The sequence below is a fragment of the Pantoea sp. NGS-ED-1003 genome, from assembly GCF_000738765.1.
GTDB lineage: Bacteria > Pseudomonadota > Gammaproteobacteria > Enterobacterales > Enterobacteriaceae > Pantoea > Pantoea septica.
In genome coordinates this window covers 1-225,966 of sequence record NZ_JPQA01000002.1, presented here as the reverse complement: position 1 = coordinate 225,966, position 225,966 = coordinate 1, and the positions used below count along the sequence as shown (strand labels likewise).

The window sequence follows — 225,966 nt, the reverse complement described above, 5'->3', positions numbered from 1 at the left end:
TCGCTGACGGTACCTAAACTGCCTTCTGCGGTTTGCGCAAGGCTGATGGCATCGTTGAGGCCGCGTGAAACGACGCTATCCGCTTTAACGTTAGCCGTCATCCTGTTAGCGATCGCCTGCCCCGCCGCATCATCTTTTGCGCTGTTGATACGTGAGCCTGATGAGAGCCGTTCGATAACCTGCTCCAGCACTGACGAGCTGTTATTCATCGAATTACTCGTCAGCGCGGCAAATTTGTTATGGTTGATTGTTAACATAGCCGCTATCTACCTTCATGGAAACTGTATGATTTATCGGCATGGCGAAAGACGGCTTTAGCTGTGAACCCAGCAGTTCCGCTGCTTTGCGGCCCAATTGCCTTTAAGTGGCTGATCGGGAATTGATTTAAGTTGCAATAATTTTACAGTTTTTTTGCAGGATCGCGGGCCTGGCGTCACGCAGCTCTGCGACGACCGCGATACAGCCTGCCTGAATGCGCACGGCATATCAGGCAGGCAACGATTTTCAGTCCGGATGGTGCGCGGTTTCTTTGGCTTTCCATAAGGCGAGCAGCGTAATGCCCAGCGCCAGAGTGACATACAGCGATACCCATAGCGTGCTGCCCGTCTCTTTATAGAGCGAGGTGATAATGAGTGGCGCAAAGCCGCCGCCAATAATGCCGGCAAGGGTGTAGGCGAGCGACGATCCGGCATAACGCACGTGGCCGGGAAACTGCTCGGTCACAAAGGCCGCCTGCGGGCCATACATCATCGCGTGGATCAGTAGACCGCCAATCACCGCCAGCACAATCAACACCGGCTGCGTGCTGTCAAGCAGTACAAAGAATACGAAGGACCAGACGATCGCCAGAAGCGCGCCGGTAATGTAAACCGGACGACGTCCCCACTTATCGGACAAGGCGCCGAACATCGGCACGGTGATCGCGTTGCCAATCGCGCCTAGCATGGTTGCCGCCAGCGCCAACGGGCGCGGCAGCTGAAGCACGGTGGTGACATAGGTCAGCGTAAACACCACGACCAGCGCGTAGAGCACATCCGAGCCGATACGCGATCCTCCGGCAATCAGCAGCGCTTTGGGATAGTTCAGGAACACCTCTTTCAGCGGCGTATGCGTGGTTTTGTGCTCGGCCTGCATGGCGACGAAGGTGGGCGTCTCCTCTACGCCCCGCCGCAGCCACAGGCCGAACAGCACCAGCAGCAGGCTGAGCAGGAAAGGAATGCGCCAGCCCCATGCCTGGAACTGCTCGCCGCTCATCATCACCGTCACCAGCGTAATAAAGCCGGTGCCGATAAGGGTGCCGCAGGAGGGCCCTACCTGCGCGAACGACGCGTTGCGCCCGCGCTTGCCCGCCTCCCCGTGCTCCATCGACAGCAAGACCGCGCCGGCCCACTCTCCGCCCAGGGCGATGCCCTGCACGAAACGCAGCGCGACCAGCAGGATGGGGCTCCAGATGCCCCAAAGCGCGTAGCCAGGCAGCAGTCCCATCAGCGCGGTGGTGACGCCCATGATCACCAGCGTGATGATCAACACCGCCTTGCGTCCGGCCACATCGCCGAGGTGGCCGAACACAAAGCCGCCCAGCGGTCGGGATATATAGCCTACCGCGTAGGTCGAGAACGCCAGAATAGTGCCGACCAGCGGATCGAAGCTGGGGAAAAACACGTGGTTGAAGACCAGCGCGGCCATGATGTTGTAAACGGTAAAGTCATACCACTCCAGCGCCGTTCCTATCGAGCTGGCCGCCGCCAGACGGCCGGTTTTCGATTTGGCGCGCTTGTCGCGTACCACATGCTGTAAAGAAGAGTCGGTGTTAGCCATGCGTCAGCTCCTGTTTGGTTAACTGCCAGCTCAGGGCATAGCGCTGAACCTTGCCCGAAAGCGCGCGTGCTGCGTCTGCCGCCAGCTCGTCACAGCACTGCGCCTCGCGGCAGTGGATAAGCAGCATCGGCGACATCGGGCGATCCTCCGTTTTTTCCATGGGCAAAGGCGAGCTGAGACGGGGATCTGGCGTGAGCAGGCTGGAGGCGATATAGCCAGCCTTCTGGCCGATCTGCTGCTGCCAGGCGGTCAATGCTGCGGCGTTTACCGCTTGCAGCGTCACGACCGCCAGCTGACTGCCGGTGCCCTTGCCGTGCGTATGCGTGACCGTGCTGACCCGGCGCTGAGGATTGACCATCTTTTGCAGATTTTTTACCGACCACGCCGTCTGGCGAGTAAAAGCGGCGTGGTAATCCGCGCTGGTGAACGCTTCCAGCGAGTCGGTTTCATACAAACCCAGATATTTTCGTTCTGCGTTGATCGCCTGATAACGCGTTCCGCTCAGGAAGCCGGCAATAGCCACCCGCTCTTCTACGTGCTCATGGTCGTACCACTGATTGAAATCCGCTTCGTCTTCAGCGCCGATATTGGTGGCGACATACAGCATGCCGTGAGGGTGAGTCATGATTAGGATCTCCGGTTAATGGCGGTTTCCACGGCGAGCGCCCAGCTGATTAAGCGGGCGTCGTCGCCATGAACGGAAGCAAGGCTGAGACCAACCGGCGCGCTGCCGGGTTGTTGGCAAGGTAGAGAGATGGCGCAGCCATCCAGCATGTTGATGATGCTAGGGTTACGCAGTATCAGAGCGTTGATCTCCATGTAGCGCTGCGCATCGTCGAGCGAGGCGATAGTGGGCGCGATACAGGGCACGGTGGGCATCAGTAGCGCGTCAAAACCGGCCAGCGCCGCATTGATACGCTCCTGCCAGTTTTTACGCTGCTGGTAGAGTTCAGCCGCGTCTTCGTCAGTGAGATAGCTGCCGCGCTGCACGCGCACCAGCACCTGAGGATCGTAAGCGTCGGGCTGAGCAACGGCGGTACGCTGGTGCCACTGCCAGGCTTCCCAGGCGGTGATGCCGCCGCGCGCGTTCATGGCGTTCAGCTCATCCAGCTCGCTGAGGGCGATATTTACCAGCGTTGCGCCCGCCTGCTGTAGCGCTGCCAGCGCGCGCTGCCACGCCTCGGCAACTGTCGCGTCCAGCCCGTCCAGCACCCGGCTTTGTGGTACGGCGAAGCGCGCATGACGCAGATCCTGCGGCTGCAGCTCAAGCGGGCGATCGGCGATGACGCTGTCCAGCAGCCAGCAGCTACGCACGTCATGGGCAATCACGCCGATGCTGTCGAGCGACGTCGAGAGCGGAAGGGTACCCGCCTGCTCAATGCGATTAGCCGTGGGTTTAAAACCGGTAAGGCCGCACAGCGCAGCGGGGATGCGTACGGAGCCGCCGGTATCGGTGCCGACGGCGCCCAGACACATGCCATCCGCCACCGCCACCGCCGCGCCGGAAGAGGATCCGCCGGGAATGCGCTTTTCAGCGCGCCGCCAGGGATTCGCCGGCGTGCCGAAATGGGGATTGATCCCTAATCCAGAGAAGGCGAACTCCGTCATATTGGTCTTGCCGACGATAGCGGCGCCCGCCTGGTTCAACCTCTCCACCACGCTGGCATTCGCCTCGGCGGCCGGCGCATCCGCCAGCAGAAGCGAGCCGGCGGTGGTCGGCTCGCCTTTCACATCGAACAGATCTTTGATACTGACGGGGAGCCCGTCGATGGCGCTTAATGCCCGCTGCGCCTGCCAGCGAGCCTCTGCCTCGCTGGCCTGCTGGATGGCTTGCGCGGCATAGCGTCGGGTAAAGACCTGCGCCCCCTCTTTGTCACTATCCTGAGCCGCATTCAGCGCCGCCTCCGTGAAGACGCCGGGTGTGGACGCTTGCTGCTGAAGCTGCTGACTGGCCTGCCAGAGTGTGGTCATGCGCGCTCCTTATGCAACCACCGGCAGCGCGCCGGTGCAGTAGCTGTGCTCGAGGGTGCGGTTCAGCACCGGATCGTGCAGCGCCATGCGGAACGCGCTGGCAGGACGTATGCCGCCAATTGCGCCCAGCGTCCCGCAGGAGATGGCGAGTCCTTCATCCGCCTCGCCGTTATTCAGATAACGTGCCAGCAAATCCTGCGGCGTAAGCAGCGACGCCAGGGTTCCATGCTGATAGATCACCCATTCGCCCTGCTCTTCAATCCATGAGGTGAGCTCCAGCGCGTCCCAGTGTTCGGCGACGTCACGCATACGCCATGCGCTGCGGCCGACCGGTTTAATGCACGCTTGTTTGGAAAGCGCGACGCTAAACGTTTCCAGATGGCGATCGGTATGATCCGAGGCGAGCGATACCCACAGCTCGCCGTTATGGGAGAACACGAAAGGCTCGGCTTCGCCTGAGGTTTCATTGCCGACCACTTCGAGCTGCGATTGCTGGCTGAGCTGATTGGTGGCGACGCGATAGAACAGCGGCACTGCACCGGGAGCGGGCACGCCGAGGGCTTCCAGCTCCCTGATATGGTGCAAAACCGCTTCGCTGTCGCGCCCGGCCCAGCCTGCGATGACAAGATGCGTTACCTCGACATTGAGGATATTCGCGGCTTCGTCGGCGATGGTGAACTGAAGATGCATGAAAACGCTCCTTAAGAAATCACAGTGAAATTTCACAGTAATTCTAAAGTAGCGATTTTCATGCCAGCTTTTTGTGTAATATGTCTCAGAGACAAGAAAAGGAATGATGTGATGAGTGAGACGGCTCTTGAAAATGTGAACCCGGCCAGACCGGATAAAACGCTTTCGCTGAACGAACAGGCTTATGTCGCCCTCAGGCACAAGCTCATTACGCTGCGCTATAAGCCGGGCGAGTACCTGAATACCGCGCAGGTCATGGAGGATTTAACCATGGGCCGCACGCCGGTCAATCAGGCGATTCATCGCCTTTCAACCGAGGGGCTGCTGCAGATTATTCCGCGTAAAGGGGTGATGGTTGCGCCGCTGTCGGTAGATGACGCGCTGGAGTTGATTGAGGTGCGTCTGGTTAACGAAACCCTGTGCGTGGAGCTGGCCAGCCAGAAGGTGACGGATGCCGGCCTTGCCCAGCTGCGCGAGATGAATCAGCAGATCGAACAGGCGAGCGAATCCCGCAACCGGGAGCAGATCATGCTGCTGGATCGCGCGTTTCATCAGGTGCTGGCGGATATCGCCGGCAATCATCGGCTGTCGGATATTCTTAGCGTGATCCATGCGCAGGCGCAGCGCTTCTGGGCGATTACGCTGTCGGACGTGACCCATATCGACGAAGTCATCGCCGAGCATAACGAGATTATCGCGGCGCTGGCGTCAGGCGATATGCGGCGCGCCGCCGAAGCCGCGCGCGCGCATATCTTGTCATTTAAGCGGGCCTTGCTCTCAGCGTAGCGGGCATTTCAACGCTGGGAGCGGCTCAGGTGCGTCCATGCCTTTATTTACGCGCATCCAGCAGCTGTTGCGCATTCTCCGGCGTCACCACCGTCCAGGGAATGTAATAGTGTTTGCTGGTGCCGCCGTTCCAGTTCAGATCTTTCGCGTACTGTTTCCAGATGTCGGACTGCGGCTGATAGCTGTCGCCTTTAGCGGCGCGCATCGCCACATCGATAGCGCCCTGCATCTGGCCTTTCGCATCCTGCAGAATGGAAACCATTTCGCCAGCCTGAACCGCATGGATAGCATCTGACACGCCGTCGACGCCTGCGATGGCGAAATCTTTCACGTTCAGGCCAGCGCCCTTAATAGCTTCAATCGCGCCCAGCGCCATTTCGTCGTTCTGGCCGATCACGCCGTTGATTTTGCCACGGTGTTTCTGCAGCCAGTTTTCCATCAGCGGCTGCGCCTCGGCGCGCGACCAGTTAGCGGTTTTGCGCTCCAGCACGGTCACCTGACCCGGGCCGCATTCGGCAATGGCTTTATCGTTGCCTTTGCCGCGCTGAATTTCACCGCTGCCGCCCTTCGGCCCTTCGATGATCACCACGTTTACTTTTTTCGTTTTGCACTGCAGCTTGTCCAGCACCGCTTTGGCTTCCAGATAACCGCCCAGCTCGTCGTTCGACACCACTTCCGAGGTCATCTCCTCGGTATTAAGGCGGGCGTTGGTGACGACGACCGGAATTTTCGCCTCGTTGGCGTTGGTGACGATATCGATATTGGCTTCAAAATCCATGGGGTTCACGATAATCGCGTCGGCGCGAGTCTGAATGGCGGTCGCGGCCTGGTCATTTTGCACCGAGGCGTCGTAGCGTCCGTCATAAAAGGTCAATACCGCATCGCCGCTTTTCACTGCCGGATGCTCTTTGCCGTAGCGCTCCATCAGCTGCACAAACTCCGCTTTGTTGCCGTACATCAGTACCGCGATTTTCACCGGCGCGGCCTGCGCCACCGCCATATTGCCCATCATCATTGCCGAGGCAAGCAATGCAATTTTGGTCATTTTCATTCTTATCTCCTGGTCGCTTTTTTTATATAAGTAGGGTTAATCGCGCTGTTGTTTACGCGACGGGTCGAGCAATACAGCCACTACAATCAAGGCGCCTTTAATGATCTGCTGGTAATAGGACTGCACGCCCAGCAGGTCGAGGCCGTTATTCATCACGCCGATAATGAGTACGCCGAAGAAGGTGCCAAGCAGCGTCCCGACGCCGCCAGCCATGCTGGTGCCGCCGATCACCACGGCGGCGATGGCGTCCAGCTCATAGCCAGCGCCGGCGCTGGTCTGCGCGGAGCCGGTGCGGGCGGTGAGGATCAGCCCGGCCACCCCCGCCAGCGCGGCGCACAGGGTATAGACCAGCACTTTGATGCGCACCACGCTAATGCCGGAGGTGCGGGCGCTTTTGGGGTTGCCCCCTACCGCATAGATGTAGCGGCCGAAAATGGTTTTGTTGAGCAGCAGCCAGGCCAGGCCGAACAGCACCACGAAGATAATCACCGGTACCGGAATGCCGGCCATATAGCCATTTCCCAGCCAGCGGAAATCGCGGTTCAGCTGCGAGACCGGATTGCCGTCGGTGGTGAGCATTGCCAGCCCGCGTGCCGCCGACAGCATGCCCATGGTGACGATAAAAGGTTGCAGACGATAGCGCGCCAGTACCGTCCCGTTAATCAGGCCGCAGACGATGCCGATGCCCAGCGCGATGATTAACGGCATCATGACCGCATGCGCGGTATCGCCAATCGCCAGTCCGCTGTTATTGGTGGCGAAACGCGCGGCGACTATGCCGCTTAGCGCCAGTACCGATCCCACCGACAGATCGACCCCGGCGGTAATGATCACGAAAGTCATGCCGATGGCGAGAATGCCGTTGATTGAGACCTGGCGCAGGACGATCAGCATATTTTCATTGCTGAGAAAGTAGTTGTTGGTCCAGGCGCCCTTCGCCACCTGTACCTCGCCGATTGCCGCGACAATCAGACACAGGACAAAGAAGGCGATAATGATGCCGTACTTGTGCATGCGGCGCTTGTTGCGCGTAAAAAACGAAACCCCGGGTGTCATAGAATGCGTACCGTTCATCTTATTATCTCTCTGTTATACCGCCAGTTTCATCAGCTCGGCCTGCGTGGCCTGCGCTGCTGTTAATTCACCGGCTAGCTGCCCGTCGCGGAAGACCAGTATGCGATCGCTCATGCCGATAATTTCCGACAACTCTGACGAGACCATAATTATCCCTTTGTTTTTCAGAGCAAATTCCGACATAAAGCGATAGATCTCTTTTTTAGCGCCCACGTCGATGCCGCGCGTAGGCTCATCCAGTAGCAGGACATCCGGATCGAGCAGCGCCCAGCGCCCCAGCACCACTTTCTGCTGGTTGCCGCCGCTCAGGTTGCCGACAATCTGATCGCCGTCCGGCGTTTTGACGTTAAAGCGTTTAATCATCTCGCTGGCGCGATCGCGTTCCTGCTTCTCATTGATAAAGCCCGACCGGCTGATGGCGCCAAAAGAAGAGATATTGATGTTCTCGCTAACCGAGCGGCAGAGAACCAGCCCCGTCTGTTTGCGGTCTTCGGTGACATAGGCGATGCCGCACCTAATCGCCTCTTTCGGTGAATGGCGTCCCAGGGTGGTGTCACCCAACTGGATGGTGCCGCTGTCGGCATGATTGATGCCGAAGACCAGGTCGAGAAACTCGCTGCGCCCTGACCCCACCAGACCATAAATCCCCAGGATCTCGCCGCGCTTGAGATGCAGGCTGATATCTTTGATTTTGTCGCGCCAGCGCAGGTTTTTTACCTCCATCATCACCTCCTCGCCCGGCTGGTTGAACTTGGCGAATTCGCTGTCGTACTCGCCGCCGATGATGTGCTCAATCAGCTGCTCGCGGGTGATGTCGGCGATAAAACCTTCGTGGATGTAGGCGCCGTCGCGAAAGATGGTGTAGCTATCGGCGATCTGGAAAATTTCCGACAGCCGGTGCGAGACATAAATAATCCCTTTGCCTTTCTGCGCCAGCCGGGTGATGGTCTGGAAGATCTTCTGCGCATCCTCTTCCCCAATTGCGGAGGTGGGCTCGTCCATAATGATGATGTCGGCATTCGCATGGGAGAGCGCCTTGGCGATCTCCACCAGCTGCTGCTCGGCGACGCTGAGGTTGCGCATTTTCTCGGTGGCGGAGATAGTGAAATCGAGCTCTTTCAGCAGGTCGCGGGTGCGCTGGTTCAGGGTGGCGAAATCGACGAAACCCAGACGGCGCGGTTCGCGCCCCAGCCAGATATTCTCCGCCACGGTCAGATCGGGAATGGCGCTCAGCTCCTGCTGCACTATCGCCACGCCCGCGGCGAGCGCATCTTTAGGATGATGAAACTCACAGCGCTCGCCGTTGATGAAAATGCTGCCGCCGTCTGGCTGGATAAAGCCCATCAGAATACTCAGGAAGGTCGATTTTCCCGCGCCGTTGCCGCCGCACAGCGCATGGATCGAGCCACGCCGCAGGGCGAATTCAGCGTTTTTCAGCGCCACGACCGGACCAAAGGCTTTTTTTACGCCGGTCACTTCCAGCAGATAAGCGGGCTGTTGCGTGTGCGGATCGCGTGTCACAGTGAAACCTCCGGGTAAGCCTGTTGCAGGCGCTGCAGGTAACGTTGATAAAGCGCGTCGTACTGCACCTGACGTTCGGCGTCAGGCTCGGCGCGGGTTGACTCATCAAGAGAGACAAAACGCCGACAGAGATCGCTGAGCACGCTTTGCGCCTGCTGATGCGGATGGTCCGCCAGCGTGGTCGCCCACATCGCCTGAATCGCGCCGCCCAGTGCCGCCGTCTCGTTGACCTTCAGGCAAACCACCGGGCAGCCCGTCACGTCCGCCACAATCTGCCGCCAGCGCGGACTGCGTGCGCCGCCGCCGGTGAGGCGAATTTCCCGCGCCGCGATGCCTTGGCGACGAAACAGATCCAGGCCGTAGCGCAGACCGTAGGTGGCGCTCTCCACCACCGCCCGGCAGAGGTTGGCGCGGGTAAAGTTGTCGCTGTCGAGGTTATGCAGGCTGGCGCGCGCATGAGGCAGCGGCGGCACGCGCTCGCCGTTGAAGAAAGGCAGCATCTCTAATCCGCCGGCTCCAGGCGCGGCCTGCTCCAGCAGCCGGTTAAACCCCGTGACATCCTCTTCCAGCAGCGCCTGCACCGAGGAGGTCGCGGAGGTGACATTCATGGTGCATATCAGCGGCAGCCAGCCGTTGGTGCTGGAGCAGAAACCGGCAATGGCCTCTGTGTCGGCGACGACGGGCGCATCAGACCAGGCGAACAGCGTGCCGGAGGTGCCGAGGCTCATGGTCACGGTGCCGGCGGCGATATTGCCGGACCCGATAGCGGCCATCATATTGTCGCCGCCGCCGGTGGCGACGCGCGTGGCGGTAGAGAGGCCCAGCCTTTCCGCCGCTTCCGGACGCAGCGTGCCGATACAGCTTTCAGCGCTTTTCAGCGGCGGCAGCGCCGCCCACAGTCGCCCGCTGTCGTCGATAAGCGATACCGTGCGGCGATCCCATTCGCGGGTGCGCACGTTCAGCATTCCGGTACCGGATGCGTCGCCATACTCCGCAACGCGCTCCCCGGTCAGCCAGAAGTTAAGGTAGTCGTGCGGCAGCAGCACCGTGTGCAGACGCGACCAGAGCTCGGGATGCTGCTGTTTGAACCAGAGGATTTTCGAAGCGGTATAGCCGGTGGCGACCGTTAAACCCAACTGCGCCAGCGATCCGCTTACGCCGCCCAGCTGCGCCAGCAGCGCGGCGTTCTCGTCGGCGGTTTCGGTATCGCACCATAGCTTGACGCTGTGCAGCACCTCGCCCTGCTCGTCCAGCGGCACAAAGCCGTGTTGCTGACCCGAGACGCCCAGCGCGTTGATGCGGCGCGCATCCACGCCCGCCTGAGAAACCGCCTGCTGGAAAGCGTCCACCAGCGCCTCGATCCACCACGCCGCCTGCTGCTCGCGTCGGCCGCTGGAGTCGCTGATCAGGCGGTGCGCGGCGCTGCCCTCGCCGAGGATCACCCCCTGTTCGCTGTCGACAATTACGACTTTGGTGCCTTGCGTTCCGCAGTCAATGCCCGCATAGAGCGACATGAGTTACTCCATTTCCAGCATGATTTTGATATCTGAGGCGTTGCCGGCGGCCGCGCGCTCAAAAGCGGCGACGCTTTCGCTGAATTTGTAGGTCTGACTGATCAGCGGCTGCACGCGCAGCTTGCCGCTGCTCAGCAGACGCAGCGTGCGCGGATACATATTGGCGTAGCGGAAAATGGTCTTGAAGGTAATCTCTTTCGCCTGCGCGGCCACGATGTCCATCGGCGCCGCATCGATCGGCATGCCGACCAGCACCGCGGTCGCGCCCGGCGCGGCATGCTGCGCCAGCGTGGCGATAGCCGGTTTGGCGCCGCTGCACTCGAACACCACGTCAGCGCCGTTGCCGCTGGTCAGCGCGGCGACGGTAGAGGCCAAATCGCCGCTTTTGATATTAACCGCGTGCAACCCGTCGTAGTTGGCGGCGACCGCCAGCTTCTCATCGAACAGATCGCAAATGATGACGTCTGAACATCCGCCTGCGAGCGCGGCCAGCGCCGTCACGACGCCGATAGGGCCGGCGCCGATCACCAGCGCGATATCCCCTGGCTTAATCCCCGCTTTGGTCGCGGCGTGCATGCCAATCGCCAGCGGCTCCACCATCGCCCCTTCGGCAAAACTGACGTTATCGGGCAGTTTGAAGGTAAAGGCGCCGGGGTGAATAACGGTTTCACGCAGACAGCCGTGTACCGGCGGCGTCGCCCAAAAACGTACGGCGGGATCGAGGTTGTAGATGCCGGCGCGCGACTGGGCCGAGTTCAGATCCGGGATGCCCGGCTCCATGCAGACGCGATCGCCGGGTTTGACGTGAGTGACATTTTTGCCGGTGGCCAGCACCACGCCCGACGCTTCGTGGCCCAGCACCATCGGCGCCTCAACCACAAAAGGACCAATGCGGCCGTGCTGATAGTAGTGAACGTCGCTGCCGCAAATGCCGACGGAGTGAATTTTAATTTCGACGTCGTTATCGCCGAGCGTTTCATCGAATTGGCGATCTTCAATGGCGATTTTGCCCGCTTGCGCCAGAACCAATGCTTTCATTTTATGCCCCCGGTAAGATCATTTTAATGGTATCGATATCATTTAACTGCGGCGATACTGCTGCAAATAAAGCTGCAAAACTGTGATGCTTGTTAAAAAATCATTATTAAGGTTAACAACCAAACCCTATAGCAATGAGTAACATTGAGTTTGATCACAGATTAACCCTGGCTGCCCTGCAATAAATGTTATCGATACCATTATGATGAGTTGAGGAAGCGATGACGGACACCCATGAATATGTGCAACACACGCTGAGCGCGCTGCGTCAGGCCCACATTACGCTCACGCAGGAAGAGCAGCAGCGTATTGAGATCGCCACGTTCGGACTGCCGGATTACCCTGTTTCCGGCCTGCAGCTGCTGACCTACGTGAACTCGCCGCGCTACTGCGCCAAAGAGCTGGTGCTGTTTCCCAGACAAACCTGTCCTGAGCATCTGCACCCGCCGTTTGAAGGCACGCCGGGCAAACAGGAAACGTTTCGCTGCCGCTGGGGCGAGGTTTACCTGTTCGTGGACGACAGCAGCCTGCCAGAGAATGACGCCGGCGGCGCGCCGGTTTGCCGCGTGCCGGAAGGAAGCGAGGCCTGGTACACCTGCACCGGCTATGTCCTGCTGCGGCCCGGCGAGCAATACACCATCGCGCCGAATACGCGCCACTGGTTTCAGGCGGGCGATAACGGAGCGGTGGTCTCGGAGTTCTCGTCTGAAAGCCGCGATGAGCTGGATATTTTCACCGATCCGCGCGTAAACCGGCTGGCGTAACAATCAGCATTAGCATCGCACCCCAGGATCTGTCATGATTTGTAAATGATACAAAATGATGTGGTTTAATTAAGGAGCCGAAATTGGCAGCAGGTCGGGGACGAAAGGCGACGCTGGCAAGCGTCGCCGCGCAGGCGAACGTCAGTAAAATTACCGCTTCCCGGGCGTTTTCGCAGCCTGAGAAAGTGCATCCGGAAACGCTGCAGCGCATTCGCGAAACGGCAGAGCAGCTTGGCTATGTCGTGAATGCCGCCGCGCGCAACCTGCGGGCGAAAGCCAGTAAAACCATCGGCATCGTCAATCCTGATATGGCAAACCCGTTTTTTGGCGGACTGACGCGGCTGATGACGCTGGAAGCGCAAAAGATGGGTTACGACACGCTGGTGTTTGACTCCTGCGAATCGCAGGAAGCGGAAGACCGCATTATCGATAAGCTGATCGGCTATAACGTCGACGCCATTATTCTTTCCGTGATTTCCAATGACGTTAACTATCATCCCGCCTATATGAAGCGGCTGGAAATTCTCAACATTCCCGTCGTACTGGTCGATCGCGAACTGCAGGCGTCGCACTGCAGCGGCGTCTATATCGATAACCTGGACTGCGGCCTGCAGACCGGCCGCTGGCTGTTAGAGCAGCAGGCCAGCCGCGTCGTCGTGGTTTCCGGGCCGGAAAATTCCAACGTCGCGCGTGAAAGAGTCACTGGTTTGCAGGCGGCTTTGCTGGGCAAGGTGGAGTCGTTCGAAATTCTGTACGCCGATTTCTTTATGGATGCCGCGTGGCGCGAAACCAGCCGCTGGCTGAACAGCCATCAGGCTCCAGATTACTTTGTCGGCTGTAATAACCAGATCTCGCTGGGCATCATTAAAGCCTGTATCGAGCACAAACTGCGGCTCATGGACGAGGTCAACCTTTTCAGTATCGATCATGTTTCCCACGCCGAGATTTACGGTTTCCACTTTCCCTGCGTCAGCCACGACCTGCAGGAGATCGCCTGGCAGGCGCTCAACCTGGCGATTCGCCGCGTGCAGGATGGCGACAGCAAGCCAGGAAAGGTTATCGTGCGCGGCAGGATCGCCGCATAGCGAATGCGGCGCGCGATCTCTGGGCCGATAATCGGCCCAGGTTCCCACCCTAACTTACAATCTCAATCAGATTGCCGTCTGGATCGCGGATAATCGCCTCATAATAGCCATCCCCGGTGACCCGCGCGGGGCTAACCAATATGTTACTGGCGTCAGCCTTCCTGACCATCTCATCGACCCGTTGCCGAGAGCCTACCGTGATGGCGAGATGAGCCCATCCCGTCACTTCTTTCCCGTGCGGGCCGCTCTCCAGTCCGTCCAGACTCATCAGCTCAATGGTCGGCCCTTCGGCTAAGCTGACAAAATAAGAGCGGAAGCCAGGCCGGTTTTTGCTGATATAGAGATCGTTCGATTCAGCGGCGAAGAAATGCCGCCAGAACGCCTTTTGCGCTTCAAGATCTCTGGTCCATAACGCCACGTGTGCGATTTTCATGCGTTTTCCCTTACCGACCGCGCGCGGCCAAGATTCAGGCTGAACGCCAGCGCGCCGACAAACAGCATTAGCCCCATGATGAGTGAAAAGGCGACGGCGAGCGACGTGAAATGAGCGACATAGCCAATGAGTGCCGGGCCGCTCAGCACGCCCAGATATCCCAGGGTGGTCATGGCCGGAACGGCAACCGACTGCGGCATCACGCTCTGCTGCCCCACCGCCGAGAACATCACGGGCACGATATTCGCACAGCCGGCTCCTACCAGCGCGTATCCCGGCAGCGACAGGTGCCACGAGGGAACGTAGATCACCAGCGCAAGTCCGGCGATCGTCATCACCGATCCGCCGACAACCACGGTTAAGCGGCCGAGATGGCGAACAATGCGGTCGCCCGTTAGCCTGGCGGCGGTCATGGCCACGGCGAAACAGGTATATCCCAGACCGCCCAGGGTATCCGGCATGCCTTTCACCTGCGTCAGATAGAGCGCGCTCCAGTCCAGCACCGTCCCTTCGGTCAGAAACACGGAAAAATAGACAATCCCCAGCAACAAAACGATTCCGCGCGGCCTGGCGAACGCAGGCCCCTCTTTAGGGTTGGCGTAGGTCAACAGCCCCGGATAGCTCAGTATGGCTAACGCCAGCACCATAAAACTAACCAGCAGCGTCGCGACAGCAATCTCTGTTCCCATCGCTAACAGCAAGGTCATTACGCCCGCGCCCGCAATGCCGCCAAAACTGTACATGCCATGAAAACCCGACATCAGCGGAACGGATGATTGCTTTTCCACCAGGATCGCCTGAATGTTCATGGCGCAGTCGGTGACGCCCATGCCCACGCCGAATAGCAGCAGCACCAGCCCCAGCAGCAGCGGATTGGCAATAAACGCCAGCGGCGGCGCGCTGACGATAATCACCGCCATGGAAACCATGATGACGCGACGGCAGCCGAAGCGGCTGGTGAGCGAGCCTGTTACCGGCATCGCGATCAGCGCGCCGACGCCCAGACAGAGCAGCAACGTGCCCAGCGTCGCCTCATCGACGCCCGTATTGGCGCGAGCATAGGGCACGATAACCGCCCAGGCGGCGGTGAGCGCGCCCGCAATAAAAAAAGCCAGCCGCGTCGCATGGCGCGAAGTAATTCGGGTGAATGGCATAACCATGTAGTTCCTCGTCAGATGGCTGCAAACCCCTTCTGCGTACGGGTAAAAGCGCAGCAGGAACGGGTTGACAGGTGCGGTGGCATGCACGATCATGCTCACTTAAGCGCGTTATAATAATATTAAAGGTAATTTATGCTCGATTATGCAGCTTTCCCGGAGCAGCGGCAAGCGTTGATCCGACAAACTTTGCGCGAACAGGGACGCGTGGTTTGCGCCGAACTCGCCCGCCAGCTGGGTGTCTCAGAGCATACGGTTCGGCGCGATCTCCATGAACTCAGCAAGGAAGGCCTGTGCAAAAAGGTGTATGGCGGCGCGGTGCTCATCGTGCCGGATGCCGGCACTTTTGCGATACGAAAAGAGCACAATCTCTCAGCTAAAGAGGCCATCGCGCAAAAGTGCGCAGAGCGAATAAAAAATGCGAGCTGCATCTTTATCGATGCCGGTACCACCAATCTGGCTATGACCCGGTTTCTGCCTGCAACGCTCGTCGCTACGGTGGTCACCAATGCGCCCGATATCGCCGCGGCGTTGCTGAACTTTGCCGCGATTGACGTCATTATGCTTGGCGGTCGCATTGATAAAAACAGCGGCGGCTGCGTCGGCAACAGGGCCATTGAGCAGCTGAAAGGCGTGATGTTTGACCAGGCGTTTATAGGCGGATGCGCCATGAGTCCCGATACTGGACTGACAGGCTTTAATTACGATGACTGTGAGTTTAAGAAAGCGGCTATCAGGCAAAGCAGCCAGACCATTATCGGGCTGACCGCAGAGAAAATCCCAGGCGTCGCCAGGTTCTCCGTCGCCAGCTGCGAAGAAATAGACGTTCTGGTTATTGAAGACAAGCTTGATCGCGCATTTCAGCTGGCGCTGAAAGAGAAAAACATCGCCCTTGTCACCGTTTAAGACATTACTGCGCCTTAACCTCGATGCCCGCCGCGACCAGACAGCCTTTGAGGACGCCAAACGCGTCCTGACACTGCCGCTCATTGACGCAGGCGTAGCCGAGCAGCAATCCGCGTTCGCGCTGCGGATGCATATAGTACTGCGAGAGCGGCCGCACCTTTACGCCGCGCTTGAGCGCCTCTGCGGTAATCGCGACGTCATCGCAGCCCGGCGGCAGCCGCAGCACCAGATGCAGCCCCGCTTCATGGTTGACCGGCGGTAAAAACGACGGCCCCAGATAGCGCTCGATCAGCTTGCATAAGAACTGACGCCGCTGGCCGTAGAGTAACCGCATGCGGCGGATATGATCCATGTAGTGCCCCTGGCGGATAAACTCACCCAGTGCGCGCTGGATCAAGAGATGACCGCCGCGGTAGAGTTCGGTCGCCGCGGTGCGCATCGGTTCGGCCAGCATCTTCGGCACCACCATGTAGCCAATGCGCAGCGCCGGATAGAGCGTTTTGCTAAAAGTGCCCATATAGATGACCGGCGCATCCTCTTCCAGCCCCTGTAGCGACGGCCAGGGCGCGCCTGAAAAGCGAAACTCGCTGTCGTAGTCATCTTCGATAATCCAGCTGCCGTGACGTCGCGCCAGCGCCAGCAGGGCTTTACGCCGCGCCAGACTGAGGTGCGCGCCCAGCGGATATTGATGTGACGGCGTCACGAATACCATGCGAGGCGGCGGCCCGGACGCCGGCACGATGCCCTCGTCGTCGACCGGGATGGCGCGAATTTTCATGCCGTTTTTACGCAGCAGGTTGCGCGTGCCCCAGTATCCCGGCTCTTCCATCCACACCAGATCGCCAGGATCGCCCAGCACGCAGCTCACCAGATCCACCGCCTGATGCACCCCTTCGGTGATGAGAATTTGATCGGCATCCGCCTTCACCGATCGCGCCACGCGCAGATACTCCACCAGCGCATGACGGAGATCGGGGCAGCCGCCGCCGCTGCTGTAAATCAGTCGGTGAACGTCGGGATCGCGATTGAGCCGCGCCTGAATCTGGCTAAACAGCTTATGCGGGAATTCGGTCACGTCGGGCGCGCCGGGCACGAAGGCGCCCCACTGATAGGGCGAGGCGGTGGCATGCCCTAGCAGCATCGCGCCGCGTTTTGACAGCGTGGCCGGCAGCGGCGCGGCAACCGGCTGAAGCAGATCGATCGCCTGACTTTGCAGACAAATCTCCGGCAGCGTCTCCACCACGCGGGTGCCGCTGCCGGTGCGCGCCGTAACATAGCCCTGCGCCATTAAACTTTCATAAACATGCAGTACCGTATTACGCGATACGCCCAGCTCGCGCGCCATGTCGCGCGTCGGCGGCAAACGTCCGCCGCGAGGAAAAACCCCTTCAATAATAGCGGCCTGTATGCAGGCCAGCAGTCGCTGCTGTAGCGAACCACTCTGCAAAACCTGCAGTCGCTCTAATAAGTGATCGGCATATAACAGCTGCAATTGGCTCCATCCCACTCTCTGAAATTGGCTCTGGCAACTTACCTCTCCGCACGCATTAATAAAAGCCTTTGTCGGGAATTGTAAATAAAACGTATCAGCTTCCCGGCTCGCTGCCGCGAGTCTGTCCCCCCTGCTCGTCCCGGGCACACAAGCCCGGGAGCCGTTCTGGAGATGTATTGATGACGAGAATGCAGAGTGCGAATGAAGATGCACTGGCACAAAATCTAAAGCCGCGCCATGTGCGCATGCTGTCCATTGCCGGCGTGATTGGCGCAGGCCTGTTTGTGGGATCCGGCCACGCTATCGCCGAGGCGGGCCCGGCGGTGCTTATCGCCTATGCCGCCGCTGGCGCGCTGGTGGTGTTGATTATGCGTATGCTGGCGGAGATGGCGGTGTCGCTGCCGGACTCCGGCTCGTTCTCTACCTACGCCGACAAGGCGCTCGGCCGCTGGGCCGGCTTTACCATCGGCTGGCTCTACTGGTGGTTTTGGGTGCTGGTGATCCCTCTGGAAGCGAACGCGGCCGGCACCATCCTGCACGCCTGGTTTCCGCAGATCGCCATCTGGCAGTTTACGCTCGCTATTACGGTGGTTTTAACCCTAACCAATTTGCTGAGCGTAAAAAACTACGGCGAGTTCGAGTTCTGGTTCGCCCTGCTCAAGGTCGCGGCGATCGTCGCATTCCTGTGTGCCGCCGGCCTGGCCGTATTCGGCTATCTGCCCAACAGCGGCGCCAGCGGCCTTCAGCATCTTTATGACACCCAGGGATTTATGCCCAACGGCATCGGCAAGGTGATGGCGGCGATTCTGACCACCATGTTTTCATTTATGGGTACCGAAATTATTACCATCGCAGCCGCCGAATCGAAGAACCCCGGCAAGCAGATCACTCAGGCCACCAATTCGGTTATCTGGCGTATCGCGCTGTTCTATCTGCTGTCGATATTTTTCGTGGTCGCGCTGGTGCCCTGGAATTCGCCGTCGCTGGTTGAGCACGGATCCTATCAGACCGTGCTGCAGGCCATGAATATCCCGCACGCCAAACTCATCGTCGATGTCGTGGTGCTGATCGCGGTTTGCAGCTGCCTTAACTCGGCGCTCTATACCTCTTCGCGCATGCTCTACTCCCTGTCGCGTCGAAAAGATGCGCCTGCGGCGGCCTCGCGCACCACGCGCAGCGGTACGCCATGGGTTGCGGTGCTGCTTTCGACGGCGGCGGCGTTTGTCGCGGTGGTGGCTAACTATCTGGCGCCCAGCGTGGTGTTTGAGTTCCTGCTGGCAAGCTCAGGCGCCATCGCGCTGCTGGTTTATCTGGTGATAGCTTTCTCTCATCTGGTGCTGCGCAAAAAGCGCGAAAAAGCGGGCGAAACGCTGAGTTACCGCATGTGGCTGTTTCCCGGTCTGACCTGGCTGACCATTTTGTTTATCGTCACCGTGCTAGTTTGCATGTTATTTAACGCGCAGCATCAAAATGAGTTGCTGGCGACCGGCGGTCTGACGCTGGTGATTATCATCGCCAGCCTGGTGATGCCGCGCAGGGAGCGGCAGCGGCAAAAAGCGCGCTTCTACGCCGTGCGCTCCTCTGAAAACTCCTGACAAGTCTCTCTGAGGCGCGCCGTACCGCAGTGCGCCTCGCCTCCGCCCGTATCGCTTTCCGCACGGTAAATTAAGCGAACCGACGCGGTTAACCTTTGCTCCAGTAGGCCATAAAGCTCACGCTCTCGCTCGCCAGCTGGCGCTCGCTCACCAGATAGCGCCGGATATGCCTGACGGCTGAGGACTCCGCCGCCACCCAGCCGTAAAAACGATCGTTTTTGCACGCCGCACTGCGCCACAGGCTCTCCTGTTCGACCTCAAGGGACGCCGGAGAGGCGCGGAGCGCGGAGTCAGGCACGGCGACGTTCGCCTTTACCGCCTGCAGCAGCGCTGCGTCGTGCGCCGACCGGATTTGGTCGCGGGGAAGCCAGAAGACCTCGGCAAAGGCATATTCCTGCCAGTCGACGCAGTCCTCCGCCCGCGGTACCTCCTGAAAAATCTGCAGCGCAGGCGGCGACGCCATTTGCGCCACCTGCTCAAGGATCCCTTTCACCGCCGGCAGCGCCGTCTCATCGGCGACCACCAGCGCGCGCTCTACCTCGGTATGAGGCCGCCACTCATATCCCCCGCTGTCGGCGGCGTGTTGCCGATTGGGCGCGACCATCTGCAGAGCGTCGCCTGGCGCGGCGCCAATGACCCAGGCCGAAGCGGGCCCCTCTGTGCCATGAATCACAAACTCCACCTCCACCAGGCGGTCGGCAGCGTTAACCGCGCGCAGCGTGTAGGTGCGCGGTATCGGTCTTTGCTCGGGCGGCAAGGCTTTAAGCTGCTCGCGCCACGGAAGATGCGCGGTTAACGAGGCGGGAATCCCCTGTAACGACGGAAAGAGAATTTTAATGCGTTGATCGGGCCCATCGCGCTTCATCATCTCTATTTCTTCGCCCGTAAAGAGGCAGCTCACCAGCGAGGGAGAGAGCCATCTTTTGCGCAGCAGGGTGACATTGAATAAGCGGTAGGCTGGAATGGGATCCATATTTTTTCCTGACGTTCAGCGCGCGCTTTCCGCGCTTGCCGTTACTCGCAGCCAACAGGCCACCATGAAAAACATCACCGATGCTATCCATGCGCCCGCCAGCACCTGGTGCTGTCCCCACTGCCACGTGATAAAGGGGATCAGCAAGGCGCTCAGGCCGTAGCCAAGCGTGTGGCTGGTGGCGATGAGGCCCGCGCCTTTGCCGATAGAGAGTTTTTGATTAAGCATCAGCTGATAGGCTGGGGTCGCCATCGCGGCGCCGAAAGAGGTGACGGCGATGCCTACATAAAGCGAAATAAGGTTGCCGACAACCATGATGCCCAGCCCTGCGCTCATCATTACCGCTGCGCTAAACAACAGCGGCTGAATCTGCAGCCGCTGCGGCCTGACCACAAGAAACTGCGCCAGCAGCGTCGCAATGGCGGCCAGGCTCAGCAGCCAGGCGATATGACGGCTGACCGCCGCGGGCTCGCTCATGTAATCGCGCAGCACGGGCGCCAGTCCGATCTGCATCAGGCTGATGCTGAGGGCGAGCAGCGCCGCCAGCGCCAGAAGCGGCAGCAAACTGCTATGCCAGCGTGCGGCATGATGCGCCACCGGCGCCAGCGGCAGATCGCCATACTCGCGGCCGATCAGCATCAGGGCGAAGAGCGGCGCGGCGGCCATCAGCCACAGCGGCGCCATCGGATAAAGGCTGAGCGCCAACGCCGCCAGAGGCGGCCCCAGCAACCTCCCGCAGCTTAACCCGGAACTGATCGCCGCCAGCGCCGCCATGCGCCGCTCTGCGCCAGCGCGCTGCATCGCCCAGGTTTGCGCGGCGGGCACCATACCCGAGACGGTCAGACCGTACACCATCCGCGACAGGATTAGCGCGGCAAGCCCAGCAGGCATGCCGACCCGCTTTTCCGCCATCAGCCAGACCGCCAGTGCCAGAATGCCGAAGCTGGCCAGATAGCCTGACAGCGACGCCACCACGACAAATTTACAGCCCTTCACTTCGGAGACGCGTCCCCACCATGGCGAGGCGGGCAGAAACAGCATCGAACCAAACATCAATAAACCGGCCCAGGTCGAGAGCGTCAGGCCGGTCATCTCTACCAGCTGTGGCAGCACGACCAGTAAGCCGTTCTGACCAATTCCCAGCAGCCCGGCGCAAAAAGCCAGCGGCCAGCTTGATTTACCCGGCCCCGTCATACCCGCCTGCTCTGTAATAACTGACACATAAATGTAAAGACACCGTTAAAAACAGGGATATACAGTTCATTAGATGTATGCAAATATTGCAAAAATGATTGCCTTTGTAAATTAAATAATTATCATAACGATAATCATTATCAGTTAAGAAGTGAGATTATCTTATGGATGGCTTTTCTCAAACGGCTGGCGTTGACGTGGCGGCGCAGTGCTTTCTCAATGCACTTTTTCGGGAAACGCGCGACTGGAAATATGTTGCCGAGGCTGCGCCCGGCCAGAGGCAGCATATTGACCTGCCCCTTTCGTCATCGCAGGCGATCCGCCTGCCGCTGCGCTACTTCTCTCCTACTCAGCACCATCAGTATCAGTTTCCCGCGCGGCTCATCAGCCCGGATTCGCCTGAGGGCGAAGCCATCAGCTTTGCAACCCTGGTAGCGCTAATCCTGGCAAAACCGGCTATTCGCGCAGAACTCAGCAGCGACGTCATCGAGCGTTTCCAGCAGCGCGTCGGCGAAAGCCATGCCAATACCTGGCAGGCGATCAATGTGCGTCATCGCTGGCCTGAGCTACGCAACAAACCGCTTTCGTTTGCTGAGGCCGAGCAGGCGCTGCTGGTGGGGCACGCATTCCACCCAGCCCCGAAATCGCACGAGCCTTTTGATGAAGCAGAAGCGCGCCGCTATCTGCCTGAGTTTGCCTCTGACTTCCCGCTGCACTGGCTTGCTGTCGATAGCGAGTATGTGGCGGGCGAAAGCCTTGGCCTGTCGTTGCGCGCCCGTCTGCTGCGTTTTGCCGCGCAGAGCGCGCCCGCGCTGCTGAGCCAGTTTACCGACCAGCGCTGGCTGATCCCGATGCATCCGTGGCAGGCACGCTATCTGCTGTCGCAGGCGTGGTGCCAGCAGCTGGTCGCCAGCGGCGCGCTGGCGGACTTAGGGGAATGCGGCAGCGCCTGGCTGCCTACCAGCTCGTCGCGTTCGCTCTACTCGCCCGCCAGCAGCGACATGATCAAATTCTCGCTGAGCGTGCGTCTGACTAATTCGGTGCGGACCCTGTCGGTGAAAGAGGTGAAGCGCGGTATGCGCCTGGCGCGTCTCGCCCAGACCCCGCGCTGGCAGTCGTTGCAGATGGACTATCCCACTATGCGCGTGATGCAGGAGGATGGCTGGGCCGGGTTGCGCGCCGCTGATGGCGCGATCCAGGAAGAGAGCCTGATGGCGTTTCGCGTCAACAGCCTCTTCGATACCCCGGCAACCCAGACCAACGTGCTGGTCAGCCTGACGCAGGCCGCGCCAGACGGCGGCGACAGCCTGCTGGCGGCAGCGGTAAGAAGAGTGAGCGTTCGGCTCGGGCTGACGCTTGCCCAGGCGGCGCAGTGCTGGCTGAACGCCTACTGCGATCGCGTACTGCTGCCGCTGTTCGGCACCGAGGCCAATTACGGCCTGGTGCTGCTGGCGCATCAGCAAAACATTCTGGTGGAGATGCAGCAGGATCTGCCGGTCGGCCTGCTCTACCGCGACTGCCAGGGCAGCGGCTTCACGGAAAACGCGGCCGACTGGCTGGCGCAGATTGACGAAGCGGATGCGGAAAACCGCTTTAGTCGCGAGCAGGTGCTGCGCTACTTCCCCTATTACCTGCTGGTCAACTCCACGCTGGCGGTCACCGCCGCGCTGGGCGCCGAAGGCTTCGAGACCGAAGAGCGCCTGATGGCGCAGGTGCGCGACCGGCTGGCGGCGTTGCGCAGTCGCGTCAGCGATACCCGCAGCCTTGATTACGTGCTCGACAGCCGACACTGGAACTGTAAAGGCAATTTCAACTGCTATCTCTACGACCACAACGAAAACACCATCGCCGATCCGGCGGTGATCTACTTCGATTTCCAGAATCCGTTCTACAGGGAGAAGCCGTGATGCCAAACGCGCATATCGTACATGGCGACACCGGTTTCCGCTGTGCGCTGACCGGACAGCCGTTGCCGCTCATGCTCGGGCTGGACAACAGCGCCGCGCTGCAGTTTATAGCGGCGATACCGGAAGGCTGGCTTGCCGAGGCGATCGATCAGCTGCTGGTAGCCGCACCGCACCTGAGCGGCGTTCATCTCCCCTGGGCGCAGTGGCAGCATGAGCCGCAGGCGCAGGCGCTGTTCGCGGCGGTCGACGGCGACTACATTTCCCGCGAAACCTTCTGGCAGCTGCCGATCTGGCGCCGCGGCGAACGCCCGACGGCCAGCGGCAAAATGCAGTTCGACGATGAGCGTCAGCTCTTCTATCCCGTGCGTCCGGCCAGGCCGGAAGGCGAAATCTATCGCCGCTACGATCCGCAGATCAAGCGGACGCTCAGCTTTCGCGTCGCCGACGTGGCGGAGGACGCCGCGCGCTTTACGCGCTGGATGAACGCGCCCCGCGTCAACGCCTTCTGGGAAATGGCGGCGCCGCAGCCGGAGCTGGAAAACTACCTGCGCAAGCAGCTCGACTCCGCATATTGCATTCCGGTGATTGGCTGCTTTGACGACCAGCCGTTCGGCTATTTCGAAATTTACTGGGCGGCGGAAGATCGCATCGGCCGTCACTACCGCTGGCAGCCTTACGATCGCGGTTTGCACATGCTGGTGGGCGAAGAGGCGTGGCGCGGCGCGCACTTTATTCGCAGCTGGCTGCGCGGACTGACGCACTATCTGTTTCTCGACGAGCCCCGTACGCAGCGCATCGTCGCTGAACCGCGCTACGACAATCAGCGTCTGTTCCGCCATCTGCCGGTTGCCGGCTATCACCCCCTCAAGGAGTTCGATTTCCCCCACAAACGCTCTCGCCTGGTGATGAGCGAGCGCCACCGCTTCTTTACGGAGGTGGGGTTATGATGTGGGAGCGCGTCAACCGCGAGATGATCGCCAAAATTCTCGCCGAGCTAGAGTATGAGCAGGCGCTGCGCGCTATAGAGCGGTCAGCTGGCCGCTGGGAAATCATCGTGGGCTCAGCGCGCTGGGAATTTGCCGCCAGCCGCGGCATCTGGGGCTGGCTGCATATCGATCCCGCCTCTCTCAGCGGCGGGCCGCTGGAGGCTGACGCGCTGCTGCGTCAGCTGGCCGTGGCGCTGGAGATGAGCGATGCCCAGACGGCCGAGCATCTTGAAGATCTTTACGCCACGCTGCGCGGCGATCTGCAGCTGCTGGAAGCGCGCCGCTCGCTGAGCGCCGACGATCTGATCGCGCTCAATGCGGATGAGCTGCAGTGCCTGCTCAGCGGACATCCCAAGTTCATCTTCAACAAAGGGCGGCGCGGCTGGGGGCTGGATGCGCTGCGCACCTATGCGCCGGAGTACCGCAACCGGTTTCAGCTGCACTGGGTCGCGGTGCGCCGGGATAAGCTGGTCTGGAGCCATGAAGAGGCGTGCGACATCTCTACCCTGCTTGCCAGCGCCATGGATGACGCCGAGCTGACGCGTTTTCACCAGCACTGGCAGTCAGTCGGACTCGACGACAGCTGGATGGCGCTGCCCGTTCATCCCTGGCAGTGGCAGCAAAAAATCGCGATTCACTTTCTGCCGCAGCTGGCGCGCGGCGAGATAGTCGAGCTGGGCGCCTTCGGCGACCGCTATCTGGCGCAGCAGTCGCTGCGCACCCTGACTAATGTCAGCCGCGCTGCGCGATTCGACATCAAACTGCCGCTGACCATCTATAACACCTCCTGCTATCGCGGCATTCCCGGCAAGTATATCGCCGCCGGGCCGCTCGCCTCCGGCTGGTTAACGCGACAGTTCGCGCAGGATGAGACGCTGCGCGCCACCGGCGCCCGGATTCTGGCGGAGCCGGCCGCAGGCTACCTGTCTCACGAAGGCTACGCCGCGCTGCCGCAGGCGCCCTATCGCTACCAGGAGATGCTCGGCGTGATCTGGCGCGAAAGCCCCGGCTGCTACTTGCAGGCAGGCGAACAGGCGGTGCTGATGGCCGCGCTGATGGAAACCGACAACGCCGGACGCCCGCTGATTGACGCCTGGATTAAGGCTTCGGGGCTGGATGCGGCAAGCTGGCTGAGCCGCATGTTCGACGTGGTGGTGATCCCCTTCTATCACCTGATGTGTCGCTACGGCGTGGCGCTTATCGCGCACGGTCAGAACGTCACGCTGGTGATGAAGGACCATATTCCGCAGCGCATTCTGCTGAAGGATTTTCAGGGCGATATGCGCCTTGTCGATCGCGATTTCCCGGAGGCGGCGTCGCTGCCCGCCGCGGTGAAAGAGGTCACCGCGCGCCTGAGCGCCGACTACCTTATTCACGATCTGCAGACCGGGCACTTTGTCACCGTGCTGCGTTTTATCTCCCGTCTGACACTGCAGTCGGGCATCGACGAACGCCATTTTTATCGCCTTCTCGCCAGCGTGCTGCAGCGCTATATGGCGCAACACCCGGCAATGGCCGATCGCTTCGCCCTGTTCGATCTCTTCAAACCTCAGATCATCCGCGTCGTGCTTAATCCGGTAAAGCTGAGGTTCTCAGAGCACGACGGCGGCAGCCGAATGCTGCCCAACTACCTTACCGATCTCGATAACCCTCTCTATCTGGTGACCCAGGAGTCTGCAAAATGAAGCCTTATGATTTCATTGGCATAGGCATCGGCCCGTTCAACCTCAGCGTCGCCGCGCTGGCGGAAGGACTGGACGGTTTTAGCTCGCTGTTTCTTGAGCGCAAACCCGACTTCGCCTGGCATCCCGGCATGATGGTGCCGGACTGCGCAATGCAAACCAGCTTTCTTAAAGACCTGGTGAGCGCGGTCGAGCCGACCAACCGCTATAGCTTTGTCAACTATCTGGTGCAGCAAAAGAAATTCTACCGTTTTCTCACCACCGAGCAGCGCACGGTCTCCAGGGAGGAGTTTTCCGACTACCTGGCCTGGGTGGCGAAGCGGCTGAGCAATCTGGCCTTTAACCAGCCGGTCACCCGCGTGACCTTTAACGACGCGACGCGTCTGTTCACGGTTGAAACCGCGCATGACTGTTTCCAGGCACGCCATGTCTGTCTCGGCATTGGAAAGCAGGCCCGGCTGCCGGCGTGCGTCACCGAACAAAGCGATCGCTGCTTTCACGCCAGCGAAATGATGCTGCGTCGGCCGGACCTGCACGGCAAGCGCGTTACCATCGTCGGTGGTGGCCAGAGCGGCGCCGACCTGTTTCTCAATATCTTCCGCGGCGAATGGGGCCAGCCCGCAGCCCTGAACTGGGTGTCGCGCAGGAATAACTTCAACGCGCTGGATGAAGCCGCCTTCGCCAACGAGTACTTCACGCCGGAGTACCTGGAAAGCTTCTCGACGCTGGACGAAAGCGCGCGCCAGCAGATGCTGAACGAGCAGAAGATGACCTCAGACGGCATCACCAGCGAGTCGCTTCTCGCCATCTATCGGGCGATGTATCACCGCTTTGAGGTGCTGCGCGAGCAGCCCTGGGCGCGCCTGATGCCGTCGCGCTCGGTGATCTCGCTCGATAAGGCGCAGGAGGCGCAGCAGCTGAGGCTGCGTCACCATCTCGATCGCGGCGAAGAGCAGCTGACGACCGACGTGGTGATTTTCGCCACCGGCTACCGCTCGGCGCGTCCCGCTTTTCTGGCGCCTGTTGCGCATCGCCTGCAGCTCGATCGCGACGAAAATTTCCAGATCAACACCGACTTCACCCTTAACTGGGACGGACCGGAAAGCAACAGCCTTTTTGCCGTCAATGCCGGGATGCAGCGTCTGGGCATTGCGGAACCCCAGCTCAGCCTGATGGCCTGGCGCGCCGCCCGCATTCTTAACCGTGCGCACCCGGCAGAGCCGTTCGAGCTGAGCACCACCCCTGGCGTGATCCAGTGGCGCACGCAGCAGCCGGAAAATCACGATCGGGATCCTCAACACACCGTTAATACAGTTCAGTTTTGAACACGCCATCGGAAAAAAATAAAAAATGAAACAGCCGTATCTGTGGGTTTTAAATCCTTGTTTACTCGCGATGCTCTCTTCCGGCGCTTGGGCCGAAGAGATAAAAGAGGATCAAATGGTGGTCTCCGCCAGCCGCTCGCACCGCAGCGTGGCGGAAATGGCGCAAACCACCTGGATTATCGAGCAGGATGAAATTGAGCAGCAGGTTCAGGGTGGCAAGGAGTTAAAAGAGGTGCTGGCGCAGCTCATTCCCGGCATGGACGTTAGCAGTCAGGGACGCACCAACTACGGTATGAACATGCGCGGTCGCTCGATGATGGTGATGGTGGACGGCGTTCGCCTTAACTCGTCACGCAGCGACAGCCGCCAGCTGGACGCGATCGATCCGTTCAATATCGAGCGTATCGAGGTGATTTCAGGCGCGACCTCGCTCTATGGCGGCGGCAGTACCGGCGGCTTAATTAATATCGTCACTAAAAAAGGCCAGCCGGGCACGCAGGCGGAGCTGCAAACCGGCGTCAAAAGCGGGTTCAACAGCCATAACGATCATGATGAGAACGTCGCGGCGGCGGTGAGCGGCGGCGACGACAAGGCCTCGGGTCGCCTGTCGGTTGCTTATCAGCGCTACGGCGGCTGGTACGACGGCAAAGGCAACGAGGCGATCATCGACAATACCCAAACCGGGCTGCAGTATTCCGATCGTCTGGATGTGATGGGCACGGGCACGCTCAATATCGATGAGAACCAGCAGCTGCAGCTCACCACGCAGTACTTCAAGAGCGAATCGGACGGCAAGCACGGCCTCTATCTGGGCGAGAATTTCTCGGCGGTAACCGGCTCCGGCAGCGCCTATAACTCAGGCAATCTCGACTCCGACCGCCTGCCCGGCACCGAACGCCATCTGATCAATGTGCAGTACTCCAATACCGACTTTTTCGGCCAGGATCTGGTGGCGCAGGTTTACTATCGCGACGAGAGCCTGACCTTCTATCCTTTCCCTACCCTTACCCGCAACCGCGTCTCCAGTATCGGCGCCTCGCAGCAAAAGACCGATTTCTATGGCGGCAAACTGACCCTCAACAGCCAGCCGCTCGATGCCCTGACGCTGACTTACGGCGTTGACGCCGACCATGAGACCTTTGACGCCAATCAGCAGTTTTTTGACCTGAATACCGCGGCGCAAAGCGGCGGCATGACGCTAAAAAACGCCTATAACGTCGGGCGCTATCCAGGCTATAGCATCACCAATCTCGCGCCGTTCCTGCAGTCGAGCTACGACATCGACGCCATCACGCTGAGCGGCGGCGTGCGGTATCAGTATACGAAAAACAAAGTGGACGACTTTGTCGGCTATGCGCAGCAGCAGGCAATCGCCACCGGCCAGGCCAACTCGGCGGATGCGGTGCCGGGCGGCTCGACCGATTACAATAACCTGCTCTTCAATGCCGGCATTCTGGGTCGTCTGACCGAGCGCCAGCAGGTCTGGTTTAACTTCTCGCAGGGCTTTGAGATCCCCGATCTGGCCAAATATTACGGCTCCGGCACCTATCGCCTGGCGAACGGGCACTACAACCTCACCAACAGCGTTAACGTCAATGATTCGAAGCTCGATGGGATTAAAGTCGATTCTTACGAGCTCGGCTGGCGCTATACCGGTGATAACCTGCGCACCCAGCTGGCGGCTTACTATTCGCTGTCGGATAAAACTATCAGTATCAATAAAACCGATATGACGATTAACCTGGATGACGATAAGCGCCGCATCTATGGCGTGGAAGGCCAGGTTGATTACTTCTTTAACGACAGCGAATGGAGCACCGGCTCTAACTTCAACGTCATTAAATCTGAAACGCGCGTCGAGGGTAAATGGGAGAAGCTGACCATCGACAGCGCCAGCCCGTCCAAAGTCAGCGCCTGGCTGAACTGGGCGCCTGGCGACTGGAACCTGCGCGTGCAGAGCACGCAAACCTTTGACGTTTCCGATGCGGACGGCAAGAAAATCAACGGCTATAACACCGTTGACCTGCTGGGAAGCTATGCGCTGCCGGTCGGCAAACTCAGCTTCAGCGTGGAGAACCTGCTGGATAAAGATTACACCACGGTGTGGGGGCAGCGGGCGCCGGGGCTCTATAGCCCGACCTACGGCGACGCAGCGCTTTATACCTATAAGGGGCGCGGACGGACCTTTGGGCTGAACTACTCGGTGCTGTTCTGAGGTTAAATGGGCATCTGCTCTGAGGGATGCCCGAAAGCGAATTGACTCTGCGCGTAAGCCTCTGCCTGTAGTACGGACCAGCGGCTTACGCCTTTTCTTTTTTAAATAGAGAGCAAGAAACTGGCAAAACCGTCAAACTAAAGTAAACTTAAATTTCTATCCACAGTTAAGGGCGATTCCCATGCCAGTATATGACATCTCAATTGAACTCCGTGGGAAAGTAAACGCGGCTGAAGAGTACAGGCGCCTGCGCAATGCCATGAACGACAATGGATTCCGGCACAGCATCGCTGACGACAGTGATAAAACTTACTGGCTCCCCAGAGATATATTTACCTATCAGGGAGATATCTCTAAACAAGAGCTGATGGATGCCGTCTACCATCTGTTAACCGAATTTGTACCTGCACCAGGCGTGATGGTGACAGAGTCGGTCGGCCGCTGCTGGCGCGGTCTCAGAGAAATCGAGGATTTTTAGGCGTTACAGATCGGAGATAACTTGCACAGAACTTTAAGATATCTTAATATTTAATATCTCATCCGTCGCTGAACTTCTCGGTGCTAGTCTGAGGTTAAACAGGCATATGCGTTGGCAGATGCCTGTTTTTTAGAGGGATCCCGAACAATATGGACACTTCTTTTTCAAGAAGACTTTGCATTTTCGAGCGGCGCTTATCGCTTGCTGAGAGTTATATCTGACAAGCATGCCCGCTTTGTGCCAGAAGCGGACGCTAATAATTTCAAATGCGATGGCTAAAAAAACAAATAATGGATATTAAGAGTGAAAACATTAACTCAAGAAGAAACCCCTATATATAATTAATTATTTTAGGGGTTTATACGAGATTGGCTACGCAAACATTCAACTGCAGCCTCGAGTAACTCTTCATTAGGCATAATTGAGCCCCACTCTCTCCAAAAATCTCGTGTTGCACTATTTGGCTTAACTTGTGGCTGATCAAGTTTAATTCGGGTTGGAAGAAGAACTGCATCACCTAATAGAAGGGCCTCTCCGGTATCGAGAAGAGGAAGCATTGAGGTTAAGCCCACCAAGGAATCAGGCATTAGTCTCTTGATAACATTTTGATCGCTATCGTTAGTAAGTCGAAGAGCTAAGAAGTTATTGCATTGGGAGAGTATAGTTTTGCTAACGTCAGATGGCCTTTGGCTTACTACAAGCAGTGAGAATCCGTACTTTCTTCCTTCTTTTGAAATTCGCTCAAAAGACCACAGAGCTTGTCTTTGAACTGCATCTGCATTGTCTTTCACTGGCAGATAAAGGTGAGCTTCATCACAAAGTAAGGTGATTGGCGTACGTGAGTCAGCGTTCATCCAGAATTGTACGTCATAAGCAAGCGGGCTAATGTTCCTGTAACAATAGGGAGCACATCCGCAGGGACCTCAGAAAAATCCACAACTTTGACACCATTACCAGAATCAGCGCGCAACAATTTTATAATTTGCTTGGCAAGCCAGCCGTAATCAAGCGCATCTGACGGTGGTGAAAACATAAAGCCATAACGGCGATCATCAAGTTTGGATTCAAGCCGCGATATAAAGCGCGTTAGTTTGTCTTCCCATTCGCCTTTAATCGCAGCACCACCTTTTCCCACCCCTTTTGTTGTGTTATCAGTTTTCAAACAGGTAATTAAGTCAGAAATAGCATATGGGATTGGGGAATCTACTGTAAATGTCTCCTTAACTTTAGTTTTTTTTGAGAAATCAAGAGATTTCCCTTTCAAAGCACGGACATGGAGAGTGAAACGTGATGCCTGGTTTGGAGCGTTTTGATCGCTGCGATCCAGAATCATTGAAAGCATCTCATCTCGATTTAAAAGCCAGTATGGCAGAAATAGTGCATCGTCTTTAGGAGAGGAAAGGTCTCCAGGGCCTGCGATACGGAAACGCTGTGCAAAACCACCTTTACTTTTGTCTGTTAGAGGGGCGTATTCGCCGTGCATATCAAAAACAATGATATTAGGAAATTTTAGCTTAGCTGCACGCTCAAGAATAAGTGCCACCGCCCAGCTCTTGCCAGAACCAGTGCTTCCAAGAATGGCTGCATGCCGCTGGAAAAATTTATCCCCATTCGCGATGGCTACAGCGCTTTGGTCGGCCACAAAAGTTCCAAGCTTTAATCGCTCCTCGTCGGATAATCCTGCTCCTAAAATGCCCATAAAACGCTGCAGATTATTGCCTTCGATTACAAAGCAGTCACGATCTATTTGCGGAAAGCTGTCAGCGCCGCGTTTAAAAATGTTGGATTTTTCTCCATCTACAGTTCTGTAAGTACCTACGATAAAAGCTTGCATGTGATCTGATGGTGAAATGGTGAGCATACCAAGTTCATTGGCTTCAGGATCAGGGAGCTCTTCACGGAGAGAACGAGTAACTCGGTCAATTACTCCAATCAAGTATTCCGACTGGAGAGCGCCCTTGATAGCAATAAGTTGGCCAATACCTATATGGGTCAACATCTCAGAATTAGTGACGTCAACGGCTACGCGGCTTGTGTCAACTCCTGCCACTCTGCCTATTTGATCGTTATCTGTAAAAACGAGCGCAGGAATAGTCATGCTGATAATACCCCTTTAACAAATCCGTCTAGATCCCAGTAATCAATACCAGGGTAAAAAACCTCTATTCCATCTATGATAAAGCAAGCGCCTACGACACCATCTTTTTTGTGAAACTCCGCAGCAATAACATTTTTGTTATTGATGGCAATTTCTCTTGCTTTAGGAGAGAGAGCAAAAGTTAAAATTACTGTTTTTACACCTGATTTAATACGGGGTGTAAGATGCGTTTCCAAATGGTCATCATTGAAACCATACCCAATGATGAGAAATCGGCGTGCCTTATCGATTGCGTCATTTGCCTTCTCCCTATGTTTGTCGAATGGACTTTCATACCCGCTCCTAAATTTGTTTAATCCTGGAGTAATGATAAGACGAGGGAATGGTAATGACCCAGCATAGCGGACTGGATTACCTTCTCGATGATACCAGTCAAGGCTACCATGTGGCTTAAAAATATTAACTTTCGTCGCAAATTTATAACGAACATTTCTGCCAACTAATTGAACATTGCGACAAAAACTCCAGTTACTAGCATGTGGATCAAAACGTGCTGCAAAATGACCACTGAACATAGTATCGACTGCCAGTCCAGCTTCTTCACATGCCAACTCGACAAGACGATCATAATTTGTCGTCACAATTGGTATACCTGCATCAGGCTTAAGCAAATGTGGAAGTAACTTAGTAAGGCGAAGCTTTCTCGTATTACTAAATACTTCAGATATAATGCTTTTTTCGGCATTGTCAATGAAATCGGCAGTACACTTAACAATAGCTGCTTCGAGAGATTGTGTAGGAGCCTGCTTCAATAAAGCTGCTTCTAATCCCTCCGTAGTAATGGAAGGAGCTATGCTGTGCCAAAGCTTAATATCATCTTGAGAAATAATGGCAGGGATATGGGTAATAAGATGGTCACTAAGGCCGCCCATCCCTGGAACTCCTTCAGCACAAGACAAACCAGAACCAACAATTAATACGAGCCCATCACTAAGATGAGCTTGTAGCTGTTTTTTTAAAGCTCTAAGCTCCATTGTGCCCCTGCCTCCATAGGTATAGCTCTAAGCCAAAGGAGGTAGTTTTGATAGCCTCCAGTATGAAAAATCAATTTTCAGGACAATTCTGATTTTCTTTTATAAGAATTCATATCACGAAATTAAGTTTTTCGCACTAAAGTATTGTGATTTTTATGACTTTAATCATTACTCAAACTGAAGAGTGACGACATCGTAAAGACTACTTTTCATTCACCGTGAAGCCCTAAGCTCAGCAGCAAGCTGGCTGACTACGACCCTCCAGCACTGTCTCATCAAAGAAACTCAAATAACCTATTCAGAAAGGCGCGTACGGCGGGACTTAATCGGCGCCTTTTAGGGCAGAGAAGGAGCGGGTTATGTCGCGCTGCGGCACATTCAGCCAGCACCGTCACCAGCGCTCCCCGCTTTTATCATGACGCCGCCCTGACTTGATGCCATGCCAATGCCTGCACCAGCGGCGAAGGTTGCCAGCAGGTAGACCCTGATGAAATGGCGAGCTGCCACTGACAGGAAGAGTGGCAGTCGCAACGCGCAGGATTAGCCTACTTCATGCATCAGCGCCACCGCATCCTCTCCCGCAGGAATACGCATCGGCGCACTGGGATCGGTGGCGGCACGCCATATCGCTTCCGCAACGTCAATCGCTTTGGTGGTGGGTTGCGGCTGCTGCATTCCGCTAAACACGCTATCCAGCAGCGGCTGATAGGGTTCAGGCTGGGTGTTTTCCATGCGCGACCTGGCGTTTTTGCCGAAATCCGTGGTTGGCGCCAGGCCCGGCAGAACCAGACGCACGTTGATGTTGAAAGGCTGTAACTCTAGCGCCAGCGATTCGGTAAAAGCGTTCACCGCTGCCTTACTCGCCGTATAAACAGCCAGCAAGGGCAGAGATTTAAGCGTCACGGTAGAGGTGACGTTAATCACCCTGCCGCTTTGTCTCGCGCGAAACTGAGGCAGTACAGCCTGCGTCATCGCGATAGTGCCGAGCGTATTGGTTTCGAATACCTCGCGCACCGTGGACATCTCCATACCTTCCAGCGCGGCGAGCACACCTATTCCGGCGTTGTTCACCAGAACATCAATCTCGCCCGCTTCTGCGATAGCCTGCCTGATGCTCTCCTCGTTGCTGACATCCAGCGGCAGCAGACGCAGATTATCGGCATCCGGAAACAGATCGGCTCGGGGATTACGCATGGTGGCGATCACGTTCCAGCCGCGTTCAAGAAAATAACGCGCCGTTTCATGGCCAAAGCCTGAAGAACATCCGGTGATTAAGATCGTTTTCACAATTTACTCCTGCTGGTGTTGGGGTAGGCGATTACTATATAGTCAGCTTTATGTACGCACTATAATGCACAGTCCAGCATTCATTCGCAGGAGTCCAGATGATCGATCCCTTAGCTGAAATCGTCTCGCTGCTACAACCGCAAGCGGCGTTCTCTAAGCGCGTGTGCGCCAACGGCCGCTGGCGGGTACAGCGCAACGAAACCGGTCAGCCGTTCTATTGCCTGCTGCTGGAAGGCCGCAGTCAGCTCACCCTGAAAGGAAACCCGCCGATCACCCTGGAGCCCGGGGACTTTGTGCTCATCCCCGCCGCGCTGGAATTTTCTATGAGCAGCGTCGAACCGCCCGCAGCCGATGCGTCGGATACCCTGCCGCAAATGCTCGCCCCTGGGGAATTCTGGATAGGCGATCCAGAACAATCCGCCGACGTGCAAACCCTGATTGGCTATTGCCACTTCGACGCGCCCGATGCTGGGCTGATTGTCTCGCTGCTGCCGCAGGTCATTCATGTTCGCGGTGAATCGCGGCTGACTCTGCTGGTGCAGCTGGTGATGGACGAATGCCGCGCGCAACGTTCGGCGCGCGATATCGTCCTGGAACGATTGCTGGAGCTGTTATTGATCGAAGCGTTACGATCGATATTGCTCGGTAGCGCATGCCCCGGCGTAATGAGTGGTCTGGCTGATGAACGCGTGGCAGCGGCGATCCGTGCCATTCACGCCAGGCCAGAGCATAGCTGGACGGGCGCCGAACTGGCGAAAGCAGCAGCGCTGTCGCGTTCCGCATTCTTTGTACGCTTCCGTGAAACGGTGGGCATGGCGCCGATGGATTATTTGCTGACCTGGCGAATGGCGCTGGCGAAAAAACTGCTACGCGGGAAAAATATGGCGGTATTCGAAGTGGCCGAGCGCGTCGGCTATCGCTCAGCCAGCGCTTTTAGCGTTGCATTTACCCGCTATACCGGTATTGCGCCCGTAAAATATGGATAACTTATAAGTCTGCTAATTATTCTATAAGCCTGCTAAGTATTTTGCTTACAAAGAATAAAAGCGAAAGGTAAAGAGAAAATTCCTCCCAATGGCGTGTCACCCTCTCCTCTTGATAATAAATTTGTAATGTAGATGAATTTGGCATATAGCCCCAGGCCAGGAGAGCGTCAGGATGACTATGGTTAACGTCAGAAGACAACGGAGGCTGGACTTAATTCGCTTTTAAAAAAAGCAGGTTCCTGAAAACCAGCCGAATGATATTTTGCGCTTTTTGCTCACGGCAGACCTGTCGTCAGCGATAATATTACCGCCATAACGGCTCAGAGCATTGCCCTGTTAATTCCTCACAGCCACCAGTTCGCGCTTATTTTATACGCAGTTTTCCAGGATAATTCTGGTTGAGTGTAAATCTACGTCAGTGTTAATTTAGCCTTAACACTTTGCACCATTTTTCTTTACTAAGGGAATATATGCACGCACGTATTACGCATCTCGATGGCATGCGCGGTTTAGCCATCCTGATGGTCATTGCTTATCATGCCTATGCGCGATGGCCAGAACTATTACCTTACGTGGCGACGACGCAACATATTCCGCTGCTGGCATTCGGCTGGGTAGGCGTGCAGCTATTTTTTATGATCTCCGGTTTTGTCATTTTTATGACGCTGGATAAATCGCGTAGTTATAAACACTTCCTGAAAAAACGCTGGCTGCGCCTGTTTCCGGCGATGCTGATCGCCAGTCTGCTGCTCTATATCGCTGGCGGATTTTTTACCGAATCGTCAGTGATTACCACAGAAAGCAGGAATCTCATTCCCGGCCTGATATTTGTCAATCCAGAAACCCTGACGCAATTTACCGGCGTTGAATTCAGCTCCATGGCGGGCTCGTTCTGGTCATTATATGTCGAAGCGTTGTTTTACCTGATTATCGGCGCCGTCTATTTCACCATCGGACGAAAATATTGCCTGCCGGCGCTGCTCGTGCCGATGTTATTACTTTCGGCATCGTCGGTACTGAAATCACTTGGCCATCCCTTATTGATTGATGTTATTTCAAAATTCGGCTTTATCCATTACGCCTGGTTTATGGTGGGTTGTCTGGTTTATGAACGCTTACACGGGCGCGATAAAGGCTATCACTATCTCCTGGTATTACTGGGGCTGCTGATTAACTTCAGCTACTACGTTAAACACGACGGCGTTATTTCAGTGGTACCATTATTAATGGTGATGCTCTTTTTTATCGCCAGCTTTTATTCAAAACAGATGGAGCGCTGGCTTTCGGTGCGCTTTTTCACCGCCATTGGCTTTGTCAGTTACGCGCTCTATCTGATCCATGAAAATCTGATGATCGCCATGATGATCAAGCTAAATATTTATATCAAGAGTGAAGCGGTGATGATAGCGCTGCCGGTGGTAGTGGTCAGCGTGCTCTATTATATCGCCTGGCTCATCAGCAAATATGCCGAGCCGGCGCTGCGGAATGCGTTAGGCAATGTCGTTGACAAACCTGTCAGGGCGTAAGATAGCCTCTTTTCAATGCTGACTGCGTTAGCGTTTCCAGCTCGCCTGGAAGCGCTAACGTCATAGCATGATGTAAACTTCTACTCTATATCATTAGTCGAACACGCCGTTGATAACGGCCGTCACGATAGCTGTACTTAAGGCGATAAGCACCAAATTATCACCGACGGCTCGCCACTCGTAGCCAGGATAATAGGGAAGCTCATTAATCATCGATGCTGGCAAACTTTTTTTGGCGATCCCCGGAGGCAAGGGTTTTCCACGGGCGACCTTTTTGGCTATCCCTGGGGGCAGCGACTGATAACCGACCAGGCCATAACTGACGGCAAGAGCACGCGCACGTGAGAAGTTGATATCAGAGTCGACACGGTCTGGTCGTCCGTGGCTTTTGCGATTACCCTGCCCTTTGTTTCCATGATCTCCATGTTTTCCGCTGTTGCCATGGTTACCATTATTGCCGTGATTGCCGTTGCCGTTGCCGTTGCCGTTGCCGTTGCCGTTGCCAGGGTTTGCATACACCGGCGCAGCAAGCACGGCGAAAGATATAACCACCGCAAAGGCTGCTTTGAGAGTGCGATGCTTAATCATGATTATGTCCTGATATTATTGAATAGACGCCTGAAATATAAGATGAGGCAGTCACCTTAACAATCGCCTGTTTTCTTAAATCAGATCCACCTCATGAGTTGAGTAAAAACATCTTCTCTAACGGTCAGACAGCGCAATTCATTATTCACTTTTTCTCGCAGGGAAAGGCTCCAACATTCCCTCTGCAAACGATGGCGCTTCGCCGCCGCCGAAAATTCAGTATCATAGCCCATCCGCCGCTTACTGAAATGGGTGCCCAGCCTGTTATGACCGATCACGACGCGCTATTTTCGCGGCTTACCGCCACGCTGGCGCAAGAGAGCCGCACGCCGCTGTACAAACGCTTCGCCAGCACCGTTAAAGAGGCGGTGCGCGACGGCACTCTGGTGCATGAAGAGATCCTGCCGGGCGAACGGGAGTTCAGCCAGTCGCTGAATATTTCGCGTATCACCGTGCGTAAGGCGATGGATGAGCTGGAAAAAGAGGGCGTGGTGTTTCGCTCGCGCGGATACGGCACGCAAATTTGCTGCCAGCTTGAATACTCCCTAAAAGAGCCTAAAGGCCTGTCGCAGCAGGCGGTATTGCGTGGCAAAAAGCCCGATACCGTCTGGATCAACAAAAGTAAGATCGCTTGCAGCGCGGACATCGCGGAAAAACTGGGACTGAACACCGGCAGCGATGTTTATCTGCTGAAGCGTATTCGCTATGTCGATCAGCAGGCGGTTTCCGTCGAAGAGTCGTGGGTGCCGGCGCGCTATATCGCCGACCCCGATAAGATTGGCATTTCACTCTATGACTACTTTTACCAGCAGCAGATTTTGCCGGTGAAGTCGCAGAGCAGAGTAAGCGCACGCATGCCGGACGAGGCGCTGCAACAGCAAATCGCCCTGCCCGCCACCGTGCCCGTGCTGGTCATTAAGCAGCTGACGCTCGACGCGCAGGGCAATCCGCTGGAGTACAGCATCAGCTATTGCCGCAGCGATATGTACGTATTTATCGCGGAGTAAGGCGCTGCTGCCAGTAAGCGCGCAGTGCCGTGCGATCCGGCGCGCAGTCGCCGCCGCGCCGTGAGACCACGTAAGAGGCGACCGCATTGCCCAGCGCCACGCTCTCCGCTAGCGACCAGCCGGACGCGAGCCCCGCTAACAGCCCGCCGGCGTGGCTGTCGCCTGCGCCGATAGTATCGACGACCTGGGTCGCCAGCGCCGGGATCCAGCCCGTACCGGCGTCGTCGATAAAGCCCGCCCCTTCGCTATCCAGCCGTACCACCATCGCGCCGCTAAAACGCTGCCGCCAGCGCGCCATCAGCTGCTGCGCGTCGAAAGGCGCCAAGAGAGACAAACGCTCGCGCCATAACAGCTCAGCCTCCTGTCGGTTAACGGTAATCAGCGGCCGCAGCGCCATAATGCGGTCAAAATGCGCCTCGCCGATATCCGCCAGCCGCGGGCCAAAATCGATCAGCAGCTGGAAGGGCTGCGCCTGCCGCTCCAGCCAGTCGATCAGCACCTCACCGCTTTTGCTGGTGAGCTGATAGCCGGAGAGATAAATCCAGCGGTGTTCAGGCTGCGGCAGCGTGCTCAGCAGCGCCGTATCCCACAGGTTCTCGACGCCGCTCACCGATAAAAAGGTGCGTTCGCCGTCCGGCTCCACCAGCGCCAGGCACCAGCCGTTATCCCCTTTGGCGCTTTCCAGCACGCTGTGAATGCCGTAGTCAGCGAGTTTCTGCCGCACGATACTGGCCCAGATGCCGTTGCCAAGCGGCAGCGCGTTGATTGCCGGGATGCCGAGGCGATGCAGCGCAATCGCCACGTTGAGGGCGCAGCCGCCAACGTTGACGCCCTGCTGATGCAGTTCGATATCGCTGCCGCGATGCGGCAGCGTGTAGGCATCGGCAATCACATCTACCACCGCCGCGCCGATGACGCACACCGGCAGCCGTCCCTCCAGCCGCGCCAGATCGTCAGGCGTCAGCATAGGCGGCCTCGCGCTGCTGGCGGAAGCGCAGGAAAGCGCGGCTGTAGTGGGTGAAATCCAGCGCGTTGGCGGCGTCCAGCTCGGCCTTCAGCGTCTCGTCAATCGCGTCGATGCCGTGCAGCGCGCCGCAAATCGCCACCGCCATCGCGCCGATGGTGTCGGTGTCGCCGCCCAGGTTGGCGCACAGGATCGCGCAGCGGTTCGGGTTGGTCTGCGCCAGCTCGACCATGGCGATGGCCGCCGGCACGGATTCTATGGTGTTGGTGCCGGTGCCCACCACATCGTAGATCTGCTGCATAGCGGATTCCACGCCTCGGCTCTGTGATACAACCTGCAGCGCCAGCTCGATACGCGCCGCCATCGACGCGCTAAAGGTGGTGATGCGTTTCTCCTGCGCCGCGCGGGCGATGGCCGGCAGTTCGTCACGAATCGTCGCCCAGTCGCCGCCGTCGATGGCGCGCGAAACCGCCCAGGCGATGGCCGTGGCGCCGGCGATCGCTACATCCGACTTATGCGTCGGGCTCGATGCCAGCGCGACGGCGTCGATAAAGGCGCTGAGATGGCGCGCGGGCAGCAGGCAGCCCAGCGGCGAGACGCGCATGGCGGCGCCGTTGGTCATGCCGTTGTTCTCCAGCTGCGCTACCGGCGTGCCGTTTTTCAGCGCATTCAGCGCGATTTTGGATGTCGGCCCCAGGACGTTTTTGTTGAAGGCGTCGAAGGCTTCTGCCCAGCGCAGGATATTGGCGCCAATGGTTTCAGCATTAATTTCGCCGTCATGGCTGATAATCGCATCCGCCAGCGCCAGCGCCATCGAGGTATCGTCAGTGAACGCCGCGCGGCCGAAATAACAGGCGGCGCTGTTCTCGGCGGGCCCCGGCAAAAAGCGATCGATCCAGCCAAAGTGGTGCTTAATGCGGCTGCGCGGCCACAGCTCCGACGGCATGCCCATCGCATCGCCCAGCGCCTGGCCGTAAAACGCGCCTAAAATCCGTTTTTCCTGGTTGGTTATCGTCATGTTTACATCTCTTATTTATGGCTGTCAGCGGTGGCTGAATGGTCGAAAGTGGTTAGTTCGTCGCTGCGCTTTTTGCCGTCGCGGAACAGTACGATAAAGGCGACGGTGATAATGACGATCATCACGCTGCCGAACAGCCACATGCCTGCCCAGTTAAAGGTCTGGCCGTTGCGCGGCTGGTCATAGGCGAACATCTCCTGCATCAGATAACCGCCGAGTCGGTAGCCCAGCAGGCTGCCGACCCCCTGACACGCCAGCGTAATCAGTCCCTGCGCCGCGTTACGCATCGCCACCGGCGCTTTCTTATCGACATAGATATAGGCGGTGATGAAGTAGAAGTCATAGCTGACGCCGTGCAGCAGAATGCCCATAAACAGCAGGCCGAAGGTCAGGAGGTTCTGATCGCTGCCGAAGATAAAGAACAGGTAGCGCAGCGCCGCCGTCGTCAGGCCGAGCAGGAGAACCTTGCCGATGCCGAAGCGTTTGATAAAAAAGGGCAGCGCCAGCAGGAAGAAAATTTCCGACACCTGGCCAAGCGTCATCCAGCCCGTGGCGTGCGGCAGACCGACTTCGGTCAGGTAGCCTTCGGCAAAGATGTAGTAAAACGCCAGCGGCATGCTGAACAGAAAGGAGCAGACAAAAAACACCAGAAAGCTGCGATCTTTCAGCAAGTGCAGCGCATCCAGCCCCAGCGCGACGCGCAGGCTAAATTTCGCCGTGCTTTTCGGTTCGGTGGCGGGCAGCGTCAGCGCGAACAGACCGAGCAGCAGCGAACTGGCGGCGGTGATCAGCAGCGGAACATTGCTGGCGGAGATATCGCCGAAGCCGAACAGCGGCGGCAGAAAACCGCAGGCGATGCCGGAGGCGATCCAGCCGATAGTGCCCATCACGCGGATGCGTGGATAGTCGCGCTCAACATCCCCGACGTGGGAAAAAGCGATGCTGTTGGTCAGGGCGATAGTCGGCATGTAGGTGAGCGCATAGAGCAGCAGCAGCGGAAAGAAGCCGCTGAAATGGGTTTGCTGCGCGGCGAAAAACATCAGTAGCGCGCCGACAATGGTCAGCAGCGACAGCACCTTTTGCGCCTGGAAAAAGCGATCCGCCAGCGATCCCACCAGGATCGGCGACAGAATGGCGGCGATAGAGGTACAGGCGTAGCACCAGGCGATCTCAACCGGTGAAAAGCCGTTTTTGCTGAGAAAGGCCCACAGCGGCACGAACCATGCGCCCCATATGAACCACTCAAGGAACATCATAAAAGCCAGTTTTGGTATTGTTGTTTTCATTGGAAAGGACTCCCCGGTGTTGGTAGAGGCAACCTAACACCAATAACAATACCTTTATAATACCTTTGGCGGAAAGCTTGAGCTACCCCACAACATTTTTGCGGGGTAAGCGACCGCCCTTTCCGGCAGAAAAACGGAAAAGGCGTCCCGATTCAGCATTCGCAGGAGAAGCCGCCAACGGAAGCGGTGCCGTTTTCCTGCTGCAGAGCAAGCCCTTCGTCAACCCAACCGGTCATGCCGCCAATCATCTCTTTAACGAAGAATCCCAGGCTCGCCAGACGAACGGCGGCGCGATGGACGCCGTTGCAGTGCGGGCCGGCGCAATAGACGACAAACAGCGTGTCGCGCGCATATTCGGCCATGCGCTCTTCAGTGATGACGCGCGTCGGGATATTGATCGCGCCCGGCACGTGCGCCTTTAAAAAGGCTTCGTTGCTTCTGACATCGACCAGTACATAGTCGATATCGCCGGTTTTCTGGCAGTGATGCACATCGGCGCAGTCGGTCTCAAAGGCTAAGCGACGGCTGAAATGCTGCAACGATTCCGCAGGGGTGGCTGGCGCGATTTCGCTGATTAAACTGGTCATCCTTTATCTCTCCTGTCTGAAAGTGTGCTGATTGTATGAAGCACCATCAGACTGATAAAGTGGCGGTTCCGACAATAACCGGTAGTTTTCCGCCAATGATGAATAAAGCGGGTGTAGTGGCCGTACTGGCTTATGACGGACTCTGTACCTTTGAGTTTGGCATTGCGGTAGAGATATTTGGCCTGCCTCGACCTGAATTCGATTTTCCCTGGTATCGTCACCGCATCGTCGCGGTCGACGCGTCGCCGATGCAGGTTGCCGAAGGAATTCAGATCGTATCAAGTTTTGGCATTGAGTCGCTCAGCGAGGCGCAGACCATTATTATTCCCGGCTGGCGTAACCTCGATGAAAGGCCACCGCAGGCGTTACTGGACGCCTTATGCGATGCTTATCAGCGCGGGGCACGCCTGTTGTCTATCTGTTCAGGCGTCTTTGTTATCGCTGCGGCTGGCTTGTTGAACGGCAAGCGTGCCACCACCCACTGGCGCTACACCGACGAACTGGCAGCGCGCTATCCTGACGTTACGGTGGATCCGAACGTGCTCTATGTCGACAGCGGGCAAATCATCACATCAGCGGGCAGCGCGGCGGGCATCGATGCCTGTTTGCATCTGATCAGCCGGGATTACGGCACCCATATCGCCAATATCGTAGCAAGACGTTTGGTGATGGCGCCGCAGCGCTCCGGCGGGCAAATCCAGTTTATCCCCTCTCCTGTCGCGCAGAAGCCTCGGGATGAGATTGCGCCGGTGCTGGACTGGGTGCTGCAGCATTTGCACTGCCCTTTGTCGGTCGGCGAGATGGCGCAGCAGGCGCTGATGTCGGAGCGGACCTTCCTGAGACGATTCAGAGAGGCGTTGGGTACGACGCCCAAAGCCTGGCTGCTGCAGGCGAGAATGAATCTGGCGCGCGAGCTGCTGGAAAATAATCAGCTCGCTAACGAGCAAATCATGACGCGCTGTGGATTTGGATCGATGGAGAGCTTCCGCGCCGCATTTCGCAAGTCGGTCGGGATCTCGCTCTCATCCTATCGCAAAACGTTTGGCGGCATGAGTCATGAAACAGCGAACGTTGTGGAATTGTGCTAAGGATTTTGGGTCCAGGATGGGCATCAAAAGCGTTAAAGCATTTCCCGCTGTCGGCCGATAGCGATCTACACGACTTTTAACCGCTCTGATACGATCGGTGACCGTAAGAACGGAATAACAACAAGGATGAATAATGACCGACGCCCCTTTCAAATGGACATGTATAAAGTGCGATAACGAAATCTCTCAGTATCAGGAATATTGCGCCGAGTGTGAGGAAAAGCAGTTTCGCAAAATTGGCGGCTTCTTATATCTGCCATTGTTAAACCTGTTTGTTTTCGCCTACAGCTATTTCTCTTCGCTGCAGATCACCTTACAGGCCGCTCTTTATACGGCAGGCCGTGCGCCGATCGCGCAATCCAGCTATTTTTTTATCGCCTCCGGCGTTAACTTTTTCGCGCTGCTTTATATTATCTTCACGGCTTCTCTCTTCATACGTAAAAAGCGATCGTTACCTCTGGCCTATACGCTTTTGCTCGCCGTCGGCGTAGCGATCATGCTGCTTGATCTGGCCTGCACGAAATATCTTTTCCCGGAAGTTTCGCTGGGTTATGAGCAGATAATGCCGATTTTCAGGCATATCCTTCACGCCTGTATCTGGATACCTTATTTTCACTATTCGGTACGCGTTAAAAAAACGTTTATTCACTAGCCATAAATGCGCGTGCAGGCTGAGAGTGTCAACTCCAGCCTGCGGCAATATTGCGTTCTCAGCCTGTTCGCCCTATATACCTACTTAAAGCTGAAGAAGCATTAAGCGCGTTCGCGTCCCTCAGGACCGACAAAGCGCTGGGAGACAAGATGAAACGAGAGACGCTATTCCAGTATGCCCGCGAGCACTACCAGGCGGAACCGGAATATTTATGGAGCAATCTGCCTGGCTATGCTGTGCTCCGGCATCACGACGGAAAAAATGGTTCGGCATCGTGATGAACGTGCCCGGCAGTAAACAGGGGCTTGCAAGCGACGAAGAAATTGACGTGCTGGAGGTCAAGATCCGGCCAGAACATATCGGTTCCCTGAGGCAAAAAGAGGGCATCCTGCCGGCTTACCATATGAATAAAGAGCACTGGATAAGCGTCGTTCTCTCCGGTCCGCTATTGCCGAAAGAGATTCACGATCTTCTTTCCGAAAGTCATAAGCTGACCACCGGCTGACCGTTAAGCACTACCCTCTTGCGATCTACCCGTAGCAGTTGCTGAATGAAAATGTCACGTCCTGACACGGAGAATTTCATTATATATCAATGAAATGAAGCATCGCCGCCGTCAAACTCCGAACACTTTTCAATTTTTCATAGGGTAAACCAGGCAGGTCACTCACTTTTTCATAAACTAAGGGGGTTAATTATGTCATCAGCAGATAACCGAGATGACAACGGTTACTGCATTTTACGACTTATCTGACAACCTTGCTGTCAGCTGAACATAAGGGAAAATAATGGCTTTACTATCTGGTGAGTTATCTGACATGCCAACATGGGTGCCTGCTGTATTGCTCGTCATCTTCTCGTTAACTGCGGGTTTTCTCTCCCGATTTCTACTACTAAGATTTATCCGTTACTGGCAGGGCCGCGACAGGAAACTGTTCAAATCTCTTGAAAAACATCTGCGCGGCTCGATGTTTCTGTTCATCCCGTTGATCATGATTAATGTCGGCGTGAATTATATCGATATTCACCCGGAATCCTTTTCTTTTGTCACCACCACTCTCAATATATTTATTATATTATCCTTGTGCTCGGTTTTAATTCGCCTGATTAACGTCGCGCAAGATATGCTTTTTATCCGCTATGACATTAACCTTTCCAATAATCTGCGCGCCCGTAAAATCCGCACGCAGATTATCTATGTTAAAAAGGTGGCGATTGTTCTGCTGGTTTCCATCTGTCTTTCTCTTATCCTGCTCAGCTTTCCCGGCGTGCGAAAATTTGGCACTACCATTCTCGCCGGGGCCGGGGTGGCGGGCATAATCATCGGCTTTGCCCTGCAGAAGTCGCTCGTCAACCTCTTTGCCGGTATCCAGATCGCCTTTACCCAGCCGATTAAAATAGATGACGCGGTGGTGGTTGAAAAAGAGTGGGGATGGATTGAAGAGATCAACCTGACCTATGTGGTCGTTCGTCTCTGGGATCTGCGAAGACTGGTTCTGCCCATTACCTATTTCACCGAAAATCCCTTTCAGAACTGGACGCGCACGAATGCGCAAATTTTAGGTTCCGTCTTCCTTTATCTGGATTACTCCATGCCGCTGGAGCCGCTGCGTAGGCAATTTGAAAAAATCCTGAGCGAAACCAGACTCTGGGATCAACAGACTCAGGTGCTTCAGGTCACCGATGCCGATGACAAAACCATGACCATCCGACTCCTGATGACGGCGCAAAACTCACCCACGGCCTGGGATCTTCGCTGCCACGTACGGGAGAAGATGATTGAATTTGTTCAACAAAATTATCCGCACAGTCTCCCTCGCATGAGGGCGACGCTGACGGATCCCGCGCTGGATAACCCAGCAGGCCAGAAGGAACGGTCTGAAGATGCCGGGATAAAGGTATAGGCTGACACGCGCGAAGCGGCTGCTCAGCGCAGCCGCCTGCATATGACCGCTTTACAGCTCCTGCAGAGACTGAATAACCATCTGGTTCATCTCGCGCACCGCCTGTTCGCGCCGCCGATAGTAGGTCCATTTGCCTACCTTGCTGGCCTCAAGCAGGCCGGCATCATGCAACGCTTTAAGACAGAGCGAGGTGGCGGGCTGCGACAGGCCCGCCTTGTCCTGAATGAGACTGGCACATACGCCATACTGTTCGAAGGGATAGAGCTGAGCATAATCAGCAAAGGCTTCGTCAGGGTTTTTAAGCCATTTCAGCACCGCAACCCGCGTCGGGTTGGCCAGTAATTTAATGGCATTTTCTGGTGACATGCCGTCTCCGAACGTCAGGCGGAATAAAAAGGATAGTCAGTATATCCTTTCCGGCTCCCGCCATACAGTGAGGCTGCGTCGACCTTGTTCAGGGGATGGCCCGCCTTAAAACGCGCCGGTAAATCCGGGTTCGCGATAAAGGTGCGTCCAAAGCCGAAGAGATCGCCCCAGCCTTTTTCCAGCATACGTTCCGCTTTTTCGCGGGTGTAGCGGCCGGAATACATAATGGGAGAACGGAAGGTTTCCCGCAGCGCAGTGCGAAACGACTCCGGCATCTCGGGGCTATTATCCCAGTCGGCTTCGGCGATGGATAAATATCCCACTTCAAGTTCGTTCAGGAGCTGCGCGGCGCGGATGTAGGTGGCATGCGGATCGCTTTCTACCAGCCCCAGATAAACGCGCTCTTCATCTGTGCTCGAGAAAAGCGGCGCGAAGCGTACCCCGACGCGGTGGCTACCGAATACGGCGCTGACCGCTTCGGTGACTTCGCGCAGGAAGCGCAGACGGTTCTCGAGTGAGCCGCCATATTCGTCGCTGCGGAAGTTGGTATGTTCAGAAATAAACTGATTGATGAGATAACCGTTAGCCGAATGAAGTTCCACGCCGTCGAAGCCCGCTTTTTTGGCATTCTCTGCCGCGGTACGGTACATCGTCACCAGCGCTTTCACTTCTGCCGTCGTCAGTTCGCGCGGCATGCTGGGCGCCGTCAGCATGCCGGCGCCAGGCCCGGTTTCAATAAACACCCTTACGCCGGTAGCGGCAACGGCCGAGGGCGCAACGGGCGGCTGCTTGCCTGGCTGAAGTTCATTGTGCGACACGCGGCCGACGTGCCAGAGCTGACAAAAAATTGTCCCGCCCTCTGCATGAACGGCATCGGTCACTTTTCGCCATCCCGCAATTTGCGCCTCGCTATGTATGCCTGGCGTCCAGGCATATCCCTGACCGCGAGGTTCAATTTGCGTGCCCTCAGTAATCATAAAGCCGGCGCTGGCGCGCTGGCGATAATAGTCCACCATCATCTCACCAGGAACGTTGCCGGGCTGATCGCTGCGGCAGCGGGTTAACGGCGGCAGCGCAATGCGATTGCGCAGCATGAGATCGCCTAAAGGCAGGGGCGCGAAAAGAGACGACATAACAAACATCCTCAGATAAAAAAGAGAGGGCATTATATTTACACATTTAAATTTGTAAATAAGTAAAGGGTACGGTTCACTTTTTCGCTTTGGTTTTCAGCGCGGCTGGGGGCGCTATCGCCGGTTCAGGCTGCGGCTTCCGCATCAGCGCAATATGCCCTGATGCGGTCTGCCCTCTATGCTGTGACCTTTACTCAGCGCGACAGTGCGCAAGGGATGCCTTTCACGCCGTCATCCCGCCATCGATAACCAGCTCTGCGCCGCTGACGTAAGCGCTGTCGTCCGAGGCCAGGTACAAGGCCGCGGACGCCACCTCATCGGCATGCCCTAAACGCCCGGCCGGTATGCGCGCGGTCAGCGTCTGCCTGACGTCGTCGCTGGCCCGGTCGAACATCGGCGTGTCGGTAGGTCCTGGGCTCAGCGTGTTGACCCTGATGCCGCGCCGGGCCAGCTCCGTGCTCCAGGTGCGGGCATAGGAGAGTACCGCAGCCTTGCTGGCGGAATAGGCGCCGTAGCCCGGATTGGCGATGCTGCCGGCAATAGAACCGACCAGCACGATAGCGCCACCCTCGCCCATGTGTTGAACCGCATGCTGCACCGCAAACACCATGGCGCGCACGTTCAGGTTGAAGGCGCGATCGAAATGTTCCTCAGTGGTATCGACCAGGCTTGCAGGCTCGGAGACGCCTGATGAGTTGACAAAAATGTCGAGACGCCCTGCTCTGGCGTGGATGGTCTCGAACAGACGAGCAAGGTCGCTGGCACAGGTGAGGTCGCCGGCTATCGCCTCGACGCGGCCGCCGATAAGCCTGACCGCCTCAGCCAGCTGCGCTTCGCGTCGGCCGGTAATAAAAACGTGGGCGCCTTCTTGCACAAAGCGGCGCGCGACCGCAAGGCCGATACCGCTGCCGCCGCCGGTCACCAGGGCGGTCTTTCCTTCGAGTTTCAACATGGCTGCTCCAGAAATAGAGTGGAAGCCAGATAATATATTTCGTATATTTAGTGTCAATTACGCACTTAATCTATACCAGATATACAGAGGGAAACTATATGGCGACCGATATCCCGGCTCTGCTGGCAGAGATCAACAGCACGCGCCCTATCCTGGAACAGGTGGCGAACAAGTGGTCGGTATTGATCCTGACCGTGCTGTGCAGCGAACCGGCGCGCTTCAACGCCATCAAGCGCAGGCTTGATCCGATCACACACAAGGCCCTGACAGAGGCGCTGCGCCGACTTGAGCGCAACGGTCTGGTCAGCCGCCGCGTGATTGCATCGTCGCCCGTGGCGGTGGAGTATGCCATCACTCCGCTGGGCAGGACCTTGCAGGCGCCTTTTGTGGCGCTGGTGGGCTGGGCCAGGGAATATGGCGCGGCCATTGAGCAGGCGCAGGCGGGTTATGACGCGCAGCGTGCCGATGAGGCGGAGTGAAAAGAAGTGATCTGAGCGATCGGCCTGCACAGGCAAGCCGATCGGTTCTTCCCGTCGTTATTGGCCCTTCTCCACATATTTCTGCATATTTTCTCTGGTGACCAGCTCAAACGGAATCCACAGGTGGGAATCAACTTTTTCGCCTTTAATGAGCTTTTGCGCTACGTCCACAGACGCTTTACCCTGTCCAACGGCATCCTGAAAAACGGTTACCTGCATTTTGTCTTGCGCAAGGGCTTTCAGCCCGTCTGGCGTAGCGTCGATGCCCCCCACTAAAACCTTCTTATTGCTTTTAGACAGCGCTATCGCTGCGCCAATTGCCATCTCATCATTATTGGCAGCGACGATGTCAATATCTTCGCCATTACCGAGCCAGTTCAGCATTAAATCCATGCCTTCGTTACGCGCATAATTTGCCGGTTGCTTCTGTACAACTTTCATTCCCGGATATTTCGCTACAACCTGCTCCACATCTTTAGTACGTTGCAGCGCGCCGGCGTCGGTCAGGTTACCAATCATGATCGCCACATTGCCTTTATAGTTAGCCATTTTCGCCAACGCCTCCATCTGCAAGGTGCCCGATTCCCGCTCGTCAGATCCGACGAACACCACGCCCTGCGGCAGCGTTTTATCGCCCGGCGTCCGGTTCACATACACCAGAGGAATCTTCGCCTGCTGCGCCAGTCGGGTCAGCTGTGGCGTACTGGCTGAATCAACGGGATCGATAATGATGGCATCCACGCCGGAACCGATAAAACTTTGCACCTGATCGGTCTGGCGACCGACATCGCCGCGCGCATCCTCAAATTGCACATCGAGTCCGCGCGCTTTGGCTTCTTTATCAATCGACTGCCGAGTAATGGTTAAAAAATTCTGATCGAAGTAAGCCATCGACACGGCAATTTTCTCTGCCCATACCGTGGCTGAAACAGACAACAGACTAAGTAACACTAATGACTTAAGCATTTTCATTGCAGACTCCAGAGTAAGCTTTTAGACGAAACATATTTTTCATTTATGTATAAAACGGACAAATAAAATCATTTTCAGCCTACGAGGCGTCTTTCATGCTGACAATCGCTATCGGTAGATTTTGCTGATAAGCGCACATATTGCCCGTAGCCGCATTACGATTCGCTTGCGCAAGGGGATATTCCGAAATGTGTCAGGAGACGGCGGATTATGAAATTGAAGTGAATATTCGCGTGGCGGGAGTCAGACTATGACAAGAAGCAGATAAGCTATCTCAGCCCAGGTTATTCTTCCCCGCAGCTGACTACGGAGAAGAATTAATGCTTTGCGTTACGGCTTCTTCGCTTCCAGTTCAGCCTCTAGCTTTTTCGAATCATAGTAGTCGCCCTGATAAGCGATCTTACCGTCGACAACCTTGATAAAACTGACGCCTTCAAACTTGATGTTGTTATTAGTGGCTGGCGCGCCCGCCCATTCACCGGCGTTCTTTCCGCTAAATTCCCACTGAAAAGCGATAGTATCCTGGTTAAAGACCGGCTTGCTGGTCATCTTCCACTGCAGGTCGGGCACCGCGCGGATAAACGCGCCGATAACCTCTTTTTCCGCACGCTGCTGCCCTTTGACCGGCGAACCGGTTGCCGCGTCGTAATAGACAACATCTTTCGCCAGATACTGCGCAGCCTGCGACGCGCTATGAGCATTCCATGCGGCCATATAGCTGTTTATCACGGACTCAGGCGACGCTTTCGCCATTACGCCGCATGAGATCAGCGCCAGGGAGAGCGCAGCGATTCGAATCGATTTCATCTTGCTTCCTTTAGTCGTTAATGTCGCACATGATGTGTTTTACGCGGGTGTACTCATCAAGTGAGTAAGAAGAGAGATCTTTGCCATAACCCGATTTCTTAAAGCCGCCGTGCGGCATTTCCGCACACAGCGGGATATGGTTGTTGATCCACACCGTGCCAAAGTCGAGTTCGATGCTGAAACGCTGCGCGCGGCCGTGGTGCCGGGTCCAGACGCTGGCCGCCAGTCCATATTCGACATCGTTGGCTTTGTTCAAGGCGTCCGCCTCGTCAGAGAAGCGCTGGATGGTCATCACAGGCCCAAACACTTCATGCTGGATGGCTTCATCATGCTGGTGAAGGCCAGAAATAATGGTGGGTTCGAAGTAGAAGCCCGGCCCTTTTCCGGCGCGGCCCCCGGTTTCGATTTTGGCATGCGCAGGCAGGCGCGCGATAAAGCCGCTTACCTGTTCCAGCTGATTACGGCTGTTTAACGCGCCGTAGAGGGCGTCGCGATCGTCAGGCGTGCCGAATGTAATGCTGCGCGTCCGGGCAACCAGCTTTGCAAGAAAATCGTCATAGGCTGACTCCTCAACAAGGATACGCGTTGCAGCGGTGCAGTCCTGACCGGCGTTGAAAAAACCAGCCGTGGTAATCGTCTCGACCGCCTTATCCATATCGGCATCCGCAAAGACGATAACCGGCGCTTTGCCGCCTAGCTCAAGATGCGCTTTGGTCAGGTTTGCGGCGGCGGAGGCGGCAACCTGCAGTCCGGCGCGCACCGACCCGGTAATCGACACCAGCGACGCCACAGGATTTGAAACCACCAGCGAACCCGTCTCCGCTTTACCCAGTACGACGTTAAACGCGCCGGCGGGAAATAAGGGCGCGGCCAGTTCAGCCAACAGCAAGGTGCTGACGGGCGTCGTATCGCTTGGCTTCAGGACCACGGTATTGCCGGCGGCCAGCGCCGGGGCGATTTTCCACACCGCCATCATAAAGGGGTAGTTCCAGGGCGCCACCTGTCCGACGATGCCAAGCGGCTCGCGACGGATCACCGACGTGAAGCCGGCAGCGTACTCGCCGGCCGCCTTGCCTTCCAGGCAGCGAGCGGCACCCGCAAAAAAGCGGATAGCGTCGCATGACGCCGCGATCTCCTCTTTCTCAATAAAATGTTTGAGCTGCCCCGTTTCTTTACTTTGCCATTCCACCAGGCGGGTGACGTTTTTTTCGATTTCATCTGCTAACCGCAGCAGCGCTTTTTGTCGCTCTGCCGGCGTGGACTTCTTCCAGACTAAAAACGCTTTCTCAGCCGCCGCGTAAGCGAGATCGATTTCCGCCTTGCCGCCATTGGGCGACTGCGCATAGATTTCACCATCAACCGGACTGACCAGATCGAAAAAATCGCTTTCCTGATTTGATACATACTGCCCATTGATGAAGTGCTGTAGGGTTTTCATCGCCTTCTCCGCTCACATTAATACATAAAAGATATTATGTAATATATTATAAGGCGCTGTTTCAATGCCCGCGTCCCTATAACATGAAGCGCATCGCATTTCTAACAAATTGATTACAATCCACTCAGCCGCTGGCGCGCGCTGGTTAAGACTACACAGGTAAAGGCGCTATGCGCCCGGCGGCATCGGCCCACAACGGCAGCAGGATGACCTGCTCTTTTCGGCATCTTTTAACAAGCTATTGACGTTATTTACTTCTTTCGTGACAGGTATGTTTATGCTAAGTATGGCGGCCTGTATAAGGGACTTTCAGAGAAGATTATGATTACTCACGCGGTTATATTCGCTCCTATAGGCCAGGCCAGCCGTTCCGATCAAATCGTTCAGCGCCTGACCAACGCCATCGTCACCGGCCTGCTTGAACCGCATGAACAGCTGCCAAACGAGTCGGATCTCGCCAGGATGATGGGCGTGTCTCACATTACCATCCGCGAAGCCTTGAATACCTTGCGCGCCAACGCGCTGATACATACGGTGCGCGGCCGCAACGGCGGCAGCTTCGTCTGCGAAACCGTGCCTGAATCGGGCAAGAATCTTCACCCCTTTCGCAGCATCAGTACGGATTATCTGGCGGACCTGGGCGAGATGCATTGCGCCATCATCAGCCACAGCGCGAGGCTCGCTTCGCGGAGGATGACTCACGCGGATTTGAATCGTCTTCTGGAATTTACCGAGGTGCTAACAAATGCTGAAACGCCCGAGCAGCGAACGCAGGCGGATATGCGCTGCCTGCTGGCGATCGCGGCGAGTTCGCAATCTGCCCGACTGGCCAACCAGGAGCTGCAGCTGCAGGCGGAATGGGCTTCTCTGGTCGCCGCGCTTTACCGCTCCGACGATATCCATCGCGAGGTCATCGCGCTTTACGCCGGGCTGACGGATGCGCTCGCCGCGCATGCAGAGCAGCCTGCCGTTCAGGCCGCCACACAGCTTATCGACACGTTCACCGACTATTTATTAGAAAAGAAAATGAATTATCACTCTGAATAATCACCGTATAGGCAGTGTAGAAAATGAATCACTCAGAGCACCTTAGCGCGCTAACCCGTAAAATTGACGACATCATTAACTCCACTGTCGAAAGTACTGGTTTATTAGCAGACGAGATCAGGCAATCTCTTAACGTTCATCAGGAAAGCCGCCCTGAAATGTTGCTGGAGCCGGGCGTTAAAGCGGCGATTCAGTCTTACATCAAAAAAACGCTTAACCATCACCACTACTGCTCGGGAACGGGCTTTGCGAGCCACATTGAAAGCAGCGGCGCGGTGCGGGAGTACTGGCTGCTGGAGTGGTGGTATAAAAAAGATAAAGGCTTAAAGCAGGTGAGTCTCGATCTTGACCAGGCGACGCAGCAGCGACTCGATTTTCGCACCTTTGAATGGTTTAAAACCCCCGTCTCGGAAGGCAAAGCCTATATCCACGGCCCCTACGTCGACTATATCTGCAACACCTCGCTGACGCTGACCGCCGCCGTGCCCGTGCTTATTCAAGGCCAGGTGCTGGGCGTCGCCGCGCTCGATATTCTCGTCAGCCGCGTTGAAGAAGAGCTGCTGCCACTCTGCGGCAAGGAAAAATTGCTCCTGACCAACCTTGACGGCAGGATCATTTTTTCAACTAATCCACGGTTACGCATCGGCGAACTCTTCAAGGCGGACGAGCGGAAACCGGTCTATCAAAACAGCTACGTGCTTCTCTACCAGCTGTAGCCCTGCCCGTCAGCGTTCAGGCGAAAGCAGCCTGAGCGCCGACGCCTTCTCTGTCAGGACGCAAAAAAAAGCCGTAGCGTGAACGCTACGGCTCAGGATGACGCACTTCAAGACCGTGTCGACAGCGAGCGTGAATTTTTTAGAAGCCCTCTTTTGCCCGGAGCCTGGTGGCGTGCTCAATGGCGTCGTTTTCCGGCGCGCTGGAACGCCCAAACGGTTTGGCAATCATCATATAAAGCAGGCCGGCGATTAGCACCACCGCCAGGCCCACCAGCACCGTCCAGCGATCCAGGAAGCTATTGCCGTCGGCAGGCTGTGCGAGCAGCCAAATTCCGCACAGGCCATAGATCAGCGCGAACAGGTTGACGATGAAACCCCAGGAGCCGAGCGTCCACTCGCCTGCCGGCTTCCAGCCTTTCAGACGCTGGCGCAGCGCGGCCAGCACCACCAGCTGGAAAGAGATGTAAATACCGATCACGGCGAACGCGGTGATGCGGGAAAGGTTATCCGGCTGGAAGTAGACCCAAACGCAGATGATGACGGGCAGGATGCAGCTGACCAGCATGGCGTTATCCGGCACGCTGTTTTTGGAAATTTTCGCCATCCATTCGCTGCCGGGCAGCATCCTGTCGCGCGAGAAAGAGAAGATCAGACGGCTTAGCGCGGCCTGAAGCGAGAGAATGCAGGAGAGCATGGCGATGATTGCGACTACGATAAACACCGTGGCGCCCGTGCTTCCCAGCGCCTCGTTAAGAATAGCCGGGATGGGATCGGCGATTTTACCGGTGACGATATTAACCAGATCGGGCGAAGAGAGCAGATAGCCCATGACTGAAATCACCGCTGAAATGGCGCCGAAAACGATGCTCAGGATCATCGCCAGGGGGATCTTTTTGCCTGGATTTTTCACCTCTTCCGCCACGTTGCCGCAGGCTTCGAAACCAAAAAACATAAACAGGCCCATCAGCGCGGCGGACATGAACGCCGTCGTGTAACTGCCATCTTTAGCGATCACGCCCATCGAGTCGAAGAGAACGGAGAACGGCTGAGAGCGATGGAAGATCAGCAGATAGATGCCCAGCGCGATCACGCTGACGATTTCACACCAGAAACCGATCTTCGCCACGCGCGCCAGGTTTTTGGTGCCCGACATATTCACGCCCATCATCAGCAGCAGCACCACCGAGGTCATCAGCAGATTGAGCGGCGTCTGGGCAAAATGAAACAGCGAGGCGACGAAGGTTGAGGTGTATTCAGCAATGGAGGTAATGGTGACCACCAGCGCCCACAGATAGATCCAGGCGGCGATCCACGCAAACTTCTTGCCCCACAGGCGTCTCGCCCAGGGATATAAGCCGCCGGTAATCGGATACTGAGAAGCCACTTCGCCAAACACCAGCGCCACCAGCAGCTGTCCGCATGCGACAATCAGGATCCACCAGACGGCGGGCGGCCCGGCCAGGGTAACGGCAAGCGCAAACAGCGAATAAACAGCCGTCAGAGGCGAAAGGTAGGTAAAGCCGAGGGCAAAGTTAGAGATGAGTCCAATAGATCGCTTGAACTGTTCTTTGCTTTCGGGCTGATTATTATAAAGATTTTTTTCAGGTGTCTGTTCCATATGTCGTTCTCTTTAATGGCATAATCGCAGGCGATAGAGACTAATTTATAAAACATATTAAGTTATATGTATATTGCGCATGTCACAGTTTTGTTAAACATTTACAAGTGATTTGAGCGGCGGCATGAAACCGCTTAAGAGGAAAGTTGCCCCGCGCGGCGGGGCTAAAATCGCAGGAAAAAAAACGACGATAAGCGCTATCGTCGTGGCTCTTAAGAGCAAAGTACTACGGCATCAGGTTTACAGAGCGACGCAAACATATTTAATTTAGAGGTATTCATCCATGCCGAAGCGCGACCCTTCGCGCCCTAATCCGGACTGCTTAATGCCGCCGAAAGGCGCGACCTCATTGGATATCAGGCCGGTATTGACGCCCACCATGCCATATTCCAGCGCCTCGGGAACCAGCCACTGACGGCGGGCATCACGCGTAAAGATATAGGCGGCCAGACCAAATTCCGTATCGTTGGCATAGCCGATCGCTTCTTCATCGCTGCTGAACTGGAAAAGCGGCGCCACCGGACCAAAGGTCTCCTCGCGCGCAAAACGCATCGACTGCGTGACGTCGCCAATTACCGTCGGCATAAAGAAATTGCCGCCCAGCGGATGGCGTTTTCCGCCCGTCAGCAGCGTCGCGCCTTGCTCCAGCGCATCGCTGATATGCGATTCGACTTTGCTGACCGCCTTCTCATCAATCAGCGGTCCCTGCTGGCTGGTTTCATCCAGACCATTGCCGACCTTAAGTGACTGGACCGCGTTCACCAGCGCATCCGACAGCGCGGCGTAAATGCCGCGCTGCACATATATCCGGTTAGCGCAGACGCAGGTCTGGCCGCTGTTGCGGAACTTCGAGGCCATAATGCCGCTCACAGCCTGCTCAATGTCAGCGTCGTCGAAGACGATTACCGGCGCGTTGCCGCCAAGCTCAAGGGAGAGCTTTTTAATGCCCGGCGCGCACTGCGCCATCAGGATGCGCCCGGTTTCGGTCGATCCGGTAAAGCTCAGTTTGCGAACCGTGGGATTCTGACAGAGTTCACCGCCTATCCCCCGCGGGTCGCCGGTGAGCACCTGCAACACGCCGGCGGGCAGGCCAGCCTCTTCGCCCAGCTTTGCCAGCGCCAGCGCCGTCAGCGGCGTCTGCTCTGCGGGTTTGACGATAATGGCGCAGCCGGACGCCAGTGCGGGCGCCACTTTGCGCGTAATCATCGCCGCCGGAAAATTCCACGGCGTGATCGCCGCGCAGACGCCGACAGGCTGTTTGGTCACCACATAGCGCTGCGAAGCGTTGACCGGCTGCAATATCGCGCCGTCCACCCGGCGGGCTTCTTCCGCGAACCACGTCAGGAATGAAGCCGCGTAGCCGACCTCCCCCCGCGCTTCGGCCAGCGGCTTTCCTCCCTCTGAACTCATCAGGCGGGCGATATCCTCACGGTTTTCCTCGATCAGGGCAACCCAGCGATGCAATACCTTAGCGCGTTCGCCCGCGGTGCGACGCTTCCACTCGCGCTGCGCCTTTCGCGCGCCCTCGACGGCACGCTCTGTTTCAGCGCGCCCCATCAGCGGCACGCTGGCGAGCGCCTCGCCCGTTGCGGCGTCTGTTACGGCCAGCGTCGCGCCCGAATCGGCGCTGATCCACTGGCCATCCACCAGGTTTTTCTCGATCAGAAGAGCCGGATTATTCAGTTTCATCGCATCGCTCTCCTACTGTTTCGTCGCAGATTCGATAATTCTCAGCGCCGTTTCGAACTGGGCATCGGGAATGGTCAACGGATAGAGGAAGCGGATCACGTTGCCATACTGGCCGCAGGTCAGCAGCAGCAGTCCCTGCTCAAGCGCCAGCTTTTGAACTTTTTGCGCGGCGGCGGCGGACGGCTCGCCGGTCTGCGCGTCGCAGAATTCCGCCGCGACCATCGATCCCAGACCGCGCACTTCCGCCAGTTCGGCGCACCAGGCCTGACAATCCCTCAATACCACGCGCAGGCGCTCGCCCAGCGCGTCGGCGCGCTGACAAAGCTGTTCATCCTCAATGATATCCAGCACGGCGTGCGCGGAAGCCACCGCCATGGGATTGCCCGCATAGGTGCCGCCCAGACCGCCCGGCGCCGGCGCATCCATGATCTCTGCTTTGCCCACGACGCCAGAGAGCGGCATACCGCCCGCCAGGCTTTTCGCCATGGTCATCAGGTCGGGCTGGTGCTGATAGTGATCCATGGCGAACAGCTTGCCGGTGCGGGCGAAGCCGCTCTGTACCTCGTCCGCGATCATAACGATGCCGTGCTTGTCGCAGATAGCACGGATAGCGGCAATCAGCTCTGGCGGAGCCACATTAAACCCGCCCTCGCCCTGTACCGGTTCAAAGATAATCGCCGCAACCTGGGTCGGCTCGATATCGCATTTAAACAGGCGCTCGATGGCGTTGACCGCATCAGCGGTGGTCACCTTATGCAGTTCGGCAGGATACGGCACATGAAAAACCGAACCCGGGAAAGGCCCGAAACCGATTTTATAAGGCGCTACTTTGCCCGTCAGCGCCATCGTCATATAGGTACGCCCGTGGAAGCCGCCGCCGAAGGCAATGACGCCTGGGCGTTTGGTATGGGCGCGCGCAATTTTGATCGCGTTCTCCACCGCTTCGGCGCCGGTAGAGAAAAAAGCGGTTTTTAGCTCGCCCTGGATCGGCGCGGCGGCGTTGATTTTCTCCGCCAGCGAAATGTAGCTCTCGTAAGGCACGATCTGATAGGCGGTATGGGTAAAGGCCTTGAGCTGTTGCTCCATCGCCTGCACCAGGCGGGGATGGCGATGCCCCGTGTTGAGTACGGCGATGCCCGCAGCAAAATCGATATATTGGTTTCCCTCGACATCCGTCAGCGTACTGTTTTCCGCCGAGCTGGCGTAGAAGTTACACATTACGCCCACGCCGCGCGGCGTGGCATTCAGACGACGCTGCTGAAGATTGTTATTACTCATAGTAAGCCCCTTCCCTTCACAATTTATTTGAACTCTTGGGGACAATCTGTCAGCGTTTGGTACCTTATTCGAGAGCCAAATCATTTTATTTGCAGGATCCAAATGCACTCACTTGCTGGAGATGTGATCAGACAAGCATTTTTTAACGGCACGGAAGGAAAGCTGCATAAGCGTTTGTATATCGCCATTTGCAACGCCATTCTTTCAGGCAATCTGACGCCCTCTTCGCGCATGCCGCCGACTCGCGATCTGGCCAGTGAGCTTGAGCTGTCGCGCAATACGGTACTGCGGGTGTATGAGCAGTTGCAGGCGGAGGGCTACATCTCTTCTCGTGCGGGCAGCGGAACGGTCGTCACGCACAGCGTGCTCGATAATTTAGAGTGCCGACCTGCCGTGAGTCAGGATGAAGCGCCCGCAGAGGACTATTCCCTGCTGTCGGAGCGCGGCCTGCTGTTACTGGAGCACGCCAGCGCAAGCCCCAGACAGTGGGGAGCCTTTTTACCCGGCGTGCCCGACGTCGCGAACTTCCCTCACCGCGTGCTGAAAAAATTCTACGACCGTCAGGCTCGTCAGCTGTCGCCGGCGCTTTTAACCTATGACACCACGGGCGGCTCCGAGGTGCTTAAAGCCGCTCTGACCGATTACCTGCGCACGGCGCGCGGCGTCCAGTGCACGCCGGATCAGATCCTGATTACCGAAGGCATTCATCAGGCGCTCGATCTGGTGACGCGCTCGCTCTGCAATCCGGGAGACCGCGCCTGGACAGAGGAGCCTGGCTACTGGGGAATTAAAAATATCCTGCGTATGAACGGCGTTGAGATCGTCACCATGCCGGTGGACGAACAGGGGCTGATCCCCAACGGCGAGATGAGCGTCCCGCCTGAGCTGATCTTTGTTACGCCCTCTCACCAGTATCCTCTGGGGTCGGTGATGAGCCTGAGCCGCAGGCAGCAACTGTTGGCGCAGGCACGCAAAACCCATAGCTGGATCGTGGAAGATGACTATGACAGCGAGTTTCGCTTTGCCGGCCAGCCTATTCCCGCGTTACAGGGTCTGGAGGCCAACAGCCCGGTAATTTACGTAGGCACCTTCAGTAAAACCCTCTATCCCGCACTCCGGCTCGGCTATATGGTTTTGCCTGAGCAGCTGAAAACGCCGCTGAAAAGAATGCATAGCGAGCTCTATCGCGGCGGACATCAGCTGACGCAGGCAGCGCTGGCCGATTTTATCCGGGAAGGCTATTACGCGGCGCACATACGGAAAATGCGCCAGTTATACAGCCGACGTAGGCAGGTGCTGGTCAATTTAATCAACGACGAATTAGGCGGCGGTTTTTTAGGCCAGTACAACAGCAATGCCGGGCTGCATTTGATTTTGCAACTGCCCGCAGGCGTGGACGACGTCACGCTGGCGCAGCGCGCCAATCGCCAGGGGATCCTGGTGCGCGCCCTGTCGAGTTATTATGCCGGCGAAAAAAGCCAGTCAGGCTTATTGCTGGGCTTCGCCAGCATGGAGGAGAGCGAAATTCATACCCAGTTCCACAGGCTGGCCGCGCTAATCAAAGAAGCGCAGCAGGCGTAAGCTTTCGACAGGCGTTTTTTACCGCTGGCGCTGAAGCGGCGGCCACATCAGCAATGCTTCAGTGCGCTTTATCCTCCGAGCCTGAAGAAGTGACTGCGCCTGCACTCATCTGGCTCGCTCCGCCTCACGTCAGCCCCCTAACTATTTGAATAATCAGCACTCATAATCGAGAAAGGCAACAGCGTCGCGGCATTTATCTAAAATGGCTTACATTACATCGCGATAAGACAAATTTAACACTTTTGTGACACATACCGTATACATATATAATATTATGTTTTATATATTGTCATATCAGGATTCGCAGCCGACCTGATAAACCAGCAAAGAGGCTAAATCATTCTCACTCCCGCTATGAGGAGCTGGTTGCCCATAGCGATCATGCTGGAACAGCAGACATGATGAATTTTTAACACCTTAAACTGGACACGCTAACAGACAGGCCCGGTTCACTACGTTGCGCATCTTTTTAATTGCTTAATGCATCAGAGGTTAAAAGTCATTCAACTGAAATTTCGAGTGAGATATTGCTATGAGATTAAAAGAGACAAATAGCGCCTGCCTCTCACTATGGCAGGTTGTCATTATCGGCATCGCTTATATGACACCGATGACGGTATTTGACACTTTTGGGATCGTTTCAAATATAACGGAAGGAAGAGTGCCGCTGGCTTATCTGCTGGCGCTGGCTGCGGTATTATTGACGGCCATTAGCTATGGCCGAATGGTTCGTCTGCATCCCTCTTCGGGATCGGCTTATACCTATGCGAGAAAGGTGTGCGGCAATAAAACCGGATTTATCGTCGGCTGGTCTTCCCTGCTGGATTATGTTTTCCTGCCGATGATAAACTCATTGCTGGCAGGGATATATTTACAGACGCTGCTGCCTGAGGTGCCTGCCTGGCTCTCTATTTTAGTGTTCACCTCGCTGGTTACCTTTGTTAACTGCTGCAATATTAAAACGCTGGCAAATGCGAACTTCATATTTGTCGGCATTCCGGTCATTCTTATGGGCGTCTTTATCTATTTCGTTATCCATAATCTCCTCAGGGATTATGGCGACAGCCATATCTTTACTACTCAGCCCCTGTTCAACGGGCATAACAGCATTATCCCGTTGATCAGCGGCGCGGCGGTGCTCTGCTTCTCCTTTCTTGGCTTCGATGCCGTTACGACGCTCACGGATGAAACCAAAAGCCCGGTCAGCACCATCCCTAAAGCGGTGTTTTATACGGCGCTGAGCGGAGGCTGTATCTTTTTTGTCGCCGCATGGTTTATTCAGCTCTACTTCCCAGACAACTCGCAGTTTAAAAACCCCATGGAAGCGCTGCCGGAAATCGTACTGAACGTAGGCGGCAAACTGTTTCAAACGCTGTTTCTTATCGCCATTCTGCTCAATACCTTTGCCTCAGCGCTGGCTTCCCATGCAAGCGCCGCCAGGCTGTTGCATATCATGGGTAAAAACAACACGCTGACGCACCGCTTTTTCGGCTACCTGCATCCTGCAAATAAAAACCCGGTCTACTGTATTTTATTGATCGGTCTGATATCGCTGACCGCAATTTTTATCCAGCTCGATACCGCCGTCTCCTTAATCAGCTTTGGCGCGTTAGTGGCCTTTAGCGCGGTTAATTTATCCGTCATCATACATTTTGCCATTATTAAAAAAGAGACTATCGGCATAAAGAAGATATTCCACAATATTCTTTTGCCGCTGGCGGGTCTGGGCTGCGTCGCCGTAATGTGGATTAACTTAAGCTTTGATGCCTTTATATTGGGCCTGACCTGGGCAACCTTAGGTCTCGGCTGGATTGTTTACTGTAGTTATACCAAAAAAGAAGTCGCTATCTCTGAATAAACAGGTTTTGCATTCACAGTGAAGTCTCCTGTGGTACACGCTACTTACTGAGAAAACATATGAGTGGAAATAAAACGTTAATCAAGCCGCAATTAATATCAGACGCGAAAATTACCATGATGAGCCAGGCCGACCCAGATGCAGACTGGAACTGGGTGCGAAATAAAGAGGATACGCAAATCAGCGATCCTGGAAACCCAGCAAATTACTACGAGTCGACACTTGCACCCTGGATCGACTTTCCCTCTTTAAAAAAAGAGGAAGAGTGTGAACTCGTAGTGATCGGTGGCGGGCTGCTTGGCGCATCAACCGCGCTTCATCTTTCTGAAGCGGGTATTGATACCATTCTGCTGGAAAAGAACACCATCGGTTCTGGCGCCTCTGGCAGGAATGGCGGACAGCTTACGCCAGGCCTGGCGCGCTGGGAAGCCGAGTCGATGATTGAGCATCTCAGCTTCGAAGAGGCGAAACGCCTGTGGCATTTTACGTCGACGGAAGCCATGTCGCTGATTGATGAAATCGCGCAGCGCTACGATTTAAATTTCGATCGTCACCATGGCCATATCACCGCCGCCGTTCATCCCGGACATATGAATGCACTGGTACAGGGCGTTGATGCCAGGAAATTCCTTGGCGAAGATAATGTCAACGTGCTCGGCAGCTATGAGCTGCAGGAACATATCAACTCTGACTTATATTATGGCGGCGTGTTAGATAACCTGGGCGGCCAGGTGCACTCATTAGCCCTGAATCGTGGGCTGGTGTACGGTTTCCTGAAAAATGGCGGCAGCGTCTATGAACATAGCGAGGTGATTAAAATTGAGAAAACCAGCAGCGGTACCCGAGTGATTACGCCTGAAGGGGTCATTCTCGCCAAAAAAGGCGTGGTGATTGCCGTACATGACGCCACCCATAAGCTTCTCGACGAAAACAAAGAAACCACGATACCCTTTTATACCTATGTCGGCGTCACGTCTCCTGTAGCAGGCGGTTCTAAAACGCTGCTTCCCACGGGCAAGCCCGTTTACGATACCCAGCTGCAGATCAATTATTATCGTCCCGTACGCAATGAAAGGATCTTATTCGGCGGCCAGGGAACGGGTCTACGCTGGGATGACAGCAGAACAGTGGAGTATTTAACCTCGCGGATACGCGCCGTTTTCCCTGAACGAGACGACATCGAACTCGATTTCGCCTGGAGCGGCACCACCGACTTAACCCTGAATGGGGCCACGGATTGCAGAAGAAACGGCAATATTTATTCGGTTCATGGCTGGAGCGGCCACGGCATCGCGCAAACGGTCAGGATCGGCAAAGCGATTAAAGATGATATCGTCAGAGCCAATAAAGATTTCGCCATGCTGACCACCATCAAACATACGCCGCTGATGATAGGTCGCGCGCTGGCGCCGGTCGCCATCCCGCTCGCTAAAACCCTGTTAGGGATTACGACAAAGATTGCCCCGGGCAAGATGATCTCGTTCTGAAATGCACCTGCCGCTCAGGCGGCAGGCTTATTTATGCTTTTTCGCGCGCCATAGAAGCAAGCTTCCTCCTGACTGCCGCTTATCGCCCGATGAATTTGTCTCTCTCTCTGACTCTACAAGCGCAACGCGCCTGACCGCACTCATTCAGGCTGCGCGTCTCGCGTCCACCGCAGCCATGCGTCCAGCGTCTTATCTGCCATTGGCCGCGCATAAAAATAGCCCTGCGCCTGATCGCTGCCATATTCCGTGCGTATTCGTCCAGTTTCCGCATCCTCTACGCTTTCAGCCAGCAGCATGAACGGAACAGGCCTACAGGCCTGTCCGGAACAAACGCTCATTAAGGCTGAAGCTTAATGCTCGTGAGGCGAATCGGTGCGCGTGGCGGAGTTCCTTATACGCATCTGAAGTCGGGAGATTTGCCCGGTAATATCCGCGGTTCGTTCGGCCAGTCCCCTGATAGCGCTGGCGATAACGGAAAAGCCTCGCCCGTGCATGCCCGCCCTTGCGGCTTCAATACTGGCGTTGAGCGAAATGAGTTTAATCTGGGCGGCGATATTGCCGTTCTCAGAGACCAGTTCGGCAATTTCTTTCGCGGTTTCGGCTGTCTGCACGTTGCGTTTGATCTCATTCTCTTCATGAAGCAATCGATCGCGACGGCCCTGAATATCAATAAGCGCGCCGACAGCGCGGAGCGGCGTACCGTCTGTAGCGCGCTTCGTCTGACCACGCGCCTGAAACCATCGGTATTCGCCGCTGCGTAGTTTGAGTCGATATTCAATATCGAAACCGGTTTTGCCGCTGAAATCCATCAGATGGCTGACGAAAGCGTCAAGGGCAGCCTGCTTGTCTTCTGGATGAAGGCGCGAAGCCCAGCTCTCCATCACGTCCGGAAACTCTTCGACCGTTTCAAAGCCCAGCAGCTTTCTGAATTGTGGTGACCACCAAAATACGTTATCGGGATTAAGAGGATTGCCGCCGATAATATCCAGGTCCCAGAGTCCATCGTTAAGCATTTCCCGCGACAGGTCAAAACGCGTAGAGACGATATCGAAAAGACGGGCCTGAGCGGTTTCTTCCTCAATATTCTCCACAACGGCGACCAGACGCGGCGGCGTAAAGTCGGTGCTATACAGCGCGCGCAGAAGAACCCACTGAAAAGCGGCGCCGTCGGTTTTAATGCGGCAGCGCAGCGGTTGCCCTGCACCGCCGTGGCTAAGCACATATCGAATAAAATCTCTGAACGCTTCCCGGTGATCCGGATGCACACGCTGCTGCAGCGAAGCCAGCCCAATATCTTTTTGAGCAGGTAAGCCTAAAAGACGACGCGCCGAGGATGAAAAAAAGGCGGGCGAATCACTTTGCAAATCGGGTGACTCAATATACCAGACGCCCTCCTGACCGAGCGTCATCACGCATTTCAATAGCGTGGTGTCATTGTGATTACTCACGATCGTTTCACTGGCCGGCGCTTCAGCTATAGCTGACTGAGCCCACTCTGTGGCGGGCGCTTTTTTTAATAGTTTTCGAAACATGGTTTCTCCTGGTGAAGCTACGCCGACACAAAATATGCCTGCAATGATTTATCGGCGCGAGGAGAGAGAAATTCAGCGAATAATCAGACGTTTCCAGCAGGAATTGTAACAAGATAATCTTAACGGCATGCCTTGTCGGCCGCCTGATCGATCGGAAGGTATCGGGCCTGAGATGAAAAAATCAAGCCGTTGAATTGACTGAATTAAAATAACCTGGTGCGATAACAGGAGAATAGCGCACGCCCCTAAAGCGTGCAGTTAAAAAAAGAGCGCCATGATAAATATGGCGCTCTTTTTGCCTCTACTTGTCAGCGGTCAACCCAGCCTGAAACAGAGAGTATGAGCCGCGCAAAGATCGCCGGCCGCTATCGTCATGCCGGAATAGTTTTCGCCTTCTGGCTGCGCGACCAGACGCGGTGCGCTTTCATCGCCTGTGTAAACTCAGACATCAGCGCGCTTTCCGCTTTATCGCCCTGCACAAGGCCTTCTTCACGATCCGCATCTTCCAGACCGAACTGCGTTTTAAAACGGCGCGCCCCGCCCACCAGACCGATCACCTTCAGGTGCTTGTAGGCTTCCAGCAGGAAGTAGCGTGCATCGCCGCTCTGCAGCAGGGCATCGATATTGCCATCCGGCACGATAACCGCGTCAAAGGTCAGAGAAGGCAGACCGGCAAAGGTTGCGTCGACCGGCAGCACAGAACCGTCGTCTGCGCGCACCTGGCCCATATGCGGCGCCAGCAGTTTGGCGTGTACGCCAGCGTCTTTAAGCGCCTGCAGTATGTTCAGCACATCGTCCGCTTTAACGCCGTCGCTGAGCAACAGTGCAACCTGACGTCCTTTGATCTCGCCGTCTGGAATCGCATAGAGGCTCAGGCTATCGTCTTTGGTAAGGCCGTTTACCGCCGCTGGCGGCTGAATATTCAGCTGTTCGTCGGTCAGGGCGATGCCGAGATTATCCGCGACGCCCTGCGCCAGGGCGATGTCAATGCGCGCCAGATGATCCACCACGCGTTCGCGAATATAGGCGCGCGCGACTTTACTCAGCTCAAACGAATAGGCGCCGATAATGTGCTGCTGCTCGACCTCGGTCTGGCTGAGCCAGAATAGACGCGGCTGGGCATAGTATTCGCCGAAAGAGGGGCTACGCTCACGCACTTTGTGGCCCTCAACCCGCTCCTGATAGCTTTCAAATCCGCCGTTTTTAGCCGCCGGCGGCGTTTCGCGTGGCCAGTTGTCGTTGATCGAGTTCGGCTCGTAGTTAGCTGGGTTGGTATCGATATCCTGACGATGCATGCCCTGGCGCTGGAAGTTATGGTAAGGACAGGTCGGACGGTTGATCGGAATTTCATGGAAGTTCGGTCCGCCCAGGCGGCTGATCTGGGTATCGGTATAGGAGAACAGGCGGCCCTGCAACAGCGGATCGTTGGTAAAATCCAGGCCCGGCACAATATGGCCAGGATGGAACGCAACCTGCTCGGTTTCAGCAAAGAAATTATCGGGGTTACGGTTAAGCACCATCTTACCAACGATTTCGACCGGCACCAGCGCTTCTGGAATCAGCTTGGTCGCATCAAGAATATCGAAGTCAAATTTAAACTCATCCTCTTCCGGGATTAGCTGCAGTCCCAGCTCAAATTCCGGGTAGTCGCCCGCTTCGATGGCTTCCCACAGATCGCGGCGATGGAAGTCAGGATCGCGGCCGGTCAGCTTCTGCGACTCATCCCACAGCAGCGAGGCTTTGCCCGCTACCGGCTTCCAGTGGAAACGCACGAAGGTCGCTTTGCCTTCGGCATTAATCAGGCGGAAGGTGTGAATGCCGAAACCTTCCATGGTGCGATAGCTGCGCGGAATGCCGCGATCGGACATCGCCCAGATGACGTTGTGCATGGTTTCCGGCTGCAGGGAAACGTAATCCCAAAAGGTATCATGGGCGCTCTGGCCCTGCGGAATTTCGTTGTGCGGTTCCGGCTTAACGGCATGCACGAAGTCGGGGAATTTATGCGCATCCTGAATAAAGAAGACCGGCGTATTGTTCCCGACCAGGTCAAACACGCCCTCTTCGGTATAGAACTTGGCGGCAAAGCCGCGAATATCGCGTACGGTGTCGGCGGAACCGGCACCGCCCTGCACCGTGGAGAAGCGCACGAAAACTGGCGTAGTCTGGTCTGGATCGCTCAGGAACTGGGCTTTAGTAAGATCTTTAAGTGAGCGGTAAGGCTGAAAATAGCCGTGCGCCGCAGAGCCGCGAGCGTGCACGATTCGCTCTGGAATTCGCTCATGATCGAAGTGCGTGATCTTTTCACGCATGATGAAATCTTCCAGCAGCGTAGGACCGCGAGTACCGGCGCGCAGCGAGTTTTGATCGTTGGCGATGCGCGTGCCCTGGTTGGTCGTAAGGGCGCGATCGGTGCCGTTTTTGCGGTTTGCTTCGAGCTGGTCGAGTTTGGCGTTATGCGTCTGCGGGGCTTTCAGGCTGCCTGGCGCGGTAGGCTGTTTGCCAGGCGGCGTTGGTTCGGGTTGCGGCTGATGCGAACCATCCTTGGGTGCCAGCGAACCCAACCCGGCTTCTGAGGATTCCGGGCCGGTGTGGGGCGCGCGGTGGCTAAGTGTTTTCTTTTCTGTTTCTTCCGACATAAACCCTTACTCCAGCGGTTGTTTTATTTTGACGACACTAAAGATAGAACAACCTGAGCAATACTGCGGGTTAAAACGCGCAGGTTACGCCCTCATAAAAGCGTATTTGCAGCGCGCCCGACGCTGAGCGCGTTGAGGCGTTCTTTTGCGAGAACGACATACTGACGCTGGTCGCATTGGAATCTCTGTGGGATGCGGCAGGCAACCCGCCACTTGCCGTAGTAGGCTTTGACGATATTGATGAGGCGGCCTCTGCCGGCGCAGCTGACAACATCAGGAAGGAAAACCCGGGTGGTAGCTGAAAACAGGGCGAGCTGCGTATTCGGCGTTCGCATCTGAAACGCTGAACGGGCAGGTTAACGTTAACGATCGGCAATCACGCCCGTTCGCCATCCCGCACCAGAGAATTCACGCTAGCCGAAGAGGCTTTCGTGCCGATCATCAACACGCCTGACCAGGCTGACGTCAGGCGTATTTATGCTAAACGCCAGCTATTTTCTTCAGCTCATCGCGGGCGCCGGGCGCGACGGCCAGCACTTTTGCTCCTTTCGTTAAGCGCTCGCCTTCTGTGTTAAAAGGTAAATACCAGCCGCCGGCTTCGCGCACCAGGCAATACCCCGCCATGCAATCCCAGGCATGCATGTAAGGCTCCAGATAGCCCACCACCCGCCCGGCCGCGACCCATGCCAGCATTAACGCGCCCGACCCGATACGAATAAAATTTCCGCCTGCCGCTAACAGCGCGGTCAGCAGCTCGCCTACCGCTTGCGGCGTAACGTAACTGTTCGCGCCAAAGCCGACCACATGATTTTGCAGCGTTCTGTCAGGGTCAACCTGCAAGGCGCGACCATTGAGCGTCGCGCCCTTTCCTGTCGCGGCAACATAGCATTCGTCAAAGCATGGCGCGAAAATCACGCCAACCACCGGCTCCCCCTGGTACAACACCGCGATTGAAACGCACCAGTTCGGCATTCCGTTAAGAAATGGGCTGGTGCCGTCAATGGGATCGACCACCCAGGTAAAGCCCGACGTGCCGGGTTGTAAGCCGAACTCCTCGCCCAGAAAACCGTCTTCCGCAAAGCTCTCGCGGATACGGGCATCAATCATCTTTTCCACATCGCGGTCGGCCCTGGAGACGACATCCTGTAGATCTTTTTTAGTTTCAACCACTAAACTGTCGCGCTGGTGGAACCAGCTCAGCGCGAGACCCCCGGCGTCGCGCGTCGTCTCTTCTGCCAGCGCCAGACGCGTCATCAATGCCTTATTATCAAGCTCACTCATAATGTTTCCTTCATGGCCGGTTTAAGGGACGATCAGCGCCAGTCCCTGCGGTTTAAAATCTACGTTGACGTTCGCAGCAAGCGGCAATCGCTGCTCCATCTGGTTATCCACGATAAACAGCGCCCCGAGAGGGGTGTTCACTTCATACTCAATATGATCGCCTAGCCAGGTGGCATGAATGATTTCGCCCGGCAGCGCACCTTCGCCAGAAGGGCACAGCGTAATGAACTGCGGACGCACCGAAAGCTGCGCTTTTCCCGGCGTGGCGCCGCTGCCGCGCACGCGATAAAGCCGCTTGCCAATGCGAACCATCGCCTCATCACCCTCCAGCGACTCTACTTCACAGGCCAGGATGTTGGCCTCTCCCATAAAATCGGCGATGAAAACCGAATTGGGCGACCGATAAAGCGTTTCGGGCGCGCCCTGCTGGGCGATTTCTCCTTCTTTCATCACGATGATTTTGTCGGAGACGGCCAGCGCTTCCTCTTGATCGTGCGTGACGTAGACCGCGGTAAAGCCCAGACGCTGCTGCAAATCGCGAATATCTGTGCGCACGCGGCGGCGCAGTCGTTCATCCAGATTAGAGAGCGGCTCGTCCAGCAGCAGCACCTGCGGTTCCAGCACCAGCGCGCGCGCCACCGCAATACGCTGCTGCTGGCCGCCGGAAAGCTCAGACGGCAGTCGATCCCCCTGATTTTCCAGCCCAACCAGCTTTAGCCCTTCCCGCGCGCGATCTCGCGCCTCTCGCTGGGTCATGGCGCCGGAAAGCAGGCCGTACATCACATTTTCAAGCGCCGACATATGAGGGAACAGCGCATAGGACTGGAACACCATCGCAACGTCGCGCTCGTTAGCAGGCAGATGCGTGACCTCTTTGCCGCCAATCAAAATGCGACCCGAGGTGGGATGCTCCAGACCTGCCAGCAGACGCAGCGTGGTGGTTTTGCCGCAGCCGGACGGGCCCAGCAGCGTCACCAGCGTGCCAGCCTCCACCGTTAGCGAGAGGTCGGGCACGGCTGTAAACCCGGCAAAGCGTTTAGCGACATGTTCAAAGACGACGGTTCCTGCTTTTGCTGTACTCATACGGCATTCTCCTGAGTTAATGACGTGGGTGCGCCAGACGCAGCGGCGATTGCGCTGCTTTTGGCTGCCCGACGCAGGCGTCGTTCGCCGACCAGCAGCTGAAAGAGCGCAATGATGGCGAGCATCACAACGATCAGCACAGAGGAATAGGCTATTGCCACGCCATACTCACCATTTTCAACCAGACCGACGATGTAGGATGTCGCCATGTTGTACTGCGCGCTGACCAGAAAAATCACGGCGCTGATAGAGGTAATGGCGCGGACAAAGGCGTACACCAGCGCAGCGCTGATGGCCGGTTTCAGCAGCGGCAGCACGACTTTACGCAGCGTGCGAAAGCTGGTGGCGCCCAGCGTCAGAGAGGCTTCATCCAGACTTTTATCGAGCTGGCTCATGGCCGCTATCCCGCCGCGCACGCCGACGGGCATATTGCGGAAAACGAAACAGACGATGAGAATTAACGCGGTGCCGGTGATCTCTAGCGGCGGCAGGTTGAAGGCCATCACGTAGCTGACGCCGATAACCGTGCCGGGAATGGCAAAACTCAACATCAGGGCAAATTCAAACGCCTGACGCCCGGCGAACTTCTGCCGTACGATAAGCCATGCGGTCAGTAACCCGACGATAGCCGTAAGGGGCGCCGCGATCAGCGCAATTTCAATCGTGGTCCAGAATGAGTTCCACGCGACGCCGCTCCAGACCAAATGCCCCTCCTGCAGCGTGACGCGAAAGGCGTGAATGTAGTGCTCCAGCGTCAGGCTGTTATCCAGTCCCCATGAACGTACAAACCCGCCAACCATAATCATGCCGTAGACCACCAGCGTGAACGCTCCCCAGGGGATCACCAGCCCGTAAATGCCCACGCGCATCGGCCTGGGTAACGCGCTATGCGTGCCGCCATCCCCTTTGCCGGTCACTGTGGCGAAATTTTTACCGGACAGCCACAGACGCTGAATAATAAAGGCGCACAGGGTAAAACAGAGCAGGATCATCGCCAGCACCGCGGCCCTGCTGGGATCGTTTTGCGCGCCGACCACAGAGAAAAAGATCTCCGTCGAAAGCACGCCGTGACTGCCGCCCAACACCATCGGATTACCGAAATCGGCCATACTTTCGATAAAGCCGATGAGGAAAGCATTTGCCAGCCCCGGCGCCATCAACGGCAGCGACACGCGAGTAAAGGTGCGCCAGCGGTTGGCGCGCAGGGTTTGCGAGGCCTCTTCCAGCGACGGGCTAATGCCTTCCACCACGCCAATCAAAACCATAAACGCCACGGGCGTAAATGACAGCACCTGGGCGATCCAGATACCGGTCATGCCGTATAGCCAGCGGCCGGGCTCAATGCCGAACAGCGTCGCCAGATAGCTGGTCACCACGCCGGAGCGGCCAAACAGCAGGATCAGCGCCAGGCCGATGACAAATGGCGGCGTGATGATCGGGAGGATAGTAAGAAGACGCAGCGCTTTTTTGAATGGAAGCGCGGTGCGCGTTGCCGCCAGCGCAAAGGCCAGCCCCAGCAAAGTGGAACCGGTAGCGGTCATCAGCGCCAGCGTCAGCGTGCGCCAGGCGGTTCCGCAGGTGCCGCCTGCAAGACAAGACAGGCTCCATATCGACGGGTCGCCCATATTCGCCAGCAGGCCATCTGGCTTGAAGCTACCGTCCACATCCTGCACCGACACCACAAACAGGCTCAGCACCGGATAGAGCACGAAGGCGCTGACCAGCGCCACCAACAGCACGATAGCGGCGACCACAAAGGCATCACCTCTCAGCACGCCGCGCTCTGCCAGGGCAAACGCGAACAGCAGCAGAAAGGTGGTCAGCATCAACAGCGCGCCTGCGCCAAAAGCGGGCTGGCCTTGCTCCAGCGTTCCCATCACGTTTTCCAGCCATGCCCAGCTCCAGCCGCTGTAGCCAATGGCATGGCCCTCTGCGATCATAAAGAACACGCCGAGGGCGCTAACGCCTGACAGCAAAGCGCTTCGCCATGCGCGGTTTTTAATTAATCCGCACAGAGCAGCAAGGGCAAACAGCCCCGTGATAACGGCGAGCCATGGACGGTGCCAGACGATGGTTTGCCACAACGCCGGGGCGGCGGCTTCGTCGCGCCAGAGCCCGCCGAGCCATGAGAAATCAAAAAAGCCCGCCTCAAGGCTGTACCACGGAAGCAGCGTTAACGACACGGCCCCCAGAGCCAGCGCGCCGGTTAAGCGCCGGTTATTTGCATTCATGAATCACCTCGACCTGAGTTTTCAGGCTGAAGCGGACATCAGGCTTACGCCACCGCCGTTGAATTTGTTAGCCGGGCATTACGCCGACAGAGCAGGGTTATTGAGCGCTGGCGCCGATTTCTTTATCCCAACGACTGAGCAGCGCTTTGCGCTTCGCGGAATCCCCGTAGGTTTTGAAGTCGTAGTCGATCAGCTTGATGTTTTCGAATCGCGGCGCGTACTGAGAGATTTCCGCCTGAGTATTGGAAGGAAGCTGGAAGGATTTCGCCTCTTTCATGTGCGACTGCGCTTCGGCGCTGAGCGCCCAGTCATACCAGATTTTGGCATTGGCCAGGTTGCGCGCGCCCTTCACGATGGACATCGATCCAATCTCGTAGCCGGTGCCTTCGCAAGGCGCAACGGTTTTAATGGGAAAACCGTCGACCTCCATCGCCACCGCATCGTGCATAAAGACGATGCCAACGGTTGTTTCTCCGCGCGCCGCGGCTTTTACCGGCGCAGAACCCGATTTGGTATATTGCGAGATATTCGCATTGAGTTTTTTCAGATAATTAAACGCTTTGTCTTCACCCATGATCTGCACCAGCGTAGCCAGCGTGTTATAGGCGGTGCCGGAAGAGTTAGGGTTGGCGATCTGTATTTCGCCTTTGAAACCTGGATCAAGCAAATCTGACCAGCAGGCTGGCGCCTTCAGTTTTTTTGCGGCAAGAAGTTTCGTGTTGTAGCCCCAGCCCAGCGCGCCCGCATAAATGCCCACCGTGCGAAAATCTGAGATTTCAGCCTGTTTTTGCGCCCAGTCATGCTGCTGGCTCAGCAAGGGAGACTTATAAGACTGAGTCAGCTTTTCTTCTGCCGCCTGCATATGCGGATCGCCCGTCCCTGCCCACCAGATGTCGGTGCGCGGATTACGCGCTTCGCTGCGAATGCGCGCATAGGCTTCACCGGCAGAGAGCCGCACCATGCTGACCTTGATGTCCGCATGCGACTGGCTAAACAAGCGCGTCATCTGTTCGCATACCACCACATCAGCGGAGCAGATCATATTAAGATTACCGGCGGCATGGGCGGTTAACGGCAGGGTCGAGCAACACAGGGTGATGGCTGGGATCAACAAGTTATAACGCATGGTGTTCTCCTGGGGTCAGAGGTGATGCTGCACTGGCATCTGTTTCTTGCACATGTGTGCAAATTAGTAGAGAACAAAAAATAGCCTGTCAATCAGCTTACGATGCAATTGATTAGTCATGTCACAAAATTGCAACATTACGCCAGACTTTTCTTTTGCACATATGTGCAATCTGATACAGACTCTTTCTGGGCCTGTGGCCATGACGAGGAGAAACATGAATCAGGGGAAAACGGTTGTCAGCGCTGAGGATGTGGCCCGCCGCGCTGGGGTCTCACGTTCCGCGGTGTCCCGCACCTTCACGCCCGGCGCCAGCGTATCGGAAGCGATGCGCGCTCGCGTAATGAAGGCGGCAGAAGAGCTGGGTTACCACGTTAATCATCTGGCGCGCAGCCTGGTGCGTAACCGCAGCGGTATTGTTTGTTTGATCGTCTCTGAAGTCGCCACGCCTTACCGTGCCAGCCTGGTAAGCTGGATGACGCAATGTCTGCAGGCGGCAGGCAAAGTAGCGATGATAATTAACACCGACCGCTCGGACAGCAGCGTCTCAGCCGCGCTACAGCAGGCCATTAACTTCCGCGCCGACGCCTCTATCATCCTTTCCGGCATGCCTGACAGCGGGATTACTCACCTGTGCTACCAGCATGGTCAGCACCTGATGCTAATCAACCGTGATGAAACCCTGCCCGGCTCGCTCAGTATTAATCTTGACTCCACGCAAGCGGCGGAAACTGCATTGATGGCGTTTTTGCGCGCCGGCTGTCGCCGCCTCGCCTTTGCTAACTCGCTGGCCGGCACGCCCAGCCTGATGAAACGGGAAGGCGATTTTCTTGCAGCAGCGTCGCGCGCAGGTGTGGCGGTCACAGTAGAGCGTTACGGAAGCACCTCTTATGAAAGCGGACGGATTCTGGCGCATCGCCTCCTCACCCGTCCGCAGCGGCCTGACGCCGTATTCTGCGTAACCGATTTGGTGGCGTGCGGATTTATGGACGAAGCACGTCATAGCTTCGCGTTGCGTATCCCTGAAGATCTCTGCGTGGTGGGCTATGACAATATCCCGCAAAGCGGCTGGTCATCCTATAACCTCACCACCTTCGCTCAGCCGGTCGAGCAGTTTGCACATGACGCGGTGCAGTGGCTAATCGCTCAGGAGGAACGTCAGGAAGAGCTGCGTCCACGAGCGGAACAGCAAAACGACCGTTTAATCTATGAGGCCAGCGTGGTATGGCGCGGATCGGTGCGGCGTGGCTGAAGCGCCTGCCAGAAGCATGATCTCTGGCGAATGAAAATTAGCATCGAAAATGCGAAGAAGGCCGCCCTCTGGGCGGCCTTCTTCGGCACTTCCTTTTGCGACCATTCCTTATTTGTAGAGCTCAGCGGTCATATGGACGCGGTTATTGGTGTTAGCCTCAGTAATTTTATACTGAGCGCCCTGCTGCTGAGCCTCTGCGGCGATTTTGGCTTCTGCACCGTCAAGCGTGCCGGAAGTAACAGAAATGCTCTGCGCGAAGCTGGCTGCTGACATCAGTGAAAGGGCGGCAACGGCTGCGATAGAGATTGCTTTGATGGTTTTCATGGTCTTAATCCTTGGTTTGTATGGTTGAAAGCACGTTTGCTTTCGATGAGATAATGATACTCAAGGTTACTATTAGAATGTTATCAATAAGTGCTGACATTGTTACCATGCTAACTATCACACCGATAGATTTAACATATCGGGCGCGTTAAGGATGTTAAACACAGGCACTCCGGCTACTTCTCCAGATTGTCAGCACTGTACGCCACGGTTTTCATTGCCCGCAGTGCCTCCAGCCGCATGTTTAGCGCCGTTTCAATATTGTTATAGGCCGTGCTGCCAAGCGGTAAGCGCAGTGGCGGATTGTCAGCATCTGCGGCTGCGATCATCGCCGTCACGCATTTTTGAGCATTGCCTTTAATCTCAAATTCGCCGTTCATTAGCGCCGCCCGCATTTTTCCTGCTGCTGTATCGTTGTAAACGGGTAAGGCATCCGCAATATCTAGCCCCGCACCAAATCGCGTTGCCGTTGGCCCTGGCTCCACTAATAAAAAGTCGATGCCAAACGCCGCGACTTCCTGTCGAACGGCTTCGACAAAACCTTCTATTCCCCATTTGGTGGCGTGATACAAACTGAAGTCAGGATAAGCAATCTGACCGCCTTCCGAGGAAACCTGCACAATACGACCGCCGCCCTGTTGCCGCAAAAACGGAATTACCGCGCGAATCAGTTGAATTGAGCCGGTGAGATTAGTCGCAATCTGGCGCTCAATTTGCGTATCGCTCAGTTCTTCCGCTGCGCCAAACAGCCCATAAGCCGCGTTGCTTACCACCACATCAATCGTGCCCGCCTGAGCGAATGCAGCCTCAATGGCGGGTTTAATCGTTGCTGTCTCGCTGATATCCAGCACCATGAGCTGTAGATTATCGCCGTATTGCGCACGCATATCCTCTAATGCAGTTTCGCGTCGCACGCTTGCCACTACCCGATCGCCACGGGCCAGCAGACTTTCACACATCAGGCGTCCAAGGCCGCTGGATGCGCCGGTAATGAGCCAGGTTTTCATCAATATTCTCCTGTTTAGTGAACCGACGTTCATCATAAAACGAATGATTGATGCCATAATCTCCCCAAACCGGCATGCGATGGTGGGAAATTTTAAACAATGAAGCGTCCGTCCTGGAATGAACTGCTGGCGGTGAAAACGGTTGCCGATCAGCGCAGTTTCCGCCGCGCGGCGGATGTGCTCGGCCTTAAGCGCTCAACGCTCAGCCACACTATAAAAGGGCTGGAGACGGCGCTTGGCGTGCGGCTTTTCCATCGAACAACGCGAAGCGTGGCGCTGACCGAAACCGGTGAAATGTTGATTGCGCGCATGACGCCATTGCTCGCTCAAATGGACGAGTTGCTGAATGAGGTCACCGCCAGCGATCGCCAACCCTACGGAACACTGCGCATCAGCGCCAGCGATGCAGCGATCGGCCTTCTGCTGGAAATGATATTGCCGACATTCATGCAAAAATATTCAGGGATTGAAATTGATTTAGTTGCGCAAGGTGAACTGGTTGATATTGTCGAGCAGGGTTTTGATGCCGGTATACGGCTGTTTGAAGATGTGCCTAAGGATATGGTGGCCATCGCGCTGAGCGGGCCGTTACGCTTTGTTACGGTGGCATCGCCTGATTATTTAGCCGCACGTCCACCCATTAAGCACCCACAGGATCTGATGCAGCACACCTGCTTACGGCATCGTTTACCCGGCGGAAAACGGTACCATTGGGAATATGAGCAAAACCAGGAGCGGTTTGCGCTGGATGTACCTGGCAGTTTGACGCTCAACAGCGGTGCGTTAATGACAGAGGCAGCCATCGCCGGATTAGGCGTGGCTTATGTGCCGGAGCGCTATGCTCGGCACGGGCTGGATAAAGAGCGCCTGGTTACCTCGCTGGATGACTGGACCATCGCTTCGCAAGGTATCGCGCTCTACTTTTCGCAGCATCGTCATATGCCTCTCGCGTTACGGTTGTTTGTCGACGCGGTCAAAGCCACCACGCGCGTCTAAAACTAAGCAGCTACGCGACAGCTGACTGATGCCTGGGGCGTCCAGCAAGGCCGCCCTAGGCGAGTGAGCATTTTGGCTTAATTAAAGAATTTAATATCCGTCGGCGTAGATATTTTCGCCGCGTCACCCGCCGCTTTCATCTCGCCGGTATTCTCATCGAAATGGAACAGAGAAATAGTGTTAGTGAAGACGTTAGCCACGTAAAGATATTTACCGCTACCGTCGAAGGCAAAGGCGCGCGGTTCAATACCGTTAGCGTTATAGCTTGCGGGTTTACCCAACATGCCATCCGCTTCAATTTTGAACACCAGCAATTTATTATCTGAGCCGCGATTCGACGCAATCAGATATTTGCCGTTCGGACTTAAAATAATGCCTCCACCGCTGCGATAGTCTGCGCTGCTGTTTTCGCTATTCAACCTGATATGGCCAACCGGCTCCAGACGATCCTGATTCACACTGAACACGACAATTTCGCCGGCCATTTCAGTGATGACATAGGCATGCTTGCCATCTGGCGCAAACACCATATGGCGAGGCCCCGAACCGGCCGTAAAATTCACGTCGCGCGCGCTATCTGCCTCCAGCGGCTGTGCTTTATCAGCGTGATAGCGGTAGGCGTGCAGCTTGTCACCGCCGAGGTCGGCTGCGTAGAGATAGTTGCCATCATGCGTAAAAGTGGTGGCGTGCGCATGGCCGCCGTCCTGACGCCCTTTAACGGCACCGGTACCGTGCTCGAACGGGAAATGTTGTACCTGCTCGCCCAGTTTGCCATCCTGATGGATCGGGAAGACCGATACGCCCGCTCCTCCCTTCGCCACGGAGTAGTTGGAGACAAACAGGAACTTACCGTCCGGGCTGATAGTCGCATGAGTAGGCTGCTGGCCGTGACTCTCCACGCTATTAAGCACCTGCACCTGTCCGCTTTTATCCACGCTCAGCGCGGTAACCGCGCCGTCATTCTCTTCATTGGTAGTGTAGGCAAAACGCCCATCGCGGGATTTCACAATCCACGACGGACTTTTCATCTTGATCACATCGAGTGGCGTCAGCGTACCGTCGCTGTTTACCTTCAGGCGATATAACCCTTCACTGGGATGGTCGGGTTTTTGCGCTGACGGCGCATCTGGAATCGATGTCCATGTTCCTACTAATGCTGTTTGATGATCTACTGCGGCATTTGCCATTGTGCTTCCCGCCAGTGAAAAAACAGCCAGAGATAATGCCATGGTTATGTTTGTGGCTAAACGGTTGTGCACCGCTTTTTTATTTCTTTTCATTTTAGTAACCCACCGTAATCGGAATGTTTAACGACTATAGTGGGATTGGTTTGAATAGCGTCCGGCGAGGAGGTGATCAGGTTCACAATACAGAAGATTAACATGCAGGAAATTAACGACTCACCGGATTCAGCCGCCATACCGGAAAACAAATCTTTGCTTCTGGCGTTTAACGCGCTTTCCGGCAGCAGCGAAAACACCCTTTCCGCATGTCGGCCTGCCGGGGAGTAAGGCGTTTCACAGGCTGCCTACGTCTCTCTCTATTACTTATGCCAGCCTCAAAGCTTACTGAGTCTGCTCGCTCAAAGACGCTGCGGCACTCCGCTTCATGCCAGAAGCAGAAGCTCGACCTGCATTTGGATGATTATGTTGATGATGTTGCTTATCGCCCCGCATTCCAAAATAGTGTCATTAACAGGGCTGGGCGCTTTTCTGAACGCGCGTTCGTACTAATGGGCCGCAAGCGCGAAAGAGACCATTTTGGCAAGATTGAATGTCTGCGCGCCTTAAGACATAACTGATTATCGCCTTGCACTTTTCCTGGTATTATTCGAGCTTTCTACTGGCATCGATGGGTATTGAGCGTTTAACAAATGTCGATCTTCCCGCACTGATATGATTTGAACATTGAGGAGCCAAAATGGATATCATTACTTCACAGGCTATGGATGAAATCAATTTAGCGATCGGGCGTGCAGTATCTTCTTTGATTTCATCAGGTAAAAACGTTGAAAAACACAACATCCTTGAGCAGCTGAGGAAGTCTGAAAAAGAGGCAGTTGATGGTATGAAAGAAATTTATGCGGGCGCTATTGGCATGGTAACCGGGAAAACACCTGTTCGCATTGATTAGCCAAATCTCACTCCCCCTCAGGGAACCTTGCACTTCTGAGCGGCAAAAGGCCGTTTGTCGCCTGAGCAGACGGCTTACCCTGCCCGGTTTTACCGTTATGTGTCAGACATGGATATAGCCAAACCACATTATGCTTTTTTCAGCCAGTCGATGAAAAATTCACTAAATGCAGACACTTGTAAAGGCTGAAGCTTACGCTGTGGATAGACAAACTGCAGCCCGACATTTTTGCGATCGAAGCGGCTGAATCCTATAAAACTCTCTGCAAACAGAACATGAAGCCTTCCCTGTTCAACGTCTCTTTTTACATCCCACCAGGATTTGCAGGCAATACCCGCGCCCATAAGCACCCACTGACGGAGCAGTGCGCCATCGTCACACACCATGGCAGGATTCACGCGAATAGTTCTGCTAACGCCTTCTTCTTCAAATCGCCATTCATTTATGACAACACCGTGAAGCTCCAGAGCCAGGCACCTGTGATCGTGAAGAGTATCAGGCGTAGAGGGCATTCCATAGGTCTGAAGATATGTATCTGATGCAACCAGCACCCTGTGGTTAGGTGCGATATTCCTGACGATCAAGCTGCTGTCCGGCAAATTACCGAAACGGATACTCATGTCCAGCCGGTTAGCGATCAGGTCCTCAACGCGCTCTCCCAGGTAAACCGACGGATTCACGTCAGGATGAAGGCGGGAAAAATCCAGTATCGCAGGGCTGAGATATTGTCTACCGAAATCAGATGGGGCAGAAATGCGAATGTTTCCGCTGAGTACTCCCTCTTTCTGCATCAAAAGCGATTCTGCGTGTCGTGCCTCGTCCAGTACCCGAAGCGCGGCATGGTAAAAATCCTCTCCGACCTTTGTCAGCGTGATAGCGCGTGTGGAACGATGAAAGAGCCGGGTCTGGTAGCGCTCTTCTATCGCTTTCAGTCTTGCTGTCATTGACGCCGGTGACAGCGAGAGACGTCGCCCGGCGGCCGACAGTCCGCCGGTCTCGGCCACTTCGACAATAAGCGCCATGTCCTCAAGCTTTCCCATCTTTCATTTATTCCGAAAAGTAATTCCACTTTCGCTGTCATTATCAAAAAAGGGGTTGGTAAGTAAAGTGCTTTTAACACCACTTTTCAAAGCGACATACAGAGCTCCATCTTTTGATAAATATGAGGAATAAATCTGATGAGTAAAACATTAATTATTGGCGGCGCTTCAGGCATTGGTTTTGCTGTGGCCAGTGCACTGGCGGAGCAGGAAAACGAGCTTATTCTTGCAGGACGAAATAATGAGAAGCTGGAAGCTGCGCGTCGATCGCTTAATCCGAAGCCAGCAGATGTCAGAACATTAAAACTGGATGTCAGTAACGAAGCAGAAGTCGTTGCGCTGAGTAGTTCGCTGGGTGATGTAGATAATATTGTGTTTACGGCAGGCTCACAGGCACCCGGTGGATTTCTCTCTGAAATGGATCTCAGCGCGGCGCGGCTGGCTTTTGATACCAAATTCTGGGGCAGCATCTATACCGCCAGGCATCTCAGCAGAAATATCCGACCCCGTGGAACGCTTACGCTGACCAGCGGTTTTGTGGCAAGACGTACGCTGAGCGGAACCATTGTTAAATCAACGATGAATGCTGCCATTGAATCAGCCGCAAAGGTACTGGCAAAAGAACTCTCCCCGTTGCGCGTGAACGTGGTGAGTCCGGGACTGACCGATACGGAGGCGTACGCCAGTATGGAGCCCGTTGCGCGTGAAAACATGCTCCAGATGGCTGCTGCAAATCTGCCGGTGAAAGCATACGGCCGCGCGCAGGACATCGCTAAAGGCTATCTGTTTTTGCTGGATAATCCGTTTGTCACCGGTACGGTTATTGATATTGAAGGCGGTGCGCTCATTAACTGATTCATCAAAATGAAGTTATTGCTTACCGTGATGCCGAACAAATTGTCTTCGGCATTCACGAAGATGTATTGATGTAACACCGCGAATTAATCTCAGTACAACAGCATGAAACTCAGCGCCAGCGGTTAACCGCGTCTGAAAAGCTTTAAAGCATTATACCCGAAAAAGCATCACATCTTCTTTCGCCAGCATTTCTGTTCGTCGGCGGTACTCGCCCGGTGTGCAGTCAAACTCCCGCAGAAAAGCTTTATGAAATGAGGACTCACTGGCATAGCCCACAGCCAGGGCAATATTGATTACCGGTGCGGAATCGCGCGCCAGTTGCTGAGCGGCCAGCTGCAGGCGAATAGAGGTCAGCACGGCAAGCGGCGTGGTTGCGCTCATCTGGCGGAACAGCAGCGCAAAAGAGGCGCGCGACATAAAAACGCGCTGTGCCATTTCCTCCACGGTCCACGGCCGTTCCGGCGCCTCGCAAAGTTGGGCGATCAGCGTACCGACCCGAGGATGGAGTGCCAGGGCCAGCAGACTTTTATTCTGCAGCGTCTCAGAAAGGCCGTTGCGAACAGCAAGGGTAAACATCGCGCTGATTTGATGACTGCGCAGCGCCTCGTCGCCCGGTGCATCGGCGGTATCACTTTGGGTAAGTAAAGGCAGAGCGGCGGCCAGCCAGCGCGCTTCATGACTCTCCACCGCTGGCGCCAGCATCAGCACTTCCGGCAGCGCCGTAAGAAAAGCCTGGGCTGACGCGGGTAATTCCAGCACTCCGCATACCAGTTGCGTTGGCAACGTACTTTGTTGATAAAGGCGGTGCGCGGTATTTTGCGGCAGGAATACTACGCTGCCGGAAGAGAGCTCTATTTTCGTTGAGCCTGGCATATCCAGCATGACTGAGCCACCGACTACGGTGTGCCAGCGCACCGAACGCAGCTGCCCTGCCCGATGCGGCAGCTGCCATTCGCCACTCAGTACACAGTTTTTGTCGATGCGGCCCTGTGGGTTATGCAGTAACAGCAGGTGGCTCAGTGGATCCATGCTTGTCCTCTGTTTTCCATTTCTCATTCTCAAATCGGGTATTTCAGACGCAAAGACAAAAAAGCCAGCGTTGCGGCGTAAAAGCGCGTCGCCGTCAATCGTAAGCTGATGGTGTTGACTATTTTTACAGCTTTTTAAACCGGAGAGCATTATGAACCATTATCAGGCAGCGATTATCGGATTTGGTAAAGCAGGCAAAACGCTGGCCGCCGCTCTTGGGCGTGCAGGCTGGCGCGTGGCGATCATTGAAAAATCAAAAGAGATGTATGGCGGCACCTGTATTAACGTCGGCTGTATTCCCACCAAGGCGCTAGTGCACGATGCGCAAACCACCGCCGACTTCAGTGAAGCGATGCAGCGCAAAACCGCTGTAGTCGAGCTGTTACGTGAAAAAAATTACATGAACCTGGCCAATATCGCGCAGGTTGAGGTGATTGATGGTCATGCGGAATTTATCGACCCTCACACGCTGAAAATCAACACTGAGCAGGGTATCCGTCAGCTCAGCGCCGATCGCATTTTCATTAATACCGGCGCCGAGGCGGTTATCCCGCAGATTGACGGCTTAATCCCCGGGCCACGCATTGTCGACAGCACCGGCATCCTGAATTTATCCAGCCTGCCAAAACGGCTGGCTATTCTGGGTGGGGGCTATATTGGCGTCGAATTCGCTTCTGTGTTTGCCAGCTTCGGCAGTGAGGTCACCTTATTTGAGACTTCATCGCAATTTCTGTCACGTGAGGATGCTGATATCAGCGCGGCCATAAAAACCGTTCTGCAGGACCAGGGCGTAAAAATTGAGCTGGACACCAGGGTGCAGTCGGTTACCAGTGACGATAACAGCGTTACGCTCCATACGGGTCACGGCGATCGTCAGGCAGATGTATTACTGGTGGCAACCGGGCGCCGTCCGGCAACGCAGACATTGAAACTGGAAAACGCGGATGTAACCACGGATACGCGAGGTGCAATCCTGGTTGATAAGCATCTGAAAACGTCAGTGGACCACATATGGGCGCTGGGTGATGTCACCGGTGGCCCGCAGTTTACCTACATTTCGCTGGATGATTTTCGCATTGTGCACGATCAGCTTCTGGGTAAAGGAAAGCGAACCACAGACGATCGCGTGAATATCCCCTATTCCGTATTTATGACGCCAACGCTGTCGCGCATCGGCCTCACAGAAGCGCAGGCGCGTGAACAGGGCAGGAATTTTCAGGTGGTGACATTGCCTGTAGCGGCCATTCCTCGTGCTCGCGTTATTAACGATACGCGAGGCGTCCTGAAAGCGCTGGTAGACAATGACAGCAAGAAAATTCTTGGCGTGGCGCTGCTGGCAGCGGACTCTCACGAGGTGATCAATATTGTGAAAACCGTCATGGATGCGGGATTACCGTACACGGTGCTCAGAGATCAAATTTTCACGCATCCCACCATGAGCGAATCGCTTAATGACCTGTTCGGGTTGGTAAAACAGGCGTGAAGAAGAGATGGGTGCCAACAGCAAAACTGTGACCGGTGCGAACGCACCGGTTTTTTTCAGGCGCGCCGCGACGCTATTTCCTCAACGCTAGCCGCTCTTTATCCTGTTTATCCTAAGCCAGACTTCTGACCGTCAGAGTCTGATGCTGAGTTTTAAAAAAGCTTAGCGACGTACTCCCCATTTTACCTTTTCAAGATAAAGTCCTGACTCAGCCAGTAGCTTTTTCATATTTTACAGCCGCAGTACTGTACTCCTGACTTCAGCGCGACAGAGTCTGATAAGCCAAACGACTCTGGCACCTGTACCCCTACCCGTAGATAAAACCAGGAGTTGACTATGAGCCGTTTACATACCATCACTGAAAGCGATGCCACTGGCAAAACCGCCCAGCTGTTTAGCGCGATTAAAGGCAGCATGGGTAAAGTCCCAAATGCCTATCTGACTATCGGCAGCAACTCGCCTGACGTTCTGGGTCAGATGCTTCAGCTGAATGCGGCCCTGCACAAAGGCAGCCTGAGCGCCCGTGAGCTGGAAGCGATTAATCTGGCGGTAAGTGAAGAGTCGGGCTGCGACTATTGCCTGGCCGCTCATACGCTGATGGCTAAAAAAGCGGGTTACACCGATGAGCAGACGCTGGAGCTGCGTGAAGCCCGCTTCAGCGGCGATGCGCGTATCGATGCGCTGGTGCAGTTCGTTCAGTATCTCGTTTCCACACGTGGAACGGTATCAGCCGATCGCGTTGCCTCTTTCCGCGAGGCCGGATTCAGCGACCAGCAGGTTGTGGAAACCATTAGTGCCGTCAGCGCCATTCTGTTTACCAACATGGTGAACAGGGTAAACGACACCGTCGTTGACTTCCCTAAAGTGAGCTGATGCTCAGGACTTCAGTGGCGCAGAGGCGAGAAAGAATTCGCCGCTTCTGCTCTCTGCCCTTATCCCTGCAATCGCTAAGGAGAAAATGACATGGCGGATATCACTGCGCAGAAGTCAGCGCGCTTCAGACCGGCCGAAATCGCAAAAAACCTGCCGGAGTCGGCTACCACGATGCTGGCCGATATCTATTTAACCGACCGCCCGGATGCCAGCAGCCGTGTGTTCCGGGCTTACCGGGGCGTTCCCCCTCACTTACATCGCGAATGCGATGAGTATTTGTATGTGCTTTCAGGCCGCGGAACGTTCTGGATGGAAGATGCGTCGACCGAGGCCGAGTTCGGACCCGGCGATATGCTTTTTTTCGAGCGCAACGTTGTGCATGCGCTTCCCGTTCTGCTGGAAGAACCCGTGATTTTCCTGACGCTGGACACGCCCCGCCGCTCACCCGGTGACGTCGTGTTTATCGACCCGGACGCCGGCTCTGCCGGTACGTTTATGGATAGAAACCGCTGAATCTTCCTTTAGCGGTATCAGATTGTCGGCAAAAGGCCCCGTACGCAGCGCGTCGGGGCTTTTAACATTCCCGGTGCCCTTGTCTAAACTCCCTGTTCCGACAGCTTCTAAGCAACCTGGCCTGAAACCATCTGCAGTGAGCAAAACAGTCAGCCGCCACAAACGCCCCTCGAGTTAATACTAATGGAGCACTGGCCTGATTTGAGCAGCTGTCTTTCTCCGCTGCGCCGTCGCAGCTTCTCAGCATCAGTTTGCCGCCGGGGATATGGTCGACAGCGCATATTTCCCGCCTTCATGAGGTGAGTGCTGAATACTGCGATTTATCGCTTCACATTACACTGGGAGAAATGGCGACAGGGCTGGAAGGCAGTTAGGGTATGGCGTATCTGACCCTCACGTATCGCAGGCAATTAAGGACGTTCGGGCAGCCAGAGGTGATGCAGAAAACCCGGCGCATATGAATTTCATCACGGACGCGCCGGGTTTGGGAAAAAATCAGCAAGTTAACGCGTTTGTCACCGCTTCGGGCATACACGGCCGACCATTGAAAATTCTGTCTCCCTTTTTCAGGCTTTGACGGAAACGCAGGGAGTACTCCAGCACCATATAAATGCGTCCCTGTCTGAACTCCTCTTCAATATCAATCCCCCGCGCCTCTTTCATGAAGGCGTGACGGGCCCACTCCATATAAAACGGGTAGTAAAGCCCGTCTACCACCTTCTGAAAGTCAATGTGATCTTCATCAACGTCATACATTTTACTGAACATGCCTGCTCCTGATAGCGGGGGCCTCTGGCCCCCTGAAGTAGAATGATTTAGTGCGTGGGTGCGGGTGCTGCATTGATTTTGATGCGTAACAGGGCATAAGGCTTCTGACGCAAATCCTTACCGCCGTGGAAACCGGGCTGGCGGTTCAGCTGGTTGGTGGTGAAGTAGAGATAGCCATCCGGTCCGACGGACAGGGTATCCGGCCACAGAATCTCAGGACCGTGCGCAATGGTTGTCCACTCCCCGCCTGCCGGCAGCTTACGGATAGCATTACGCTCATAGTCACCGGCATACACAGCCCCTTTCGCATCACTTTCCAGGCCGTCTGACGCCCCTTTTTCACCCAGGTCCTTCACGGACGCCGAGAGCTGAGACTCTGTAACGGCCGGGTCGCGAAGCAGCGCGGTGGGAACGGCGTACAGATGACGACTCGAGAGCGGACTGTAGTAAAGCGTTTTACCGTCTGGAGAGATGGCAATGCCGTCGGAGGCGACACTGAACGGCGCGGTTGTTCCGTCCGCGTGACGCTGAAGCAGCGTTTCGCCCTCTACGACAGGCGAAAAGCCTGCCTCAGGCGACGTTGTGCGATCGCCCTCCAGACGGCGCAGCGCTTTGCCGGTGTCCAGATCGATAACGATAATCGCGCCGGTCCCGGACAGTGAAGAGTCGGTTACGTACGCTACGCCGGCTTTACCGATGCGAAAATCGAAGCGCATATCGTTGACGTAGGTAGCGGGTTTGATCACGTCAGCCGGGAAAACAACGGTTTTCTCAATCTGATTGGTTTTCAGGTTAACCGCGACAAGCTTTGCGCCGCCTGCAACCGGTTTTGAAAAGCCCGGCGCGGCGGTATCGAGTATCCAGACCCGGCCCCGGCCGTCAGCCACTACGCTCTGTACGCTCAACAAATGTGTGCGGGGAGCAGCAGTGTCTGCGGTATTTATCGCGGCGTCCGGGTAAGGCACCAGCCGGTTCCCTTTTACCTCGGCCACGGTAAAGGGAACGTCGTCACCCCAGCGCGGGAAATTCACAAAAATACGGCCCGTTTCGGTCACGGTGACCCCGGTCGGCATGGCGCCGCTGAACGTCGCCACCACTTCGGGTTTGCCGATCGCACGGTCCTGAGCAAGCTCGCTGAGGGTTGGGTTCGCGTGGGCATCCGCCGCCAGCGCATGCAGGGCATTGCCACCCGCCACCAGCGCCACAGAGAGTGCCAACGCCGTTTTCATCATATGTGTTTTCATCATTGCATCTTCCTGAGACAGAGAATGGGCCAGCCGGCCTGTAGCCTGACCGGCAGGGAAATCAGAAACCTTCCAGCACGATTTTTCCGCGTGCCCGGCCGCTTTCGATAAAGCCGTGCGCCCGGCGAAGGTTTTCCGCGCTGATTTTTCCGTAGTGCTCGCCTTTCGTGGTACGCAGGGTGCCGTCTTCAACCAGGCGGCGCACGCTCTCCAGAATCTCGTTCTGACGGATCATATCCGGGGTCTGGAACAGCGAGCGGGTGAACATTAGTTCCCAGTGCAGGGAGGCTGCCTTACGCTTGAGCGGTAAGGCATCCAGCGTTTCCGGATCGTCAATAACAGCCAGCCGGCCCTGAGGCGCCAGCGCTTCGACAATCTGCTGATAGTGTTTGTCGGTGTGCGTCAGGCTCGCGACGTAACGTACGGAAGAGACACCGATTTCACGCAGGCCCTCCAGCAGCGGACGGGAGTGATCGATGACGTCATGAGCGCCGAGTTCGCGCACCCATTCCGCCGTCTCCGCGCGGGAAGCTGTGCCGATAACGCGAAGACCGGTCAGCTTGCTGGCCAGCTGAGTGAGCACCGAACCCACGCCGCCGCCAGCACCAATGATGAGAATGGCGTCGCCGTGTCCTTCCTTCACTTCAAGACGGTCGAACAACAGCTCCCAGGCGGTAAGGGAAGTGAGCGGGAGCGCAGCCGCGTCGGCATCGCTCAGTGAAGCGGGCTTATGAGCGGCAATACGCTCGTCAACCAGACTGTATTCTGCATACGAGCCCGGGCGAACAATGGAGCCAGAGTAATAGACCTTGTCGCCAGGCCTGAACAGGGTGACGCTCTCACCGATAGCCTCCACTGTGCCCACGGCGTCCCAGCCAGGAATGCGCGGCTGCGTCACAGGCGAGCCCGCGCGCACTTTGATATCGACCGGATTCACCGAAATCGCGCTGATTTTTACCAGTAGGTCGTGTTCGCCCGGCTGAGGTTTTGGTAATTCGGTCTGGTAAAGAGACTGCGGATCGGTAACCGGCAGTCCGTTCTGGCTGTATACAATGGCTTTCATAGTGTGGTTCCCGTTTGTTATGGCGTGAGCAGTATCGCTGTCGATTCGTTGATGAGAGATTACGGGCTCAGCGCGTGCAGAAAAACGTGGGAAAACCATCAGCACTTTCACTCCTGCAGTGAAAGTAAGGTCCGCGCGGGCTCATCGATGGTTAAATGAAAAGCGGAGCCTGGCAGGCTCCGCGGAGACATTACAGCAATGTGTAGGCAGAAGAGTCAGTGACGCGGGCTTCAGGATTAGAGATCGCATTATGCAGGAGACCTATAACCCTGCCTCCCTGAACGAGTGCAGGCACATCATGGCTGGGCAGTATAAAGCGGACGCCGGCCAAGGCTTTTTTGATCGCGGTCTTCTCCTCAAGCGTCGACATCGCCCGGTTACCGGTAATGGTCGGTTCACCAGGATTCAGACTGTCGAGGAAGGGATCGATAAGGCTGCCCTGCAGGTTGTACACCACATCGCCGCTGATATTGGCAATGCCCTCGGCGGTATCCACCAGCACAGAAATTGAACCCGGCGTATGACCGCCGCTCAGGCGCACCGTTACCCCCGGGATAACCTCCTCTTCATAGCTACCGTCCACATCGAACAGGCGCAGCGCGCCTCTGGTATACAGGCGGTCAAGCAGATGGCGGGTATCTTCAAGCGCATACATTGCCGGCCCCATAATGCCGGAGGCGGCGAATGACAGCTCACGTCTCGACAGGCAAACCGTTGTGGTCATGGGAAAAAGATAATCTCCCCCTGCATGATCAACATGCGCATGCGTATGTATAACGTAGCGAATATCGGCAGGCTTCAGGCCATGCTGGGCAAGCAGCCATATAAGGGTCATCTCGCGCGTCTGTTCAGCCTCAAATCCGAACTGACGGTAATATTCCGTTGAGCGCGAGCCGGTATCAACCAGCACCGGATACTCGCCGCCGGTGATGAGGAAACCCAGCGTGGGGATCGTGGTTTTCACGCCCGCATCCTGAAATAACACCAGACCTGATTTATCGAGCGTAATATTGCCCAGGTTGAGCGGATAGATGTTTAAGGACATTGTATTCTCCTGAATTTTGGTAAAAGAAACCTGTAGCGCTGCATGACATCTCAGCGCCGGCGAGTGGTAAGAAACGTTTCAGATGTCGGCTGCAGAAAGCCGGTTAGTGCTGCGCAGCTGAAATAAACCAAGAATAATCAGCACTGCACAGATGAAAATAAGGATCAACGCGCCGGTGAACACCGCCACCGCCAGGTTCAGCTGTGTGGCCATTTTGCCGAGGACAACGGCGAGCCCGCCGGTAAACAGATAGGCAAAAACGAACAGCATAGACATGGCGCTGCCGCGATCCGACTGCCGTGCCTCGCGCGCAATCAGGCCCAGTCCGCCAAAGGTCATAAAGGCATAGCCGGCGCCGGAGATAAGTGAGGCGCTGATAAAAAAAACCAGACTGTGTTCAGATACGGATATACACAGGCTGAGCATACCCGTCGCGGAGACAATCGATCCCGTTATGACTGAACGGCGAGCCTCAATCTTTCTGGCAAGGCTTCCAGCGATTCCCAGCGCCACGGGAAAAAGTGCCAGCGCCACGCTGTTAATCCACGGGCTGGGTGAACCGATGAGCGAACGGGCAATCTGAGCGCCTACAGATGATATGAGCACCCCGTGGGTATAGGCGCCCGTTACCGCCAGCGCGGCATAGATGAAAGTGTGGCGCAGGTATACTGGCACGTCAGGGCGGGCCAGCAGTCTGGAAGGCATTCCCACAGGACGGTCGCCCGGGATGAACAGACAAAGAACGATCAGGACTATCAGCAGCGCAAAGAGAACATAAAAACTCAGGCGCGTAGGCGCCGGTGCCCACGTGACCAGCGCCCCGGCCAGTAAAAGGGCCGCGGCGAACCCCACCGACTGCGCCCCGAGCGTCACAGCACCCGCGCGCGCTGAGCCGCCCTGACCGGCGTAATCTACCAGTGCCGCGGCAGAAGGCCCTGCTGATAATCCCACGCCTATTCCCATCATGACCCGCCCCGCCAACAGGACAGCTACGCTGTCTGCAGCCGCAAACATCAGCACGCCCGCAGCAGAGCTGAGCAGGCCAACGAGCATGACATATTTTCTGCCTGCTCTGTCGGACAGGCCCGCAAACAGCAGCATCGTCACCACAACTGTCAGCGGATAAACAGCAAAAATCACCGTTACAAGAGTAAAGGACAGGTGCCACTGTGCGGCATAGAGCGGATAGATCATTGCGGGTGCTGCGCTGGTCCAGAGCGTATGGGCCACTACGGCGGCACTAATCCAGAAGGCATATCGGGCTGAAAGAGTCTCGGTTTTCATGCTGCGATCCTGTTTTAAACTGTTCGTTTTAAAACTAGCTAATGGCACAGTAAAAAGGCAAGCAGTTTTGAACCAATCAGTTTTTTATTTTTTTCAGTCTGGTATTTTTTGCCGACAGGATGCATATTAAAACGATTGGTTTAAAACGGAGGTCCCGATGGCCAGACCCAAGAAAATAAGCAATGAAGATGTTCTAAGCCGCGTTATTCCGGTCTTCTGGAAGAACGGGCTGGCTGGCACCAGCCTGGGCCAGCTTGAAGAAGCGACGGATATTAACCGCTCAAGCCTGTATGCCACCTTCTGCAGTAAGGAGCAGCTTTTTGTCAGCGCGCTTGAACACTATGTCAGTAGCGCGCCCGCTCAGTTTCTGTTACAAAAACAGCCGTATGGCTGGCAAAATATTGAACAGTTCCTGCTGGCTGCGCCGTTTAATAATCCTGCGTTTAACGGCTGCTTCATTATCAACTCCACACGGGAAGTTGCCGTTCTGCCCGCAGCTGCGCTGGAGATCGTGCGCGACTTTCGCGGAGCGGTCATTGAACAGATACGGATGAATATCCCGCTACAAAAAAATGCCGGCGTAATGGCAGAAATTATCTGGTCTTTTCTGGTTGAGGCCTGTCTGGAAGCAAATGACAGGCTCGAGCCGCAGGGCTGGCAGGCGCGCGTCACCGCCCTGCTTGGCTTTATCAGATCTTCTGATAGCCAGTAATGTCTCAGCCTGACCGGATCTGAATACGTTTTGCATTCTGGAGTCTGAATGATACGTCTTGAAGATGTTACGTTGTTCGTCCGTTCCGCCGCGCTGGGCAGCTTTTCCAGTGCAGCCCGTGAAGCCGATATTCTTCCCGGGCAGGTCAGTGCCGCAGTCAATCGCCTCGAGCGCGACCTGAATAAACGCTTGTTTGCGCGATCCACGCGCAGCCTGCGCCTTACCGCAGAAGGAGAAACCTGGCTTCCTTATGCTCAGGAAATGCTGACCATCCTGCAGGCAGGCACTGAGCGCCTGCAGGGCAGTGAAGATGAGATGCAGGGTGAACTGAAAATTGCCATTCCGTCAGATATCGGGCGAAACATCATCCTGCCGGTGATCACCGCCTTCTGCGAAAAACATCCCAAAATATCCCTTCGCCTCTTTATGTCCGATCAGGTCAGCGATGTTTTTCGCGATCCGGTGGATGTGGCTATCCGCTACGGGACGCTCGAAAACAGCAGCTATGTGGCGTTGCCGCTGGCCGAAGACAACCGGCGCGTGCTTACCGCTTCACCGGCCTATATCAGCAAGCATGGCAGGCTGCAGCACCTTGATGATTTACTCAGTCACCACTGTCTGCTCTATACCCTTAACGGACACGCTTACGATAAATGGTCATTTCCAGAAAATGGCGTTCGCCGCCAGCTGACGGTAAGCAGCAGGATGCTGTGCGATGATGCCGATTTGGTGAGACGCTGGGCAGTAGCGGGAATGGGTATTGCCTATAAATCATGGATCGATGTCAGCACCGATGTGCTGGCTGGTCGGCTGGAAGTGCTGCTTCCCGAACAGCCTGGTGAAGCCGTGCCGCTGAATCTTATTTGCCCCCATCGTAAACAGTTTTCGCCCGCGATCCGGGAGCTGCACGCCCTGCTGCGCGAACATCTCAAGTCTATTACGGCGTTAATGCGTACACATCCGGCTTTCGCGCTGGGAGCGCAGGCTGTATCAGCCGCCAACCAGAGCGCCTGAATTAAAAGGGCCATTTCACTGAAATGGCCCTTCCCAACTAAGCTTATTTATCTAACGTCGCCGTCATATGTACCTGATTACCTGAATAGCTTTCGGTAATTTTATAAGTGGCGCCAGTTTTCTGAGCCTGCTGCGCAATATGAGATTCAGCATCATCAATTGTCGAACCTGTCGCAGTAATGCTTTGCGCAAAACCAGCGAATGAAACAGCAGAAAGAGCGATTGCAATCAGTGCGGATTTTACAGTTTTCATTTTCATTTCCTTTAAAAGTCGTTGTGATGTCAGGTTAGTACTTTAAGGTGGCCGTTCAATTCGGTCGCCTTGTATGAGTTAAATATTAATAAGCGCTCTCGTAACGGAAAAGAGCCTTTTCAGGAAAGACTTTCACGAGTGGAATGAAGATAAGCCGGAGTTGCCTTATCTGCTTCAGCTCTTAAAGAAACATTGCTGATAAAAAGAGTGCAAGGAAATATAAAAAAGAAAAGGCCACTCAGATAAATGGCCCTTTTTCATCATTTTCATATTTACTTGATCAGCTCGGCTGTCATATGGAACTGATTACCAGCATAGCTTTCGGTAATTTTATAATCAGAGCCCGCTTTTTTAGCCTGCTGTGCAATTTGTGACTCCGCCTCATCCAGCGTCGAACCCGTTGCGGTAACACTCTGAGCAATGCTGCCAAATGAAATGGCGGTCAGGGCGGCAATAATCAGAGCAGATTTTACAGTTTTCATTTTCATTTCCTTAATCAGTGATTGAGATTTTCAGGGTTATTTATCAGGGCGGCCTGTTATTTCCGCTGCCTTGTGTGAAATGAATAGTAGTGCGGACATCTGCTGTAAAACAGGTGCAATAACAGCAAACACTTTCACGTGAAAAGTGAAGATAGAAAGTCCGGTTCTGCAGGAGGATTGACGCACACTTAAAAAGTCAGTACGTGAAGCGTCTTATTCAGGGTATTGTTAATGCTCAACGTTTTCAGCGATACCGGCAACCCAGACGGTTCCGGCGCCAGGCTGTAACAGGAGAATATGATGCATCGGGTAGGCTTACTGATTTCTGATTACTTTCAGGTTTTAGGGTTGTCCACGCTGAGTATCTTTGAGTTCGCTAATCAGGTTAAGGGTGAACCTTTCTATGATTGCGCGGTTTACTCTGAAAGGGGTGGATCCGTTTTATCTTCGTACGGCTTCAGCGTTGACAGCAAACCGCTTGATGCGGACGCGCCCGTTGACACCTGGCTCATCGCCGGGGTGCTGACGCCGGTTGAGCTGCCGGCAACGCCCGGCGTGGTGACCTTTTTGCAGACTCATGCGCTGAAAGCGCGCCGCGTGGCCGGTATCTGTACCGGCGCCTTTGTGCTGGGCCAGGCGGGACTGCTTGCGCAGCGCCGCGCCACCACTCACTGGATCCACGCGCAGACCCTGAAAACGATGCACCCCACCACTCGAGTGGAGGAAGACCGCATCTTTATCATCGACGATCACGTCTGGACGTCCGCCGGCTTAACCGCCGGTCTTGATATGGCGCTGGGCATGGTGGAAAAGGATCTGGGCGCGGACGTCGCGCGCAGCGTGGCGCATCTGCTGGTAATGCACCATCGCCGCTCGGGTGGGCAGACCCAGCATTCGGAGATGCTGATGCTCGCGCCGCGCAGCGATCGCCTGCAGTCCGCGCTGGAGTATGCGCGCAAGAATCTCAGCAAGCCGCTCACCATTGAAGAGATGGCGGATGCGGTGCACGTCAGCGCGCGCCAGCTCAGCCGGCTGTTCCGTTCTGAAACCGGCAAGTCGCCGGCAAAAGCGGTGGAGGCGCTGCGGCTGGAAAATGCCAGGCTGCTGATTGAGCAGAGCAGGCTGTCGATGGAGGTGATTGCGCGTGAGTCCGGGTTCCGCGACCGGCGCCACATGCGCGAGGTCTTTATGCGCGGCTATGGCATTCCGCCACAGTCTATACGCACCGGAAAAGCCTGATAGCCTCGCCTCTCTTTATCCCTCCTCCATCATGATGTCCGTTAATCCGGCCATCATGATGTCCTGAAATACGCCCTTTCTTGTCAGCCGCGCCGGTGCGCGACTGCGTACTATGAATTCACCAACCCGATAACTGAAAAGGTGAACATCATGACGCAGCAGACACACACCGACCGCGGCACCGCCGTTGTCACCGGCGCTTCCACCGGCATGGGCGCACTCTACGCCGGCCGCCTGGCACGTATGGGCTATGACCTGATTATCGTGGCGCGTAACCACAATAGCCTGAACCAGCTGGCTGAGCATATCACCACCGACAGCGGTCGCAGCGTCGAGGTTGTCGCAGCTGACCTGGCCGATGCCGCCCAGCTTGCCAGCCTGGAAGAGAAGCTGCGTCAGGATGCCAGCATCACGCTTCTGGTTAACAATGCCGGCATTGGCACCCACACCCCGCTGCTGCAGAGCAGCGCGGAGCAGATGACCGCCATGATCAGCCTGAACGTCACCGCCCTGACCCGCCTGACCTACGCCGTGGTACCCGGGTTTGTTGACCGCGGACGCGGCGCCGTCATCAATATTGCCTCAATCGTCAGCGTCGCGCCCGAATTGCTGAACGGCGTCTACGGCGGCAGTAAGGCCTTTGTTCTGGCATTTACGCAGTCGCTGCATCACGAACTGGCCAGCAAAGGCGTTCAGGTGCAGGCCGTACTGCCTGGCGCCACCGCGACGCCTTTCTGGGATAACGGCGGTCTGCCTGTCGATCGGCTCGACCCAAAAATCGTCATGAGCGCACAGGAGATGGTGGATGCCGCCCTGACCGGCTTTGCCCGCGGCGAGCTGATCACCATTCCGTCCCTGCAGGACGAAACCCTGTGGACAAATTACGAGCAGGCACGCCAGGCGATGATCCCGCAACTTGGCAGTGATGCGCCAGCTCCACGCTATCAGCCTGTTTCCATGCACTGATCCACCCTGACACCTTAATTACCTTAAAACTTATCATCTGAAGGAATATGACCATGAAACTGACGAATAACACTGTTTTTATCACCGGCGGCACCTCTGGCATCGGCCGCGCAATGGCAGAAAAATTTCACCAGCTGGGTAACCAGGTGATTATCTCCGGCGCCGTGAGGCGCTGCTGAAGGAGGTGACCGCTGCCAGCCCGGGCATGGATTATGTGGTGCTGGATGTGACTAGCGCCGACAGCATCAGAGCCGCCGCGCAGAGCGTGCTGGCCCGCTATCCGGCGCTGAACGTGGTGATCAACAACGCCGGCATCATGCCTTTCGACAACGCGGCCGGCGAGCTGGACGATGCGCAGGCGGTCACCCTGCTGGACACCAATATTCTTGGGCCGGTGCGCGTCAGTGCCGCCTTTATCGAACACCTGAAGCAGCAGCCTGACGCGGTGCTGATCAACAACAGCTCAGTGCTGGCGTTTCTGCCACTGGCAACCAACGCGCTCTACTCCGCCACCAAGGCCGCCATTCACTCTTACACCCTGTCTCAGCGTTTCCTGCTGCGCGACAGTGGCGTGCAGGTGATTGAAATTTCTCCGCCATGGGTTGATACCGACCTGATTTACAAGAGCGGCGATCCGCGTGCCATGCCGCTGGAAGACTTTATCCGCGAAACCTTCGACAAGCTCGGCACCGACACCATCGAAGCCATCGTCGATCGCGTGCTGCCGGTACGCGATAACCCAGGCGCAGACGAGCATACTCTGGTGAACCAGTTCAACCAGTCCGTAGCGGATAACCCAATTCCTGTTCAGTAAACGCTACAGGGGCGTCCAGCCCCTGTTTTTTTATGCCGGAGATGAATAATGAACGCTGCTATCACGTCTTCCCAGCGCCGCGCCCTGCGCGCGCTAAGCATCGCTTACTTTGTACAGGCTACCGGTGCGCTGTCTGTCGCCGGCAGCCTGCCCGCTATCTCTGCTGCCTGGCAGCTGACCGATGCGCAGAGCGCTCGCTTACTGAGCATATTCGGCCTGACCTTTGCACTCGCCGCCCCGCTGGTTCAGGTCATGTTTGGCCATCTGCGCCGTCGCCAGCTGGTACTCACGGGCATCGGGCTTTTTGGCCTGGGCGCCTTCGCTTTTGCGCTGTCTCCGGCCTACGGTGCGCTGGTTGCCTCCCGCATACTGATGGGAGTGGGTGCAGGGTTTATCGGCCCGGTACTGGTTGCGCTGGGTTCTGAGCTGGTACATGAACAGCAGCGCGGGCGGGCTATCGGCATGGTGCTTCTCGGGGTATCGATGGCGAGCCTGGCCGGTATTCCGCTCGCCGCGTGGGTTGCCGGCATATGGGGGGCGAAAGCACTGTTTGCGCTGGTCGGACTGGTGAGCCTGCTGAGCGGGCTGAACATCCTGCTGACGGTGCCGGATGAAAGTGTGGGTTCGCGTATCCGGCTCGCCGAGATGGCGGACGTCCTGTCTGAGGGGAAATACCTGACGGCATTTCTGGTGGTGTTTTTCATCACCTCAGGGGTCTACAGCTTTTACTCTTTTATCTCTCCACTCATCCGCGACACCTACGCTGGCGGCACGCATGCGGTCTCTGCGGCGCTGGCAGTGCTGGGCGTAGCCGGGGTGCTGGGAAACCTCTGGGTCACCCGGGCGGCGACACGCTTTACATCTGTAAAGCTGCTACTAACGGGCATGACACTGCTCATCGTAGATACGGCGCTGATTGCCCTGCTGCCGAAAGCGCTGGGGGTGCTGCTGGCGGCGCTCGTTTTCTGGGCCTTTGCTACTGACCTGCTCTGGCCCAGCCAGCAGCGCAGGATCGTTGAACTGTCGTCTGCCCGGCATCGCGGCATTACGCTGGCGTTGACGAGTGCCTTTATGTTCGGGGGCATAGGCTTTGGCTCAGCGGTGGCCTCCTGGGTTTATCCGGTGGCAGGATTTTACGGGCTGGCCGGGATGTCGGTGGCCTTCATTGTACTGGCGTTGGTCAGCCTGCAGCTGTCCGAGAAGCTCAGGAAGCCCGTGGCGACTGCTGAGCCATGTCAGAGTGAAGCCTAAACGGACTGGCGACGGACTACGCTACAAACATGGCCATGATGGTAGTCAGCAGAAACGCCGGCGGGAAGATTTCGCTTACCTGTCCGGCGGCCTGCGCCTGGCGAAGCGTTGCCAGAGTGCATCTCCAGCGCAGTCTTGAATAGAGTTTCTTGTTCCCTCTCGTTGTAAATATACAAAAGAAGACGTTCATACCTGGCCAGCTACACTACTGTTGTTATATGACCCGCATTTATCTGTCCGATCATTCTTTTTATCTGAATACCGTCAGCCTGACTAAGAGGAGTAAAGGATGCGTATGAAATATTTACTACCAACACAAGTATATCTGTCTCATAACGCCGTTATGGCTTCAGGCATGTTGGTGCTGTCATTGTTGTTTTACAGCTCTGCGCTGACAGCAGGTACAACGATGTTCGACTCTTTGCCCCCTGATACAGCAAGCCTTGAGCAGTATCAGTGGCATAATCGCCCTGTTGTTGTATTTGCTCCATCTGAAAAAGATGCTGACTATGTCAGGCAAATTGCCATGCTAGAGCAAAGCAAAGCTGATTTAGCGGATCGCGATATCATCGTGCTAAGTGATACCTCACCCGCTGCCAGTGGCCAGCTGCGTTCGCAATTTAAGCCCGATGGTTTCGAAGTGATACTGGTCGGTAAAGATGGCGGAGTGAAAATCCGTCAAAAAACACCGCTTACTTCAGAAGATTTGCTTTCTACCATCGACAGAATGCCAATGCGTAAGGCTAATTTACGTTAATACCTCATACTACGCGACAAGGGTATCAAACGGGGTATAGCAGACAGCCGTTATCTGGCATTTACAAAACGCTTTTTAATAGAAAGTAGCAATGCTGAATAACACCATAACTTGCCCGGCTGCAATTCACATAAATGTAAAAGTGTGAGTCTTCATATCTGGCTTTTTTAGTTCTAACGCAGATTACATGGCAAAGGTAGAATTTGTCGTGCAGCGACCTGATAATAAAAGCCCCTGAAGAGAACTTCAGGGGCTTTATAATCATCCGTAAGGATTAGAGAGCCATATCATGCTGAGCTTCAGCAGCGGCTTTTGGTTTCTGAGGTTGAGCCTGAGGAGAGTCCTGAGCGTCCTTCATCTGGATCACTGGCGGTTTTACCAGCTGCAGCGTTGCCGCCGTTTCATCCCAAACCTGCTGGGTCAGCGCAACGTTGCCGTTCAGTTTCTGTCCATAGCTAGGAACGATGCTACGGATCTTGCTCTGCCACTCCGCCGACTTGAATTGCTCAGGGAACAGTTCCTTCATCACGTTGATGGAAATAGGCGCAGCGGTAGAGGCTCCCGGAGAAGCGCCCAGCAGCGCAGCCAGGGTTTTCTGTTTATCGGTAACGATTTCAGTTCCCAGCTTGAGTACGCCGCCTTTTTCAGCATCTTTCTTGATGATCTGTACGCGTTGGCCTGCCTGAATGAGTTTCCAGTCCTCTTTACGCGCTGACGGATAATACTCTTTCAGCGCCTCGAATCGATCTTCGTCACTTAACATCACCTGGCCAATCAGGTATTTCACCAGGTCAAAGTTATCAAGCCCTACGTCTGTCATAGGACCCACGTTTTTGGTCGTAGTGGTACTTAACAGATCGAGGAAAGAGCCGTTTTTAAGGAACTTGGTCGAGAAGGTCGCAAATGGCCCAAACAGCACGACACGTTTACCATCCAGGAAACGCGCATCCAGATGCGGTACCGACATCGGTGGCGCACCCACAGAAGCCTGTCCATAAACTTTTTGCGCGTGTTGACGGGCTATGTCCTGATTCTCTGTGACCAGGAACGAACCGCCGACAGGGAAACCTGCATAATTCTCAGCTTCCGGGATGCCCGTTTCCTGCAACAGTTTTAACGCCCCGCCGCCTGCGCCAATAAAGACATATTTAGCATCTACAGCGTGCTCTTTGCCGCTTTTCACGTCGGTAATAGTGACGTGCCAGGAGTTATCGCTGTTACGTTTAAAGCCCGTAACTTCAGACGAGGTTTCCAGCTTAAAGTTAGCGTCTTTTTTCAGGCTACCCACCAGCTGGCGTGTAATTTCGCCATAGTTGACGTCGGTGCCAACCGGCGTCCAGGTTGCAGCCACTTTCTGGTGGGGATCGCGCCCGGCGATAATCAGAGGAGCCCATTGCTTGATCTGATTCTGATCGGTAGAGAACTTCATCCCCTGAAACAACGTAGTCTGCTGCAGCGCTTCATAACGTTTAGTCAGGTAATCAACGTTCTTGTCACCCCATACAAAGCTCATATGTGGCGTAGAGTTGATGAAAGAGTGCGGATCGTTTAACACGCCACGCTTTACCTGGGATGACCAGAACTGGCGAGAAATCATGAAGGATTCGTTGATTTCAAGCGCTTTAGACACATCAATCGAACCGTCTGGACGTTCTGGCGTATAGTTCAGCTCCATATTGGCGGAGTGACCCGTACCGGCATTGTTCCAGCCATTGGATGATTCGAGCGCAACACCATCCAGCTTTTCAACCATGAGCTGTTTCCAGTCAGGCTGGAGCTCTTGCAGTAACGTGCCCATTGAGGCACTCATAATACCGCCGCCAATCAGAAGTACGTCTGTTTTTTCGTTAGCGTCTTCAGCATGTGCTGTCGCACTGACTAACATCGCGATGAGAGATAACGCAGGGAAAATTTTATTTTGTTGCAGCATTATATTTAGTACTATCGAAAATAGATGAGTGAAGCAATATTTTAACTTACTCGTATCGATTTTTAAACACTCCATATAAAACACCGCTTCAAAAAGATGACAATATTTAATTTTTAAATTAAATAAAAAGTATTTTAACTAAAAAAATCAGGTTGCTGTTTTTTTATTATCAACCATTGAAATCTGCCGCAGAAACTAAAAACCAGCCAGCGCGGAACGCAAGAAAAGATAACAGGCTGGTTCCGCAAGATGTTTGCTGGTAAAAAAAGACCTACACGGGCATCTAACTTAAATTTTTATTATTGTTTGGCCGGTGAAATTTTTCGCCTGCCGTATGCTGTGGCCGGTTTTCATAAAATAGAAACGCGCGGAATTTTTACTGTTTTCCCTTTCTCTCGCTAATAAAAGAGCAACATGATATCCCGCCACACCCTGTCGTTTTTTCAGCACGCATGTACAGGGTAAATAAACGGCCAGTCTCCAGCGTTCTGCAATCAGTTACAGGTTATGAGTAAGCTTTTCAATGTTGTCAGAAAGCATATCCAGCAGAGCCTTAACATAAATATTATTATTTCCCTGATGCCACATCACACTCAGCGGAAGCCCTTCCACATTCTTCATCGGCGAGAGAGCAAGGTATTTCACGCCGTCAGCGTTCATATTCTTATAGGATGAGGGGACCAGAGCAATCCCCAGACCAGCGGCCACAAAACTCAGGATGGTCTGTTTCTCTTCTGCATACTGCGCAATAACGGGTACGCAGCCGCCCGCTTTGAAAACGTTCATCGTTAGATCGTGACTGTGAGGCCGGGTACGCCTTTCCGGCACGATTACCGGCTCATTACGAAAATCATCGATACTGACTTCACTATGACTTACCAGCCGGTGATGGGCAGGAACGGCGAGCACGCAGGTTTCATTAGTGATAAATCGCGTGGTCAGCGTTACGTCAACCTGTTCAGGCGGACGTACAAAAATTACATCGAGCCATCCGGAGAGCAGCCGAGGGATAAGGCTGTGCGTTTTATCTTCAGTAATATGGATATCCGCATCAGGAAATTGCCTGACGAAAAGATTAATCAGTTCCGGCAGTAACCCTCTGGCTGCGCTGTCAATAGCGCCTATCCGCAGCGTTCTTTTTTGCGATAATGTTTTTTTACGAAACCGCAGCCGTAGCGCATCGAAATCAGCAATTACGGCTTTGGCCTCATTCAAAAATGCTGCCCCTTCAGGCGTCAGCGACACATTTCTGGTCGATCGGTTCAGCAGCCTTATCCCCAGGTCCTCTTCCAGCAATTTTATGAAGCGGCTGAGTGATGCAGGCATCATTTCAAGTTTTCGGGCTGCCCGGCCAAAGTGAAGCTCATCACCCAGCACCACAAAGCAACGCAACTGATTTATATCCATTTTTCCACCCAAAACTGATTATGCGAATTATTTGTATAAAGCAGTGCCGATGATAAAGCCGCGCAAAACTTCATACTGGGATTATTACAAAACGATAACAACCCTACATGACTGTGGAGCATCCTGAAATGAATAACGACCTCGAAAAAAAGGTTATGCGAAAGGTTACCCTGCGCATCATTCCTTTTATTATGCTGCTGTATTTCATTGCGTTCCTGGACCGGGTGAACATAGGTTTCGCTGCCCTGACCATGAATCAGGATCTGGGTTTTTCCCCCACCGTATTTGGGCTGGGCGCCGGCATTTTCTTTCTCGGCTATTTTCTTTTTGAAGTCCCGTCCAACTTAATCCTGCATAAAGTGGGCGCCCGCATCTGGATCGCTCGCGTGATGATCACCTGGGGCCTGGTCTCTGGCTGCATGGCTTTTGTGCAGGGTACGACCAGCTTCTATATTCTGCGCTTCCTGCTCGGCGTGGCTGAGGCAGGCTTCTTCCCGGGCATCATCCTCTATCTCAGCTACTGGTTCCCGGCCGCAAAACGCGCGCAGGTCACTGCCATCTTTATGGCCGCAGCTCCGCTCTCCACTGCGCTGGGATCGCCTATTTCAGCCGCTTTGCTGGAGATGCATGGTTTCCTTGGCTACGCCGGCTGGCAGTGGATGTTTGTACTGGAGGCAGTCCCGGCGCTGATGCTTGGCGTTGTGGTGTTGTTCTTTCTTACTGACCGTCCGGCCAAAGCCAAGTGGCTGACTGACGAGGAGCGCACCTGGCTGGAAAACACGATGCAGGCTGAGGAGCTGGCTCGCACCGCTAAACAGAGCCACAGCAGCGCATGGCGAGGGCTGGCGGACAAGCGCGTACTGGCACTGGCACTGGTCTATTTCGGTACGTCCGCCGGATTATATACGCTTGGTATATGGTCGCCGCAAATCATCCGCAGCTTTGGCGCCACATCGCTTGAAATTGGTTTCCTTAACGCCTTCCCGGCTGTCATCGGCGTTATCGCCATGATCCTGTGGGCACGTCATTCCGACCGCACTAAAGAGCGCAGCTGGCATGTGATTGGCGCCTGCCTGCTGGCTGCAGCAGGGCTAATTTACGCCGGTAACGTCAGCACGCTGTTCGCCGTGATCATCGCCTTAACGCTGGTCACCGTGGGGATCAGCGCATCCAAACCTCCACTGTGGAGCATGCCAACGCTGTTTCTCAGCGGGCCGGCAGCCGCAGCGGGTATCGCTACGATCAACTCCATCGGCAATCTCGGCGGTTTTGTCGGCCCGATGATGATTGGCGTAATCCGTCAGCAAACCGGTAGCTACAGCTGGGGGCTCTACTTTGTCGCCGCGCTGCTGGCGCTCTCAGCTCTGATTGTCCTGATTCTTTCTGCCAGAGCGAATAAACCGCAAACGGCAGAGATTCCTCATCCTCATACTCATTGACTGGAGAAGTAACTATGCGTAACTACAAAATTGCAGCCATACCTGCCGACGGTATCGGTCCGGAAGTCATTTCAGCAGGTGTTGAGGTGCTGCAGGCGCTGACACGTCGCGATCCACAACTGAAGTTTGATGTAGAGACCTTTGACTGGGGGTCGGATTACTACAAAAAACATGGCGTGATGATGCCAGAAGAGGGACTGAACACGCTGAAGAAGTTCGACGCTATTTACTTCGGCGCGGTGGGAGCGCCCGATGTGCCTGACCACATCACCCTGTGGGGTCTGCGTCTGCCGATTTGCCAGGGTTTTGACCAGTACGCCAATGTTCGACCTACCAAAATCCTGCCGGGCGTGACGTCACCGTTGCGTAACCGTGGTCCGGGCGATCTTGACTGGGTCATCGTGCGTGAAAACTCTGAGGGTGAATACTCCGGTAACGGCGGTCGTGCGCATCGGGGCTTGCCAGAAGAGGTGGGTACCGAAGTGGCCATCTTCACCCGCGTTGGGGTCACGCGCATCATGCGCTATGCCTTCAGACTGGCGCAGTCGCGTCCACGCAAGCTGCTGACCGTAGTGACCAAATCCAATGCCCAGCGTCACGGTATGGTGATGTGGGATGAAATTGCCGCTGAGGTAGCGCTGGAGTTCCCGGATGTGCAGTGGGACAAGATGCTGGTCGATGCCATGACGCACCGTATGACGCTGCATCCGCAGACGCTGGATACTATCGTTGCCACCAACCTGCATGCCGATATTCTGTCTGATCTGGCCGGTGCGCTGGCAGGCAGTCTGGGTGTGGCGCCTACCGCCAATATCGATCCGGAACGCCGCTTCCCATCCATGTTTGAACCGATCCATGGTTCAGCGTTCGATATCACCGGCAAAGGCATCGCTAATCCGGTTGCGACCTTCTGGACCGCCGTGCAGATGCTTGAACATCTGGGCGAACGCGACGCTGCTGCGCTGATCATGGAAGGCATCGAATACGTGTGTAAGAAAGGCATTCTGACGCCTGATATCGGCGGCACCGCCACTACCGCTGACGTCACCCGCGCCGTGGTGCAATTTATCGAAGCCAAAGCTGACGTTGCCGAGACCGCATAACCATGAAAAATGAACAGGCCGCAGCGATCCTGCAGGATATCTTTCAGCAGGCTGTCGACAGCGCCCGCGCCGGGCCGGTGATCCCTCCGAATCTGCCGGAAAAGCCACGCGGTCGTTGCGTGGTGATCGGTGCCGGTAAAGCTTCGGCAGCGATGGCGGCAGCGGTGGATGCGGCTTGGCCGGATGTGGATCTGTCAGGCGTGGTAGTGACGCGTTATGGTCACGCGGTGCCCGCGGGTCGCATCCGCATTATCGAGGCGGCGCATCCCGTGTCAGATGCCATGAGTGAAACGGCCGCCATGCTGATTGTGGAGGCACTGCGCGGGTTGACACCGGATGATCTGGTGCTGGCGCTGATTTCCGGTGGGGGGTCTGCGCTGATGGCGCTGCCCGCCCCGGGATTGACGCTGGCCGATAAGCAGAAAATCACCCGCTCTCTGCTACACAGTGGCGCCAACATCAAAGAGATGAATCTGGTACGTCGTCACCTCTCCGCGGTGAAAGGCGGCAAGCTGGCGGTACTGGCGCAACCGGCCCGTATCGTGTCACTGATTATCAGTGATGTGCCGGGCGATAATCCGGCAGACGTAGCGTCTGGCCCCACCGTTGCCGACCACAGTATGCCGCATGATGCGCTCCGGGTACTGCAGCGCTACGGCATCGCGATCCCAGGCGCTGTTCGCGACCTGCTAAACCAGCCGGCCAGCCCGGCGAAAAACGTAGCGAACAGTGAAGTCAGGCTAATCGCTACCCCTGCGCTGGCTTTGCAGGCGGCGGCGGTAGCTGCACGCAATCACGGACTCACGCCGCTTATTCTGGGCGATGCGATAGAAGGTGAAAGCCGTGAAGTAGCCGTGGTTATGGCGGGTATCGCCAAGTCAGTGAAGCAGTACGGGCACCCGGTTCCCGCTCCTGCTCTGCTGTTGTCGGGTGGTGAAACCACCGTGACGGTCAGCAACGGTCAGCCAGGAAAAGGGGGGCGCAACACCGAGTTTTTGCTCAGCCTTGCCTGCGCATTGCAGGGTGAACAGGGTATCTGGGCAGTTGCCGGCGACAGTGATGGTATTGACGGTACGGAAGATGCAGCGGGCGCGATGGTCTTCCCGGACACGCTGACACGCGGCAAAATACGCGGCCTTAATGCGGTTAACTCTCTTGATGGACATGACAGCTACAGCTATTTTCACGCGCTTGATGATTTGCTGATCACCGGCCCAACGCTAACCAACGTAAATGATATCCGGGCAATATTGATTGCCTGAGCCTGTTGCTCTCCTGCGAGCCGGGAGAGCAATTTTCATGCTTAGCGTTTTTCAGCCTGAGCCCGTTTATTACCGTTCTGTCTGCTTCCCCTGATGCTCCATCCTGGAAAGCTACAGCCTGTTGCATCGGATTTGCGCCATCTGAAAAATCCATTCGCCCTATTAAAGCCAGTTAAGCGTCTGGATAACGACTACCTTTTCCCGTCACGCGTTGGTTCTTCACGACACATCTCAACCAGACAATATAACCGTTTTTTTCATAAATGGTTCGGGAAGCTGGGCCTCGGCAAGACGCTCTCCAGTACGTATTAAATGCGCAGAACCAAGCCATATCTGATCTATAAAAAAGAATCTTCGGATAATTCACTTACTTTTTGATCACTAAAAACTTGAAAGCAGAGTACGTTTCCGTGGCACTGAAGCAGATGATGCTCTGGAGATATCGGCGTCAATCGAAGTCTGGCCTGTGAGGGCTGCAACAGCAGCACTATGCCAGGAGCGGACATTACTGGCATCATGTTATGTTGTTAACCGGGAGCAGTTCATGGGGTGTGCAGTTCGCACAACGAGGGAGCTGTCTGACACTGATTATTGATGGAGAAGATGAATGACAAGTGATTTGATTGCGCTTTCTGCTATTGGCGTAGCTATCCTTTTTGGCGCAATGAGCCCGGGTGTCAGCTTTCTTCTCGTGGCACGAACGGCCATGTCCGGTTCCAGACGGGCGGCTTTATCTGTCGCTGCAGGTATGGGTTTTGGTGCGTTTATTTTTGCTGTCATAGCTTTAGCAGGTCTTCATACCCTGCTGACTCTGGTCCCATCCCTTTACACGGGCCTGAAGGTTGCAGGCGGTTGCTATCTTTTATGGCTGGCGTTGAAAATGTTCCGCCGTCCTTCAAATCGTTTCAACGATTCTGCCGGTTCAGAGGAAGTCAGCGCCTCAAAAGCTTTTATGACAGGCGTATTTACGCAAATCAGCAATCCGCATACTGCACTGGTCTTTGCCAGTATTTTTTCCGCAGCGCTTAGTAAAAATATTCAGCCTGTTATGTACATCATTCTGCCCACAATGGCATTCGTTATTGATGTGCTCTGGTATGCAGTCGTTGCATGCTTATTATCAACTGACGGGCCACGTCAGGCTTACATTAGATACCGTAAATTTTTAGATAAACTCAGCGGAGGCGTTATGGCCCTTCTGGGAATACGACTGCTGTTGAAATAAGTCAGACGAGCACGATGTAGTCTACTGACAAGAAGTGCGCATGTCCGCTTTTCGCTCAAAGCGGACATTAGCCTACGTGCCTGTCTGCTTAATGTCATAGCAGAGGTATCGGCGCCGCCGTGATAACAGGCATTGAGGATAAATGTCTGTTTTATCGAGCAGCTTATTGATTCTCTTACATATCCATGCAGTAAGGTAACAATCATCAGAGTGCTGTTTACAAGAACAACTTGTTGCGCCTGGCGTCGATTCGCCGATCGAGCCTGCGTGTCATCCAGACTTCCGCAAGATCCGCAGCCGGTTAAGGCAAAAGCCGATACAGGCGCCGGGTCTGAGGCTGGCTTAAAAATTCATTTGGCTCAAATCAGCGATAAGCCCCTGCCCTTTGGGCTGCCAGTTAAGCTGCTGGCGCGTCCAGGCACCGCTGGCACGCAGATCCATCGTTGCAAAAGCGGCGAACCAGCCGAAATGCTCCGCGGCCTGTTCTGGTTTCAGCGAAACGGCGGGAATATCCAGGCCTGTCGCCACGGTTTCAGCAATCAGCCGTGAGGCAATGCTTTCTTCGGCTACCGCATGATAGCGTTTGCCGCATTCGCCTTGCTCAAGCACCTTTACATACAGTCCGGCCACGTCATCCACGTGTGCCGCACACCAGGCATTTTCGCCTTCACCAATATAAGCTGCCGCGCCTTTTTCCCTGGCAAGCGCGATGTAATAGCTGATCAATCCCTGGCGTTCGGTATTGTGAACCTGAGGCAAACGCACCACCCTGACATCGATCCCCGATTCCAGTAGTTGGGAACCTTCAAGCTCAGAGGCTACACGTGGGTTGGGGTGTGCCGGGTTAAAATTTTGCTCAAGAGCAGGTTGGCCACTGCCGTCATCGCCCATTCCAGTTCCGGAGGTGATCAATAACGGGCGCTGACTGCCCTGCAGCACAGAGCCAATAGCACGAATAACCCGGCGATCTTTCTCGCAATTCTCCGCAAAACGGCTGAAATCATGATCGAAGGCGGTGTGGATCACGGCATCGCATTGATCAATGCCTGCGAGCCACGCCAGTGGATCTTCCAGCGTTCCGTGCTGAGCGGTTGCGCCCCGATCGGCTAACTGCCGGGCGGCTTCTTCTGAACGCACCAGCCCGACGACCTGATGACCGCCTGCCAGCAGGACCGATACCAGACGTGAGCCAATAAAGCCCGTTGCACCCGTTAGAAAAATACGCATAGTCTGTCTCCTGAGTGATTGACGGCGACAGCGTAGGCGCGGCTCTCTTACTATTAAAGTAGTGACATTTTCAGTGTATAAACATTAACAGGCTAATCTATGACACTGCTTTCTGAAAATCCGCTGGGTGAGTTTTTAAGGGCCCGTCGTTTGGGACTTGACCCAGCTTCGTTTGGTTTCTTGCCCGGCCGCCGCCGTACGCCGGGCCTGCGCCGCGAAGAAGTGGCCCAGCTCGCGAATATCAGTCCGACCTGGTATACCTGGCTTGAGCAGGGCCGCGGGGGCGCCCCCTCGCGCGAGGTATTAAACCGCATTGCTGTCGGACTGCGACTTACTTCTCCCGAACGCGATCATCTGTTTATACTCGCGTTTGGCCATCCTCCGGAAAACCGGGTCAGTCCGTCCCGCAACATAACCCCACGACTGCAACGCATGCTGGAAAGCCTGACGATTCCGGCAATTATCAAAACCGCCACCTGGGATGTGGTGGCATGGAATCACCCTGCGTCGGTTGTGCTGAAGGATTATGCGCTGCTCCCGCCCGCGCGGCGCAATATTCTGCGCCTGCTTTTTACCGACCCGCAGGCGCTGGAGATGCAGGACGACTGGGAGAGTGTGGCCCGGCTCATCGTCAATGCCTTTCGAGCGGATGCCGCGCGCCTTGGCGCTTCAGAGGAAATCGATCGGCTGGTTGAGGAGCTGTCAGCACAAAGCGCTGACTTCGCCCGCCTCTGGCGCAACAACGATGTTGCCGGGCATGGGGAAGGGTTAAAGGTGCTGCATCATCCTCAAATCGGGAGAGTTGCGCTGGAGTTTGCCACCTTTTCTGTTGAAGGGAGGCCGGATCTGACAATGATGCTATTCAATCCAGCAACTGATGACAGCAGGGAGAAAATAGCGCGCTGGATCAGCCTGAATCCGCCTCAGCGCGAAGGCTGAGCCAGGCAGTCTTCATTATCGTAGAGTAACTGACAACTTTAAAAAAACAGCACGGGAGAAAGCATGGACTCTATTCAAGGAAGGTTAAGAATCGCAGCAGGACAGTTTGCGCCAGCGCGCGGCTGTATTGATGAGAATATGCGTTATCACGAAATGTTGATTGAGTCTGCGGCATCGGCAGGCGTTAACCTCATCTTTTTTCCTGAACTCTCTCTGACGGGTTATGAACCAGAAATGGCTGAAGAAGTGGCACTGGCTGATGAAAGCTGTCTGCACCCACTTCAGGTATTGTCTGACAGGTACGATATGACAATTATTGTAGGCGCACCGTTGCATGTTAAAGATGGAAAACCGGCTATTGGTGCATGTGTGATTTCATCAAAACGGCCCGTTTTCTGTTACCGAAAAATATACCTCCATCCGGGAGAGTCCGATTATTTTTCAGCGGGTGATACGGAGTGCGTGTTTAAGGAAAGGTCATTTAATGTTGGCATAGCCATATGCGCAGATGCAGGACAGCCCGTACATGCAGAACGCACGGTGCAGCAGGGTGCTGAAGTCTATCTGAATGCCGTTTTGAGCGCCGGCGGGTTTGATAAAGATTCAGGACAGCTGCAAAGCTACGCCAGACTTTACGCAATGCCCACGCTGATGGCCAATTACTGTGGCCCGTCAGGTGGCTGGAAACCGGTCGGAAAAAGCGCCGCATGGGATGCAAGGGGAGAACTTATTGCTCAGGCTCCGGAGGATTGTGCTGCCCTGGTCATCATGGACCTGCAGGATAATGGCTGTTTCGGGCAAGTGATCTGCCTTCATAACTAAAAAAACTGAGAAAGCTTAGCAGGTCTCTTTCGAAAGCTCGTCAGCGCTTTTCTGTCATCTCAGAGAAGTGCTTTTTTCTTTCAGAAAATCAGGTGCCCTGTAGTTTGATAGCGTGAAAGGCTAACATCCGCTTTTCGCTTATAGCGGACCTTACCTTTCTTATATGTCTGCTCTGTGCCAGAAGTGGACGTTCAAGATATCATGACACAGTTAACGTCGAAGATCCGGCTGACTTGCTTTCAAGTATGTTAATGATTAAGTCGTGTGGAAAAATTGTCTCATTGGTGTGTATTAGCTCTTCTATTGTCCACCAATGATGATCGCGAATGACTTTCTTTTCATTGCTACTCCATCCTGCGCGATCGAGATCTACTGTATTTGCATTAATCATAAAGAAACGCTCATCAGCAAGTACTGTCTCTCCACCTGGCAGCATCATTGTGAAGATTCGGGACGCTATTTCTGATCCTGTTAATATTTCTGTCAAACCCGTTTCTTCAAATAATTCGCGTATAGCGGCCTGCTCGAAAGATTCATTTTTTTCAAGCCCTCCTCCCGGAGTTGCCCAGTATGTTTTTCCCCTCAGAGCATCGTCTTTATGACAGAACCTAAAGAGCAGGACATGATTTTCAGGCGAAAGAATGATCAATAGAGATGATGGTCGAATGCGCACATACCCCCCTAAAAAAGCTTAGATACTGATTCTCAATATTTATATAAACATAAATTGCAGCCTGAATCGCCCTATAGGGCTGCAATTTCTTACAGCTTTCATCTCACTCAACGTACGCTTCTCGCTCAGAGTAGACATTGGCATACCATTCCAGAAGTGGAACTCACTGAGATTCGTAGAGGGTCAACTACCACGTTTTTTCTCTAATCGAATAAAAGCGCCATCTAATGTAGTCGTCTTAGTCCAGCCGAGGTCCATATAAAATTTGGCCGCACGGCTGTTTTTATCTGTTTCCAGCCAGGCAGAATCGTGATGTTTGAACAACTCCTCTTCTGCAATTTTAGTAAGTCTGCGACCAATGCCTCTTCCTTCGTAGGAAGGAAGGACAAAAAGACCAAAGAGAGAACCTCTTTCCCTTGAAATCATCGAAAAACCGACCACGTCATAATCATTTGTAGCAACCCATGCACAAAGACCCTCTTTAATCATATTGCTCACAGTACTTTCGGTAATGCCCATTGCCCGCATCTCTTCACGACTCAGGTGATTCTCAGTGACCGAAGTTCTGACAATGAAAATACTCTCAACATCAGATAATTGAGCTGGTCTTATTTTGATATCCATTAATCTTACTCCATGTATGACAAAAACAATTTTTGAAGGTAAAGCAACCATATCCTTATAACAGCTATTAAACTTTAACCGAAATGGCTGCTGTACATCATGTCCGCTTTTCGCTCAAAGCGGACGTTCACTACCTGAGCCATTATTTAGAACTTCGCAAAGTGCCCGCCCTACCCGCACCTGAAACCTTCAGGTATCGCATAATCCATGTCAGCCACCAACGTAAAGTCTTGCCGTTCTCTGGGACGCTTTGTGGGAGGCTGTTTATGCGCTTTTTCAACATAACGCGCCAATTTCGGCTCCCACTGCGCGTGCATGCTCAAAGGAATTGTGTCAGTCCGCTCTGTGCCAGAAGCAGACATTTTTGAATATGCGCTACATTAACTGATGAAGAGTAGTTTACGCTCAGCTATTAATAGCAATGTGATTATTAACTGGCTAAACGACCATGAATAGCCGCCTAAAGAACCGTCGAGAACCAGACTGGGAATGGCATGTTCCTGACTAAAGCTGGTTAAATTTTCCTTCTTGCTCCGGCAATATAACTCCTGAAAGCTCAGCACAGATATGAAGCAAGCGATCCTGCAGTGCAACTTTATGAGCCTGTGGATTCGCGGTCATGCGCTTGAGGTGGTAGAAATATTTTCCTGTTACCTTTGCCTGCTGATCATCACTGGCCGCAAGCCAGGCCTGAGTCAGATGCGCCTGGTTTATATCGTCGGGCGCACCCGAGCCGCCCATTTTGGTGGGCACCCAGCCGGGCTCCAGGACGTTGACGTGCACGTCCCGCCAGCGAAGCGCCACGGCAAAGGCCAGCATCGCGTCATGCAGTTTGCTTTCAGCGTAGGCTTCAGCGCCATTCCAGCGACGCTTGCGCCAGAGGATATCGTCCAGACTGGCCCCGACATGGTGATGCATACCGGAACTCAAATAGACGAGACGCTGCGGACGCGCGATCAATGCGGTGAGTATGTAAGCAGAAAGCGTGTTGATTGCGAACACATGCGGCAGCCCGTCGCGGGTCACGCGGCTGGCTTCACGATAGCCCACGGCGGCATTATGGATCACGGCATCGAAGTGCCCCAGATCGTTAACGCGTGATGCGATTTCCTTCGTCCCCGCGATCGTTTCAAGGTCACCGACGATGACCGCCTCAGCCTGTGGCAAAGCGCGCCGGGCATCTTCCGCACGGCTGGTATTGCGCGCGTGCAGCACAACCTGATGCCCCTGCTGAACCAGCAGTTCAGCAGCCATCAGGCCAAGGCCGGTGGACGAGCCGGAAATGAAAATACGAGACATAGAACTTCTCCAGAGTAATGCGCCGTCAGACAAGGCTGACGGCATCGAGGGATATTCAGGATCGCGCGCGGCGGGAGACGCTCGCGAGCAGCGCGCCCAGCAACGCACAAACCGCGCCAGAAAGATATACGGCGCCATAACTGTAATGACTGGCGATAAGCCCCGCTGTCGGACTGGAAATGCCATAGGCGATATCCAGAAAAGCCACGAAGGCACCCATCGCACTGCCGCGACTGGCTGGCGGCACCCGGCGGATGGCTTCGACACCCAGGGCCGGGAAAACCAGCGCGCATCCCAGTCCTGTTACGAGTGCGCCAGCAAGCGCCATCCATTCATTCGTGGCCAGCCACAACATTGCCTGGCCGATGGCTTCAACCATCAGTGACCAGAATGCAACGCGGTAGCCGCCCCTCTGGTCAGGCAGATGGCCTAAGACAAGGCGAATAAAAATAAACCCGAGTCCGAAGGCTGTCATGACCAGACCGGCGTTCAACCAGTGATTTGCTGCAAAGTACAGTGAGGCGAAGGCGGTAAGTCCGGATAAGCCGACACCCTGCAGCATCAGTCCCAGCCCTTCGCGCCAGATGCGTCCGACCACCCGATAAAATGGCAGTTGCGCGCCGCCCGGTGATACATAAGCAGAAGAACCCAGTGCAATCAGTGCAGCCAGCGCCGGCGCAGCGATGCAGGCCATCATGGCTACCGAGAGGCTGTAATGCTGATACAGCGCCATGCCAACCGGCGCGCCAATTGACAGCGCCGCGAACATGGCAATGCCGGTCCATGACATCGACATGCCGGCCCGCTGCGTGCCAACCGAAGCAATCGACCAGGACACGCATCCCGTGACAAACTGGCTTTCGCCAACGCCCGCCATCAGACGACCGGCAATAACGATGCCGAGGCTGGCGGTGGGCGACAAATCCGACGCCGAAGCGGCCAGATATAACCCACCTGCCAGCGCCGAAAGAAGTGCGCCCTGCAGCGCAGAACGCTTGCCACCCTGCTGGTCGGTTACTCGTCCGGCGTAGCCACGGGTAAGTACGGTAGCCAGAAACTGAATGCCGATCGCCAGTCCCACCACAAGATTACTGAAGCCGAGGTGACCATGTATGAACAACGGAATGACCGGCAATGGCAGGCCGACTGCCAGATAGCCAAAGAACAGCGCGGCAATAACGCCTGATGCAGGACGGGGAAGCTGCGCGGGTGGGGTATTTTCCTGCGCGATCCGCTTTATAGCGAGAGCTGGCATGGAAATCTCCTGTGCAAGAAAAGCGTAATGGTGTGAAACGGCCCGCAGCAACGGGCCGCTCTGCTATCAGGCTGCGGTGAAGCGATCGACGTGATAGCCGCTGGCTTTGATTAGATAATCTCGGGATGCCGTGATATCTGCATTCAGTGCAGCCAGATCCACGTCAATCAGTTGGCCCGCACGCTTACGCAACTGACCGGCCACCATCACCGTATCTACGTCCGAGCGCTCAATCGCCTGCACCACCGTTCCGGTTACGTTAGTGACCGGGAAAACGGCGACGCCGCTAGTGCGTACCATGATGATGTCAGCCTGCTTACCTGGCGTAAGAGTGCCGATCTGGTCCTCCAGTCCAGCTGCGCGTGCGCCATTGACGGTTGCCGCCTTCAGCACGGCTTCGACCGTGATTGGTGCTGGCGCACTCTCTTCGCCACGGAAGCGCCGGTAGCGCATTGCCGATCGCTGTTGTCCAAAGAGAGCGTGCATTTCTCCGAACATATCGCTGCCAAACGCGGTATCCAGGTCAATGCCCAGCGCCGGCGTGAGGCCATGATCAACGGCCTGCTGATAAGCGAAGCTCTCGTCGTCGAAGCCAAACAACGCATCCGAGCGCGGATTAACGGTGATGTTAACGCCTGCTTCGGCCAGCAGTTGCCATGTCTCCTGAGGCACCCGGGAACAGTGATTAAAGATGTTGTGCGTGCCCAGTACGCCCGGTTTGGCAAATTCCGGGTCGAGTTTTGCCAGATCGCCGATAAATTCCGTCAGAATCCGCATGTCGAGATCGCGCGCCACCTGCCACCAGTCCAGATTCAGTTGACCAAACAGCCCCACGCGCACCAGGCTTTCCGCCGTATTCCAGCGCTGCGCCAGCCGTGGCAGATCGCCGGGCAGATGCGCGACTGACGCTTGCTTGTCCATCGCCGCACCCACCATGTGTAACGCACGGATGCCGCTCTCCTGCAGGGCATCCAGCGCGGCATCGGTGTGCGCCGGACTACGCGAATTGTGGCAGGCGTCAATAATGGTCGTGATACCTGCATCCAGAGAGGCAGCCGCGGTCAGTCTGGTGCTCAGATACATATCCAGCGGCCGATAATGGGCGCCCAGTTGCTCTGCAACTACATCGATATAAGCAAACAGGTCATCGACATCGGGCATCATGCGACGCATGACACCCAGCCACATATGATGATGAGCATCAATCAGGCCAGGCATCACAATATGGCCGGCGGCGACAATCACTTCAGCATCATCCGCCTGTAATGCCGGTCCTACTGCCGCAATCCGATCGTTCTCGACCAGCACATCGCCGACGTCAAGATTGGGAACATTGGCATCCAGCGTCAGGATGATGCCGCCTTTGAAAAGAGTGCGCTTCGTTGTCATGTCGTATTCCTCAGAATTAAGGGATGTTGTTCGTTGCAGCGTTACCCGGCCTGTGACCGTAAAAACGGCGGGTCGCAACGACATGGCCGACACAATAGGTTGCGCACCATCTTTGATAAAGGTAGTTTCATTCAAATTATATTTGCTAAAAATCAAAGATGAGTGACTATGAGTTTTGACGGACGACTTCTCTCAGGGCTGAGCGTGCTGGCCGCCGTCGTTGAGGCTGGCAGTTTCAGTCGCGCTGGCGAGGTGCTGGGACTTTCTGCTTCCGGCGTAAGCCGATCTATTGATCGGCTTGAAGAGCGGCTCGGTATACGGCTGCTTAACCGCACCACGCGCACCCTGAATCTGACCAGCGAAGGCAGGGCTTTATATGAGCGCGCCGCACCGCACCTGGAAGGTATTGAAGTAGCAGCGAGCTATGTCTCTGGTGCTGCCGTGGCGGTGCGCGGTGCATTGCGCGTTAGCGTGAATCCCATCTTTGCTCGTTATGTGCTGGCGCCAAACTTGCCGCTGTTGCGCCAGCGTCATCCGGAACTGACGCTAACGGTGGTGCAGCAACCGGACGTCGGCGATCTGGTTACGGAAGGGATTGATGTTGCGGTGCGCTTCGGGCCGCAGCTGCCCTCCACCATCACCTCAAAGCTGCTGCTGAATACGCGCGTGCTGACGGTGGCCGCGCCAGCATATCTGGCAAAGCACGGACGGCCACAGCATCCTGAAGATCTGACCGGGCATGAATGCATTCAGTACATTGATCCGCGCAGCGGTAAACCGTTCATCTGGGAATTTCGGCGCGGCCGGGAATGGCTGTCAGTGGAGACAAAGGGACATCTGACTACAACCGATGTCGATCTTAAGTTGCAGGCTTGTGTGAGCGGCTCCGGGATTGCACAGGTGTTGTCGCTTAACGTCGGGCAACTGATTGCGGACGGGAAGCTTATAGAACTGTTTCCGGAATGGCCGGATGAAACCTATCCGCTGTACATCGCCCGCCCATCGCGTCGTCTGGCGCCAGCAGCTGTCGAAGCCTTTATGAATTTTTGCACTGAAATCTGTGACGAGCTTGAAGCGATTTAAGTCAGAGCACTACAGTAACGACGGCAGGTTCGATCTGCTTCGATGGAGGTAACTATTCAACTGCAAGGCCAGCTCCTTAGAATTTTAGTCAAACAGGTTGCGATCCTGCTTAAACAAGTCTGCGACTTCATCAGCCACGATGCGTATAGAGGCGTTCTTTCGGTCGCGGCTGCGGGTAAGGAGGAACACTTCTCTGCAGGGCGGCACCGCGCCCAGATCACATAGTCGCAATGACTGATCTGCTCGACCAATAAAGTGAGGGATCAGGGCAAGACCGATACCGGTTCGGGCGGCAACAGACTGCAGAAACTGATCTTTGGCGCGAAACGCAACGCGAGCGCGAGGAAACTGCGCGCTTGCCCATACTGCCTGAGACAGGTAACCATCTGCTTCATTAAAGCCAATGAGAACCAGACTGCCGCCGGTCTCGGCTGCACGACAGGCTTCTTCCGTTCCATAGAATCCATACCCCACAGTCGTTACCGGACGGGCAATAATGTCACCATCTTTTGGCTTGTCGAAACGAAGAGCAATGTCCGCCTCATGTCGTTCCAGACTGACCGAACGGAGCATGGGAGAAAGGTCAATATCCAGTGCAGGATAACGAGCGGCAAGCGTCGGCAGGCGTGATGCCAGAAAACCGCCTGAAAGGCCCGGCGAGGCGCTAATACGCATCAGACCGGAAGGCATGCCGTCCTGAGCGCCACGGCTAAGAGTCTGAACGGCCTGCTCCATGCGGCTCGCAGCTTCAAGCGCGTGCGTCCCTGCCAGCGTGAGCACATAGCCGTCTGGTCGCCTCTCGACCAGTTTTTCTCCGAGACTCTCTTCCAGTGAATGAAGGCGGCGCGCAATCGTTGCATGATTAACCGAGAGCATGCGCGCAGCGGCCGAAAGGCTCCCGTGCCTTGCCAGCGCCAGAAAAATTCTGACGTCCTGCCAGTCGAGGTCTGTGCGTTTTTGAACAGTCATTGATGAAATATAGAGAATTTTCGAACAGCCAACAATGAATTATCTTCTGCTCATCCAACCAGCATGAAGGTATTCAAAAATGTCAGATATCAAAAAAGTTGCGATCGTCACCGGTGCCTCACAGGGAATGGGGCAGTCAATTGTAAAAGCGTTCCGTGCCAGGGGTTATGCTGTTGTCGCAACGTCGCGTTCGATCCAGCCATCCAGCGAGCCAGACCTGATAACCGTCGCGGGAGATATCGGCGATCCTGAGACGAGTAAACGTCTTGTAGCAGCAGCGATGCAGAAGTTCGGCCGCGTCGACACGCTGGTAAACAATGCAGGCATTTTCATTGGCAAGGCGTTTACTGATTATACGGAAGAAGACTATCGTCTAAAATTGAAGACTAACCTTGACGGTTTTTTCTTCACGACTCAGGCGGTTATCCCCATCATGCTTGAGCAGGGCAGCGGCCACGTTGTACAGATCACCGCCTCTACAGCTGAGTTTGCCAGCTCGCGTTCGCCCGCTTTTATCGCAATGTTAACCAAAGGCGGTATGAATTCCGCCACGAAAAGTCTGGCTATTGAATACGCTTCTCGCGGAATTCGCGTGAACGCCGTTGCGCCCGGCGTCATTCGTACGCCAATGCATAATCCGGCCATAGTCGAGCAGCTGGCAGCCTTTCATCCTATGAATAAGCTGGGTGAGATTGACGACATCGTACGCGCCATTCTCTATCTGGAAGACGCAGTCTTCTCGACCGGGGAGATCCTGCACGTTGACGGCGGCCTGATTGCCGGCCGGTAATTTCCTGCGGGGAAGTGCCAGCCGCGCTTTCCTCTTATTAAAAAACCACCTCTGGCGAGTCAGCGCTTTACTGCGTGGCTCGCCTTAATTAAAGAATTTAACATCAGTCGGCGATGTGCAGTCTCGTCGTTATCTAAAGCGCTTTATGGTAATCAACCAGCTGCAGGCTGTCAGGGTTGTCTGAAATCTTTATGCCTGTACGACCGGCCGTTTGAGTGAAGGCTGCCTTCCGTTAAACCTAACAAACGTAATGAGAGCAAATCTCCCTTTGCAAATAAAGCCTTCTGCATTAACCTATATACAAACCATATACGTTTCATATAGGCCACCCATGGGCATTGTCAAAATATCCGATCTGATGCATGAAAATCTGCGTATCGCCAGTCAGGCGATGAGCCGCTCCATCAACGCGCAAGCCGAACACTGGCTTAAGCTGGGCATGCTGGCGGAGCTCTATCCCCACTTTACCCAGCAGGAGCTGGCGCAGCTGCTGATTCGCGTCGAACTGGAGCACGGCAGCGACCTGCGTCAGCTCATCTCCCCTGCCGAACGCCTGCCACAAGGAGAAGTGCAGTGAACAGAAGCGTAAAGATCCACACTCAGGAACAGATCGAGCTGGCGCGCGCGGCGGGCCATGCGGCGGCGCAGGTGCTGGCGATGATTGCGCCGCACGTGCAGCCTGGCGTCACCACGGAAGAGCTGGATGACATCTGCCACGATTTTATCGTTAACGAGCTAAAGGTGATCCCCGCCAATATCGGCTATCAGGGCTACACGCGCACCACCTGCACCTCAGTCAATCACGTGGTGTGTCACGGCATTCCCTCGGTCAAAAGGCTGAAAAAAGGGGATATCGTCAATATTGATATCGGCGTGATTAAAGATGGCTGGTACGGCGATACCAGCCGTATGTACTTTGTCGGCGAACCCTCGGTGCGCGCGCGGCGGCTGGTGGATATCACTTATCAGTCGCTGGTCGCGGGCATTCACGCCGTGAAGCCGGGCGCGACGCTGGGCGATATCGGCGCAGCGATCCAGCGCGTCGCGGAAGGCGCCGGTTTCTCCGTGGTGCGCGACTACTGCGGCCATGGCGTCGGTCAGATCTATCATGATGAGCCGCAGGTCCTGCACTACGGCACGCCCGGGCAAGGTTTAGCGCTCCAGCCTGGCATGATCTTTACCATTGAGCCGATGATCAACGCCGGTAAAGCGGGCACCAGCGTGCTCTCGGACGGCTGGACGGTGGTCACCAAAGATCGCTCGCTTTCAGCGCAGTGGGAACATACCCTAGCGGTAACGGAAAGCGGATTTGACCTGCTGACGCCCTGGCCGGACGGCTACGGCGACTATCCTGCGATTTAACGCCGCTTCTACAGTTCTTCTGCTTTAAGCCGGTGCTGCGTTGCACCACGACACGTCAGGTAATGAGGTTGAGCGCGCAGCGCTGAAAAAAATAGCCAGTAGATTCATGCCATTAGCAAATGGCATGCATTTTGCTCGAGGAATTCCATCTTGTATACCAGTTGGAATTCACTCATGGCCTCAACCTTCGGACTCACGCTTCAGGAGTGGCAACACCGCTACCAGCAGGACCCGCACTGCATCGGTGCGCTGCTGACTGCGCACCTCGACGCTATCGATCAGCAGGATAACGCCTGGCTTTATCTCGCTACCCCGGCGCAGCTACAGGCGCAAATCGAACCGCTGCTGGCAAGCTATCTGCACAATCCGGCTGCGCTGCCGCTGTTTGGCGTGCCTTTTGCGGTGAAAGACAATATCGATGTGGCAGGCTGGCCCACCAGTGCCGCCTGCCCTGCCTTCACCTACACCGCCGACGCGGACGCCTTTGTGGTGGCGCAGTTAAAAGCGGCGGGCGCGGTAGTGATCGGCAAGACGAATCTCGACCAGTTTGCGACAGGCTTAGTCGGCACGCGCTCTCCGTTCGGCGCGGTGAGCAATACTTTTAATCCAGATTATGTCAGCGGCGGCTCCAGCTCTGGTTCTGCTTCGGTGCTGGCGCGCGGCCTGGTCGGCTTCTCGCTCGGCACCGATACCGCCGGTTCCGGCCGCGTGCCGGCGGGCTTTAACAATATCGTCGGGCTCAAGCCGACCAAGGGCTGGTTCTCCGCCAGCGGCGTAGTGCCCGCCTGCCGCCTTAACGACACCGTCTCCGTGTTTGCCTTAACGGTGGAAGATGCCTTTGCGGTCGCCACCGCCGCGGGCGGCTATGACGCCGGTGACGCCTATTCGCGCCACAACCCGCGCACCGCGCCTGCCAGCTTCAACGCGCAGCCCGCTTTCGCCGTTCCCGCCGCGCCGGAATTTTTCGGCGACAAGCAGGCTGAAGGGGCCTGGCTACGTGCGCTGGAGCAGCTGCAGGCGGGCGGCGCCACGCTGCATCCGATCGATTTCACCCCCTTTCACCAGCTTGCGGAACAGCTCTACTACGGTCCGTGGGTGGCGGAACGCACCGCGGCGGTAGGCGAGATGATCAGCCGCCCGGAAGAGATGGATCCGGTGGTGTACGGCATCGTCAGCAGCGGGCTGAAATATAGCGCCGTCGATGCTTATCAGGCGGAATATCTGCGCGCCGAACTGACGCGGCAGATCCAGCAAACCCTGGCGCAGTTCGATGCCGTGGTGGTGCCGACCTCGCCCACCATTCACACCCTGGAAGAGATGAAGCAGGAGCCGGTGCGCTTTAACTCGCACTTCGGCACCTATACCAACTTCACTAATCTCGCCGATCTCAGCGCCTTAGCGCTGCCTGGCCCGTTCCGGGACGATGGCCTGCCTGCGGGCATCACGCTCATTGCGCCCGCCTGGCAGGATCGCGCCCTCGCCGATTTCGGCCTGCGCTGGCAGCAGCGGATGGCGCTCTCCCCTGGCGCCACCGGCCAGCCGCCGCGCGCCCAGCATGCCCCGCTGCCGCTCTCTGCCGATCACGTGCGCGTCGCGGTGGTTGGCGCGCATCTCACCGGCATGCCGCTCAATTTCCAGCTCACCACCCGCAATGCGGTCTGGGTGGAAGAGACGCGCACCGCCAGCAACTATCGCCTCTTCGCCCTGCTCGACGGCCCGATCAAAAAGCCGGGTCTGCTGCGCGGCGGCAGCGGCGCGGCGATCGTAGTCGAGCTGTGGGATATCCCGCTGGCGCGCTTCGGCGAATTCGTGGCCGAGATCCCGGCGCCGCTCGGCATCGGCTCGCTAACCCTCGCCGACGGCCGCGTCGTAAAAGGCTTCATCTGTGAACCGGCGGCGCTGACGCAGGCGCTGGAGATCACCGAATTCGGCGGCTGGCGCAGCTGGCTCGCCTCTCAGGGGAGTAAATAACCATGTTCAGCACCGTTTTGATCGCCAACCGTGGCGAAATTGCCTGCCGCGCGATTCGCACCCTGAAACGCCTCGGCGTGAAAAGCGTTGCCGTTTACTCCGATGCCGATCGCAACGCGCGCCACGTTAAAGAAGCGGACGTGGCGATCGCGCTCGGCGGCGATAAAGCCGCCGACAGCTATCTGCGCATCGATAAAATTCTCGCCGCCGCCAGCGAGAGCGGCGCGGAAGCGATCTGGCCCGGCTACGGTTTTCTCTCGGAAAGCCTGCCGTTCGCCGCAGCCTGCGAAGCGGCGGGCATCGCTTTTGTCGGCCCGACGGCGCAGCAGATTGGCGAATTTGGCCTGAAGCATCGCGCGCGCGAACTGGCCGCTGAGGCCGGCGTGCCGATGACGCCCGGCACGCCGCTGCTCAACGCCCTGGAGGAGGCGATCGACGCCGCCGCGCGCATCGGCTATCCGGTCATGCTGAAAAGCACGGCCGGCGGCGGCGGCATCGGTTTGACGCGCTGTGCCGACGAGGAGGCGCTGCGCAACGCCTGGGAGAGCGTGCGCCGTCTCGGCGAGCAGTTCTTCAGCGATGCCGGGGTGTTCCTGGAGCGCTGCATCGATCGCGCGCGCCACGTTGAAGTGCAGATTTTCGGCGACGGCAGCGGCAAAGTGATCGCCCTGGGCGAGCGCGACTGCTCGCTACAGCGCCGCAACCAGAAAGTGGTGGAAGAAACCCCGGCGCCCCATCTTCCGCAGGCCACGCGCGACGCCCTGCTGGCCTCAGCGGTGCGCCTGGGCGAGCGGGTCAGCTACCGCAGCGCAGGCACCGTTGAATATATCTATGACGCCGAACAAGATGCCTTCTATTTCCTTGAGGTGAATACCCGTTTGCAGGTCGAACATCCGGTGACCGAATGCGTCACCGGCCTCGACTTAGTGGAGTGCATGCTCCAGGTCGCGGCGGGCGACGACCTTGACTGGGCGCGCCTGCAGCGGCCCCCTGTCGGCGCGTCGATTGAAGTGCGCATTTACGCCGAAGATCCGCTGAAAAATTTCCAGCCCGCGCCGGGCACGCTTACCGGCGTTGTCTTCCCGGATGAGGTGCGCGTGGATAGCTGGATCGACACCGGCACAGAAGTCTCGGCGTTTTACGATCCGATGGTCGCCAAACTGATTGTCCATGCGGAGACGCGCGAAGCGGCACTGGCGAAGATGCAGCAGGCGCTTGACGCCACCCAGTTGCACGGCATCGCCACCAATCTCGACTATCTGCGGCAAGTCGTCGCCACCGAGGCGTTCCGCAGCGGTCAGGTGTGGACTCGCTTTCTTGACGGCTTTACCCCGTCCGCCAGCGTAATTGAAGTGCTGCAGCCAGGCACCTTCAGCACCATTCAGGATTTTCCAGGGCGTCTCGGCTACTGGGATATCGGCGTACCGCCCTCCGGCCCGATGGATGATTTCGCCTTCCGCCTCGCCAACCGCATTGTGGGCAACCACGAGAGCGCCGCCGGGCTGGAATTTACGCTGCAGGGGCCGACGCTGCGTTTCCACAGCGATGCGGTGATTGCCCTGACCGGCGCCAGCTGCCCGGCTGCGTTAGATGGCGTTAGCCTGCCCTACTGGCAGCCCGTTGAGGTGAAAGCCGGGCAAACCCTGACCATAGGCCGCGCCCAGAGCGGTTGCCGCACTTATCTGGCGGTTCGCAACGGGTTCGACGTGCCGGAATACCTGGGCAGCCGCTCCACCTTCTCGCTCGGCCAGTTTGGCGGCCATGCCGGACGCACGCTGCGCGTGGCGGATATGCTGCCGATCTCCCAGCCGCGGCTGGTGGCCTGCACCACGCCCGCGCCGGTCAGCGAGCCGCAGGCGCTGGATCAAGCGCTGGTGCCGCATTACGGCAGCGAGTGGCGCATCGGCGTACTCTACGGCCCGCACGGCGCGCCAGACTTTTTCACCCAAGCCGCTATCGACGAGTTTTTTTCCAGCGACTGGCAGGTGCACTACAACTCCAACCGTCTTGGCGTGCGCCTGGTCGGGCCGAAACCAACCTGGACGCGCGCCAACGGCGGCGAAGCCGGTTTGCACCCCTCTAACGTCCACGATTGCGAATACGCCATTGGCGCGGTGAACTTTACCGGCGACTTTCCGGTGATCCTGACGCACGACGGTCCCAGCCTGGGCGGCTTCGTCTGCCCGGTGACCATCGCCAAAGCCGAATTGTGGAAAGTGGGCCAGGTGAAACCGGGGGATCGCATTCGCTTCCACCCGATCGGCGTAGAAGAGTCGGCGGCGCTGGAAAAAGCGCAGGCAGAGTGCGTTGCCACCCTTCGCAGCCATCACGCCGCGACATTTGCGGTGCCGTCGTTAGCGGCCACCGGGTTCGGCTCCGCGACGCTGCTGGCGGCGCTGCCCGCTACCGAAACCACGCCGGCCGCCGTCTATCGCCAGGCTGGCGACAAATATGTGCTGATCGAATATGGCGATAACGTGCTGGATCTGGCGCTGCGCCTGCACGTACACCTGCTGATGCAGGCGCTGCGCGAGCGCGCCGTGCCCGGCGTAGAGGAGCTATCGCCTGGCGTGCGATCGCTGCAGGTGCGCTATAACAGCCTGATCCTCAGCCAAAAGCAGCTGATAAACCTGCTGCTGGAGCTGGAAGCCGGACTCGGCGACGTTAGCCAGCTGAAAGTGCCGTCGCGCATTGTCTGGATGCCGATGGCGTTCGAAGACAGCGCCACGCTCGGCGCCGTGGCGCGCTATAAAGAGACGGTGCGCGCCAGCGCGCCCTGGCTGCCCAACAACGTTGATTTTATTCAGCGCATCAACGGGCTGGAGAGCCGCGAAGCGGTGCGCGATACGATTTTTGACGCCAGCTACCTCATCCTCGGCCTGGGCGACGTCTATCTGGGCGCGCCCTGTGCGGTACCCATCGATCCGCGCCATCGTCTGCTCAGCTCCAAATACAGCCCCGCGCGCACCTTCACCGCCGAAGGCACGGTAGGCATCGGCGGCATGTATATGTGCATCTACGGCATGGACTCGCCCGGCGGTTATCAGCTGGTGGGCCGCACGCTGCCGATCTGGAACAAATTCCTCAGGAACGATCAGTTCGCGGCGGATGAGCCCTGGCTGCTGCAGTTCTTCGATCAGGTGCGCTTCTATCCGGTCAGCGAAGAGGAGCTTGCCCGACTGCGCGATGACTTCCGCGAGGGGCGCGCCAGCGTGCGCATTGAAGAAACCCTGTTCGATTTCGCCGCCCATCGTCATTTCCTTGCAGAAAACGCAGCGTCGATTAGCGCCTTCCGCCAGCGCCAGAGCGACGCATTTGAGCGCGAAGTCACGCTATGGACGCAGGAAGAGCAGAACGCGCCACTAACCAGCGAAGAGACGCTTGCGGTTGCCGAAGTCGATGACGAGGCGCTGGCGGTGTGCGCCGATATGAACGGCAACATCTGGAAAGTGCTGGTGCAGCCGGGCGACAGGGTGGCAAGCGGCCAGACGCTGATCGTGGTGGAAGCGATGAAAATGGAACTTCAAATCGTCGCGCCCCAGGCCGGTACGGTGAAACGCATCGCCTGCCAGGCGGGACGTCCGGTGAGCCCGGGCGACGCCCTGCTGTGGCTTGAATAAGGAAGGTCCATGAATTCACGCCCGCGTAGCAAAGGCCGCCCTGAAGCCCTGGCGGAGAAAGTCTATCAGGCGCTCAAGCAGGACATTTTTGCCTTCCGCCTGATGCCCGGCGACCGCTTCAGCGAAAACGAAATCGCCGAGCGGCTGGAGGTCAGCCGTACGCCGGTGCGCCAGGCGCTGTTCTGGCTGGAGCGCGAGGGCTATGTCGAAGTGTGGTTCCGCAGCGGCTGGCAGGTGAAGCCGTTCGACTTCGAATACTTCGAAGAGTTGTACGACTTCCGCACCGTTATCGAGCGCGAAGCGGTGCGGCGCCTGTGCGTCCTGCCGCCCCTCGCCTGCGCGGAAATGCTCGCCGCCCTGAAACGCTTCTGGATTGACGATCCGCGCCTTGAAGAGGGCATCGTTGTGTCAGCCCAGGACGAAGCGTTTCATATGGCGCTGGTGGCGGCGGCCGGCAATCAGGAGATCGCCCGCGTCCACGGCGAATTAACCGAAAAAATCCGCATTATCCGTCGGCTCGACTTTACGCGCGACGATCGGGTAGAGGCGACATACCGCGAACACGCTCAGATTTTACGGGCGATATTTCAGCAAAACACCGAGGAGGCGCAGCGCATTCTGACCGACCACATCGCCGTCAGTAAAGCGGAAGTCAGAAAGATCACATTGCATAGGTTACAGCAGGCCCGGCTTCAGGTTACTGAATAATAAAACCATTAAATTTTAGAGGGTTACTGATGAAAAGACGTTCATTGCTCAAGGCTTTCGCGCTCTCCGCTACCGTCGCCAGTCTGGGCTTCGCCTTTGGCGCGCAGGCCGCAGAGACCATTAAAGTCGGCATATTATCTTCCCTTTCCGGCACCATGGCGATTTCAGAGACGCCGCTAAAAGATATGGCCCTGATGACCATTGACGAGATCAACGCCAGCGGCGGCGTGCTGGGCAAGAAGCTGGAGCCGGTGGTGGTCGATCCGGCCTCCAACTGGCCGCTGTTCGCCGAGAAAGCCCGCCAGCTGCTGACGCAGGACAAAGTCGCCGCGGTGTTTGGCTGCTGGACCTCGGTATCGCGCAAATCGGTGCTGCCGGTGTTTGAAGAGCTGAACGGCCTGCTGTTCTATCCGGTTCAGTATGAAGGCGAAGAGATGTCGCCGAACGTGTTTTACACCGGCGCCGCGCCTAACCAGCAGGCGATCCCCGCCCTGCAATACCTGATGAGCGAAGATGGCGGCAGCGCCAAACGTTTCTTCCTGCTGGGCACCGATTACGTCTATCCGCGCACCACCAACAAGATCCTGCGTGCCTTCCTGCACAGCAAGGGCATTAAGGATAAAGATATCGAGGAGGTCTATACGCCGTTTGGTTACAGCGACTATCAGACCATCGTCTCTAATATCAAGAAGTTCTCCGCCGGTGGCAAAACTGCGGTGATCTCCACCATCAACGGCGATTCTAACGTGCCTTTCTATAAAGAGCTGGCGAATCAGGGCATTAAAGCCACCGATATTCCGGTTATCGCTTTTTCGGTAGGGGAAGAGGAACTGCGCGGCATCGATACCAAACCGCTGGTGGGCCAGCTGGCGGCCTGGAACTACTTTGAGTCGGTAGACAATCCCACCAACGCTAAATTCGTCGCCGATTATCGCGCCTATGCCAAAGCGCATAACTTGCCGAACGCAGGCACGGTCGTCACTAACGATCCGATGGAAGCGACCTATGTCGGTCTGCATATGTGGGCGCAGGCGGTAGAGAAAGCGGGCACCACCGACGTAGATAAAGTGCGCGCGGCCATGGCGGGACAAACCTTCAAGGCGCCGGACGGCTTTACCCTGACGATGGATAAAACCAACCACCATCTGCATAAGCCGGTGATGATCGGCGAAGTGGAAGAAAACGGGCAGTTCAACGTGGTGTGGCAGACCGAACAGCCGGTCCGCGCGCAGCCGTGGAGCCCCTATATCGCCGGTAATGATAAAAAGCCCGATTACCCCGTGAAGTCGGCGAAATAACATCATGCCCTTCAGGACGCCTGAAGGGCGCTTAGCGCTACTCAGAGGGCGGTATTGATGAACTTCAAACCCTTTATTTGTGCTCTGCTGCTCCTGTCCTGGTTCGCTCAGGCGGGGGATGGCGCCGATTTCGCCGCCGCCAGCCGCACCGAACAGGCCACGCTGCTGCAACAGTGGGCCGCCGCGCCGCAGGCGAGTCGCGTGCCGCTGTTGCAGGCGCTGCGCAATGAAAGCCTGGTCATTGACCAGAAAAAACAGCCGTTCAGCAAACAGGGCGATACTCTTACTTCGCTCGACAGCGCCCGCCAGCCCAGCGGCGACACCAAAAAGCTGTTTATGAACAACCGGCTGCGCGTGCTGATCGCCAGCGCGCTCGCGGCCCACCAGCTGGTGAGCGACGATGCGGCGATCCGCCTGCGCGCCGCGCAGCAGCTGCAAAACGACGCGGCGGCCGATCAGCTGCCGCTTATGGAACAGCGCCTCGCCGCAGAGAAAGATGCGCAGGTGCATGCGGCCCTGGCCATGGCGGTCGCCAGCCTGCAGCTTGCCAGCCCGGATGCCGCCCTGCGCCTGAAAGCCGTTACGCTGCTGGGCGAAGGCAGCGATCCCAACGTGCAGGCCAGCCTGGAGCGCCTGACGCAGGCCGGCATCGAACCCGATGCGCAGGTGCGCGCCGCCGCCGCTGCCAGCCTGCAGCACATCAAACACCGGCTGATGTGGGGCGATCTGTTCGGTCAGGCCTTTACCGGCCTGTCGCTGGGGTCGATCCTGCTGCTGGCGGCGCTCGGACTGGCGATCACCTACGGTCTGCTCGGCGTGATCAATATGGCGCATGGCGAAATGCTGATGCTGGGCGCCTACGCCACCTGGTTTGTGCAGCATCTGTTCCAGCAGTTCGCGCCGCAGTGGCTGGCGTGGTATCCGCTGCTGGCGCTGCCGGCGGCGTTTCTGATCACCGCAGGTATCGGCATGCTGCTGGAGCGCGCCATCATTCGTCATCTGTACGGCCGTCCTCTGGAAACCCTGCTCGCCACCTGGGGCATCAGCCTGATGCTGATCCAGCTGGTCCGCATGCTATTCGGCGCGCAGAACCTGGAGGTCGCCAATCCCGGCTGGCTCTCGGGCGGCCTGCAGGTGCTGCCCAATCTGGTCCTGCCCTACAACCGACTGGCGGTGATCCTGTTTGTGTTTGCCGTGCTCGGCCTCACCTGGCTGCTGCTCAATAAAACGCGCCTGGGGCTGAGCGTGCGCGCCGTGACCCAAAACCGCGCGATGGCCGACTGCTGCGGCGTGCCCACCGGGCGCATCGATATGCTGGCCTTCGGCCTGGGCTCGGGCATTGCCGGCCTCGGCGGCGTGGCGCTGTCGCAGCTCGGCAACGTCGGCCCGGAGCTTGGCCAGGGTTACATCATCGACTCCTTCCTGGTGGTGGTGCTGGGCGGCGTAGGCCAGCTGGCGGGAACCGTGGCAGCCGCCTTCGGGCTGGGCATTCTTAATAAAGTGCTGGAACCGCAGATTGGCGCGGTGCTGGGCAAAATCCTTATTCTCGTGCTGATCGTGCTGTTTATTCAGAAGCGTCCGCAGGGCCTGTTTGCCTTTAAAGGGAGGGTAATTGACTGATGAGCCAGCCTTTGACCTTAACCCTGACGCGCAAAACGCCGCGCCTCAGCATTAGCCTGGGAATTCTGATAACCCTGCTGCTGCTGACGTTGCCGTTCTGCGCGCTGTTGCCCGCCAGCCACCCGCTGGCGATCTCTACCTATACCCTGACGCTGGTGGGGAAGATTCTCTGCTACGCCATCGTCGCCGTGGCGCTCGATTTAGTGTGGGGCTACGCCGGATTGCTGTCGCTTGGGCATGGCCTGTTCTTCGCCCTCGGCGGCTACGCCATGGGCATGTATCTGATGCGCCAGGCCGCGGGCGATGGCCTGCCGGCGTTTATGTCGTTCCTGTCCTGGGACGCGCTGCCCTGGTTCTGGGCAGGCACTCAGCATTTCGCCTGGGCGCTCTGCCTGATCGTTCTGGTACCGGGCCTGCTGGCGCTGGTGTTCGGCTTCTTCGCCTTTCGCTCGAAAATCAAAGGCGTCTATTTCTCCATCATGACGCAGGCGTTGACCTACGCAGGCATGCTGCTGTTCTTCCGTAACGAAACCGGCTTCGGCGGCAATAACGGCTTCACCGGGTTCACTACCCTGCTCGGCTTTAACGTTACCGCGACCGGCACGCGTATCGGGCTGTTTATCGCCACCGTCGCCTTGCTGCTGGGCAGTCTCGGTGCCGGTTTCGCGCTGGCGCGCAGTAAGTTTGGCCGGGTGCTGACGGCGGTGCGCGATGCAGAGAACCGCCTGATGTTTGTGGGCTACGATCCGCGAGGCTTTAAACTTTTTGTCTGGACGCTCTCGGCGGTGCTGTGCGGTCTGGCTGGCGCGCTCTATGTGCCGCAGGTCGGCATCATCAACCCAGGCGAAATGTCGCCGACCAACTCGATTGAAGCGGCCATCTGGGTGGCGCTGGGCGGTCGCGGCACCCTGATTGGCCCGCTGCTGGGCGCGGGGATCGTCAACGGCGCCAAAAGCTGGTTCACCGTCTCCTTCCCGGAGTACTGGTTATTCTTCCTGGGCCTGATGTTTATCCTCGTGACGCTGCTGTTGCCGCGCGGCGTGATCGGCCTGCTGCGCCGGAGGCATGATGAGTGATACCCCCTTTACCCAACCGCGCCCCACCGATCGCCATCGCGCTCAACGCGACCCGGTGCTTCAGCTGGAGCGGATCAACGTCTCTTTTGATGGCTTTCATGCCCTCACCGATTTGTCGCTGCAGATCGGCGTCGGCGAACTGCGCTGCGTGATCGGCCCCAACGGCGCGGGTAAAACCACGCTGATGGATGTCATTACCGGCAAAACCCGGCCTGATAACGGACGGGTGCTGTATGACCAGGATACCGACCTCACGCGCCTGTCGCCGGTTGAGATCGCCCGGGCCGGCATCGGCCGCAAGTTCCAGAAACCCACGGTGTTTGAAGCGTTAACGGTGTTTGAAAATCTGGAAATCGCGCTGAAAAACGATAAGTCGGTATGGGCAAGCCTGCGGGCGAGGCTCAGCGGCGAACAGCAGGATCGCATCGACGAGGCGTTGAAACTGCTGCGGCTCAGCGGCGAGCGCCAGCGCAAAGCGGGATTGCTGTCGCATGGCCAGAAGCAGTTTCTGGAAATCGGCATGCTGCTGGTGCAGGAGCCGCATCTGCTGCTGCTTGACGAGCCCGCGGCGGGCATGACCGACGCGGAAACCGAGTACACCGCCGAGTTGTTCCGCAGCCTGGCGGGCAAGCACTCGCTTATGGTGGTCGAGCACGATATGGGTTTTGTGGAAACCATTGCCGATCATGTCACCGTGCTGCACCAGGGGCAGGTGCTGGCAGAGGGATCGTTACGCGACGTGCAGGCGGACGATCGGGTCATCGACGTTTATCTGGGGCGCTGAGATGCTGCAAGTTGACGAACTGAATCAATATTATGGCGGCAGCCATATTCTGCGCGGCCTCTCGTTCGAGGCGAAGCCGGGCGAGATTACCTGTCTGCTGGGACGCAACGGCGTGGGAAAAACCACGCTGCTGAAATGTCTGATGGGGCTGATCCCGGCAAAGTCGGGCGAGATCCGCTGGCACAATAAAGTGATCAACGGCCGTAAACCGCACCAGCGCGTGCAGGCGGGCATCGCTTACGTGCCGCAGGGGCGTGAAATTTTTCCGCGCCTGACGGTAGAAGAGAATCTGTTGATGGGCCTGGCCCGCTTCTCTGGCGCGCAGGCCAGAACGGTGCCGGAGGAAATTTATCAGCTTTTTCCCGTGTTGCGGGAGATGAAAGCCCGGCGCGGCGGCGATCTCTCCGGCGGACAGCAGCAGCAGCTGGCGATAGGCCGGGCGCTGGCCTGTAAGCCGCAGCTATTAATACTGGACGAGCCCACGGAGGGTATTCAACCCTCGGTGATCAAGGAGATCGGCGAGGTTATTCGCCAGCTGGCCGGCAAGGGCGAAATGGCGATTCTGCTGGTGGAGCAGTTTTATGATTTTGCCGCCGAGTTAGCGGACAGCTATCTGGTGATGTCGCGCGGAGAGATAATCCAGCGCGGCGCAGGAGCCGACATGGCGGCAGAGGGCGTGAGAAACCTTGTCGCGATTTAACGCCTGCGCAGGCGGGAAATAACTCATCGCCCCCTTTTTCGTGCCAGGCTTACTACGCTTTCATGAAAAAAGGGGAAACAGAGTGAGCAATAAACTGGCTTTAATTACCGGGGCATCAAACGGCATAGGTTTCGAACTGGCGAAGCTTTTCGCTCAACACGATTACGATATTATCACCGTCGCCAGAAACGAAGAGAAGCTCAATAATGCCTGTGAAGCGCTGCGGCATTTTGGCGGCAGCGTACAGCCTTACGCCGCCGATCTCAGCCGCTATGAAGAGATTGAGGCGTTGAAGCAGAAAGTCGACGGCCTGGGCAGAGATATCGACGCGCTGGTTATCAATGCCGGACAGGGTTTAGGCGGACGCTTTATCGGCGGAACGGCGCTGGAAAAAGAGCTTCAGCTTATCAGGCTGAATGTGGATTCTTATGTCCATCTCTCTAAGATCTTCCTGCCCGACATGATCCAGCGCGGCAGCGGCCACGTGCTGATGACCTCCTCTGTTTCAGGGACGGCGCCCATTCCTTTTGAAGCGATTTATGGCGCATCCAAAGCCTTCGTTAACTCCTTCTTCTGGGCCATCCGCAACGAGCTGAAGGGCAGCGGCCTGAATATGACGCTGCTGATGCCTGGCGCCACCGAAACCAACTTCTTCAAAAATGCGGGGCAGACCGACACCGCCGTAGGCGCCTCGCAGCCGACGAAGCCCAGCGAGGTCGCCGAGCGCGCCTGGTATGCGCTGATGAGCGGTCATGAGTACGTTTACGGCAGCGATGAGGCCGAGCATGAAGGCGACGTGCTTAACCGCCTGCAGAGTGAATCTCAGAAGGCGCAGCGCCACCGCATGATTTCTGAGCCGGGCTCGGCCGGCAAAAAATAATCCTTAGCCTGACAGCGCGTGCGCCCTGTGGGGGCATCCCCTCTTAGCCTCTACGCCGGCTGCCAGAGGCGCACGCCGTTACGGCCGTCGCGCTTCACCTGATAGAGCGCGTCGTCGGCGTGGCGCAGCCAGTGATGGATCGACTCCGCCATACTGGCGGGCGCGATGCCGATACTCACCGTGCAGGAAAAGTCCGACGACGCGGGCAACCGAAGCTGCGCGATGCGCGTTTTCAGCGTTTGCGCCAGCGCCAGAATCCCGGCATCCTGCGCATCGCGCACGATAACGCAGAGTTCGTCGCCGCCGAAGCGCGCCGGAATATCCTCGATGCCGACGCCGTCGCGCAGCAGCGCGGAGATCTCCGCCAGCAAAAAATCCCCCGCTTCATGGCCATAACTGTCGTTGACCGCTTTGAAATGGTCGACGTCGATCAGCATCAGCCAGGCGGCGCTTTCTCCACGGCGGGTGCGCAGAAATTCGCTCTCCAGGCGGCGTTCAAACAGCCGCCGGTTAGGGATCTTCAGCCCTGGATCCATCAGCGCGATACGCTCCAGCTCGCGGTTTTTCAAACGCAGACTCAGCGTCAGGTTATAAGAGACCACGCTTAACGCCAGCAGATAGAAGGTGGCGAGCGGCAGCGTGAGCCATACCGTGCGCGTGCTGAAGCTCATATTGACCGGCGCGCCCTGCAGCGCCCAGGTGAGCGCGAAGGCGACCAAAAAAGCCTGCAGCGCGGCGATAAGCTGCGCCCAGCCGCCCGCGGCGTAGCGGTCCGCCACCAGAACCGCCATGATCACGAATGACGGCAGCGGGCTGATCGCCATCATCGCCACCCAGATGCCGCCAAAGGCGGCGTCCAGCGTCAGATTGGTGCGTTCGCGTCCGGTGGGATCGTCCGAAGCGAGCGCCAGCCGCCACGCCATCCAGGGCCAGAAAAAGGCGTTGACGAACAGCAGCGCGCAGATGCTCAGGCTTTTTCCCGACTCCATCAATACTGACATAATGGGATAGAAGCAGAGAAGCGTACCCAGCTGTCGCATAGCAAACATGCGCCTGACGAACCGTGTCGAGCGCAACTTCAGATGTCTGTCATCAGGAGAATAATAATTCATTAAATCAGTGTGGAGAGGCGGGATGGTTCACGCAGTTTATCGGGATTTGATTTAAATCGGTGAGATTTTTTAGGAATTTTCAACTTGTATTATTCCTGACTACTTATTTCCGTTTTAACTGTTTCTGAAAAGCCTCCTCCAGTACGGGTTATTCTCTCCACAGATAACCTTTGCCGCATTCCTTATTACCCCTTTTTGCAGCAGATACTTAGTCTGGTTTCTTTTTTCACCGGGAAATCAAAGATGAAAATATTCGCGCTAACGCTCTGTCTGGCCGCTTTTGCCAGTCAGGCGACGGAAACGCAGTTGGTGGTAGGCGATCAAAAAGGCAACGCGCGCGCCGTGATGGAGGCGGCAGGAGAACTCAGCAACCTGCCCTATGCGGTGAAATGGTATGAATTTCCCAACGCCGCGCCGCTGCTCGAGTCACTCAACGCCAGCCACCTTGACGCCGGGCTGGTGGGCGACGGCCCGCTGTCGTTTGCGGTCGCCTCCGGCGCAGCGATCAAAGCCATTCAGGCTTCGCAGTACCTGGGCAACGCCATTATCGTAAAAAAAGGCAGCAGCATAAAAAGCGCCGCCGATCTGAAAGGTAAAAAGATCGCCACGGTGAAAGGCTCTTCCGGCCAGAATCTGGTCTTCAACGCGCTCAGCTCAGCGCATCTGCCCGCCGACAGCGTGCAGTTTGTCTTCACCACCCCAGCCGAGGCGACGCTGGCGCTGGATAACGGCGCGGTGGATGCGGTCGCCACCTGGGAGCCCTATGTCTCTTTCGCTATCGCCCAGTCGGGCGCGGTCATCGCGGTGGATGGCGACGCCTTTCCGGTATCCAACTACCTGGTGGCGACCGATCGCGCCATTACCGATAAGCGCGCGGCGCTACAGGATTTTCGCCAGCGGCTGATCCGCGCGCGCGAATGGGGCGTCGCCCATCCGCAGGCCTATGCGCAAGGCATCGCGACGCTGCTGCGCCTGCCGGATGCGGTAGCGCTGAGCAAAGTGAAGCGCGAGAACAACGCGCCGGTGGGCGACGTTGCGCTGGTGCAGCAGCGCCAGCAGGCCGCTATCGACACCTTTACCCGCAGCGGCCTGATCAAGCCCGGGCTCACCGCCGACGCGGTGATCGACGCCAGCTTCTTTCATCAGCCTTAAGGAGATGCAGCTATGATGAACATCGCGCTCTATCTTGATGCCGGCATCCATCAGGGCGGCTGGCGTCATCCTGATGCGGTGTCCAGCGGCGGCACCCGCTGGCCGCTGTTTCGTCGTATCGCGCAGCAGGCGGAGGCCGCTAAGATCGATATGATTTTCGTCGCCGATAAGCTGGCGATTGACGATATTTATGGCGGCGATCTCAGCGCCACGGTGCGCAGCCGCCCGCAGGGCTGGTCAGAACCGCTGACGCTGCTCGCCGCGCTGGCGGCGGTCACCGATCGCATCGGCCTGGGCGGCACCGTCTCCTCCTCTTATTCGCTGCCCTACACCATCGCGCGTCAGTTGGCGAATATCGATCATATCAGCGGCGGACGCGCGGCGTGGAATCTGGTTACCTCGGTCAGCGACGCCGAAGCGCGCAATTTTGGCCGCGACAGCCACTATTCCCACGCCGAGCGCTACGCCCGCGCCGCTGAGTTCATCAGCCTGATGAAGAAGCTGTGGGACAGCTTTGACGATAACGCCATCGTGATCGACAAAGACAACGCCACCTTCGCCAGGCCAGACGCTTTCCGCTATCTCAACCACCATGACACCTTTTTCAACGTGCGCGGACCGCTTAATATTCCACGACCGCCGCAGGGCTATCCGGTGACGATTCAGGCTGGCGTATCAGAGGCGTTTATCGATCTGGCGGCACAGCACGCCGAAGTACTGTTCGTCGTGCAGCCGGAGCGGCAGCGCGCTCAGCGTTTTTATCAGACGCTGAAAAGCAAAGCGCAGCACTATGGCCGCACGCCGGATCGGCTGCGTATTTTGCCTGGCATGGTGCCGGTGCTGGCGGAGACGCGCGCCGCGGCAGAGGAGAAAGATCGCTACCTCAAGTCGCTAATTACCGCTGAATCGGCGCTGAGCTTTATGTCCGCCAGCATGAATCACGATCTGGCGCAGTATCCGCTCGACGCGCCGGCACCCGATCTGCGCGACGTGATTACCGGCAGCAAAGGGCGCTTCCAGTACGTTATCGCCCAGGCGCTCGAACAGAGGCTGACGCTGGGCGAAATGGCTATCCGCTATGCCGAAAGCCTGTCGTTTCCCTCGCCGGTCGGCACGCCGGACGACGTGGCGGCGATGATGATCGAGTGGTATCGCAGCGGCGCATGCGACGGCTTTGTGGTGCTGCCTGCCTACCTGGAAGCCAGCGGCAACCTCTTTCTCGATGAAGTCGTGCCCCGACTGCAACGCGCCGGCGTGTTCCGCACCGACTATCCGACCGGCACGCTGCGCGATACCCTGGGTCTGGCGCGTCCGGCTAATGGTCTGACGTGAGTTTTTAGAGGAAGTGTAAATCGGCTACCGCCCCTGCTGCTGGCATGTTAAATAAGGCTTTTTTAGCGGGAGTCTGGCATGTCAGCATACTTACTGGTTTCACTCATGGCGCTCTGCATCGCGCTGGGATTCTTGATCGCTGGCGTGAAGCGCCAGCAGAAAAATCTGCTGACGCGTGCGGGCGTCTATGCCGTGGTGGCCGTGGTGCTGCTTATCCTTGGCCTGGTGATGAATTAGTTAAGCAGTTCGGCATAAATCGCGTAATTCTCCTCATCGAAACAGACGATTTTCACCTCTTCCAGCGCTGGATTCTCGGCCAGCGCCTCACGCATCGCTGCCAGCGCAATGTCAGCCGCCTTTTGCTTTGGAAAACGGTAAATGCCGGTGCTGATGCTGGGAAACGCGATTGTCCTGATATCGTGCTGCCGCGCCAGCTGAAAGCAGCTCTGATAGGCGCGCTTCAGCAGCTCCGCCTCTTTCTGACTGCCGCCGTTCCAGACCGGACCGACGGTATGGATCACATAGCGCGCAGGCAGTTTGCCCGCGGTGGTGATCACCGCATCGCCGGTATGGCAGCCCCCCTGCCGGTTGCGAATGACTCTACACGCTTCCAGTATCTCCGGCCCGCCGGCGCGGTGAATCGCGCCGTCTACGCCGCCGCCGCCGAGCAGCGAACTGTTCGCCGCGTTAACAATCGCGTCGGCCTCGATTTTGGTGATATCGCCTGCCACCAGCGTGATCTTCTCTGTCATCATTAGCTCCTTATCCTGTTTGTTAAGTCTAGACGCGCCGGATAAAGAGCACGGGGGCAAAGCACGCATTTACTGCGACGGCAGCGAGTAGCGCGACATCGGCGCGATCTGACCGATAAGCTTGTTGTCCAGCATATAACGCGCAAAAGCCTGATAGCGCGCCGCGTCAAAGCGGCCAGCATCGCTGGCGAACAGCGGCAGCGTCGTCTGCCACGCCTGATGGTTAAGCGGCGTGTTCAGCTCCGGATAAGCGCGGATAAACGCCTGCCAGACCGCTTCCGGATGGGCACGCAGGTAGGCCACGCCTTCGTTCAGCCCATGCAAAAACTTGCCGATACGCGGGTCGGTCGCCGCGGTTCCGGCGTTCGCCAGCAGGATCAGTTCGTCATAGGCGGGCACGCCGTGCTCTTCCGGTTTGAACGACAGGGTTTCCGCGCCCTGCTGCTTAAGCTCCAGCAGCTCGTAGTTGCGATAAATGGTCATCGCGCCGCTGATTTTATGGCTAAGCAGCGCCGAGGCGGCGTCCATATTGAGGTTGATCAGTTTGACCTTATCGACGTCCACGCCTGCGGATCGGAGCATGGTCTGGATAGCGACATCCTCAAACCCTGGGATGGCGTAGCCGAGCGTTTTGCCCTCGAAGTCTTTCAGCTGGTGGATATCACTGCTTTTCAGCGCGGTCAGGGTGTTGAGCGGCTGGCCAATCAGCGTACCGACGCGGATCGCCGGCACCCCTTTATCCACCAGCGTGTAGAGCTGAGGCTGATAGCCTACGGCGAGATCGGCCTTGCCTGCCGCCAGCAGCAGCGGCACCGAGGCGGAGTCCGCCGGCGCGATCATCTCAACCTCCAGCCCCTGACGCGCAAAGGCGCCGCTCTCTTTTGCCGCGAAGATCGCCGCATGGTTAGGATTGACGAACCAGTCGAGCAGCAGGCGCACCTTCTGCGCCGCCTGCGCGGGCGCCACGGCCGCAATCAGCAGCGCCGTCAGCATCAGCATCACTTTTTTCACGATTATTCCTTAAGCAGAGTAAAGAAAGCGGCGGCGCAGCAGCGCGACCCCGCCCGATAACAGCAGCGCCAGCAGCATCAACAGCGCCAGCGCGGCGAAACTGAGCGGCGTCTCCAGCCGCGCGCTGGCATGCATCATCAGATAGCCGAGCCCTTCGCTGGCGCCGACCCATTCGCCGATCACCACGCCGACCGGCGCGAGGATCGCCGCCATTTGCAGGCCAGAAAAAAAGTGCGGCAGCGCGGCGGGCCAGCGCACGTGCAGGAACAGCCGCAGCCGCGAGCGATTCATCGTCTGCGCCAGCTCCAGCCAGCCGGGCGGCGTGCGGCAAAGCCCGTCGAACAGCGACAGGCAGAGCGGGAAAAAGACGATCAGCGCCGCGACCGCCACTTTAGAGGCGACGCCGAAGCCGAGCCACAGCACCAGCAGCGGCGCCAGCGCGAATACGGGAATGGTCTGGCTGGCGGCGACCAGCGGAAACAGCAGGCGGCGCAGCAGCGGACTGGCGGCCATCGCTATCGCCAGCGTGACGCCAGCGCCGCCGCCCAGCAGCAGCGCCAGCGCGATCTCGCCGAGCGTGTAGCTGGCGTGATGGATCAGCAGGACGTGCTGTTGCAGCAGCGCCTGCCCTACCGCTGCTGGAGAGGGCAGCAGAAAAGCGGGCACGCCGCTGTAGCGCGCCAGCTGCCACGCGCCGACGACGATCGCCAGCAGCCAGGCCAGGCTTAACAGGCGTTTAATCATGACTGAGCACCTGAAAGAGCCGGCTTTGCGCCTGCAGAACCGCCTCTGTCTGCGCCGCGCGCGGCACCTCGCCGTCGGGCGCGGGCAGGTCGCGGACGCGCAGCGGCGCATCCTCCAGCAGATAGATATCATGCGCCAGGCGGCACGCCTCGAGCGGATCGTGCGTAACCAGCAGCAGGGTTTTGCCGCGCAGCAGCCCGGCGGTCAGGCTTTGCAGCCGCAGTCGGGTCATGACGTCGAGGGCGGCGAACGGCTCATCCATCAGCACCACCGGACGATCCTGATAGAGGGTGCGCGCCAGCGCGACGCGCTGACGCATACCGCCGGAGAGCGAATCGGGCCGCGCATCCCCCAGCCCGGCGAGCTCGACCTGCGCCAGCAGCGCCTCGGCGCGCCTGTTGTCGGGCCGCTGGCCGCTGAGCCGCGCGCTGAGCATGACGTTGTCGCGCACCGACAGCCAGGGATAGAGATCGTCGCGCTGCCCCATCCAGGCGATTTGTTGCGACAGCGCGCCCGGCAGCGAGCTGCTGATGCGGCCCTGCTGCGGCGTTGACAGCCCCGCCGCCAGCCGCAGCAGCGTGCTCTTGCCCGCGCCGCTGCGACCCAGCAGCGCGCTGGTTTTGCCGCCGCGCAGCCGCAGGCTGAAGCGCGCGCAGAGGGGCTTGCTCTCCCAGCCGAAGGTGACGTCGTCAAAGAGAATGTCGGGCCCATGCGACCTCAGGCTCATGGCTGGTTCGCCGCGATAATCGCCAGCCGCTCGACGCCGCGTTGCGCCAGCGTGGCCGCCGCTTTCGCCGCGCGAATGCCGCTGGCGCAGACCAGCACCACGCGCCGATCGGCGGGCGGCTGCCACGCGGCTATCGCGTCGGGCAGCAGACGCTCTACCTGCGCCGCCACGCTGTGCGGAGCTTCCGCCAGGCTGCGCAACTCGACGATACAGTCGTCGGCGCGCAGCAGATCGCGATCGATAAAAGGAATGGCGGGCTGCGTCGGCTCCTGCGCGTCGTCAAAGCGAAAAGCGCGAAAGTGCCACTGGCTGAAGTCGCAGTTTATCAGGCTGCCGAGCGGCGACGGCGTGTGCCCCAGCAGCACGCTGAGCGCCATCTGCGCCTGCATCGCGCCCAGCGTCGCCACCGCCGGTCCCATCACGCCCGCGGTGTCGCAGCTGGCGGCGGAAGCGGGCAGTCGGGGAAACAGGGCGCGATAGCCCGGCGCGCCGCCGCAAAAACCGCCGACATAGCCATGCCGACCCAGCACCGAGGCGCTGATGAGAGGAATGTTGCGCGGCCGACAGGCGTCGGAGAGCGTATAGGTCACGGCGAAGCTGTCCGCCGCGTCGATTGCCAGATCCACCTGCGACAGCGCCTGCCCGACGGTACTGGCGCGCAGCGCCTGCTGTCGCGCTTCGGTAACGCAGTCGCGGTTGCGGGCGGCCAGCGCGCGCGCGGCGCAAAGCGCCTTTGGCTGACCGACATCCTCCTCGGTGTAAAGCGTCTGGCGATGAAGGTTGTGCAGCGCCACCCGGTCAGGGTCCCAGATGCGCAGATAGCCGACGCCCGCGCCCGCCAGCAGCGGCAACAGCGTCGATCCCAGCCCGCCTGCGCCGACCACCAGCACGCGCGCAGCGCGCAGCCGCTGCTGTCCCGCTTCGCCGATTTCCGGCAGCATTTGCTGCCGCTGATAACGATTCATTATGTTGTCCCGTTAGCTAAACTGCGCCAGACCGAACACCGGCGTCGACGCGGCGGCCATATCGCGCCGCTCCATCATGCCCGCCTGATGCGCCTGATGCCCCGCGCGAATCGCGCTTGCGAAGGCGCCCGCCATTGCCGCCGGATCCTGCGCTTTCGCTACCGCGGTGTTGAGCAGAATGGCGTCGAAGCCCATCTCCATCGCCTGCGCCGCCTGGCTCGGCGCGCCGATACCGGCGTCAATCACCAGCGGCACCCCTTTGAACCAGGCACGGAAACTGCGCAGCCCTTCGATATTGCGCAGCCCCTGGCCAGAGCCGATGGGCGCCCCCCAGGGCATCAGCACTTCGCAGCCCGCCTCCAGCAGCTTTTCGCCGACGATAAGATCCTCGGTGGTATAGGGAAAGACCTGGAAGCCGTCAGCGCTGAGAATGCGCGTCGCTTCCACCAGTGCGAAGGGATCGGGTTGCAGCGTGTCGGCGTTGCCGATCACCTCCAGCTTTATCCAGGGCGTGTCGAAGAGTTCGCGCGCCATATGCGCCGTGGTCACCGCCTCTTTCACGCTGTGACAGCCGGCGGTGTTGGGCAGCACGCGACGGTTGAGCTGGCTGAGTAGCTCGCGAAACGCGCCGCCCTGGCTGCCTTCGCGCCGCAGGCTGACGGTGATGATCTCCGCCTCTGCGGCGCAGATCGCCTGCTGCAAAATATCGGGCGACGGATAGCCTGCGGTGCCGAGCAGAAAACGCGAACGGGGAACAAAGCCGTAAAACATGGTTCAGCCTCCCTGCATCGGCGACAGCACTTCCAGACGGCATCCCGCCTCCAGCCGCTGGCTCTCATACTGCGCGCGCGGCAAGAACTCACCGTTAAAGGCGCTGGCGACGCAGGCGGCGTCGATCTGCCGCTCCTGCAGCAGCGCGGCGACCGTCGCCGCTTCGGTTTCCACTCTCTGACCGTTAAGTTCGATTTGCATCATTCGACTCCTGACTAAGCAGTTGCATAAGCTGCTGCGCCATGGCGGGCGCGAGCAAAAAACCGTGACGATACATGCCGTTAAGGGAGAAAACGCCGTCTTGATAGCGTACTTCCGGCAGGTTATGGCGATAGGCGGGACGCCGTCCCGTACCGCTCTCGACGATGCGCGCTTCGGCCAGCGCCGGATGAATGCTCCAGGCGGCGCCGAGCAGCTCCATCATGGCGCGGGCGCTGATCGGGCTGGCGTCGTCGCTCTCGACCATGGTGGCGCCGAGCATAAAAAGGCCGTCGGCGCGCGGCACCAGATAGCAGGGAAAGCGCGGATGCAGCAGCCGGATCGGACGGGAGAAGTGGAGTTCATCGCACTGCAGGATCAGCATCTCGCCGCGCACCGCGCGCAGATCAGGCTGGCGGTCGGCGGCGTGAATGCCGCGGCAGTCGATAACCGTGCCGCCTGGTTTGCCGCGGTGAAAGGCGACGCCGCGCGCTTCCAGGCTGGCGCGCAGCTGGCGCATAGCGTCGCGCGGATTAAGATGCGCTTCGTCGGGAAAAAACAGGCCGCGCGCAAAGCGCCCTGCCAGCTCAGGCTCAAGCTGTGCAGGATCGCGCCACTGATGCTGTCGCGTCATGCGGGCGAAGCGCGTCAGCTCTGCGGCGTCGCGCGGCGCGGCCACCACCAGCGTGCCCTGACGCGCGACGCCGTCGACCCGCTGCGCCCACCAGCCGGCGGCGCGCTGCCCCAGCTCGATAACCTGTTCAGGCGCGCTCTCCCCTTCGCAAAAGGGCGCCAGCATGCCGCCCGCCCAGTGCGACGCGGGCAATTCGTCGCTGACGATCACCTCTGGCGTTTCGCCCTGTTCAGCCAGCAGCGTCGCGACGCATAAGCCGGCGACGCCGCTGCCGATGACTGACCAGCGGCTCATGGCGCGCACCTGATAGAGAAAACGGTTTGAAAAAGAGTCATGTTCACGCAGGCCTCGATATTGACGACCCGTGATACGTGAAGGGAAAAAGCGTGAGCAGTGAGCAGTGAGCAGGCTCGCGCGGCAGGCATCTCACAGAGGCTAAAAATAATGAGATACGAGTCTTCCTACGCCAGTATCAACTGGGTCAGGTTCAAAGGGTCGCTAAACCGCGCGCTGCGCTATTAGCCTCTCAGTCTCTCTGGCGAGACTCCCCCGACGGCCATTAGTTGTAGGGCAACTGCCTGCCCGACGTCAAGTACGGCGTGTTAATCAGGCGTTAAATCGGCGGTTTCGCTGCGGGCGGTCAGCGCCAATGCCGCGGCCCGGCGCCGCTGGCGTCGCTCGCTTAAAACCGCGTAAATGCCGGCAAACGCCACCAGACTGGCGCCGATCAGCGTGAGTTTCTCTGGCAAGGTGCCGAGAAAAATCAGGCCGATAATGACCGACCAGAGCAGCGAGCTGTAATCAAACGGGGCGAGCAGCGAGGCATCGGCGTAGCGCAGGCTCAGCGTCAGCAAAATTTGCGTCAGTCCGCCGCACAGGCCGCACCCCAGCAGCAGAAGCAGCTGCTCGCCCTGCGGCAGGCGCCAGCCGAACGGCAGCGTCAGCAGCGATGTCGCGCCCGTCATAGCGGTGAACCAGAAAGCGATCGCGCCCGGCTTCTCTTTACCGCTCAGATAGCGGATCTGAATCAGCGCGCCCGCCGTACAGAGCGCAGAGAGCAGCGCCAGCAAGACGCCGACGGAAGAGGCCAGGCTGGCTACCGTCAGCCTGGGCGCGCCGCTGAGCGACAGGTGACCGGAGAGCATAATGACGATCCCCGCGAAACCGGCCGCTACTGACAGCCAGCGATTCAGCCGCACCTTTTCGCGCAGCACTATGGCGGCAAGCAGCACGGTGAACAGCGGCGCGGCGTAGTTGATAGCGGTGGCGTCGGTCAGTGAGATATAAATCAGCGACAGATAGCTCAGGTACATGCTACAGGTGCCCGCCAGACCGCGACCGATATGCCCTTTCACATTGCGGGTTTTGATGCCCTGGATAATGCCGCCCTGAAAGGTGAGCCATACCAGCAGCGGCATTACGCCCACCAGCGAACGAAAGAAGATCACTTCTCCCACCGGCAGCGCGCCCTCCAGACCTTTTACGCAGGCAAGCATCAGCGTCGAGCTAAGGGTCGCCATGATTTTGAATGAAATTCCCGTCGACGCGCTCACGTCGCGCTCCTTATTTGCCCGTTGCAGAAAGTGAGCGTTAAGGGTAACGCAGACGCGCGGCGCGGGCGGAGGGAAACCACAATAAATACAGCGTATTCTGCCTTTATGAGCCAGGCACGCAGCACAAATATGCGCCTGATTTTTTCGCTATCTCGACGCGAGCGCTGAACAAACTAATTACCCGCTTTGCTTAGCGAGGATGAATATAATTTTTCGTTCTGCCCTGGGGGCTCATCGCCCGTCAGACAAAGCGGCGGAGCTAAAAAAACCAGGCCAAAATAAAGCGATATAAAAGCGCATCATAAAAAACATCTTTAATATCTAACAAATTGATATTAAATGTTATTTATACAGGATTAACATCGAAAGAGCGTAACAGTCTCAACTAAGTGCAGGTTATATAAGCTGTTTATTAAACCGTCATTTAAATAGCAAGAGCAAAAAAATTTTCGCTGCTCGCCCTGAAAGCCAAAAGGCATCTTATTATTAATGCTGATCCCTATACAGGTGGATTTAATAAGCTCCAGCGAAATTAAATGTGACAAACCTCACATATGTGCCAGGCTTATTATTATCCGAAAACGATGTGCAAGGAGCTAAGCATGAGTAATCAAAACGACAAAACACTCGTCCCGGTTGAATTTCCGACACCCTCTTTTCCAGGGCAGAAACAACCCGTGCCCGGTCTTGCCAGCAAAATGGATCCGGTTCCGGACCATGGGGAAACCACCTATCGCGGCACAGGCCGTCTGACCGGTCGTAAAGCGCTGATCACCGGCGGCGACTCCGGTATCGGCCGCGCTGTGGCTATCGCCTATGCCCGTGAAGGCGCTGACGTGGCAATTAACTATCTGCCTGAAGAAGAGTCCGATGCCGCAGAAGTGATTCAGCTGATTGAAGCGGAAGGCCGCAAAGCTGTGGCGATCCCTGGCGATATCCGCGACGAAGCCTTTTGCCAGTCGCTGGTAAAACAGGCTGTCGAGAAGCTGGGCGGACTGGATATTCTGGTCAACAACGCTGGCCGTCAGCAGTTTAACGAGTCTATTCGTACCCTCTCCACCGAAGACTTCGACGCCACGTTTAAAACCAACGTCTACGCCATGTTCTGGATCACCAAAGCGGCAGTCGACTATCTGCCACGCGGCGCGTCCATTATCAATACGTCGTCCGTGCAGGCTTATCAGCCCAGCGAAATTTTGCTCGATTATGCGCAAACAAAAGCCTGTATCGTCGCCTTTACCAAGACGATGGCACAGCAGCTGGGCAAAGAAGGCATCCGCGTGAACGCGGTGGCGCCGGGTCCATACTGGACGCCGCTGCAGGTTTCCGGCGGTCAGCCGCAGGAAAAAGTGAAAGAGTTCGGTGCCAGCGCGCCGCTGGGCCGTCCTGGCCAGCCGGTTGAAATCGCGCCGCTCTATGTGACCCTCGCCTCGGTCGAAAGCAGCTACACCTCTGGTCAGGTATGGTGCTCCGACGGCGGTACCGGCACGCTGTAACCCCTCTGTTCTCCTCCCAACTGGCCGCCCTGTGCGGCCAGTTTTTTCGTCTGTAGAGAATGCGTTTCAGACAAGGATGCTTCTGATGAAAAACGGTGATTACGCCTCGCCCGTGCGCGAGGAGGGATTTGCTGGCCTCGGCGATTACGCAGCGATTGGCGAAGGACGCTCCGTGGCGCTGATTGCCCCCGACGGCGCCATCGACTGGTGGTGCGCGCCGAACCTGGATTCACCGCCGCTGTTCGATCGTTTGCTCGATCCGGACATCGGCGGTTTTTTTGCGCTTACGCCGGTTGAGCCCTATCGCATGGCGCGACGCTATCGCGAAGAGAGCAACGTGCTGGAAACCTGTTTCACCACCGACGAAGGCGAAGCGCGCCTGACGGAGTCGCTTAACAGTACGCTGGCGGGCCGGCTGCCGTGGAGCGAACTGGCGCGTCGCGTTGAAGGCGTGCGCGGCAGCGTGAAACTTAAACTGCATTTGCGCTTCGGCACCGTGGCGGAAACGCGCTCGCCATGGATGGGCGAAACCACGCAGGGCAATGTGTTTCATATCGGCGATATCATGGCGATGCTGCGCACCAGCGACGACGTTAAGATTACCCACATGGATGACGAACAGGTGATCGCCGAGCTGATCACGCAGCAGGATTCTCGATCGCTGGTAGCGCTGCTGATTACTCAGCGCGAACCGCTGGCGGTGCCCGATCTCGACGCTATCGATACCCGGATCGAGACCAGCCATACTGCCTGGCAAGACTGGTGTAAAAGCCTGAGCTACGAGGGCGAGTACAAAGACCACGTTAAACGCTCGGCGCTGTCGCTTAAGTTTCTCTGGTACTCCCCTACCGGCGCGCTGGCCGCAGCGGCCACTACCTCGCTGCCGGAAGGCATCGGCGGGGAGAAGAATTACGATTATCGCTACGCCTGGGTGCGCGACGCCTGCCTGATTATCAAATCTTTCGTCTATCTCGGCGCGCTGGAGGACTGCAAAGCGGCTTTCTCCTGGCTGTCGCAGACCATTCTGCGCCACGGCATCGAGCTACGCACCTGCTATACGCTGGAAGGCGATATCGTGCCGCCGGAACGTTATCCGTCGCTGCGCGGCTATAAAGATTCGCGGCCGGTACGCGTCGGCAATAACGCGCGCGACCAGCGCCAGCTAAGCATGTATGGCGATATGCTCGCCACGGCGCAGCTGTTTATCGAAGCGGGCCACGTGCTGGATCTCGGCACCTCGCGTCTGCTGGGCCAGCTGGCGAACCACTGCGCCGACCGCTGGCGGCTGAAGGATTCCGGTATCTGGGAGCTGCACGACGAGCAGCACTACACCCATTCGAAAATGGCGTGCTGGCTGGCGCTGGATCGCGCGGTCGCCATGGCCGAGGCCCGTCATATCGAACCCACCTGGATGGAGCGCTGGGCGCGCGAGCGCGATCGCATTCGCGACTGGATAGAGGCGCACTGCTGGTCGGAGAGCAAGCAGGCCTATCTGTTTTACGTCGGCAGCGAAGATCGGCTGGACGCGTCGCTGGCGCTGGTGCATCACTACGGCAACGCGGTCAACCCGGCGCGTATGCGTTCGACCTATGCGGCGATCCAGCGCGAGCTGGGCCAGGGACGCGCCATGCTTTACCGCTATAGCGGCGTGGAAGAGGAAGAGAGCACCTTTGTCGCCTGCTCGTTCTGGCTGGCGGAAGCCTGGGCCTCGATTGGCGAGATCGACAAGGCGCGTGCCTGCATGGAGGAGATCTTGGAGACGCTGTGCGACAGCGGCAACGTTGAGATCTTTAATGAGATGTTTGACGTACGCAGTAACGAGTGGCGTGGCAACCTGCCGCAGGGGCTGAGCCACTTGGCCCTGATCTGCGCCGCGCAGGCATTGACCTGTCATCAATCTAATCAGAACACCAAAGGAGAAGCCTGATGGCGATCAGAGGCATTGAGCATATCGGCATCACCGTCAGCAATATTGAGCAGGCGGAAAACTTTTTTATCCACGCCCTCGACGCATCGATCCTCTACCGCATCGTGCCCTGGCAAAAAAGCGAGCAGCGTATCAGCGGCGATCAGATGCGCCCGGTGAATGGCTTTCCGTCGCAGCTGAGCGTAATTGGGCTGTCGATGCTGCGTTTGGGCAACGGCAGTAATATAGAGCTGTTTCAGCTCGATCCGGGCATCGCCGACGATCTGGCGAATATCGGCCAGCCCGGCGTCAACCATTTCTCGCTGCTGGTGGATGACATCCATGAAACGGCGGAAAAACTTAAGGCGCACGGCGCGCGCTTTTACGACGGACCGAGCGACTGTTTTGCGCAGGAAGAAGGGCCAGGTAATCAGACCTGGTTCTGCCTGACGCCGTTCGGGGTACTGATTGAGTTGATCGCCCTGCCCTCGCCGTTGAAGTATGACAGCGAAGCTACCCAAACGCGCTGGCTGCCCGCCGAATGACAGCTTTGCCAGACCGCGCTTCGGCGCGGCTGTGCTGCTCTGCCAGGAATACTCTGAATCATTAGCAGCAGCAAATTAATTGATATTTTTCTGTTAGCTTAAACCTGTACACCAATATTATTCCTATACAACTTCACGCATATTTTCCTTTAATTCCAGCCGCTTCATGTAGCCTGATTTATTACCCTTTCACTTAACCTGCTATTTACCGCCTCGCCGTAGCGCTTGCGTAATGAAACAGGGCTTCTAATCTTAATGCTGTAAGACGCACACAGCGTTCCAGACCGGCTGTGTTATTTTCAACTCATGAAGAGGACCCATTATGGCTCAACATCGAGGCGGATCAGGTAACTTTGCTGAAAATCGTGAAAGAGCGTCAGAAGCTGGTCGTAAAGGCGGACAGCACAGCGGCGGCAACTTTAAAAACGACCGAGAAAAAGCGTCAGAAGCAGGTAAAAAAGGCGGGCAGAACAGCCGCCGTGGCTCCTGACCGCTTATTTTCCTGCCGGCGTTCAGAGAGGTGAAAAATGCTGGATCACCAGGATTAAGCCGCTAGTGACTGCGCCGGGTTGCAAAACCTGGCGCATATTTTTTAGCCCGAGCAATAAATCCCCTGTTATTTCTCAGATTCAATCAGACCTGCTTTGCGCTCCTCGCTTTTCACCCTTATTAATAAAACCTCTGACATCTGCACCAATTAATTCGCGCAGGCGCTTCACCCATTAAATCAGAGCCAGCCGTCGAGACTGGCCCCATTAACATTAAAAGGTGGCGTTTACGCCGATATTCCAGCCGAGCTGATGCGCATCGCGATTGCCGCCAACGGCCGATACGCCGGCAAAGGCATTGACTGTTTCGCCCAGCGGAACGTTGGCGCCGACGGCGGCGTCCAGCCAGTTGCTGTCGCGTGCGCCCGTGGTTCGGCTGAAAGCGGTACGCGTCGACTTCAAGCCGGCGGTTACGGTGGAGTCGGTATCGCCAAACTGATGGTTGTAGCTCACCTGCGCCCAGGGATTGACTGGCCACTGATGGCTGTCAATGCGCCAGCCGATGGCGCCGATTTGCGAATGGCTGGTCTGGTCGCCGTAGCGCATCGACGTACTGCTGTTGCCCTGCTCGCGATAGCCGCCGACGCGGCCATAGTCGAGTGCATAGCTGGCTACGGGGCCGGTAGTCAGGTGATCGCCCAGCGGCAGGTCCCAGCCGGTCTGCACGCGCATGCCCAGCAGCTTGCCGCCGGTGTTGCCCTGCTCGGTGCGGGTTGCCGGACCGATTTTTATGTCGCGCTGGATATCGTCAAAATCCAGGTCGGCATAGTGCAGATCGGCGTTGATCCACGCCTGGTCGCCCAGCTCAAGCTGGCTGTAAAGCGCAACCAGATTGCCACGCAGGCGGTAGTCGTAGCGCGATGAAGGCTCCTGCCGCTGGTTGGTATTTGAGAAAAGCACGCCGGTCTGCCAGTTATCGGTAAGCTGATAGCCGAGGCCCAGCGTAAAGCTGGCGGTGGTGGCGTCGCCGTTGTACCAGGCATCGCCTTTATAGTCCACATGCTGGCCGGCATAGCCGCCGAATACCGAAAGCTGCCCCGCGCTGCTCGCCTGATGCCGCTGCTGTTGCAGATGCCCGTCCAGCGTGTTTTGCATATCGCGCGCCAGGGTTTGCGGTGCCTGCGACAGGGCCGCGACCTGCGCGGGCGCGTCGAGAATCGACTGAATATAGTCCGCCATCATGGCGTGTACGTCCGGGCTGGGATGCAGACGATCGGCAAACAGATAGGCCTGCGCGCGGGAGAAGCCGGCGTCGGTAGAGGCGCACTCATCCGCTGCGGTGCCGACCGGACAGGCGATGCCAATAGTATTAGTCAGGCCGTAACGGGTCGGATCGGCAATCACTTCGTTAAACAGCCCGGCGATATCGACGCGCACGATATTGCCGTTGAGCGTCGCCAGCCCCTGCTCTTCCTGCTGGTTGTAGCCCGCCGTCAGCGCCGAGACCTGCGTGCTCAGCGCCTGCCACGCGCGATAGAGCTGTTCCGCCAGCGCGTCGCGCACGGCGGGTATTCCTGACACCTGCGCCGCCGCCTGAGTAAAGGCGTTGCGCACCGCCTGCTGGCGCGAGGCGGCATCGGGCGTGGTGGCGCCGTCGAGCGACTGAAACGCGGCGGCCGAGGCCGCGCTGGAGGCAGGGCCCAGCGCTCTCAATACCGTTAAGATCATATAGGGCGTTTCGCCCAGCTGCGGTACGGTCGGCACAATCACCGCGCCTGCGCCGGCATCCAGCAAGGTTTTCACCTGTGCCGTCGCCGCTGCCGCGCTGGTGCTGAGCGTATTGGTCGCGGTAAAGGGATTGGTAACGGCGGCCGCGACGTCGTTAGCGCCGATCCAGTGAATATAAAGGCCGTTGCTGTCGGCGCGGCCGCCGGTCGATCTCAGGTAGCCGGCGAGCTGGTCTTCGGTGTTGAGCTGCGGGTTGAGCTGCGGCCGCGATACTGCGTTGCCCTGGGCATAGTTGCTGCCGCCCAGCCTCGATCGCTGTAAGTCCTGTCCCAGATTCGCAGCCAGAATTTCATCGTAGAGCGGATGGCGACCGCCATCCCAGGTAAAACGGCCAATATTGCCGCTGTCGCTCAGGCTGTCGCCAAACACGGTAAGACTATCCCACGCCAGCGCCGACAGCGGCGTCAGTAACGCGCCAACGGCAGCGAAGGCAGCGAGAGAACGCGCGTCTTTAAGGGTTTTCATCATCGACTCCGGAAATCGCCAGGCATCGCCCGCCTGGCCGCAGTGTTGAAAGACAGACGCGGTCGAAGATGCCCGCGCAGCCAGAAAAGCGCCGCACCCATGATGCGAACGTAAAAAAAATGTTAACAAGGACGATTAAAAAACTAGTCAGAGAAAGAGGCGATCGCCACTATTTCCGCAATATTTCGTCAGGCTGGGGTTAAAACGAAGCGGAGGGTAACGCATTGTTGTGCCAGTACTCCTTACCGGCACAGGCTTTTCAGGCGGTCTGAATTTGATAAATCCAGGCGGTGACGAGGTCGCCTTCTTCAGTGTTCACTGTAACAGGCACGCGATCGTAACCTGCTTCAAATTCATCCAGCATCGGCCAGTGCTGCGCCAGGCTGGATGACTGAAATACGTAGCCATGTACAGGCGATCCCTGGGCATCCAGCTGGATAGCCGGAAAGCCCAGCGCCGCGCCCCAGCCCGATTCATGCAGCACGCCTTTCACCCATCCCGGTAGCCAGTCGCCGCCGATATTTTCCAGAATATGGGCGTTGGAACGTCCCGGGCATAAGGTGCCGTAGACAAACAGCTTTTCCATTTACCTCCTCCTTTTAAAAGCGAAAGCCTGACTTTACCGACGATGTCAGGCAATGTCATGCCCTGCGCTGGCTACAGTGAACAGGTCTGACGTGCGGCCGGGTTACTGATTACAGTGAATGTTAATGCAGTAAAGACAGCACGGCGCTGCTGATTACAGTGAATGTTGTTGCGTCAGAGAAAGCACGCCGCTGCTGATTACAGTCAATCTGCATATATGACGGCTCTGCGTGCGGAAAACTGGCCGATCTGTTTGAACCCTGAGCAATTACCGGATGAAATTTGATCACATCCGCCAGCCACGAAGCATTCACTGTAATCAGTAGAAAAGCGTGAAAGCGGATAGCGCCGCGAAACGGCGGTTAGCACCAAACATTGCTGGCGATTTCAGGCTGAAATGCTTAAAAATCAAGGGACTTATTCCTAAGCCCCTTTTAACGTTACCAGCGCGTTTTCTCCATATCGATAACGAAGCGATATTTCACGTCACCTTGCAGCATACGAGCAAAGGCGCTTTCAATCTCTTCGCCAGCGATCATTTCGACGTCGGAAGTGATGTTGTGCTGGCCGCAGAAGTCGAGCATCTCCTGCGTTTCGCGGATGCTGCCGATGGAGGTGCCGCTAATGCTCAGTCGACGGAAAACCATCGGCGTCACGTTCGGCGACGGATGTGGCCGATCGGGAATGCCTACCAGAACCAGCTGGCCGTTGGTTTTCAGAGTCGCCAGATAGGGATCAAGATCGTGCGGCGCGGCGACGCAGTCGAGAATAATATCCAGTGAAGCCTGACAGGCGGCTATCTGTTGGTCATCGCGCGATACCACTACATGACTGGCGCCCAGGCGACGCGCATCGGCGCCCTTCTCCGGCGAAGTGGTAAACAGCGTCACCTCTGCGCCAAGCGCGCTGGCCAGCTTCACCGCCATATGCCCCAACCCGCCCAGTCCGATAACGCCGACTTTGTGGCCCGGCTGCACCTGATAGTGACGCAGCGGCGACCAGACGGTTACGCCGGCGCAGAGCAGCGGCGCGACCGCTTTCAGATCGAGATTCTGCGGAATGGAAACCACAAAATGTTGATCGGCAATCACATGCTGAGCGTAGCCGCCGAAGGTGGTGGAACCGGTATATTTATCGGTGCCGTTATAGGTGGGGGTAAAGCCCGCCTCGCAGTACTGCTCTTCCTGCTGCTGGCAGAAGCGGCACTGACCGCAGGAGTCAACCATCACGCCGACGCCGACAATGTCGCCCGCTTTGAAGTGGGTAACGTTAGCGCCAGCGGCTTCGACACGTCCGACAATTTCATGGCCTGGCACCAGCGGATAACGGCTTACGCCCCACTCATTGCGCGCCATATGCAGATCGGAATGGCATACGCCGCAGTAGATAATGGCAATTTTAACGTCGTCCGGCTGCAGTTCGCGTAACTCGACCTGGCCTACCGCCAGCGGCTGCGTCGCCTGCTGAGCGACCAGTGCGTTAATTTTCATCGTTTCCTCCTGATGTCTGCCTGAAGCGGCAAAGAAAGCGGCCCACTATAGACAGGCGGGGAAGCTATTGGTAGTAGTTACCTTTTGGTAACCATGAGGAAATTTTGCTATGCCCGCCTGGATTGATGGAAAGCTGATGTTTTTCGCGGATTCGCCGCCGCGGCGTCTGCTGGAGCTGTTTGCCGTAAAGTGGAGCACTATGGTGCTGCACGCTCTTTATCACTGGCCTGAGCAGCGTGCGCGCACGGGCGAACTGCAGCGCAGCCTGCAGGGTATTTCAAAAAAAATGCTGGTGCAGACGCTGCGGGAACTGGAGCAGCGCGGGCTGGTGACACGCAAGGTGTTTGAAGTGGTGCCGCCTAAGGTGGAGTATGCGCTGACGCCGCTGGGAAGAACCTTCGCCGAACCGATTGAGCGGATGTATCAGTGGGGGCTGGAGCATCAGGCCGCGCTGGATGAGATGGAGCAGAATCTCGAGGCAGCGCGGCGGCAGGTGTAACCCCGGCTGTATCGCACGCGGGGCCGGCAGAGGCTTAACCGAAGGGAAATTCGCGCGAGAGCACGCGGGCGATAACGTTTAACGCGCCGTCATCGTTATTGCTTTCGGTTTTATAACGCGCCACGGCGCGCACCGGCTCCACGGCGTTCGCCATCGCAAAGCTGAAGCAGGCCTGGCGTAGCATCTCCAGATCGTTTGCGCTGTCGCCGATAGCGACCACTTCGCAATCGCTGATGCCCCATTTTTCCTGCAGCAGCGCGATGCCGTGCGCTTTGTGACAGCCCGGGATAATCAGATCGATAAAGCCATAGCCACTGGAGACCGGATGCATAATGTTTTCGATCTCGCCCAGCTGGTTATGCAGGCGCGCCAGCAGCGCATCGACGCCTTCATGCGCCAGGTTCAGGGAAAATTTAAAAATAGTGTCATCGATAGCGTAGAGATCGTCGCGTTTCTCCAGCCGGGCATAATGGTTGGACAGCAGGTTGACTACCTCATCCGGGACCGATGAGTGAACGTAGGCGCCGTTGCGTCCGCACACCACGGTACTGATATCGGGTTCTTTCGCCAGGATGTCCAGCACCTGATGCACGCGCGACTGCGCCAGCTCGCCACAAAAAATTTCTTCATTGCTGTCTGAAACCCAGGCGCCGTTCTCGGCGACAAAGGCGATTTCATCTTTAATCTCAAAAAAGTAACGCTGCAGCTGGTAGTACTGATTGCCGCTGGCGACCACGAAACGAATGCCTCTCTCTTTCAACAGCACGTACTGTCGCAAAAAGCGCTGAACGTTGTACTCCTTATTGTCGTCGAGAAAGGTGCCATCCATATCCACCGCGATCATCTTTACCGCCATTGTCATCTCCTTGCTGAGGCTGTTGTTTCAGTGATGCCCACTCAATGGGTAAAGCTTACCCGCAGTGTGGATTAATGAGAATTTTAATAATAAGAATGTTCAGGGCTTTCGGAGCTTTCCTGACACAGTGTGCAGACGATCACGAAACTGGGGGTTGCCTAATCATAACTGCTCTGCTTAAACTTACGAACGAAACACAATTTTATTACAAATGAAAAACAGTTACCAGCCTACGGAGGCCAAAATGACCCTACACACACAGGCTACGCCGTTGCCCGACGACATCAGCGTAGCGATTCGCACCTTTAAACAGCAGCTTCGTGAGCAAATCGGCGATGTCGAGGCGCTTTTCGCCCGCGTCAGCCAGCGCATCGAAAGCGCGATTGCGGAAGCGAAAGAGGAAGAGCAACGTTACGGTACGGCGTGGCCGATCGTAACGCAGCAAGCTATCGCCCAGGGAGAGGTTTCGAATGAAACCCTGGCGCGCATTAAACGACGCGGCTGTGTAGTGGTGAAGCAGCAGTTTCCTCGCGAGCAAGCGCTGGCGTGGGATCAATCCCTGCTGGATTATCTCGATCTGAATGACTTCGACGCGCAGTATCGCGGCCCCGGCGATAATTTCTTTGGCAGCCTCGAAGCGTCACGTCCGGAAATTTTCCCTATTTACTGGTCGCAGGCGCAAATGCAGGCGCGTCAGAGCGACGCCACCACGCAGGTGCAGTCTTTCCTGAATCGTCTGTGGCGTTTCTCTTCACAGGGCAAGCAATGGTTCGATCCTGACGTCAGCATTATTTATCCCGACCGCATCCGTCGTCGTCCGCCGGGCACCACCTCGAAAGGGCTGGGCGCGCATACTGATTCCGGCGCGCTGGAGCGCTGGCTGCTGCCCGCTTATCAGCAGGTGTTCGCCGCCGTCTTCCGTGGCGATATAGAGGCTTACGATCCCTGGGACGCGGCGTGGCGCACCGAGGTAAATGAATATGACGTGCCCGACACCACCAAATGCTCCGCGTTTCGCACATTCCAGGGCTGGACCGCACTGTCGGATATGCTCGCCGGACAGGGTCTGCTGCATGTCGTGCCAGTGCCGGAGGCGATGGCCTATATTCTGCTGCGTCCGCTGCTCGACGACGTGCCGGACGACGAACTGTGCGGCGTCGCGCCCGGCAAGGTGCTGCCCGTCAGCGAGAAGTGGCATCCGCTGCTGATTAACGGCCTGTGCTCTATCCCGCCGCTGGAAGCGGGCGATTCGGTATGGTGGCACTGCGACGTCATCCATTCCGTTGCGCCGGTGGAAAATCAACAGGGCTGGGGAAACGTGATGTATATTCCCGCCGCGCCGATGTGCGCCAAAAACCGCGCCTGCGCGCAGGAGGTCGCCGAAGCGCTGGCGCTCGGCCGGTCGCCCGCAGATTTCCCGCCTGAGGATTACGAAACGGGCTGGCGCGATCGCTTCACGTTCGACGATCTCAACGACAACGGCCGCCGCGCACTCGGTCTGGCCTGATCATTGCCGCGCAGCGTCCCCTGCGCGGCCTCTCTCTGCTACACTGGCGCCACCCTTTTCCACTAAACGGCCCGCATGAACGCTCGTCATCAACAGATTATTCAACTTGTTAACACGCGCGGCAGCGTGACGGTCACCGAACTGGCCCAGCTGACCGGCGTTTCCGAAGTCACCGTCCGTCAGGATCTCAACCTGCTGGAGCGCGACCATTTCTTGCGCCGCGTTCACGGCTCCGCGATGGCGCTGGACAGCGATGACGTCGGCATGCGTATGCATACGCGTTACGAACTCAAACAGGCGCTCGCCAGCCACGCCGCAGGCCTGATAGACGCCGGCGAGGCGGTTTTTATCGAGGGCGGCAGCACCAATGCGCTGCTGGCGCGCCTGCTGGCCGATCGCGCCGACATTACGGTAATAACCGTCAGCCATTTCATCGCGCACCTGCTGAAAGACGCGGCGTGCGACGTGATCGTGCCAGGCGGGTTGTTGCAAAAGAGCAGCCAGTCGATGGTCGGCCCGCTGACGCGCTACTGCATTCAGCAAATACACTTTCATAAAGCCTTTATCGGCGTTGACGGCTGGCAGGCGGAAACCGGTTTTACCGGCCGCAATATGCTGCGCTGCGATGTGGTGGATGCGGTACTGGCGAAGAATGTGCCGACCTGGGCGCTGACGGACGCCTCGAAGTTCGGGCAGATCCATCCCTATCCGCTGTCGTCGGGCTATCGGGTCGCGCAGGTGATTACCGATAGCGGACTGAACGCCGAGGCGCTGGCGCAGCTAGAGGAACAAGGAGTCGCGGTAACGCGCGTCGCGTCGCGCTGAACCGCCGCTCAGATCTTCATATGATCGATGAGCGCCCGTAGCTTGGGCGCCAGATTTTTTCGGCTGGGGAAGTAGAGATAGAACCCGGCGAAGGTCGGCAGATAGTCCGACAGCAGCGGCACCAGCTCGCCGCGCGCGATATAGGGCCGATAGGTCTCCTCCATGCCGAATGCGATGCCGCCGCCCGCGCAGGCGGTGCGGATCATGACTCCCATGTCATTGGTATTAAGCCGCGCGTTAACCGCCACATCGAACTCCCTGCCCTCTTCCGCAAATTCCCAGCGATAGGGGGCCACGCCCGGCTCGCGTCGCCAGCCGATGCAGCAGTGCTGCAGCAACTCATGGGGATGGCGCGGCGTGCCGCAGCGCGCCAGATAATCGGGTGAGGCGACGGCGATCTGCCGCTGACGCAGCGAGACAGGCACCGCAATCATATCCTGCGCGATTATTTCTCCCAGCCGGACGCCAGCGTCATAGCCCTGCGCCACAATATCAAACTCTTCGTCAGTTACTGAAATATCCAGCTCGATATGCGGATAGCGGCTGAGAAACGACGCCAGCAGCTCGCCGTTGATAAAGCGTTCGGCAATAGAAGAGACGGCCAGCCGCAGCAGCCCTCGCGGCTCGCCCGCCAGCGCGCTGACGTCCACTACCGCCTGATTGAGCTGCGAAATAGCCGGCGCTGCCTCGGCGTAGAGCCTTTCCCCCGCTTCGGTAAGGCTAAGGCTGCGCGTAGTGCGACGGATAAGCGATATCTGCAGCCGATCCTCCAGCCGCCTTAACGCCTGACTCACTGCCGGTCGCGTCACGCCCAGCTTCTCTGCCGCCACGCGAAAATTGCGCGTTTGCGCCAGGGTGACGAAAACCTCCAGCGCGTTTTTGTCCAGCATCATTGGTTAGCCTCTGTTACTAGTCAGGTAAGGAATGGATGGATTCTCTTTATAAAGCAGCAGGCATAAGATCGCCAGACACTTAACGACAGGAGCGAAACCATGAGCAATAAAGTGATCTTAATCACCGGCGCCTCAAGCGGCATAGGCGCAGGCATCGCACGTGAGCTGGCGGCGAGCGGCGCAACTCTGCTGTTGGGCGCACGCCGCGTCGTTCGCTTAGAGACGCTGGCGGCGGAGCTTAAGCAGCAAGGTGCAGAAGTCGCCGTCGCCGCGCTCGATGTCACCTCGCGCGCTTCCGTGCAGCAGTTTGCCGAAGTCGCGCTGGAAAAATGGGGACGGATCGACGTGATGATTAACAATGCGGGCGTGATGCCGCTGTCGCCGCTGGCATCCCTGAAGGTTGATGAGTGGGATCAGATGATTGACGTCAATATTAAAGGCGTGCTGTACGGCATTGCCGCCGTGCTGCCGCCGATGCTGGCGCGTGAAGCGGGCCATATCATCAATATCGCCTCTATCGGCGCGCTGAGCGTCTCGCCCACCGCCGCCGTTTACTGCGCGACCAAGTTTGCCGTGCGGGCGATCTCAGACGGTTTGCGTCAGGAGAATACGCAGCTGCGCGTAACCTGTATTCACCCTGGCGTAGTGGAAAGCGAACTCGCCTCTACCATTACCGACCCCGCCGCCGCCGCGCTGATGGATGACTATCGATCTATCGCGCTCCAGCCGGCGGCGATTGGTCGCGCCGTCCGCTTCGCCATCGAGCAGCCCGACGATGTCGATGTGAGCGAGATTGTGGTGCGCCCTACCCGCTCGCCCTATTAATGAGGCGTCAGCGGTTAACCCAGGACAACAAAAAAGGCTGCCTTGCGGCAGCCTTTTCTGGCACGTCCCTGTACGACCATCCGTTATTTATAGAGTTCAGCGGTCATGTAGACGCCGTTATCGGCACGGGCGCTGGTAATTTTATAGCCTAAAGCGCCTTCAGCCTGCGCTTTCGCGGCGATATGGGCTTCAGCGCTGTCCAGCGTGCTGCCGTGCGCAGAGATGCTTTGTGCGGCAAAGCTGCCGAATGAGATCATAGAAAGTGCGGCGACGGTAGCAATAGCGAGAGTTTTTACATTTTTCATGGTCAAAATCCTTCTTTTGTTAGTGCAAGGCAACATGCCTTCGATGGGTGTTATAATAACCTTAGTTACTATTACCTGACTAACAAAAAGTGCGATCTTGATCACTCTTCTTTTAATGCCTGATGAACAGCCCATTGCGCATGAATTTGTGTGGTATCAAACAGCGGCACGCTGGCATCGTTCACTGTAACCAGCATGGTGATCTCGGTACAGCCGAGGATAATCCCTTCAGCACCCTGCGCGGCAAGTGTGGCCATTATCTCGCGAAACCGCGCCCGCGATTCGGGATTGATCACTCCCTGACACAGCTCCTGATAGATCACCTGATGAACAAAATCGCGATCATTCTTCTCTGGCGTTATAACTTCCAGCCCCCATTTATCCGTGAGCCGTCCGCGGTAAAAAGCCTCCTCCATGGTAAAGCGCGTGGCTAGCAGCCCGACCTTTTTTAATCCTTCATCATGAATGCGTTGCGCAGTCGCATCGGCGATATGCAGCAGAGGGATCGCCACAGCCTGTTCAATCTGAGAGGCAACTTTATGCATGGTGTTGGTCGCCAGCACCAGAAAGTCAGCGCCCGCATGCGAAAGCACCTGCGCAGCTTGCGCCAGCATCAGGCCGGCTTCGTCCCATCGTTCCGCTCTTTGCAACTTCTCTATCTCGTCGAAGTCCAGGCTGTAAAGCACCACGCGCGCCGAATGCAGGCCACCCAAGGCAAGCTTAACCTCTTCATTCAAAATGCGGTAATAGAGCGCCGTCGATTCCCATGACATGCCGCCGATTAAGCCGATCGTTTTCACATTACGCCTCGCTTCTTCAGATGATGATTGTTATAGCATGCCTGATAACAGGCCGCGCTGGCGCGGCTTTATTGCCATGCGGGTGCGCTTCAGCACAAAAAAACAGCCACGGATGTGGCTGTGGTTATTTTCCGGGAATGGATTACGCCTGCTGTGGCCAGCGGGCCTGAGGAAACAGCGAGAGCCGTACGTTGAACAGATACAACAACGGCGCATAAAAGCGACTATCGTGTTGCGCCAGAGCTTCCAGCGCCAGCACCAGCCTGTCCAGCTCATCCAGCAGCGCCTGATGCGGCGGCGTCTGTAACACCCTGATACGGCTTTTAAGAAACAGCCGTAGCTCGCCGAATAACGGGTCGCTGCTAATCTGCTGCTCGGCCAGCAGTGGCTGATGACGGACGTAGAAGTCATAGCAGTTGGCGCCCAGCCAGGCTTCGGTAATCAGATTGCCGCCCGCCGCCAGTTCGGCATCGTTGTCGATACGCTTACGAGGAAGGATAACGTTAACCTTGTCCAGCGTGCGCGCCACAAACTGCTGACGCATCAGCAGCGAAGCGCTGTTGAGCTCAACCGCATTGATAAACTGCAGCAGCTCTTTCAATCCTTTGCGCAGCGCACGTTTGGCAGTCCAGGCTGGCCGTTTGTTGCGAATCACCGCGGTAACTATTACTGCTGCCGCAATGCCGCTGAGGGTGGAGAGCGAGGCATTCACTATAAGCAGCAGGTTGGGTTTGAAGTGATGACTCATTCCGATCAGGCCAGGGATCTGCGTCGCCACAATCAGGCCGATCAAATTGGTGGAGGGATTAGCAATCACTAATCCCAACGCCATCAGCCCTGGCGCCAGGCAGAGCACCAGCGCTTCAAAGGAGGTCGCTTCCGGTATCAGCAAGGTGGTGTAAAGCATGCTGATGACGATCGCCACCACCACGCCCTTGAGAAAAATCTTCATCGGCGCGAGCGGACTGTCCATGGCAGCAAAGAAGGAGCAAAGAACCGCCGCCATCATCGGGGCAGTGGCGCCATCCACCCAGCCGCTGCCTATCCAGAACAGACAGGTCAGAAAGGTGGCGAGAAAAGCGGTCAGGCAGGAGAGCAGCAGCATGCCTTTATCGACATGTTTATGGCTGCGCGCCACCTTGCCGGGTTTCGCGCTCGGCGTCAGATCGCTGACGCGCTCGCCCACCGTCTGGTAGGCCTCTGCGATACGCACGAAATTCAGCAGCCTTTCCAGCAGACCGGCGAGCAAGATGCTCTCCTCAACCGGCAGCTCGCCGCTTTCCCACTCCGCCTTGAGCTGCTGCTGCGCTACCGCCAGCCTTTCCTTAATCGCCTGCGTTTCGACACCGTGCTCGGCGCTGTTCAGCCAGCGCAAAAACTGCTGAAACGTCTGCGCGACATGCTCTGGAAAACGTATCTGCTGTTCCGCCAGCAGGCTGAGGCGCGCCTCAATCGCCGTAAGCGTGGGAATTAAATAGGAGAGATGCTGATACTGCACGCTGACCAGCCGAATTAGCCGTCGAGCCGCTTCGCCTTCATAAACGCAATGGGTAATCAGGGTCTCAACATTCAGCGGGTAGTTCGCCATCTGGACAAGGATATCTTCCCGTTCCAGCGACTTTTCCTTAGGCATCACTGTAATCAGCTCGGCGCAGAGCTTTCTGGCGTTTTGATACCAGTTGCTGACGCTCTGCTCCAGCATGCTGCTCATCGAAACCGGCATGATGAGCCGATGCACCAGACTGCTACAGAGGATAGCGACGCTAATCTCCTCCACGCGCGAGATAACGGTATAGGTGATGTCAGCCGGAGCGGTGACGTCAGGAAAGCCCATAATCGCCGCGCTATATCCCGCCAGCATAAAGACATAACTTTTGGGCGTGCGGTCGTGCAGCGACAGGTAGAGACAGAGCGCGACCCATAGTGAGATGCAGAGGCTGAACAGCATCGGGTCCTGTACCGTGGCGGGATAGATCAGCAATACGAACAGCCCGCCCAGCAGCGTGCCTAAAAACCGGAAAACAGATTTTGAGATAGTGGAGGCGGAATAAAGCTGTGAAGCGACATAGACGGTGGTCAGTGACCAGGCAGGTTTATCAAGGTTGAGTTCTAATGCGATAAAGAGCGCTAAGAAGGCGGCCAGGCAGGTTTTGCTGGAAAAGAGTAGCGCGCTTTTTGAAAACCACTTCATACGGTGAATGGACCTCAGACAGGCATTTTTGGCCGTATCCTGGCAGAAGGCCTGACGGAATGCTCTTTGATTATTACTACAAATTATTAACGTGCTAATTATTCTCTCGCAGCATAAGTCAATGCAATTGGTTATTTATTGGTTATATCCGCTATTTGCTAAGTTAGCGAAAAAAACGGAGAGCAACAGATGAAAAGAAATGGATTAACGCTGGCAATAGTGGCCTGTGCCCTGACTGCCGCCAGTCACGCGGCACCTGAACAGGTAAATATCGGCTATCAGAAAGCGAATATCTTTGCCCTGCTTAAATATCGCGGCACGCTCGACGCCGCCTTCAAAAAAGAGGATATCGCCGTTCGCTGGGTCGAGTTTCCCGCCGGACCGCAAATGCTTGAAGGACTGAATGTAGGTAGCATCGACCTGGCGGCCACCGGCGATGCGCCGCCCGCATTTGCTCAGGCGGCAAAAGCCGGTCTGGTTTACCTGGGACATTCGCCTGCGAATCCGAAAACCGAAGCAATTGTAGTGCCTTCCTCATCTGCCATTCACAGCGTTAAAGACCTTAAAGGTAAACGTGTGGCGCTGAATAAGGGCTCAGACGTTAACTATCTGCTTATCGCTGCGCTTAAAGAAGCCGGGCTGACCTATAAAGATATTACGCCGGTTTATCTGCCGCCAGCCGACGCGCGCGCCGCTTTTCAGAAAGGCGCGGTGGATGCCTGGGTGATTTGGGATCCCTATCTCGCGGAAGTTGAAGCCAGCACTGGCGCGCGTCAGGTGCGCAATGCGGAGGGACTGGTGCCGCATTACACCTTTTATCTCGCCAGCCGGAAATTTGCCGACAGCCAGCCTGATACGGCCAAAAAAGTGCTCGAGGAGTTAAGTACTTTAAGCCGCTGGGCAAATGAGCATCAGTATGAGACAGCCGCGATTCTGGGGCAGTCCACCGGCCTGGATAAAGCGATCTGGCGCACCACGCTGACACGTCTGCCTTATGGTGCGGAACGCATGACCGACAGCGTGTTTTCGCAACAGCAAACGCTGGCGGATACCTTTACTCGTGTAAAGCTGTTGCCGGTTAAAGTAGACGTCCGATCGGCTACCTGGTCAGCAGATAAGTAATAATGTGTTGTTGCCCTGACCTCAGGGCAATCATCTCCTCACTTATTGCCAAAGCCTGGCGATTTCAGCCTGAAATTCTGATTAAAAAACATATTTATTCAATGAGTTAACTATGAAATTGCACTGGAGAAGATTGTTTAGTTTTCAGTGCGGGCAGAGTATAGCGAGAGATTTTGCGCCTTTTATAGCTAGCGCTTTACCTGATAGCTTTTGACTTTAAAACAGATTGAACTTCTGGCGATTTCAGCCTGAAATTTTTTTGTAAAAATCGCAAAAACAGTAGGTTAGCTTTGAAATACTGATGGCGAACAGAGAGGCGGGAAGAGGGGGATAAAACACATCCGGGTAGAGATTTACCCGGATGTAGAAGCTTACTGATCGCCCAGATATTTGCGTAACGTTTCGGCAATCACTTTGTCCAGTTCTTCCTGCAGCTCTCTGGACTGTCGGTTAAACTCGTAGCTGAACATGCGGCCGCGAATTTTCTTCCGGGCAAAACGATCCTTATCCGCAAAGGTCCAGAGGTTTTCTGAGACAGGTTTCTCTTTTGCGGGGACTTCCATCAGCGTCTGACTGCCGTTGCGCACCAGACGAAGGATATGGTTTTTCACCTCATCTTCCGCCAGTCCTTCGCGGGCGCAGATACTATCCACATCCATAGAAACAGTCTCGATGAGCCGCTCAATTGGCTGTCCTGTCTCGGAAAGTTTATCGGCGGCCATCAGCAGCGCCTTGTAATCAGGATAGGTCAATTCGGAATGGTTGGGAAAAAGTGAAATCAGCTCTGCCGGCACGCTCGCCGCCTGCAAAGCTCGCGTCACTTTCGCCTGCGACAGGCCCTGACTCTCTGCGATCTCTTTTTGCGACAGGCCGCCATTTTTCAACGACAGCAGACGCAGGCCCACTTCGCGCAGGTTATGCTCGCGCGCGGTCTGAATATCCTGCGCCAGCCGACGCGCTTCTTCGGTGGTAATCGCGGTTTCAGAAACCAGAATATCCAGCCCGGTTTTACAATAGAGCGCGGCAGCGCGACGGCGCGAACCGTCCAGGATTTCTATGCGCCCGTCCCGCTTTACGCCGATGGCGGGGAAGAACTGCTGCAGTTTAATGGTGCGGATAATGTCGCGCAGCGAATCGGGCGTCAATCCAGCCTGATCGCGTCCGTTGGTTTCCATCACCACAAAAGTTTTCTCTTCTATCTCCCTGGCCTCAATACGCTCAAGACGAAACACGGCGCGCTTGCCGGTAGAAAGAACAAAGGTTTGTGTTGGCGTATCCGTTGACGCTTCAGCCTGTACAGGCGTCTGGCTGAAGGTCCTGCCGATAGTAATTCTTTTTGCACTCATAGCGACCTCAGTTCAGGCGAATAAATTCAATACGGTCAAAAACCGCTTTCGCAAAATCTTCCGCAGCTGAACGCGCGTTTTTTAACGCTTCGCTGCTGCCGACGTAGGTAGAGGGGTTGGCTGAAATAACGGTGTCAAAGGACTCGCCGCAGCGCTCAAACCCGTCAAGGCGCGGCAGAGCGGCATCCAGCATATCGCCGCCGAATATCTCTTTCGCCAGGCTGTGGCAGAGTTTGTGGTCCGCCTTATTTGACAGCTTGGACATAAAGCCGATATTGCCCTGTAAGCGGCAGGGCGCACCGGACTGTTCGATGATATCGATCAGTTCAGGAAGGCGCGTCAGATACTTCAGGGTAGAGTGGAAGTCGACCTGCGCAGGCGGCACGGGCGTCATCAGCAGATCGGACGCCGCAATAGCGTTTTTCAAAAACGCATCCAGATGCGGGCCGCTGTCGATAAAGATGAAGTCATAATCTTTTTTCAGTTTAGCGATGACGTTTTCATACAGCACCGCATGCACATTCTGTCCGGAAAGATGTTCGGCGCAGAGTTCGTCCCAGCGAGAAGCGATAAAGGCGTCGTCAATGGACGCCGGCAATACATCAACGCCAGGGATAATAGACGGCACGATAAATTCTTTTATCAGCTCTTCACGACTGACGTTTTGCAGCATCGCCTGTGCGGCTGTCGCCTCGACAATACCCACTGAGCGTTCGTGGTTGAGGAACATCGTCGCCGAAGACTGGGGATCGAGGTCGATAACCAGAATGCGCAAATCTTCAAAAAGCAGATGTGGATGCGCTCGCAGCGCATGGGCAAGAGAGACGGTCGAAACCGTTTTAGATACGCCGCCTTTAAGGTTACCAACAAAGATCGTATAGGCTTCTGGATGGCGATCGCGATACTTAGGCACACCGCGGTGGTGATAGATATCGATGATATTTTCAATCGACATGGCGTACTTGGTCGAACTACCCGCTGCGCGCTTGTCAAACTGGTAGCCGCTTTCTTCCATCTCATTAACAGCATAGTCAACGCTAGCGCGCGTCAGCTTGGGCAGTTTAGCCAGCGCAGCTTTGGCGTAAACCTGGTAAAAAGTATTCTCATGCAGCTCTTCTTTCTGCGCCTGAACCTGTTCTGTCAGGCTTAGCAGCATTCTCTCAGACCGTTGTGCGACCTTCAGCACCTGCTTTTCGTCGTTAGCCATACTTGCTCCACACATGTAGGATTTGTGACTTTATACATAAATCCTGCTTGTCGGGCAAGAAAATATCTTTCATACCGAAATAAAGGAGGATCCAAATTTGGCTGCCAGGATAAGGAGTTGTTTTAAAGATTCACTGTAATCAGCAGCGGATGGTTGAGATGTTAAATTTACAACCAAAACATTCACTGTAATCAGACGTTCGTTCACTGTAATCAGCAACCGGGCACAGCCTGAAGCAACGGCACGCTTCTGGCTTTCTTATGTCGGTATTACCCTGCAAAACATTCACTGTAACCAGCTGTTGCCCCTGGAAGCATTCACTGTCGTCAGTTGAAGAGGGCAGGGACGCGATATGATGTCGTAACATTCACTGTAATCAGTATCTGCGTCCGAAAATCACACGTTGGGGATTTCAATGCGGAAACGTTCACTGTAATCAGTTGAACATTCACTGTAATCAGTAAGGAGCTCAAACATTCACTGTAATCAGTAACGAACGTCGTATTAAAGCGCGAGCAGGGATGTCAGAACCATTACGGGGCAAGGATTCACTGTAATCAGCAACGAGCAGAATAGCGGACTGAGCAGGGCACTAACATTCACTGTATTCAGTAAATGGCGCTGTAACCGGCGAAAGGAATACGCGTCAGCACTAATAGAATGCAGGCAGAAATGCATACCGTGGAGGAGAAGCGAGAAAGATTCACTGTAGTCAGCAAATGACAACAGACGGAGGGTCAATCAAAGGGAATCACAGTGTTCACTATAGTCAGAACCGAGTAGATAAGCCGTATCTCGGAGCTATTGGTCTCACCGTGTGAGACGGAAGGTTCACTGTAATGGGCAATAACGCTCAGATAACCCGCAAAATCATCTCGCTATCCTGCATATGTTCACTGTAATCAGTACGGAGTCTAACCCTGTCACGTTTCTCTGCGCCATACACGCTAATGTTCACTGTAGTCAGTAAGATGGAAACCACCGCAGGGCAAAGCAAAAATTTAAATACGAAATTCAGATGGTTAAAGAATTTTATTCACTGTGATCAGTAACACACTCTTTTAAAACCATTCACTGTAGACAGCAGAAACAGAGCCCAGAGCTGCGCCAGAGAATATTCACTGTAATCAGTGTAGACAGCATTCTTAAGATAGCAAGAAAGAGGCAATAGATGTTAGTAAGCGCAAACTTACCGATTAAATAATTGTTTTAAGATGATATTTTAAAAGATGAGAAAGACAGGAAGGCAGCGCATGAGCTCGTGTTTACTAACTACAGTGAACAGCACCCACTACAGTGAACGCTACGAAAAGCCAACTACAGTAAACGCCAATGCAGTAGCGGCGACTGTCACGTTTTCCATGAAAGTAACAGTGCCACAGGCAGCATACCGATTACAGTGAATGATACCTATGACTCATCAAAATCGATCTCGTCGAGAGAGTCGATACTCTCCAGCGTACTGATTCCATCGAGTTTTGGCGTGCGACTATGGATGATAAAAAACACCGAGCGACCTCGTTTAACCTCGGAGTAATCAAGATAGCCAATCTCCTTTAGCTGCTCCATCGCACGTCGCACAACGTGGTTCTGCGTCGTGGTTTTTGAGCCAAGGTTCAGGCGCATACGCAGGCGCGCCAGCGAGATAGGCGCAGGATTGGTCGGCAGGCTCTCAAGAAAGGTATAGAGCGCCTGCGCAGACTCTTTGCGCTTAAGCCGTGATATCGCCCTGAGCTGCAGCAGAACTTTATGGTCAAAGTTATAGAGCTCAAACAGCTTGGGATCGGCCTGAATGCGCACCACATCTTTTTCCCGATCGTAATAGGCTGACTGCACCAGGTGCGTATGGTAAGCCTTGCCGTTGCCCTCAAAAGAGAGGGTATTGGTGGCGATGCGACGCAGCGAGGCGTCCAGCCGCTTACGCAAGGCCGCTGAGGAATTGGCTGAGGGAATGCCGCACATTTTAACGAAATCGATAAAGGGCAGGGTAACGGTATCGCCCTGAGTAGGGTAACGGGAAAAAGACTGGATGATCCCGGCCCAGGTTTTGAAATCGTTATCCATATCCAGCCTCGCGCCGGTAATGGTAATCTTCTCGTAACCCTCTGCTTTCACCAGCGACAGGTTTTTAAGCTCTTTAGTCGCATCGGTGGAAGCCATCGCACCTGACTTTCCGCGCGCCGTTGATTTCAGTGTCGGGACAAACAGTCCCAGACGCATCAAAGCGACGGGCTGAACAGTATTGTTCTTATTGGGATGAAGCTGAATAACTTCACCGCTGTTTTTGGTCACCGACAGAAAAGGTTCAAGTAACGCTTTGTTTTCACTCTCTTTATCTGCCATAGCATGAGATCTTCATTCTGTGGATGAAAGGGATCGTTTTCTGACTACAGTGAACACTAGCACTGTTTATAGTGAACATTCTACTGTGTATAGTGAATAAAGTACTGATTACAGTGAACTCTTTACTGATTATAGTGAACGCGATCACCTTCTGAGCCCTTGTGGCGTGCGGCCTGCGACGATCGGGGATCTCTTAGGATCTCTTTTAGATCTCTTTATGATCGTTTATTAGGATCTTCTCTCTGTATATGTGGATAAACGATCGTCGCCATGATGCCTGACAAGTGTCGTCTGCTACATAACGCTTAAAAAACTGCACACCGTGCAAATCCCCTCTTCATAATATGAAAACAACTTACTCACTATTATTCATTTTTCATCACTAATGCAGAAGCGTAGGGTAAGCCCATCGTCCACAGACATTCTGAGAGGCACCATGACCGATTACGCTGTTTCAAAAAATCCCGCCAACGGCGAAATTCTGGCTCGCTACCCAATGCAGTCGCTGACTGAGCTGGAAAATACCCTTGACGCCAGCGCTGCAGCCTTTAAACAGTGGCGCGAGACCGATATGGCGTCGCGCGTGAAAGTGCTGCGCCAGCTGGCTGAACAACTGCGCCAGCGCGAACCGGAACTGTCGCGCACTATCACGCTGGAAATGGGCAAACCTCTGGCGCAGGCGCGCGCCGAGATCCTTAAATGCGCCACTCTCAGCGACTGGTACGCCGAGCACGGCCCGGCAATGCTGGAAGATCAACCCACACAGGTGCCTGACGCCTGGCAGCGCTTTAAACCTGTCGGCACCATTCTGGCGGTGATGCCATGGAACTTTCCGTTCTGGCAGGTACTGCGCGGCGCTGTTGGCATGCTGCTCGCTGGAAATACCTACGTGCTTAAACACGCGCCGAACGTCATGGGCTGCGCCACGTTAATGGCAGAGCTGTTTGATGCGACAGATCTGCCTAAAGGGGCCTTCGCTTCCGTGAATGTCGATAACGATGGCATATCCGCCGCGATTAAGGATCCGCGCATCGCCGCCGTCGCCGTAACCGGCAGCGTACGCGCCGGCTCAGCTATCGCCGCACAGGCGGGTGCGGCCCTGAAAAAAACCGTTCTCGAACTGGGCGGATCGGATCCTTTTATCGTGCTGGCTGACGCCGATCTGGACGAAGCGGTGAAATCAGCCGTGATTGGCCGCTATCAGAACACCGGACAGGTCTGCATGGCCGCTAAACGCTTTATCGTCGAGGCGTCCATCGCAGAGGAATTTGAAGCACGCTTCAGCGCTGCGGTACAGGCATTAACCATGGGCGATCCGCTGGATGAAAAAAATTATCTCGGCCCGATGGCACGCTTCGATCTGCGCGATGAGCTGCATAGTCAGGTTCAGCAGTCGCTGAGCCAAGGCGCGCGTCTGGTGCTGGGCGGCGAAAAGATCGCAGGCGAGGGCAATTACTATGCGCCGACGATCCTGTCAGACGTCACCACCGAGATGACGGCATTTCGTGAAGAGCTGTTTGGTCCGGTAGCGGCGATCGCTATCGCTCGCGACGCCGATCATGCGCTGGCGATCGCCAACGACAGCGAATTCGGTCTGAGCGCTACGGTCTGGACCAACGACAACGCTGTGGCGGATCGTCTGGCGGATCGGATCGAAACCGGTGCGGTGTTTATTAATGGCAATGGCGCGTCGGATCCTCGCGTCACTATTGGCGGCGTTAAAAAGAGCGGCTATGGTCGCGAACTCTCCCATTTTGGCGTGCATGAGTTCTGCAACATTCAGACCGTCTGGAAAAACCGCCGCTAAGGCCTGCTGGGCGACGATAGAAAAGCGAGGGCATTGTCCCTCGCTTTTGTCGTTTAAGGGCGTCACGCTGCGCTGAGGCGCTTAATTCACGCTTCGCTGCGTTAATTTCCGATTTGTAGCAACCTTAAAACCTCTGTTTCGCTCCCGCGCGGCAAAACCGGCTTATTTCGCCTGCGCTACCCGCTCGATAAACATCTCAGCCAGCGCAGAAATTGCACCATTGCCCGGCAGTCTCTCCTCGTTAATGCGTAACATAAGCGAGGTTGAGCGTCGTCTCCCCTGTAGCAACGGCAGCGGGCGAAGTTCGCCGCTCTTCAGAAAGGGAGCGATATTCAGCTCCGGCAGCCAGCCATAGCCTAACTGATGCTGAACCGCCTCAATGGCAGCCGATAGCGTAGTGAAGGACCAGCTCTCGGCCTGCTCACCGTTGAACTCCGTCTGTTGCTGCTGCTGACGATCCAGGATCGTTATGCAGGGCCAGCGCGCGAGTGTGGCGGCGCTTAGCGGCGCCGGCTCGCTGTGCAGCGGATGCTCGCGATGGGCGACGGCAATGAAATCGACGCTCAGAAGACTTTCTCCCGCTATTTGCTCATCGCCATACTGCGCCACCAGCCAGAGATCGGCCTGCTGTTCGGCCAGTCTGTCAGCCGTCTCGCTACGGACGATTTCGCTAAGCCAGATACGTACATGGGGATAGCGCTGCTGAAACGCCTGTAGCACATCGAAAAGCAGCGGTTTCGGCATAATGGCATCAACCATCAGATCGATGCGCGAGCGTTCGCCTCGTTGCAGCGTATTTGCCCGGGCTTCAAGCGCGCTGAAACCCTCCAGCAGCGGACGCACCTGAGCGAGAAGCTGGTGCCCCTCCGCGCTGAGAACGGCGCGACGTCCTTCCTGCCTCAGCAGCGTCATGCCCAGCCGCTGCTGCAGCAGGCCAAGCTGATAGCTTAATGACGACTGGCTGCGATTGTTCTTCTCCGCTGCCTGCGCAAAGCTGCCTGCCTTCACGACGGCATCAAGCAAATACCACTGTTCGAGCGTTGTCTTGTGCATGATAATTCATCTAAAAATTGGATGATTAAGCGCTAAAAATAGCGTTATTAATCGTTTTTGCAACGAGTAATAATCTCCTCAAGGCAAATAAATGAGGAGGCCACAATGAGCACTTTCGATAAACACAATCTGTCTGGTCTGGTCGGCAAACATCTGGTCTATACCTACGACAACGGCTGGAACTACGAGCTTTATATTAAAAATGCCAACACCGTTGATTACCGTATTCACAGCGGTATGGTGGGCAACCGCTGGGTTAAAAATCAGCACGCTTATATCGTCCGTCTGGCAGAAGATGTCTATAAAGTTTCCTGGACCGAGCCTACCGGCACCGACGTGAGCCTGGCCGTTAACATGGCCGATAAGGTGTTCCACGGCACCATTTTCTTCCCGCGTTGGGTGATGAACAATCCGGAAAAAACCGTCTGCTTCCAGAACGATCACCTGGAAGAGATGGCCAGCTATCGCGAAGCGGGCCCGGCTTATCCCACCGAAGTGATTGATGAGTTCGCGACGCTGACCTTTGTGCGCGACGCAGGAGAAAACAACGACAGCGTGATTGATTGCCCGGCCAGCGAACTGCCCGCCAATTTCCCGGACAACCTGAAAAACTAATGGCCGTCAGAAGAGCTCGTCATGAGCTCTTCTGCTTTCTGATTTGCGAGGACGAAAGTGCTAGAAAAACTGGTATGAACCATCACGTCGCGCTTTCGCCTGATACATCGCGATATCGGCGTTTTCAAATAGCGTTTCAGCCGATGCTGTACCAAATCGTGCGAGACTGATGCCGATAGCTGCCCCGATCCACACATCCATGCTGTTGATAACAAAAGGCTCTTTCAGACTCTCTATGATGCGCTGAGCGATAGCGGACGCGGCATCGCGATGGCCACACTTCACAGCAACCACAAATTCGTCTCCGCCCATCCGCGCCACCGAATCGCCTGGTCGCATGCAGCGTTGAAGCCGTTCGGCTACTTGCAGCAGCAGGGCATCCCCTGTGGCATGTCCCATCGAATCATTTACAGCCTTAAATCCGTTAAGATCGATAAACAGCACAGCGGTGTACGCCGGATCGTTGCTCTGCGCGAGCATGGAGCGAATCTGGTCGTTGATCCAGGCGCGATTAGGTAAACCGGTTAAGGCATCGCGGGTCGCCAGCGTCTCCAGCATGCGTATTCTTTCCTTGTCACGCGTGATGTCGCGTGAAACCAGCACCGCGCCGATATTGTTGCCTGTAGAAGGATCGCTGACGCCGCAGGCTTTGGTGCCAAGCGTCATATAATGGCCATCGCGATGAAGCTTGCGCACTTCGACCACGTCCGGCAGCACGCCGCCTTTAAACAGGCTTGCCAGCGCCTCGGCAGCAGGTGCGCGGTCGTCGGGATGCAGGAAATCCACCACCCGTTGACCAATTACCTCTTCGGCAGACCAGCCGATCATTTCACTGTAGGAAGGGGAGATCGAAACGTATCTGCCTTCTGCGTCGCAATGGGCGATAAGGTCAGTGCTGTTTTCTATCAGCAGACGGTATTCCGCCGCCGTGCGCAGCGCATCTTCAAGCGCTTTGCGCTGCCCGGTAATATCAAGAATGAATCCGTTGTACTGCAGGCGGGAAGCCGCAGGCTGGCCATTCGGCAAGCCCGACACCAGCACGCGTCGCGTTGTCCCATCAAGACACTGAATCGGCACTTCGATATGAAAAGGGGTCACGCACTCTAACGCCGCAGTAAGCTGCAGCGCGATTTGTGCATCATCATCCGCCTGGGCGAATCTCAGCCAGTCGCACAAGGTAACGCCTTTCAGCGCGGGGATCAGGCCTGCAGGGCACTCCTGACTGACGATGCAAATGCCTCGGGCATCCGTGGTCCAAACAGCGGAAAAAGTAGGTTGGATCACAGGATGCATAGTGGTCGGCTCCATTGTTGGCTGACAATACTGGATAACCTCGATACCCGACGTGACAAACCTCTTAATCGCCCTGTTTACCGCAATCGCAGACCAGGCAATGCGTCATAAGGCGTGCTGTGCAGCGGCAACGAGCGTCATCAGCGGTGGCGAATGCTGCGGCTTGTCTGACCGCTTTTATATCGCACCTTCTTGCGCGTACAGATGCGCGGCAATCTGTCGGTGACGCGATGCAGGATCAGAAGTATGAGTCAGTTATTATCGGCTAACCGACTCACAATCTTTAATCATCCCGGCTGATGGCTACGATAGGTAGCAGGCCGCTATCGCGGACCAGCAGCGCTTTAATTATTGATGATATCCATGGGCCTGGAGGGGTAACAGGAAGGCATTTTCCAGACGGTGGCTTGAAAAAGTCTGGCTGTAGCCAGCCAGACTTAAATTTTCCCTGAAGAGGCTTGTGGTCTGGCCGGCCTTAGCCCGTCGAAAGGCGGAAGGTTGAAACAGAGTGGGTCAAATGTTGCACCTGGTCTTCAAGCGATGCCGCTGCCGCAGCCGACTCCTGTACAAGCGCCGCGTTTTGCTGGGTAACGGAATCCATTTCAGTAACCGCTTTTTCAATTTGCGCGATACCGCGACTCTGCTCATCTGATGCGGTTGAAATATGTTCCATCAGGACGTTTACGCGACTGACAGAAGAGATGATGGCATTCATCGCTTCTCCTGTCCGGCTGACCTGCTCAGAGCCTCTGCCAATGATGTTGACCGATTCGGCAATAAGGCTTTCTATTTCCTTCGCCGCAACGGCACTGCGCTGCGCGAGGTTACGCACTTCACCGGCGACAACGGCGAATCCTCGTCCCTGCTCGCCGGCGCGGGCGGCTTCTACGGCTGCGTTCAGCGCCAGAATATTGGTCTGAAAAGCAATGCCGTTAATCACGCTGATAATATCTTCAATTTTCTTCGAGCTTGAATTAATCAGGTCCATTGAATTAATCACCTCGCGCGAAACATTTTCTCCTTTATGCGCATTTTCAACCGCTTCACCTGTAAGACGACAGGCTTCATACACATTATCTGTATTCTGTTTTACCGTTGCGCCAAGCTCTTCCATACTGGCAGCCGTTTGCGTTAATGCAGCCGCCTGCTGCTCGGTACGAGAAGCGAGATCGACGTTTCCGGCTGCTATTTCGCTGGAGGCGGAGGAAACGGAATGAGCGGAATCGCGCACCTGCATAATAATCGTCGTCAGCGACAAGCGCATGGCCTCGAGAGAACCCATCAGGCTCTGAATTTCGCTGCGCGAAGCTGGTTTAACCGGAACGGGCGTATCAAGATGGCCATCAGCGATTAAATTAAGGTGTTTTCCTGCGTTAATTAAAGGCGTAAGCACAAAGCGATGCATCAGTATCGATATAGAAATCACCACCAGGCCAAATAAACTTCCAATTAACAGCAGCAGCATAACGCCTGAGCTGAAATGGCTTTGGGCATCTTCATTCAGTTTTTTGGCGTAGGCTTCATGCTGCGCAAGCACTTTATCCAGGATGATTTCGTAAGCGCGATCAAGACGAATGACATCAGGCAGACGTTCCCTGAATCGAGCCTGATCCCGGGCTTCAGCAGCCTCTATCAAAGGTTGAATGCCCAGGTTTCTGTATGCCAGAAAAGCCTGACGATAGGCATCAGCCTCCGCTTCTTCGCCCTTTAGTCGAGGGCTGTCGAGATAGGCGTGAAACGCCACATCCGCTTTTTCTGCGGCCGCTTTCACTCCCTCCAGCGACGCGGCCGACTGGCCGTCATTGACCTCAATCTCTTTCATGTATTCCATTAACCGGACCCGCAGGGTGCGGCTGTGGTTTATGGGATCGATAACGGAGAGCACGACGCGAATCTCTTTATTCACAGCATTAAGAGATTCATTGCTGCGGACCAGCAACCAAATGCTAACCGCAACGCTGGTCAGGAAGAGGATTATCATCAGTGAAAACACGAGCAGCGAAGATTTTTTCAGCGACATATCAAATTTCCAGTTTACTAGGGTTAGCCGGTATATCGGCCTTACCGGCTTACTCCTTAGTTGATTACGCGCTGACCATCGTGTTATTTACTTAAATCAATGATTAATTTGATAATGAATCCAGCAAATAAAATCGGACCAGCTGGTTCATAAAGAGGACGCTGGTTATAAATGGCGCGATATTTTTAAGGGTCATACTGGATGAGGCGTTAATACTCTCTTTATGTCGTCTGGCGCGAAAAATTGCCGTGGGCAGACAACGTTAAACCTGTCTCTGTATTAACCCCAACACTATGCTGAAAAAGAGAAGCTGAAAGCATTAGCGAACATTAAAATATGAAACGCTAAAACCCGCTTTATTCCGGCGAAGTGGCGTCGCCTTCGCCAAGCTCGCGCTGCATAAGGTGCGTATCCAGCCAGCTGCCATGCTTAAATCCTACTGCTTTCAGCACGCCGGTGGCGCGAAAGCCGAGCGCGCGGTGCAGGCCAATCGACGCCTGGTTGCTGTTGCCTGCGATCACGGCGACGATCTGCCGGAAACCGCGCGCTTCGGCGAGACGAATAGCTTCCGTCAGCAGCGCGCGGCCTGCGCCGCGGCCGGTATGCTCAGGATCGAGATAGATCGAATCTTCCAGCGTGAAGCGATAGGCGTAACGGGGACGATAGGGCGCAAGATAGCAGTAGCCGATCAGGGTATCCTCCTCCATTGCCACCAGCCAGATCCCGCCTTTCTCCAGCAGCGCGTTGAGCCGATTCTGCATCTCCTCGACGCCAGGCGGATCGGTTTCAAAAGTAGCGCTGCCGTGCAGCACATGCCAGGCGTAGATATGTTGAATCGCGGGTATATGATGGGCTGTGGCGGGAAAAATGCGCATAACGTTCTCGTAAGCAACCTTGATAACGCCATACTACACCTGCGCTACCCTGTCGGCAGCAGCGCGAGCCATAGGAAAAAGTGATGGCTCAGCTATGCTCCATCACCAGCACCGCCAGCGTATCCGGCTCCAGCGCGCGAAATACGTGCTCCTCATCGCCTGCGTAACAGATGTAATCGCCGGGATGCAGTTCAACGGGCGATGCCTTCGGGCCGACCAGCGCGCGGCCCTGAGTGAGAATAATATGCTCGATAGTACCGGGCGAGTGGGGCAGCGAGCCGCGTTCACTGCCGGGCTGCGTATTCAGCAAATAGATGTCGCGCCGCGCGCCGGGCGGACAGGTCGCCAGCAGCACCGCCTGATAGTCCGCCAGCTCGGCGGTGACCGTCGGCCCTTCGCCGCGTCGGATTATCTGCATCCGTTTCTCTTCCGGCTCCATCAGGCGCGCGAAGGGGATGTTCAGCGCGACGCACAGCGCCCACAGCGTTTCAATACCGGGATTGCCATTGCCAGCTTCAAGCTGCGACAGCGTAGACTTGGCGATACCCGCACGGCGCGCAACTTCAGCCAGCGAAAGGCCGGCGCGCTGACGTTCGCGCACCAGACCATTAGCAATAATTGTGATCGGGGTCACGTTCACTCCTGTTTTCTAAATCGAACGAATCGTTCGCATTGTAAAACGATTCGGCTGCGTTCATTATAATGGAAATTTCGTTCGTTACAGGAAGAATTTCTTATGCAGAGGCAGCGCATCCCGTTAAGCCGGGAAGTGGTAAAAGCCATTATTCTGGTCTGTCTGGCCGACGGCATCGTCGGCTTATCCTACGGCTCGCTGGCCAGTGCTGACGGCTTCCCGCTCTGGGTGCCTGTAGCGTTGTCGACGCTGGTGCTGGCTGGCGCCTCGGAATTTCTGTTTATCGGCATCGTGGCGGGCGGCGGCAGTCCGATCACCGCGGCGCTGGCAGGTCTGCTGGTCAATTCGCGCCATCTGCCGTTCGGCATCGCGGTGAAAGATCTGGTGGGGAGCGGCGCGCGCGGCCTGTTCGGCTGCCACATCATGAACGATGAAAGCGTGGTATTTGGCATTTCCCAGTCAACGCTGGCGCAGCGTCGGGCCGCGTTCTGGCTGTGCGGTATCGGCATCGGCCTGATCTGGCCGCTGACGGTAATCACCGGCGCCGCCATCGGCCAGTTTATTCCCGACGTTTCCGCCATCGGGCTGGACGCCGTGTTTCCGGCCATTCTCATCGCGCTGATATTCCCGGCACTGCGCCAGCGCCGCACGCTGATCCCGGCGTCAGGCGGTGCGCTGCTGTCGATTCTGGCGACGCCTTTCGTTCCGGCGGGCATGCCGGTGCTGTTTTCACTGCTGGGATTACTGTCGTGGAGGATGCGTAAATGAGCCATCAGGCCCTGATAATTGCGGGTATCGCGCTGCTGGCCTCCGGGACATATCTGATGCGGCTGGCGGGCGTTAAGCTCGGCAACCGGCTGCCGATTGCCGAGCGAACCCAAACCATGCTGTCGGACGCGGCGACGATATTGCTGCTGGCGGTTGCCTCGACCAGCACGCTGTTCGAAGGCCAGCATTTTGCCGGCATGGCGCGGGTGCTGGGCGTGGCGTTCGCCATCTTTCTCGCCTGGCGCAAGGCGCCGCTAATCGCAGTGATCATCGGCGCCGCCGTGATGACGGCCGCACTGCGCTACTGCGGCGTGCCCTGAGCATCGCGCCACTGCGCAAGCGTTAGCTCAAAGGTCAGGCTGGCGGGCGCGTCGGGCACATCGTAAACGTGCCCGTTCACCGTAAAGCCCGCTTTCTCCAGCACGCGCTGGGAGGCGAGATGGTTAGGCCGCACCGCAGCGTCGATAACCTGTAGCCCGCACTCTTCAAAGCCATAGCGTACCATCGTGCGCGTAAACTCGGTGGCCAGGCCCTGGCCCCAGGCGTGGGTCGCCAGACGATAACCCAGATTATTTACCGGCTTGCCGCCAAATTCGCGTAGGCTGAAACCGCCAAAGCCCAGGATCTCACAGGGGGCATCGCGCGGAATCAGCGCCATATTGCCAAAGCCGTGCTGCTGCCAGTGCGCAATCCAGCGATCCAGCAGCTGCTGCGCCTCGTCCAGATTTTCCAGCGGCCCGGCGGGGTTGAAGGTATTCGTGGCGGGATCGCCATAAATACGCATCAGCATTTCTCGATCCTGCGCGACAACGGGGCGCATCACTAAACGTTCGGAAATTAACTGCATGTTCAGATCCCTGTAGCGGCGATGACCGGCGGTCATCCGCCCGCCAGCATAGCCTGTTTTTCTCCCTGAACAACGCGCGGCGTTATGGCGCGCGCTGCGGCGTCAGCAGCTTGCCCATTACGCTGTCGCGCTCAAGAATATTCAGCCTGCGCGCCAGCGGCAGAAAGCGGCGATCGTCGTTGGTGAGTTTAATCAGTTTGGGATGCGTCGCCGGCTCGCGCGCGCAGAGCAAAAACAGCGACATCTTCAGGCTGTCCCACTGGAACACATCCTGATAGAAGAAGGCGGAGCTTTCGCACTTTTTCAGATAGCAGCTAAAGCCGGGCTGCTCTCGCATCACGATCTGGCAGAGAAAATTGATAATGATATAGCTGCCGCGGTTGATGCCCTGACGGATCTCGGCAAAATCGCTGCGTCGGGTAATCTGCGCGTAGTAGTCGTCGATGCCGATCTGCGTCAGCGGCATAATCAGCTCCAGCCAGCGAGCGATAAACGCGTTGCCCGGCGGCGAGGCGAGGAACCAGGCTTCTACCACAGGAAAGGCTTTGTCCACCGTGGTGCCGTCGCTGTAGTAGCCGACGATATCGTAGCCGCTGCGCTGGTGCACCCAGGAGAAGTCCTGATAGACCAGCGTTGAGCTGTCGACCCAGATACCGCCGTAGCTTTTCAACAGGGCGAGGCGGATCACGTCGCCTTTATGGGACATGCCGATCTGCGCGTAGTCAAAGCGCAGCCACGGCAGAAATTCCCTGACCGACTCGCGATTGAGCAGATGAATCTGATGGTCCGGGTTCATCTGCTTCATTTTGACGTAAAACGCCTGAATAAAGTCGGGCGGCGTCAGGTCGTCCCAGTACATCCAGATCACTTTTGGAATGGCGGGCGCCGCCGCTGAGGCTCGCCGACCGATATCTTTTACGTCGTTTTCGTGCGCCTCTGAATAGGCCAGATCGGGAAAGCGAAAAAGGCGCAGCTTATATAAAACATAAAGCAGGAGAAATTTTGCCGTTCTGAGATGTCGTTTCAGCTGTTCCATTTTTTTATCCGCTTATTGATTAAGGATGCTGTTGTTCCAGCATTAATTTCCCGAGGATACTTTCTGCGTCAAGAATGCGCAGCTTACGGGCCAGCGGTAAAAACTGGCGGTCGCTGTTGGTCAGCTTAATCAATTTCGGATGGGTGGTTGGCTGGCGCGTACAGAGTAAAAACAGCGACATCTTCAGACAATTCCACTTAAAGACGTTCTGATAATAAAAGGCTGAGGTTTCGCATTTTTTAAGATAAAGGTTAACGCTATCCGCTTCGCGCATGGCAATCTGGCAGAGGTAGTTCGTGGTTAAATAGCTGCCGCGCGGAATGCCCTGTTTAATGCGTTCGAAATCGGGACGATCTTTGATGCGATTGTAGTAGTCATCGACGCTGATCTTGGTCAGCGGCATGATCAACTCCAGCCAGCGGCTGACGAAAGGGTTTTCAGGCGGCGCGCACATAAACCAGGTTTCGATCACCGGAAAACGCGCGTCCTGAGTGTTGGCGTCGCTGTAGTAGCCCACCATGTCATAGCCCCTGCGTTCATGCACCCAGCTGAAATCCTGATAAACCAGCGTCGAGCAGTCGACCCAGATCCCGCCGTAGCGCTTGAGCAGGGCGAGGCGAATGACGTCGCTTTTATGCGCCAGTCCAATCCCCTGAAAATCGAAATGCAGCGTTGGAAGATATTTTCTCAGGCTGTTGCGGTCGAGCAGAATAATTTCATGCGCCTGATTAATCGTCTTCATTTTTTGATGGAAGGCCATGATATGGTCAGGCGGGTTAGGACTGTCCCAGTACATCCAGATCACTTTTGGGATAGCGCTTTTTTCGCTGTCGTGTCTGGTGAGAATATCTAATGCCTCATTTTCATGGCTATCAGAATAGGCGAGGTCGCTGAATTTGAATAATCTCAGTCGAAACAGGGCGTACAAACATAAAAAGCGTACAACCCTTATCTGGTATTTAAGGCGATCCATTTAACAACCTCTGATTAATGGCTTTGCTGGTGTCGGTTGAAAGGAGTATCGGCCCGTTTGTGGTAACAAACGTCCGGCATCAAAATAAAAAAAGTCTGGTCGAATGCTGAAATTTAACGATCTGTGATGTCGATTCGCAATCCCTGTCTCGCTAAATCAGAGTTTAGCTAGCGGCTCTGATAAGCAGGCATAAACCAATATAATCTGTTTTATTGAGAAAGCTTCTCATTATCACGTATGATTTGTTAGGATGGCGAATCTTTTCGTCAGGTCAGGAAGGCTTTATATGCAATACCCGCTGAAGATTTTCTCCACGGCGCTGCTGGCGCTCAGCGTTGGTTTAACGCTCGCGACGCAGGCGAACGGCAGACCGCACATGGCGCCGCTGGGCGACAACGTTGCCGATCGCGGCTCGGCGTTTTATCGCTTTACCAGCCAGACCTTCACCTCTGCCGACGGCCTGCGCCGCTATAAAGTCTGGCTTGGCGTGCCGAAACAGGCGGCGCCGACAGCGGGCTTTCCCGTGCTCTACCTGCTGGATGGCAACGCGGCGATGGCGCGTCTCAGCGAAGATCGCCTGAAGCAGATGGCGGGACACCAGCCGCCGGCGCTGGTGGCGGTGGGGTATGACACCCGATTGCCGTTCGACGTCGAGGCGCGCGCGCTCGACTATACCCCGCCTGGCGGGCAGCGAGGCGATGTGCGGCATGAACGCTATCCAGGGGGCGGAAGTCACGCCTTTCGCGCGCTGCTGCTTGAGCAGATTATGCCCTGGGCGGAGAAACAGGCGAAAAGCGATCCGCAGCGGCGAGCGCTGTGGGGCCACTCCTACGGCGGACTCTTCGTGCTGGATACCCTCTATAGCGACGCCGCTTTCACGCACTATTTCAGCGCGGCACCGTCGCTTGGCTGGCGCCATCAGCGCATCGTCGAGCTGGCGCAGCAGGCCGCGCCGCAGGCGCTGAGCGGTAAAACCCTCTACCTGATCGAAGGGGACGGGCGCAGCGATCGTCATGAAGAGAAGCGCGCAGCGCAGCTTAACGACGCCGATCGTGCGCTGATCGCTACGCTGCGCGATAAAGGCGTCAGGCTGCATGAAATACGTTATCCTGGTCAGACGCACGGCGAACTGCTGCCCTCTTCGCTCGAGGCAACGCTGAACATCGTCTCCGGCGCGGAGTAACGCACGCATCGCCCTTCTCCACAGCCCATAAAGGATCGCCGCCATGAAAACGCCTCTGCATATCGGCATACTGCTTTTCCCGGATGTCACCCAGCTTGATCTCACTGGCCCTTTCGAGGTGTTCGCCCGCACGCCGGATGTGGTGTGTCATCTGATCTGGAAAGAGAAACAGCCGGTGCGCTCGGATCGCGGTTTAACGCTGCTGCCAGACTGCGATTTTAGCGACTGCCCGCCGCTGGACGTCATTTGCGTGCCGGGCGGGCCGGGCCAGATTGCGCTGATGTCGGACAGTGAAACGCTCTGCTTTTTGCGCCATCAGGCAGAGCAGGCGCAGTTTATTACTTCCGTTTGCACCGGATCGCTGGTGCTGGGCGCCGCCGGATTGCTGCGCGGCTATCGCGCTACCTCGCACTGGAGCTCGCGCGATCAGCTGGCGCTGTTGGGGGCGGAGCCGGTGGACGCGCGCGTGGTGCGCGACCGCAACCGGCTAACCGGCGCGGGCGTCACCTCAGGGATCGATTTTGCTCTGACGCTGGTCGCGGAATTACGGGGCCAGGATGTCGCTCAGGCGATTCAGCTGCAGATGGAGTACGATCCCGAACCGCCGTTTAATGCCGGGTCGCCGCATTCCGCCTTGCCTGAGCAGGTGGAGACCGCCCGCGCGCAGATGGCGGATTTTATCGCGGTCAGACGCCGCGCAACGGAGCTGGCGGCGCGGAAACTTGCGCAGAATAAAGCGTAAACAGAGCCGTTTTTTATATTGCTGTTTAGCTGCCGTTTAATTTGCAGCAGAGATTTATTTTTGCCATGTCTAAATGCCCAAGAGGAATGTGGGCATTTTTATTGGATGAGAAGCGGACCAATGAAATAAGCAGTTCTCGCTATAAAGGCTAACGCTTACAAGAAATTATCAACCACGAAATATGTCAGCCATCCTACAGCGCTGGTCGCAGCAACTGCAAAAACAACAAATATTAATACTTTGATTTTTAAGTTATTTTCCACGATGTTTGCTCGCTGTATTCATGCTGAAACCGATGTGATGGAAGAATTATTCCGGCAACAGTTTTACTGAATTAAAACAACAAAAATATGACCTGAATCAGTATCAGCTTATTTAAGCTGTCGCACTATGCTGGCCCATTTAATTTAACTGCGATCCAGTCGCCGGTTGCCTGCACGGAGTAAGAAATGAATAACGACCGCAAGACATTGCAAAATGCCGCTTTAAAAGCGCGGCCGTGGTATCAGCATCGAAGCGAAGCCGTTTTCGCCGAGCTTGATAGCTCTCCGCAAGGGCTATCTGTCGACGAAGCGCAGGCGCGGCTGGCGAAAAACGGCCCCAACACGCTGCCGCAAAAGAAGCCTCAGCCGGCCTGGCTGAAGTTTCTGGCCCACTTCAACGATATGCTGATCTATATCCTGCTGGCGGCGGCGGTGATTACGGCAATCATGGGCCACTGGGTCGATACCTTTGTCATTCTCGGCGTGGCGGTAATTAACGCGTTCATCGGCTTTATTCAGGAGAGCAACGCCGAGAAGTCGTTGAAGGGCATTCAAAATATGCTCTCGAACGAAGCGGTGGTGGTGCGCGGCGGCGAGATTATGACGGTGCCGGGCGAAACCCTCGTGCCTGGCGACGTGGTGATGCTGCGGCCCGGCGATCGTATTCCGGCGGATTTGCGGCTGTTCGAAGTGCACAACCTGCGCGTGGAAGAAGCTATCCTGACTGGCGAATCGACCGTCGTGTCGAAAAGCAGCGAGGCGCTCGAAGGTGACAAATCGCTGGGCGACCGGCTCAATCTTGCTTTCTCCGGCACCACCGTCAGTTCCGGCACCGCCTTGGGCGTGGCGATTGCCACCGGCCGCAACACCGAGCTGGGTCATATCAACGATATGATGGGCAACATCGAAACCGCCAAAACGCCGCTGCTGCTGCAAATCGATAAGCTCGGCAAAGCGATTTTCGCGGCGATCCTGCTGATGATGGCCGGACTCTTTGTCTTTGGTTATCTGCTGCGCGACATTCCGCTGGCCTCGCTGGCGCTGTCGGTGATCAGTCTGGCAGTGGCGGCGGTGCCTGAAGGCCTGCCGGCAATTATCTCGATTATTCTTTCGCTCGGCGTGCAGTCGATGGCGCGCAAAAACGCGATTATCCGCAAGCTGCCGACGGTCGAAACCCTGGGCGCCATGTCGGTGATCTGCTCTGACAAAACCGGCACCCTCACCATGAACGAGATGACGGTAAAAGCGGTGGTGCTGGCGGAAAGCCGCTGGCGCGTCAGCGGCGACAGCTACGAGCCGGTGGGCGAGATTGTCCCGGAGACGCCGGATAGCAGGCTTATCGCGGCGCAGGATCCGGTCATGTCGCGCTTTCTCGCCGCCATCGATATCTGCAACGAAAGCCAGATCCAGCAGGATGCGGCAGGGCGCTGGCGCATCGTTGGCGGGCCGACCGAGGGGGCGCTGAAAGTGCTGGCGGCGAAAGGGGGCGTAAAAGTGGGTCAGCAGCAGCTGGTCAGCAAGCTGCCGTTCGACTCGCTCTATAAATATATGGCCGTCAGCGGCGAAGCGGACGGCGAGGCCTGGGTGTTGATGACCGGCGCGCCGGACGTGCTGCTGTCGCTCTGCACGCATCAGCAGAGCGCCGACGGCGCACAGCCACTGGATCGCGCCTACTGGGAGGCGGCGATTACCCGCTACGCCAGCGAAGGGTTGCGCACCGTCGCGGCGGCGTGGAAACGCGTGCCGAAGGCGATCGACTCGCTGGATCATGCGGATCTGCGCGAGAATATGGTGCTGCTGGGGCTCGCCTGCATGATGGATCCGCCGCGTCCGGAAGCGGTCGCGGCTATCGACGACTGCCAGCAGGCCGGCATCCGCGTCAAGATGATCACCGGCGATCATCAGGAGACGGCAATGGCGATCGGCAAAATGCTGGGCATCAGCAACAGCGATAAAGCCTTGACGGGGCGCGATCTGGAGCATATGAGCGACAGCGAGCTTGCCGAAGCGGCGCGTCAGTACGATATCTTCGCGCGCACCAGCCCCGAGCATAAGCTGCGTCTGGTGAAAGCGCTGGCCGCCAGCGGCGAAGTGGTTGGCATGACCGGCGACGGCGTCAACGACGCGCCTGCGCTGAAGCAGGCGAGCGTCGGCATCGCCATGGGCATCAAAGGCACGGAGGTGACCAAAGAGGCCGCCGATATGATCCTCGCCGACGACAACTTCGCGACCATCGCCGCCGTAGTGAAAGAGGGGCGTCGGGTCTACGATAACCTGATTAAAACTATTCTGTTTATTATGCCGACCTGCCTGGCGCAGGGCCTGCTGATTATTATCGCCATCCTGATGGGCAACCTGCTGCCGCTGACGCCGGTTCAGATCCTTTGGATGAATATGGCGACGTCCGCCACGCTCTCATTCGGCCTGGCGTTTGAAGCGGCCGAGGCGAATGTGATGCGCCGTCCGCCGCGCGACGTCAGCGCCTCGGTAATGGACGGTTACGCCGTCTGGCGTATGCTCTTCGTCGGCCTGCTGATCTCCGTTAGCGCCTTCGTTCTCGAAGCCTGGCTGCAGACGCGCGGCTATGAGCCGGAATTCATCCGCACCGTGCTGCTGCAGACGCTGGTCACCGCGCAGTGGGTCTATATGCTGAACTGCCGCAGCACCAACAGCTTCTCACTCGACAGCGGCATGCTGAAAAATCGCGGCATCTGGCTGGTGAGCGGCGTGCTGGTAGTGCTGCAGGCGCTGATTATCTATCTGCCGCTGATGAATACCCTGTTCGGCACTCGTCCGCTGCCGTTTAAATACTGGGTCATCGCCTTTATCGTCGGCGCCGCGATCTTCATCATCGTCGAGCTGGAAAAACAGCTGACGCGCCGCTGGCGCCGCGCCTGATTACCACTGAAAACGCCCTGTTCGCAGGGCGTTTTTTTATCGGCGGCAGCACACTTTGTGCAATAACATAATTAGACGATGTGATGAACGATCGGGGATTATTAATAATCTTGCTGATTCGCTGCATTCTCAGGCGTCTTAAAAGTGATGTTTTCTAATTTATTGATTTTAATAATTTTTCCTCAATATCCCGCGCGTTGCTTTCTGCTTTCCTCTGTGAATAAATAAAGCCTGCAAACACAACAATATAGCCAGCGGCTCGAACCGCTGCGCCTGACGCCGTAAGTAAAGGCATTCTGCAGGGAAAATATGACTGACGAAAAAGCACGCCTGGCGAGGGAAATAAGCGCCAGAGTAGCCGATCTTGAGCCGCAACTGATCGCCATCCGACGCGATATCCATGCGCATCCGGAGCTCGGCTTCGATACGGTGCGCACTGCGGAGATCGTCGCTAACTGGCTGCGCGCCCATGGCCTCACTCCCCAAACAGGCGTCGGCCGCACCGGCGTGCTGGTAGACATTGTCGGCGCGCAGCCGGGTAAAACGCTGCTGCTGCGTGCGGATATGGACGCGCTGCCCATCCAGGAGCAGACCGGTCTCTCCTTCAGCAGCACGCTGCCCGGCAAAATGCACGCCTGCGGACACGATCTCCATACCGCTACGCTGCTTGGCGTCGCGGCGATCCTGCCCAACTACCGTCAACAGCTGAAAGGCCGAGTGCGGCTTATCTTCCAGCCTGCGGAAGAAACGCCGGAAAGCGGCGCGGAAGCGATGATCGCCGATGGCGCCGCTGAGGGCGTAGACTGGGCCGTCACGCTGCACAACAAGCCGGAGCTGGCGGCCGGCGACGTGGCGCTGACGCGAGGCGGCAGCACCGCCTCGAGCGACGAGTTCGACGTGCGAGTGCATGGCGTTTCGACGCACGCCGCGCGGCCCCATATGGGCGTCGATCCCATCGTTGCCGCGGCTTCTCTGATCGGCCAGCTGCAAACGCTGATCTCGCGCGAGCGCGATCCGGCCCACTCCGCTGTGCTGACTATTGGCCATATCCAGGGCGGCACCACGCACAATATCATTCCCGACAGCTGCCTGCTTCAGGGCACTATTCGCACTAAATCGCCGCAGGTGCGCGCCGATATGGAAACCTCGTTCCGTCGCATATGCGCAGGCGTCGCGCTGGCGATGAACGTGCGCGTCGAGGTGGACTATCTGCGCGGCGTGCCGCCGCTAATGAATGACGACCGGTTGATTGACGCGCTGGAGGAGATTCTTTCGCATCAGTTCGGCAAACCCATTGTCGCGAAACCGAGCGACAGCTTCGGCGCGGAAGATTTTTCCCTGTTTACCGAGCGCGCGCCGGGCTGTCAGATCCATATCGGCTCCGGCACGCCGGGCCGCGACGACCATCTGCATAACTCCGATTATCAGCCGGATGAACGCAGCATCGCCGCAGGCGCGCAGGCGATGGTGCGACTGGCCGTCGATCTGCTTTCTGACAATAATAAATGAGGATATCACTATGATGATGCGCAAAGGGCTGTTCGCGGCCACCCTGGCTCTGGGCCTGGCAGCCGTACCGGCGCTCAGCCTGGCAAAAGATTTTGGCACCCTGAAATTCGCCACCGAAGGCAGCTATCCTCCGTTTAACCAGACCACGCCGAACGGCAAGATCGTCGGTTATGAACCCGATATCGTGGCAGAGCTGGCGAAGCGCGTCGGCTTCAAATATGAAATCAGTGCGCAAAAGTGGTCAGGCATGATCCCCGGTCTGATCGACGGCAAATATGATGCGGTTATCGACGCAGTGACGGTTACGCCGAAGCGCGCTGAAGCGATCGACTTTACCCAGCAATACACCGTCAGCGTTTCCAGCTTCGTGACGGCCAAAAGCTCGCCGCTGGCGACGCTGCCCGGCACCGGCACCGTGGTGACGGCCGATGACGCTGCCGGCATGCAGAAAGCGATCGATGAACTGAAAACCAGCTTCAAGGGCAAAACCATCGCGGTGCAGGTCGCCACCATTCAGACGGACTTCCTGCAAAAATATCTGGGCGACGTCGCCACGATTCGTACCTATCAGGCCGGCCCGGAAACCTTTGCCGATCTAATGAACGGCCGCGTAGATGCGGTGATGGCGTCGCGCACTAACCTTAACGCCTTTGTGAAAAAACATGCGAACGCCATCAGCAGCAGCGGCTATGGGTTTAGCGGCGGCGTGCTGGGAGCGGGATCGGCAATTGGCCTGCGCAAAGGCAACGCTGAGCTGAAGGCGGCGCTGGACGATGCGCTTGCCGCGATGATTAAAGACGGCACGCTGAGCAAACTTTCCATCAAATGGTTCGGCGAAGACGTCGCGCCGAAAGCCTGATAGCCGATGTTGACCCAAATCGACTGGCAGCTAATTGGCTTCGGCGACGAAGGCTGGGGCGGCGTGCTGCTGAGCGCCGCCACGGTCACGGTAACCGTTTCGCTCTGCGCGTGGCTGCTGGGCGCAGCGCTGGGCAGCCTGCTCTGCTGGATGCAGATTGCCGGTTCGCGCTGGCAGCGGCGTCTGGCGGCAGGCTATATCACAGTGTTTCGCGGCGTGCCGGAACTGCTGGTGATCTACCTGTTTTACTTCGGCGGTCGTCAGGTACTCTCTTCGGTTGGAACCGCGCTGGGCATGCAGGGGCCGTTCGATATCAACGGCTTTATCGCCGGCGCTATCGCCATCGGCCTGATCTCCGGCGCCTACCAGAGCGGCGTGTTTCGCGGCGCGTTCTACGCCATTCCGCGCGGCACGCTGGAGGCGGCGACGGTCACGGGCATGGGGCGGCTGATGCTGTTCCGCCGCATGATTGTGCCCCAGGCGCTGCGCACCGCGCTGCCGGGAATGGGCAATCAGTGGCAGTCGGTGATCAAGGAGTCGACGCTGGTCTCGGTGACCGGACTGGTGGAAACCATGAACCAGATCACCACGGCCGCCAACTCCACGCAGATGTCGTTTTTCTTCTACAGCGTCGGCGCCGTGATCTATCTGATTATCACCACCTGTTCCGACTGGGTCTTCCGCGCGGTAGAGAAGTTCGCTATGCGCGGCCAGCAGCGCGCTAACGTTTAAGGAAAGCCGATGGATCTCCCTTTTTTGCAGGAAACCCTGCTGGCACTGCTCAAAGGCCTGCCGCTGACCATTAATCTGGCGGTGTTGTCGCTGCTGGGCGGCGGCCTGCTGGCGCTGGGGCTGAACCTGCTGCGTCAGACGCGCGTCGGTGGCTATTTCGCCCGTTTTTACGTCTGGCTGTTTCGCGGCACGCCGCTGCTGATTCAAATTTTTATGATCTACTACGGCCTGGGCAGTTTGCCGGCGGTGCGCGAAAGCATGTTCTGGCCGCTGCTGCGCGATCCTTACTGGTGCGGGCTATTGGCGCTGATCCTCAACGACGCGGCCTATACTTCGGAGATTTTGCGCGGCGGCCTCAACGCGGTGAGCCGTCAGTCGCTGGAGGCGGCCAGGGTCTGCGGCATGCCGTCGCATAAGATCTTCACCCGCATTACGCTGCCTATCGCCATCCGTCAGGCGCTGCCCGCCTACAGCAATGAAATTATCTCTATGCTCAAGTCTACTTCGCTGGTGAGTACCATCAGCCTGATGGAGATGACCGGCATCGCCGACTCTATCGTCTCCTCTACCTTCCGCGCGCTGGAAGTTTTCCTCAGCGCGGCGGCGATCTATCTGCTGCTCAGCATACTGGTGAGCAAAGGCGTCTCTCTGCTGGAGCGGCGCCTCTCCCCCTACTATTTCGGAGCGCGTTCATGACCCAACCAACCATCATGCTGAGCCATCTCAGAAAAAGCTATGCGGGACATGAAGTGCTGCACGACATCAGCCTGACGGCGCAGGACGGCGATGTCATCTCGCTAATCGGCGCCAGCGGATCGGGAAAAAGTACGCTGCTGCGCTGTATTCCCTTTCTTGAAGTGCCGCAGGCGGGCGAGATCGCCGTGGGCGAGAACAGCGTGACGCTGGATAACGCCGATGAAAAGCTGAGTCGCGCGCAGCGCCAGCGCATTAAGCTGATGCGGATGCAGCTCGGCTTTGTGTTCCAGAGCTTTAATCTCTGGCCGCACAAGACGGTAATGCAGAACATCATCGAAGCGCCGGTGCACGTACAGAAGCGCAACGTCAAAGAGGCGACGGAAGAGGCGGAGGCGCTGCTGCATAAGGTGGGGCTTTACGCGAAGCGCGACGCCTGGCCGTCGCAGCTGTCAGGCGGCCAGCAGCAGCGCGTGGCGATTGCGCGCGCGCTGGCGCAGCAGCCGAAGGCGATTCTGTTCGATGAGCCGACCTCTGCACTCGATCCCGAACTGGTGGGCGAGGTGCTGCGCGTGATCCGCGGCCTGGCGGAAGAGGGGCGCACGATGATTATCGTGACGCACGAAATGGGCTTCGCGCGCGACGTGTCGAATAAGGCGGTGTTTCTGCATCAGGGAATGGTGGAAGAAGAGGGCGCGCCGGAGCAGCTGTTTCTTGACCCTGTTTCGCCGCGCTGCCGCGCGTTTGTGAACAGCCACTTCCAGCGTAATGCGAGCTAGCTGTAGGCTGAACTACACCACCTCAACCAGCTGGAAGGTCTCGAACACCAGCTCCATCTCGGGGTGAAAGGTGCCTTCGTTCTGGAAAAAGCGCTGATGCTCGCGGCGCCAGCTCTCCAGACTAAGATCGTCTTCGCCTTCCAGCATTGCCATCTCCGGCGTCACGCGGTCGAAGCGGGTCAAAAAGAGGCCGGTGGTGCGGATGACGCAGCGCGGCTGCCCCGCGCCGTCGAGGATAATGCTGTAGCCGCCAGGCTCAGGCTTTGATTCGTCATCCTGCCAGCCGTGCAGCGAGCCGCAGCTCGCCATCTTTTTACCGGCAATCACCAGCGTAACGAGACGATCGGCCAACTCGGCCGAGTCGCCGAACGCCCATGCGTGCGCCTCTGGGTACTTCTCGATCAACTGCTCCAGCGAAACGGACATCAGATCACTCCCGATCGGGTGCGCCGCGGCTCTTTTTCGCGTGCGTAACGACGCACAAAGGCAAAGCAGGCCAGCGGCAAAGGTAAGGTAAACAACAGCAGCAGCCACAGCAGCACATAAACCGCATCCACGCCGTCATTCTGCAAATTGTTGTAGAGCTTAACCGGAATGCCCTGCGGGAAATAGGCAAAAATCATCACGATGCCGAATTCGCCGATAGCGCGCACCCAGGCGAGCGCTACCGCCGTCGCGAGACCCGGCGCGGCGAGCGGCAGTGACAGACGGCGAAAACGCTGCCACGGCGACGCCCCCAGCGTGCGGCCCGCCTCCAGGATGGCGACGGGCACGGCGGCAAAGGCCGACCGCGCCGCCGTAATAAACCAGGGCAGCGCGCCGTACCACTGCGCCAGCACAAAGGCGGCCGGATTGTTAACCAGCTCAACGCCCATGCGCGCCAGCAGCGAGCCTGCCGGTCCGTAGGGTCCATAGGCGCTGACCAGCAGAATGCCCATCGCCAGCGGCGGCGTCAGCAGCGGGATCAACACCAGTATCTCCACCACCGTCCGCGCCTTGCCGCGCGCCTGCGACAGCCACCAGGCGACGGGCAGGCCGGTGGTAACGATCAGCAGCAGCGATATCATTCCCAGCCCGGTCGAGATCGCGATAGCGTTGCCGTCGCCCCAGGCAAGATGAAAATGGCGCCAGCGAGTCAGGGCGATCAGCGTCAGGAAAGGCACCGCCAGCAGCGCAAGCGCGGGCAGCGATAACCAGAGTGCCGAAGAGGGGCGACGCTTTATCACGGGTAGAGCGCGTCGCCTTTAGGCGCGGCGTAGCCATTCTGCTGGTAGAGCGCCTGACCCGCTTTGCTCAGCATAAAATCGACGAAGGCCTGTCCCGCTTTCGCACCGTGGGGCGCATTTTTCAGCACCGCCGCGTAGTAGACCAGCGGCTGGGTGTGCAGGGTTTTCTCCTCGCCTTTGCTGTCTTTGATCGTAAAGCTAACGGTGTCGTACCACTTTTTAGCCTGTGCCGGATTGCTCAGATTAATCTCGTCCGGCAGCGCGACATAGGGCAGATGCGCAGAGATGACTTCGCTTTCATAACCGGCCGCGGCGTCGACCTGGCCGCTCTCAAGCCGTGCCAGCAAACCGCCTTCAAGATGAGTCTGCGCCGGATTCTGCACACCGCCCATGATGCTGTCAGCTGCGCCAGGCTTGCCGTAATACTTCTCCGCCAGCAGCAGGGAGAAGACAATATTCTGCCCTTTAGGATCGTTAACCGGATCGGTACGGCCAAACTTCAGGCCGGGCGTCGCCAGCAGCTTAAGCCAGCTGGCATTGCCTGCCTTCGCGGCGGCGGCGAACTGCTGCGCATAGGGGCCTTTTAGGCTATAGGCGATCACCATGCTGGTGCTGGCGACCGGCACGGCGTTATCGATCAGGCCCGCCTCTTTCAGGATCTGCATCGGACCAGGCGTAATTGAGACAAAAACGTCAGCGGTGATTTTTTTGCTCGCCAGCAGTCGCGCCATGCCATAGGCGCCCTGACCCTGTCCCTGATAGCTGCCGTGGTTCGCTTTGGCGAATGCCGGGCCTAAACTCTCATCCATTACCTTGCCCATTGAACCAGCGTAGGTGACGCGAATATCGGTCGCCATGGCGGAAACGCTGCATAATAGGGCGCTTATCAACGCGATAAGCCTGAGCTTTTTCATCTGCACTCTCGTTATAAAGTAAAGTAGATAGCGATTATCGTGAGGTCGCGTCAGCCAGACAAGCGTCAGCCGTGCGGTAAGAGAGAAAAGGCGGCAGCGCGAGGCGGAAAGTCGCGCTGCGTTGAGGAAGGGTTTAGGTTTCGCTTACCAGCAGATCGCTTCGCCAGCGTGGCTCGGCGCCTGGTTTTCATGCGGACAAAAGATAATGCGATCGCGGCCCTGCTGTTTGCCCAGATACATTGCCCGGTCGGCCTTTTCGATCAGCGTCTGTAACGCCTCATCGCTGTCTGCATGCACGGCGCCACAGGTTACCGTGATCTGCAGCGTGCCGGTCGGCGTAATGAAATTATGCGCGCGAATCTGCGCCATAAGTCGCTCCAGCGTGGCGTTAAAGGCCGCATCGCTGTCGCAAACATGCAGCAGAATAAATTCTTCGCCACCAAAGCGGTAGGTTTTGTCCTGGCTGCGACTATTCATGGAGAGTAAGCTGCCAAGTTCTCTCAGCACCGCATCGCCGGTCGTATGGCCATATTTGTCGTTGACCTGTTTAAAGTGGTCAATATCAATCAGGGTCAGATAGAGCGAAGGCGCTTCATTACGACCAACAGCCTGCTGCAGTAAGGGGAAATCGCGATAAAGCAGTTTTCTGAGCGGCAGCCCCGTCAACGCATCGTGGTTATTCCGTAGCGCGATCAGCTCGGTTTTATAACGATCGATGGCGTCGAGGAAGGCCCGCTGGTCCGCGTAATAGTCCTGTAGCTGCGCGCGCGTTAAGGTGCCTTGCTGCATTGCCAACAGCAGTTCGCGCATAGAGGCGTGGATAGCCGCGTGGCGCTCTTCAATTTGTTTAACCGCTGGATCTTCAAAATTCTTCAGCCGCAAACGAATGGCCAGCCATTTACTGAACCGGCAGTGCAGATGTGATTCGGTGTCCATTACCTCTGGATCGGGGCTGTCATGGAACAGCGCCGTCGTGGTTAGTTGACTGGACCAGATATAATGTTGAGCGATTGCCTGATTAAGTTCGCCGATATCTCGCTCTAATTCAAAACCGTTAATTTTTCGCAGCGTTATCATTTTATTAGTTACGTTAGTAAAACATTAATGAAGGGTAGTAAGAGAGGTGTCGAAAGGCGTTGATTACGATCATATCCTGCGCGTTATGGTTTCTCAGTGCGGGGTAAAAAAGCGTTTATGCTTAATTTAGCAACGAATTTTTAATGTGATAAATATATACATGATGTAACGGCAGATTTCTGTCTGGCTATATTTGACGAAGATGGCTATGAGTTAAATCCATATTTTATAATTAGCACTGATGAAAAAAGCGTGATGATGCTTCCATCATTGTTCATATTTTAATCGCAGTGGAAAAAACAGTAAAATATAAAATGGCCGCTTTTTGCCTCTTGCATCCTGCGCCGCTGCGCCTCATTTTTTGCCTTTTCCCGACATAAACGTGAGGCTAAAAGCCCTGCGCCAGCTGCCTGAAGCCGCGGCGCATCTTAAATCGCTGCTGAAGTGGTGAATAATGGATCCTCATCAATAATAAGTGAACCGGCAAAATATTAACGGCCGGTCTCAAAAGAGAATGCGGCTCTGCGCAACAGGCCGGAGCCCTCCTTACTGATAACATGAGGTAAGCCATGACTATCGCTTCGCTTAACGAGTCATCACGCGATCTATCGCAGTTTGTCGGTACGCATTTTGTCTATACCTACGATAACGGCTGGAAGTATGAGTGGTACGCGCGTAATGAAACTACCTGCGACTACCGTATCCATCAGGGCCTGGTTGGTGGGCGCTGGGTGACTAATCAGAAGATGAATGCCGTGCAGTTTGCCCCTGGTATATTTAAGGTGGACTGGCATGAACCGACCGGCACCTGCGTCAGCCTGCTGTTTGACTTGAACCGCAAACTGCTGCATGGCACCATTTTTTTCCCACAGTGGATCGCCGGAGAAGGTCAGCATCCTGAAAAAACCATCTGCTATCAGAATGAGTTTATCGAAGATATGCATCGTTTCAGAGATGAAGGCCCAGCCTATCCCTATGTCATCATTCCCGAATTTGCCGAAGTTACCTATATGAAAAATGAAGGGCCCGATAACGACAGCGTTATTGACCGCGCGCCGGGACAGTTGCCTGAAAACTTCTTTGAAGGGAAATAACAACCTCGCTCTGCCGCGTGCGTCGCGGCAGAGCCTACCCCATCCTCCTTTACCATGTTGCCCTCGCGCCAAAAAACCACTTTTCAGCTGGCTTGAAACGAGTCGCGCTGGCGATTTAATCCCCGTAATAACGCTTTTGCATGCCTGGTGTCGTAATTATTCACTCGCTAACATATTTTTACATGTTTATGCGATTTTTTATTTAAAGGCAATATAAAAACAATGCATATCAGCGCGTTAATAATAATGTTCAGGTGACGTAGCTAAATTTAAAATTTTTGCTGGTAGGAATTATCCTGAATTAACAGCGCGCGCAATAAAACAACGAAATTACAATAAGTCCTTGCTCGCAAAGGATAAATTATTGTTTGGTTAATGTCTGATTTTTTAGCTGCGTTCTCGTCTTTGTTTTAATTTTCTTTTTTTTTACCGTTTGGCTTGCAACGGCTGGGTTTTGATTCAGACTTAAGTTTCATTAGTTGTAAATGCTTTTGATTTGATTATATCAGGGTGTTTATTTCAACCGGGCATTTCATTAAGGGTGAAATATGGCTTCTTCTTCAAACAACGACGAACATCCAAATGCAGAAGAGGAAATACTGCATCTGGCTGAAGAAAAGCTGAGCGTATCGCGAGAAGAAGTACTGGATGGATATGTCACTGTCAAACGCCAGACTTCCACGCATAACGAGCCAGTAAGTCTACTGTTGCGCCGGGAAAACGTCGAGGTGACGCATGTGCCGAAAAATGAGCGCATCGCGTCTATGCCGGATATCAGGGAAGAGGAAGGCGTCCTTATCGTTCCGGTTGTAGAAGAGGAAGTTGAAATCATTCGCAGGCTGGTTTTGAAAGAGGAGTTGCATATCCGGCGAACGCATGAAGAGGTTCCCTGGGAAGAGACCGTTTCACTACGTAAACAGCATGTCGAGATTAACCGGAAAAAAGACGACACCTAAGCCATCATCACGCAGGAGGAAATCATGGCACACGAAAAAATCGTAACAATGTTCAGTACCCTGGCTCAGGCTGAAGGGGCTAAGCGTAGCCTGATCAAGGCGGGTTTCGCCGAGCATGATATTGATGTGATTTCTGGCGAGCGTCTGAAATCGGAAGGACACGAAGCCCGTCATCCAGGCTTCTGGCAGCGTCTGTTCGGCAGCACGCTGGATGAAGAGCAGAGCGGCGTGTATGAAGATGCAATTAACTCAGGCAGCGTCGTGCTGACGTTGCGCGCTGAAGAGGATAAGCTGCCGCGCGCCTACAGTATTCTGGATGCGCATGACACCGGCGAACTGCCGGCCGGCAACAGCCTGTCGCAGGATGACGGCTATACCGTTTCGACTGCGCAGAGCGCGACTGGCGTCAACAGCGTTGCCGACAGCGGTCTGACGCAGCCGGTTCGCACTTCGCTTACCGGCGATGAAAGCGTAGAAGAAGTGCTGCGCCTGGCTGAAGAGCGTCTGGAAGTCGGCAAACGTCTGGTCAGCGAGGGGACCACGCGCGTCCGTCGCTATACCGTGACCGATCAGGTTTCAGAAAATATCTCTCTGCAGGAGCAGCATGCGGATATCTTCCGCCGTTCAACCAACGATCTGGCCGCGACGGATAATGTTGACTGGGAAGATAAAACCATCGAAGTAGCGGAAACGCATGAGCAGCCGGTTATCAACAAAACCGCGCACATCAAGGAAGAAGTGGTGGTACGCACAGACCAGAGCGAGCGCGTTGAAAACGTCACAGATTCTGTTCGTCGCCAGGAAGTGGACATCGATCATGCAGACAGCCATCTCGCTGCGGATGCCCCTCTGACAGGTACCGGCAGCGCTACGGCAAAACCTGCCGGCGCTTTTAACACTACCGGAACCACCGGCGCAGATGACGATATCGTTGAGAGAAGCGGCGTATCAGGCGTTGAAGAAAAGGATAAAGTCGATCCTCTGCTGAAACGTCCATAAGGTTCTGTTCAGCCTGGCGAGCAGTCGTCAGGCCGAACCTGAACAGCTGCAGCGGGGAAGTCAACGCGGTTGCCCTGGTGTTGGCTCGCTGCCAACCTCCCCGTCTGCACGCATCAATCTATCGGCATTGCCGCAATTTTCAGTAGTTTATTATATTGCCAGATGTTACCGAAAATTCGCCGCACGCTGCGTTTTGCTTTCTGCTTCGCTAACCGCATGATTGCTCAGCAGTTGCCGCAGGTTAACTCAACATGTTAAATGCGGATTCGTCTAGTCTGCGCTTTTTTGGTCAGAAGGCGTCTGAATTTAGCGTTGTTGCAGCGATATGTCAGGTTTTTCATAGCCGCCCGAAGGAGCTTTGTTATGTCTGAACGTCCCGATACTGAACCGCTGCCGGATGATGCGGAAATACCTGCTTACGAAGATGACGACACCGACCAGTAATCCATATCGCCTGCGCTCTCCGCAGGCGATGCTTTCTATGCCATCAGACGCTTTGCCCACTCGCTAATCTCATCGCCACTGCCCATCTCCGGTTGAATTAACCCGTTGATCATAAAAGTCGGTGAAACGTGCACGCCATTCTGACGCGCATATTTGCAGTGCCACTTGATCTCGTTTTGCAGCTCTGCGCGGTCGAATGGGGCGCGAGCGTCGACGCCGCTGTAGCGCTTAAGGCGGTCGATTATTTCTTCAGGCGTTGTGTGCATATTGGGGCCGCGACAGTGATCGACAAACTCGAACTCTTCGCGGTGATCGGCTACCGCTTTCATCACCGCTTTGGCGGCATGTTTCCCGTCGGGTAGAGTCGAGGCCGCCAGAATATAGCGCACAATCAGCCCTGAAAAGAGATGCCACGGCTGTGACTGCAGGCGGATTTTCAACGTCATCTCTTTTTCGCCGACATATTCCAGCAGCGCATCAAGCTTATTGAAGGCGCGTACGGAAAAAGGGCATGTTGGTTCCAGAAAAATCTCGAAAACGCGTGGTCCCTGGCCCCACACCAGCGCATCAGCCGCAAATTTGTCTCTGCTCATTTTTTCTCTCCTGTTAAATCTAAAACCTCTGCCATTCAAAAAATTGCCCTGTCTCAGCACGTTACAACGGTGCTCTAATCAGGCATCAAAAACCCGCTTTTACAGCTAAACCAGCCGCTTTTTTGAAAACGCTTCCACGGTGATAATCCCGCTGTGTAAAAGTCGCCGAAAGCCCGACGATGCAGCTATAGTTAATGCCATGTTAACATTATCTCGCCCGCGCAGGTGTCACCCGCGCGGTAAAAGTTATAACTGTTCCGGAGCCGGAAAGCGCTAGAAGAGGTTGATTTTGCTTACTAATCTTTCCTGGAAAACTATCCATGACGTCATTATCAAGACCATCGAAGAGATGCTGGACGAGCAGCAAACGCTCAACGTTCCGACGCTGCGCGCACGGCTGAAAGAGCTGGCCGAAAGCGAAACCGATGAGGTGATGGTGTTGTGCTACTGGCAGGCGAGCAAAGTGCTGACGCGACTGCCGCCCACCGTTACGGCCGCACAGCTGATGAGCGCAGCCCGCCACGCTTTTCGCACACCGTTGAATCACGATCTATTATAAAAACGGCTCGGCACGCAGCGGTAAACCGCTGCTGGCGAAAACGCGTAAAGTAAAACGTTTACAGTAATTTATGATGTACAAAGCAGCGTGCGTCAATTCAGTAAGGAACCGCTATGTCGCATTTCCGTCCGGTGGCGCTTCAGCACGCCAGCCGTCTGCTCAATCACGGTCCTACCATTCTGATTACCAGCCAGCATCCGCAGACTCAGCGCCGCAACGTTATGGCCGCCGCCTGGTCGACGCCGGTGGAGTTTACGCCGCCGCGCGTGGCGATCGTGGTGGATAAGGCGACCTGGTCGCGTGAGCTGATTGAGTCGAGCGGCGCCTTTGGCGTCTGCGTGCCGGCTGCCGCCTTCGCCGATCTGACCTATGCCGTCGGCAATCGATCGGGGCGCGATGAAGATAAATTCGCCGCCTGGGATATTCAGGCCATCAAGGGTCCTGAGCTGGGCGTGCCGCTGCTGGAAGAGAGCTGCGTCGCCTGGCTGGAGTGTCGGCTGCTGCCGGCAACTGAGGCGCAGCAAAACTACGACACTTTGTTCGGCGAAGTAGTGGCAGCGGCAGCTGACAGTCGAGTCTTTTATGACGGTCGCTGGCATTTCAGCGCCGAAAACCGCGCGCTTCACACTTTGCATCATCTTGGCGGCGGGCAGTTCGTGACGGTTGCGGACAGCTTCAGCGCCAAAATGCCTTAAGCGCATTCACTACCTTAGCGAGGAAAAGCATGAAATTTAAAAGTTACGCGGCCATGAAGGCTGGAGAAGCGCTTCAACCCTATGAGTACGATCCCGGCCCGCTGGCCGCGGAAGATGTCGAAGTTGAAGTCGATTACTGCGGCGTGTGCCACTCCGATCTCTCGATGATCGACAACGAGTGGGGCATCTCGGCCTATCCGCTGATCGCCGGTCATGAAGTGATTGGCCGCGTGGTTGCGCTGGGCGACAGCGCTAAAAATAAAGGCCTGAGCATGGGCCAGCGCGTCGGCATCGGCTGGACGGCGAAAAGCTGTCAATATTGCGACGCCTGCATCAACGGCGAGCAGGTTAACTGCGTCAACAATAACGTTCCCACCATCAGCAACCATGGCGGCTTCGCCAGCCATTTACGCGCCAACTGGCAATGGGTTATTCCGCTGCCGGAAAATCTGGACGCGGCGACCGCCGGTCCGCTGCTGTGCGGCGGCATCACCGTCTTTAAACCGCTGCTGATGCATAACATTACCGCCACCAGCCGCGTAGGCGTGATCGGCATCGGTGGTCTTGGGCATATGGCAATTAAACTGCTGCGCGCGCTGGGCGCGGAAGTCACGGCCTTCAGTTCGTCGCCTTCCAAAACTGAAACCATTAAGCAGATGGGCGCGGACTACGTCGTCAACAGCCGCGATCCTGAGGCGCTGAACAAGCTGGCCGGTCAGTTCGACCTGATCATCAGCACCGTCGCGGTGGATCTTGACTGGCAGCCCTATTTTCAGGCGCTGGCAGCCAATGGTCGTTTCCACACCGTTGGGGCGGTGATGAAGCCGTTCGAGGTGCAGGCGTTCAACCTGATCCTCGGCGATCGCGGCGTGACGGGCTCTTCTACCGGTTCGCCGGGCCAGCTGCGCTCGCTGCTTCGTCTGGCGTCGCGTGCGGATGTCGCGCCGACCGTGGAATATTTCCCGATGTCGAAAATTAACGACGCTCTCGATCACCTGCGCGCTGGCAAGGCGCACTACCGCATCGTGCTGAAAGCGGACTTCTGATCGAACAGCGCGCTCTCGGGCGCGCTGTTTTATTACATCAGGCCTTCCGATTTCATCGCGGCGATCACTGACGGACGCTGCGCATGAGTCGCAGCAAAGCGCTGCATCGCCGGCCAGCGATCCAGGCTGAAATCAACCACGCGGAACCAGCTCAGTACGTTGAACAGATAGGCATCGGCAATGGTGAAGTGGTCAGCGTATAAATAGCGGTTATCCCCCAGCGCTTCCGCCAGCCAGTCCAGACGTTTGGTCAGCGTCGCCGTCGCAGCCGTCTTCCATTCCGGCGTCATAGCCGGGTTGAAAAACGCTCCAATGCCTTTGTGCAGCTCGGTGGAAATAAAGTTCATCCACTCCAGCACCGCATAGCGCGCTTCGCCGCCTGTCGCCAGCAAATGGCTTTCCGGCTTCAAATCCGCCAGATACTGGGCAATAACGGCGCCCTCGGTCAGCACGTGGCCGTTGTCGAGCTGCAATGCCGGCACATAACCTTTGCTGTTGATCGCCAGAAAATCGTCGCCTTCCGCGGTACGTTTGGTTTTTAAATCCACGGCAACGGAGGTATGCGGCAATCCGGTTTCGTGCAGAACGATGTGGGTCGTCAGCGAGCAGGCGCCCGCTTTATAGAACAGCTTCATGTCGTTGTTATCCCTGTTTTGTTTTTTGCTGCCGCAGTCTACGGCAGCGCGGACCGCTTGCGCCATTGCCTTTTGTGCTAACAGGCTGGATTAATGTCTCTTCTTTCAATCAGGAGAGCTGTTACCTGTTTAAACCCTGCGGCGAATTACAGGCCATAGCCTAAACTTACTGTTCGCCTGCGGGGTGCCGCAGCAGATGATAGCCAGCCTGAGCTGGCTGGCAGGATGCACTGACGGGAGAAGATATGCTGTGGTTGTGGAACGCTGGAATCGTATTACTGACCGTCGTAGCGATGGAGATTACCGCCGCGCTGTCGCACAAATATATTATGCACGGCTGGGGGTGGGGCTGGCACCGATCGCATCATGAGCCGCATAGCGGCTGGTTTGAGGTCAACGACCTGTATGCCGTGGTGTTCGCCGGGCTGGCGATTCTCTTGATCTACCTGGGCAGTCGCGGCGTCTGGCCGCTACAGTGGATAGGCGCAGGCATGACGCTTTACGGCCTGCTCTATTTTATTGTGCATGACGGGCTGGTGCATCAGCGCTGGCCCTTTAAGTACATACCGCGTCGCGGCTACTTTAAGCGACTCTATATGGCGCATCGTATGCACCATGCGGTGCGCGGGCGGGAAGACTGCGTTTCCTTCGGCTTCCTCTATGCGCCGCCGCTGGCGAAAATACAGGCGACGCTACGCCAGCGCCACGGTCGTCAGCCTAACGCGGACGCTGCCAAAGCTCGGCCGGACGCGGCGGCGAAGCGGCCGCCCGAGACCTGATCGCCTGCGCCGCACCCGCCGCCAGCAGCAGGAGCTTCTCCTGTTTGCTGGTGGACTGGCGGCGATCCCAGGCGGTTTCGCCCGCGCCGTAAACCTTAACGCCAATGCGGCGATAGACCTCTTTCGCCGTGGCGATCGCCCAGGCGGAGCGCAGCGGCAGCCCAGCCAGGCCTGCTGAAGCGGAAGCGTAATAGGGCTCCGCTTCGCTTACCAGCCGCCGCGCCAGTCCCGCCAGCATCGATCGATGCGCGCGATCGGCAAAGTGAAGTCGATCGAGACCGGCCTCTTCCAGCCAGCTTTCCGGCAAATAGCAGCGGCCGACGCGCGCATCCTCGACGATATCGCGCGCAATATTGGTCAGCTGAAAAGCGATGCCGAGATCGCAGGCGCGATCCAGCACCGCCTCGTCGCGCACCCCCATGATTTGCGCCATCATCAGCCCGACTACGCCCGCGACGTGGTAGCAGTAGCGCAACGTATCCTGCAGCGTTTCATAGCGCGCGCCGCGCACGTCCATGGCGAACCCTTCCAGATGGTCAAAGGCGTAAGCGGGGGAAATGCCGTGGCCGAGCGCCACCTCCTGAAAGGCGGCGAACGCTGGTTCGTGCATTTGCGCGCCCGCATAGGCCTGCCGGGTTTTGCACTCCAGATTCGCCAGGCGCTGCTGGGGCGTCTGCGCCGAAGGGATCTCGCCGGGAAAGCCAAGCTGCTGGTCGTCGATCACGTCGTCGCAGTGCCGGCACCAGGCGTAGAGCATCAATACGCTGCGGCGCGTTTTGGCGTCAAACAGCTTCGAGGCGGTAGCAAAACTCTTCGAGCCCACCTCCATCGTCTCCACGGCATGGTGCAGCAGCGTCGGATTATTCATGCAGATCCTCCAGCATCAGGCTTGCGGTGGCTTTGGCAGAACCGATCACGCCGGGAATGCCCGCACCTGGATGCGTGCCTGCGCCGACCAGATAGAGATTGCGAATATGACTGTCGCGGTTATGCGGCCGGAACCAGGCGCTCTGACGCAAAATCGGCTCGACGGAAAAGGCGGAGCCCTGATAGGCGTTAAGCTCGTCGCGAAAATCGAACGGCGTAAAGATGCGATGAGTCACCAGCTGGCTGCGCAAGCCGGGCATATAGTGCTCTTCCAGATAGGCGAAAATACGATCGCGCAGGCGCGGCCCCTCAACATTCCAGTCCAGATCGGCGGTGCCGAGGTGGGGCACCGGTGCCAGCACGTAGTAGCTGCCGCATCCCGGCGGCGCCAGCGAAGGATCGGTGACGCAGGGCGCGTGAAGATAGAGAGAAAAATCTTCTGCCAGTCCGTCGCGGTTGAAGATCTCGTCAATCAGCTCGCGGTAGCGCGGGCCAAAGCAGACGGTGTGGTGCGCCAGCTGATCGTGATGGTGGTTCAGGCCGAAATAGAGCACGAACAGCGAATTGCTCATGCGCTTGCCCTTCAGCTTTTTGGCCTGCGCGGCGGCGGCGGGATGTTTGCCGAGCAGATCGCCGTAGGTATGCACCACATCGGCGTTGGAGGCGACCGCACGGGTCTCGAATACCCGGCCATCCTCCAGATGCACGGCGGAAATCGCGGCGTCTTTCGCCTCTATATGCCTGACGCGGGCGTTCAGCTCCAGCGTGCCGCCTAAATCCTGAAACAGCTTCAGCATGCCCTGCACCAGCGCGCCGGTGCCGCCGCGCGGAAACCAGACGCCCCATTCGCGCTCGAGCGCATGGATCAGGGTATAGATCGACGAGGTGGCGAAGGGATTGCCGCCGACCAGCAGCGAATGAAAAGAGAACGCCTGACGCAGCTTATCATCTTCGATAAAGCTCGCTACCTTGCTATAGACGCTGCGCCAGGCCTGCAGGCGCGCAAGCTGCGGCGCGGCGCGCAGCATATCGCGGAACGACAGAAAGGGAACGGTGCCGAGCTTAAGGTAGCCTTCGGCGAACACGGCGCGCGAATAGTCCAGGAAGCGCTGATAGCCCGCCACGTCGTCTGGATTGAATTTGCGGATCTCCGCCTCCAGCCGCGCCTGGTCGTTGTCGTAGTTAAATACCTCGCCCGACTCCCAGCAGAGCCGGTAGAAGGGCGTCACCGGCAGCAGCTCGACATAATCGCTCATCGATTTGCCCGCCAGGGCGAACAGCTCTTCGATGGCGGAAGGATCGGTAATCACTGTTGGGCCTGCATCAAAGGTAAAGCCCTGATCCTGATAAACATAAGCGCGGCCGCCCGGCTTATCGCGCTGCTCCAGCAGCCGCGTTGGAACACCCGCCGCCTGCAGGCGAATCGCCAGCGCCAGTCCGCCAAATCCTGCGCCAATTACCGTGGTGTGCTTCATCGTGATGCTCTTCGTCCAGAAGGGTGAGTGAGAATAGCCTGCAGCGCCGCCAGTACCGGGACGGGCGGCTTGCCGCTAAGAATGCGCGCGCGGTCGGCCAGCGTAAGCCGTCCGGCGTAAAACCGGGCGATCAGCCCCTCAGGCAGCCCGTAAAAGCGCTGCATCACGCGCCAGCGCTGATCCCCGTCGGCCGCCAGAAACAGCATGCGGTTGAGCATGCGAAAGAAGCCCTGCTGCCGCCATGCTGCCTGCGCGAAGCGGTGGATACGCGGCGCGAGCGCCTCAGGGGAGAAATCGGCCTCTGTGGCGAGTGCATCCGCCAGCGCCGCCGCCAGCGGCAGTGAATAGCCGGTCGTAGGGTGGAAAAGCCCGGCGCGCAGGCCGACGCTGGGCGGCCGCTGGTGCCAGAAGCGGTCGAAGTCGCCCGCCAGGGTAATCGGCAGCGCGCCGCGCTCTTCGCGCATCAGCGTCTCCAGCTGCCAGCCCTGACGCGCGGCGTAGTCGCAGATATTCTGCCGCGCCTGCGCCGCCGCCAGCGAGGCGTCGTCGATATAGTGAGTATCCTCGATCAGCAGACGCGTCGGCGAGAGCGGCAGGGTATAGACGAAGCGATAGCCGCCCTGCTGGTCGACGGCGGCATCCATCAGAATCGGACCTTCAAGCCGATGCGGCTGGCTCAGGGTCCACTCCTGACCGAGAAAAGCCTGAAAGCCGATCTGCAGAGCGGCGTCGGGCTGATAGCCGCGGCCATCGATCACGGCGCGCGCGCGCAGCACTTCGCCACTGGCGAGCTGAACGTGGTCAGGCCCGCTGCAGGCGATGGTCTGGTTAAGCCGCAGCGCGTCGCCGAGCGTCGCGCGCAGCACCTCATCAAAACGGGCGGAAGTTATGCAGAAATAGCCGCTGTCGAGCTGGCGCGTCAGCTGAGGAAAGCGCACTTCGTAGTGCGGCCAGCGGTGCGCCACCAGCGGCGCGATCCACTGATGCTGCGAGACGCTGAGATCCTCTTGGTGGAAGCACCAGGTATGGTTGCCGCCCGCGCGGGCGTCGGCTTCAAGCACCAGTACGCGCAGACTGGGCTGCTGCTGTTTAAGCCGCAGCGCCAGCAGTCCGTTCGCCAGCCCGGCGCCGAGCAGCAGCAGATCATACTGCGATGTCATAGCACTTCTCCGCACGCACCGGCTGGCGCGACAGCAGCGCGCGTTCGGTAATATCGGCTGCGCGCTCGGCGCCGCCGCAGGTCGCCAGCTGCGGCTGCAGGCGCGACATGCGCTGTTTAATCGCCCGATCGTCCAGCAGGCGACGCAGGCGTCGCGCAATCTGATGGCTGGTGGAGAAGCGCGACGCGCGTATCCCCAGGCCATGGTGCGCCAGACGCGCGGCGATGCCGGGCTGATCGAACGCCAGCGGAATCGCCAGCAGCGGCGTGCTTTGCGCAACGGCGTCCAGCACCGTATTCAGACCGCCGTGGGTAATGGCCACGTCCGCCTGCGCCAGCGCGGCGCGCTGGTCGACGAAATCCGTGACCTGGGCGGCGCCGGCGCGCAGCAGTTTTCGCGCCTGGAAATCGCTCAGGCCGCCGCAGTGGGCGATCAGCAACTCCGCCTGCAGTTCACGACAGGCTTTCGCCAGAGTTTTAAACAGCCCATAGCGGCCGCCCTGCAAGGTGCCGAGGGAGGCGAAAATGCGCGGCTGGCCGCCATTGCCGAACAGCGGCGCTGCTGCGGAGGTCGCCGGTTCGCGCAGCGGGCCGGTGGCGTGGAAATGTGCGGGCAGTTCGCCGCGCGGAAAGTCGAGTGCGTGCGGCAGCTGGCTGATTTGCGCCAGCGGTGACAGACACTGATGCGACTGACGGCGGTCCGCAAGGCCGAAAGAGTCGGCATGACGCGCCAGCACGCGATCGTGGCTGCGCATCAGCCAGTCGTAAATTTTTTCGCTGGAGGCGAAGCGCTCGCGCGCGGCGCTGCTGGTGCCCCACAAAAAGGGCATCACCGGCAACGGAAAATGCGCTTCGCGGTTTACAGGCAGCGCGCAGGCGACCGAAACGAATGGCAACTGCAGCGCCTCCGCCACCAGTCCGCCTGCTGGCGCCATCTGATCGACAATAACGCCGTCTACCGCCAGCGCCCGCAGCGCATCCGGTAGCTCCCGGCACAGCATATCGGTGCTGCTGGCCATATCGCGGATCAGGCGCAGAATGCCTAATCCCCCAGGATGGGCCGCCAGCTGCAGCGTACGATCGAGCGTGCCGGCAGGATGCGACGCCAGGCCGATGGCGTGAAAGCCGACGGCCGCATCGCTGAGCAGCGCGGCGACCTCCGCCTGCTGAATAAAGGTAATTCGATGGCCGCGCGCGATTAACCTCTGCGCCAGCGCCTGAAGCGCGCGCACGTGACTGTAAAAGGGCGGGGCGATAACCGCGAAATGGCTCATTCGTTTTCTCCCGCGCGCCGCAGCGGCGCGAGGCGCAGCTGGCGCAGGTTGGCGCTGCCGGTGCAAAAACAGGCGACGCGCAGCTGTTCGATCAGCGTCTCAAAATGCGTCACTACCGCGTCGGCGGAGTGCAGAGCGCTGCTAAGCACCGCCGCCGCCTGGCCGACCACGTCCGCGCCCAGACGCAGCGCTTTCGCCGCATCGATGCCGTCGCGAATGCCGCCGGAGGCGATAAGCGGCATGGCGGGCAGCCTGTGGCGCACGGCGCGCAACGCTTCATCGGTGGGAATGCCCCAGTCGGCGAAGGCCATCGCCACCGCGCGCTGCTGCGGCGTGCTGGCGCGTTCGCCTTCTACCGCCGCCCAGCTGGTGCCGCCCGCGCCTGCGATGTCGATCATGCTGACGCCCGCCTCGGCAAGCCGCTGCGCAACCTCGGGCGAGATGCCCGCGCCGACCTCTTTCACGATGACCGGCACGTCGAGCGTTTTAACCAGCTGCGCAATCGCCTGCAGCACGCCGCGCCAGTCGCGGTCGCCGCCGCGCTGCAGCGCTTCCTGCAGCGGATTAAGATGGACGATCAGCGCATCCGCTTCAATCATGTTTACCGCGTTCTGCGCCAGCCTGCGGCCCTGCTCGCCGAGAATCTGCGCGGCGCCCAGATTCGCCAGCAGCGGAATATCGGGGGCGATCCGGCGCAGGTCGCGCGTCAGGCCGAAATTGTTGTCGCTTTCGAGCGCCACGCGCTGTGAACCGACGCCCAGCGCCAGGCCAAGCGCCTGGGCCGCTTCGGCGAGATGGTGATTAATAGAGAGGGCGCGCGCCGCGCCGCCGGTCATTGAGCTAATCAGAAAAGGCGCCTGCATGGGGCGATTGAACAGCCGGGTGCGCAGATCGATCTGATCCAGGTGCAGCTCCGGCAGCGCGCAGTGCGTGAAGTGCCAGCGGGCGAAGCTGCCCGACGCAGGCGTGGTGTTACGCAGAACAATGTCCAGATGATCGTTTTTGCGTTTCGTCAGGTCCGTGTCCTTCATTGCTGCTCCATATACTCAGACGGGAAACGCGCGGTCAGCCGACCATAGCGAGTTTTTTGTCGAACCAGGCCTGCACGAAATGCCGGGTGGCGTAACCGCTGTCGCAGGCGGAAGCCAGATGGCGATCGGCGCGGCGCAGATGGTCGCGCAGCCGCTTCTCCACCGCTTTGCTGCCCAGCATGTTGACCAGCGTCGATTTCCCCACATCCTGATGAGCGTCTTTTCCAGTGTCGCTCTGACCGTCGGTCAGGTCGTCCAGCAGCTGGAAAGCCTGACCGAGATCCCGCGCAAAGCGGTGCAGCTTTTCACGCGATGCCAGCGGCGCGCCGGCGGCCACCGAAGCCATCTGCATCGCCGCGCTGAACAGCGCGCTGGTTTTGAAATGGTTAGTGAGCTGAATCGCGTCGGCGCTGCGCGGCTGGCCGCCTTCGGTCAAATCGCGAAACTGTCCCTGCACCAGCCCCTGAATGCCGACGGAGTGGGAAAGCTCCGCCACAGCCTGGGTTTTCGCCTGGCTGCTGATGCCGTCCGCCATCGCGATAACGCCAAAGGCGCGGCTCAGTAAGGCGACGGCGGCCAGAATCGCCACCGGCTCGCCAAACTGGCGATGGATGGTCGGGCGGCCGCGCCGCAGTTCGGCGTCGTCCATGCAGGGAATATCGTCGAGTATCAGCGAGGCGGCATGCACCATCTCTACGGCGCAGGCGAAATCGAGCAGGCCGCTGAGTTCGTCGCGGTAGCCCAGGTCGTGCGCGGCCAGCATCAGCAGCACCGGCCGGATGCGTTTGCCCGGCGCCAGCGCCCCTTCGCGCATCGCGAGTCCCACGCAGTCGCGTTCGCTTTCTACCGGCAGCAGTCGATCGAGACGCTGTTCGATACTGGCGAGTAACATCAGGGGATCGCTGTAAATTAGGGTAGGATCTCTTTCAGCAAAAATGGTCATGATGGCAGTCCTTACTTGCAGGTGAGCGTCGGCCTGTCGTAATTGCAAATGAACAAAGTGGCGCAGAAGGAGCCATCTAAGAAAAAGTGAATCCTGTTATTTTTAGCACCACCGTAAACTGAACATTGTTGTTTTGTTTTGACGCGGCGGTGCAATAAAGCGTAGACGAGAATTGCCGCTCTGACGGGTGAAACGGAGATAAGTGGCAATAAAATAATAATTTTATTCACGAACTAAGTGCGGCGTCAGAAGGCGCAGGCCCTTCGGACAGCATCTGGTTAAGCAAAGCGACGGCCTCTTTAACCTCCTGTGCCGTGAGCGCGCCATCTTTCGCGAAGCGAACCACGCCCTGCGCGTCCAGCAGAATGACCGTAGAGCCGTGCGGCGTCAGCTGCCAGCTGTTTCGCGCCACGCCGCTGCTGTCGATAACAAAATGCTGCCAGGGCGCGTCGCGCTTGCTCGATTTGATGCTGCGCTCGACGAAAATCGCGCTGCCGGGGATTGCATCGTCTGTATTAACGATGGTGGTGGTCTGAAAGCGGCTGCGCGGAAAGTTCGCCTGCTGAATGGCGGCGATCAGCGGCGCGTTTTGCTCTTTGGCCGAAAGCCGTCCGGCAACGTGGATCACCATACGGACTTTGCCGGTCAGCGACTGGCTGCTCCAGCGCTGATAGCCCAGCATCTCATGTTGCATCACCAGTTCGCCCTCGTTGGCGATAAAGACTGGCGGAAGGGTTTTGCCCGTTTCCACGCTGTGCGCGGCGGTCAGGCCGGGAACAAGCAGGCAGATAAGCAGCAGAGAGTAGGGTTTCACGCAGCCTCGCACGCAGAAGGATGAGCCTCAAGCCTGGGTGAAAATCTGCCGCTTCGCCAGTCAGGAAAAAAATGAATTTTACGCTTAGCTCAAATTTTAATCACCCCTTCAATGCGCCAGATCAAACAACGCGCGGTCAAAGGATTCGATGATGCAGAGAATCATTGGCAAAAGGAGACGTATATGAAAAGTGAGTTAATGACCCTGTCTGAATTCGCGCGCTACCTGGGCGTCTCTCCGCTGAGGCTGGTGCGCGCCTACTGTAATCGCGGATCGCTGGACGGGGTGCCGTTGCCCGAGCCGGTAAAAAACGTGGCATTCAGAGAACGCTGCTGGTCGCGCGAGCAGGTGCGCCAGTTCCGGCATACGCTACAGCGCGCGCGTCACCACGGATAAAGAAAAGGGAAGGTTTTCACCTTCCCTTGCTTTAACTGCCACTGACGGTTCCGCTCATCACGCCGGTCGCTTCCGCATCCACCAGAAAGCAGATCAGCGTGGCGTCGCGCTCGGCGGTTACGGCCGGCAGCGCTTCGGTGTCGCCGGCCACATCGCCTTTATGCAGGCGCTGCCCTTCCAGATTCACCACGCCGTCCAGCACCGCCAGCCAGGGCGCGAAGCCGGGAAGAGCGGGTACTTCTAGCGTGTTGCCGCGCTCCAGCCGCACGTCGTAAATATGCACCGCCTGACGCAGCGTCAACGGCGCGGCGCTGCCTTCCGGCCCTGCCAGCCACGTCCAGGCGTTATGGGCGACACCGTCAGCGCGCTCCAGCAGCTGGGTTTTCGCTTCGCCGCCGGCGCGCGCCGGACGGATAAACGCCTGCAGCACTTCGGCTTCAATCAGCGGCGCGGACTCTTCGTGCCGCAGGCCTTCGCCCGCATTCACCACCATTACCCGTTTCGCCGACAGCGGCGTGCGTTCGCCCTGCAGGTCGGTATGCTGCACCGAGCCGCGCCAGACGTAGCTGAGGATGTCGTCGTTCACATGCTCGTGCATCGGAATGCGCGCGCCGAGTTTCAGCGTCGTCATATCGACAATCGCCAGCGGCCCGAAGCGTTCGCCCGGGCGCAGACGGCGAATGGTAAAGGGACCATATTCAAACAGCTGGCCGCGATGGGCACGCACAACATTCATCATCTTCTCCCGTTATGAGCTTATAAAGCGATGATAAACCGATCGGGAAAGATGAGAAGGAGGAGGATTTGCTGAGAGAGTTCAACTTTTTTGAATAAGCTGCCCGTCGCGGGGACGGGCAGCAGACGCCTTTATTTGCCCTGTTCGTCACTCTCGCCGAGGAAGAAATACCACAGCGGAATCGACATCAGACCGGTAAAGACCGAGGTATAGAGAAGTACCATTAACGCCTGAGTGACGTACATCATCAGCGACCAGTCGCTAAAGGCGATCTGATACTGCTCGATAACGCCGCTGATAATGGCTTTGCCCATCACCGTGCCGACAATCAGCCATAAAATCACCACGCTGCGCAGGAAATAACGCATCTCTTTCTGCTTTGCAGCGAAGCGTCCGCGCACGATACCCAGCGGGGACTGCTGCTCCAGCGGCGTTTCCGGCTGCGGCATGGCGGCGCGCTGCGCCTTGCGCCAGCGCAGCAGATCGATAGCGATAAACGCCAGCAGGCTGCCCCCCATTACCGGCAGCGCCCAGCCCAGCGCCAGCGCAACGATCAGCGCGGCGGCCTGCGCATAGCGCGGCATCGCCAGCCAGGCGACAAGGAGCGTTTGCGCCGGATTCTGCGCGGGCAGCGCCGGGCGACGGATCCACCACATGCGATAGCCGAGCGCGATGGTGGCGCACAGACCCAGGCCGAACAGGGCCAGCAGCAGCTGGTTCGGCCAGCCGAACAGCACGCCCATGTGGGCGTCGACGCCCCAGCGCGTCAGCTTTGCCACCAGCGGAAAATGCGCGAATTCCACGCGGTCGACGATGGCGAACGTGGCGGGATCTACCGAAACGGCGTCAACCTGACTCGGCCAGCTGCGGTCGATCTCGCTTACCGTCCAGGCCTGGCCCTCTGCTTTCGGCTGGCGCAGCTCCAGTTTCGCGGCGCGGATGTCGCTGCGGCGCGCGGCGCTAAGCACGCTGTCCCAGTCGGCGTCCGGCGCATTTACCGCTCTGGCCGGCTGCGCTGGCATCGCCATACCGCTCATATCCATGCCGTCCATCTGCGGCATAGCATGATGATCGGCATGGGGATCGGCGCTGGCGGCGGGCGCGCTGGCGTCCAGCGCGGTGCGCACCTGCGGCGTCATCCAGCCCAGTTCGCTGCGCATTTTATCAATATTGCCGCCCGCCCACTGCGACCAGGTGAGGCCAGTCACCGAGAAGAAGAGCAAACCCAGCGCCAGCGCCAGGCCAAGCGTTACATGCCAGTGGCGGGCGAAGGCGAAGCCCGACACGGGCTTTTTCATCTTTCTGCGCGGGCGCGTGCCGAGCCACAGCACCAGTCCGCCGAGCGCGGCGACCCACAGCCAGGAGGCGGCCAGCTCGCTGTAAATTCGACCGACGTCGCCCAGCAGCAGGCCGCGATGCAGCTGATCCAGCCACATGCGCAGCGGCAGCACGCCGCTGGTGCCGTAAACCGTCATATCGCCCTTGACCTGCAAGGTGTAGGGATCGATAAACACCGAGCGCGATTCTGACGGACCAAGGTCGTTCTGGCTGAACTGCACGCGCGTGGTCTCCTGCGCGCCAGGTGCCGGACGTACCGCATAAACAGGCGCCGCCTCGCCGATATGGCGTCGCGCCGCCGCGACCTGCGCCGAAAGCGGCTGCGCCGTTCCCTGCGGCTCGGTGGTCAGCGCGGAAGCGTAAAGAACATTCTCAATCTGCGGCGTCAGCACATACAGCGTGCCGGTCAGCGCCGCAATAAAAATAAAAGGCGCGATAAACAGCCCGATGTAAAAGTGCAGGCGGCGCAGCAAAGTGAATAACGAGCCGCGCGGCGGCGCCGTTTCCCGAAGTGATGACATAGCACATCCATTTTTATTCAGTTAAAGACGAACCCGCTTCCGTCGCTTTACACGGCGGAATGGCAGGCATTCTGATTAAAAAACGCAGCGGGAAGGCGGGGCGCGAGGCCGGTAGACGCGGCGTTCGCGTCGGCACAGCGGCGGGTCCGCGCGCAGCATCGAGGGCGGCGCGCGCGAAATTAGCATCATCAGCCAGAGAAGGGGAACCGCAGCCCAGATCATCAGCGGCACATGCACCAGCAGCTCGCAGTAGCCGCAGGCGACGCCCTCTTCGCCCGACATCATATGGCCGGAAGGCATCATGCCGTCGTCCATATGATGCATCATCGGCATGGTATCGGCGCTGTGCGACATCGCCATCACTGGGGCGGCCATCGCGCCGCCGTGGCGTGCCATCAGATCCTTCGACACCACGGGCGCGACGAACAGCAGCAGCACCGCCAGGATAGCCAGGCAGGCGCTGAGTCGCTGTTGCAACGGGGTGAAAAAGGTCATGAAAACATCACTGGCTGGTAAACGTCAGGCGCTATTTTAACGCGTTACGGTTCTCAGCGGGGCTAATTCTGTAAAAATTCTTAGGGTATACGTGTACAGCCTGACGTCCGCCGCGCATGCCCTAGAGAACCGAGCTGCCAAGACGATCGCTAAGCAGCTCCAGCGCGGCGGAGCCTGCCAGCGAGTTGCCGATGGCGTCCAGACCTGGCGACCAGACCGCAATGCTCATTTTATTGGGAATGACAGCGATAATGCCGCCGCCGACGCCCGACTTCGCCGGCATGCCGACGCGCCATGCGAACTCGCCCGCGCCGTCATACATGCCGCTGGTGATCATCAGCGCGTTAATCTGTCTCGCCTGGCGCGGCGTGATGATTTGCGCGCCATCGGCCGTTTTGCCCTGGTTGGCCAGATAGACGAAGCTGCGCGCCAGCTCGATACAGTTCATCGACAGCGAGCAGAATTGACGTAGAAAGTTGTAATAAATACAGAGGGTTGCGGTTAAGCGGTTTTCTTGTGGGGCATGGGTGGGGCATTTTGTGAAAAATCAGCGTTCAGGATAGCGACCTGATCGTGATTATTCTCGGTCATCCATTTACCGTAAACGTTGTAAAGCATCTGCGCCGAAGAGTGGCCCATCTGGTGAGCAACAAAGTTAGGGTTGGCTCCTGCCGCAAGTGCCCAGCACGCAAAAGTATGCCTCGTTTCATATGACTTCCTCATCCTGACGCCTGCCTTCCTGAGCATCGTTCGCCATGCAGCGTTTATTGTCCCTGATGTGTACCAGTCTGCTGTTCCTCCGTTGCGGGTTGTGATCCTCGGAGAGAACACGAAAGTACACAGGTCAGTTCGCGTCGTCTCCTTCTGCCGTAGATGAATTGTTACCTCATGCTGTTGACCCATTCTCGTCAGCGCCATCTGTGACTTCAGCGCCTCAATGGCAGGGGCAGTCAGCTGAATGGTCCTGATGCCGGAGTCTGTTTTCGGCGGGTTGAAGTAATTCGTCATCGACTGCCCGCGCACTATCTTCACCGTCCAGTCCACAGTATCGATATCTTCCCATGCCAGAGAGATAATCTCGCCATGCCTCATGCCGGTATTAACGGCAAATATGATGAGATTTGTCATCTGCTCGGTGGGAGAGGCGGCAATCACCCTTGCGTACTCATCACGCGTTAGCGGGTCAGGGTCGGGTCTGGATTTTTTCAGCGGTGCAAAAGTCTCCATCGGGTTTCTCTGCACATAGCCATTTGCGGCGGCAAACGAAAACATTCCCTTCAGGCAGGCGAAGTATGAATTCACCGTTGGCACCGTTCTGCCTCTTCCGGACGGTGCCGGGTTTCTTCCTCGCGGTCGCTGTATCCCCGTCAGCATCTCCTTTCTTGCAATCAGTATGTCTTCCTGTGTCACCGAGTCAGCCATCTTTTCATGACCGATCACATCCAGGCACGAACCGATATATGACCTGTAATGCCTGAGTGCGTTTGCGGTAAGGTCCATTTCCTTCACTGAAAGCCATTTGTTGGCCAGCTCTGCCAGTGTCACCAGTCTTCTCTTTACGCCATATTTCCCGGCGTTCGGGGAGTCAGGAAACTGATCCGGATAACTGAAGTTGCCGGTCTTTACCTGATAACAAACTGAGGCTCTCAGCTCTCCTGCTGCCTTCCTGTTCTTTGGGGTATCAGGCAACCCCAGACTCTCCCTGACTCGCTTCCCTTTATAGATGAACCATATGCGCAGAAACCCTCCGTGGTTTTCTACGCCTGTGGGGTATTTAGCCATCACTGCTCCTCGTTGTTGAAAGGGAGTCCATTTAAGCAGAAATGCGGCGGCGGATCGCCGGGCGCTGTTTCTCAATCCATTTATTTATTTCTGGCAGGCAGTACATGATCGGGCTGTTTTCTTTCGGCGAGAGGTCGGGAGCCACGTGGCGATACTCCTTCCCCTCAAGCCAGGTTGACCGGCGCGCGTGCTGAATCATGTGCTTGGTCATGCCGGTTACTGTGGTAAGAACGGCCTCGGAAACCCATTTATTGGGCATCAGCTGAATTACGTTTTCCATATCTACTCCTTATCCGGCCAGTACCAGGCCACGGCTAAGCAAATAAAAACGGCGAGCCATATGAGGAACTCGCCGGGGGATATGTCGTGGATGGTGCTCACAGCCATTCGCCCACGCTAGCGGCGAGGTGCGTGATAGCCTTTCTTGTAAGGCTCATGATGTTTGGGTCATCTATCTCCACCGTAAAGCTGCATGCACAAGCCGGCTCGGTTACAAGGATTAACTTCGGGCCGTAGTGAATGCTCATATCCATCTGTCTGGCCAGTTGAAAGGCGTCGACGTTCATTCTCAGGGGGTTCCATGGCGTGTAAACCACAGGGTCGATAAGTATGCTTCCTTGCTCATCGAATCCGAATGTACGATGCCCTGCAGCCTTAGCCGCCAGCTCTAATACCTCTTCGTCAGACATAACAACTCCTCACGCAGAGCGCGATAGTGAATAGGGGGAAGGGGGATTAGGCTGGAACTGCTAAGGTCTGCTTGATGGCTTCGCGTACTGCCTGAACAATGCGTTCGAGATATTCGTAATCAGGATTGGGAACGGTAGGCCAGTTGGCGTGCCAGGGCTCATCTCCGAACACCTTACGAAGAGATGAATGGCTGTGCCAGTTGCAAACCCTGTCTTTCACGTCATCCGCACCATCAGCCTCATCCCAATATTCGCGGGCCTCAAATTGGTCTATTTCGTTCTCTCGGCGCAGCTTTAAAATTTCCTTTTTCACGAAAGCAATATTGGCTTCGTTATCTTCTCCTTCTATGGTTGAACGAATGCCTCGGCTAAGGCAGTTAATCAAGTATGAGTCGTTACAGTCGATGAAGAATTCTTGAATCGTCCTGTCAGACATACCGCCCCAGTATGACGTCCATGATTTACCGAAGCAGGTAATAGTGATGTTGCCGACGCCCGGCTTGATGTTTTCAATCATTACTTTGACGGGATCGAGTGAGGCGACCTCAGTGATAACTAACTGCTGAATATTGCTCTGTGTAACTTTCACTGGCTTATCTCCTTATCCACCTGCCGCACATAGAATGACAACCAGCGCTTTGCTGGAAACGTACCGGGCGGGAGGCATTGAATTGTTCTGGCGTGTTTGTCGAGAAGGCGGGTAATGATGCGGTCGTGTTCAGACTTGGGCCGGCCGTCGATGGCCTTGATGATTTCAGCTCTGCACTTCCTTGCTACGGAGCGAATGGCATTCTCCGCCGCCAGTGCGTCCAGCTTTTGACGCAGGGCGGCTATCTCCTGCTTCAGGTCATCTATATTTTCCATTTAAACCCCCTTGAACTCACCATGAAGATTTGATGCTGCCGCACAGTAGGCTGAGTAAGCCTCTTGCGGAGTTGAGAAATATCCAAGACCGTAGCTTTTCCCTTGCCTACCAATGCGAGCCATCCATTTGCCGCTTTTCTTGTGCAGATAAACACCTTTGTAACCAGATGAGTTATTCCGGTTCATTCCTCGGTTGCATTGGTTATCAGACTTAGAGCAATCACGAAGGTTTTCAATTCGGTTGTCTGTTTTTACGCCGTTAATGTGGTCGATTTCCCCGGTCGGCCAAGTTCCATAAAAAAGGAACCAAGCCATCCTATGAGCCTGTATCCTCCTGCCTAGTACCTTTACTTGCAGATGGCCTGTGCCACAGGTGGTCTCCGCTCTTTGGCCAGGAGTGTCTCGCTTCCTCTTTGTTACCATGCGATATATTTCTCCGGTCTCTGCGCTGTAACTGAAGCAACGCAGAATCTCTGATGAATAATCTACTTCACTCATCTGTCATCTCCTGTGCCGCTGAGCGGCGAAATAGTTAGTCCTGCACCACAGCGCCAAACCTCCCGCGCCGCTCTGTCGTGTAATCCATCCACAGCACGCCCGGCTTCGTGACGATGATGCGGGGAAGGGGAGGGCGCACAGCCGTCTCTCTGGCTACCTGCCGCAACCGGCGCTCTTCCATGAGCTGATACTTTCTTACCGGCGTTAATCTGCGCTCGTGCTCCTCACCTCTCCTCGCCGCCTGCGCTGCTTCCTGTGCAGCTAAGGCGACCTGCTGACACTTCCTCTGATGCGGCGTCATCTGCTCTGTACGCCACAGAAACCTTTCCTTTTGTATTTCTGACAGACGTGCGTAATGCGCCGATTCGAGCGGTGTTAAAGTCATACAGGTGCCTTAGTAGAGGGTTAAATCAGAAGGGGATCGATTCGTCGTAATCAGGTTCGGTAGATTGACCACGCTGCTGCTGCGGCCGACTCTGCTGCTGGCCGTTCTGCTTTGGCGGCAGGTCAATATCTCGCACGAGAATTGTAGGGATGGACGCCTTACTGCCGTCGTTCTTTTCCCACTCTTCGATGACAAACTCGCCTGTCACAGTGACCTTCGCGCCTTTAAGTATGGAGGTTGAAAGCTTCTCAGCCATCGCGCCGAACATCTTGCATTGCAGCCAGGATGTTTTCTCGTTGTCACCAAAGCCTGACTTGGCCGGCAGAGAGAATGTCGCGATGTGCTTACCGTTAGGGGTGACACGCAGGAATGCGTCTTTCCCGACGTTGCCTGCGATTGTGATCGTGTTGATTGGCATTATGCTGTGGCTCCTTCAAGTTCTGACTTTTTGATTTCGTACACCTCCTGCGCCTTAGCCTGCTCTGGCGTGCCATCCAGCATCTGCCAGGCCTTGGCGAAAGCAGTCTTCAGCTCAGGTAGGGTTGATTTGGTGTGCGCTGCCTCGGTGAAAGCCTTCAGGACGGCTTCTGGTGTCGGTGCGGGTTTCGGCTGCAATACCTGCTTAGCGTGGTTCTGCTGATGCTTGTGCTCGTCTGTGTCGGCGTCCTTGGCGTCATCAATGCCAAACAGGCCGTTAAGGCAGTATTTGCGGGCGTAGGAGCTGGTTGCGCCGGTAACCTGCGCATCATCCATGCCTTTCTTGTCAGCTGCTTCACGGGCCATTGCGGTAGCGCTGTGCGTGGTCTCGCCATCTGTAATCGATGCCGTAGCCCTGACATAGTAGCGATCGCCAATCAGGACGATTTCATCTGAGATGGAAAGGAACAGCCCGCTAAGCAGCGGCTTTACTGCCTCCAGAATGTCTTCGCAGCTTCGATATTTGTATTTACCGAACGTATTGGTCTGGTTCTTTGGGGCATTCAGCGTGCGCTGTATCTCGGCCAGCTTGGTGTAGAATTCCTTACTCATATGTCATCCCCATCTGCGCTGCCTGTTGCTCCGTACGGTAATCAGCAATCGCTTCCATTGCGGCTTGCTCGTAAGCCTGCTGGTCGCCCAGCGGACCCAACATGCCCATCATCAGGGCGATGAAATCTTCTTCGTCATGCTGCATTGCGTTTACTCCAGTTAGCCCAGTCTTCGTTCTGGCTCTCATGGAACCCGAGAGCGATTTCCGCTGCCCAAACGTATGCTTCGTGCATTCCGGCTTTATTGTCGGGGAAGGATGCTTCGTAGAGCTTTCCGAGGCGCTCACAGGGCTGCTGAACCAGCACGGTTCCGTTCACGGGGAGAATGTTCATTAGGGATTTCCTCTCTGATTCAGCGTGTCAACAAGGGAACGCCAGCCAGTGCGGAGGCGGCGAGTGATAACGTCTAACAGTGATTCATCAAACTGAGCGGAGCCCACGACGGCACCGCCCGCGATGGCATAGTTCATCGTGGGTTCCTTAATTCGTTTATGGTGGTGTCAAAAAGAAGGGCGCCATTGCGGCGCCCATGGGAGTACTACTGTCTGGTTGTAAGGATTTATCAAACCTGCTGTGCGTAACAGCGTCGAAGCGACTCAGTGAATCGCCTCTGCGGTGTTACTCGATATCTTCCAGGCTGTAATCCGAGAACACTTTATCAATATCCTCCTCGTCCCCAGCATTAAAAGTTCTCTCAACTGCATGCTGTTTCAGTTCGCCCCAGCAAACTCCCTCAACTGATTCAGGCCAGCCTTCAGCGGCCTCTTCTCGAAACTGATCGATAGCATCTTGAGCGTGTGATTCAGCTTCTCCGGCAGTTTCAAAGAGCTCAAAGCCGCATTCTGGGTCGTATGCAAAATACTTACTCATCCTCTTTCTCCTGTAGTGGTTACTGGCCCAATGCCTTAGATAGCGCCAACTCTGCTTTTTCCATCATCATTCGATGCTTATACGGCGCGCTTTCGCCTACGTCCATTTCGTACTGGCGCATTGCTTTTACAACCTCCTGCAGCGCCTCTAAAAGCTCAGGTCCCGCCGCTATCAGGTTGGCATTCTGCTCGCGCTTTGGTCCGCCGCATGAGGCGATATTTCTCCTCACTTTTGGCGCGCTTTCAGAAATCACTTGCTTCCCAGCTAATGAACCATCAACAACGGTCCATTTGCCTTCTGTACCATTAAATTCAATCATCTCATACCCTCGATAAATAACCCGCCACCATAAGCGCCCCGGTGACTATCCAGCAGATAATCCAGTCTGTGTTGCTCATTGTGGGCTCCAGTAAAAAGGCCTTACAGGCCCGTATTTGAAAATTTTCCGTGAAGTCTCTCAGATGCCTCCGAGTAAGCCTTGTGGGCCTCCTCAGGCGTTTTGAATTCGCCCAGTGGAATCTTTACACCGTGGCATTTGATCGTGGCTTTCCACTTCTTCGTTTGCTTGTTGAAGCCAACACCTTTATATCCAGAGGTGTTATTTTTCTGCGCAACACGATTCCACATGTTTTCCTGATTGGTAGCAGCTCGAAGGTTATTTTTGCTGTTATCGCTTTTGACATTGTTGATGTGATCAACGCATTCCTTAGGCCACTCACCGTACATGTATAGCCAGGCAAGACGGTGCGCGGCATAAAGAATTGCATCAACCCTGATATAAACGTATCCGTCCTGACGGATGTACCCGGCCACATCTCCGGGGAACTTCCATCCCTTCTGAATCTTCCAGCAAAACACCCCGGTTTCTTCGTCGTAGGTGAGTTGCTCCCTAAGTCGGGCTGCCGTGATTCTGCTCTGGTTCATAGATAGTTACCGTGCCGTTACGATGTCTTTAGATTTGCGATAGCCAGCTGCGTAGATGGAAACTTGCGGCAGGCACATGCCGTTTTCGATTTGGCCGCCGACATACTTCTCAGCGCCCGCCAGAATCTGCTTGTGATACTCCGTCTCTGTTTCTACAGCCTTGACTACGCGGTCAGCTGCCGGCCGTTTGCAGGCAATCTCAGCGCGGCTCAGTTCCACGCGACGCTGCGGCGCTTCCTGACTAAATGCGCTCGCCAGAATCGCTTCAATCTCACGCGCCTTAATAGCCTCTTCAGCCCGGCGAGCGTTGCGGCGTGACTTCGCGTTATCTTTTCCAACAGGGTTAAGTGATTTGCCATAGACGATGTTCGCCATAAATCCTCCGGTTAGTTACTGGCTGCACTGTCGCAACAATGCACTCAGTAACCACTGTTTGAGTTCGGTGCGTTCTCGGCACCTTCCGTAGAGCTTCCCGCTCGTTGTTACAAAGAGCTGCTATCCGTTTCGTACTGCGCCAGCGTCCTGCTGATGGAGAGATATTCACATATTGTGATTTAATGGTCAATCACAAATTGTGTATAAATTTAATATGACACGCTATGTGTGTGATTTTTTTGTGTATTTATTTTTCTACAGCCGCAAAAAACCCGTACAGCGCTCGACTCAGTGCTAAGATTTCATGGCTTAACAGGAGGAGGTTGGTGGCATGAGAAACAAAGATGTGGCTGACTTGCACAGGAAGATGATGCCTGAGGTGGGAGAGGTTCTTGGTAGGGGGACTATGGAGCTGCTGAGGGAGGGGCGGGCGATAACTAATCTGGCAATAAAGGAGAAGATAACAGGTCTTTATGCTGATAAAGCAGATGACATAGTAGTGCAGATGGCGCTGGCTCTGCTGTCGACGACGCACTGACGGTGCAGGTCAGGATTGCGGGCAAAAAAAACCGCCAGACCAGCGCTGGCGGTAACTTGTCGAGCAACAAGCAAAGTGATGGATATATTTCACTTTCATTATTGGCCGATATTTTTTTACCTGCAAGCGTAAGCGGCAAAAAAAGCCCGCACACGGCGGGCAAGAGTGATGCGGACAATCAGCTTGTTCCGGCCCTGAGGCCGTGTCTCTCTGGACATTAGTGTTATCGGCACGGCAGGAGATAGCTTTAGGGGTGGGCATGAAAAACCCGGTGCGGTGGCGGGTGCAGGAGTGGCAACGAGTTCACCATTGGTAAACCGTTTACCATTAATGACATCGTTAACCATAGGGATCGGTGTGGCGGGCAAAACTGAAGGTATTGAGATCTTCTACTGGTATATCAACGAGATAGGGTGGCGGTCATATGGGGATCGGCGCAATAAAAAACCCGGCGCTGTGGCCGGGTTTATTTGCAGTGTTGGCGATAAAACTTTAGCACCTTGTTAGGTGTAAAATCAGAAGATTCGAATCCTGATAGTACACGCTGAAAAACGCTTTCTTCCATATCAGCGTGTTTTTCCAATTCTCCGCTTTCTTCCCTAGAAACCACATTAGGGACTTTCCATACAATAGCATCGGCATAGAAAACATAACTGTCATGATGCACAAATGGGTGCTCTCCAGCACGTAAAATACATGCTGGATCGTGGTGTACTGGAGCCGGATATACCGTGGTGATATTAACGACCAGTACGCATTCGCAACCATGGACAGGATGGTACACTGGATCGTTACAAATGATATGTAGATGTTTAGACCCACCAACAGGGGCCAATACGGTGCCTTTCCTGTATGGTGAGTAAACTGTCATGCTAGCTCACTGCTGAATTTTTTGAGTTGGTCGCGCGCTCTCATTCTATCAAGGAGAGCTTCGGCTTCCGCTTCAGATTTCCCGCCAGCCATGAAAATGGATTTTGGATTGATCGCAACAGACGACCCGTGAGGATCTTGCCACTCAGAACAAATTCGGTGCGTTAATTCACAAAGCTCAAAGCGCTTATAATGACCAAACTCTGAGAAAACTTTATCCAGAATTTTTATATCAGCTCGGCTTAGCTCATCGAAAGCATCATCGTCTTCAAGCCCATGAACTGGCTTTTTGACTGAAACCTCATAATTCGATTCACCTTTTATCCAGTCATCCCAAGGTGATTCTTCAAGAGGGCTGCCTGACTTAAGCAGGTCATAGGTTCGTGACAATACAGGACCATTGTTCATGGACACTGCGCGGTCACCAGTCATTGAGTCGCCATAACTGATCATATACTCACGATCAGCCAGGTAAAGCAGTTTCATGAGTTTGATATATGCCATGCGCCCACCACGTTTCAACAGTAGGTAACCAGCCATTTGAGCTGCTTTATTTTCGCTGTACATACTCAACCTCCCAGACTACCTAATTAGTAATCTCAAGTGTGATTATGAATACAAGTGATGCTGTAGTCAATCAGGCTTATTGGCCTGTAACCCTTCAGCCTCATTTTACCCAAACGTATCTTCCGGCCTAAGCACCTGGCATCCAGGCGCCGCTGGCAATGAACCATACCAGGAGTGCTATCCCTGCTATCCCACAAACAGCAGGGAAGATGTATCCAATCTTCATTTCATCACCCAAACGTCTCTTCCGGCCACTGAGCCTTAACCACCTTGCCAATGATGCGGATACTGTGGTCGCAGTCCAGAATCCTGTATGCAGGGTTCAGCGGCACCAGGTAACTAACGCCACTGTCCAGCTCGTACTTCTTGAACGTTACTTCTGAGTCACCGTTCGCAGATGCAATACAGAAATCACCCGACTCTACCGGTTCAGCCGGATCAATCAGTATCAGCATCCCTTCAGGAAAGCTCGGGCGCACACCCTGTGGTGCCGTCATTGAATGTCCCTTTACCTCAAGCCAGAACGCTTTCTCACTGGCTTTCTTCGTCGTTGGCACCCATGCCTTAGCGTCACTGGCCGTGTAGCTGCCGACCTCGGCAAATGGGCCAGCCTGGACGTGCGCGAACAATGGATATTCATATTGTTTGAAAACTGAATCAGACTCATCACCAAACATGATCTTGGCTGGTGATACGCCAAGGGCAGAACCAAGGATTACCGCGTCGTCAGCACTTACCTTACGTGTGCCTAACTCATAATTCCCCAGACGAGACGGAGCCGCCCAACCGCAAAGTTTGGCTAGCTGTACCTGGCTAAGTCCTTTTGCTTCACGCAGGGACTTAATCCTTTCCCCGATTAATTCATGCATTGTTTTCATCCAATAAATTTACCACGGTTCGTGATTGCACTCCGTACACGAATTGAGGTTGACTGTTAATCACATTTTGTGTGTAATGGTGTTCTGTTTAACGCCAAGGAGAACGCAATGAACAACATTGCACAGCAGCGAAAGAAAATCGGAGTTTCGCAGGCTGTTCTTGCTTCGGCGATTGGTTGGGGACAGTCACGAATTGCCAACTATGAGCTGAATATCCGTACCCCTGGACTCAACGATTGTCGACTGATTGTTGAAGGCCTAAAGAAGCTGGGATGCCATTGTTCTCTAGATGATGTTTTCCCACCTTCAAAAAGTAAAGCCGCTTAGCAGTACCCGCTCTTTTTACAACGGACATGAAGTCCTACGGAAGCCACCGAGAACGTGGCGACTAACTCAAACGAAACAACAAAACGTTCGTGGCAATAGCTGCGGCTTTGTCACGTCTGAACAACAACTTATCACCAAGGAATCATACGAAATGGATCATGCAAAGAAACGCAACGAGGCATTGCGCATTGAAAGCGCCTTGCTCAACAAAATCGCCCTGTTAGGCACTGAAAAGACAGCAGCTGCTGTTGGTGTCGATAAGGCGCAGATAAGCCGCTGGAAACGAGACTGGATACCGAAGTTCTCGATGCTTCTGGCAGTACTGGAATGGGGTGTCGTGGATGACGAGATGGCTCATTTAGCCCGGCAGGTGGCGCAGCTTCTCGCAAAAGGAAACGCCCCAAAGAGCAATGAACTCTTTGAGGCGTAGGGTGGGGCAACAACCACGATGCATATCCCGGAGATGATTATGCCAAAGAAACACGTTTTACGCCAGGCAGAAATGCGCAAAAACCTTGCCCGCATCGAGTTCTGCAAAGGCTTCAACCCGACTGTCGCGGAGAAACTGAAGCACATTCTGGAAGAGGCCAAAGCGAAGGAGAAGGGCAAATGAGTAACGTTAAAGATTTCGAGCTTTTCAAAGCTAAGGCGCGGGAAGAAGTTAAACGCTGTCCATCAGAAGCTGGGTACGTGTTTTTACCTAATAGCTTTATGGATGAGCTACTTAAATGTGATTTCTCGGTGGATCAATTTAACGAAATCCTCCGAATTTTTGACCCGCGCAGGAGCATGAAATGACAACCGCCAGATTATACGATTTCAGCGCTGCACATGAGCGCAGGAGTTCACGGATGGAAAACCAAAAGCAGGGGCATTTTGCCCTGTTCAGGAGCCTTCTGTCTAAGGATTGGGCCAAAGACACAGCCAAGCTAGCCATGTGGATACGCCTTATCGGTGATGCTGCTTATAGGCCTCGTACAGTGGAGTTTGCCGGTAAGACATGGAATCTTCAGCCCGGCGAGCTTGTAACGACAGCGGCGATTATGGCGAGAAAATTACGCGATCAGGATGACAAGGAAAAGAGTCCGCAGGCTGTTACCCGGATGCTTAACTTCTTCGCCAGAGAGGGAATGATAACCACAAAAGGAACTCGTTTCGGAACAGTGGTTTGCATAACAAATTACGCAGAATATCAGGCTGTTTTACCCGATGAACCTCGCGAAAGACCTCGCGATAACATCAAACCCAGTGCTGGCGCGGCTTCAAGGGCTGTACCCGATGAACCTCGCGATGAACCATCCGATGAACAGAACAAGAAGTTACTAGAACAAGAATTAAATAATACCCCTATATCCCCTGAAGGGGACTCGTCTGATAAGCCTGAAAAGAAAAAGCGAAAACCTTCTGAGCCCTTTGAATTCGACCGAGAGCGATTCAAGGCAACGTGGAACCGCAAAGCTCAACAGTACGGTCTGCCTCGCGTGATAAGCATCAGCAAAACCACCCTTGCTGGAATTAAGCGACTCTACGAATCACACCTCGAGCACTGCAAAGAGACCAAGCGTCCGCCTCAGAACGTTGACACGTTCATCAATGGTTATATCGAGTTTGGTTACACGCCTTCCGATTATGCCTGCGGGAAAAACGATGCTGGCAAAAAATACGGCATCGATACTGCTCTAACTCAGAAGATGATCGACAAAATCATCAGCCAGGAGGAATGACATGGAAAGCCTCGATTACGAAGAGCAGCTGATCGGCGCAATGCTCATCAAGGGAGACCATATCGACTGCCGTGACATTGCCAGCAAGCTCCCGGTGGCGGCATTCGCCAATCACCACCTGCGCAGCATGTATCAGGCAATCGTCACCCTGCTGGACAAAGCTGAGCCAATCGACCCGTTTACTGTTCGTGACTCCATCCCGCAGGAGAGCCGTGATTACGTGCTGAGCATCGCGACAGCCTGTAAGAGTGCCGCGAACATCAAGGCATGGGCCAAGAAGGTTCGCCAGTGCTGGATGCTTCGCAAAGGCGCTGAAGAGCTGACAAGGGCAGCACAGCTGCTTGCCAGCGCTACACCGCATAACCTGAACGAAAGCATTGCCGAAGCTGCGCGCCTTGCCTCAAAGCTCCAGCTGGAAACCAACGACAAACTTCCTCGCCGCATTGGAGACATGATTCAGGACTACCTGAATGTGCTGGAAGATCGCATGAGGGGCGCTGAGTCTGGTTTGTATCTTCAGACTGGCATTGAGGCGCTGGACAACGAGTATGGCGGCTTCGACCGCACCGACCTGATTATCATCGCTGGTCGTCCCGGCATGGGCAAGACAGAGCTGGCTATCAACATCGCTAACTCAATCGGCCGGCAAAAGGGAACAGGGCTGCTTATCTCAATGGAGATGTCAGAGACGCAGGTAGTGGAGCGCCACATCGCTGACCGTGGCGGGCTGTCAATTGGAACGCTGCGCAACCCGCTGGGCATGACTCAGGAGGATTACACCCGACTGACGACTGCAACCGGCACCCTGCTTGATGAAAACAACCATGCTCTGGTTGGCTCGTTCACCATCGACGAAATTATCAGCCAGGCGGAGCGCATGAACATGGATGGCGGCCTGAGCTTTCTGGCTATCGACTACCTGACCCTTATCGACATGCCGAAAGCTGAGCGTGCAGACCTCGCGATTGCAGAAGTCACCCGTAAGCTGAAGCAGTTCTGCCTGCGCAACAAGGTTCCCGTGGTGCTGCTGGCCCAGCTCAACCGCAACGTTGACGGGCGAGGCGACAAGCGGCCAAACATGGGCGATCTGGCAGGCTCCAGCTCAATCGAAAAGGACGCAGACGTCATCATCTTCCCGTACCGCGATGAGGTCTACAACGACAACACCGACCTTAAAGGTCTGGCAGAAATCATCATCGGCAAATACCGCTCCGGCCAGCCAAAGACGTTCTACATGGGCTGGAAGAATGGTCACTTCGTCAACATCGACCAGGAAACAGCGGCGCGTCAGTATTCCGACAACAAGAACAAAGAGCAGCCGGCCAACGACTGGCGCTATGGAGGCAGCAATGGCTAATCGAACCAAAGAAGACCAGATGGCACTCGAAAGAGCAAAAGCGATGTTTTACCGGATCGCAGCAGAGCTAACTCTGGTCACAGCTGAAAACGAAGATGAGCAACTGCGGCTCGACAGTGCGCGCAGGATGGCCGCTGACAATGCGTTGCGACTTGAAGACCATCTGAGGGGATTCTGATGGAAAAGGTACACGACATCGATTCAATGGTGGCCGGCATCATGGCTTTCGTTCATGCAGCCAGACAGCAACGCGCATCGGACGATAATCCAAAGGATGTGACAGAAATCTACATGAGCGCAGGCTTCGACGTGGCTATCGAATTAGCTGAGAAATGCGCAGAGGCAATCGCAGCACAGAAAGGAGCCACCAAATGAACAAGCTAACCGCTAAGAAGTGCAGAGAGCAGTTTGAACACTGGATTAATTTATTTGGGGCGCCGAATCTAACAAGAGCGAATGGTGGAGCGAATTACGCAGATGGCGATGTTGATATGGCATGGATAGTGTGGAAAGCATCACGCGACACCCTTGAGATTGCGCTGGCAGTACTGGAGCGGCAGGAACGCGAGCGAGGAGAGGAAGAATGATGACAGCTATCAAAATCTCCATAGTGTGGATTCCATTAAGCCTGATGTTTTTCATCGCCCAGTATGGCGGCGATTCCCACCTTCAGCCGTGGCAGGCCATCGTAATGATTGGTCCCGCTCTACTGCTCGCGAGTATTGAGTTGATTAAATCCCTGATGGAGTCCAGTCGATGAGCGACAAAGATGAGCTGGAGCGGCAGCAGAGAGAGCTATTCGCTGAGAGCTTCGAAGATCACACCGGCTGGCATCCGGACGACTATCCAAGCCCGGACATTGTCGAAACCAGCTGGGAGATTTGGCGAGATGGATGGCAAGCAGCGTTAAGCAGCAAGCAGGAGGAGGAATGAGCCATAAGCCACATTACCGCTGTGATCGCTGCGGAATGGAGAAGCCACCTGAGCGATACCGAGAAGGGCAACCATGGTGGAACAAGTGGTGCATTCGCTGTGAGGCATCTCCTGTAGGGCAGTTCCCGATCCCGGAAACAGATGAACACCGGAGGAAACCATGAACAACGTAATCCCCCTCAAGAAATCTACCTATCTCCTGCCAGATGACGAATTCGAAGCCCTGCTGCAGGAAGTAATCATCCACGGCCGCAAGTTCCACGACTTCACCTGCTACCCCGCGGTGATGCGCAAGGTGCTGGGCGACGCACTGAAGAGAGACAAGCGCGATGGAGAAACAGACATATCTGCTTCGTAACAGCAGCCTCAAACAGAACTGCATTACCGCCATCCAGCACCTCCCCACCAATCCCGACCGACCTCTGCAGATAACCATCCAGGAAGACACCAGAAGCCTTGCGCAAAACCGCATGCTTTGGGCCTGCCTGCATGATATTTCACAGCAGGTGGTGTGGTACGGGAGGAAGATGGATGCGGAGTCGTGGAAGCATGTTTTCAGCGCAGCCCTGAAGCAGCAGGAGACGGTTCCCGGCATCAATGGCGGCTTTGTAGTCCTCGGTCAGTCGACCAGCAAAATGCGCGTCAGCGAGATGCGCGACCTCATCACAATTATCCATGCCTTCGGCGCAGAGCAGAACGTTCGATTCAGCGATGAATCCGCGCGCGCTGCCGAGTGGGCGAACAGGTTCGGGAGGGCAGCATGAGCAAAATCAAAGCAGACATTCACAAAGTTCTGGCAGACGGCAAATGGCACGGCACAACGGAAATTCTCGACCGGGTTTCTCGATCAGCGTTTGCAAGCAGGAAGGACGTGCTGACGGTCCTGCATACACTGACGGGCGGACACCACATTGTTAAGTCACACATCAGCTACAGCGATTGCAAATATCGCGCTGGAGCAACGCCAGGAGGCTTCGGCGTCAATCCCAATATGGCAGAGTTCCAGAGCCTGCTGAACAGGGTGAGAGGTGGACATGCGCCGGCAAATTAGCATCACCTTCTTAGCATGTGAACACGCCGAACTGAAGTGTCCCCGCCAGAAACGCCGCCGCCACAAAATCCCTAATGAATCCGAAGTGACAACCTGCAATTACGTTGCACGGTTGCGCCGGGCTGTGGCTGACAGGATAAGGAAATCGCGATGACCACAAAGCACGACTCTGGAAAGTGGCGGTTCAGCCTGGTTCCGGTATGCGCCATCAAATCCGTTATCGATGTGCTGGAGTTTGGTGCCAAAAAATACGCGCCGGGCAACTGGAAAACCGTGCCTGACGCAAAGACCCGATACTTCGACGCGGCGATTCGACATGTAACCGCATGGTGGGAAGGTGAGAAGAACGACAGCGAAAGCGGCCTGCCGCATCTGGCACACGCAGTTTGCTGCCTGCTGTTCCTGCTGTGGATGGAAAAGGAGAATCCGAATGCGTGAACGCTGCCAGCGCTGCTACACCATCCTCACCTCTGAAGACAAACATCACTACGGCATAAGCTGCGAAAGCTGCGAGTGCGATATGAAATGGGAAGACCATGAAAGAGACCAGCCAATCAAATCCGCCTACTGGCGCTGGCGAGCCATCTGCTTCTGTATGCGCTGGTTGCTCTGTTCAGCTGCTGGATGCCGAAGTCTACGCATGCACCTCATGTCTCGACCTGTGGACGATGTTACACCCAAATTTCACAATGACAGGAGAGAATGATGGCTGACGCAATTCTAATACTACTTGCCTCCGCAGCATGGCTATGGAGAGTTGAGTGGGTCTATCGAGTCAGGGTGAAGATGATTGACGATGACTTTGAGCGATACAAGCGGCTTCCCTCATACCTTTCAATGGCCCTTCAGGTGTGGATATGGGATGTAAATAAATTTAGGGGGAGGCATGGCTAAAGGCATTAAGCCGCCGAAGCCGAAGACCTGCCCAATCTGCTCTACCGAATACACCCCTCGAAGTTCTCTCCAGAAAGTCTGTGGCGTCCAATGCTCAATTATCTTTGGCAAACAAGCTGAAGCGCAAAAGCGCGAGAAGGCAGAGAGGTTAGCCTGGCGCAACCGGAAAGCTGAAGCCAAGCCCTTAAAGCACTGGGAGGATATGACACAGCGCGTAGTGAATGACTACATCAGGGAAAGAGACAGAGAGCTTCCGTGCATCAGTTGCGGGACGTGGGAAACGGTTCAGTGGGAGGCAGGGCACTACCGGTCAAGAGGCAAGGCATCACACCTCCGGTATCACGAAGATAATATTTCAAAACAGTGTCATCGATGTAATGTCCAGCTATCCGGCAATCAGCAGCAGTACCGCATCAATCTCATCACCAAAATCGGCCTTCAGCGCGTTCTGGCGCTCGAATCAAACAACGAACCTCACCGATACACCCG

General features: G+C 56.4%; 233 protein-coding genes, 3 pseudogenes and 1 riboswitch (1 of these 237 only partly in view). Of the genes and pseudogenes, 110 read left to right on the top strand and 126 right to left on the bottom strand.

Going from position 1 to position 225,966, the window contains the following annotated elements:
- The 5 genes from JS46_RS04475 to JS46_RS04455 form a co-directional block, all read right to left on the bottom strand.
- Positions 1-257, bottom strand: partial view of a flagellin gene (locus JS46_RS04475; protein ID WP_033748451.1) — the 5' portion only. Its footprint begins 1,195 nt before the window's first position; 257 of the gene's 1,452 nt are visible here — the first part of the coding sequence; its start codon is at positions 255-257; its stop codon lies off the left edge, out of view.
- A 247-nt stretch (positions 258-504) separates the two neighbouring features.
- Positions 505-1,818 carry an MFS transporter gene (locus JS46_RS04470; RefSeq protein ID WP_033748449.1) on the bottom strand — a complete coding sequence of 438 codons (1,314 nt, stop codon included), beginning with the start codon at positions 1,816-1,818 and terminating at the stop codon, positions 505-507.
- Positions 1,811-2,443, bottom strand: a complete 633-nt coding sequence (locus JS46_RS04465) for a DUF4286 family protein (RefSeq protein WP_033748447.1) — start codon at positions 2,441-2,443, stop codon at positions 1,811-1,813. The genes JS46_RS04470 and JS46_RS04465 overlap by 8 nt, the downstream gene beginning before the upstream one ends.
- 2 nt (positions 2,444-2,445) lie before the next feature.
- A complete protein-coding gene (locus JS46_RS04460; RefSeq protein WP_033748445.1) occupies positions 2,446-3,789 on the bottom strand; it encodes an amidase in 1,344 nt (447 codons plus the stop codon).
- A gap of 9 nt (positions 3,790-3,798) precedes the next feature.
- Positions 3,799-4,479, bottom strand: a complete 681-nt coding sequence (locus tag JS46_RS04455) for a DUF2848 domain-containing protein (RefSeq protein WP_033748443.1) — start codon at positions 4,477-4,479, stop codon at positions 3,799-3,801.
- 111 nt (positions 4,480-4,590) lie between these two features.
- Here JS46_RS04455 and JS46_RS04450 point away from each other — a divergent pair, with 111 nt between their 5' ends.
- Entirely contained in the window at positions 4,591-5,265 is a 675-nt protein-coding gene (locus tag JS46_RS04450) for a GntR family transcriptional regulator (RefSeq protein WP_033748441.1), read from the top strand.
- Positions 5,266-5,308: 43 nt separating this feature from the next.
- Here the strand turns inward: JS46_RS04450 and JS46_RS04445 are convergent, their stop codons facing one another.
- The 5 genes from JS46_RS04445 to JS46_RS04425 are packed head-to-tail and all read right to left on the bottom strand — an operon-like array spanning position 5,309 to position 11,463.
- Positions 5,309-6,316, bottom strand: coding sequence for a substrate-binding domain-containing protein (locus JS46_RS04445; RefSeq protein ID WP_033748440.1), 1,008 nt, complete (start codon positions 6,314-6,316; stop codon positions 5,309-5,311).
- A gap of 36 nt (positions 6,317-6,352) precedes the next feature.
- Positions 6,353-7,372: an ABC transporter permease gene (locus JS46_RS04440; protein ID WP_369799136.1), complete on the bottom strand. Its 1,020-nt coding sequence runs from the start codon at positions 7,370-7,372 to the stop codon at positions 6,353-6,355.
- Positions 7,373-7,405: 33 nt separating this feature from the next.
- The gene (locus JS46_RS04435; protein WP_051905563.1) at positions 7,406-8,911 is read right to left on the bottom strand and encodes a sugar ABC transporter ATP-binding protein; all 1,506 of its coding nucleotides are present in this window, start codon (positions 8,909-8,911) and stop codon (positions 7,406-7,408) included.
- A complete protein-coding gene (gene xylB, locus JS46_RS04430) occupies positions 8,908-10,425 on the bottom strand; it encodes a xylulokinase (RefSeq protein WP_033748436.1) in 1,518 nt (505 codons plus the stop codon). The genes JS46_RS04435 and xylB overlap by 4 nt, the downstream gene beginning before the upstream one ends.
- Before the next feature lie 3 nt (positions 10,426-10,428).
- Positions 10,429-11,463, bottom strand: coding sequence for an NAD(P)-dependent alcohol dehydrogenase (locus tag JS46_RS04425; protein ID WP_033748435.1), 1,035 nt, complete (start codon positions 11,461-11,463; stop codon positions 10,429-10,431).
- 221 nt (positions 11,464-11,684) lie between these two features.
- On the opposite strand from JS46_RS04425, the gene JS46_RS04420 reads away from it, so the two are divergent.
- Positions 11,685-12,227, top strand: a complete 543-nt coding sequence (locus JS46_RS04420) for a sugar isomerase (RefSeq protein WP_033748433.1) — start codon at positions 11,685-11,687, stop codon at positions 12,225-12,227.
- Between the two features lie 83 nt (positions 12,228-12,310).
- Positions 12,311-13,312 carry a LacI family DNA-binding transcriptional regulator gene (locus JS46_RS04415; RefSeq protein WP_033748431.1) on the top strand — a complete coding sequence of 334 codons (1,002 nt, stop codon included), beginning with the start codon at positions 12,311-12,313 and terminating at the stop codon, positions 13,310-13,312.
- A gap of 49 nt (positions 13,313-13,361) precedes the next feature.
- On the opposite strand, the gene JS46_RS04410 is transcribed toward JS46_RS04415, so the two are convergent.
- Together JS46_RS04410 and JS46_RS04405 are read right to left on the bottom strand one after the other, a co-directional pair.
- Entirely contained in the window at positions 13,362-13,745 is a 384-nt protein-coding gene (locus JS46_RS04410) for a VOC family protein (protein ID WP_033748429.1), read from the bottom strand.
- Positions 13,742-14,899 carry an MFS transporter gene (locus JS46_RS04405; RefSeq protein ID WP_152560666.1) on the bottom strand — a complete coding sequence of 386 codons (1,158 nt, stop codon included), beginning with the start codon at positions 14,897-14,899 and terminating at the stop codon, positions 13,742-13,744. Before JS46_RS04405 ends, JS46_RS04410 begins: the two co-directional genes overlap by 4 nt.
- A 138-nt stretch (positions 14,900-15,037) precedes the next feature.
- Here JS46_RS04405 and JS46_RS04400 point away from each other — a divergent pair, with 138 nt between their 5' ends.
- Entirely contained in the window at positions 15,038-15,808 is a 771-nt protein-coding gene (locus JS46_RS04400) for a DeoR/GlpR family DNA-binding transcription regulator (RefSeq protein WP_033748427.1), read from the top strand.
- Positions 15,809-15,812: 4 nt separating this feature from the next.
- On the opposite strand, the gene JS46_RS04395 is transcribed toward JS46_RS04400, so the two are convergent.
- A complete protein-coding gene (locus tag JS46_RS04395) occupies positions 15,813-17,300 on the bottom strand; it encodes a PLP-dependent aminotransferase family protein (RefSeq protein ID WP_033748426.1) in 1,488 nt (495 codons plus the stop codon).
- A 179-nt stretch (positions 17,301-17,479) separates the two neighbouring features.
- Between JS46_RS04395 and gabP the strand changes: the two genes are divergently transcribed.
- Complete coding sequence (gene gabP / locus JS46_RS04390) at positions 17,480-18,895, top strand: GABA permease (protein ID WP_072010391.1); 1,416 nt, start codon at positions 17,480-17,482, stop codon at positions 18,893-18,895.
- Between the two features lie 88 nt (positions 18,896-18,983).
- Here the strand turns inward: gabP and JS46_RS04385 are convergent, their stop codons facing one another.
- Both JS46_RS04385 and JS46_RS04380 read right to left on the bottom strand, forming a co-directional pair.
- Positions 18,984-19,868 carry a siderophore-interacting protein gene (locus JS46_RS04385; protein ID WP_033748423.1) on the bottom strand — a complete coding sequence of 295 codons (885 nt, stop codon included), beginning with the start codon at positions 19,866-19,868 and terminating at the stop codon, positions 18,984-18,986.
- A gap of 15 nt (positions 19,869-19,883) precedes the next feature.
- Positions 19,884-21,062, bottom strand: a complete 1,179-nt coding sequence (locus tag JS46_RS04380; RefSeq protein WP_033748420.1) for an MFS transporter — start codon at positions 21,060-21,062, stop codon at positions 19,884-19,886.
- Between the two features lie 164 nt (positions 21,063-21,226).
- Here JS46_RS04380 and JS46_RS04375 point away from each other — a divergent pair, with 164 nt between their 5' ends.
- The 6 genes from JS46_RS04375 (at position 21,227) to JS46_RS04350 (ending at position 29,655) form a co-directional block, all read left to right on the top strand.
- Positions 21,227-22,969, top strand: coding sequence for an IucA/IucC family siderophore biosynthesis protein (locus JS46_RS04375; RefSeq protein WP_033748419.1), 1,743 nt, complete (start codon positions 21,227-21,229; stop codon positions 22,967-22,969).
- Positions 22,969-23,916 (top strand): GNAT family N-acetyltransferase, encoded by a 948-nt coding sequence (locus tag JS46_RS04370; RefSeq protein WP_033748418.1) that lies wholly within the window; start codon positions 22,969-22,971, stop codon positions 23,914-23,916. Before JS46_RS04375 ends, JS46_RS04370 begins: the two co-directional genes overlap by 1 nt.
- Positions 23,913-25,640, top strand: a complete 1,728-nt coding sequence (gene iucC / locus JS46_RS04365; RefSeq protein WP_033748416.1) for an IucA/IucC family siderophore biosynthesis protein — start codon at positions 23,913-23,915, stop codon at positions 25,638-25,640. Before JS46_RS04370 ends, iucC begins: the two co-directional genes overlap by 4 nt.
- Complete coding sequence (locus JS46_RS04360) at positions 25,637-26,962, top strand: lysine N(6)-hydroxylase/L-ornithine N(5)-oxygenase family protein (RefSeq protein ID WP_033748414.1); 1,326 nt, start codon at positions 25,637-25,639, stop codon at positions 26,960-26,962. The genes iucC and JS46_RS04360 overlap by 4 nt, the downstream gene beginning before the upstream one ends.
- A 25-nt stretch (positions 26,963-26,987) precedes the next feature.
- Entirely contained in the window at positions 26,988-29,177 is a 2,190-nt protein-coding gene (locus tag JS46_RS04355; protein ID WP_033748412.1) for a TonB-dependent siderophore receptor, read from the top strand.
- A 181-nt stretch (positions 29,178-29,358) separates the two neighbouring features.
- Complete coding sequence (locus tag JS46_RS04350; RefSeq protein ID WP_033748410.1) at positions 29,359-29,655, top strand: hypothetical protein; 297 nt, start codon at positions 29,359-29,361, stop codon at positions 29,653-29,655.
- Positions 29,656-30,005: 350 nt separating this feature from the next.
- On the opposite strand, the gene JS46_RS24425 is transcribed toward JS46_RS04350, so the two are convergent.
- The 4 genes from JS46_RS24425 to JS46_RS04340 form a co-directional block, all read right to left on the bottom strand.
- Positions 30,006-30,509 (bottom strand): ATP-binding protein, encoded by a 504-nt coding sequence (locus tag JS46_RS24425; protein WP_200879017.1) that lies wholly within the window; start codon positions 30,507-30,509, stop codon positions 30,006-30,008.
- A complete protein-coding gene (locus JS46_RS22825; protein ID WP_200879016.1) occupies positions 30,506-31,753 on the bottom strand; it encodes an ATP-binding protein in 1,248 nt (415 codons plus the stop codon). The genes JS46_RS24425 and JS46_RS22825 overlap by 4 nt, the downstream gene beginning before the upstream one ends.
- Positions 31,750-32,787 carry an SIR2 family protein gene (locus tag JS46_RS23225; RefSeq protein ID WP_072010390.1) on the bottom strand — a complete coding sequence of 346 codons (1,038 nt, stop codon included), beginning with the start codon at positions 32,785-32,787 and terminating at the stop codon, positions 31,750-31,752. Before JS46_RS23225 ends, JS46_RS22825 begins: the two co-directional genes overlap by 4 nt.
- A 540-nt stretch (positions 32,788-33,327) precedes the next feature.
- Positions 33,328-34,074, bottom strand: a complete 747-nt coding sequence (locus JS46_RS04340) for an SDR family oxidoreductase (protein WP_033748409.1) — start codon at positions 34,072-34,074, stop codon at positions 33,328-33,330.
- A 98-nt stretch (positions 34,075-34,172) separates the two neighbouring features.
- Between JS46_RS04340 and JS46_RS04335 the strand changes: the two genes are divergently transcribed.
- Positions 34,173-35,060 carry an AraC family transcriptional regulator gene (locus tag JS46_RS04335; protein ID WP_033748408.1) on the top strand — a complete coding sequence of 296 codons (888 nt, stop codon included), beginning with the start codon at positions 34,173-34,175 and terminating at the stop codon, positions 35,058-35,060.
- Positions 35,061-35,530: 470 nt separating this feature from the next.
- Positions 35,531-36,586, top strand: coding sequence for an acyltransferase (locus JS46_RS04330; protein WP_033748407.1), 1,056 nt, complete (start codon positions 35,531-35,533; stop codon positions 36,584-36,586).
- A gap of 93 nt (positions 36,587-36,679) precedes the next feature.
- Here JS46_RS04330 and JS46_RS04325 read toward each other — a convergent pair whose 3' ends face one another.
- Positions 36,680-37,174, bottom strand: coding sequence for an anti-virulence regulator CigR family protein (locus JS46_RS04325; RefSeq protein WP_033748404.1), 495 nt, complete (start codon positions 37,172-37,174; stop codon positions 36,680-36,682).
- A gap of 266 nt (positions 37,175-37,440) precedes the next feature.
- Between JS46_RS04325 and JS46_RS04320 the strand changes: the two genes are divergently transcribed.
- Positions 37,441-38,181, top strand: coding sequence for a GntR family transcriptional regulator (locus JS46_RS04320; RefSeq protein WP_033749067.1), 741 nt, complete (start codon positions 37,441-37,443; stop codon positions 38,179-38,181).
- Here the strand turns inward: JS46_RS04320 and JS46_RS04315 are convergent.
- From JS46_RS04315 to JS46_RS04300, 4 genes are all read right to left on the bottom strand, one after another.
- Complete coding sequence (locus JS46_RS04315) at positions 38,168-39,148, bottom strand: PfkB family carbohydrate kinase (protein ID WP_033748403.1); 981 nt, start codon at positions 39,146-39,148, stop codon at positions 38,168-38,170. The two genes, JS46_RS04320 and JS46_RS04315, sit on opposite strands and share 14 nt — an antisense overlap.
- The gene (locus JS46_RS04310; protein ID WP_033748401.1) at positions 39,135-40,163 is read right to left on the bottom strand and encodes an ADP-ribosylglycohydrolase family protein; all 1,029 of its coding nucleotides are present in this window, start codon (positions 40,161-40,163) and stop codon (positions 39,135-39,137) included. Before JS46_RS04310 ends, JS46_RS04315 begins: the two co-directional genes overlap by 14 nt.
- A gap of 11 nt (positions 40,164-40,174) precedes the next feature.
- The gene (locus tag JS46_RS04305) at positions 40,175-41,449 is read right to left on the bottom strand and encodes a nucleoside permease (protein ID WP_033748399.1); all 1,275 of its coding nucleotides are present in this window, start codon (positions 41,447-41,449) and stop codon (positions 40,175-40,177) included.
- A gap of 152 nt (positions 41,450-41,601) precedes the next feature.
- Positions 41,602-42,036, bottom strand: a complete 435-nt coding sequence (locus tag JS46_RS04300) for a rhodanese-like domain-containing protein (protein ID WP_033748397.1) — start codon at positions 42,034-42,036, stop codon at positions 41,602-41,604.
- Between the two features lie 95 nt (positions 42,037-42,131).
- On the opposite strand from JS46_RS04300, the gene ftrA reads away from it, so the two are divergent.
- The 4 genes and pseudogenes from ftrA (at position 42,132) to JS46_RS04280 (ending at position 45,680) form a co-directional block, all read left to right on the top strand.
- Entirely contained in the window at positions 42,132-43,124 is a 993-nt protein-coding gene (gene ftrA / locus JS46_RS04295; RefSeq protein WP_033748396.1) for a transcriptional regulator FtrA, read from the top strand.
- A gap of 133 nt (positions 43,125-43,257) precedes the next feature.
- Entirely contained in the window at positions 43,258-43,776 is a 519-nt protein-coding gene (locus JS46_RS04290) for a DUF2569 domain-containing protein (RefSeq protein ID WP_033748393.1), read from the top strand.
- 149 nt (positions 43,777-43,925) lie between these two features.
- A pseudogene (locus JS46_RS22820) lies at positions 43,926-44,281 on the top strand (MmcQ/YjbR family DNA-binding protein).
- Between the two features lie 283 nt (positions 44,282-44,564).
- Complete coding sequence (locus tag JS46_RS04280) at positions 44,565-45,680, top strand: mechanosensitive ion channel family protein (RefSeq protein ID WP_033748392.1); 1,116 nt, start codon at positions 44,565-44,567, stop codon at positions 45,678-45,680.
- Between the two features lie 51 nt (positions 45,681-45,731).
- Here JS46_RS04280 and JS46_RS04275 read toward each other — a convergent pair whose 3' ends face one another.
- The 3 genes from JS46_RS04275 to JS46_RS04265 all read right to left on the bottom strand — a co-directional run bounded on the left by JS46_RS04275 (position 45,732) and on the right by JS46_RS04265 (position 48,131).
- Positions 45,732-46,046 carry a helix-turn-helix transcriptional regulator gene (locus JS46_RS04275; RefSeq protein ID WP_033748390.1) on the bottom strand — a complete coding sequence of 105 codons (315 nt, stop codon included), beginning with the start codon at positions 46,044-46,046 and terminating at the stop codon, positions 45,732-45,734.
- 14 nt (positions 46,047-46,060) lie between these two features.
- Positions 46,061-47,179, bottom strand: coding sequence for an alkene reductase (locus JS46_RS04270; protein WP_033748389.1), 1,119 nt, complete (start codon positions 47,177-47,179; stop codon positions 46,061-46,063).
- Between the two features lie 223 nt (positions 47,180-47,402).
- Positions 47,403-48,131, bottom strand: coding sequence for an SDR family NAD(P)-dependent oxidoreductase (locus tag JS46_RS04265; RefSeq protein ID WP_033748386.1), 729 nt, complete (start codon positions 48,129-48,131; stop codon positions 47,403-47,405).
- A 98-nt stretch (positions 48,132-48,229) separates the two neighbouring features.
- On the opposite strand from JS46_RS04265, the gene JS46_RS04260 reads away from it, so the two are divergent.
- On the top strand, positions 48,230-48,610 hold the full coding sequence (locus tag JS46_RS04260; RefSeq protein ID WP_033748384.1) for a helix-turn-helix domain-containing protein: 381 nt from the start codon (positions 48,230-48,232) through the stop codon (positions 48,608-48,610).
- A gap of 57 nt (positions 48,611-48,667) precedes the next feature.
- On the opposite strand, the gene JS46_RS04255 is transcribed toward JS46_RS04260, so the two are convergent.
- The 3 genes from JS46_RS04255 to JS46_RS04245 all read right to left on the bottom strand — a co-directional run bounded on the left by JS46_RS04255 (position 48,668) and on the right by JS46_RS04245 (position 51,827).
- Positions 48,668-49,582 carry a sugar ABC transporter substrate-binding protein gene (locus tag JS46_RS04255; RefSeq protein ID WP_033748382.1) on the bottom strand — a complete coding sequence of 305 codons (915 nt, stop codon included), beginning with the start codon at positions 49,580-49,582 and terminating at the stop codon, positions 48,668-48,670.
- A 330-nt stretch (positions 49,583-49,912) separates the two neighbouring features.
- Entirely contained in the window at positions 49,913-50,389 is a 477-nt protein-coding gene (locus JS46_RS04250; protein WP_033748380.1) for an ester cyclase, read from the bottom strand.
- Between the two features lie 10 nt (positions 50,390-50,399).
- Positions 50,400-51,827 (bottom strand): gamma-aminobutyraldehyde dehydrogenase, encoded by a 1,428-nt coding sequence (locus tag JS46_RS04245; protein ID WP_033748379.1) that lies wholly within the window; start codon positions 51,825-51,827, stop codon positions 50,400-50,402.
- Between the two features lie 321 nt (positions 51,828-52,148).
- Here JS46_RS04245 and JS46_RS04240 point away from each other — a divergent pair, with 321 nt between their 5' ends.
- Positions 52,149-52,874 (top strand): FadR/GntR family transcriptional regulator, encoded by a 726-nt coding sequence (locus tag JS46_RS04240; RefSeq protein ID WP_033748378.1) that lies wholly within the window; start codon positions 52,149-52,151, stop codon positions 52,872-52,874.
- A gap of 23 nt (positions 52,875-52,897) precedes the next feature.
- Complete coding sequence (locus JS46_RS04235) at positions 52,898-53,590, top strand: cache domain-containing protein (protein WP_033748376.1); 693 nt, start codon at positions 52,898-52,900, stop codon at positions 53,588-53,590.
- 139 nt (positions 53,591-53,729) lie between these two features.
- On the opposite strand, the gene JS46_RS04230 is transcribed toward JS46_RS04235, so the two are convergent.
- The 3 genes from JS46_RS04230 to puuE form a co-directional block, all read right to left on the bottom strand.
- Positions 53,730-55,208: an APC family permease gene (locus tag JS46_RS04230; protein ID WP_033748375.1), complete on the bottom strand. Its 1,479-nt coding sequence runs from the start codon at positions 55,206-55,208 to the stop codon at positions 53,730-53,732.
- Positions 55,209-55,475: 267 nt separating this feature from the next.
- Positions 55,476-56,897, bottom strand: coding sequence for an NAD-dependent succinate-semialdehyde dehydrogenase (locus tag JS46_RS04225; RefSeq protein WP_033748374.1), 1,422 nt, complete (start codon positions 56,895-56,897; stop codon positions 55,476-55,478).
- A 12-nt stretch (positions 56,898-56,909) separates the two neighbouring features.
- A complete protein-coding gene (gene puuE / locus JS46_RS04220) occupies positions 56,910-58,175 on the bottom strand; it encodes a 4-aminobutyrate transaminase (protein WP_033748373.1) in 1,266 nt (421 codons plus the stop codon).
- A gap of 102 nt (positions 58,176-58,277) precedes the next feature.
- Between puuE and JS46_RS04215 the strand changes: the two genes are divergently transcribed.
- From JS46_RS04215 to JS46_RS04205, 3 genes are all read left to right on the top strand, one after another.
- Positions 58,278-59,756 (top strand): PLP-dependent aminotransferase family protein, encoded by a 1,479-nt coding sequence (locus tag JS46_RS04215; protein ID WP_033748371.1) that lies wholly within the window; start codon positions 58,278-58,280, stop codon positions 59,754-59,756.
- A gap of 532 nt (positions 59,757-60,288) precedes the next feature.
- Positions 60,289-61,614: an APC family permease gene (locus tag JS46_RS04210; RefSeq protein ID WP_033748368.1), complete on the top strand. Its 1,326-nt coding sequence runs from the start codon at positions 60,289-60,291 to the stop codon at positions 61,612-61,614.
- A gap of 59 nt (positions 61,615-61,673) precedes the next feature.
- A complete protein-coding gene (locus JS46_RS04205; RefSeq protein ID WP_033748366.1) occupies positions 61,674-63,101 on the top strand; it encodes an FAD-binding oxidoreductase in 1,428 nt (475 codons plus the stop codon).
- A 350-nt stretch (positions 63,102-63,451) separates the two neighbouring features.
- On the opposite strand, the gene JS46_RS24770 is transcribed toward JS46_RS04205, so the two are convergent.
- The 6 genes from JS46_RS24770 to JS46_RS04175 all read right to left on the bottom strand — a co-directional run bounded on the left by JS46_RS24770 (position 63,452) and on the right by JS46_RS04175 (position 72,990).
- Positions 63,452-64,633, bottom strand: a complete 1,182-nt coding sequence (locus JS46_RS24770; RefSeq protein ID WP_033748365.1) for a PAS domain-containing protein — start codon at positions 64,631-64,633, stop codon at positions 63,452-63,454.
- 371 nt (positions 64,634-65,004) lie between these two features.
- Positions 65,005-67,269 carry a catalase HPII gene (katE, locus tag JS46_RS04195; RefSeq protein WP_033748364.1) on the bottom strand — a complete coding sequence of 755 codons (2,265 nt, stop codon included), beginning with the start codon at positions 67,267-67,269 and terminating at the stop codon, positions 65,005-65,007.
- Positions 67,270-67,749: 480 nt separating this feature from the next.
- Positions 67,750-68,550, bottom strand: a complete 801-nt coding sequence (locus JS46_RS04190) for an inositol monophosphatase family protein (protein WP_033748363.1) — start codon at positions 68,548-68,550, stop codon at positions 67,750-67,752.
- Positions 68,551-68,571: 21 nt separating this feature from the next.
- Positions 68,572-69,633, bottom strand: a complete 1,062-nt coding sequence (locus JS46_RS04185; RefSeq protein ID WP_033748362.1) for an ABC transporter ATP-binding protein — start codon at positions 69,631-69,633, stop codon at positions 68,572-68,574.
- The gene (locus JS46_RS04180; protein ID WP_033748361.1) at positions 69,630-71,864 is read right to left on the bottom strand and encodes an iron ABC transporter permease; all 2,235 of its coding nucleotides are present in this window, start codon (positions 71,862-71,864) and stop codon (positions 69,630-69,632) included. Before JS46_RS04180 ends, JS46_RS04185 begins: the two co-directional genes overlap by 4 nt.
- Before the next feature lie 97 nt (positions 71,865-71,961).
- Complete coding sequence (locus JS46_RS04175) at positions 71,962-72,990, bottom strand: ABC transporter substrate-binding protein (protein WP_033748359.1); 1,029 nt, start codon at positions 72,988-72,990, stop codon at positions 71,962-71,964.
- 217 nt (positions 72,991-73,207) lie between these two features.
- On the opposite strand from JS46_RS04175, the gene JS46_RS04170 reads away from it, so the two are divergent.
- A complete protein-coding gene (locus JS46_RS04170) occupies positions 73,208-74,242 on the top strand; it encodes a LacI family DNA-binding transcriptional regulator (protein WP_033748358.1) in 1,035 nt (344 codons plus the stop codon).
- 108 nt (positions 74,243-74,350) lie between these two features.
- On the opposite strand, the gene JS46_RS04165 is transcribed toward JS46_RS04170, so the two are convergent.
- Both JS46_RS04165 and JS46_RS04160 read right to left on the bottom strand, forming a co-directional pair.
- Positions 74,351-74,566 carry a YdgH/BhsA/McbA-like domain containing protein gene (locus JS46_RS04165; protein WP_033748357.1) on the bottom strand — a complete coding sequence of 72 codons (216 nt, stop codon included), beginning with the start codon at positions 74,564-74,566 and terminating at the stop codon, positions 74,351-74,353.
- Positions 74,567-74,742: 176 nt separating this feature from the next.
- Positions 74,743-75,573 (bottom strand): SDR family oxidoreductase, encoded by an 831-nt coding sequence (locus JS46_RS04160; protein WP_081876039.1) that lies wholly within the window; start codon positions 75,571-75,573, stop codon positions 74,743-74,745.
- Positions 75,574-75,672: 99 nt separating this feature from the next.
- Here JS46_RS04160 and JS46_RS04155 point away from each other — a divergent pair, with 99 nt between their 5' ends.
- The gene (locus tag JS46_RS04155; RefSeq protein WP_033748355.1) at positions 75,673-76,569 is read left to right on the top strand and encodes a LysR family transcriptional regulator; all 897 of its coding nucleotides are present in this window, start codon (positions 75,673-75,675) and stop codon (positions 76,567-76,569) included.
- Positions 76,570-76,646: 77 nt separating this feature from the next.
- Here the strand turns inward: JS46_RS04155 and JS46_RS04150 are convergent, their stop codons facing one another.
- Positions 76,647-77,849: a lactonase family protein gene (locus JS46_RS04150; protein WP_235212962.1), complete on the bottom strand. Its 1,203-nt coding sequence runs from the start codon at positions 77,847-77,849 to the stop codon at positions 76,647-76,649.
- A gap of 102 nt (positions 77,850-77,951) precedes the next feature.
- Here JS46_RS04150 and JS46_RS24710 point away from each other — a divergent pair, with 102 nt between their 5' ends.
- Both JS46_RS24710 and JS46_RS04145 read left to right on the top strand, forming a co-directional pair.
- The gene (locus tag JS46_RS24710) at positions 77,952-78,080 is read left to right on the top strand and encodes a hypothetical protein (protein ID WP_255351566.1); all 129 of its coding nucleotides are present in this window, start codon (positions 77,952-77,954) and stop codon (positions 78,078-78,080) included.
- 409 nt (positions 78,081-78,489) lie between these two features.
- Positions 78,490-78,702: a hypothetical protein gene (locus JS46_RS04145; protein ID WP_033748353.1), complete on the top strand. Its 213-nt coding sequence runs from the start codon at positions 78,490-78,492 to the stop codon at positions 78,700-78,702.
- A 128-nt stretch (positions 78,703-78,830) separates the two neighbouring features.
- Here the strand turns inward: JS46_RS04145 and JS46_RS04140 are convergent, their stop codons facing one another.
- Complete coding sequence (locus JS46_RS04140) at positions 78,831-79,742, bottom strand: LysR family transcriptional regulator (protein WP_033748350.1); 912 nt, start codon at positions 79,740-79,742, stop codon at positions 78,831-78,833.
- Positions 79,743-79,877: 135 nt separating this feature from the next.
- Between JS46_RS04140 and JS46_RS04135 the strand changes: the two genes are divergently transcribed.
- Positions 79,878-80,597, top strand: a complete 720-nt coding sequence (locus tag JS46_RS04135; RefSeq protein WP_369799140.1) for an SDR family oxidoreductase — start codon at positions 79,878-79,880, stop codon at positions 80,595-80,597.
- A 153-nt stretch (positions 80,598-80,750) separates the two neighbouring features.
- Here JS46_RS04135 and rclR read toward each other — a convergent pair whose 3' ends face one another.
- A complete protein-coding gene (gene rclR, locus JS46_RS04130; protein WP_033748347.1) occupies positions 80,751-81,629 on the bottom strand; it encodes a reactive chlorine-specific transcriptional regulator RclR in 879 nt (292 codons plus the stop codon).
- A 151-nt stretch (positions 81,630-81,780) separates the two neighbouring features.
- Between rclR and rclA the strand changes: the two genes are divergently transcribed.
- The 3 genes from rclA (at position 81,781) to JS46_RS04115 (ending at position 84,498) form a co-directional block, all read left to right on the top strand.
- Positions 81,781-83,112, top strand: coding sequence for a reactive chlorine resistance oxidoreductase RclA (gene rclA / locus JS46_RS04125; RefSeq protein ID WP_033748344.1), 1,332 nt, complete (start codon positions 81,781-81,783; stop codon positions 83,110-83,112).
- A 336-nt stretch (positions 83,113-83,448) separates the two neighbouring features.
- Positions 83,449-83,985, top strand: coding sequence for a carboxymuconolactone decarboxylase family protein (locus tag JS46_RS04120; RefSeq protein ID WP_033748343.1), 537 nt, complete (start codon positions 83,449-83,451; stop codon positions 83,983-83,985).
- A 90-nt stretch (positions 83,986-84,075) separates the two neighbouring features.
- Positions 84,076-84,498 carry a cupin domain-containing protein gene (locus tag JS46_RS04115; RefSeq protein WP_033748341.1) on the top strand — a complete coding sequence of 141 codons (423 nt, stop codon included), beginning with the start codon at positions 84,076-84,078 and terminating at the stop codon, positions 84,496-84,498.
- Between the two features lie 495 nt (positions 84,499-84,993).
- Here the strand turns inward: JS46_RS04115 and JS46_RS04110 are convergent, their stop codons facing one another.
- The 5 genes from JS46_RS04110 to JS46_RS04090 all read right to left on the bottom strand — a co-directional run bounded on the left by JS46_RS04110 (position 84,994) and on the right by JS46_RS04090 (position 89,902).
- Entirely contained in the window at positions 84,994-85,266 is a 273-nt protein-coding gene (locus tag JS46_RS04110) for a hypothetical protein (RefSeq protein WP_051905562.1), read from the bottom strand.
- A gap of 47 nt (positions 85,267-85,313) precedes the next feature.
- Positions 85,314-86,513: a major royal jelly family protein gene (locus JS46_RS04105; RefSeq protein WP_235212961.1), complete on the bottom strand. Its 1,200-nt coding sequence runs from the start codon at positions 86,511-86,513 to the stop codon at positions 85,314-85,316.
- 58 nt (positions 86,514-86,571) lie between these two features.
- Positions 86,572-87,573, bottom strand: a complete 1,002-nt coding sequence (locus JS46_RS04100; RefSeq protein WP_033748339.1) for a zinc-binding alcohol dehydrogenase family protein — start codon at positions 87,571-87,573, stop codon at positions 86,572-86,574.
- Positions 87,574-87,763: 190 nt separating this feature from the next.
- Positions 87,764-88,618 carry an N-acyl homoserine lactonase family protein gene (locus tag JS46_RS04095; protein ID WP_033748338.1) on the bottom strand — a complete coding sequence of 285 codons (855 nt, stop codon included), beginning with the start codon at positions 88,616-88,618 and terminating at the stop codon, positions 87,764-87,766.
- A gap of 78 nt (positions 88,619-88,696) precedes the next feature.
- On the bottom strand, positions 88,697-89,902 hold the full coding sequence (locus JS46_RS04090) for an MFS transporter (protein ID WP_033748337.1): 1,206 nt from the start codon (positions 89,900-89,902) through the stop codon (positions 88,697-88,699).
- A 157-nt stretch (positions 89,903-90,059) separates the two neighbouring features.
- Between JS46_RS04090 and JS46_RS04085 the strand changes: the two genes are divergently transcribed.
- Positions 90,060-90,614, top strand: a complete 555-nt coding sequence (locus tag JS46_RS04085) for a TetR/AcrR family transcriptional regulator (protein ID WP_051905561.1) — start codon at positions 90,060-90,062, stop codon at positions 90,612-90,614.
- A gap of 48 nt (positions 90,615-90,662) precedes the next feature.
- Positions 90,663-91,628 carry a LysR family transcriptional regulator gene (locus tag JS46_RS04080; protein ID WP_051905560.1) on the top strand — a complete coding sequence of 322 codons (966 nt, stop codon included), beginning with the start codon at positions 90,663-90,665 and terminating at the stop codon, positions 91,626-91,628.
- A 43-nt stretch (positions 91,629-91,671) separates the two neighbouring features.
- Here the strand turns inward: JS46_RS04080 and JS46_RS04075 are convergent, their stop codons facing one another.
- Complete coding sequence (locus JS46_RS04075; protein WP_033748336.1) at positions 91,672-91,881, bottom strand: DUF1471 domain-containing protein; 210 nt, start codon at positions 91,879-91,881, stop codon at positions 91,672-91,674.
- Between the two features lie 272 nt (positions 91,882-92,153).
- Positions 92,154-92,363: a DUF1471 domain-containing protein gene (locus tag JS46_RS04070; protein ID WP_033748334.1), complete on the bottom strand. Its 210-nt coding sequence runs from the start codon at positions 92,361-92,363 to the stop codon at positions 92,154-92,156.
- A gap of 300 nt (positions 92,364-92,663) precedes the next feature.
- Between JS46_RS04070 and JS46_RS04065 the strand changes: the two genes are divergently transcribed.
- The 6 genes from JS46_RS04065 (at position 92,664) to JS46_RS04045 (ending at position 97,390) form a co-directional block, all read left to right on the top strand.
- Positions 92,664-93,602: a GlxA family transcriptional regulator gene (locus JS46_RS04065; protein WP_033748332.1), complete on the top strand. Its 939-nt coding sequence runs from the start codon at positions 92,664-92,666 to the stop codon at positions 93,600-93,602.
- Positions 93,603-93,752: 150 nt separating this feature from the next.
- A complete protein-coding gene (locus JS46_RS04060; protein ID WP_033748331.1) occupies positions 93,753-94,568 on the top strand; it encodes an SDR family oxidoreductase in 816 nt (271 codons plus the stop codon).
- 53 nt (positions 94,569-94,621) lie between these two features.
- Positions 94,622-94,747 carry an SDR family NAD(P)-dependent oxidoreductase gene (locus JS46_RS24705; protein WP_255351565.1) on the top strand — a complete coding sequence of 42 codons (126 nt, stop codon included), beginning with the start codon at positions 94,622-94,624 and terminating at the stop codon, positions 94,745-94,747.
- 5 nt (positions 94,748-94,752) lie between these two features.
- Complete coding sequence (locus tag JS46_RS22815) at positions 94,753-95,382, top strand: SDR family oxidoreductase (protein WP_255351564.1); 630 nt, start codon at positions 94,753-94,755, stop codon at positions 95,380-95,382.
- 48 nt (positions 95,383-95,430) lie between these two features.
- Positions 95,431-96,633 (top strand): MFS transporter, encoded by a 1,203-nt coding sequence (locus JS46_RS04050; protein ID WP_033748329.1) that lies wholly within the window; start codon positions 95,431-95,433, stop codon positions 96,631-96,633.
- A gap of 295 nt (positions 96,634-96,928) precedes the next feature.
- A complete protein-coding gene (locus JS46_RS04045) occupies positions 96,929-97,390 on the top strand; it encodes a DUF4174 domain-containing protein (protein WP_152560665.1) in 462 nt (153 codons plus the stop codon).
- A gap of 274 nt (positions 97,391-97,664) precedes the next feature.
- Here JS46_RS04045 and mqo read toward each other — a convergent pair whose 3' ends face one another.
- Both mqo and JS46_RS04035 read right to left on the bottom strand, forming a co-directional pair.
- Positions 97,665-99,320, bottom strand: coding sequence for a malate dehydrogenase (quinone) (gene mqo / locus JS46_RS04040; protein ID WP_033748328.1), 1,656 nt, complete (start codon positions 99,318-99,320; stop codon positions 97,665-97,667).
- A gap of 498 nt (positions 99,321-99,818) precedes the next feature.
- Positions 99,819-100,727, bottom strand: coding sequence for a LysR family transcriptional regulator (locus tag JS46_RS04035; protein ID WP_033748327.1), 909 nt, complete (start codon positions 100,725-100,727; stop codon positions 99,819-99,821).
- Positions 100,728-100,855: 128 nt separating this feature from the next.
- Between JS46_RS04035 and JS46_RS04030 the strand changes: the two genes are divergently transcribed.
- The 5 genes and pseudogenes from JS46_RS04030 (at position 100,856) to JS46_RS04015 (ending at position 105,756) form a co-directional block, all read left to right on the top strand.
- Entirely contained in the window at positions 100,856-102,166 is a 1,311-nt protein-coding gene (locus JS46_RS04030; protein ID WP_033748326.1) for an MFS transporter, read from the top strand.
- A 14-nt stretch (positions 102,167-102,180) separates the two neighbouring features.
- Positions 102,181-103,269, top strand: a complete 1,089-nt coding sequence (locus tag JS46_RS04025; protein WP_033748324.1) for a tartrate dehydrogenase — start codon at positions 102,181-102,183, stop codon at positions 103,267-103,269.
- 2 nt (positions 103,270-103,271) lie between these two features.
- Positions 103,272-104,531, top strand: coding sequence for a glycerate kinase (locus JS46_RS04020; RefSeq protein WP_033748322.1), 1,260 nt, complete (start codon positions 103,272-103,274; stop codon positions 104,529-104,531).
- Between the two features lie 156 nt (positions 104,532-104,687).
- Positions 104,688-104,991: pseudogene (locus JS46_RS24525) on the top strand (integrase); the annotation flags it as partial.
- 147 nt (positions 104,992-105,138) lie between these two features.
- The gene (locus JS46_RS04015; protein WP_033748320.1) at positions 105,139-105,756 is read left to right on the top strand and encodes a LysE family translocator; all 618 of its coding nucleotides are present in this window, start codon (positions 105,139-105,141) and stop codon (positions 105,754-105,756) included.
- A gap of 342 nt (positions 105,757-106,098) precedes the next feature.
- Here JS46_RS04015 and JS46_RS04010 read toward each other — a convergent pair whose 3' ends face one another.
- Positions 106,099-106,983, bottom strand: a complete 885-nt coding sequence (locus JS46_RS04010) for an SDR family oxidoreductase (RefSeq protein ID WP_033748318.1) — start codon at positions 106,981-106,983, stop codon at positions 106,099-106,101.
- 99 nt (positions 106,984-107,082) lie between these two features.
- Between JS46_RS04010 and JS46_RS04005 the strand changes: the two genes are divergently transcribed.
- Together JS46_RS04005 and JS46_RS04000 are read left to right on the top strand one after the other, a co-directional pair.
- The gene (locus tag JS46_RS04005) at positions 107,083-107,922 is read left to right on the top strand and encodes a helix-turn-helix transcriptional regulator (RefSeq protein WP_033748316.1); all 840 of its coding nucleotides are present in this window, start codon (positions 107,083-107,085) and stop codon (positions 107,920-107,922) included.
- Positions 107,923-107,985: 63 nt separating this feature from the next.
- A complete protein-coding gene (locus JS46_RS04000) occupies positions 107,986-108,744 on the top strand; it encodes a carbon-nitrogen hydrolase family protein (protein ID WP_033748314.1) in 759 nt (252 codons plus the stop codon).
- 199 nt (positions 108,745-108,943) lie between these two features.
- Here the strand turns inward: JS46_RS04000 and JS46_RS23215 are convergent, their stop codons facing one another.
- From JS46_RS23215 to JS46_RS03980, 5 genes are all read right to left on the bottom strand, one after another.
- Positions 108,944-109,417, bottom strand: coding sequence for an NUDIX hydrolase (locus JS46_RS23215; protein ID WP_072010389.1), 474 nt, complete (start codon positions 109,415-109,417; stop codon positions 108,944-108,946).
- A 183-nt stretch (positions 109,418-109,600) separates the two neighbouring features.
- Positions 109,601-110,041 carry a GNAT family N-acetyltransferase gene (locus JS46_RS03995; protein WP_033748312.1) on the bottom strand — a complete coding sequence of 147 codons (441 nt, stop codon included), beginning with the start codon at positions 110,039-110,041 and terminating at the stop codon, positions 109,601-109,603.
- A 504-nt stretch (positions 110,042-110,545) separates the two neighbouring features.
- Positions 110,546-111,340 (bottom strand): SDR family NAD(P)-dependent oxidoreductase, encoded by a 795-nt coding sequence (locus JS46_RS03990; RefSeq protein WP_033748310.1) that lies wholly within the window; start codon positions 111,338-111,340, stop codon positions 110,546-110,548.
- A gap of 55 nt (positions 111,341-111,395) precedes the next feature.
- Entirely contained in the window at positions 111,396-112,595 is a 1,200-nt protein-coding gene (locus JS46_RS03985) for an arabinose transporter (RefSeq protein ID WP_072010388.1), read from the bottom strand.
- 66 nt (positions 112,596-112,661) lie between these two features.
- Positions 112,662-113,984, bottom strand: coding sequence for an amidohydrolase family protein (locus JS46_RS03980; protein WP_051905559.1), 1,323 nt, complete (start codon positions 113,982-113,984; stop codon positions 112,662-112,664).
- Between the two features lie 168 nt (positions 113,985-114,152).
- On the opposite strand from JS46_RS03980, the gene JS46_RS03975 reads away from it, so the two are divergent.
- The gene (locus JS46_RS03975; protein ID WP_033748309.1) at positions 114,153-115,067 is read left to right on the top strand and encodes a LysR family transcriptional regulator; all 915 of its coding nucleotides are present in this window, start codon (positions 114,153-114,155) and stop codon (positions 115,065-115,067) included.
- An 84-nt stretch (positions 115,068-115,151) separates the two neighbouring features.
- Here the strand turns inward: JS46_RS03975 and JS46_RS03970 are convergent, their stop codons facing one another.
- The gene (locus JS46_RS03970; protein ID WP_033748307.1) at positions 115,152-116,036 is read right to left on the bottom strand and encodes a LysR family transcriptional regulator; all 885 of its coding nucleotides are present in this window, start codon (positions 116,034-116,036) and stop codon (positions 115,152-115,154) included.
- Between the two features lie 79 nt (positions 116,037-116,115).
- Between JS46_RS03970 and JS46_RS03965 the strand changes: the two genes are divergently transcribed.
- The 12 genes from JS46_RS03965 to JS46_RS03910 all read left to right on the top strand — a co-directional run bounded on the left by JS46_RS03965 (position 116,116) and on the right by JS46_RS03910 (position 130,845).
- Positions 116,116-116,826 (top strand): SDR family NAD(P)-dependent oxidoreductase, encoded by a 711-nt coding sequence (locus JS46_RS03965; protein WP_033748305.1) that lies wholly within the window; start codon positions 116,116-116,118, stop codon positions 116,824-116,826.
- A gap of 331 nt (positions 116,827-117,157) precedes the next feature.
- Complete coding sequence (locus JS46_RS03960; RefSeq protein WP_033748304.1) at positions 117,158-117,403, top strand: ParD-like family protein; 246 nt, start codon at positions 117,158-117,160, stop codon at positions 117,401-117,403.
- Entirely contained in the window at positions 117,400-118,188 is a 789-nt protein-coding gene (gene map / locus JS46_RS03955) for a type I methionyl aminopeptidase (protein ID WP_033748303.1), read from the top strand. The genes JS46_RS03960 and map overlap by 4 nt, the downstream gene beginning before the upstream one ends.
- Positions 118,189-118,362: 174 nt before the next feature.
- A complete protein-coding gene (gene atzF, locus JS46_RS03950; RefSeq protein WP_033748300.1) occupies positions 118,363-120,159 on the top strand; it encodes an allophanate hydrolase in 1,797 nt (598 codons plus the stop codon).
- Positions 120,160-120,161: 2 nt separating this feature from the next.
- Positions 120,162-123,779 carry an urea carboxylase gene (gene uca / locus JS46_RS03945; RefSeq protein WP_033748299.1) on the top strand — a complete coding sequence of 1,206 codons (3,618 nt, stop codon included), beginning with the start codon at positions 120,162-120,164 and terminating at the stop codon, positions 123,777-123,779.
- Positions 123,780-123,788: 9 nt separating this feature from the next.
- Positions 123,789-124,487 (top strand): GntR family transcriptional regulator, encoded by a 699-nt coding sequence (locus JS46_RS03940; RefSeq protein ID WP_033748298.1) that lies wholly within the window; start codon positions 123,789-123,791, stop codon positions 124,485-124,487.
- 29 nt (positions 124,488-124,516) lie between these two features.
- Positions 124,517-125,785, top strand: a complete 1,269-nt coding sequence (urtA, locus tag JS46_RS03935) for an urea ABC transporter substrate-binding protein (protein WP_033748297.1) — start codon at positions 124,517-124,519, stop codon at positions 125,783-125,785.
- A gap of 57 nt (positions 125,786-125,842) precedes the next feature.
- Complete coding sequence (gene urtB, locus JS46_RS03930; protein WP_033748296.1) at positions 125,843-127,405, top strand: urea ABC transporter permease subunit UrtB; 1,563 nt, start codon at positions 125,843-125,845, stop codon at positions 127,403-127,405.
- Entirely contained in the window at positions 127,405-128,481 is a 1,077-nt protein-coding gene (gene urtC, locus JS46_RS03925; protein WP_033748294.1) for an urea ABC transporter permease subunit UrtC, read from the top strand. Before urtB ends, urtC begins: the two co-directional genes overlap by 1 nt.
- Positions 128,474-129,265, top strand: a complete 792-nt coding sequence (gene urtD / locus JS46_RS03920; protein WP_033748293.1) for an urea ABC transporter ATP-binding protein UrtD — start codon at positions 128,474-128,476, stop codon at positions 129,263-129,265. Before urtC ends, urtD begins: the two co-directional genes overlap by 8 nt.
- A 1-nt stretch (position 129,266) precedes the next feature.
- Complete coding sequence (urtE, locus tag JS46_RS03915) at positions 129,267-129,965, top strand: urea ABC transporter ATP-binding subunit UrtE (protein WP_033748292.1); 699 nt, start codon at positions 129,267-129,269, stop codon at positions 129,963-129,965.
- An 82-nt stretch (positions 129,966-130,047) separates the two neighbouring features.
- The gene (locus JS46_RS03910) at positions 130,048-130,845 is read left to right on the top strand and encodes an SDR family oxidoreductase (protein WP_033748291.1); all 798 of its coding nucleotides are present in this window, start codon (positions 130,048-130,050) and stop codon (positions 130,843-130,845) included.
- Positions 130,846-130,895: 50 nt separating this feature from the next.
- Here the strand turns inward: JS46_RS03910 and JS46_RS03905 are convergent, their stop codons facing one another.
- A complete protein-coding gene (locus JS46_RS03905; protein WP_033748290.1) occupies positions 130,896-131,957 on the bottom strand; it encodes a diguanylate cyclase in 1,062 nt (353 codons plus the stop codon).
- A gap of 243 nt (positions 131,958-132,200) precedes the next feature.
- On the opposite strand from JS46_RS03905, the gene JS46_RS03900 reads away from it, so the two are divergent.
- From JS46_RS03900 to JS46_RS24350, 3 genes are all read left to right on the top strand, one after another.
- Complete coding sequence (locus tag JS46_RS03900; protein ID WP_033748289.1) at positions 132,201-133,109, top strand: aliphatic sulfonate ABC transporter substrate-binding protein; 909 nt, start codon at positions 132,201-132,203, stop codon at positions 133,107-133,109.
- Positions 133,110-133,121: 12 nt separating this feature from the next.
- Entirely contained in the window at positions 133,122-134,441 is a 1,320-nt protein-coding gene (locus tag JS46_RS03895; RefSeq protein WP_081876036.1) for an NtaA/DmoA family FMN-dependent monooxygenase, read from the top strand.
- Between the two features lie 78 nt (positions 134,442-134,519).
- Positions 134,520-134,678, top strand: coding sequence for a hypothetical protein (locus JS46_RS24350; protein WP_160173329.1), 159 nt, complete (start codon positions 134,520-134,522; stop codon positions 134,676-134,678).
- Here the strand turns inward: JS46_RS24350 and JS46_RS03890 are convergent.
- From JS46_RS03890 to JS46_RS03850, 9 genes are all read right to left on the bottom strand, one after another.
- Complete coding sequence (locus JS46_RS03890; protein WP_200879020.1) at positions 134,675-135,193, bottom strand: O-acetyl-ADP-ribose deacetylase; 519 nt, start codon at positions 135,191-135,193, stop codon at positions 134,675-134,677. The genes JS46_RS24350 and JS46_RS03890 overlap by 4 nt on opposite strands.
- Before the next feature lie 69 nt (positions 135,194-135,262).
- Positions 135,263-136,204 (bottom strand): ABC transporter substrate-binding protein, encoded by a 942-nt coding sequence (locus JS46_RS03885; protein ID WP_152560663.1) that lies wholly within the window; start codon positions 136,202-136,204, stop codon positions 135,263-135,265.
- 9 nt (positions 136,205-136,213) lie between these two features.
- A complete protein-coding gene (locus JS46_RS03880; protein WP_033748286.1) occupies positions 136,214-136,948 on the bottom strand; it encodes an ABC transporter permease in 735 nt (244 codons plus the stop codon).
- Positions 136,941-137,675 carry an ABC transporter ATP-binding protein gene (locus tag JS46_RS03875; protein ID WP_051905558.1) on the bottom strand — a complete coding sequence of 245 codons (735 nt, stop codon included), beginning with the start codon at positions 137,673-137,675 and terminating at the stop codon, positions 136,941-136,943. Before JS46_RS03875 ends, JS46_RS03880 begins: the two co-directional genes overlap by 8 nt.
- The gene (locus JS46_RS03870) at positions 137,672-138,640 is read right to left on the bottom strand and encodes a HesA/MoeB/ThiF family protein (protein ID WP_033748284.1); all 969 of its coding nucleotides are present in this window, start codon (positions 138,638-138,640) and stop codon (positions 137,672-137,674) included. Before JS46_RS03870 ends, JS46_RS03875 begins: the two co-directional genes overlap by 4 nt.
- A gap of 12 nt (positions 138,641-138,652) precedes the next feature.
- Positions 138,653-139,411: a thiazole synthase gene (locus JS46_RS03865; protein ID WP_033748283.1), complete on the bottom strand. Its 759-nt coding sequence runs from the start codon at positions 139,409-139,411 to the stop codon at positions 138,653-138,655.
- 3 nt (positions 139,412-139,414) lie between these two features.
- Positions 139,415-139,612, bottom strand: a complete 198-nt coding sequence (thiS, locus tag JS46_RS03860; RefSeq protein ID WP_033748282.1) for a sulfur carrier protein ThiS — start codon at positions 139,610-139,612, stop codon at positions 139,415-139,417.
- Positions 139,596-140,537, bottom strand: coding sequence for an FAD-dependent oxidoreductase (locus tag JS46_RS03855; RefSeq protein WP_033748281.1), 942 nt, complete (start codon positions 140,535-140,537; stop codon positions 139,596-139,598). Before JS46_RS03855 ends, thiS begins: the two co-directional genes overlap by 17 nt.
- Positions 140,538-140,684: 147 nt before the next feature.
- A riboswitch (TPP riboswitch) is annotated at positions 140,685-140,804 on the bottom strand.
- Between the two features lie 41 nt (positions 140,805-140,845).
- Positions 140,846-141,796: a DMT family transporter gene (locus JS46_RS03850; RefSeq protein WP_033748279.1), complete on the bottom strand. Its 951-nt coding sequence runs from the start codon at positions 141,794-141,796 to the stop codon at positions 140,846-140,848.
- A 602-nt stretch (positions 141,797-142,398) separates the two neighbouring features.
- Here JS46_RS03850 and JS46_RS03845 point away from each other — a divergent pair.
- From JS46_RS03845 to JS46_RS23210, 4 genes are all read left to right on the top strand, one after another.
- The gene (locus JS46_RS03845) at positions 142,399-143,292 is read left to right on the top strand and encodes an SDR family oxidoreductase (protein WP_033748277.1); all 894 of its coding nucleotides are present in this window, start codon (positions 142,399-142,401) and stop codon (positions 143,290-143,292) included.
- Between the two features lie 85 nt (positions 143,293-143,377).
- The gene (locus tag JS46_RS03840; protein ID WP_033748274.1) at positions 143,378-145,219 is read left to right on the top strand and encodes a glycoside hydrolase family 15 protein; all 1,842 of its coding nucleotides are present in this window, start codon (positions 143,378-143,380) and stop codon (positions 145,217-145,219) included.
- Complete coding sequence (locus JS46_RS03835; RefSeq protein WP_033748272.1) at positions 145,219-145,743, top strand: VOC family protein; 525 nt, start codon at positions 145,219-145,221, stop codon at positions 145,741-145,743. The genes JS46_RS03840 and JS46_RS03835 overlap by 1 nt, the downstream gene beginning before the upstream one ends.
- Before the next feature lie 322 nt (positions 145,744-146,065).
- Positions 146,066-146,233 (top strand): general stress protein, encoded by a 168-nt coding sequence (locus JS46_RS23210; RefSeq protein WP_071997418.1) that lies wholly within the window; start codon positions 146,066-146,068, stop codon positions 146,231-146,233.
- A gap of 271 nt (positions 146,234-146,504) precedes the next feature.
- Here JS46_RS23210 and JS46_RS03830 read toward each other — a convergent pair whose 3' ends face one another.
- From JS46_RS03830 to JS46_RS03820, 3 genes are all read right to left on the bottom strand, one after another.
- Positions 146,505-148,484 carry an autotransporter domain-containing esterase gene (locus JS46_RS03830; protein ID WP_033748270.1) on the bottom strand — a complete coding sequence of 660 codons (1,980 nt, stop codon included), beginning with the start codon at positions 148,482-148,484 and terminating at the stop codon, positions 146,505-146,507.
- Positions 148,485-148,743: 259 nt separating this feature from the next.
- Complete coding sequence (locus JS46_RS03825) at positions 148,744-149,070, bottom strand: gamma-glutamylcyclotransferase (protein WP_033748268.1); 327 nt, start codon at positions 149,068-149,070, stop codon at positions 148,744-148,746.
- Positions 149,071-149,509: 439 nt separating this feature from the next.
- A complete protein-coding gene (locus tag JS46_RS03820; RefSeq protein ID WP_033748265.1) occupies positions 149,510-150,559 on the bottom strand; it encodes an NAD(P)-dependent alcohol dehydrogenase in 1,050 nt (349 codons plus the stop codon).
- 109 nt (positions 150,560-150,668) lie between these two features.
- Between JS46_RS03820 and JS46_RS03815 the strand changes: the two genes are divergently transcribed.
- Entirely contained in the window at positions 150,669-151,058 is a 390-nt protein-coding gene (locus JS46_RS03815; protein WP_033748264.1) for a helix-turn-helix domain-containing protein, read from the top strand.
- Between the two features lie 34 nt (positions 151,059-151,092).
- Here JS46_RS03815 and JS46_RS03810 read toward each other — a convergent pair whose 3' ends face one another.
- The gene (locus JS46_RS03810; protein WP_033748262.1) at positions 151,093-151,914 is read right to left on the bottom strand and encodes a Cof-type HAD-IIB family hydrolase; all 822 of its coding nucleotides are present in this window, start codon (positions 151,912-151,914) and stop codon (positions 151,093-151,095) included.
- Between the two features lie 244 nt (positions 151,915-152,158).
- On the opposite strand from JS46_RS03810, the gene JS46_RS03805 reads away from it, so the two are divergent.
- Positions 152,159-153,421, top strand: a complete 1,263-nt coding sequence (locus tag JS46_RS03805; RefSeq protein WP_033748260.1) for a DUF1479 domain-containing protein — start codon at positions 152,159-152,161, stop codon at positions 153,419-153,421.
- A 75-nt stretch (positions 153,422-153,496) separates the two neighbouring features.
- Complete coding sequence (locus JS46_RS03800) at positions 153,497-154,246, top strand: DNA-binding transcriptional regulator YciT (protein ID WP_033748258.1); 750 nt, start codon at positions 153,497-153,499, stop codon at positions 154,244-154,246.
- An 8-nt stretch (positions 154,247-154,254) separates the two neighbouring features.
- Here JS46_RS03800 and JS46_RS03795 read toward each other — a convergent pair whose 3' ends face one another.
- Entirely contained in the window at positions 154,255-155,139 is an 885-nt protein-coding gene (locus JS46_RS03795; RefSeq protein WP_033748256.1) for a LysR family transcriptional regulator, read from the bottom strand.
- Positions 155,140-155,238: 99 nt separating this feature from the next.
- Between JS46_RS03795 and JS46_RS03790 the strand changes: the two genes are divergently transcribed.
- Positions 155,239-155,964 (top strand): SDR family oxidoreductase, encoded by a 726-nt coding sequence (locus tag JS46_RS03790; protein ID WP_033748255.1) that lies wholly within the window; start codon positions 155,239-155,241, stop codon positions 155,962-155,964.
- An 83-nt stretch (positions 155,965-156,047) separates the two neighbouring features.
- Here JS46_RS03790 and JS46_RS03785 read toward each other — a convergent pair whose 3' ends face one another.
- The 3 genes from JS46_RS03785 to JS46_RS03775 all read right to left on the bottom strand — a co-directional run bounded on the left by JS46_RS03785 (position 156,048) and on the right by JS46_RS03775 (position 159,260).
- Positions 156,048-156,269, bottom strand: a complete 222-nt coding sequence (locus JS46_RS03785; RefSeq protein ID WP_033748252.1) for a YdgH/BhsA/McbA-like domain containing protein — start codon at positions 156,267-156,269, stop codon at positions 156,048-156,050.
- A 101-nt stretch (positions 156,270-156,370) separates the two neighbouring features.
- On the bottom strand, positions 156,371-157,069 hold the full coding sequence (locus JS46_RS03780) for an aspartate/glutamate racemase family protein (protein WP_033748249.1): 699 nt from the start codon (positions 157,067-157,069) through the stop codon (positions 156,371-156,373).
- A gap of 142 nt (positions 157,070-157,211) precedes the next feature.
- Entirely contained in the window at positions 157,212-159,260 is a 2,049-nt protein-coding gene (locus JS46_RS03775; RefSeq protein ID WP_033748247.1) for an FUSC family protein, read from the bottom strand.
- A 189-nt stretch (positions 159,261-159,449) separates the two neighbouring features.
- Here JS46_RS03775 and JS46_RS03770 point away from each other — a divergent pair, with 189 nt between their 5' ends.
- A complete protein-coding gene (locus JS46_RS03770; RefSeq protein WP_033748246.1) occupies positions 159,450-160,382 on the top strand; it encodes a sulfonate ABC transporter substrate-binding protein in 933 nt (310 codons plus the stop codon).
- 371 nt (positions 160,383-160,753) lie between these two features.
- Here JS46_RS03770 and JS46_RS03765 read toward each other — a convergent pair whose 3' ends face one another.
- From JS46_RS03765 to JS46_RS03755, 3 genes are all read right to left on the bottom strand, one after another.
- A complete protein-coding gene (locus JS46_RS03765) occupies positions 160,754-161,728 on the bottom strand; it encodes a ParB family protein (protein WP_033748244.1) in 975 nt (324 codons plus the stop codon).
- 7 nt (positions 161,729-161,735) lie between these two features.
- Positions 161,736-162,935, bottom strand: a complete 1,200-nt coding sequence (locus JS46_RS03760; protein WP_033748241.1) for an AAA family ATPase — start codon at positions 162,933-162,935, stop codon at positions 161,736-161,738.
- A gap of 1,410 nt (positions 162,936-164,345) precedes the next feature.
- On the bottom strand, positions 164,346-165,278 hold the full coding sequence (locus JS46_RS03755; protein ID WP_033748239.1) for a RepB family plasmid replication initiator protein: 933 nt from the start codon (positions 165,276-165,278) through the stop codon (positions 164,346-164,348).
- Positions 165,279-165,714: 436 nt separating this feature from the next.
- Here JS46_RS03755 and JS46_RS03750 point away from each other — a divergent pair, with 436 nt between their 5' ends.
- Positions 165,715-167,085 carry an aldehyde dehydrogenase family protein gene (locus tag JS46_RS03750; RefSeq protein ID WP_033748236.1) on the top strand — a complete coding sequence of 457 codons (1,371 nt, stop codon included), beginning with the start codon at positions 165,715-165,717 and terminating at the stop codon, positions 167,083-167,085.
- 162 nt (positions 167,086-167,247) lie between these two features.
- Here JS46_RS03750 and JS46_RS03745 read toward each other — a convergent pair whose 3' ends face one another.
- Positions 167,248-168,138 carry a LysR family transcriptional regulator gene (locus JS46_RS03745; protein WP_033748233.1) on the bottom strand — a complete coding sequence of 297 codons (891 nt, stop codon included), beginning with the start codon at positions 168,136-168,138 and terminating at the stop codon, positions 167,248-167,250.
- A gap of 105 nt (positions 168,139-168,243) precedes the next feature.
- Here JS46_RS03745 and JS46_RS03740 point away from each other — a divergent pair, with 105 nt between their 5' ends.
- On the top strand, positions 168,244-168,753 hold the full coding sequence (locus JS46_RS03740; protein ID WP_033748230.1) for a phenolic acid decarboxylase: 510 nt from the start codon (positions 168,244-168,246) through the stop codon (positions 168,751-168,753).
- Between the two features lie 60 nt (positions 168,754-168,813).
- On the opposite strand, the gene JS46_RS03735 is transcribed toward JS46_RS03740, so the two are convergent.
- The 4 genes from JS46_RS03735 to JS46_RS03720 all read right to left on the bottom strand — a co-directional run bounded on the left by JS46_RS03735 (position 168,814) and on the right by JS46_RS03720 (position 173,575).
- Entirely contained in the window at positions 168,814-170,046 is a 1,233-nt protein-coding gene (locus JS46_RS03735; protein WP_033748227.1) for a sensor domain-containing diguanylate cyclase, read from the bottom strand.
- A 475-nt stretch (positions 170,047-170,521) separates the two neighbouring features.
- Positions 170,522-172,066: a methyl-accepting chemotaxis protein gene (locus tag JS46_RS03730; RefSeq protein WP_033748225.1), complete on the bottom strand. Its 1,545-nt coding sequence runs from the start codon at positions 172,064-172,066 to the stop codon at positions 170,522-170,524.
- A 356-nt stretch (positions 172,067-172,422) separates the two neighbouring features.
- The gene (locus tag JS46_RS03725) at positions 172,423-172,941 is read right to left on the bottom strand and encodes a GNAT family N-acetyltransferase (protein WP_033748222.1); all 519 of its coding nucleotides are present in this window, start codon (positions 172,939-172,941) and stop codon (positions 172,423-172,425) included.
- A gap of 88 nt (positions 172,942-173,029) precedes the next feature.
- Complete coding sequence (locus JS46_RS03720) at positions 173,030-173,575, bottom strand: helix-turn-helix domain-containing protein (protein WP_369799133.1); 546 nt, start codon at positions 173,573-173,575, stop codon at positions 173,030-173,032.
- A gap of 102 nt (positions 173,576-173,677) precedes the next feature.
- Here JS46_RS03720 and JS46_RS03715 point away from each other — a divergent pair, with 102 nt between their 5' ends.
- Together JS46_RS03715 and JS46_RS03710 are read left to right on the top strand one after the other, a co-directional pair.
- Positions 173,678-174,343 carry an AzlC family ABC transporter permease gene (locus JS46_RS03715; protein WP_033748219.1) on the top strand — a complete coding sequence of 222 codons (666 nt, stop codon included), beginning with the start codon at positions 173,678-173,680 and terminating at the stop codon, positions 174,341-174,343.
- Positions 174,340-174,663 (top strand): AzlD domain-containing protein, encoded by a 324-nt coding sequence (locus tag JS46_RS03710; protein ID WP_033748218.1) that lies wholly within the window; start codon positions 174,340-174,342, stop codon positions 174,661-174,663. The genes JS46_RS03715 and JS46_RS03710 overlap by 4 nt, the downstream gene beginning before the upstream one ends.
- Here the strand turns inward: JS46_RS03710 and JS46_RS03705 are convergent.
- The 3 genes from JS46_RS03705 to JS46_RS03695 form a co-directional block, all read right to left on the bottom strand.
- A complete protein-coding gene (locus JS46_RS03705) occupies positions 174,645-175,190 on the bottom strand; it encodes a GNAT family N-acetyltransferase (protein WP_033749049.1) in 546 nt (181 codons plus the stop codon). The genes JS46_RS03710 and JS46_RS03705 overlap by 19 nt on opposite strands.
- 82 nt (positions 175,191-175,272) lie before the next feature.
- Entirely contained in the window at positions 175,273-176,226 is a 954-nt protein-coding gene (locus tag JS46_RS03700; protein WP_033748215.1) for a glycosyltransferase family 32 protein, read from the bottom strand.
- Between the two features lie 19 nt (positions 176,227-176,245).
- Positions 176,246-177,199 (bottom strand): glycosyltransferase family 32 protein, encoded by a 954-nt coding sequence (locus tag JS46_RS03695; RefSeq protein ID WP_081876035.1) that lies wholly within the window; start codon positions 177,197-177,199, stop codon positions 176,246-176,248.
- Between the two features lie 286 nt (positions 177,200-177,485).
- On the opposite strand from JS46_RS03695, the gene JS46_RS03690 reads away from it, so the two are divergent.
- The 8 genes from JS46_RS03690 (at position 177,486) to JS46_RS03655 (ending at position 186,857) form a co-directional block, all read left to right on the top strand.
- The gene (locus tag JS46_RS03690) at positions 177,486-178,382 is read left to right on the top strand and encodes an alpha/beta hydrolase (RefSeq protein WP_051905557.1); all 897 of its coding nucleotides are present in this window, start codon (positions 177,486-177,488) and stop codon (positions 178,380-178,382) included.
- Positions 178,383-178,425: 43 nt separating this feature from the next.
- Positions 178,426-179,124, top strand: coding sequence for a DJ-1/PfpI family protein (locus tag JS46_RS03685; RefSeq protein WP_033748207.1), 699 nt, complete (start codon positions 178,426-178,428; stop codon positions 179,122-179,124).
- 449 nt (positions 179,125-179,573) lie between these two features.
- Complete coding sequence (locus JS46_RS03680) at positions 179,574-182,285, top strand: cation-transporting P-type ATPase (RefSeq protein ID WP_033748205.1); 2,712 nt, start codon at positions 179,574-179,576, stop codon at positions 182,283-182,285.
- A 309-nt stretch (positions 182,286-182,594) separates the two neighbouring features.
- Complete coding sequence (locus tag JS46_RS03675) at positions 182,595-183,794, top strand: M20 family metallopeptidase (protein ID WP_033748203.1); 1,200 nt, start codon at positions 182,595-182,597, stop codon at positions 183,792-183,794.
- A 10-nt stretch (positions 183,795-183,804) separates the two neighbouring features.
- Positions 183,805-184,653 carry a transporter substrate-binding domain-containing protein gene (locus JS46_RS03670; RefSeq protein ID WP_187143692.1) on the top strand — a complete coding sequence of 283 codons (849 nt, stop codon included), beginning with the start codon at positions 183,805-183,807 and terminating at the stop codon, positions 184,651-184,653.
- A 6-nt stretch (positions 184,654-184,659) separates the two neighbouring features.
- A complete protein-coding gene (locus JS46_RS03665; protein ID WP_033748202.1) occupies positions 184,660-185,385 on the top strand; it encodes an ABC transporter permease in 726 nt (241 codons plus the stop codon).
- 9 nt (positions 185,386-185,394) lie between these two features.
- Positions 185,395-186,081, top strand: a complete 687-nt coding sequence (locus tag JS46_RS03660) for an ABC transporter permease (RefSeq protein WP_033748200.1) — start codon at positions 185,395-185,397, stop codon at positions 186,079-186,081.
- Positions 186,078-186,857, top strand: a complete 780-nt coding sequence (locus JS46_RS03655; RefSeq protein WP_033748199.1) for an ABC transporter ATP-binding protein — start codon at positions 186,078-186,080, stop codon at positions 186,855-186,857. The genes JS46_RS03660 and JS46_RS03655 overlap by 4 nt, the downstream gene beginning before the upstream one ends.
- Positions 186,858-186,869: 12 nt before the next feature.
- Here the strand turns inward: JS46_RS03655 and JS46_RS03650 are convergent, their stop codons facing one another.
- From JS46_RS03650 to JS46_RS03635, 4 genes are all read right to left on the bottom strand, one after another.
- On the bottom strand, positions 186,870-187,283 hold the full coding sequence (locus JS46_RS03650) for an ASCH domain-containing protein (protein ID WP_033748197.1): 414 nt from the start codon (positions 187,281-187,283) through the stop codon (positions 186,870-186,872).
- Positions 187,283-188,080 (bottom strand): molybdenum ABC transporter permease, encoded by a 798-nt coding sequence (locus JS46_RS03645; protein ID WP_033749047.1) that lies wholly within the window; start codon positions 188,078-188,080, stop codon positions 187,283-187,285. Before JS46_RS03645 ends, JS46_RS03650 begins: the two co-directional genes overlap by 1 nt.
- Positions 188,080-188,997, bottom strand: a complete 918-nt coding sequence (locus JS46_RS03640; RefSeq protein WP_033748194.1) for an extracellular solute-binding protein — start codon at positions 188,995-188,997, stop codon at positions 188,080-188,082. The genes JS46_RS03645 and JS46_RS03640 overlap by 1 nt, the downstream gene beginning before the upstream one ends.
- A 144-nt stretch (positions 188,998-189,141) precedes the next feature.
- The gene (locus JS46_RS03635) at positions 189,142-190,074 is read right to left on the bottom strand and encodes a diguanylate cyclase (RefSeq protein WP_072010386.1); all 933 of its coding nucleotides are present in this window, start codon (positions 190,072-190,074) and stop codon (positions 189,142-189,144) included.
- Positions 190,075-190,643: 569 nt separating this feature from the next.
- Between JS46_RS03635 and JS46_RS03630 the strand changes: the two genes are divergently transcribed.
- From JS46_RS03630 to JS46_RS03620, 3 genes are all read left to right on the top strand, one after another.
- On the top strand, positions 190,644-191,168 hold the full coding sequence (locus JS46_RS03630; protein WP_033748190.1) for a phenolic acid decarboxylase: 525 nt from the start codon (positions 190,644-190,646) through the stop codon (positions 191,166-191,168).
- 548 nt (positions 191,169-191,716) lie between these two features.
- Positions 191,717-192,124, top strand: coding sequence for a DUF2382 domain-containing protein (locus JS46_RS24520; protein ID WP_033748188.1), 408 nt, complete (start codon positions 191,717-191,719; stop codon positions 192,122-192,124).
- 24 nt (positions 192,125-192,148) lie between these two features.
- Entirely contained in the window at positions 192,149-193,123 is a 975-nt protein-coding gene (locus tag JS46_RS03620; RefSeq protein WP_033748186.1) for a YsnF/AvaK domain-containing protein, read from the top strand.
- A gap of 479 nt (positions 193,124-193,602) precedes the next feature.
- Here JS46_RS03620 and JS46_RS03615 read toward each other — a convergent pair whose 3' ends face one another.
- Complete coding sequence (locus JS46_RS03615) at positions 193,603-194,160, bottom strand: thioredoxin (RefSeq protein WP_033748184.1); 558 nt, start codon at positions 194,158-194,160, stop codon at positions 193,603-193,605.
- Between the two features lie 289 nt (positions 194,161-194,449).
- On the opposite strand from JS46_RS03615, the gene JS46_RS03610 reads away from it, so the two are divergent.
- The 3 genes from JS46_RS03610 to JS46_RS03600 all read left to right on the top strand — a co-directional run bounded on the left by JS46_RS03610 (position 194,450) and on the right by JS46_RS03600 (position 196,460).
- Positions 194,450-194,719: a hypothetical protein gene (locus JS46_RS03610; RefSeq protein WP_033749046.1), complete on the top strand. Its 270-nt coding sequence runs from the start codon at positions 194,450-194,452 to the stop codon at positions 194,717-194,719.
- Between the two features lie 113 nt (positions 194,720-194,832).
- A complete protein-coding gene (locus JS46_RS03605; RefSeq protein ID WP_033748183.1) occupies positions 194,833-195,414 on the top strand; it encodes a flavin reductase family protein in 582 nt (193 codons plus the stop codon).
- 29 nt (positions 195,415-195,443) lie between these two features.
- Entirely contained in the window at positions 195,444-196,460 is a 1,017-nt protein-coding gene (locus tag JS46_RS03600) for an NAD(P)-dependent alcohol dehydrogenase (RefSeq protein ID WP_033748181.1), read from the top strand.
- 32 nt (positions 196,461-196,492) lie between these two features.
- Here the strand turns inward: JS46_RS03600 and gstA are convergent, their stop codons facing one another.
- The gene (gene gstA, locus JS46_RS03595; protein WP_033749043.1) at positions 196,493-197,095 is read right to left on the bottom strand and encodes a glutathione transferase GstA; all 603 of its coding nucleotides are present in this window, start codon (positions 197,093-197,095) and stop codon (positions 196,493-196,495) included.
- Between the two features lie 245 nt (positions 197,096-197,340).
- On the opposite strand from gstA, the gene JS46_RS03590 reads away from it, so the two are divergent.
- Positions 197,341-197,874, top strand: coding sequence for a sterol desaturase family protein (locus JS46_RS03590; protein WP_033748178.1), 534 nt, complete (start codon positions 197,341-197,343; stop codon positions 197,872-197,874).
- Here JS46_RS03590 and crtB read toward each other — a convergent pair.
- The 7 genes from crtB to JS46_RS03555 all read right to left on the bottom strand — a co-directional run bounded on the left by crtB (position 197,813) and on the right by JS46_RS03555 (position 205,437).
- A complete protein-coding gene (gene crtB / locus JS46_RS03585; RefSeq protein WP_033748174.1) occupies positions 197,813-198,742 on the bottom strand; it encodes a 15-cis-phytoene synthase CrtB in 930 nt (309 codons plus the stop codon). The two genes, JS46_RS03590 and crtB, sit on opposite strands and share 62 nt — an antisense overlap.
- Positions 198,735-200,216 (bottom strand): phytoene desaturase, encoded by a 1,482-nt coding sequence (locus tag JS46_RS03580; protein ID WP_033748173.1) that lies wholly within the window; start codon positions 200,214-200,216, stop codon positions 198,735-198,737. Before JS46_RS03580 ends, crtB begins: the two co-directional genes overlap by 8 nt.
- Positions 200,213-201,376: a lycopene beta-cyclase CrtY gene (gene crtY / locus JS46_RS03575; protein WP_033748171.1), complete on the bottom strand. Its 1,164-nt coding sequence runs from the start codon at positions 201,374-201,376 to the stop codon at positions 200,213-200,215. The genes JS46_RS03580 and crtY overlap by 4 nt, the downstream gene beginning before the upstream one ends.
- Positions 201,360-202,649, bottom strand: coding sequence for a glycosyltransferase (locus JS46_RS03570; protein ID WP_033748169.1), 1,290 nt, complete (start codon positions 202,647-202,649; stop codon positions 201,360-201,362). Before JS46_RS03570 ends, crtY begins: the two co-directional genes overlap by 17 nt.
- Positions 202,646-203,680 carry a type 2 isopentenyl-diphosphate Delta-isomerase gene (fni, locus tag JS46_RS03565; protein ID WP_033748165.1) on the bottom strand — a complete coding sequence of 345 codons (1,035 nt, stop codon included), beginning with the start codon at positions 203,678-203,680 and terminating at the stop codon, positions 202,646-202,648. The genes JS46_RS03570 and fni overlap by 4 nt, the downstream gene beginning before the upstream one ends.
- A gap of 34 nt (positions 203,681-203,714) precedes the next feature.
- Positions 203,715-204,572, bottom strand: a complete 858-nt coding sequence (locus tag JS46_RS03560) for a polyprenyl synthetase family protein (protein ID WP_051905585.1) — start codon at positions 204,570-204,572, stop codon at positions 203,715-203,717.
- 277 nt (positions 204,573-204,849) lie between these two features.
- On the bottom strand, positions 204,850-205,437 hold the full coding sequence (locus JS46_RS03555; RefSeq protein WP_033748160.1) for a YtfJ family protein: 588 nt from the start codon (positions 205,435-205,437) through the stop codon (positions 204,850-204,852).
- A 183-nt stretch (positions 205,438-205,620) separates the two neighbouring features.
- On the opposite strand from JS46_RS03555, the gene JS46_RS03550 reads away from it, so the two are divergent.
- Entirely contained in the window at positions 205,621-205,833 is a 213-nt protein-coding gene (locus JS46_RS03550) for a hypothetical protein (RefSeq protein WP_033748157.1), read from the top strand.
- A 31-nt stretch (positions 205,834-205,864) separates the two neighbouring features.
- Here the strand turns inward: JS46_RS03550 and JS46_RS03545 are convergent, their stop codons facing one another.
- From JS46_RS03545 to JS46_RS03460, 20 genes and pseudogenes are all read right to left on the bottom strand, one after another.
- Positions 205,865-206,569, bottom strand: a complete 705-nt coding sequence (locus JS46_RS03545) for a pirin family protein (RefSeq protein WP_033748153.1) — start codon at positions 206,567-206,569, stop codon at positions 205,865-205,867.
- A 131-nt stretch (positions 206,570-206,700) separates the two neighbouring features.
- Positions 206,701-208,428: a DUF2534 family protein gene (locus JS46_RS03540; protein ID WP_033748151.1), complete on the bottom strand. Its 1,728-nt coding sequence runs from the start codon at positions 208,426-208,428 to the stop codon at positions 206,701-206,703.
- A 75-nt stretch (positions 208,429-208,503) separates the two neighbouring features.
- Positions 208,504-208,923, bottom strand: coding sequence for a DUF2946 domain-containing protein (locus JS46_RS03535; RefSeq protein WP_033748149.1), 420 nt, complete (start codon positions 208,921-208,923; stop codon positions 208,504-208,506).
- A gap of 121 nt (positions 208,924-209,044) precedes the next feature.
- Positions 209,045-209,386: pseudogene (locus JS46_RS03530) on the bottom strand (glutaminase); the annotation flags it as partial.
- 38 nt (positions 209,387-209,424) lie between these two features.
- Positions 209,425-210,705 (bottom strand): site-specific integrase, encoded by a 1,281-nt coding sequence (locus JS46_RS03525; RefSeq protein ID WP_033748146.1) that lies wholly within the window; start codon positions 210,703-210,705, stop codon positions 209,425-209,427.
- Positions 210,706-210,736: 31 nt separating this feature from the next.
- The gene (xisR, locus tag JS46_RS03520) at positions 210,737-210,985 is read right to left on the bottom strand and encodes an excisionase family protein (protein WP_033748144.1); all 249 of its coding nucleotides are present in this window, start codon (positions 210,983-210,985) and stop codon (positions 210,737-210,739) included.
- Between the two features lie 97 nt (positions 210,986-211,082).
- Entirely contained in the window at positions 211,083-211,394 is a 312-nt protein-coding gene (locus JS46_RS03515; protein WP_033748141.1) for a hypothetical protein, read from the bottom strand.
- 46 nt (positions 211,395-211,440) lie between these two features.
- Complete coding sequence (locus JS46_RS03510; RefSeq protein WP_033748139.1) at positions 211,441-211,983, bottom strand: hypothetical protein; 543 nt, start codon at positions 211,981-211,983, stop codon at positions 211,441-211,443.
- Positions 211,980-212,258, bottom strand: a complete 279-nt coding sequence (locus JS46_RS03505; protein ID WP_235212959.1) for a hypothetical protein — start codon at positions 212,256-212,258, stop codon at positions 211,980-211,982. Before JS46_RS03505 ends, JS46_RS03510 begins: the two co-directional genes overlap by 4 nt.
- Entirely contained in the window at positions 212,259-212,756 is a 498-nt protein-coding gene (locus tag JS46_RS03500; RefSeq protein ID WP_033748137.1) for an HNH endonuclease, read from the bottom strand.
- Between the two features lie 34 nt (positions 212,757-212,790).
- The gene (locus JS46_RS03495; RefSeq protein WP_033748136.1) at positions 212,791-213,141 is read right to left on the bottom strand and encodes a hypothetical protein; all 351 of its coding nucleotides are present in this window, start codon (positions 213,139-213,141) and stop codon (positions 212,791-212,793) included.
- A 25-nt stretch (positions 213,142-213,166) separates the two neighbouring features.
- Positions 213,167-213,559 carry a single-stranded DNA-binding protein gene (locus JS46_RS03490; RefSeq protein WP_033748135.1) on the bottom strand — a complete coding sequence of 131 codons (393 nt, stop codon included), beginning with the start codon at positions 213,557-213,559 and terminating at the stop codon, positions 213,167-213,169.
- Positions 213,559-214,170, bottom strand: a complete 612-nt coding sequence (locus tag JS46_RS03485) for an ERF family protein (RefSeq protein WP_033748133.1) — start codon at positions 214,168-214,170, stop codon at positions 213,559-213,561. Before JS46_RS03485 ends, JS46_RS03490 begins: the two co-directional genes overlap by 1 nt.
- A complete protein-coding gene (locus JS46_RS24345; RefSeq protein WP_160173328.1) occupies positions 214,163-214,315 on the bottom strand; it encodes a hypothetical protein in 153 nt (50 codons plus the stop codon). The genes JS46_RS03485 and JS46_RS24345 overlap by 8 nt, the downstream gene beginning before the upstream one ends.
- Positions 214,305-214,502, bottom strand: coding sequence for a DUF5444 family protein (locus tag JS46_RS03480; RefSeq protein ID WP_033748130.1), 198 nt, complete (start codon positions 214,500-214,502; stop codon positions 214,305-214,307). Before JS46_RS03480 ends, JS46_RS24345 begins: the two co-directional genes overlap by 11 nt.
- Positions 214,502-214,639 (bottom strand): protease FtsH-inhibitory lysogeny factor CIII, encoded by a 138-nt coding sequence (locus JS46_RS24055; RefSeq protein WP_152560662.1) that lies wholly within the window; start codon positions 214,637-214,639, stop codon positions 214,502-214,504. The genes JS46_RS03480 and JS46_RS24055 overlap by 1 nt, the downstream gene beginning before the upstream one ends.
- Positions 214,640-214,787: 148 nt before the next feature.
- A complete protein-coding gene (locus tag JS46_RS03475; RefSeq protein WP_033748127.1) occupies positions 214,788-215,039 on the bottom strand; it encodes a hypothetical protein in 252 nt (83 codons plus the stop codon).
- A gap of 19 nt (positions 215,040-215,058) precedes the next feature.
- Positions 215,059-215,358, bottom strand: a complete 300-nt coding sequence (locus JS46_RS03470) for a hypothetical protein (protein WP_033748124.1) — start codon at positions 215,356-215,358, stop codon at positions 215,059-215,061.
- A gap of 101 nt (positions 215,359-215,459) precedes the next feature.
- A complete protein-coding gene (locus JS46_RS03465; RefSeq protein ID WP_033748122.1) occupies positions 215,460-215,963 on the bottom strand; it encodes an HNH endonuclease in 504 nt (167 codons plus the stop codon).
- Between the two features lie 6 nt (positions 215,964-215,969).
- On the bottom strand, positions 215,970-216,338 hold the full coding sequence (locus JS46_RS03460; RefSeq protein WP_033748120.1) for a hypothetical protein: 369 nt from the start codon (positions 216,336-216,338) through the stop codon (positions 215,970-215,972).
- A gap of 331 nt (positions 216,339-216,669) precedes the next feature.
- Here JS46_RS03460 and JS46_RS03455 point away from each other — a divergent pair, with 331 nt between their 5' ends.
- The gene (locus JS46_RS03455; protein WP_033748118.1) at positions 216,670-216,876 is read left to right on the top strand and encodes a hypothetical protein; all 207 of its coding nucleotides are present in this window, start codon (positions 216,670-216,672) and stop codon (positions 216,874-216,876) included.
- A 466-nt stretch (positions 216,877-217,342) separates the two neighbouring features.
- Here JS46_RS03455 and JS46_RS03450 read toward each other — a convergent pair whose 3' ends face one another.
- The 4 genes from JS46_RS03450 to JS46_RS03440 form a co-directional block, all read right to left on the bottom strand.
- Positions 217,343-217,747, bottom strand: coding sequence for a hypothetical protein (locus JS46_RS03450; protein ID WP_072010385.1), 405 nt, complete (start codon positions 217,745-217,747; stop codon positions 217,343-217,345).
- A complete protein-coding gene (locus tag JS46_RS03445) occupies positions 217,744-218,313 on the bottom strand; it encodes a Panacea domain-containing protein (RefSeq protein ID WP_033748113.1) in 570 nt (189 codons plus the stop codon). The genes JS46_RS03450 and JS46_RS03445 overlap by 4 nt, the downstream gene beginning before the upstream one ends.
- 127 nt (positions 218,314-218,440) lie before the next feature.
- The gene (locus JS46_RS24050) at positions 218,441-218,539 is read right to left on the bottom strand and encodes a YoaK family small membrane protein (protein WP_143807664.1); all 99 of its coding nucleotides are present in this window, start codon (positions 218,537-218,539) and stop codon (positions 218,441-218,443) included.
- A gap of 4 nt (positions 218,540-218,543) precedes the next feature.
- Complete coding sequence (locus JS46_RS03440; protein ID WP_033748110.1) at positions 218,544-219,191, bottom strand: LexA family transcriptional regulator; 648 nt, start codon at positions 219,189-219,191, stop codon at positions 218,544-218,546.
- 108 nt (positions 219,192-219,299) lie between these two features.
- Between JS46_RS03440 and JS46_RS23205 the strand changes: the two genes are divergently transcribed.
- From JS46_RS23205 to JS46_RS03375, 17 genes are all read left to right on the top strand, one after another.
- Entirely contained in the window at positions 219,300-219,518 is a 219-nt protein-coding gene (locus JS46_RS23205) for a helix-turn-helix transcriptional regulator (protein ID WP_072010384.1), read from the top strand.
- A 151-nt stretch (positions 219,519-219,669) separates the two neighbouring features.
- Positions 219,670-219,948: a lambda phage CII family protein gene (locus JS46_RS03435; RefSeq protein WP_033748108.1), complete on the top strand. Its 279-nt coding sequence runs from the start codon at positions 219,670-219,672 to the stop codon at positions 219,946-219,948.
- A 39-nt stretch (positions 219,949-219,987) separates the two neighbouring features.
- Positions 219,988-220,131, top strand: coding sequence for a hypothetical protein (locus JS46_RS24340; RefSeq protein WP_158086851.1), 144 nt, complete (start codon positions 219,988-219,990; stop codon positions 220,129-220,131).
- Positions 220,128-220,316, top strand: a complete 189-nt coding sequence (locus tag JS46_RS03430; protein ID WP_033748106.1) for a hypothetical protein — start codon at positions 220,128-220,130, stop codon at positions 220,314-220,316. Before JS46_RS24340 ends, JS46_RS03430 begins: the two co-directional genes overlap by 4 nt.
- A 53-nt stretch (positions 220,317-220,369) precedes the next feature.
- Positions 220,370-221,242, top strand: a complete 873-nt coding sequence (locus JS46_RS03425; RefSeq protein WP_096073377.1) for a replication protein — start codon at positions 220,370-220,372, stop codon at positions 221,240-221,242.
- 1 nt (position 221,243) lies between these two features.
- On the top strand, positions 221,244-222,599 hold the full coding sequence (locus tag JS46_RS03420) for a replicative DNA helicase (protein ID WP_033748101.1): 1,356 nt from the start codon (positions 221,244-221,246) through the stop codon (positions 222,597-222,599).
- On the top strand, positions 222,592-222,777 hold the full coding sequence (locus JS46_RS03415) for a hypothetical protein (protein ID WP_033748098.1): 186 nt from the start codon (positions 222,592-222,594) through the stop codon (positions 222,775-222,777). Before JS46_RS03420 ends, JS46_RS03415 begins: the two co-directional genes overlap by 8 nt.
- Complete coding sequence (locus tag JS46_RS03410; RefSeq protein ID WP_033748095.1) at positions 222,777-222,974, top strand: hypothetical protein; 198 nt, start codon at positions 222,777-222,779, stop codon at positions 222,972-222,974. The genes JS46_RS03415 and JS46_RS03410 overlap by 1 nt, the downstream gene beginning before the upstream one ends.
- Positions 222,971-223,186 (top strand): hypothetical protein, encoded by a 216-nt coding sequence (locus JS46_RS03405; RefSeq protein WP_033748092.1) that lies wholly within the window; start codon positions 222,971-222,973, stop codon positions 223,184-223,186. The genes JS46_RS03410 and JS46_RS03405 overlap by 4 nt, the downstream gene beginning before the upstream one ends.
- Positions 223,183-223,359, top strand: coding sequence for a hypothetical protein (locus JS46_RS24335; protein ID WP_160173327.1), 177 nt, complete (start codon positions 223,183-223,185; stop codon positions 223,357-223,359). The genes JS46_RS03405 and JS46_RS24335 overlap by 4 nt, the downstream gene beginning before the upstream one ends.
- Positions 223,356-223,532, top strand: a complete 177-nt coding sequence (locus tag JS46_RS24330; protein ID WP_160173326.1) for a hypothetical protein — start codon at positions 223,356-223,358, stop codon at positions 223,530-223,532. Before JS46_RS24335 ends, JS46_RS24330 begins: the two co-directional genes overlap by 4 nt.
- Positions 223,493-223,696: a protein NinD gene (gene ninD / locus JS46_RS24045; RefSeq protein WP_369799132.1), complete on the top strand. Its 204-nt coding sequence runs from the start codon at positions 223,493-223,495 to the stop codon at positions 223,694-223,696. Before JS46_RS24330 ends, ninD begins: the two co-directional genes overlap by 40 nt.
- Positions 223,693-223,890, top strand: a complete 198-nt coding sequence (locus JS46_RS03400) for a hypothetical protein (protein WP_033748090.1) — start codon at positions 223,693-223,695, stop codon at positions 223,888-223,890. The genes ninD and JS46_RS03400 overlap by 4 nt, the downstream gene beginning before the upstream one ends.
- Positions 223,862-224,296, top strand: coding sequence for a recombination protein NinB (locus tag JS46_RS03395; protein ID WP_033748089.1), 435 nt, complete (start codon positions 223,862-223,864; stop codon positions 224,294-224,296). The genes JS46_RS03400 and JS46_RS03395 overlap by 29 nt, the downstream gene beginning before the upstream one ends.
- Entirely contained in the window at positions 224,293-224,583 is a 291-nt protein-coding gene (locus tag JS46_RS03390) for a hypothetical protein (RefSeq protein ID WP_033748085.1), read from the top strand. Before JS46_RS03395 ends, JS46_RS03390 begins: the two co-directional genes overlap by 4 nt.
- 150 nt (positions 224,584-224,733) lie before the next feature.
- The gene (locus JS46_RS03385) at positions 224,734-225,021 is read left to right on the top strand and encodes a dATP/dGTP diphosphohydrolase domain-containing protein (RefSeq protein WP_051905556.1); all 288 of its coding nucleotides are present in this window, start codon (positions 224,734-224,736) and stop codon (positions 225,019-225,021) included.
- 448 nt (positions 225,022-225,469) lie between these two features.
- The coding region (locus JS46_RS03375; protein ID WP_072010401.1) for a recombination protein NinG at positions 225,470-225,966 on the top strand (497 nt) is incomplete at its 3' end.

Coding starts and splice junctions, on each gene's coding strand:
- JS46_RS04470 (WP_033748449.1), bottom strand. CDS start 1,818: ATGGCTAACACCGACTCTTCTTTACAGCATGTGGTACGCGACAAGCGC.
- JS46_RS04465 (WP_033748447.1), bottom strand. CDS start 2,443: ATGACTCACCCTCACGGCATGCTGTATGTCGCCACCAATATCGGCGCT.
- JS46_RS04460 (WP_033748445.1), bottom strand. CDS start 3,789: ATGACCACACTCTGGCAGGCCAGTCAGCAGCTTCAGCAGCAAGCGTCC.
- JS46_RS04455 (WP_033748443.1), bottom strand. CDS start 4,479: ATGCATCTTCAGTTCACCATCGCCGACGAAGCCGCGAATATCCTCAAT.
- JS46_RS04450 (WP_033748441.1), top strand. CDS start 4,591: ATGAGTGAGACGGCTCTTGAAAATGTGAACCCGGCCAGACCGGATAAA.
- JS46_RS04445 (WP_033748440.1), bottom strand. CDS start 6,316: ATGAAAATGACCAAAATTGCATTGCTTGCCTCGGCAATGATGATGGGC.
- JS46_RS04440 (WP_369799136.1), bottom strand. CDS start 7,372: ATGACACCCGGGGTTTCGTTTTTTACGCGCAACAAGCGCCGCATGCAC.
- xylB (WP_033748436.1), bottom strand. CDS start 10,425: ATGTCGCTCTATGCGGGCATTGACTGCGGAACGCAAGGCACCAAAGTC.
- JS46_RS04425 (WP_033748435.1), bottom strand. CDS start 11,463: ATGAAAGCATTGGTTCTGGCGCAAGCGGGCAAAATCGCCATTGAAGAT.
- JS46_RS04420 (WP_033748433.1), top strand. CDS start 11,685: ATGACGGACACCCATGAATATGTGCAACACACGCTGAGCGCGCTGCGT.
- JS46_RS04410 (WP_033748429.1), bottom strand. CDS start 13,745: ATGAAAATCGCACACGTGGCGTTATGGACCAGAGATCTTGAAGCGCAA.
- JS46_RS04405 (WP_152560666.1), bottom strand. CDS start 14,899: ATGCCATTCACCCGAATTACTTCGCGCCATGCGACGCGGCTGGCTTTT.
- JS46_RS04400 (WP_033748427.1), top strand. CDS start 15,038: ATGCTCGATTATGCAGCTTTCCCGGAGCAGCGGCAAGCGTTGATCCGA.
- gabP (WP_072010391.1), top strand. CDS start 17,480: ATGACGAGAATGCAGAGTGCGAATGAAGATGCACTGGCACAAAATCTA.
- JS46_RS04385 (WP_033748423.1), bottom strand. CDS start 19,868: ATGGATCCCATTCCAGCCTACCGCTTATTCAATGTCACCCTGCTGCGC.
- JS46_RS04380 (WP_033748420.1), bottom strand. CDS start 21,062: ATGACGGGGCCGGGTAAATCAAGCTGGCCGCTGGCTTTTTGCGCCGGG.
- JS46_RS04375 (WP_033748419.1), top strand. CDS start 21,227: ATGGATGGCTTTTCTCAAACGGCTGGCGTTGACGTGGCGGCGCAGTGC.
- JS46_RS04370 (WP_033748418.1), top strand. CDS start 22,969: ATGCCAAACGCGCATATCGTACATGGCGACACCGGTTTCCGCTGTGCG.
- iucC (WP_033748416.1), top strand. CDS start 23,913: ATGATGTGGGAGCGCGTCAACCGCGAGATGATCGCCAAAATTCTCGCC.
- JS46_RS04360 (WP_033748414.1), top strand. CDS start 25,637: ATGAAGCCTTATGATTTCATTGGCATAGGCATCGGCCCGTTCAACCTC.
- JS46_RS04355 (WP_033748412.1), top strand. CDS start 26,988: ATGAAACAGCCGTATCTGTGGGTTTTAAATCCTTGTTTACTCGCGATG.
- JS46_RS04350 (WP_033748410.1), top strand. CDS start 29,359: ATGCCAGTATATGACATCTCAATTGAACTCCGTGGGAAAGTAAACGCG.
- JS46_RS24425 (WP_200879017.1), bottom strand. CDS start 30,509: ATGAACGCTGACTCACGTACGCCAATCACCTTACTTTGTGATGAAGCT.
- JS46_RS22825 (WP_200879016.1), bottom strand. CDS start 31,753: ATGACTATTCCTGCGCTCGTTTTTACAGATAACGATCAAATAGGCAGA.
- JS46_RS23225 (WP_072010390.1), bottom strand. CDS start 32,787: ATGGAGCTTAGAGCTTTAAAAAAACAGCTACAAGCTCATCTTAGTGAT.
- JS46_RS04335 (WP_033748408.1), top strand. CDS start 34,173: ATGATCGATCCCTTAGCTGAAATCGTCTCGCTGCTACAACCGCAAGCG.
- JS46_RS04330 (WP_033748407.1), top strand. CDS start 35,531: ATGCACGCACGTATTACGCATCTCGATGGCATGCGCGGTTTAGCCATC.
- JS46_RS04325 (WP_033748404.1), bottom strand. CDS start 37,174: ATGATTAAGCATCGCACTCTCAAAGCAGCCTTTGCGGTGGTTATATCT.
- JS46_RS04320 (WP_033749067.1), top strand. CDS start 37,441: ATGACCGATCACGACGCGCTATTTTCGCGGCTTACCGCCACGCTGGCG.
- JS46_RS04315 (WP_033748403.1), bottom strand. CDS start 39,148: ATGCTGACGCCTGACGATCTGGCGCGGCTGGAGGGACGGCTGCCGGTG.
- JS46_RS04310 (WP_033748401.1), bottom strand. CDS start 40,163: ATGACGATAACCAACCAGGAAAAACGGATTTTAGGCGCGTTTTACGGC.
- JS46_RS04305 (WP_033748399.1), bottom strand. CDS start 41,449: ATGAAAACAACAATACCAAAACTGGCTTTTATGATGTTCCTTGAGTGG.
- JS46_RS04300 (WP_033748397.1), bottom strand. CDS start 42,036: ATGACCAGTTTAATCAGCGAAATCGCGCCAGCCACCCCTGCGGAATCG.
- ftrA (WP_033748396.1), top strand. CDS start 42,132: ATGATGAATAAAGCGGGTGTAGTGGCCGTACTGGCTTATGACGGACTC.
- JS46_RS04290 (WP_033748393.1), top strand. CDS start 43,258: ATGACCGACGCCCCTTTCAAATGGACATGTATAAAGTGCGATAACGAA.
- JS46_RS04280 (WP_033748392.1), top strand. CDS start 44,565: ATGGCTTTACTATCTGGTGAGTTATCTGACATGCCAACATGGGTGCCT.
- JS46_RS04275 (WP_033748390.1), bottom strand. CDS start 46,046: ATGTCACCAGAAAATGCCATTAAATTACTGGCCAACCCGACGCGGGTT.
- JS46_RS04270 (WP_033748389.1), bottom strand. CDS start 47,179: ATGTCGTCTCTTTTCGCGCCCCTGCCTTTAGGCGATCTCATGCTGCGC.
- JS46_RS04265 (WP_033748386.1), bottom strand. CDS start 48,131: ATGTTGAAACTCGAAGGAAAGACCGCCCTGGTGACCGGCGGCGGCAGC.
- JS46_RS04260 (WP_033748384.1), top strand. CDS start 48,230: ATGGCGACCGATATCCCGGCTCTGCTGGCAGAGATCAACAGCACGCGC.
- JS46_RS04255 (WP_033748382.1), bottom strand. CDS start 49,582: ATGAAAATGCTTAAGTCATTAGTGTTACTTAGTCTGTTGTCTGTTTCA.
- JS46_RS04250 (WP_033748380.1), bottom strand. CDS start 50,389: ATGAAATCGATTCGAATCGCTGCGCTCTCCCTGGCGCTGATCTCATGC.
- JS46_RS04245 (WP_033748379.1), bottom strand. CDS start 51,827: ATGAAAACCCTACAGCACTTCATCAATGGGCAGTATGTATCAAATCAG.
- JS46_RS04240 (WP_033748378.1), top strand. CDS start 52,149: ATGATTACTCACGCGGTTATATTCGCTCCTATAGGCCAGGCCAGCCGT.
- JS46_RS04235 (WP_033748376.1), top strand. CDS start 52,898: ATGAATCACTCAGAGCACCTTAGCGCGCTAACCCGTAAAATTGACGAC.
- JS46_RS04230 (WP_033748375.1), bottom strand. CDS start 55,208: ATGGAACAGACACCTGAAAAAAATCTTTATAATAATCAGCCCGAAAGC.
- JS46_RS04225 (WP_033748374.1), bottom strand. CDS start 56,897: ATGAAACTGAATAATCCGGCTCTTCTGATCGAGAAAAACCTGGTGGAT.
- puuE (WP_033748373.1), bottom strand. CDS start 58,175: ATGAGTAATAACAATCTTCAGCAGCGTCGTCTGAATGCCACGCCGCGC.
- JS46_RS04215 (WP_033748371.1), top strand. CDS start 58,278: ATGCACTCACTTGCTGGAGATGTGATCAGACAAGCATTTTTTAACGGC.
- JS46_RS04210 (WP_033748368.1), top strand. CDS start 60,289: ATGAGATTAAAAGAGACAAATAGCGCCTGCCTCTCACTATGGCAGGTT.
- JS46_RS04205 (WP_033748366.1), top strand. CDS start 61,674: ATGAGTGGAAATAAAACGTTAATCAAGCCGCAATTAATATCAGACGCG.
- JS46_RS24770 (WP_033748365.1), bottom strand. CDS start 64,633: ATGTTTCGAAAACTATTAAAAAAAGCGCCCGCCACAGAGTGGGCTCAG.
- katE (WP_033748364.1), bottom strand. CDS start 67,269: ATGTCGGAAGAAACAGAAAAGAAAACACTTAGCCACCGCGCGCCCCAC.
- JS46_RS04190 (WP_033748363.1), bottom strand. CDS start 68,550: ATGAGTGAGCTTGATAATAAGGCATTGATGACGCGTCTGGCGCTGGCA.
- JS46_RS04185 (WP_033748362.1), bottom strand. CDS start 69,633: ATGAGTACAGCAAAAGCAGGAACCGTCGTCTTTGAACATGTCGCTAAA.
- JS46_RS04180 (WP_033748361.1), bottom strand. CDS start 71,864: ATGAATGCAAATAACCGGCGCTTAACCGGCGCGCTGGCTCTGGGGGCC.
- JS46_RS04175 (WP_033748359.1), bottom strand. CDS start 72,990: ATGCGTTATAACTTGTTGATCCCAGCCATCACCCTGTGTTGCTCGACC.
- JS46_RS04170 (WP_033748358.1), top strand. CDS start 73,208: ATGAATCAGGGGAAAACGGTTGTCAGCGCTGAGGATGTGGCCCGCCGC.
- JS46_RS04165 (WP_033748357.1), bottom strand. CDS start 74,566: ATGAAAACCATCAAAGCAATCTCTATCGCAGCCGTTGCCGCCCTTTCA.
- JS46_RS04160 (WP_081876039.1), bottom strand. CDS start 75,573: ATGAAAACCTGGCTCATTACCGGCGCATCCAGCGGCCTTGGACGCCTG.
- JS46_RS04155 (WP_033748355.1), top strand. CDS start 75,673: ATGAAGCGTCCGTCCTGGAATGAACTGCTGGCGGTGAAAACGGTTGCC.
- JS46_RS04150 (WP_235212962.1), bottom strand. CDS start 77,849: ATGAAAAGAAATAAAAAAGCGGTGCACAACCGTTTAGCCACAAACATA.
- JS46_RS24710 (WP_255351566.1), top strand. CDS start 77,952: ATGCAGGAAATTAACGACTCACCGGATTCAGCCGCCATACCGGAAAAC.
- JS46_RS04145 (WP_033748353.1), top strand. CDS start 78,490: ATGGATATCATTACTTCACAGGCTATGGATGAAATCAATTTAGCGATC.
- JS46_RS04140 (WP_033748350.1), bottom strand. CDS start 79,742: ATGGGAAAGCTTGAGGACATGGCGCTTATTGTCGAAGTGGCCGAGACC.
- rclR (WP_033748347.1), bottom strand. CDS start 81,629: ATGGATCCACTGAGCCACCTGCTGTTACTGCATAACCCACAGGGCCGC.
- rclA (WP_033748344.1), top strand. CDS start 81,781: ATGAACCATTATCAGGCAGCGATTATCGGATTTGGTAAAGCAGGCAAA.
- JS46_RS04120 (WP_033748343.1), top strand. CDS start 83,449: ATGAGCCGTTTACATACCATCACTGAAAGCGATGCCACTGGCAAAACC.
- JS46_RS04115 (WP_033748341.1), top strand. CDS start 84,076: ATGGCGGATATCACTGCGCAGAAGTCAGCGCGCTTCAGACCGGCCGAA.
- JS46_RS04110 (WP_051905562.1), bottom strand. CDS start 85,266: ATGTTCAGTAAAATGTATGACGTTGATGAAGATCACATTGACTTTCAG.
- JS46_RS04105 (WP_235212961.1), bottom strand. CDS start 86,513: ATGATGAAAACACATATGATGAAAACGGCGTTGGCACTCTCTGTGGCG.
- JS46_RS04100 (WP_033748339.1), bottom strand. CDS start 87,573: ATGAAAGCCATTGTATACAGCCAGAACGGACTGCCGGTTACCGATCCG.
- JS46_RS04095 (WP_033748338.1), bottom strand. CDS start 88,618: ATGTCCTTAAACATCTATCCGCTCAACCTGGGCAATATTACGCTCGAT.
- JS46_RS04090 (WP_033748337.1), bottom strand. CDS start 89,902: ATGAAAACCGAGACTCTTTCAGCCCGATATGCCTTCTGGATTAGTGCC.
- JS46_RS04085 (WP_051905561.1), top strand. CDS start 90,060: ATGGCCAGACCCAAGAAAATAAGCAATGAAGATGTTCTAAGCCGCGTT.
- JS46_RS04080 (WP_051905560.1), top strand. CDS start 90,663: ATGATACGTCTTGAAGATGTTACGTTGTTCGTCCGTTCCGCCGCGCTG.
- JS46_RS04075 (WP_033748336.1), bottom strand. CDS start 91,881: ATGAAAACTGTAAAATCCGCACTGATTGCAATCGCTCTTTCTGCTGTT.
- JS46_RS04070 (WP_033748334.1), bottom strand. CDS start 92,363: ATGAAAACTGTAAAATCTGCTCTGATTATTGCCGCCCTGACCGCCATT.
- JS46_RS04065 (WP_033748332.1), top strand. CDS start 92,664: ATGCATCGGGTAGGCTTACTGATTTCTGATTACTTTCAGGTTTTAGGG.
- JS46_RS04060 (WP_033748331.1), top strand. CDS start 93,753: ATGACGCAGCAGACACACACCGACCGCGGCACCGCCGTTGTCACCGGC.
- JS46_RS24705 (WP_255351565.1), top strand. CDS start 94,622: ATGAAACTGACGAATAACACTGTTTTTATCACCGGCGGCACCTCTGGC.
- JS46_RS04050 (WP_033748329.1), top strand. CDS start 95,431: ATGAACGCTGCTATCACGTCTTCCCAGCGCCGCGCCCTGCGCGCGCTA.
- JS46_RS04045 (WP_152560665.1), top strand. CDS start 96,929: ATGAAATATTTACTACCAACACAAGTATATCTGTCTCATAACGCCGTT.
- mqo (WP_033748328.1), bottom strand. CDS start 99,320: ATGCTGCAACAAAATAAAATTTTCCCTGCGTTATCTCTCATCGCGATG.
- JS46_RS04035 (WP_033748327.1), bottom strand. CDS start 100,727: ATGGATATAAATCAGTTGCGTTGCTTTGTGGTGCTGGGTGATGAGCTT.
- JS46_RS04030 (WP_033748326.1), top strand. CDS start 100,856: ATGAATAACGACCTCGAAAAAAAGGTTATGCGAAAGGTTACCCTGCGC.
- JS46_RS04025 (WP_033748324.1), top strand. CDS start 102,181: ATGCGTAACTACAAAATTGCAGCCATACCTGCCGACGGTATCGGTCCG.
- JS46_RS04020 (WP_033748322.1), top strand. CDS start 103,272: ATGAAAAATGAACAGGCCGCAGCGATCCTGCAGGATATCTTTCAGCAG.
- JS46_RS04015 (WP_033748320.1), top strand. CDS start 105,139: ATGACAAGTGATTTGATTGCGCTTTCTGCTATTGGCGTAGCTATCCTT.
- JS46_RS04010 (WP_033748318.1), bottom strand. CDS start 106,983: ATGCGTATTTTTCTAACGGGTGCAACGGGCTTTATTGGCTCACGTCTG.
- JS46_RS04005 (WP_033748316.1), top strand. CDS start 107,083: ATGACACTGCTTTCTGAAAATCCGCTGGGTGAGTTTTTAAGGGCCCGT.
- JS46_RS04000 (WP_033748314.1), top strand. CDS start 107,986: ATGGACTCTATTCAAGGAAGGTTAAGAATCGCAGCAGGACAGTTTGCG.
- JS46_RS03995 (WP_033748312.1), bottom strand. CDS start 110,041: ATGGATATCAAAATAAGACCAGCTCAATTATCTGATGTTGAGAGTATT.
- JS46_RS03990 (WP_033748310.1), bottom strand. CDS start 111,340: ATGTCTCGTATTTTCATTTCCGGCTCGTCCACCGGCCTTGGCCTGATG.
- JS46_RS03985 (WP_072010388.1), bottom strand. CDS start 112,595: ATGCCAGCTCTCGCTATAAAGCGGATCGCGCAGGAAAATACCCCACCC.
- JS46_RS03980 (WP_051905559.1), bottom strand. CDS start 113,984: ATGACAACGAAGCGCACTCTTTTCAAAGGCGGCATCATCCTGACGCTG.
- JS46_RS03975 (WP_033748309.1), top strand. CDS start 114,153: ATGAGTTTTGACGGACGACTTCTCTCAGGGCTGAGCGTGCTGGCCGCC.
- JS46_RS03970 (WP_033748307.1), bottom strand. CDS start 116,036: ATGACTGTTCAAAAACGCACAGACCTCGACTGGCAGGACGTCAGAATT.
- JS46_RS03965 (WP_033748305.1), top strand. CDS start 116,116: ATGTCAGATATCAAAAAAGTTGCGATCGTCACCGGTGCCTCACAGGGA.
- JS46_RS03960 (WP_033748304.1), top strand. CDS start 117,158: ATGGGCATTGTCAAAATATCCGATCTGATGCATGAAAATCTGCGTATC.
- atzF (WP_033748300.1), top strand. CDS start 118,363: ATGGCCTCAACCTTCGGACTCACGCTTCAGGAGTGGCAACACCGCTAC.
- uca (WP_033748299.1), top strand. CDS start 120,162: ATGTTCAGCACCGTTTTGATCGCCAACCGTGGCGAAATTGCCTGCCGC.
- JS46_RS03940 (WP_033748298.1), top strand. CDS start 123,789: ATGAATTCACGCCCGCGTAGCAAAGGCCGCCCTGAAGCCCTGGCGGAG.
- urtA (WP_033748297.1), top strand. CDS start 124,517: ATGAAAAGACGTTCATTGCTCAAGGCTTTCGCGCTCTCCGCTACCGTC.
- urtB (WP_033748296.1), top strand. CDS start 125,843: ATGAACTTCAAACCCTTTATTTGTGCTCTGCTGCTCCTGTCCTGGTTC.
- urtC (WP_033748294.1), top strand. CDS start 127,405: ATGAGCCAGCCTTTGACCTTAACCCTGACGCGCAAAACGCCGCGCCTC.
- urtD (WP_033748293.1), top strand. CDS start 128,474: ATGAGTGATACCCCCTTTACCCAACCGCGCCCCACCGATCGCCATCGC.
- urtE (WP_033748292.1), top strand. CDS start 129,267: ATGCTGCAAGTTGACGAACTGAATCAATATTATGGCGGCAGCCATATT.
- JS46_RS03905 (WP_033748290.1), bottom strand. CDS start 131,957: ATGAATTATTATTCTCCTGATGACAGACATCTGAAGTTGCGCTCGACA.
- JS46_RS03900 (WP_033748289.1), top strand. CDS start 132,201: ATGAAAATATTCGCGCTAACGCTCTGTCTGGCCGCTTTTGCCAGTCAG.
- JS46_RS03895 (WP_081876036.1), top strand. CDS start 133,122: ATGATGAACATCGCGCTCTATCTTGATGCCGGCATCCATCAGGGCGGC.
- JS46_RS24350 (WP_160173329.1), top strand. CDS start 134,520: ATGTCAGCATACTTACTGGTTTCACTCATGGCGCTCTGCATCGCGCTG.
- JS46_RS03890 (WP_200879020.1), bottom strand. CDS start 135,193: ATGACAGAGAAGATCACGCTGGTGGCAGGCGATATCACCAAAATCGAG.
- JS46_RS03880 (WP_033748286.1), bottom strand. CDS start 136,948: ATGATTAAACGCCTGTTAAGCCTGGCCTGGCTGCTGGCGATCGTCGTC.
- JS46_RS03875 (WP_051905558.1), bottom strand. CDS start 137,675: ATGAGCCTGAGGTCGCATGGGCCCGACATTCTCTTTGACGACGTCACC.
- JS46_RS03870 (WP_033748284.1), bottom strand. CDS start 138,640: ATGAATCGTTATCAGCGGCAGCAAATGCTGCCGGAAATCGGCGAAGCG.
- JS46_RS03865 (WP_033748283.1), bottom strand. CDS start 139,411: ATGTTTTACGGCTTTGTTCCCCGTTCGCGTTTTCTGCTCGGCACCGCA.
- thiS (WP_033748282.1), bottom strand. CDS start 139,612: ATGCAAATCGAACTTAACGGTCAGAGAGTGGAAACCGAAGCGGCGACG.
- JS46_RS03855 (WP_033748281.1), bottom strand. CDS start 140,537: ATGAGCCGCTGGTCAGTCATCGGCAGCGGCGTCGCCGGCTTATGCGTC.
- JS46_RS03845 (WP_033748277.1), top strand. CDS start 142,399: ATGAGTAATCAAAACGACAAAACACTCGTCCCGGTTGAATTTCCGACA.
- JS46_RS03840 (WP_033748274.1), top strand. CDS start 143,378: ATGAAAAACGGTGATTACGCCTCGCCCGTGCGCGAGGAGGGATTTGCT.
- JS46_RS03835 (WP_033748272.1), top strand. CDS start 145,219: ATGGCGATCAGAGGCATTGAGCATATCGGCATCACCGTCAGCAATATT.
- JS46_RS23210 (WP_071997418.1), top strand. CDS start 146,066: ATGGCTCAACATCGAGGCGGATCAGGTAACTTTGCTGAAAATCGTGAA.
- JS46_RS03830 (WP_033748270.1), bottom strand. CDS start 148,484: ATGAAAACCCTTAAAGACGCGCGTTCTCTCGCTGCCTTCGCTGCCGTT.
- JS46_RS03825 (WP_033748268.1), bottom strand. CDS start 149,070: ATGGAAAAGCTGTTTGTCTACGGCACCTTATGCCCGGGACGTTCCAAC.
- JS46_RS03820 (WP_033748265.1), bottom strand. CDS start 150,559: ATGAAAATTAACGCACTGGTCGCTCAGCAGGCGACGCAGCCGCTGGCG.
- JS46_RS03815 (WP_033748264.1), top strand. CDS start 150,669: ATGCCCGCCTGGATTGATGGAAAGCTGATGTTTTTCGCGGATTCGCCG.
- JS46_RS03810 (WP_033748262.1), bottom strand. CDS start 151,914: ATGGCGGTAAAGATGATCGCGGTGGATATGGATGGCACCTTTCTCGAC.
- JS46_RS03805 (WP_033748260.1), top strand. CDS start 152,159: ATGACCCTACACACACAGGCTACGCCGTTGCCCGACGACATCAGCGTA.
- JS46_RS03800 (WP_033748258.1), top strand. CDS start 153,497: ATGAACGCTCGTCATCAACAGATTATTCAACTTGTTAACACGCGCGGC.
- JS46_RS03795 (WP_033748256.1), bottom strand. CDS start 155,139: ATGATGCTGGACAAAAACGCGCTGGAGGTTTTCGTCACCCTGGCGCAA.
- JS46_RS03790 (WP_033748255.1), top strand. CDS start 155,239: ATGAGCAATAAAGTGATCTTAATCACCGGCGCCTCAAGCGGCATAGGC.
- JS46_RS03785 (WP_033748252.1), bottom strand. CDS start 156,269: ATGAAAAATGTAAAAACTCTCGCTATTGCTACCGTCGCCGCACTTTCT.
- JS46_RS03775 (WP_033748247.1), bottom strand. CDS start 159,260: ATGAAGTGGTTTTCAAAAAGCGCGCTACTCTTTTCCAGCAAAACCTGC.
- JS46_RS03770 (WP_033748246.1), top strand. CDS start 159,450: ATGAAAAGAAATGGATTAACGCTGGCAATAGTGGCCTGTGCCCTGACT.
- JS46_RS03765 (WP_033748244.1), bottom strand. CDS start 161,728: ATGAGTGCAAAAAGAATTACTATCGGCAGGACCTTCAGCCAGACGCCT.
- JS46_RS03760 (WP_033748241.1), bottom strand. CDS start 162,935: ATGGCTAACGACGAAAAGCAGGTGCTGAAGGTCGCACAACGGTCTGAG.
- JS46_RS03755 (WP_033748239.1), bottom strand. CDS start 165,278: ATGGCAGATAAAGAGAGTGAAAACAAAGCGTTACTTGAACCTTTTCTG.
- JS46_RS03750 (WP_033748236.1), top strand. CDS start 165,715: ATGACCGATTACGCTGTTTCAAAAAATCCCGCCAACGGCGAAATTCTG.
- JS46_RS03745 (WP_033748233.1), bottom strand. CDS start 168,138: ATGCACAAGACAACGCTCGAACAGTGGTATTTGCTTGATGCCGTCGTG.
- JS46_RS03740 (WP_033748230.1), top strand. CDS start 168,244: ATGAGCACTTTCGATAAACACAATCTGTCTGGTCTGGTCGGCAAACAT.
- JS46_RS03735 (WP_033748227.1), bottom strand. CDS start 170,046: ATGCATCCTGTGATCCAACCTACTTTTTCCGCTGTTTGGACCACGGAT.
- JS46_RS03730 (WP_033748225.1), bottom strand. CDS start 172,066: ATGTCGCTGAAAAAATCTTCGCTGCTCGTGTTTTCACTGATGATAATC.
- JS46_RS03725 (WP_033748222.1), bottom strand. CDS start 172,941: ATGCGCATTTTTCCCGCCACAGCCCATCATATACCCGCGATTCAACAT.
- JS46_RS03715 (WP_033748219.1), top strand. CDS start 173,678: ATGCAGAGGCAGCGCATCCCGTTAAGCCGGGAAGTGGTAAAAGCCATT.
- JS46_RS03710 (WP_033748218.1), top strand. CDS start 174,340: ATGAGCCATCAGGCCCTGATAATTGCGGGTATCGCGCTGCTGGCCTCC.
- JS46_RS03705 (WP_033749049.1), bottom strand. CDS start 175,190: ATGCAGTTAATTTCCGAACGTTTAGTGATGCGCCCCGTTGTCGCGCAG.
- JS46_RS03700 (WP_033748215.1), bottom strand. CDS start 176,226: ATGGAACAGCTGAAACGACATCTCAGAACGGCAAAATTTCTCCTGCTT.
- JS46_RS03695 (WP_081876035.1), bottom strand. CDS start 177,199: ATGGATCGCCTTAAATACCAGATAAGGGTTGTACGCTTTTTATGTTTG.
- JS46_RS03690 (WP_051905557.1), top strand. CDS start 177,486: ATGCAATACCCGCTGAAGATTTTCTCCACGGCGCTGCTGGCGCTCAGC.
- JS46_RS03685 (WP_033748207.1), top strand. CDS start 178,426: ATGAAAACGCCTCTGCATATCGGCATACTGCTTTTCCCGGATGTCACC.
- JS46_RS03680 (WP_033748205.1), top strand. CDS start 179,574: ATGAATAACGACCGCAAGACATTGCAAAATGCCGCTTTAAAAGCGCGG.
- JS46_RS03675 (WP_033748203.1), top strand. CDS start 182,595: ATGACTGACGAAAAAGCACGCCTGGCGAGGGAAATAAGCGCCAGAGTA.
- JS46_RS03670 (WP_187143692.1), top strand. CDS start 183,805: ATGATGATGCGCAAAGGGCTGTTCGCGGCCACCCTGGCTCTGGGCCTG.
- JS46_RS03665 (WP_033748202.1), top strand. CDS start 184,660: ATGTTGACCCAAATCGACTGGCAGCTAATTGGCTTCGGCGACGAAGGC.
- JS46_RS03660 (WP_033748200.1), top strand. CDS start 185,395: ATGGATCTCCCTTTTTTGCAGGAAACCCTGCTGGCACTGCTCAAAGGC.
- JS46_RS03655 (WP_033748199.1), top strand. CDS start 186,078: ATGACCCAACCAACCATCATGCTGAGCCATCTCAGAAAAAGCTATGCG.
- JS46_RS03650 (WP_033748197.1), bottom strand. CDS start 187,283: ATGTCCGTTTCGCTGGAGCAGTTGATCGAGAAGTACCCAGAGGCGCAC.
- JS46_RS03640 (WP_033748194.1), bottom strand. CDS start 188,997: ATGAAAAAGCTCAGGCTTATCGCGTTGATAAGCGCCCTATTATGCAGC.
- JS46_RS03635 (WP_072010386.1), bottom strand. CDS start 190,074: ATGATAACGCTGCGAAAAATTAACGGTTTTGAATTAGAGCGAGATATC.
- JS46_RS03630 (WP_033748190.1), top strand. CDS start 190,644: ATGACTATCGCTTCGCTTAACGAGTCATCACGCGATCTATCGCAGTTT.
- JS46_RS24520 (WP_033748188.1), top strand. CDS start 191,717: ATGGCTTCTTCTTCAAACAACGACGAACATCCAAATGCAGAAGAGGAA.
- JS46_RS03620 (WP_033748186.1), top strand. CDS start 192,149: ATGGCACACGAAAAAATCGTAACAATGTTCAGTACCCTGGCTCAGGCT.
- JS46_RS03615 (WP_033748184.1), bottom strand. CDS start 194,160: ATGAGCAGAGACAAATTTGCGGCTGATGCGCTGGTGTGGGGCCAGGGA.
- JS46_RS03605 (WP_033748183.1), top strand. CDS start 194,833: ATGTCGCATTTCCGTCCGGTGGCGCTTCAGCACGCCAGCCGTCTGCTC.
- JS46_RS03600 (WP_033748181.1), top strand. CDS start 195,444: ATGAAATTTAAAAGTTACGCGGCCATGAAGGCTGGAGAAGCGCTTCAA.
- gstA (WP_033749043.1), bottom strand. CDS start 197,095: ATGAAGCTGTTCTATAAAGCGGGCGCCTGCTCGCTGACGACCCACATC.
- JS46_RS03590 (WP_033748178.1), top strand. CDS start 197,341: ATGCTGTGGTTGTGGAACGCTGGAATCGTATTACTGACCGTCGTAGCG.
- crtB (WP_033748174.1), bottom strand. CDS start 198,742: ATGAATAATCCGACGCTGCTGCACCATGCCGTGGAGACGATGGAGGTG.
- JS46_RS03580 (WP_033748173.1), bottom strand. CDS start 200,216: ATGAAGCACACCACGGTAATTGGCGCAGGATTTGGCGGACTGGCGCTG.
- crtY (WP_033748171.1), bottom strand. CDS start 201,376: ATGACATCGCAGTATGATCTGCTGCTGCTCGGCGCCGGGCTGGCGAAC.
- JS46_RS03570 (WP_033748169.1), bottom strand. CDS start 202,649: ATGAGCCATTTCGCGGTTATCGCCCCGCCCTTTTACAGTCACGTGCGC.
- fni (WP_033748165.1), bottom strand. CDS start 203,680: ATGAAGGACACGGACCTGACGAAACGCAAAAACGATCATCTGGACATT.
- JS46_RS03560 (WP_051905585.1), bottom strand. CDS start 204,572: ATGTTACTCGCCAGTATCGAACAGCGTCTCGATCGACTGCTGCCGGTA.
- JS46_RS03550 (WP_033748157.1), top strand. CDS start 205,621: ATGAAAAGTGAGTTAATGACCCTGTCTGAATTCGCGCGCTACCTGGGC.
- JS46_RS03545 (WP_033748153.1), bottom strand. CDS start 206,569: ATGAATGTTGTGCGTGCCCATCGCGGCCAGCTGTTTGAATATGGTCCC.
- JS46_RS03540 (WP_033748151.1), bottom strand. CDS start 208,428: ATGTCATCACTTCGGGAAACGGCGCCGCCGCGCGGCTCGTTATTCACT.
- JS46_RS03535 (WP_033748149.1), bottom strand. CDS start 208,923: ATGACCTTTTTCACCCCGTTGCAACAGCGACTCAGCGCCTGCCTGGCT.
- JS46_RS03525 (WP_033748146.1), bottom strand. CDS start 210,705: ATGGCTAAATACCCCACAGGCGTAGAAAACCACGGAGGGTTTCTGCGC.
- xisR (WP_033748144.1), bottom strand. CDS start 210,985: ATGGAAAACGTAATTCAGCTGATGCCCAATAAATGGGTTTCCGAGGCC.
- JS46_RS03515 (WP_033748141.1), bottom strand. CDS start 211,394: ATGTCTGACGAAGAGGTATTAGAGCTGGCGGCTAAGGCTGCAGGGCAT.
- JS46_RS03505 (WP_235212959.1), bottom strand. CDS start 212,258: ATGGAAAATATAGATGACCTGAAGCAGGAGATAGCCGCCCTGCGTCAA.
- JS46_RS03500 (WP_033748137.1), bottom strand. CDS start 212,756: ATGAGTGAAGTAGATTATTCATCAGAGATTCTGCGTTGCTTCAGTTAC.
- JS46_RS03495 (WP_033748136.1), bottom strand. CDS start 213,141: ATGACTTTAACACCGCTCGAATCGGCGCATTACGCACGTCTGTCAGAA.
- JS46_RS03490 (WP_033748135.1), bottom strand. CDS start 213,559: ATGCCAATCAACACGATCACAATCGCAGGCAACGTCGGGAAAGACGCA.
- JS46_RS03485 (WP_033748133.1), bottom strand. CDS start 214,170: ATGAGTAAGGAATTCTACACCAAGCTGGCCGAGATACAGCGCACGCTG.
- JS46_RS24345 (WP_160173328.1), bottom strand. CDS start 214,315: ATGCAGCATGACGAAGAAGATTTCATCGCCCTGATGATGGGCATGTTG.
- JS46_RS03480 (WP_033748130.1), bottom strand. CDS start 214,502: ATGAACATTCTCCCCGTGAACGGAACCGTGCTGGTTCAGCAGCCCTGT.
- JS46_RS24055 (WP_152560662.1), bottom strand. CDS start 214,639: ATGAACTATGCCATCGCGGGCGGTGCCGTCGTGGGCTCCGCTCAGTTT.
- JS46_RS03475 (WP_033748127.1), bottom strand. CDS start 215,039: ATGAGTAAGTATTTTGCATACGACCCAGAATGCGGCTTTGAGCTCTTT.
- JS46_RS03470 (WP_033748124.1), bottom strand. CDS start 215,358: ATGATTGAATTTAATGGTACAGAAGGCAAATGGACCGTTGTTGATGGT.
- JS46_RS03465 (WP_033748122.1), bottom strand. CDS start 215,963: ATGAACCAGAGCAGAATCACGGCAGCCCGACTTAGGGAGCAACTCACC.
- JS46_RS03460 (WP_033748120.1), bottom strand. CDS start 216,338: ATGGCGAACATCGTCTATGGCAAATCACTTAACCCTGTTGGAAAAGAT.
- JS46_RS03455 (WP_033748118.1), top strand. CDS start 216,670: ATGAGAAACAAAGATGTGGCTGACTTGCACAGGAAGATGATGCCTGAG.
- JS46_RS03450 (WP_072010385.1), bottom strand. CDS start 217,747: ATGACAGTTTACTCACCATACAGGAAAGGCACCGTATTGGCCCCTGTT.
- JS46_RS03445 (WP_033748113.1), bottom strand. CDS start 218,313: ATGTACAGCGAAAATAAAGCAGCTCAAATGGCTGGTTACCTACTGTTG.
- JS46_RS24050 (WP_143807664.1), bottom strand. CDS start 218,539: ATGAAGATTGGATACATCTTCCCTGCTGTTTGTGGGATAGCAGGGATA.
- JS46_RS03440 (WP_033748110.1), bottom strand. CDS start 219,191: ATGAAAACAATGCATGAATTAATCGGGGAAAGGATTAAGTCCCTGCGT.
- JS46_RS23205 (WP_072010384.1), top strand. CDS start 219,300: ATGAACAACATTGCACAGCAGCGAAAGAAAATCGGAGTTTCGCAGGCT.
- JS46_RS03435 (WP_033748108.1), top strand. CDS start 219,670: ATGGATCATGCAAAGAAACGCAACGAGGCATTGCGCATTGAAAGCGCC.
- JS46_RS24340 (WP_158086851.1), top strand. CDS start 219,988: ATGCCAAAGAAACACGTTTTACGCCAGGCAGAAATGCGCAAAAACCTT.
- JS46_RS03430 (WP_033748106.1), top strand. CDS start 220,128: ATGAGTAACGTTAAAGATTTCGAGCTTTTCAAAGCTAAGGCGCGGGAA.
- JS46_RS03425 (WP_096073377.1), top strand. CDS start 220,370: ATGGAAAACCAAAAGCAGGGGCATTTTGCCCTGTTCAGGAGCCTTCTG.
- JS46_RS03420 (WP_033748101.1), top strand. CDS start 221,244: ATGGAAAGCCTCGATTACGAAGAGCAGCTGATCGGCGCAATGCTCATC.
- JS46_RS03415 (WP_033748098.1), top strand. CDS start 222,592: ATGGCTAATCGAACCAAAGAAGACCAGATGGCACTCGAAAGAGCAAAA.
- JS46_RS03410 (WP_033748095.1), top strand. CDS start 222,777: ATGGAAAAGGTACACGACATCGATTCAATGGTGGCCGGCATCATGGCT.
- JS46_RS03405 (WP_033748092.1), top strand. CDS start 222,971: ATGAACAAGCTAACCGCTAAGAAGTGCAGAGAGCAGTTTGAACACTGG.
- JS46_RS24335 (WP_160173327.1), top strand. CDS start 223,183: ATGATGACAGCTATCAAAATCTCCATAGTGTGGATTCCATTAAGCCTG.
- JS46_RS24330 (WP_160173326.1), top strand. CDS start 223,356: ATGAGCGACAAAGATGAGCTGGAGCGGCAGCAGAGAGAGCTATTCGCT.
- ninD (WP_369799132.1), top strand. CDS start 223,493: ATGGCAAGCAGCGTTAAGCAGCAAGCAGGAGGAGGAATGAGCCATAAG.
- JS46_RS03400 (WP_033748090.1), top strand. CDS start 223,693: ATGAACAACGTAATCCCCCTCAAGAAATCTACCTATCTCCTGCCAGAT.
- JS46_RS03395 (WP_033748089.1), top strand. CDS start 223,862: ATGGAGAAACAGACATATCTGCTTCGTAACAGCAGCCTCAAACAGAAC.
- JS46_RS03390 (WP_033748085.1), top strand. CDS start 224,293: ATGAGCAAAATCAAAGCAGACATTCACAAAGTTCTGGCAGACGGCAAA.
- JS46_RS03385 (WP_051905556.1), top strand. CDS start 224,734: ATGACCACAAAGCACGACTCTGGAAAGTGGCGGTTCAGCCTGGTTCCG.